At 61.6% G+C, this 230,686-nt stretch carries 189 protein-coding genes, 2 tRNA genes, 3 rRNA genes, 3 pseudogenes and 2 riboswitches (2 of these 199 cut by a window edge); of the genes and pseudogenes, 85 read left to right on the plus strand and 112 right to left on the minus strand.

Annotation, left to right across the window (positions count from 1 at the left end; genetic code table 11):
• Positions 1-703, minus strand: partial view of an MFS transporter gene (locus B0G81_RS11520; RefSeq protein WP_134135442.1) — the 5' portion only. Its footprint begins 1,052 nt before the window's first position; 703 of the gene's 1,755 nt are visible here — the first part of the coding sequence; the start codon lies at positions 701-703; its stop codon lies off the left edge, out of view.
• A gap of 178 nt (positions 704-881) precedes the next feature.
• On the opposite strand from B0G81_RS11520, the gene B0G81_RS11525 reads away from it, so the two are divergent.
• From B0G81_RS11525 to B0G81_RS11535, 3 genes are all read left to right on the plus strand, one after another.
• On the plus strand, positions 882-1,274 hold the full coding sequence (locus tag B0G81_RS11525) for a RidA family protein (RefSeq protein WP_134135444.1): 393 nt from the start codon (positions 882-884) through the stop codon (positions 1,272-1,274).
• 507 nt (positions 1,275-1,781) lie between these two features.
• On the plus strand, positions 1,782-2,114 hold the full coding sequence (locus tag B0G81_RS44150) for a hypothetical protein (protein ID WP_208328527.1): 333 nt from the start codon (positions 1,782-1,784) through the stop codon (positions 2,112-2,114).
• Between the two features lie 646 nt (positions 2,115-2,760).
• Positions 2,761-3,318 carry a hypothetical protein gene (locus tag B0G81_RS11535; protein WP_134135446.1) on the plus strand — a complete coding sequence of 186 codons (558 nt, stop codon included), beginning with the start codon at positions 2,761-2,763 and terminating at the stop codon, positions 3,316-3,318.
• Between the two features lie 160 nt (positions 3,319-3,478).
• On the opposite strand, the gene B0G81_RS11540 is transcribed toward B0G81_RS11535, so the two are convergent.
• Positions 3,479-3,850, minus strand: coding sequence for a diguanylate cyclase (locus B0G81_RS11540; RefSeq protein ID WP_134143085.1), 372 nt, complete (start codon positions 3,848-3,850; stop codon positions 3,479-3,481).
• Between B0G81_RS11540 and B0G81_RS43605 the strand changes: the two genes are divergently transcribed.
• Complete coding sequence (locus B0G81_RS43605) at positions 3,791-3,940, plus strand: hypothetical protein (RefSeq protein ID WP_166678974.1); 150 nt, start codon at positions 3,791-3,793, stop codon at positions 3,938-3,940. The two genes, B0G81_RS11540 and B0G81_RS43605, sit on opposite strands and share 60 nt — an antisense overlap.
• A gap of 661 nt (positions 3,941-4,601) precedes the next feature.
• Here the strand turns inward: B0G81_RS43605 and B0G81_RS11550 are convergent.
• The gene (locus tag B0G81_RS11550; protein ID WP_134135450.1) at positions 4,602-4,784 is read right to left on the minus strand and encodes a hypothetical protein; all 183 of its coding nucleotides are present in this window, start codon (positions 4,782-4,784) and stop codon (positions 4,602-4,604) included.
• 63 nt (positions 4,785-4,847) lie between these two features.
• A complete protein-coding gene (locus B0G81_RS11555; RefSeq protein ID WP_134135452.1) occupies positions 4,848-6,005 on the minus strand; it encodes a hypothetical protein in 1,158 nt (385 codons plus the stop codon).
• A gap of 558 nt (positions 6,006-6,563) precedes the next feature.
• On the opposite strand from B0G81_RS11555, the gene B0G81_RS11560 reads away from it, so the two are divergent.
• On the plus strand, positions 6,564-7,115 hold the full coding sequence (locus tag B0G81_RS11560) for a hypothetical protein (protein WP_134135454.1): 552 nt from the start codon (positions 6,564-6,566) through the stop codon (positions 7,113-7,115).
• 539 nt (positions 7,116-7,654) lie between these two features.
• On the opposite strand, the gene B0G81_RS11565 is transcribed toward B0G81_RS11560, so the two are convergent.
• Positions 7,655-8,086 carry a hypothetical protein gene (locus tag B0G81_RS11565; RefSeq protein ID WP_134135456.1) on the minus strand — a complete coding sequence of 144 codons (432 nt, stop codon included), beginning with the start codon at positions 8,084-8,086 and terminating at the stop codon, positions 7,655-7,657.
• Between the two features lie 156 nt (positions 8,087-8,242).
• Between B0G81_RS11565 and dcm the strand changes: the two genes are divergently transcribed.
• From dcm to B0G81_RS11575, 3 genes are all read left to right on the plus strand, one after another.
• Positions 8,243-9,607, plus strand: a complete 1,365-nt coding sequence (gene dcm, locus B0G81_RS11570; protein WP_134135458.1) for a DNA (cytosine-5-)-methyltransferase — start codon at positions 8,243-8,245, stop codon at positions 9,605-9,607.
• Between the two features lie 24 nt (positions 9,608-9,631).
• Positions 9,632-10,009: a hypothetical protein gene (locus tag B0G81_RS43610; protein ID WP_166678976.1), complete on the plus strand. Its 378-nt coding sequence runs from the start codon at positions 9,632-9,634 to the stop codon at positions 10,007-10,009.
• Positions 10,010-10,411: 402 nt separating this feature from the next.
• Positions 10,412-10,837, plus strand: coding sequence for a nuclear transport factor 2 family protein (locus B0G81_RS11575; protein WP_166678977.1), 426 nt, complete (start codon positions 10,412-10,414; stop codon positions 10,835-10,837).
• A gap of 328 nt (positions 10,838-11,165) precedes the next feature.
• Here B0G81_RS11575 and B0G81_RS11580 read toward each other — a convergent pair whose 3' ends face one another.
• Entirely contained in the window at positions 11,166-12,425 is a 1,260-nt protein-coding gene (locus B0G81_RS11580) for a hypothetical protein (RefSeq protein ID WP_134135462.1), read from the minus strand.
• Between the two features lie 167 nt (positions 12,426-12,592).
• Between B0G81_RS11580 and B0G81_RS11585 the strand changes: the two are divergent.
• The 5 genes and pseudogenes from B0G81_RS11585 to B0G81_RS11610 form a co-directional block, all read left to right on the plus strand.
• Positions 12,593-13,108: pseudogene (locus tag B0G81_RS11585) on the plus strand (transposase); the annotation flags it as partial.
• A gap of 499 nt (positions 13,109-13,607) precedes the next feature.
• Positions 13,608-13,910: a hypothetical protein gene (locus B0G81_RS11595; RefSeq protein ID WP_134135466.1), complete on the plus strand. Its 303-nt coding sequence runs from the start codon at positions 13,608-13,610 to the stop codon at positions 13,908-13,910.
• A 52-nt stretch (positions 13,911-13,962) separates the two neighbouring features.
• Entirely contained in the window at positions 13,963-15,579 is a 1,617-nt protein-coding gene (locus B0G81_RS11600; protein WP_166678978.1) for a CHASE2 domain-containing protein, read from the plus strand.
• On the plus strand, positions 15,572-15,943 hold the full coding sequence (locus B0G81_RS11605) for a hypothetical protein (protein ID WP_134135470.1): 372 nt from the start codon (positions 15,572-15,574) through the stop codon (positions 15,941-15,943). The genes B0G81_RS11600 and B0G81_RS11605 overlap by 8 nt, the downstream gene beginning before the upstream one ends.
• The gene (locus tag B0G81_RS11610) at positions 15,940-17,628 is read left to right on the plus strand and encodes a M48 family metalloprotease (RefSeq protein WP_166678979.1); all 1,689 of its coding nucleotides are present in this window, start codon (positions 15,940-15,942) and stop codon (positions 17,626-17,628) included. Before B0G81_RS11605 ends, B0G81_RS11610 begins: the two co-directional genes overlap by 4 nt.
• An 18-nt stretch (positions 17,629-17,646) precedes the next feature.
• On the opposite strand, the gene B0G81_RS11615 is transcribed toward B0G81_RS11610, so the two are convergent.
• Positions 17,647-18,414, minus strand: coding sequence for a papain-like cysteine protease family protein (locus tag B0G81_RS11615; protein WP_166678980.1), 768 nt, complete (start codon positions 18,412-18,414; stop codon positions 17,647-17,649).
• A 267-nt stretch (positions 18,415-18,681) separates the two neighbouring features.
• Between B0G81_RS11615 and B0G81_RS11620 the strand changes: the two genes are divergently transcribed.
• Positions 18,682-19,152 carry a hypothetical protein gene (locus tag B0G81_RS11620; protein ID WP_134135476.1) on the plus strand — a complete coding sequence of 157 codons (471 nt, stop codon included), beginning with the start codon at positions 18,682-18,684 and terminating at the stop codon, positions 19,150-19,152.
• A 384-nt stretch (positions 19,153-19,536) separates the two neighbouring features.
• Here the strand turns inward: B0G81_RS11620 and B0G81_RS11625 are convergent, their stop codons facing one another.
• Together B0G81_RS11625 and B0G81_RS11630 are read right to left on the minus strand one after the other, a co-directional pair.
• Positions 19,537-19,812, minus strand: coding sequence for an HU family DNA-binding protein (locus B0G81_RS11625; RefSeq protein ID WP_134135478.1), 276 nt, complete (start codon positions 19,810-19,812; stop codon positions 19,537-19,539).
• A 183-nt stretch (positions 19,813-19,995) separates the two neighbouring features.
• On the minus strand, positions 19,996-20,826 hold the full coding sequence (locus B0G81_RS11630) for a Dam family site-specific DNA-(adenine-N6)-methyltransferase (protein WP_166678981.1): 831 nt from the start codon (positions 20,824-20,826) through the stop codon (positions 19,996-19,998).
• A 1,275-nt stretch (positions 20,827-22,101) separates the two neighbouring features.
• On the opposite strand from B0G81_RS11630, the gene B0G81_RS11635 reads away from it, so the two are divergent.
• The 5 genes and pseudogenes from B0G81_RS11635 to B0G81_RS11655 all read left to right on the plus strand — a co-directional run bounded on the left by B0G81_RS11635 (position 22,102) and on the right by B0G81_RS11655 (position 30,183).
• Positions 22,102-22,662, plus strand: a complete 561-nt coding sequence (locus B0G81_RS11635; RefSeq protein ID WP_134135484.1) for a hypothetical protein — start codon at positions 22,102-22,104, stop codon at positions 22,660-22,662.
• Between the two features lie 192 nt (positions 22,663-22,854).
• Entirely contained in the window at positions 22,855-23,997 is a 1,143-nt protein-coding gene (locus B0G81_RS11640) for a hypothetical protein (RefSeq protein WP_134135486.1), read from the plus strand.
• A gap of 4 nt (positions 23,998-24,001) precedes the next feature.
• Positions 24,002-25,060, plus strand: coding sequence for a hypothetical protein (locus tag B0G81_RS11645; RefSeq protein WP_134135488.1), 1,059 nt, complete (start codon positions 24,002-24,004; stop codon positions 25,058-25,060).
• A 522-nt stretch (positions 25,061-25,582) separates the two neighbouring features.
• A pseudogene (locus tag B0G81_RS44580) lies at positions 25,583-25,906 on the plus strand (heterodisulfide reductase-related iron-sulfur binding cluster); the annotation flags it as partial.
• Positions 25,907-26,211: 305 nt separating this feature from the next.
• Positions 26,212-30,183 (plus strand): SIR2 family protein, encoded by a 3,972-nt coding sequence (locus tag B0G81_RS11655; protein WP_166678982.1) that lies wholly within the window; start codon positions 26,212-26,214, stop codon positions 30,181-30,183.
• Between the two features lie 231 nt (positions 30,184-30,414).
• Here the strand turns inward: B0G81_RS11655 and B0G81_RS11660 are convergent, their stop codons facing one another.
• Positions 30,415-31,779: a hypothetical protein gene (locus tag B0G81_RS11660; protein ID WP_134135492.1), complete on the minus strand. Its 1,365-nt coding sequence runs from the start codon at positions 31,777-31,779 to the stop codon at positions 30,415-30,417.
• A 56-nt stretch (positions 31,780-31,835) separates the two neighbouring features.
• Complete coding sequence (locus B0G81_RS11665) at positions 31,836-33,188, minus strand: hypothetical protein (protein WP_134135494.1); 1,353 nt, start codon at positions 33,186-33,188, stop codon at positions 31,836-31,838.
• Positions 33,189-33,670: 482 nt separating this feature from the next.
• On the opposite strand from B0G81_RS11665, the gene B0G81_RS11670 reads away from it, so the two are divergent.
• Complete coding sequence (locus tag B0G81_RS11670) at positions 33,671-34,528, plus strand: hypothetical protein (RefSeq protein ID WP_134135495.1); 858 nt, start codon at positions 33,671-33,673, stop codon at positions 34,526-34,528.
• Between the two features lie 197 nt (positions 34,529-34,725).
• Here the strand turns inward: B0G81_RS11670 and B0G81_RS11675 are convergent, their stop codons facing one another.
• The 6 genes from B0G81_RS11675 to B0G81_RS11700 form a co-directional block, all read right to left on the minus strand.
• A complete protein-coding gene (locus B0G81_RS11675) occupies positions 34,726-35,001 on the minus strand; it encodes an HU family DNA-binding protein (RefSeq protein WP_134135497.1) in 276 nt (91 codons plus the stop codon).
• Positions 35,002-35,164: 163 nt separating this feature from the next.
• Entirely contained in the window at positions 35,165-35,980 is an 816-nt protein-coding gene (locus B0G81_RS11680) for a Dam family site-specific DNA-(adenine-N6)-methyltransferase (RefSeq protein ID WP_134135499.1), read from the minus strand.
• A 153-nt stretch (positions 35,981-36,133) separates the two neighbouring features.
• Positions 36,134-36,886, minus strand: coding sequence for a hypothetical protein (locus tag B0G81_RS11685; RefSeq protein ID WP_134135501.1), 753 nt, complete (start codon positions 36,884-36,886; stop codon positions 36,134-36,136).
• Positions 36,887-37,611: 725 nt separating this feature from the next.
• Positions 37,612-38,778 (minus strand): AAA family ATPase, encoded by a 1,167-nt coding sequence (locus B0G81_RS11690; RefSeq protein WP_134135503.1) that lies wholly within the window; start codon positions 38,776-38,778, stop codon positions 37,612-37,614.
• A gap of 920 nt (positions 38,779-39,698) precedes the next feature.
• Positions 39,699-41,780, minus strand: a complete 2,082-nt coding sequence (locus tag B0G81_RS11695) for a hypothetical protein (protein ID WP_134135505.1) — start codon at positions 41,778-41,780, stop codon at positions 39,699-39,701.
• Between the two features lie 299 nt (positions 41,781-42,079).
• On the minus strand, positions 42,080-42,769 hold the full coding sequence (locus tag B0G81_RS11700; RefSeq protein ID WP_134135507.1) for a hypothetical protein: 690 nt from the start codon (positions 42,767-42,769) through the stop codon (positions 42,080-42,082).
• A 151-nt stretch (positions 42,770-42,920) separates the two neighbouring features.
• Here B0G81_RS11700 and B0G81_RS45365 point away from each other — a divergent pair, with 151 nt between their 5' ends.
• Positions 42,921-43,244 (plus strand): DUF6471 domain-containing protein, encoded by a 324-nt coding sequence (locus tag B0G81_RS45365; RefSeq protein ID WP_134135509.1) that lies wholly within the window; start codon positions 42,921-42,923, stop codon positions 43,242-43,244.
• A 755-nt stretch (positions 43,245-43,999) separates the two neighbouring features.
• The gene (locus tag B0G81_RS11710; protein WP_134135511.1) at positions 44,000-44,947 is read left to right on the plus strand and encodes a toll/interleukin-1 receptor domain-containing protein; all 948 of its coding nucleotides are present in this window, start codon (positions 44,000-44,002) and stop codon (positions 44,945-44,947) included.
• Between the two features lie 53 nt (positions 44,948-45,000).
• Here the strand turns inward: B0G81_RS11710 and B0G81_RS11715 are convergent, their stop codons facing one another.
• Positions 45,001-45,675, minus strand: coding sequence for a hypothetical protein (locus B0G81_RS11715; RefSeq protein WP_134135513.1), 675 nt, complete (start codon positions 45,673-45,675; stop codon positions 45,001-45,003).
• A 505-nt stretch (positions 45,676-46,180) separates the two neighbouring features.
• On the opposite strand from B0G81_RS11715, the gene B0G81_RS11720 reads away from it, so the two are divergent.
• From B0G81_RS11720 to B0G81_RS11740, 5 genes are all read left to right on the plus strand, one after another.
• Positions 46,181-47,773: a flavin monoamine oxidase family protein gene (locus B0G81_RS11720; RefSeq protein WP_208328528.1), complete on the plus strand. Its 1,593-nt coding sequence runs from the start codon at positions 46,181-46,183 to the stop codon at positions 47,771-47,773.
• Complete coding sequence (locus tag B0G81_RS11725) at positions 47,766-48,185, plus strand: cytochrome c (protein ID WP_106280795.1); 420 nt, start codon at positions 47,766-47,768, stop codon at positions 48,183-48,185. Before B0G81_RS11720 ends, B0G81_RS11725 begins: the two co-directional genes overlap by 8 nt.
• A 151-nt stretch (positions 48,186-48,336) precedes the next feature.
• Positions 48,337-49,269 carry an NAD(+) diphosphatase gene (gene nudC, locus B0G81_RS11730; RefSeq protein ID WP_134135515.1) on the plus strand — a complete coding sequence of 311 codons (933 nt, stop codon included), beginning with the start codon at positions 48,337-48,339 and terminating at the stop codon, positions 49,267-49,269.
• Positions 49,270-49,531: 262 nt separating this feature from the next.
• The gene (locus B0G81_RS11735) at positions 49,532-50,224 is read left to right on the plus strand and encodes a phosphatase PAP2 family protein (RefSeq protein WP_134135517.1); all 693 of its coding nucleotides are present in this window, start codon (positions 49,532-49,534) and stop codon (positions 50,222-50,224) included.
• A gap of 163 nt (positions 50,225-50,387) precedes the next feature.
• Entirely contained in the window at positions 50,388-51,698 is a 1,311-nt protein-coding gene (locus tag B0G81_RS11740) for a tryptophan leader peptide (protein WP_134135519.1), read from the plus strand.
• Between the two features lie 73 nt (positions 51,699-51,771).
• Here the strand turns inward: B0G81_RS11740 and B0G81_RS11745 are convergent, their stop codons facing one another.
• Entirely contained in the window at positions 51,772-53,820 is a 2,049-nt protein-coding gene (locus B0G81_RS11745; protein ID WP_134135521.1) for a pyridoxamine 5'-phosphate oxidase family protein, read from the minus strand.
• Positions 53,821-53,853: 33 nt separating this feature from the next.
• Complete coding sequence (locus tag B0G81_RS11750; RefSeq protein WP_134135524.1) at positions 53,854-54,495, minus strand: glutathione S-transferase; 642 nt, start codon at positions 54,493-54,495, stop codon at positions 53,854-53,856.
• Positions 54,496-54,604: 109 nt separating this feature from the next.
• On the opposite strand from B0G81_RS11750, the gene B0G81_RS11755 reads away from it, so the two are divergent.
• Complete coding sequence (locus B0G81_RS11755; RefSeq protein WP_134135526.1) at positions 54,605-55,525, plus strand: LysR family transcriptional regulator; 921 nt, start codon at positions 54,605-54,607, stop codon at positions 55,523-55,525.
• A 57-nt stretch (positions 55,526-55,582) separates the two neighbouring features.
• Here B0G81_RS11755 and B0G81_RS11760 read toward each other — a convergent pair whose 3' ends face one another.
• The 3 genes from B0G81_RS11760 to betC all read right to left on the minus strand — a co-directional run bounded on the left by B0G81_RS11760 (position 55,583) and on the right by betC (position 59,546).
• Positions 55,583-56,731, minus strand: a complete 1,149-nt coding sequence (locus tag B0G81_RS11760; RefSeq protein WP_116121491.1) for a porin — start codon at positions 56,729-56,731, stop codon at positions 55,583-55,585.
• 270 nt (positions 56,732-57,001) lie between these two features.
• Positions 57,002-57,952 carry a choline ABC transporter substrate-binding protein gene (locus B0G81_RS11765; RefSeq protein WP_106280811.1) on the minus strand — a complete coding sequence of 317 codons (951 nt, stop codon included), beginning with the start codon at positions 57,950-57,952 and terminating at the stop codon, positions 57,002-57,004.
• 55 nt (positions 57,953-58,007) lie between these two features.
• The gene (betC, locus tag B0G81_RS11770; protein ID WP_134135528.1) at positions 58,008-59,546 is read right to left on the minus strand and encodes a choline-sulfatase; all 1,539 of its coding nucleotides are present in this window, start codon (positions 59,544-59,546) and stop codon (positions 58,008-58,010) included.
• A gap of 163 nt (positions 59,547-59,709) precedes the next feature.
• Here betC and B0G81_RS11775 point away from each other — a divergent pair, with 163 nt between their 5' ends.
• Positions 59,710-60,624 (plus strand): LysR family transcriptional regulator, encoded by a 915-nt coding sequence (locus tag B0G81_RS11775; RefSeq protein WP_134135530.1) that lies wholly within the window; start codon positions 59,710-59,712, stop codon positions 60,622-60,624.
• Positions 60,625-60,761: 137 nt separating this feature from the next.
• On the plus strand, positions 60,762-61,637 hold the full coding sequence (gene purU, locus B0G81_RS11780) for a formyltetrahydrofolate deformylase (RefSeq protein WP_134135532.1): 876 nt from the start codon (positions 60,762-60,764) through the stop codon (positions 61,635-61,637).
• Between the two features lie 106 nt (positions 61,638-61,743).
• Here the strand turns inward: purU and B0G81_RS11785 are convergent, their stop codons facing one another.
• The 10 genes from B0G81_RS11785 to B0G81_RS11830 form a co-directional block, all read right to left on the minus strand.
• On the minus strand, positions 61,744-62,601 hold the full coding sequence (locus B0G81_RS11785) for a glycine betaine ABC transporter substrate-binding protein (protein WP_106280818.1): 858 nt from the start codon (positions 62,599-62,601) through the stop codon (positions 61,744-61,746).
• Positions 62,602-62,737: 136 nt separating this feature from the next.
• Entirely contained in the window at positions 62,738-63,985 is a 1,248-nt protein-coding gene (locus tag B0G81_RS11790; RefSeq protein ID WP_134135534.1) for a hybrid-cluster NAD(P)-dependent oxidoreductase, read from the minus strand.
• 33 nt (positions 63,986-64,018) lie between these two features.
• Entirely contained in the window at positions 64,019-65,332 is a 1,314-nt protein-coding gene (locus B0G81_RS11795; RefSeq protein WP_134135536.1) for an aromatic ring-hydroxylating dioxygenase subunit alpha, read from the minus strand.
• A 73-nt stretch (positions 65,333-65,405) separates the two neighbouring features.
• On the minus strand, positions 65,406-66,182 hold the full coding sequence (locus B0G81_RS11800; protein WP_134135537.1) for an electron transfer flavoprotein subunit beta/FixA family protein: 777 nt from the start codon (positions 66,180-66,182) through the stop codon (positions 65,406-65,408).
• The gene (locus B0G81_RS11805; RefSeq protein WP_134135538.1) at positions 66,179-67,363 is read right to left on the minus strand and encodes an electron transfer flavoprotein subunit alpha/FixB family protein; all 1,185 of its coding nucleotides are present in this window, start codon (positions 67,361-67,363) and stop codon (positions 66,179-66,181) included. Before B0G81_RS11805 ends, B0G81_RS11800 begins: the two co-directional genes overlap by 4 nt.
• Before the next feature lie 4 nt (positions 67,364-67,367).
• A complete protein-coding gene (locus B0G81_RS11810) occupies positions 67,368-69,281 on the minus strand; it encodes a (Fe-S)-binding protein (RefSeq protein ID WP_134135541.1) in 1,914 nt (637 codons plus the stop codon).
• A 2-nt stretch (positions 69,282-69,283) separates the two neighbouring features.
• Entirely contained in the window at positions 69,284-71,347 is a 2,064-nt protein-coding gene (locus tag B0G81_RS11815) for an NADH:flavin oxidoreductase (protein ID WP_134135543.1), read from the minus strand.
• Positions 71,348-71,394: 47 nt separating this feature from the next.
• Positions 71,395-71,931, minus strand: coding sequence for a DUF5943 domain-containing protein (locus tag B0G81_RS11820; protein WP_134135545.1), 537 nt, complete (start codon positions 71,929-71,931; stop codon positions 71,395-71,397).
• Positions 71,932-71,984: 53 nt separating this feature from the next.
• A complete protein-coding gene (locus tag B0G81_RS11825; RefSeq protein WP_106280831.1) occupies positions 71,985-72,956 on the minus strand; it encodes a dipeptidase in 972 nt (323 codons plus the stop codon).
• An 18-nt stretch (positions 72,957-72,974) separates the two neighbouring features.
• Positions 72,975-74,249, minus strand: coding sequence for a serine hydroxymethyltransferase (locus B0G81_RS11830; protein ID WP_134135547.1), 1,275 nt, complete (start codon positions 74,247-74,249; stop codon positions 72,975-72,977).
• A 442-nt stretch (positions 74,250-74,691) separates the two neighbouring features.
• On the opposite strand from B0G81_RS11830, the gene B0G81_RS11835 reads away from it, so the two are divergent.
• Entirely contained in the window at positions 74,692-75,687 is a 996-nt protein-coding gene (locus B0G81_RS11835) for a GlxA family transcriptional regulator (RefSeq protein WP_106280835.1), read from the plus strand.
• Between the two features lie 197 nt (positions 75,688-75,884).
• Here B0G81_RS11835 and fdhA read toward each other — a convergent pair whose 3' ends face one another.
• Positions 75,885-77,084 carry a formaldehyde dehydrogenase, glutathione-independent gene (gene fdhA / locus B0G81_RS11840; RefSeq protein WP_106308190.1) on the minus strand — a complete coding sequence of 400 codons (1,200 nt, stop codon included), beginning with the start codon at positions 77,082-77,084 and terminating at the stop codon, positions 75,885-75,887.
• Positions 77,085-77,374: 290 nt separating this feature from the next.
• On the opposite strand from fdhA, the gene betI reads away from it, so the two are divergent.
• The 7 genes from betI to B0G81_RS11875 all read left to right on the plus strand — a co-directional run bounded on the left by betI (position 77,375) and on the right by B0G81_RS11875 (position 83,983).
• Positions 77,375-77,962 (plus strand): transcriptional regulator BetI, encoded by a 588-nt coding sequence (gene betI, locus B0G81_RS11845; RefSeq protein ID WP_106280839.1) that lies wholly within the window; start codon positions 77,375-77,377, stop codon positions 77,960-77,962.
• Positions 77,963-78,004: 42 nt separating this feature from the next.
• The gene (gene betB / locus B0G81_RS11850) at positions 78,005-79,474 is read left to right on the plus strand and encodes a betaine-aldehyde dehydrogenase (RefSeq protein ID WP_134135549.1); all 1,470 of its coding nucleotides are present in this window, start codon (positions 78,005-78,007) and stop codon (positions 79,472-79,474) included.
• An 11-nt stretch (positions 79,475-79,485) separates the two neighbouring features.
• Positions 79,486-81,171, plus strand: coding sequence for a choline dehydrogenase (gene betA / locus B0G81_RS11855; protein WP_134135551.1), 1,686 nt, complete (start codon positions 79,486-79,488; stop codon positions 81,169-81,171).
• A gap of 157 nt (positions 81,172-81,328) precedes the next feature.
• On the plus strand, positions 81,329-82,495 hold the full coding sequence (gene ampC / locus B0G81_RS11860) for a class C beta-lactamase (RefSeq protein WP_134135553.1): 1,167 nt from the start codon (positions 81,329-81,331) through the stop codon (positions 82,493-82,495).
• 17 nt (positions 82,496-82,512) lie between these two features.
• Positions 82,513-82,914, plus strand: a complete 402-nt coding sequence (locus tag B0G81_RS11865; RefSeq protein ID WP_134135555.1) for a cupin domain-containing protein — start codon at positions 82,513-82,515, stop codon at positions 82,912-82,914.
• A 119-nt stretch (positions 82,915-83,033) separates the two neighbouring features.
• Entirely contained in the window at positions 83,034-83,543 is a 510-nt protein-coding gene (locus B0G81_RS11870; RefSeq protein ID WP_134135557.1) for a lysozyme, read from the plus strand.
• Between the two features lie 11 nt (positions 83,544-83,554).
• The gene (locus tag B0G81_RS11875; RefSeq protein WP_243856432.1) at positions 83,555-83,983 is read left to right on the plus strand and encodes a hypothetical protein; all 429 of its coding nucleotides are present in this window, start codon (positions 83,555-83,557) and stop codon (positions 83,981-83,983) included.
• 3 nt (positions 83,984-83,986) lie between these two features.
• On the opposite strand, the gene B0G81_RS11880 is transcribed toward B0G81_RS11875, so the two are convergent.
• The 7 genes from B0G81_RS11880 to B0G81_RS11910 all read right to left on the minus strand — a co-directional run bounded on the left by B0G81_RS11880 (position 83,987) and on the right by B0G81_RS11910 (position 92,588).
• Positions 83,987-85,405 (minus strand): MFS transporter, encoded by a 1,419-nt coding sequence (locus B0G81_RS11880; RefSeq protein ID WP_134135563.1) that lies wholly within the window; start codon positions 85,403-85,405, stop codon positions 83,987-83,989.
• A 154-nt stretch (positions 85,406-85,559) separates the two neighbouring features.
• Positions 85,560-85,823, minus strand: coding sequence for a hypothetical protein (locus tag B0G81_RS11885; RefSeq protein ID WP_116121511.1), 264 nt, complete (start codon positions 85,821-85,823; stop codon positions 85,560-85,562).
• Positions 85,824-85,880: 57 nt separating this feature from the next.
• Positions 85,881-86,537 (minus strand): sarcosine oxidase subunit gamma, encoded by a 657-nt coding sequence (locus B0G81_RS11890; RefSeq protein ID WP_134135566.1) that lies wholly within the window; start codon positions 86,535-86,537, stop codon positions 85,881-85,883.
• A complete protein-coding gene (locus B0G81_RS11895) occupies positions 86,527-89,529 on the minus strand; it encodes a sarcosine oxidase subunit alpha family protein (protein ID WP_134135568.1) in 3,003 nt (1,000 codons plus the stop codon). Before B0G81_RS11895 ends, B0G81_RS11890 begins: the two co-directional genes overlap by 11 nt.
• The gene (locus B0G81_RS11900; protein WP_134135571.1) at positions 89,526-89,864 is read right to left on the minus strand and encodes a sarcosine oxidase subunit delta; all 339 of its coding nucleotides are present in this window, start codon (positions 89,862-89,864) and stop codon (positions 89,526-89,528) included. Before B0G81_RS11900 ends, B0G81_RS11895 begins: the two co-directional genes overlap by 4 nt.
• A gap of 28 nt (positions 89,865-89,892) precedes the next feature.
• On the minus strand, positions 89,893-91,137 hold the full coding sequence (locus B0G81_RS11905; RefSeq protein ID WP_106280856.1) for a sarcosine oxidase subunit beta family protein: 1,245 nt from the start codon (positions 91,135-91,137) through the stop codon (positions 89,893-89,895).
• Positions 91,138-91,193: 56 nt separating this feature from the next.
• On the minus strand, positions 91,194-92,588 hold the full coding sequence (locus tag B0G81_RS11910; RefSeq protein ID WP_134135573.1) for an L-serine ammonia-lyase: 1,395 nt from the start codon (positions 92,586-92,588) through the stop codon (positions 91,194-91,196).
• Positions 92,589-92,893: 305 nt separating this feature from the next.
• On the opposite strand from B0G81_RS11910, the gene B0G81_RS11915 reads away from it, so the two are divergent.
• A complete protein-coding gene (locus B0G81_RS11915) occupies positions 92,894-93,976 on the plus strand; it encodes a GlxA family transcriptional regulator (RefSeq protein ID WP_116121517.1) in 1,083 nt (360 codons plus the stop codon).
• 99 nt (positions 93,977-94,075) lie between these two features.
• On the opposite strand, the gene B0G81_RS11920 is transcribed toward B0G81_RS11915, so the two are convergent.
• The 7 genes from B0G81_RS11920 to B0G81_RS11950 all read right to left on the minus strand — a co-directional run bounded on the left by B0G81_RS11920 (position 94,076) and on the right by B0G81_RS11950 (position 102,436).
• Positions 94,076-95,011 carry a choline ABC transporter substrate-binding protein gene (locus B0G81_RS11920; RefSeq protein WP_134135575.1) on the minus strand — a complete coding sequence of 312 codons (936 nt, stop codon included), beginning with the start codon at positions 95,009-95,011 and terminating at the stop codon, positions 94,076-94,078.
• Between the two features lie 76 nt (positions 95,012-95,087).
• Entirely contained in the window at positions 95,088-96,086 is a 999-nt protein-coding gene (locus B0G81_RS11925; RefSeq protein WP_134135578.1) for a GlxA family transcriptional regulator, read from the minus strand.
• A gap of 7 nt (positions 96,087-96,093) precedes the next feature.
• Positions 96,094-96,996 (minus strand): choline ABC transporter permease subunit, encoded by a 903-nt coding sequence (gene choW, locus B0G81_RS11930; RefSeq protein ID WP_106280865.1) that lies wholly within the window; start codon positions 96,994-96,996, stop codon positions 96,094-96,096.
• Positions 96,989-98,167 carry a glycine betaine/L-proline ABC transporter ATP-binding protein gene (locus tag B0G81_RS11935; protein WP_106280867.1) on the minus strand — a complete coding sequence of 393 codons (1,179 nt, stop codon included), beginning with the start codon at positions 98,165-98,167 and terminating at the stop codon, positions 96,989-96,991. Before B0G81_RS11935 ends, choW begins: the two co-directional genes overlap by 8 nt.
• Before the next feature lie 483 nt (positions 98,168-98,650).
• Positions 98,651-99,781 carry a VIT1/CCC1 transporter family protein gene (locus B0G81_RS11940; protein ID WP_134135582.1) on the minus strand — a complete coding sequence of 377 codons (1,131 nt, stop codon included), beginning with the start codon at positions 99,779-99,781 and terminating at the stop codon, positions 98,651-98,653.
• Between the two features lie 130 nt (positions 99,782-99,911).
• Positions 99,912-101,207 carry an MFS transporter gene (locus tag B0G81_RS11945; protein WP_134135586.1) on the minus strand — a complete coding sequence of 432 codons (1,296 nt, stop codon included), beginning with the start codon at positions 101,205-101,207 and terminating at the stop codon, positions 99,912-99,914.
• Between the two features lie 98 nt (positions 101,208-101,305).
• Positions 101,306-102,436 carry a tartrate dehydrogenase gene (locus B0G81_RS11950; RefSeq protein ID WP_134135590.1) on the minus strand — a complete coding sequence of 377 codons (1,131 nt, stop codon included), beginning with the start codon at positions 102,434-102,436 and terminating at the stop codon, positions 101,306-101,308.
• A 113-nt stretch (positions 102,437-102,549) separates the two neighbouring features.
• Here B0G81_RS11950 and B0G81_RS11955 point away from each other — a divergent pair, with 113 nt between their 5' ends.
• Positions 102,550-103,461 (plus strand): LysR family transcriptional regulator, encoded by a 912-nt coding sequence (locus tag B0G81_RS11955; protein WP_134135593.1) that lies wholly within the window; start codon positions 102,550-102,552, stop codon positions 103,459-103,461.
• Positions 103,462-103,588: 127 nt separating this feature from the next.
• Here the strand turns inward: B0G81_RS11955 and B0G81_RS11960 are convergent, their stop codons facing one another.
• The 3 genes from B0G81_RS11960 to B0G81_RS11970 all read right to left on the minus strand — a co-directional run bounded on the left by B0G81_RS11960 (position 103,589) and on the right by B0G81_RS11970 (position 106,632).
• Positions 103,589-103,903, minus strand: coding sequence for a hypothetical protein (locus B0G81_RS11960; protein ID WP_106280876.1), 315 nt, complete (start codon positions 103,901-103,903; stop codon positions 103,589-103,591).
• 171 nt (positions 103,904-104,074) lie between these two features.
• On the minus strand, positions 104,075-105,772 hold the full coding sequence (locus tag B0G81_RS11965; RefSeq protein WP_134135596.1) for a long-chain fatty acid--CoA ligase: 1,698 nt from the start codon (positions 105,770-105,772) through the stop codon (positions 104,075-104,077).
• A gap of 86 nt (positions 105,773-105,858) precedes the next feature.
• On the minus strand, positions 105,859-106,632 hold the full coding sequence (locus B0G81_RS11970) for an SDR family oxidoreductase (protein WP_134135600.1): 774 nt from the start codon (positions 106,630-106,632) through the stop codon (positions 105,859-105,861).
• Between the two features lie 267 nt (positions 106,633-106,899).
• Between B0G81_RS11970 and B0G81_RS11975 the strand changes: the two genes are divergently transcribed.
• Together B0G81_RS11975 and B0G81_RS11980 are read left to right on the plus strand one after the other, a co-directional pair.
• Positions 106,900-108,705 carry an acyl-CoA dehydrogenase gene (locus B0G81_RS11975; protein WP_134135604.1) on the plus strand — a complete coding sequence of 602 codons (1,806 nt, stop codon included), beginning with the start codon at positions 106,900-106,902 and terminating at the stop codon, positions 108,703-108,705.
• A gap of 305 nt (positions 108,706-109,010) precedes the next feature.
• Entirely contained in the window at positions 109,011-109,373 is a 363-nt protein-coding gene (locus B0G81_RS11980; RefSeq protein ID WP_106280925.1) for a BON domain-containing protein, read from the plus strand.
• A 146-nt stretch (positions 109,374-109,519) separates the two neighbouring features.
• On the opposite strand, the gene B0G81_RS11985 is transcribed toward B0G81_RS11980, so the two are convergent.
• Positions 109,520-110,089 (minus strand): XRE family transcriptional regulator, encoded by a 570-nt coding sequence (locus tag B0G81_RS11985; RefSeq protein WP_134135607.1) that lies wholly within the window; start codon positions 110,087-110,089, stop codon positions 109,520-109,522.
• 236 nt (positions 110,090-110,325) lie between these two features.
• Here B0G81_RS11985 and B0G81_RS11990 point away from each other — a divergent pair, with 236 nt between their 5' ends.
• The 3 genes from B0G81_RS11990 (at position 110,326) to B0G81_RS12000 (ending at position 113,623) form a co-directional block, all read left to right on the plus strand.
• Complete coding sequence (locus tag B0G81_RS11990; protein ID WP_134135609.1) at positions 110,326-111,717, plus strand: LLM class flavin-dependent oxidoreductase; 1,392 nt, start codon at positions 110,326-110,328, stop codon at positions 111,715-111,717.
• An 83-nt stretch (positions 111,718-111,800) separates the two neighbouring features.
• On the plus strand, positions 111,801-112,346 hold the full coding sequence (locus tag B0G81_RS11995; protein ID WP_134135611.1) for a flavin reductase: 546 nt from the start codon (positions 111,801-111,803) through the stop codon (positions 112,344-112,346).
• Between the two features lie 32 nt (positions 112,347-112,378).
• Positions 112,379-113,623, plus strand: a complete 1,245-nt coding sequence (locus B0G81_RS12000) for an MFS transporter (protein ID WP_134135613.1) — start codon at positions 112,379-112,381, stop codon at positions 113,621-113,623.
• A 38-nt stretch (positions 113,624-113,661) separates the two neighbouring features.
• Here the strand turns inward: B0G81_RS12000 and B0G81_RS12005 are convergent, their stop codons facing one another.
• The 6 genes from B0G81_RS12005 to B0G81_RS12030 form a co-directional block, all read right to left on the minus strand.
• Positions 113,662-114,810 carry a DUF1501 domain-containing protein gene (locus tag B0G81_RS12005; protein WP_134135614.1) on the minus strand — a complete coding sequence of 383 codons (1,149 nt, stop codon included), beginning with the start codon at positions 114,808-114,810 and terminating at the stop codon, positions 113,662-113,664.
• Between the two features lie 5 nt (positions 114,811-114,815).
• Entirely contained in the window at positions 114,816-116,417 is a 1,602-nt protein-coding gene (locus tag B0G81_RS12010) for a DUF1800 domain-containing protein (RefSeq protein ID WP_134135616.1), read from the minus strand.
• Between the two features lie 73 nt (positions 116,418-116,490).
• Positions 116,491-117,009: a periplasmic heavy metal sensor gene (locus tag B0G81_RS12015; protein WP_134135618.1), complete on the minus strand. Its 519-nt coding sequence runs from the start codon at positions 117,007-117,009 to the stop codon at positions 116,491-116,493.
• Positions 117,006-117,434 (minus strand): hypothetical protein, encoded by a 429-nt coding sequence (locus tag B0G81_RS12020; RefSeq protein WP_134135620.1) that lies wholly within the window; start codon positions 117,432-117,434, stop codon positions 117,006-117,008. The genes B0G81_RS12015 and B0G81_RS12020 overlap by 4 nt, the downstream gene beginning before the upstream one ends.
• The gene (locus tag B0G81_RS12025) at positions 117,431-117,991 is read right to left on the minus strand and encodes an RNA polymerase sigma factor (RefSeq protein ID WP_134135623.1); all 561 of its coding nucleotides are present in this window, start codon (positions 117,989-117,991) and stop codon (positions 117,431-117,433) included. The genes B0G81_RS12020 and B0G81_RS12025 overlap by 4 nt, the downstream gene beginning before the upstream one ends.
• Positions 117,992-118,245: 254 nt before the next feature.
• A complete protein-coding gene (locus tag B0G81_RS12030; RefSeq protein WP_134135627.1) occupies positions 118,246-118,566 on the minus strand; it encodes a YXWGXW repeat-containing protein in 321 nt (106 codons plus the stop codon).
• A 398-nt stretch (positions 118,567-118,964) separates the two neighbouring features.
• Between B0G81_RS12030 and B0G81_RS12035 the strand changes: the two genes are divergently transcribed.
• The 3 genes from B0G81_RS12035 to B0G81_RS12045 all read left to right on the plus strand — a co-directional run bounded on the left by B0G81_RS12035 (position 118,965) and on the right by B0G81_RS12045 (position 123,179).
• A complete protein-coding gene (locus tag B0G81_RS12035; protein WP_134135632.1) occupies positions 118,965-120,731 on the plus strand; it encodes an alkaline phosphatase family protein in 1,767 nt (588 codons plus the stop codon).
• A 200-nt stretch (positions 120,732-120,931) separates the two neighbouring features.
• On the plus strand, positions 120,932-122,374 hold the full coding sequence (locus tag B0G81_RS12040; protein ID WP_134135637.1) for a cytochrome c peroxidase: 1,443 nt from the start codon (positions 120,932-120,934) through the stop codon (positions 122,372-122,374).
• A 112-nt stretch (positions 122,375-122,486) separates the two neighbouring features.
• Complete coding sequence (locus B0G81_RS12045; RefSeq protein WP_134135642.1) at positions 122,487-123,179, plus strand: HAD family phosphatase; 693 nt, start codon at positions 122,487-122,489, stop codon at positions 123,177-123,179.
• Positions 123,180-123,280: 101 nt separating this feature from the next.
• Here B0G81_RS12045 and B0G81_RS12050 read toward each other — a convergent pair whose 3' ends face one another.
• The gene (locus B0G81_RS12050; RefSeq protein ID WP_134135645.1) at positions 123,281-123,673 is read right to left on the minus strand and encodes a carboxymuconolactone decarboxylase family protein; all 393 of its coding nucleotides are present in this window, start codon (positions 123,671-123,673) and stop codon (positions 123,281-123,283) included.
• Between the two features lie 321 nt (positions 123,674-123,994).
• Here B0G81_RS12050 and B0G81_RS12055 point away from each other — a divergent pair, with 321 nt between their 5' ends.
• Positions 123,995-124,243, plus strand: a complete 249-nt coding sequence (locus B0G81_RS12055) for a hypothetical protein (RefSeq protein ID WP_134135647.1) — start codon at positions 123,995-123,997, stop codon at positions 124,241-124,243.
• A gap of 96 nt (positions 124,244-124,339) precedes the next feature.
• Here the strand turns inward: B0G81_RS12055 and cysS are convergent, their stop codons facing one another.
• The 6 genes from cysS to B0G81_RS12085 all read right to left on the minus strand — a co-directional run bounded on the left by cysS (position 124,340) and on the right by B0G81_RS12085 (position 131,841).
• Entirely contained in the window at positions 124,340-125,728 is a 1,389-nt protein-coding gene (gene cysS / locus B0G81_RS12060) for a cysteine--tRNA ligase (RefSeq protein WP_134135649.1), read from the minus strand.
• A 351-nt stretch (positions 125,729-126,079) separates the two neighbouring features.
• Positions 126,080-126,412, minus strand: a complete 333-nt coding sequence (gene cyoD, locus B0G81_RS12065; RefSeq protein WP_134135652.1) for a cytochrome o ubiquinol oxidase subunit IV — start codon at positions 126,410-126,412, stop codon at positions 126,080-126,082.
• Positions 126,413-127,018: a cytochrome o ubiquinol oxidase subunit III gene (gene cyoC / locus B0G81_RS12070; protein ID WP_106280903.1), complete on the minus strand. Its 606-nt coding sequence runs from the start codon at positions 127,016-127,018 to the stop codon at positions 126,413-126,415.
• A complete protein-coding gene (gene cyoB / locus B0G81_RS12075) occupies positions 127,018-129,006 on the minus strand; it encodes a cytochrome o ubiquinol oxidase subunit I (RefSeq protein WP_134135657.1) in 1,989 nt (662 codons plus the stop codon). The genes cyoC and cyoB overlap by 1 nt, the downstream gene beginning before the upstream one ends.
• A 3-nt stretch (positions 129,007-129,009) precedes the next feature.
• Entirely contained in the window at positions 129,010-129,909 is a 900-nt protein-coding gene (gene cyoA, locus B0G81_RS12080; protein WP_116123758.1) for a ubiquinol oxidase subunit II, read from the minus strand.
• 369 nt (positions 129,910-130,278) lie between these two features.
• Positions 130,279-131,841, minus strand: a complete 1,563-nt coding sequence (locus B0G81_RS12085) for an NADH-quinone oxidoreductase subunit M (protein WP_116144600.1) — start codon at positions 131,839-131,841, stop codon at positions 130,279-130,281.
• Between the two features lie 688 nt (positions 131,842-132,529).
• On the opposite strand from B0G81_RS12085, the gene B0G81_RS12090 reads away from it, so the two are divergent.
• The 3 genes from B0G81_RS12090 to B0G81_RS12100 all read left to right on the plus strand — a co-directional run bounded on the left by B0G81_RS12090 (position 132,530) and on the right by B0G81_RS12100 (position 137,416).
• The gene (locus tag B0G81_RS12090) at positions 132,530-133,267 is read left to right on the plus strand and encodes an ABC transporter ATP-binding protein (RefSeq protein ID WP_134135660.1); all 738 of its coding nucleotides are present in this window, start codon (positions 132,530-132,532) and stop codon (positions 133,265-133,267) included.
• Positions 133,257-135,827: an ABC transporter permease gene (locus B0G81_RS12095; RefSeq protein ID WP_134143087.1), complete on the plus strand. Its 2,571-nt coding sequence runs from the start codon at positions 133,257-133,259 to the stop codon at positions 135,825-135,827. Before B0G81_RS12090 ends, B0G81_RS12095 begins: the two co-directional genes overlap by 11 nt.
• Before the next feature lie 521 nt (positions 135,828-136,348).
• Positions 136,349-137,416, plus strand: coding sequence for a carotenoid 1,2-hydratase (locus B0G81_RS12100; RefSeq protein WP_134143088.1), 1,068 nt, complete (start codon positions 136,349-136,351; stop codon positions 137,414-137,416).
• A 76-nt stretch (positions 137,417-137,492) separates the two neighbouring features.
• Here B0G81_RS12100 and rrf read toward each other — a convergent pair.
• From rrf to B0G81_RS12125, 5 genes are all read right to left on the minus strand, one after another.
• A 5S ribosomal RNA gene (rrf, locus tag B0G81_RS12105) occupies positions 137,493-137,606 on the minus strand.
• A 207-nt stretch (positions 137,607-137,813) separates the two neighbouring features.
• Positions 137,814-140,696 (minus strand): 23S ribosomal RNA (locus B0G81_RS12110).
• Positions 140,697-141,014: 318 nt separating this feature from the next.
• A tRNA-Ala gene (locus B0G81_RS12115) sits at positions 141,015-141,090 on the minus strand.
• An 86-nt stretch (positions 141,091-141,176) separates the two neighbouring features.
• Positions 141,177-141,253, minus strand: a tRNA-Ile gene (locus B0G81_RS12120).
• Positions 141,254-141,335: 82 nt separating this feature from the next.
• Positions 141,336-142,866 (minus strand): 16S ribosomal RNA (locus tag B0G81_RS12125).
• The 16S, 23S and 5S rRNA genes sit together here with 2 tRNA genes alongside, the layout of an rRNA operon.
• A gap of 656 nt (positions 142,867-143,522) precedes the next feature.
• Here B0G81_RS12125 and B0G81_RS12130 point away from each other — a divergent pair.
• A complete protein-coding gene (locus B0G81_RS12130; protein ID WP_134135662.1) occupies positions 143,523-144,467 on the plus strand; it encodes a flagellar brake protein in 945 nt (314 codons plus the stop codon).
• Between the two features lie 35 nt (positions 144,468-144,502).
• Here B0G81_RS12130 and B0G81_RS12135 read toward each other — a convergent pair whose 3' ends face one another.
• From B0G81_RS12135 to cobW, 4 genes are all read right to left on the minus strand, one after another.
• Complete coding sequence (locus tag B0G81_RS12135) at positions 144,503-145,099, minus strand: VWA domain-containing protein (RefSeq protein ID WP_134135665.1); 597 nt, start codon at positions 145,097-145,099, stop codon at positions 144,503-144,505.
• Positions 145,100-145,179: 80 nt separating this feature from the next.
• Positions 145,180-146,250 carry an AAA family ATPase gene (locus B0G81_RS12140; protein WP_243856433.1) on the minus strand — a complete coding sequence of 357 codons (1,071 nt, stop codon included), beginning with the start codon at positions 146,248-146,250 and terminating at the stop codon, positions 145,180-145,182.
• On the minus strand, positions 146,247-150,050 hold the full coding sequence (gene cobN, locus B0G81_RS12145) for a cobaltochelatase subunit CobN (protein ID WP_134135667.1): 3,804 nt from the start codon (positions 150,048-150,050) through the stop codon (positions 146,247-146,249). Before cobN ends, B0G81_RS12140 begins: the two co-directional genes overlap by 4 nt.
• Before the next feature lie 6 nt (positions 150,051-150,056).
• Positions 150,057-151,148 carry a cobalamin biosynthesis protein CobW gene (cobW, locus tag B0G81_RS12150; protein ID WP_279590470.1) on the minus strand — a complete coding sequence of 364 codons (1,092 nt, stop codon included), beginning with the start codon at positions 151,146-151,148 and terminating at the stop codon, positions 150,057-150,059.
• Between the two features lie 187 nt (positions 151,149-151,335).
• Positions 151,336-151,629: riboswitch (cobalamin riboswitch) on the minus strand.
• Between the two features lie 68 nt (positions 151,630-151,697).
• Positions 151,698-151,949: riboswitch (cobalamin riboswitch) on the plus strand.
• 237 nt (positions 151,950-152,186) lie between these two features.
• Between cobW and cobA the strand changes: the two genes are divergently transcribed.
• From cobA to bluB, 5 genes are read left to right on the plus strand one after another with little or no spacing between them, the layout of a single operon-like run.
• A complete protein-coding gene (gene cobA, locus B0G81_RS12155; protein WP_134135671.1) occupies positions 152,187-152,963 on the plus strand; it encodes a uroporphyrinogen-III C-methyltransferase in 777 nt (258 codons plus the stop codon).
• Positions 152,960-153,433, plus strand: coding sequence for a cobalamin biosynthesis protein (locus B0G81_RS12160; protein WP_134135677.1), 474 nt, complete (start codon positions 152,960-152,962; stop codon positions 153,431-153,433). Before cobA ends, B0G81_RS12160 begins: the two co-directional genes overlap by 4 nt.
• Positions 153,430-154,032 carry a cob(I)yrinic acid a,c-diamide adenosyltransferase gene (gene cobO / locus B0G81_RS12165; protein WP_134135681.1) on the plus strand — a complete coding sequence of 201 codons (603 nt, stop codon included), beginning with the start codon at positions 153,430-153,432 and terminating at the stop codon, positions 154,030-154,032. The genes B0G81_RS12160 and cobO overlap by 4 nt, the downstream gene beginning before the upstream one ends.
• 3 nt (positions 154,033-154,035) lie before the next feature.
• Positions 154,036-155,334 (plus strand): cobyrinate a,c-diamide synthase, encoded by a 1,299-nt coding sequence (locus tag B0G81_RS12170; RefSeq protein ID WP_134135683.1) that lies wholly within the window; start codon positions 154,036-154,038, stop codon positions 155,332-155,334.
• On the plus strand, positions 155,318-155,977 hold the full coding sequence (bluB, locus tag B0G81_RS12175) for a 5,6-dimethylbenzimidazole synthase (RefSeq protein ID WP_134135685.1): 660 nt from the start codon (positions 155,318-155,320) through the stop codon (positions 155,975-155,977). Before B0G81_RS12170 ends, bluB begins: the two co-directional genes overlap by 17 nt.
• 21 nt (positions 155,978-155,998) lie before the next feature.
• Here the strand turns inward: bluB and B0G81_RS12180 are convergent, their stop codons facing one another.
• The 9 genes from B0G81_RS12180 to B0G81_RS12220 all read right to left on the minus strand — a co-directional run bounded on the left by B0G81_RS12180 (position 155,999) and on the right by B0G81_RS12220 (position 168,688).
• Positions 155,999-156,643 carry a DUF4136 domain-containing protein gene (locus B0G81_RS12180; protein ID WP_134135687.1) on the minus strand — a complete coding sequence of 215 codons (645 nt, stop codon included), beginning with the start codon at positions 156,641-156,643 and terminating at the stop codon, positions 155,999-156,001.
• Positions 156,640-159,123 (minus strand): CHASE2 domain-containing protein, encoded by a 2,484-nt coding sequence (locus B0G81_RS12185; protein ID WP_134135689.1) that lies wholly within the window; start codon positions 159,121-159,123, stop codon positions 156,640-156,642. Before B0G81_RS12185 ends, B0G81_RS12180 begins: the two co-directional genes overlap by 4 nt.
• Positions 159,124-159,189: 66 nt before the next feature.
• Positions 159,190-160,653, minus strand: coding sequence for a FecR domain-containing protein (locus B0G81_RS12190; RefSeq protein ID WP_134135691.1), 1,464 nt, complete (start codon positions 160,651-160,653; stop codon positions 159,190-159,192).
• Entirely contained in the window at positions 160,650-161,387 is a 738-nt protein-coding gene (locus B0G81_RS12195) for a response regulator transcription factor (RefSeq protein WP_134135695.1), read from the minus strand. Before B0G81_RS12195 ends, B0G81_RS12190 begins: the two co-directional genes overlap by 4 nt.
• 846 nt (positions 161,388-162,233) lie before the next feature.
• Positions 162,234-162,854: a septal ring lytic transglycosylase RlpA family protein gene (locus tag B0G81_RS12200; RefSeq protein WP_134135699.1), complete on the minus strand. Its 621-nt coding sequence runs from the start codon at positions 162,852-162,854 to the stop codon at positions 162,234-162,236.
• 99 nt (positions 162,855-162,953) lie between these two features.
• The gene (locus B0G81_RS12205) at positions 162,954-163,751 is read right to left on the minus strand and encodes a peptidoglycan DD-metalloendopeptidase family protein (protein WP_134135704.1); all 798 of its coding nucleotides are present in this window, start codon (positions 163,749-163,751) and stop codon (positions 162,954-162,956) included.
• Positions 163,752-163,824: 73 nt separating this feature from the next.
• Positions 163,825-164,073 (minus strand): hypothetical protein, encoded by a 249-nt coding sequence (locus tag B0G81_RS12210; protein ID WP_121310450.1) that lies wholly within the window; start codon positions 164,071-164,073, stop codon positions 163,825-163,827.
• 240 nt (positions 164,074-164,313) lie between these two features.
• Entirely contained in the window at positions 164,314-167,781 is a 3,468-nt protein-coding gene (locus B0G81_RS12215; protein WP_134135709.1) for a DEAD/DEAH box helicase, read from the minus strand.
• A gap of 124 nt (positions 167,782-167,905) precedes the next feature.
• On the minus strand, positions 167,906-168,688 hold the full coding sequence (locus tag B0G81_RS12220; protein ID WP_134135713.1) for a DeoR/GlpR family DNA-binding transcription regulator: 783 nt from the start codon (positions 168,686-168,688) through the stop codon (positions 167,906-167,908).
• A gap of 273 nt (positions 168,689-168,961) precedes the next feature.
• Here B0G81_RS12220 and B0G81_RS12225 point away from each other — a divergent pair, with 273 nt between their 5' ends.
• Entirely contained in the window at positions 168,962-171,457 is a 2,496-nt protein-coding gene (locus B0G81_RS12225; RefSeq protein WP_134135715.1) for an FAD-dependent oxidoreductase, read from the plus strand.
• Between the two features lie 7 nt (positions 171,458-171,464).
• On the opposite strand, the gene B0G81_RS12230 is transcribed toward B0G81_RS12225, so the two are convergent.
• The 3 genes from B0G81_RS12230 to B0G81_RS12240 form a co-directional block, all read right to left on the minus strand.
• The gene (locus tag B0G81_RS12230; RefSeq protein WP_134135718.1) at positions 171,465-172,004 is read right to left on the minus strand and encodes a cytochrome b; all 540 of its coding nucleotides are present in this window, start codon (positions 172,002-172,004) and stop codon (positions 171,465-171,467) included.
• Complete coding sequence (locus B0G81_RS12235; protein ID WP_134135722.1) at positions 172,001-173,092, minus strand: catalase family peroxidase; 1,092 nt, start codon at positions 173,090-173,092, stop codon at positions 172,001-172,003. Before B0G81_RS12235 ends, B0G81_RS12230 begins: the two co-directional genes overlap by 4 nt.
• Before the next feature lie 111 nt (positions 173,093-173,203).
• The gene (locus B0G81_RS12240) at positions 173,204-173,473 is read right to left on the minus strand and encodes a DUF4148 domain-containing protein (protein WP_116144640.1); all 270 of its coding nucleotides are present in this window, start codon (positions 173,471-173,473) and stop codon (positions 173,204-173,206) included.
• Between the two features lie 281 nt (positions 173,474-173,754).
• On the opposite strand from B0G81_RS12240, the gene B0G81_RS12245 reads away from it, so the two are divergent.
• The 3 genes from B0G81_RS12245 (at position 173,755) to B0G81_RS12255 (ending at position 175,980) form a co-directional block, all read left to right on the plus strand.
• Positions 173,755-174,477 (plus strand): transcriptional regulator, encoded by a 723-nt coding sequence (locus B0G81_RS12245; protein WP_134135726.1) that lies wholly within the window; start codon positions 173,755-173,757, stop codon positions 174,475-174,477.
• A 160-nt stretch (positions 174,478-174,637) separates the two neighbouring features.
• Positions 174,638-175,156: a sigma-70 family RNA polymerase sigma factor gene (locus B0G81_RS12250; protein ID WP_012426855.1), complete on the plus strand. Its 519-nt coding sequence runs from the start codon at positions 174,638-174,640 to the stop codon at positions 175,154-175,156.
• On the plus strand, positions 175,153-175,980 hold the full coding sequence (locus B0G81_RS12255; RefSeq protein ID WP_134135729.1) for an anti-sigma factor: 828 nt from the start codon (positions 175,153-175,155) through the stop codon (positions 175,978-175,980). The genes B0G81_RS12250 and B0G81_RS12255 overlap by 4 nt, the downstream gene beginning before the upstream one ends.
• A 90-nt stretch (positions 175,981-176,070) precedes the next feature.
• Here the strand turns inward: B0G81_RS12255 and B0G81_RS12260 are convergent, their stop codons facing one another.
• Entirely contained in the window at positions 176,071-177,009 is a 939-nt protein-coding gene (locus B0G81_RS12260) for an AraC family transcriptional regulator (protein ID WP_134135733.1), read from the minus strand.
• 207 nt (positions 177,010-177,216) lie between these two features.
• Here B0G81_RS12260 and B0G81_RS12265 point away from each other — a divergent pair, with 207 nt between their 5' ends.
• Together B0G81_RS12265 and B0G81_RS12270 are read left to right on the plus strand one after the other, a co-directional pair.
• Positions 177,217-178,134, plus strand: coding sequence for an NAD(P)H-binding protein (locus tag B0G81_RS12265; protein ID WP_134135736.1), 918 nt, complete (start codon positions 177,217-177,219; stop codon positions 178,132-178,134).
• 14 nt (positions 178,135-178,148) lie between these two features.
• Positions 178,149-178,352 carry a hypothetical protein gene (locus B0G81_RS12270; RefSeq protein WP_134135739.1) on the plus strand — a complete coding sequence of 68 codons (204 nt, stop codon included), beginning with the start codon at positions 178,149-178,151 and terminating at the stop codon, positions 178,350-178,352.
• A gap of 204 nt (positions 178,353-178,556) precedes the next feature.
• Here B0G81_RS12270 and B0G81_RS12275 read toward each other — a convergent pair whose 3' ends face one another.
• Both B0G81_RS12275 and B0G81_RS12280 read right to left on the minus strand, forming a co-directional pair.
• Complete coding sequence (locus B0G81_RS12275; protein ID WP_134135740.1) at positions 178,557-179,942, minus strand: MFS transporter; 1,386 nt, start codon at positions 179,940-179,942, stop codon at positions 178,557-178,559.
• 89 nt (positions 179,943-180,031) lie between these two features.
• Positions 180,032-181,198 carry a Xaa-Pro peptidase family protein gene (locus B0G81_RS12280; protein ID WP_134135744.1) on the minus strand — a complete coding sequence of 389 codons (1,167 nt, stop codon included), beginning with the start codon at positions 181,196-181,198 and terminating at the stop codon, positions 180,032-180,034.
• Positions 181,199-181,384: 186 nt separating this feature from the next.
• Here B0G81_RS12280 and B0G81_RS12285 point away from each other — a divergent pair, with 186 nt between their 5' ends.
• The gene (locus B0G81_RS12285) at positions 181,385-182,380 is read left to right on the plus strand and encodes a LysR substrate-binding domain-containing protein (protein ID WP_134135748.1); all 996 of its coding nucleotides are present in this window, start codon (positions 181,385-181,387) and stop codon (positions 182,378-182,380) included.
• 16 nt (positions 182,381-182,396) lie between these two features.
• On the opposite strand, the gene iolB is transcribed toward B0G81_RS12285, so the two are convergent.
• The 6 genes from iolB to B0G81_RS12315 all read right to left on the minus strand — a co-directional run bounded on the left by iolB (position 182,397) and on the right by B0G81_RS12315 (position 189,425).
• Entirely contained in the window at positions 182,397-183,227 is an 831-nt protein-coding gene (gene iolB, locus B0G81_RS12290; protein ID WP_134135752.1) for a 5-deoxy-glucuronate isomerase, read from the minus strand.
• Between the two features lie 32 nt (positions 183,228-183,259).
• Positions 183,260-184,774, minus strand: a complete 1,515-nt coding sequence (locus tag B0G81_RS12295) for a mannitol dehydrogenase family protein (protein ID WP_134135757.1) — start codon at positions 184,772-184,774, stop codon at positions 183,260-183,262.
• Positions 184,761-185,813 carry a mannonate dehydratase gene (gene uxuA / locus B0G81_RS12300; RefSeq protein WP_134143090.1) on the minus strand — a complete coding sequence of 351 codons (1,053 nt, stop codon included), beginning with the start codon at positions 185,811-185,813 and terminating at the stop codon, positions 184,761-184,763. Before uxuA ends, B0G81_RS12295 begins: the two co-directional genes overlap by 14 nt.
• Positions 185,814-186,177: 364 nt before the next feature.
• Positions 186,178-187,221 carry an SDR family oxidoreductase gene (locus B0G81_RS12305; RefSeq protein WP_134135761.1) on the minus strand — a complete coding sequence of 348 codons (1,044 nt, stop codon included), beginning with the start codon at positions 187,219-187,221 and terminating at the stop codon, positions 186,178-186,180.
• Between the two features lie 123 nt (positions 187,222-187,344).
• A complete protein-coding gene (locus B0G81_RS12310; RefSeq protein ID WP_134135763.1) occupies positions 187,345-187,911 on the minus strand; it encodes a type 1 glutamine amidotransferase domain-containing protein in 567 nt (188 codons plus the stop codon).
• Between the two features lie 308 nt (positions 187,912-188,219).
• A complete protein-coding gene (locus tag B0G81_RS12315) occupies positions 188,220-189,425 on the minus strand; it encodes an alcohol dehydrogenase catalytic domain-containing protein (protein WP_208328529.1) in 1,206 nt (401 codons plus the stop codon).
• Positions 189,426-189,457: 32 nt separating this feature from the next.
• Between B0G81_RS12315 and B0G81_RS12320 the strand changes: the two genes are divergently transcribed.
• A complete protein-coding gene (locus B0G81_RS12320; RefSeq protein ID WP_134135765.1) occupies positions 189,458-189,697 on the plus strand; it encodes a hypothetical protein in 240 nt (79 codons plus the stop codon).
• 381 nt (positions 189,698-190,078) lie between these two features.
• On the opposite strand, the pseudogene B0G81_RS44590 reads toward B0G81_RS12320, so the two are convergent.
• Positions 190,079-190,242: pseudogene (locus B0G81_RS44590) on the minus strand (IS256 family transposase); the annotation flags it as partial.
• Between the two features lie 665 nt (positions 190,243-190,907).
• Positions 190,908-191,558, minus strand: a complete 651-nt coding sequence (gene ribA / locus B0G81_RS12330; RefSeq protein WP_116121574.1) for a GTP cyclohydrolase II — start codon at positions 191,556-191,558, stop codon at positions 190,908-190,910.
• A gap of 270 nt (positions 191,559-191,828) precedes the next feature.
• Between ribA and B0G81_RS12335 the strand changes: the two genes are divergently transcribed.
• The gene (locus B0G81_RS12335) at positions 191,829-192,272 is read left to right on the plus strand and encodes a CBS domain-containing protein (RefSeq protein ID WP_012426849.1); all 444 of its coding nucleotides are present in this window, start codon (positions 191,829-191,831) and stop codon (positions 192,270-192,272) included.
• Between the two features lie 388 nt (positions 192,273-192,660).
• Here B0G81_RS12335 and B0G81_RS12340 read toward each other — a convergent pair whose 3' ends face one another.
• Together B0G81_RS12340 and B0G81_RS12345 are read right to left on the minus strand one after the other, a co-directional pair.
• Complete coding sequence (locus B0G81_RS12340) at positions 192,661-193,005, minus strand: DUF4148 domain-containing protein (RefSeq protein WP_116121576.1); 345 nt, start codon at positions 193,003-193,005, stop codon at positions 192,661-192,663.
• 282 nt (positions 193,006-193,287) lie between these two features.
• The gene (locus tag B0G81_RS12345; RefSeq protein WP_134135768.1) at positions 193,288-193,926 is read right to left on the minus strand and encodes a DNA-3-methyladenine glycosylase; all 639 of its coding nucleotides are present in this window, start codon (positions 193,924-193,926) and stop codon (positions 193,288-193,290) included.
• Positions 193,927-194,336: 410 nt separating this feature from the next.
• Between B0G81_RS12345 and B0G81_RS12350 the strand changes: the two genes are divergently transcribed.
• Both B0G81_RS12350 and B0G81_RS12355 read left to right on the plus strand, forming a co-directional pair.
• Entirely contained in the window at positions 194,337-194,687 is a 351-nt protein-coding gene (locus tag B0G81_RS12350) for a BON domain-containing protein (protein ID WP_106277811.1), read from the plus strand.
• 483 nt (positions 194,688-195,170) lie between these two features.
• Entirely contained in the window at positions 195,171-196,253 is a 1,083-nt protein-coding gene (locus B0G81_RS12355) for an ionic transporter y4hA (RefSeq protein WP_134135772.1), read from the plus strand.
• 56 nt (positions 196,254-196,309) lie between these two features.
• Here the strand turns inward: B0G81_RS12355 and B0G81_RS12360 are convergent, their stop codons facing one another.
• Positions 196,310-197,203 carry a LysR substrate-binding domain-containing protein gene (locus B0G81_RS12360; protein ID WP_134135775.1) on the minus strand — a complete coding sequence of 298 codons (894 nt, stop codon included), beginning with the start codon at positions 197,201-197,203 and terminating at the stop codon, positions 196,310-196,312.
• Between the two features lie 533 nt (positions 197,204-197,736).
• Between B0G81_RS12360 and B0G81_RS12365 the strand changes: the two genes are divergently transcribed.
• The 7 genes from B0G81_RS12365 (at position 197,737) to B0G81_RS12395 (ending at position 204,147) form a co-directional block, all read left to right on the plus strand.
• Positions 197,737-198,831, plus strand: a complete 1,095-nt coding sequence (locus B0G81_RS12365) for an extracellular solute-binding protein (protein WP_121310470.1) — start codon at positions 197,737-197,739, stop codon at positions 198,829-198,831.
• A complete protein-coding gene (locus B0G81_RS12370; RefSeq protein WP_116121580.1) occupies positions 198,828-199,787 on the plus strand; it encodes an ABC transporter permease in 960 nt (319 codons plus the stop codon). The genes B0G81_RS12365 and B0G81_RS12370 overlap by 4 nt, the downstream gene beginning before the upstream one ends.
• Positions 199,784-200,671, plus strand: coding sequence for an ABC transporter permease (locus B0G81_RS12375; protein ID WP_134135778.1), 888 nt, complete (start codon positions 199,784-199,786; stop codon positions 200,669-200,671). Before B0G81_RS12370 ends, B0G81_RS12375 begins: the two co-directional genes overlap by 4 nt.
• 38 nt (positions 200,672-200,709) lie before the next feature.
• Positions 200,710-201,783, plus strand: coding sequence for an ABC transporter ATP-binding protein (locus B0G81_RS12380; protein WP_134135780.1), 1,074 nt, complete (start codon positions 200,710-200,712; stop codon positions 201,781-201,783).
• Between the two features lie 67 nt (positions 201,784-201,850).
• A complete protein-coding gene (locus B0G81_RS12385; protein ID WP_134135784.1) occupies positions 201,851-202,675 on the plus strand; it encodes a transporter substrate-binding domain-containing protein in 825 nt (274 codons plus the stop codon).
• A 66-nt stretch (positions 202,676-202,741) separates the two neighbouring features.
• On the plus strand, positions 202,742-203,488 hold the full coding sequence (locus B0G81_RS12390; protein ID WP_134135788.1) for an amino acid ABC transporter permease: 747 nt from the start codon (positions 202,742-202,744) through the stop codon (positions 203,486-203,488).
• A gap of 2 nt (positions 203,489-203,490) precedes the next feature.
• Positions 203,491-204,147 carry an amino acid ABC transporter permease gene (locus B0G81_RS12395; protein ID WP_106277827.1) on the plus strand — a complete coding sequence of 219 codons (657 nt, stop codon included), beginning with the start codon at positions 203,491-203,493 and terminating at the stop codon, positions 204,145-204,147.
• 77 nt (positions 204,148-204,224) lie between these two features.
• On the opposite strand, the gene B0G81_RS12400 is transcribed toward B0G81_RS12395, so the two are convergent.
• From B0G81_RS12400 to B0G81_RS12410, 3 genes are read right to left on the minus strand one after another with little or no spacing between them, the layout of a single operon-like run.
• Positions 204,225-205,505, minus strand: coding sequence for a cytochrome c (locus B0G81_RS12400; protein WP_134135791.1), 1,281 nt, complete (start codon positions 205,503-205,505; stop codon positions 204,225-204,227).
• Positions 205,506-205,517: 12 nt separating this feature from the next.
• Positions 205,518-207,770 (minus strand): xanthine dehydrogenase family protein molybdopterin-binding subunit, encoded by a 2,253-nt coding sequence (locus tag B0G81_RS12405; protein WP_134135794.1) that lies wholly within the window; start codon positions 207,768-207,770, stop codon positions 205,518-205,520.
• A 1-nt stretch (position 207,771) separates the two neighbouring features.
• Positions 207,772-208,227 (minus strand): (2Fe-2S)-binding protein, encoded by a 456-nt coding sequence (locus B0G81_RS12410; RefSeq protein ID WP_106280786.1) that lies wholly within the window; start codon positions 208,225-208,227, stop codon positions 207,772-207,774.
• Between the two features lie 409 nt (positions 208,228-208,636).
• On the opposite strand from B0G81_RS12410, the gene B0G81_RS12415 reads away from it, so the two are divergent.
• Both B0G81_RS12415 and B0G81_RS12420 read left to right on the plus strand, forming a co-directional pair.
• Positions 208,637-209,035: a hypothetical protein gene (locus B0G81_RS12415; protein ID WP_106280784.1), complete on the plus strand. Its 399-nt coding sequence runs from the start codon at positions 208,637-208,639 to the stop codon at positions 209,033-209,035.
• Between the two features lie 477 nt (positions 209,036-209,512).
• On the plus strand, positions 209,513-210,331 hold the full coding sequence (locus B0G81_RS12420) for an alpha/beta hydrolase (RefSeq protein WP_134135798.1): 819 nt from the start codon (positions 209,513-209,515) through the stop codon (positions 210,329-210,331).
• 10 nt (positions 210,332-210,341) lie between these two features.
• Here the strand turns inward: B0G81_RS12420 and B0G81_RS12425 are convergent, their stop codons facing one another.
• The 6 genes from B0G81_RS12425 to B0G81_RS12450 form a co-directional block, all read right to left on the minus strand.
• Complete coding sequence (locus tag B0G81_RS12425) at positions 210,342-211,307, minus strand: peptidoglycan DD-metalloendopeptidase family protein (RefSeq protein ID WP_134135802.1); 966 nt, start codon at positions 211,305-211,307, stop codon at positions 210,342-210,344.
• Positions 211,308-211,932: 625 nt separating this feature from the next.
• The gene (locus B0G81_RS12430) at positions 211,933-212,349 is read right to left on the minus strand and encodes a hypothetical protein (protein WP_106280920.1); all 417 of its coding nucleotides are present in this window, start codon (positions 212,347-212,349) and stop codon (positions 211,933-211,935) included.
• A gap of 244 nt (positions 212,350-212,593) precedes the next feature.
• Positions 212,594-213,853 (minus strand): cytochrome c, encoded by a 1,260-nt coding sequence (locus B0G81_RS12435; protein WP_134135804.1) that lies wholly within the window; start codon positions 213,851-213,853, stop codon positions 212,594-212,596.
• Complete coding sequence (locus B0G81_RS12440; protein WP_134135806.1) at positions 213,850-214,614, minus strand: (2Fe-2S)-binding protein; 765 nt, start codon at positions 214,612-214,614, stop codon at positions 213,850-213,852. The genes B0G81_RS12435 and B0G81_RS12440 overlap by 4 nt, the downstream gene beginning before the upstream one ends.
• Positions 214,611-217,439, minus strand: a complete 2,829-nt coding sequence (locus B0G81_RS12445) for a molybdopterin cofactor-binding domain-containing protein (RefSeq protein WP_134135810.1) — start codon at positions 217,437-217,439, stop codon at positions 214,611-214,613. Before B0G81_RS12445 ends, B0G81_RS12440 begins: the two co-directional genes overlap by 4 nt.
• Before the next feature lie 470 nt (positions 217,440-217,909).
• Positions 217,910-218,665 (minus strand): DeoR/GlpR family DNA-binding transcription regulator, encoded by a 756-nt coding sequence (locus B0G81_RS12450; protein WP_134135812.1) that lies wholly within the window; start codon positions 218,663-218,665, stop codon positions 217,910-217,912.
• 123 nt (positions 218,666-218,788) lie between these two features.
• Here B0G81_RS12450 and B0G81_RS12455 point away from each other — a divergent pair, with 123 nt between their 5' ends.
• Complete coding sequence (locus tag B0G81_RS12455) at positions 218,789-219,376, plus strand: NUDIX domain-containing protein (RefSeq protein WP_134135815.1); 588 nt, start codon at positions 218,789-218,791, stop codon at positions 219,374-219,376.
• A gap of 223 nt (positions 219,377-219,599) precedes the next feature.
• On the plus strand, positions 219,600-219,929 hold the full coding sequence (locus tag B0G81_RS12460) for a hypothetical protein (RefSeq protein WP_134135819.1): 330 nt from the start codon (positions 219,600-219,602) through the stop codon (positions 219,927-219,929).
• Between the two features lie 135 nt (positions 219,930-220,064).
• Here B0G81_RS12460 and B0G81_RS12465 read toward each other — a convergent pair whose 3' ends face one another.
• The gene (locus tag B0G81_RS12465; protein WP_134135823.1) at positions 220,065-221,066 is read right to left on the minus strand and encodes an aldo/keto reductase; all 1,002 of its coding nucleotides are present in this window, start codon (positions 221,064-221,066) and stop codon (positions 220,065-220,067) included.
• Between the two features lie 239 nt (positions 221,067-221,305).
• On the opposite strand from B0G81_RS12465, the gene B0G81_RS12470 reads away from it, so the two are divergent.
• Positions 221,306-222,229, plus strand: a complete 924-nt coding sequence (locus B0G81_RS12470; RefSeq protein WP_134135827.1) for a LysR family transcriptional regulator — start codon at positions 221,306-221,308, stop codon at positions 222,227-222,229.
• 2 nt (positions 222,230-222,231) lie between these two features.
• Here the strand turns inward: B0G81_RS12470 and B0G81_RS12475 are convergent, their stop codons facing one another.
• A complete protein-coding gene (locus tag B0G81_RS12475) occupies positions 222,232-223,392 on the minus strand; it encodes a porin (protein ID WP_134135831.1) in 1,161 nt (386 codons plus the stop codon).
• A gap of 529 nt (positions 223,393-223,921) precedes the next feature.
• Here B0G81_RS12475 and B0G81_RS12480 point away from each other — a divergent pair.
• Together B0G81_RS12480 and B0G81_RS12485 are read left to right on the plus strand one after the other, a co-directional pair.
• Positions 223,922-225,031, plus strand: coding sequence for an OpgC domain-containing protein (locus B0G81_RS12480; protein ID WP_134135833.1), 1,110 nt, complete (start codon positions 223,922-223,924; stop codon positions 225,029-225,031).
• 175 nt (positions 225,032-225,206) lie between these two features.
• The gene (locus B0G81_RS12485; protein ID WP_134135837.1) at positions 225,207-226,100 is read left to right on the plus strand and encodes an alpha/beta hydrolase-fold protein; all 894 of its coding nucleotides are present in this window, start codon (positions 225,207-225,209) and stop codon (positions 226,098-226,100) included.
• Positions 226,101-226,111: 11 nt separating this feature from the next.
• Here B0G81_RS12485 and B0G81_RS12490 read toward each other — a convergent pair whose 3' ends face one another.
• Positions 226,112-227,203, minus strand: a complete 1,092-nt coding sequence (locus B0G81_RS12490; protein WP_134135839.1) for an AI-2E family transporter — start codon at positions 227,201-227,203, stop codon at positions 226,112-226,114.
• Positions 227,204-227,585: 382 nt separating this feature from the next.
• Here B0G81_RS12490 and B0G81_RS12495 point away from each other — a divergent pair, with 382 nt between their 5' ends.
• Both B0G81_RS12495 and B0G81_RS12500 read left to right on the plus strand, forming a co-directional pair.
• Positions 227,586-227,867 carry a DUF3331 domain-containing protein gene (locus tag B0G81_RS12495; protein ID WP_134143092.1) on the plus strand — a complete coding sequence of 94 codons (282 nt, stop codon included), beginning with the start codon at positions 227,586-227,588 and terminating at the stop codon, positions 227,865-227,867.
• Between the two features lie 273 nt (positions 227,868-228,140).
• Positions 228,141-230,686, plus strand: partial view of an adenosylcobalamin-dependent ribonucleoside-diphosphate reductase gene (locus B0G81_RS12500; RefSeq protein ID WP_134135842.1) — the 5' portion only. 40 nt of this gene lie beyond the right edge of the window; the window shows 2,546 of its 2,586 coding nt (coding positions 1-2,546); its start codon is at positions 228,141-228,143; its stop codon lies beyond the right edge, outside the window.

Genomic DNA, 230,686 nt, shown 5'->3' on the forward strand with positions numbered 1-230,686 from the left:
TCACAGCCGTAGTACCAGACCATATGCCAATAGCCCGGGCCCGCGCGGCTGGCGGATAGGCAGAGGTGATCAATGCGAGACTACCGGGAATCAGCAATGCAGCAGCGACTCCCTGAGCCGCCCGTGCGAATACGAGACCCGTCAGTGACCCTGATGCGCCGCACAAAAACGACGAAACGCCGAAGAGAATACTCCCCCAGATGAAGGTACGTTTGTGACCATATATGTCCCCAAGTCTGCCCCCAATCAAGAGAAGCGCCGAGAGCGTCAAAGCATATCCTTCGACAACCCACTGCACCTCTCCTACAGTCGCGGAAAATACGACCTGAAGTTTCGCCGTAGCAACATTGACGACAGTACTGTCAACGAATGCCATACCTGATGCGAATATCGCAGCGATCAACGCGTCAGTTGCACGCGATGGCCGGACAGCGCCATCCTTCGACTCGCTCTTGGTCATAAGAGAAAATGCCCGGCAATAAGGTCTGGCAGATGATATGCCGGATTCCCCGAACACGCTTTTGCGATGTACCAAGACAATGGTATCCAGGCCACAAGGCGTTGCACTGCGTTCCCGTGAATATATAGTTAGCGTGGCTGAAAACAGCCCCTTCAGCAACGAGACCTCGGGGGACCGCGACCATTCGTGCTTTTGCACGACCAAGCATGCGAGGATGATGTCCGACGTCTGGATGACAGGCATCCTCTAAAGCGAATTCTACCCAGGTGGTGCCCTCACCTTCGTGCTCTATTTTGCTTTGTGTGATTTGTCATTTCACAACAACGTGAAACATGGATCTTCAGGTCAGCATTAACATATCAAGACTCCAGGATTCGCGTATGCTCCAGAAACGTCGCACCATCTGAACAGGATCTCCATCATGAAGCGCCAGATCATCCGCGTTGAGCCTCTGTCTACATACCTGGAACGATGGAAAGCACCGACTTCCGTTATGACGCGGCACGGTGACATATTGTATGTTTCAGGTTTACCGCCATTTGATCCTGACACGGGTGAAGTCGTCGACGCGCCAATCGAGCGACAGACGGAGCTTGTTCTTGAGCAGATCAAAATTTGCCTCGAGACGGCAGGCAGTTCGCTTGATAACGTGCTGAAATGCAACGTTTATTGCACCTCTGTTGAGATGTTCGCAACCGTCAACTCAGTCTACGCTCGGTATTTCCCGCAAGATCCGCCAGCGCGAATCTTCGTTTGTGTGGCAGCGTGGCCAGGACACTTCGACATCGAGATCGACTGCATTGCGGCCGTCTAGCATCTCTGGCGAACACTACGTTTTGGCTACTCTTCGAAGTTTTTCTCAAGCAGGACCAAGTGGACGCATATGTCCACCATTCGAAGATGCTTCAACCTGAATCGGGAAAGATCAACGGATTTGTCGACAATATCCGCTATCGCAATCTGGTCTGCGATGGCTGGTCTTTGTCGCTATCGGCATGGCACGACGACTGTGATTCTTGTAGATGCACGATGGCGGGATTCATCTGTTACCAAGCTTGACCCCGTGGGGGTTGCTTCATGACTGTGCCTGATATCCGATGCGTCAGACCTCGCTGAGTGGGACACGTTCGACGGGGTATTGACACACAGTGATGCAATTTTGTTCACGACCGGTTATCGATCCTTGCTGCACTTCAAACGGAAAACAACTGCACGGAGTGCAATCCGACGGTCTATCAGCGGGAATTTAGCTATGCACAAATCAAAAACGGTCCGAAGCGCCGAAACCCTTGGGCGCGTCCGACTCTCCACGAACTTTTTCATGCGCGAATTTCTGTACAGCGAAATCGCCAATGTCCACGGCATGCAGAACCTGCCAGACGATCCAGACCTTGCAGTCGCAGCCGGTCAGCGCCTGTGCGAAGACTTGTTAGAGCCGCTTCAGGCCACCTTTGGGCGAATCTCGATCCGCTCGGCTTACCGCTCCTTCACAGTCAATGCTTTCGGCAACGCATATTTTCACAGTTGTGCTTCCAATGAACGCAATCGCGCGCGACATATCTGGGATCAGCGCAGCGCCGACGGCGGCATGGGCGCGATGGCGACCATTGTCGTCCCTTGGTTGGTCGACCACATCGACAGTGGTGGGAAGTAGCAGTCGATAGCGTGGTGGATCCACGACCATTTGCCCTACAGGAACTCCAGTTTTTCCCGAAGCTTGCTGCATTCAACATCGGCTGGCATGAATTTCCGAGGCGTCGTGTCACGAGCTATGTCTTTCCGAGCGGTCTGTTGACTAAACCAGGCATGCTCGGACACAACGACGACCACAGCGCACAGTATTCTGGCTTCCCTGCTCCCGCGCAGCTTCTCAGGCGCGCCACCGTCGAGGAGGATTCTCGATGACGCAGTCTCCAATGAGCGCGCCCGCCTAGTCTCTGTGACATTCGCATAGCCACCGTCATCCAATCATGAAGCTCCTGACGAGACCATCAAACGTCTCAGCTGGTAAATAATTCCCACAAGGCCAAAATGATACTCTGGCCAAGAACTGCCACATGCTGCGCGACGGATTGCACCGAGGCTTATATTTTGGTCCATCATGGCGAATGATAGGCAACGCGGTTTAGTTCACTCAAATCTCCACATATAGTATTCGTCTGTTATCTGCAATTGATGATATGTTTTTGCAAACCATCCAATCTGGTTGGCAAGCCTTATTGTATTTTAAAAATCTTGTAATAGTCGAATAAATTCAAATTTTATTCGAAAAATCTTGAATAATTTTCATTGGAGGACACGTGGATCTTTCCGAATTGGAACTGGAAAAGTCTCGCGAAGAGGCTAGAGCAGCCTATTTGACGATGAAATCCTCGAAAGCATCGATGCGCGACCGAGGACTATTTTTCAAAACAATGCTCGCGAAAGGTTTATGGATTAACCAATCGACGCTAGCAAGTGGAATTGGCGAATCGATAACTCAGGTATCACGCTGCCTTAAAGCCAGCCGCATACCGGCGGCGGTCGTTCAGGCATTCGGCAATCGACGCCTCTCCGATCGAGCGGTGAAACTTATTGGTGAGATTTCGGAGCAGATTGGAGAGCCCAAGCTGATAGAAAACGCTGAAAGACTTGAGATTCGCAACGACCTTTCTGTTCGAGAACTTCTCTCAGCCCTCTTCCTCGGTTCTCATGTTGATGATCCGAGCAACGGTGAGGCGCGACTGGCCGCATATCGCAATGAGCCTTATGTCCGCCTCTATGCTGCCGATCTCATGGAGCTTCGGAAGAATCTTCGGACGATTGAAAAGCACCTCAGGTTGATTATGAAGCTACAGAAAGTTACACCAGCGTCGTAGCAGGAAGACCGGCTACGGTTTGCCTCCCACGCCTGCGAATGCTATCTCCGCTGCGTGTGCTCATCTAAAAGCGAATCTGAAACAGACCATGCTTCGAAGAAATGCGCCTAACTTAGCAGCTTATTCCGATTCACTATCCAACCTCAGTGCGATTGCGGCCTCATTCCTTCGCTCGGTCTCCGCGTCTCATTAACGCGTCAACATCACGCTCGGCTGTCTCGCGTATGACCTCGCCAATGCTGACAGTGAACGGAATTGGTTTCACACGCCACGTGTGCTCGAAATCCTGCAGCACGAGGCACCGACGCGGATTGTCCGCGATAGTGCGCGCCAGACCGGCATCCGCGCCGGGCAGCGCTGCGCCAAATTCTTCGCCTCTCCAGCACCCGAACAGCTTGGACTCGTGTGTAACTAACGTACCAGCTTTCGCCAGCACCTGCAGCGCCTCGTCACCAACATCGTGACCATAGCTATGATTGATCTTCTTGAAGAAATCGACGAAGACCGCCCCAGCCTGCGGCTGCCGCGCCAGGCGCGGGAAGAACTGGAATTCCTACTGCCAGCCGGCTGCAAGCGGGAAAAGCCCGCAAGACTAGACAGCACAGAGGCGCGCCGTCCCTGACGTACGGCGCGTTCGGACTTCCACATTGACTCCTGCTCGAATATCAGGCCTTACGATGTCGGCTGAGCTGATTGAGGACCCGACTTCGATACTCCCGAACGGATCCGCGAAAAAGCGTTGGGCCGCAACCCGCGCTGCGTGGTTAGCGCTTCGCGGGCATCCACGATCATTCCAGGGAAGCCGCATGCATACACAACAGCGTCCGCTATGACGGCGTGCTGTACGCGTCCGGGCACGCATCTCCGATGCCCCGCCCCGCCGCGCGGCACAACCGGAATGAAGTGGAAATTATTGTGCAACCGGGTCCATTCGCGAGCTACACCTTGAAAGTAGAGATCGGCATCCGAGCGGCCGCTCCAATACAACGAAATCGGTTGACACCGGGCTTCAAATAACATGCTCTCGACAATCGCCCAGACAAGTGCAAAGCCAGTGCCAGTACACATGAAAACTGCATGTGCTGCTTCCTGGTTCTGGCGCAATCCGAAGTCGCCGAACGGCCCTCGCCATGCGACAACGTCGCCACACTTGAACTTGCGCATCGGCAGATCGCTGCATACGCTACTCGGAACTCGGTGAACATGAAGTTCGATACTTCCGTCGATGAGACGTGGTCGCGCTAGTGAAAAGCTGCTGAACCGCGCATCGTTTGCAAGCACGTTCACATACTGGCCTGGCAACAAATAAACTCGATGCCTTGCGCAACGCGAATCCTGAGTGTGGTCACGCCCGGTCCGTATTTCGCAACCTGCTCGATATGACTACGGACCAGCGTCGCTCTATCTCCGATGCTCGGATGGATAGGCTCAGTGATAATCGGCGAACCCGCGATGACAATCTGCATGAACAGACTTGTCCACGTTGAAATAAACGGTCTCCGGGAGACCCGCGCGAAGCGCCGCTGGCCTCAGGACGTTCGCGTGCTGTTAGACAGGAGAGCCATCGCCGCAATGACAGCGTCGGCTCCTTTAAATCCGTCCCGTTCCAGATAGTCCGATTTGTCTTCCTCACCCCGGCGGTCGAAGTCCGTAAGAAGCCATTCGTAAACATCTTCTCGGGTCTCTGGCCTAGCCCCTGGCGTCAACGCGAGAAGCCGCTCGGCGCAGGTTTCGTCGAACACCCTCATCTGCAAACCGAGCTCGAGGTCCGCGACGTACTCTTCGAGTTCAGTGGGTGAGAGCGCGGTCATTTGTCGCTCGAAATCTCGTGCATACGTTTTGACGACACTCATGATCGCGCGCGAGGTCACCGACTTCCAGAAACCAGGACGCGGTCCAGTCTCGTACAGCTCATCCATGGCACGAAACAATAACGAGGGGTAGCTTGTGGCTGGATTCTCGCCGGCATTCTTGAGATATCGCAGCAATCCACTATAGAAGGGTCGAAGAGCCTCATCTTCGTCAGAAAGCTCTAATTGATCGTATACGTTGTGTGTCACGTCACCGGACTTTGCTGAAACGCCCCCTTTCACGTCAGCGCGATGAAGCGCCTCGACGCGTCGTCGAGCTGCGTCGGCGTAGGCCCGTGCGAGTACGTCATGGCCCTGCTTCAGGCGCTCTGCGGTTTCCAGATACAGCACTTTCGCGTCCGACAAACGCCCTATCGTTTCCAGACAGTGCGCGAGATTGAACGTCGCTGCGATGGGACTGCTGCCAATGTGGCGCCCTGCCGAACCCGGGTACCGCTCAACCTCTGCCACAATGGCGTCGACGGTCCCGTAACGAAGCAAATCCGGCAGAAGACTCTCCGTCACCATCCTGAGCGGACAGCGCAAATCACCCCCCCATGACCCCAGGCTCCCCGAGACAACCCCTGCCACAACGTCGGAGGTCTCAAGCTGCGTGGCCGTCGGCCCGTCGTCCAGCTCGTGTGTGAAAGCAGAGTAGGTTCTCACTGCCGTGCAAACAACGTCTGCCACAACGTCGACTCCCAGCAGAACCCCCTGTCGTATACCGGGCGCGCGCCTCTCTGCGAGATACGGCGAAATCAAGGTGAAGTTGTATTGCGCCAGCTCGCGGTTCACGTAGCCAGCGAAAATTTTCAGTGTAGGGTTTAAAAGTTCCATTACCGTATAAAATCAGCGTTAATCGTGTCGATGTGATTTGCCGTCACCAGCAATTGCGCAGATCATAACCAGATTATTTCAAACAGGCAACATAGTATTTAAGCCAGTTTAAATTTTTATACAAAAATCAGACTCTGTCATTCACCACGAAATTCAAGCGGCGGGCCTCTCGAAAACCCTTGTCTGATCGGCTTTTTACGACCATCAGCATCACACCGAGGCGGGCATTCATTTGATAACAGTTATCAAATCAGAAGAGCTCATACGATGCATAAATTCTTATGTTTTCAATTTCTTGTGCCGCAGACATCGTTGCGTCCCGTTTAAAATAAATTTTCGATAATCTATTGAGTTTTTTTAATCCATTCGATAGTCTTGATTCTAAGGCACGACGGTCTGATCAACTACAGCACCCGTGCCGCTCGCGAATGAAGCAGCAGTCGCGTCAGCATTGTTCGCAGCATTCTCAGCGCACAACGATGCGGCAGCAGGTTGCTATACGACCAGAGTCCACCAGCGGCGAACCGCCACTAGCTCCAACCGAAAGGACAAAAATGTATGTACAGCACCCATAGCGCTGCACCCAGAATGAAGGACGAATTGATTGCCGCGATTCATGAGCACTGCACGTCCAACCCCGACCGAGTGGCTTACGTCGTGCCCCGGTCTGAGATGCGTGAGCGAGCTGAGCGCTCGCCAGATAGCTCAGCCGATAAGTTCGTCGTGGTTGCGCTACCTGATGTCCCAGCGACGCAAATTGACCACACTGCGCAGCAGCTTCAGATTGAAGTTCGCGTGCGTCCTGACGGAACTGACGTGGAATGTCTGACGCTCGCTGGTGGAACGGTGGCCATATCCGGACGAGCTATTCAGGCGGCAGGCGCCGACACGAATGGTCAACTCCTCATTGCATGGATGTTCGCGGACAGTATTGAATTCACTGAATATTTGCTGTCGATTGAACATATCGAGCAGATGCAAGCTGCCCAACAGTTCGCCCAGAGCAATGCCCGCTTCACCCTTCGAGAGGCGGCAGGACCATTGGAAACCAATGAGCAGGCAATCGAGGTGTTCGAGCACGTCGTGGTCGAATTTGAACCAGCGCCATAAGAATGGCAATCGAAAGGTCCGCTCGACTTGTCTCGTACGGCGTTGGTGACACATATGAATTTTTCCCATGTCGATTCGAGAGAGTGCCGGCGGGCGGTATGCGCGACTGCGGCGACCGACAGCACTCAACTTCGTCGGCCGGAGCGGACGGACAGATCAGACTGGAGCTACGCACAGTAGATTCGAGACGAGTCGACAGACTCTGCAAGTACGTGCGACGCCCCAAAGCGATCAGATGCGCATCGAACGATTCCTGCGTGATCGGTCTGTTTGCTCGTTGCGCAATATTGGCAGGCGTTTGCGTCGTCCCGCTGACGCGTCGCTCCCGCCAACCCTATCTAACAAAAGCCCTGCACCGCCGAACGATACCAATCCCTGAGATTGCGATTTGCGACCATGCCCCGTAGTCCAGTGAATATTGGTATCAAGGAGACCGGAAAGAGTCGACAGAAAATCCTTAGGAAGTAAGGTAGGAAACCCCGTCAGAATCGTGTTTGCTACATGCCGCATTAATCCACCTGTGTGCTTGTTTTTGGGTTTCAGAAAGCAAAACATTCGACAACCCTTTCTTGCAATGTATGGTCGTCCATATGCAAGTAAACCTTTGAAACGATGAGTTTTTTCCCCGAAAGATATTCGATGGGCATAGTCGACGCAAGGTCGACGTGAGTACCAAGGACCATTTTCTGTACGGTGTCTACTGTCTTTTGCCAACGGGCCTCATCCCATGCTCCCATCAATGCGTAGTGCTCGTCTTGGAACAGAATGCCATGCTTATGGGCAAACTCAAGATGCTCGCGTGCCACCACAGCGGCCACCAACACTGGATCGAGCATAAGCGATTCAATTCCATTGCGGACATTGGGCGACAGCACGTGAATCCTTGATGAGGCGCTGCGCTCTCCGTCCCAATCACCCAGTCCGAGCACGCTGTGATTCCCACCCTTGGACCGGTTTTCAACGATTCTCATCACCTGAACGCATCCAAGCCATAAAGGCGACCGGCCGCTCGATGAGACTCGCGTTCTGCAGCTGCCCGAAGCCCGTAATTTAAACGCTTCGATGTTTTCGCATAGGAGGATAAAACCTGTTCGCTCTACCTGTTTCCACCATCAACGGGAAACAGGATGTCAGCGCAAAACAATATCAATCCGAAAGACGAGCTTCGTGTCGCAGAACTATTTGCAGGTGTAGGTGGGTTCCGTATTGGTTTAGAAGATGTACACGGGAACCCATTCCGGGTCGTGTTTAGTAACCAGTTTGAGCCGTCCCGGAAGAAGCAGCACGCTAGCGAGATTTATCAGGCACGCTGGCCCGACGCGCCTCACATCAACGAGGACATTTTCAAAGTACTTGAGTCGGAAGATGGTATTCAAGCAATACGGGAAGCATCGCCAGATATAGTGGTAGGCGGTTTTCCGTGTCAAGATTTTTCTGTAGCAAAACCCCTATCAAAGTCGCAAGGTCTTGCAGGCAGAAAAGGGGTGTTGTGGTGGGCCATCGCGAGATTGCTTCAGCAGCGGATAGAGGACGCAGAGCCTGTCAAATATTTGATTCTGGAGAACGTCGACCGGCTACTTTCGAGTCCGGCTTCATGCCGAGGCCGGGACTTTGCGGTCATTCTGTCCACCCTGCACTCTTTCGGCTATGCAGTCGAATGGCGTGTCATCAACGCAGCAGAATACGGAAACGCCCAACGGCGCCGACGCGTGTTTATTGTCGCCTATCACAGGTCAACCGGCATCTATCAGCGGATGCAAAACGAAGGTCTTGCGGCCAACGATTCTGGGTGGCTCGCGCGCACAGTCCTTAACAACGCACTCCCTTGTACCCCACGCAACCCGCTGGATGGCGTAGCGCCTGTCCTCAAGCTGCGCTCGGACCCGTTTGATGAGCAGATGCACTATCAGCCTCTCTCGAATGGGAAGTCTAGGTTCGCCACTTGTGGATTTATGCTCGACGGGGACGTAAGAACGTTCATCGTTGATGCAGCCAGCATTAATGATTTCAGCGAGTTCACCGGATACGTTCATCCTCTAACGCTAGCGGACATCGTGAGCAAGACCGGTCCGGTGCCGAGAGCCTTCTACATCAAGCCAGAAGACGAGGATAAGTGGCGCGCCGCCAAGGCGGCTAAGAGCGTCCCCCGGACGACTAATGGCTTTACTTACAACTATTCTGAGGGCGCAATGTTGTTTCCGGACCCATTAGGCCGACCATCCAGAACAATCATTACGTCCGAAGGCGGAACCACGGCGACACGGACAAAGCACGCCATTCGAGAGCCCAGGGGCCTACTTCGACGCCTCGTACCGGATGAGTTGGAGGCGTTGAACGGATTTCCTCGCGGCTTTACCGCTCGCCCCGGCGTATCTGATGTGACGCGCGCGATGCTCATGGGCAATGCCCTGGTCGTGCCGCTCGTTCGCCGTATCGGCGAGGCCCTCCACAGAGCACACCTCAACGACCAGCACAATCTTCACAACGCTTAGCCAATACTCCAATTGAGCCGAAAAATGCAAACAATGCAAGAGCCAGATGAATTGGCCGACACGGAATTCGACCAGGCATTCATGGAGTTCATCAACGAGTGCGTCTCGGACGTCAAACATCCGTGCTCCTTTGATGTCCTCGTGGAGCACGTTCTTGGTGGCGGAAGAGTTGCTGCAGGCCGAGCGCTGCGTCATTGTGGCAGCGCCAGGGAGAAAAGCAGCCGAATTTCTGCGACGGATGCCAGATGTGGTGCTGTCGTCACGACCAGGCCTGACGATTTACGTCAAGCCAATTTGATGCTTCGTGATGAGCATTTTTTGCTATCGGTCTCTCGCTGTGAGGCAGCTAAGCACACGCATCCTCACAAGTGCCTTGCCTTGTCTCGTAACCTATCCTCTTGAATCGAGCTTCGCGACCGCCTGGAGGCTCGCCCACAGCGGAATCCGTCAGAGTCAAGACACGATAAGTCAGAAGCCGTGGCAGCCAGATTTTTCAGTCATTTCTTCTCCGGAAAAGAGAATTTCGAGAAGATTATGATTGCAATCGTCAAATCAATATTTTCCATCTGGTGATATTGTTATGAATCAGCGTCACCGCCCGGACCCGGACGACGCATTGAAAAAATGAAAGCGCGGAAGCCGCCACGGTCTTGGCCTGCGACCTGCTAACTCGTTTTATGGAATCGCGCTGCCAGATCGTAGCGCCCATAAGTCATTCGATATCTGTTCATTGTTGGTAACGTCAAGCGTAAGGTGGCAATGCGCTCGGTCGCAGCGGACCGAATTTCAAAGGGACATCTCGAAATGAAAAAATTTCTTATGATCGTCGCGGGTAGCCTTATCTTCCTGGACGCTTCCGCAAACACCTCCGATGAATATGCCGTCAACGATGCAATGAACCGTTTGAGTGCTGCGATGATCGCTGGCGACCCGCAAAAGATGCGAGACTTGACATCTGAGGCGCTGTCTTACGGCCATTCCAATGGCCGGGTGCAGGACCGGGCGGCGTTTATCGACACTATTGCGAGCGGACAGACTCATTACCGACGAATCGATCTTACGCACACGACGACGGTGGTCACTGGCGATAACGCTGTCGTACGTGATCATTTCTCCGGTACAACAGAGTCGGATGGCAAGTTTGCGGAAGTCGATTTTGACGTGCTGCTAGTCTGGCAAAAGCGCAATGGCGTGTGGAAGCTACTGGCTCGCCAAGGCTACAAGGACTGAGCAGGTAGGTCTAGCGAATCGGTGCTCCCCACGATATGCCGGCTTCGTCTCGTCGAGCCGAGCTAACCGGTTCGGACGCGTATGACGAACCGGCTTATGCGATCGAGATTCAAAGGATAGATTTGAGTTGAGGCGATGCCTGCCAGCACATGCGGCGCCAACGGCGCACTTCACAGTCAGGTGGTAACTGCTACCCCCGAAGGCGGTGCCGAGCTCCCTCTGATCTGCTGGAAGACCGGGTGTTTTCCGCCGAGGACGTTGCGCCGATTTTCGATATGTCCCGCACCTATAGAGCCTTAGGTGGTAGCCGCAGCGGCCACAGCCAAAACTAGAACGGCACCTCATCAATGGGGTCGGGGGCATCGTCCAAAGCGCGGCCGGAATGTCTACCACCGTAGGCAGCTGCATTCAGGACGCGAGATTTAACGCAGGGCTTTACTACGGACCCATCATCCAGACTCAAACATTCGCTGAACACCGGGATAAGTCCGTCGAGTTCACCGATATGGGCAAGCGTTGCGTGAATGGAAGCGCAATCGGCGAGCCCCGAGAACTTGTGCACGGCGAGAGCGCTGACTTCCCTTCCGACAAATACGACAGGCAGCTCATAGTCGAACTGGTGCAGAAAGCGACTGACTTCCAACGCTTCTAGGCGCACTGCCTCAGACGCGAGCTGCAGCACACATTCGGTCTGAAATTGACCGTTCTCGGCGAAGCTCAGCGATGGAGCAGAAAAATCCACGAATGAATCGCATCGAGCAATCCACTCGTCTGGCATGGTCACCGCCAAACATTTCGATTCATGGATACCGTGCTGCAGACCAGAGGGAAGCCTGTCTACATCAAAAATGAATACCGTTTCTCTTGAGTATTCGCTAGTTCGAATCTGCTCGATAGCTAAAGAAGACTCGTACGTGCGAAAAACCCTCCTGACTCCAGGAGGCTCGCTAAGCTTCTTCACGCGTGCAGCCAGGGCGACCGCTGTCATTCGCTCGTAGGTAAGCCGAATCGCTGCCAGGTTAGCCGGATCGCGATAGCGTTTCACAACGTCCGGCGAAATCCTCGACCAGGATTCGCGTTTCGACTCTATTTTGGATGGTGTATCAAGCGCCTTGGCCTCGCCGATAACCTGTTGCAATGCGGCTACCGCTGACCATGTCATCTCAATGTAAGTCGATAGCTCGACATCGTATTGTTCGACGTTTTCGTTGTGAAGCCAGTCAAAATCGGAACGCCGACGTAAGACAAGGTCGACCGCTCTGTAAGGCGTGAGTCCTTCCCACGATTCAAGATAGCGTTCGCTTTTCGACGCAATTAGGAGAAACTCTTCCTCAATAGCCTGGAAGAGCGCAGCGAGCTCAGGCTTTGTTGTGAGCGGGGATTGGTTAGACATGTAGTGACCATCTATGCAGGAAAGATCTGTATAGACGGAGGTTTTATCCCGGAGCACTCGGTTAAGATCTGGCGTAATACCGTGTTTTTCCACCCGAACACGAGCATGCTCACCAACGACAACCGTTCTATGGGTTTCCGCGATTCTCCGAAACGTTCCTTCAACCTCGGCAACGAGATCGCGAGCGCTGAGCATCTTAGCAGTCGTAGACGGGGTTGCCCTCATGGCTAGACGACTTTTGGCAGCCTCATCCCCATCGGATGGTTTGTCTAGCAGACCGTTGAAATACCTGATGTGGCGGTCATCCGTAACGAATGTGTAAACTTTGAACTGATGTCATCGATGAGAGCGAGATGGAACGGATGCGTGGTCCAGATGGTTTTACCGAGTCAATGTTCACGGTGCTGAAGCTGGACGATTTTGTGCCGAAGGACCATCCGTTGCGTCCGATTCGCGCGTGGCTCAATGACGCGCTTAAACGCATGGACGATGTGTTCGCCCGGATGTACGAGGCTGACGCGAAAGGAGGTCGGCCGAGCATCGCGCCGGAAAAACTGGTGCGAGCTCTTTTACTGCAAGTGCTGTAATCGATTCGTAGCGAGCACATGCTGGTGGAACAGGTTTCCTACAACATGCCGTTCCGCTGGTTCGTCGGCCTGCCGATGGACGGGACCGTGTGGGACCACTCGACGTTCAGCAAGAACCGCGACCGGTTGCTCGAACACGATGTGGTGGTGTTGCTCTTCAACAAGACGGTCGAGACCGCGCGCGAGCGCGGATATCTTTCTGGGGAGCACTTTAACGTCGACGAGACGTTGATTCAGACATGGGCCGGGCATAAGAGCTTTGTGCCGAAGGCGAGTCCAGACGAAGACGACACGCCTCCTGACGAACAGGTGACGACGCTTCCTGAAGGTTAAGAACGACAACTCGGGCTTCTTAAGCAAAGTTCGTTTGACATTTCGATAGTTCCGAGGTCAAAGATTGTTTCCTGATTCGTTGATTCATTCGGCATATATCTGGGGTCCATCTTGTACGCCTCGGAGCCTGCGAAGCCCCTGCTCCAACAACCCGGTTGGCATCTGGCTAATTCCCTTAGAGCGTCGCGCAAACTCCGAACCGATTTGCTAATATCCTCACGCCAGCGGCCGTCTGGCAATTTAAAACCATTCTTCGTGAATGCGAAAGATATTTAGGAGAGAACTGTGGCGAACAATAGTTTATTCATCAATGAAAGCGCGCTCGGCAAGTTCACTGTCGAGCCGGCGCACAGCAGCATGCCATTGCATACCGCAAACACTCAGGCAGACGCCATTACATGGGCAAAAAGAAACCATCCGGACAAACCACTTCATGTCGCTCGGGTACGACATCTGAATGACAAGAACAAGCCAGATCACTGGCGCAAGGTCTAAAACAAATTCGCTGGCGTGGCGGTTACCCGACGCGCCGGCTACCTCTGAATCACGGCCTTGGCAGATGTCAATTCAAGGCCAAAAATCGCACTTCCTCGGCGATTCACTGCGACCTCGCCAACTTGTCATCATCGACGATTTTTCCAATGGCACCTTGGGAACAGCGGCATCCTGGGCCACAACTGCAGGCTTTGTCCGAATCCAAGACATCCAAATCGTTAAAGATTTGCTGTTTACGGCCGATATACATTCGAAAACGATGTGACACATATGCACGCCGCGTGGCCTTCCCGGCCTAAATGAGACAAACCTGGGAAATGAATCTTCGAGCGAGTACGGGGGCTGCATTCGACGCAGTCCGTCAAAATTTCTTCGGTAAAACTGCGTTGCAAGCTGGGCTCGCGATTGTCATGGGCATCGCGGCAAGTGCGACGCTGCCGCACATTTTTGGAGAGGATTTTGCAACCCGCAAGGCCGCCAGGTTGTATGCGCCAGCGGCCGGCGAAGCGTATGGAAATGGTTCGCGAGAAGCCCTCACCGTCGCATTGATTGACGACATTACGCTCCAGCGAGCGGGCCAGACGTGGCCACCTTCCTACGGATACTATGCCCGCGTATTGCGCGCCATCAAACTGTACAAGCCAAAGGCCATCTTCTTTGATATCGCGCTGCGCGAGTTTCGCGAAAATGATAAAAGTATCTCGACGCTGGTGGACACCGTATGCACTCTGAAGGCCGCTGGCATCCCCGTGTATCTTGCAAGTCAACCCGACGCGCACGGTCGATTGACAACCATTCCACCGATGCAGGCGCTTGAGGGAAAGTGCCTCTCGCAGGTTGGCGTCACCTATAAAGCCGACGAACTCGACCACGAAGTCTGGGAATACCCACTCGAATCGCACGTTGATGGCTCAACGCCGGTCCGTAGCGCGGCGATGGCCATCTACGAAGACCTTTATGGAAAGCCATTGCCACGTCCGGCCACACGGATGGCTCTAACTTGGGGCCTGCACCCTGCCCCCGACGGATTGACGTGGATCAAATCCAATTCGGCAGCAGACAACGAATCCTCCGCTCCGGACGGAAAATCGGTTGATGCAACTGACGCGTACTGTCGAGGCGATTTCGGGCTGATGGAATTGGTCCCGGCTGGAATACGCGAGGCGAAATTCAAAGACGCCGATAGACCAGTGTGTGTTTTCCACCACACCGTCTATGTACACGATCTCGGCGGTGACGAAGACACCGACACACGTATTACTGCTGAGCTTAAAGACAAGGTTGTTTTGCTCGGAACCGACCGAAAATTTGGCGGGGACTACATCAACTCCCCGATCAACGATCGCATTCCGGGGGTGTATCTTCACGCGATGGCTCTGGACAATCTCATTACATATGGGGCCGATTACAAGCGAGCCACCTCATTGGCTGCAACGCGGGATGCCGACAATCTGAAGTTGCTCCTTCTAACAGTAATTAGTCTTGCCGCCGTCGCGGTAATTCGTATCATCAAGAACCGCTTGCGACGAACGCGCTCCGATATCGAGCCCGAAAACGCATCACGGCACGCCTACACATCGAATATCGACGTTCTCGAGACCACGCCGGGATTCCCTGCGCGCTTGCGTCCCCTCGTCATGGTATGGCCGGGGCAGGAATGTGAAGACGACGGCCGGTGGCGACGCGCGACGACCTGGATTGCCCATAAGGGCGCAGACGCCTTGTGCAGAGCCGGGCGTTCGTTATTAAACCTCCTTCTCTCAGCGCTTCTGGTTCTTGGCGTACTGGTCGTTGGTCAACATTTCCTGAATGTCGGCTTTCTGACCGTCGTTGATGTGGTCGGCTTTGCGCTCGCAGCAGAGTGGCTCGAATGGAACGAGACTTTTCTTGACTGGATTTCCCAGAAAAAATTGGAAGGAACACCGAATGACTGATCGTTCAGCAATGAAGAAGCGCCTCTCAGCGACCATCACCTTGATTGCTGCTGCGCTATCCTTCCCGGCGTTTGCCATCGCGTCGGACACGGATACCGTCGTGAGCGTTAAACAGGATCCGCTACCGGTTTACGCCAGCCCAGACGGGCGGCTTTCAAATCTAACTGTGCCGGCACGAGGGCTACCCTGGAAAATCAAGGCATCGAAAAACGACTACTATCTCGTAGGCGTCGATGGGAAAGACTATTGGATTGATGCCATGACGGTACATGCTAATCATGCTGTATCGGCAACATGTCTGCGACAGTCCGCTGGCACGACAATCGCTGCCGATCTCGGTGCTTCGACGGACCACTGCAAATGAGCCTGCGGGTGCGCAGAGCTTTCATTTCTCTGGTATCGCTTACCCTGCTGGCATCATGCTCGAATATGCCGAGTCCCGAGAGCCTTTCGTCGATCGCTGGCGGCCCGGACAAACCTGTGATGAAGACGGCGGGTGAGCTTCCGCCAGTGCCTAGGCACACTTGGCAAAATCTTGGCGAAGATTTGAACGACCATCGTGCAGATGGCTGGGGTCTGGTTTCCATGCCCGAAATGGAGCAATACCTCAACGGACTGCTCTATCGAATCAAGACGACTACGGGGACGACCGATTGGCCGGGTGCAGTATACATCACAGCCGACACGTCACTCAATGCCAGTTCCAGCGCCGCAGGAAACATCTATATATCAATCGGATGGCTACAATCTGCCGAATCCGAGGATGAGATATTTGCGATACTGTCGCACGAGTACGGCCACATATATCTAAATCACTACGCCGTCTACGACGTCAAGAATGCAGGCGACGCGTCTGCGCTCCTCGCGGGGGTCACCTGGTCGTTTGTGAACCGGAATATCACAGATCACGGTTGGAATGGCCTCGACAAGATTGCCGTTGTCCAGACAATCGGAACGACTGTTCTGATGCCTGCCTGGCAACGACATATTGAAGAACAGGCCGACCTCTTTGGCGCGACAGTTAGCCTGCGCTGCGGGTATTCGTACATTCACGGCTTCAAGGCGTTCCTCGAGCGGATCGATACCTATGACCGGCAAGCGAAAGAGCGTGACGCGAAGTTGCGCGATGCTCAGAATGACGCCATGCACGAGCAGATACGCAAGGAAACGCTCGCGGCCATTCCTAAGGCGCCTCCTCCTCCCGTCGTAGCATCAGACGCGGCCGCCCCACTACAGGCACTGGCCAGCATCAACGATGCTCTCAGCAAGTTGAACGCTGCGTTGGCCGAAGGGCAAGTAAACCTGAAGCAAAAGACCTTTGATGCAACGCAGGCGATTGACGGCGCAATCGCAAACGGAGCAGCCGCCATTCGAGACACACACCCAGAGGGTGCGGCTCGAGAAGACGATCTTAGTACTGAGGTCGCGCCGTTGCTGGGCACGAAGCGACCTCCTTCGCACACTCAGCCATGGGAAGCCGCAAGGAATCAGCCTCAAACGAAACTGATTCTCAAACACTATGCACTCATACCGCAAATCGAAATGCTGGAAGCACAACGCCGATACTCCGATGCACTGAAGCTTGCACAGCAAGCGGCTTCCGGCCCGACATTCAATGACGCAATGCCAGATTTCTATCTCGGTAATTTGATGACGCTTGCGCATGCATCAGGCAAGGTCACAAGCAGCCAGGTATTCATGCGCAATCTCAATTCGCGCGAACGCTCATGGCGACTGCAAATCCAGCTCGCCCATGCGATCCTCTCCACAAACCGGGGGCTCGCTCAAACCTATGTCCAGCAGCAGTTTGCTTATTTTGGAGAAGCACCGACTACCTGGCCCGACGTAATTGCGTTCTATCGGGACAGCGGTGACATCAAGCGCAGCAAGGACATGGCGATGGCCTGCGCTGTCAAGATTCCCGATTATCGGCAATCTTGCATGACTATGAGCCAGACACCGGCGGAACTCGCTGAGATCAGGGCGAAGACCGACGCTCACGCAAAGATTGTTGTCGACAACGTGTCGAAGCGGTGGTTTAAACAGTGACCCGAACTATATGAATTGTCAACGCTGCCGACTTGATTTCATAATTCGATCGCTTTCCTGGATATCGAACTGCAGCCGGGATGTGGTTGGTTCTTCAGTAAAAAAAAGCACCTGAGTCGGTGGTTGTTTCTCGGGATGTTGCATCGGCAGATTCGCATAAAACTGTTCTATTGCAATCAGAGAGCGCAAATAGACTATGCCATCCAGAGGATCGACATATTTGACGTTCGCGCTTCTGATGTTGGAGCCGTAACCGACGCTAAGAAGGACTCGTGCATGCGGCTCAGGCGATATTTCTGTCATCCCGATGAGGATCATCGGTCCACATCTCATTTGCTGTGCCCACCAGTCGGGATGTAAACCGGCAAGTGGTGCAGTCTTCATGTTGAGTTGGGCGGCGAGCGACGGAATCTCATCAACCGGCAGACCTGCACTCGCGAAAAAAAGAGACTCGAAGTCCACACCCAAACGATGCGCTGCATCCGCTAAGCTAACCGGACGCTCTGCGAGCCAGGACTGGACCATAGCTGCTGCCGCGAGCCAACATAAATCAACGTTCTCCGGCTGACTCACCGGCGTCACTTCATCACTCCAGTCGCTCGCAGAAACACTTGACATATCGTCGAGGAGCTCGGCCGCCGCTGCTGGAAATGCAGCGAGCGCCGCGCCAAGTCCAAGCAGGCGGCGACGGCTCATCACTGCCCAATTCTGCTTTCTTGTCGAGTGGTCAGGCTCCATCCGCTGCTTTTTTGGCCTTCTAAGTCTACGACATTCCATTTTCATCATTTTTAGCGCTGCATGGAGACATCTCGCAAGGCTGTCTCGGCAAAGATCTGTCCGCCTGTCGAACCCATCAAGCATAACGAATTGTGTGTGAGCACAATCTGCACACGCGGATCGTATTGGCGAGCTGAAGAATTTAGCGCTGCAGACGTCGCGCCAAAGCTAAACGCGGTTGCTACGCGAACCATACAGTTACGGCAAAGAGACTCCAGGATCTTGACAAGAATTTCGGTAAGTTTCCGTTCGCGGCGTGCACCCGCGCAAACGCTCATGCTGGGTGTCAGGTATGGCACAAACGGTCTGGACTTCAACGGTGATCACCTCGCTATTACTGGGATCGATGCGCTCGGCAATCTGCTGCGCACGAAGTGGCTTGCGTTGCTGCGGGAGGACCCGGGTTCCGACGAGCGTAACGCCATGCTATCGGATGCTTTAACGGCGGCAGTCGAATGGGCCAAAGCGTTGCGCAAACCTGTGGTCGTCGGAAACCTCGACTTCGCCGCAAGAAAGAAAGCAACGACGCAGCTCAGCCCAACGGAAGCACGAATGCTCTCGGGACTGCTCCATGCAAGATACCAGCGACTGCTCGAAGCGAAGTGCTTCGGGGCAGGCGCCAAACTGATCCTGATTGACCCGGCCTGCACGTCGACCATCGGTGCGGTGAAATGCGCAGCGCGACGGGGCTGGAGTGTGCATGCTGCTGCGGGGCGCCATCGCCCGTCGCGAGCAGAGGTTGACTGAACGTCTGCCAAGCGTTGGCGCGGTGATCTGTCTTCCGGTGCGCGGTGGTCATCCCGCACTCGAGCTACCTGCAAGGATAGTGGGGGATTCGCGCGTGGCTGCCTGAAGCAGGCTTCATGCAAGGTATGGAGGTATGGTACGCGGGTAATGGCTCGCACCCCTTAGCAGGGACAACCGTTCGCCCTGCGACGACAATCTGCATAAGCAGATTTGTGCACGTTAATGCAAACGGTGCGGAACTCATTCTTAAACGCGATGATCAGGCCTGCACAGATTGAACATCTAAGCCGCAACCATCACGAGAAGTTTTCGGCGAACGCCCTCAGGTCAGCGCACAAATGCGAACTCGGCACGATACTACAGGCTCGCATTCCGATACAGTCATCAGGCGTTTACTGCTGCTTTAAAAGCCTTTCCTGCGGTGAATTTGACTGTCTTTGCTGCCGCAATCTGAAGTTCTTCACCAGTCGCTGGGTTACGGCCGGTACGCGCCGCGCGCGAGCCTTGGCTGAACGAACCAAAACCGACGAGCTGGACCGTGTCCTCGGCAACCACGGCCTTCGTCACAGTTGCGATGAAAGCGTCGACTACCTCACCGGCTGAAGTTTTTGTCGCACCCGTTGCAGATGCAACTGCGTCAATGAGTTCCTGTTTGGTCATTTAACAATCTCGTTTCAAGGTGAAAAATAAGTGCCCCGAGCGGCACCGACCATCACTTTATCGCAATTTAGCCAACAGCCGCCATAGTAACTGCACGGACAACGGTGCTGCCCAGCGATGCGCAGACCGGTCAGACTTTTTTTTAATGAGGGCAATTTGATTTTCACATAACTCTCTGCGCATTCATTTGGGGGAGAAAACTGCGAGTAGCTCACCCACCTCGCCGCGCTTATCTGCCGCCGCGCTCACCGAACGGCGTGCCGTGAACGAAAATATCTCAGCGCCGACGTAAAGTTGGCGAGCTTTTTCGCAATCGTGATTCGATATCAGGACCGTAACACCTCTTGCGACCAGCCGTTTTGCTATCGATGCAAGCTCCTCCTGACGCTGCATATCAAACCCTCCTGGGCCGTATCCTGTGAAGCTTCGGGCACCGTCCCTGTCAAGATAGGGAGGGTCACAGTAAACGACATCGTCGGGCCTGACTGCATCCATGAGTTCTGAAAAATCGGCGCTGACAAACTTCGCACGCCGGGCGTGCTCGGAAAAGACGACTATCTCCTCGCGAGGGAACCTGGGCACACGTGCCGGATGTCCGTACGGCGTATTGAAACCTCCTCGATTATTGTATCTGCACAATCCGTTGAAGCCATGACGGTTGAGATATAGAAATTGTGCCGCCCGCGTCACGGCATCCTGCTCGTGATTAAACGCCGACCTCACCGAAAGATATTGCTCGGCCGTGCGATACTGCTCATTAAAGTATTGCTCAGCAACACGGATAAACTCGTCTCGGTTTTCTGATACAGCCTGGAAGAGCTCAACGAGATGGACATTGGCGTCACCAAGCAGATACTCTTCGTATCCCGTGGCAAGGAAGACCGCGCCACCGCCTACAAACGGCTCGATAAGCCGCCTCCCTGCAGGCAATCGAGGGATGATATGGTGAAGGACTCTAGTCTTACCACCGACCCATTTAAGAAAAGGTTTGGCCGGCCGCGCGGCCTGGAACACTGGATGTATTTGCATCCAGTGTTAAGCGACAGCGTTTTATCCGTGCCGCCACCCCAGTAGCTCGGCTGGCTGCACTAGCAGAAAAATGTCGTGCGCCGGTCGGTGCTGAAGCGCGGCGCAAAACCGCCCAGTCTCGCCGAGACGTCATCCTTCAACGATTGGCCAAGCCTGGAAACGAAGCCCATGAAGGCGTGACGACCATTTGGGCCAACGACGGACTGGTTGACGCAGACAAACTTGCTGGACAGGGGCGGCTCGTAACCCCAAACCTGATTTCTGATGTTTACACGAACAACTCCACAAGAAAGACCCGTGGATTCTGGTGATGCTCCAATTGATAGCGAGCAGCCCTACGTTTTCCGGGGTGGCTGTAGTCATGATTGGTGCGTGATCGCAATAGCGAAAATCACACCCCACACAGGAAGCACGGCCCGGCTCGAGAAACTCCCTTTGACGCGAAAGAAGCGAAGGCCAGCGACCGTTTGACGGACGCCACAATTGAGCCGCCCGGTCGACTTGCATTTCCGACCGGCATAAACTCAATCTCGAGCTTCATAATTACTCATCGCCTCTATGTGAAGTTTCGCTGCTTCGCGTCGCCCGCGCTCCGCGCTCGCAAGCGCTTCGAGGGGAACGGGCTCACGGCTCGACCAGGCGCTCGCTGTAGACAATATAGCCTCGTCGAACAAACCCCCTCAAACGTTCGGTATCCCATGTTTGAGTAAATTCACCGGCCTGAATGCCTCTGCGTCCCTATCGCCATTGGTCGGACGGCTCGGTTACCTCTTGCGCGCACGATAACTGGCCTGCCTTACACGGTACGGTTGGGTTGGCGTCACATCCGCCAATCGGATGATTCATCTGCGAATTCCAGTGGTTACCGCTAATTAAAATGAATCATTCATTTTATTTTAAACGGCCGCTCGTATAAATATATGAATATTTTAACAAACCCCTTGTTTTATACATTAATAATAAATATGATTACTTAATTCCATCCTTTTTCAACCCGCATTTCAATTTCTTATGTTTAAAAAAATTTCCCACAGGCGAGGAAACGGTACTCACTTCGTTTTTGTTTCGCGACGCGTTCGTCTCGAGCTTCGTCGCGTTCATGAGCGACTGCAAGCAATTGCGCAAGTCGGAATGTGACGCACCACGCGTCTGACGCCCCAACTTTTCTGGATGAGAAGCGAGACGACTCTATGTCAATCTGTATTTCATGAAGCGTGTATGACCACGTCACTCACAACTAGAGCCACTCATCGAAAAACTATGCAAACAACACAAGTCAAGCAAAAAGAACTATCTGCGAACGACCTCGACCAAAAATTGATGTCGTTCATCAGTAAGTACGTCGCGGCGGTTGAGCATCCGTCTTCGTTTTATGTTCTCGCCGAAGATGCGTTGACGAACGAGGACTTACAACAGGACGAATACTGCATCATCGTCACCCTGCCTAGACACAAAGCATCAGACTTCCGCGCAACGAAGGCAGACTATGGCGCCTGCGTCATCACCAGCCCGAACGACAGTCGAATGAGTAGCCTCCTGCTCCGCGACGAGTCCATTGCACTGCCATACCATGCCTTTGACGGCTGGAAATACAGCGCTGACGACCGTCTTTTGGTCATCTACCAGTTTTCCGATGCGACTGCTCTGGAGGAAATTCCATTTACTGAGTCACTCGCTCTGGACCTTTGGGCGTGCTCTATGACCGCTCAGTCAAAGAACCATCCGACATACGCCGAGTTGCAGGAGATGTCTAGCGGAGCTTCCGGAAAAGGCCTGCTCTACGTGCTCGATAATAAGAAAATCTTTGAACGGGACGCATAAATCAGGGCCCGTCGGGCTCACGTTAACACCCGCTCCAACTGCGTCTTTTCCGGTAAGTCTGTTTCACGACACTTCCGTGATTCTCACGCTCGTTGCGTTGACGAGCCCCTGCAAAGAGCCCGGGTCAATCGTCATCCCACGAGCTAAAAATGGATTTCTACACGGTACATGCAGATAACCGGAGCGACATAAATGACTACAGTGATACAAGCCACCGAAACAAGCGCCGACGATGACGAATATTATCCCTCTCATTACACAGACGATGCGTTACAAGCTATCGACGATTTTTGCTCGGACTATCCGTCGCGAGACCTGAAAACCATTCTCGACGAGGCAGCTCGCCTCATCGACATTCACGACAACGGCACTATCGAATACTATGCGCAACTGGAGCCGCAAACAGTCGGGCGATGGGTTCTCGGCTCCGCATGGGATGTTCCGACGCAATATGACGACCAAAACGTTTCCCTAACCCGAGAGATACTCACGCATTATTGCGCAGTAATGCGTCGCGCCTCGGAGTATGCGAGCCAGTCACGCTATCCGACCGTTCGCTATCTGAATGACGAAGACGGACTTGAAACGACAACCTTCTCCGAGCGTCAGATAGCGGTAGATAGCCTTCGATATCCCGGTTTGCTCAAGGCTGCTCAGTCGCTCATTGAAAGTCGGCGACACCGGGCACGATTGGGCAGACACGATAGCGCCCGCCAGGCACAACATTCTTACATCTCCGACGCTGACTGGCCGGAACTGTTTCAGCCAATCGAAACGCCGCTGGAGTGTGGAACCTACAACCGTATGTGGCTCGAGGCGCTGCCCGAGCCGGTTCGTGAACTGACGGAGGAGCAGTTCATACTCGTTATTCCGTGCGGAGCGTCGAGTGGCCAGGAAGCCGCAGAACTCACGCAGGACGCGACTCCTAAACTCATTCTCAACATCGACCCTGCCGGGGAACCGGTTGCATGCGAGGTATTTGCAGGCGGCGCGCTTCGTATTCCCGTTGTTGCGAATCGCAATCTGTTCACTGAGCTGCGCAGCCATCTCGCCGTGGTCTACGTGTTCACCGGACATGCGCTGCTAGTCGAATATCCGTGGAATCAAATTACATTAGGAATACAGCGGATAGAAAAGGCGGAGTTGCTTGAACGACAGGCGCTTGAGGAACCCACCCTCGTGTCCGTCACATGGGAAGGCACCGCGCCGTGCAGATTCATGGTCAATCGTATCGTGGGTCTCTTGACCGACACGCCTCACCCGATCTGGATGGACGACATCCGTTTTGAACCGAGTGCACGAATCATGCGTCTATCTAATACAATTTTAATCTAACAATATGTTCACCAACACCGACTCCCTACTGCCGCGAGACGACGTAGTAAAGTTCTTCGAGGACGCGAAAACGCTGCTTGAATTGCGCCAAGACAACAACGTCGAATTCTGGCAAAACATGGACGCAACTGCCCTTGAGATCTGGCTGCGCGAGGACCACCCCGATAAGGCTGACACCCTGAACTCGCGTATCTGCCTGTCTGCTCTGCGCGAGCTACTCTCGAGGCATCTGGCGAAAATGCGCTGCGCCGCTGAATGGGTTCACCGTATATTTGAAGTGAGTATCTCCGAACTGAAGTCACACCCTGACTATTTCATCCTCTTTTCCGAATTGTGCGATGACCACCCCGAGCTTCTTCGGGATGCGTACATCCACTATGGCCTTGCGCAAGCAGTGCAGACACTCATGGCGCGGTGGTATCTGCAGCCGAAGGCAGAACCTCTGGCCGGTGCGAAACGAGCCCTCCCACACACATTCGTCAAGGCGTCGGACAATGAGGCGTTGGCCCGGCTTCTTTCCAGGCGATGGACTTCAGGCGACCGGTTCTACGCTGACCGGGATTTGCTGCGCCCAGTCGTTGGCGACGCATGTACCGAACGAAAAGTCCTGATTTTCACTCGACTCAAGGAGTCGGAGAATGACTCACTCTCACTTGCGTTCGACCGCGCAAGGACGGTCATTGAGCAAGGCCCACGAACGAGCCGTTTAACGGAAACGTTCGCGGATGGGCTCCTGCGTCTTCCGCTCACATCGAGTGCCGGATATCTCGAACATGTGCGGAGTCGGGTTGCTGTGCTCTATCTATTCGATGATCGCGCCCTATTCGTCGAATACCCATGGAATCGGTCCGGTACGGGTCATCAACGACTGGCGCACGCGTACTCAATTGGCGACAAGGCACTGCCTGTGCAAGGAACGGACTATCCGGTTGAGCAATATGATGAGGTTGACACACTGTTCGGGTGGCAGCAAGTATACGTGCCCGAATTGCCAGAATGGGCTGCGAAGGCATTGGCCGGGCCGTCTGTACATGTGCCGACCTCCGTTCGCGCTAACTCGTAGGCATCGCGCAGCCCCATTACCACGCCTTTGATCTTCCGACAAGGAACTGCGGAAACTGACGCCAGACCGTCAAAGGCAACGCTTGATGGCCTTGAACCCGCGCCAAAGGAAATTGAGAATCTGAAGTACACCGGCAAACGGGTAACCGCCGATGCGCAGGCCAGTGCAGCGGGCAAGAGCAAGCTTTAAATCAGCGTTATACGTTCAAAGCGCAACGTCTTAGCTGAAAAAACCGGGGCAATGGATTTCTGCTCCGCTAACCGTGTACCGGCATGCAACGTACGCATCGGTTGAGGAAGTGGTTCGAAGGCAAAGGAAGGTGATCAATCGAGAGAGTCCAGGGATTAGTGCTATTCGACAGATCCACGACGTGGAACTGAACTGGTGGGAACGCACCTTAGAATTCTTGTATGCCGACACATGCACCACGTCAACCGCCCATTAGTCTATTTTTATCGATCACGATCGTCGGTAGGTGATGAACTCCTCGACCAGTTGCACTCGTCGCCATCAAGAAAAGTCCGGAAAAAGACGGCCTTTCGCTGCCCATGCACATTGCAGCACGCGCAAAAGTTTGGCGGCGCGATCGAGTCGATCCATCAAAGGCCCGGCTTCGAGCTAACCATCGTGCCGGATGCTCGTGAATTGCGAATCCGCAGGTACGTATTCGATTACACAATCCGAGCTCGCGCAAAAATTGCGAGACAACAAGCTTGGCGCACTGGAAAGCGGCAATCCCGACACTATCGCCACAATCAACTTCGGGTGCCAGGTGCATCTGGACGGCGCCGGCCGCACGCCACAGTACGCCACTGGATAGAGCTGGCAGAAGCGTCGTTGCCCTAAAGCAGCGCCATCACCTTCGGTGCCCTGGCAGCTGTATCTCCGTGATATTGGCTGTGAAGGATGCAACCGGTCTCGATGCCCGGTTGACCGGTTGGATCTGCGCGGTGGATTGCCTGCACGCGATACGGGATGCGTCTGCTCTCAAGCTGACTTCACGGCTGCGCAAATCTGCATGCCCCGATTACAATTGGCGAATTGGCCAAGCGCAGCCACGTCCTGTCCGTTAGACTTCGCCCGTCAATACGCTTACCCGTAACTTGCGTGCTGGGTACCACTCGCACATGGTCGGCGCGCGTGTCCGTGGCATGAACCTTACAAATTTATCAACAATGACAAAAATAGACATCGAGCCGGGGAAAGAGAATAGCGTCGAAAGCGAGATCCAGAGAATCCCGAACGGAGTTCATCTTTACAGAATCCGGGAGGCGCTCTCCAAAGGTCATGCCGCTGTAATGATAGGTTCGGGATTTAGCCGGAACGCACAAGGAGGTAAGCGATTGCCGGTGTGGGACGGCCTCATCGATGCCCTGCTGGCGGATATCTATACCAGTGGCGACGCAAGGAGCGATGCGCGAAAAAGGCTGGGCGGAATCAGTGGGATGCTGCGGCTCGCCGAAGAATATGCTGCGGTTCGCGGCCGGGCACAGCTCGACGCACGAATGCACGAGCTGCTTCCAGACGCTGGTGTAGTCATGCCGGGCGATTTGCATACAAAGCTGCTGTCCCTGAACTGGTCGGACGTCTACACGACCAACTACGACACACTACTCGAGCGGGCTCTCGACACTGACCGCAGGGAATTCAACCCTGAGATCGACCGCAGGTATCAAGTCGTAGTCGCGGCAAACGACGTCCCGTTCTCCAAGACCAACGGCCGACCACGCGTAGTCAAACTGCATGGAAGTCTGCGCACAGGCTCGCGCCTGATCGTAACCGAAGACGACTACCGCGCTTATCCAACGGACTTCGCACCTTTCGTCAACATGGTTCAGCAAGCCATGCTTGAGAACGTATTCTGCCTTATCGGATTTTCGGGAGACGACCCTAACTTCCTCCTTTGGACCGGTTGGGTCCGCGACCGGCTCGGTGGGAAGTCGCCTCCGATATATCTCATCACGTTAAAGGCAGCATCAGAGGGCGAGCGACTCATTCTTGAGCGCCGCAACGTGTTCCCCATCAATATTGCCAGTCTCGGTTCGCTTGACGGCAAAGCCGACCATGCGGCGTCGCTCAACGCGCTCCTCGATTTCTGGAAAGATAAGCCACCGCCACGGCAAGCTAACTGGCCGTTTCACAAGCCCGCCAACGAGCTCAGGCCCACTGGCACGGACATCGACAATCTTGTCGGTTGGACGGCACTCGCCCAGCAGAACCGCAAAGAATACCCGGGCTGGCTAGTCGCGCCGGCTGACAATCGTTCGCGGCTCGCTGCTTCATCTGCGACATGGAATGTGATATTTGCTTATCGCAAGCTACCCGCAAATACTCCGCGCTGGTTTCGGTTGGTTATTCTGACCGAAGTCCTATGGATACTTGAAACCGTATTCGATTTCCCGACCTCGCAGGTCGCTGACGATATTGCGGAGCTTTTACGGCTAAAGCTCCTACTCGACAAGTATCCGCCGATGGAGCAGTTTCCTGAGGCTGGGCTCCATCTCAAGCCATCCGACAGAGAGCTTCTGCTCCATGAGTCACGCCTACTGATCGCTTTGCTCAAGACGGCTCGCGAAAACGGTGACTCCACGGCGTTCAAGCGGTGGAATGACGTGCTGGATCGCAAGATTCCCCTGTCGATCCGATCACCAGAAATCCAGTGTCAGTTCTTATACGAACAGATACTCGTCTATCTGGAAGAGCGAAAACGCGACGCAGCCATCACTATTATCAGGCAGCTTGAGTTGACCAGCGGGTCCGACGTAGATCCGTATTGGCGGATTAGGGTCGGCGCGCTCCTTGGCGAGCAGCAGATTGTCGATCGCGGTCAAGCACTTGTGCGTAGCGGTCTGCATAGCATTCGAGAGACTATTCAGGCAGAGGGTGAAAGCGCATTCCTCCTATCACGCGAGCAATGGGCAGAGAGGCTGCTCGACGTGTTTGATTTCGCGGTAAAAGAAGCTCGAGAGCTCGAGACCCGAAGGTCTCGACGTCGGCTTGCAGCAGAAATAGCGGCAGATGCGGCCGCGCGCACCCTCGAAACGCAGCCTCCCGAAATTGGCCTGCAAGAAGTCGTCACCCGTGAGCGCAGTCGTGACACACTTGAAACGGACGAAGTGGCAAAAATCCTGCGCGATGAACGCACACTTGACAATGTAGAGCATCCGCTCTTCCAGACCCGACTTATTCTGCGCGAAGTTGAAATTGCGAAGGCCGCTCTGGAATCTACAGGCATTAGCATCGACGCGGTGTCGCTGCCAGAGAGGCGCGCAGAAACGGCTATCCGCCAGGAGGCATTTATCGCTGCGATTACTTACACTCGCGTCGTTGAGCGTGCCGCGTTGGTCCCATCGATCGGAAAGATCGGATTTTCAGCCCAGAATCTTGCGACCTGTTACCGGATTCTGTCAGAGGCAGGAAACACCGCAGCCTGCCTGCGGATTTTATATCGAGCCAACAGCGGTGCCACGTTAGCCTCTGCGGAGGCGCTGTCACTGCACGCCATTGCCGAACTGCCCATTAGTAAGGCAGAGAGCATTTTTTCCCGTTTCACCCAAGAAATCGAACGTCACATTGACGACAATGACCAGGCGTGGGATCCAGCTCAAATTGCCTCGCTCAAGTTTGCCCTGGACATTGCCTCGCGGGTTACCTTCAGACTCGATCGAGATCAGGCGGTTGTACTGGCCGAGCTTGCGATTCGCCTATATGGACACCCCGGTCTACATCAGAGCACTGCTTTGCATCGATCCTTCGGATCTTTCCTTCGGCGAGCATTTCGATTGCTCCCCGAGCCCGATCAGGGCGGGTTCGCACCCAGGCTGTTCTCATCACAGCCAGCCAACGGAGCGTTTGAGCGCATCAATTATTGGCCGGATTCCACAGAAGTGCTCACGGAGCTTCAAATCAGGCCAACCCGTGGCGGCGAGTGGCCTGCAACCATCAATAAGGTGCTTGGTCAGGCGGAGCATGAGCCTCAATCAGGGAACGAGGGGGAAATTGCGTTCTACTTCCGCCAACTCGATTGGCTCTATCGCGAAAAACTGATGTCTGCTGCGCAGGAACACCGCTTTGCTCGGCTGATTTGGGCGGGTGTTAAACGCCATGAGTTGCCCGTCGTACCGCGTTTTTACCGTGGGGCGGCGCTAACGTGGCCCAAACCGAGCGAACGAACGGAAGTCGCGGAGAGTTTCCGTGCATGGATTAACGCAGAGCCCATTGAGCGCATCGAGAAGCCGATTGAGCATATGGGAAAGACAGTAACGAGTTTTAGCGGCGTAAGCGAAGCCTTGCTCGTCAATGTACTTCTGTCTGTTGCTAACAATGCGAACTTTGACTGGACGGAAGATGATCTGTTAGCCCTATGCAGCAAGATTGAAGATTGGTGGCTCGAAGAGGGAAACAATCTGACTGTGCGCGCAGTGGCTGAAGATGACAGCACGATAATGAGCTATCTGCCTGCCCGGCTGCGGCTGATCGCGCACGTGTTGCATCGCGTTGTCGCTCCGCGCATGCGGCGCAGAGTTCTCGAAGACAGTGGCGCCGATACATGGCTGCAAAAACTTTGGGAGGCGGGGCTGCTGCTGGATTCGCCACTTCTTCCCCTCCTGTTCGCAGGCCTTGCATGGTGGCCGGAGCAATCGGATACCGTCATTGACATGACAATTTCCATCCTGACAAACCACAGCGACCAACAAGCCGTGGCCGCTGGTCTCAGCGCCGCCGGTGTCTGGTTAGCGACGCTTCCCAATCCTACCGAAACATCCAGCCGATACGTGACGTGGCTTGTCGAGAGCGTGCGCAGTCCGACCTGCATTTGCCTCGACCTGAAACTTGACAGCATCGCCGAGCTGTTAAGGTTCGGATGCGAACGGCACTTTCAGCCGTTCAAAGCTACTCTGGCAGTTGCGCTTAACGGCCTTCTTTCAGAGCTGCAGGACGACCGACCTACGCTAAGCCAGTTAACTGCCGCGACAAGACCTATTCTACGAGTCGCTGCCGCCGCCCTTCTGGCTGCCATGCGCGACACTCTTGCTCCGCCGGGTGGGCAACCTGCATGGGTGGGTGCCATGGAAATGGCGAAGTCCGACAGATTGCTGGTGGTCAGAAGACTTATCATGTAGTCATTGGATGCGCTAGCGGCTGCATTCATGCGGCCTTTCCAGCCATACCGTTCTATCGACCGGCTGCACTACGTCGAATTCATGTATCGGCTGGAACTCTTCTTTTCATGCGGTGGCCCACGCCAGCTAACTCGCCGGCGTGGGCGCTACGTGAAGCCAAGGCATTTCAGAAAGGCAATCCGTTCGCGAGCAGTACGTCTCACGACACCGCGTCGATGCCCGGGTCAGACGTCACGGAAGGACCTTGAAGCGTTTGAAAAGCGCGGCGAAGAATGTATGTACTTCGTTTGCGCTGGTTTCACTGCGCAACTCCGCCGCACCAAATCTGAAAACCTCATAGCCGGCGAGCTTCAGATCGCGATCGGCCGAAACCATGGAGGCATACCGCGCAGGATCTGCCATTCCGGTCGTTCCGTCTGCGTAATGATGTTTGCCGTCCACTTCTATGACAACGCGTACGCCGTGGGGAAGAAGGAGCAGGAAGTCCATCCGGAATCGCAGCAATGCGTTCTTCCCGCGCTCGCGCACTGTTTTCGGGTCCCAGTGTAGCCAGACTTCGGGAAGCAGCGCGGGCAGTTTCGATGCGGCGGGTCCGAAGCCTCTATAGAAAGATTCGAACAGAATCATCTGCGGAGGTGAGTTCTCCGGCATGCAGCCTTTCAGCCGCCTGTATAGTTGCTTCTTGGCTTCAGCGCCGTCATTGACACCTCGCGACTCACTCCACCAGTCCTGGAGATCTTGCCATCGCAGCCCTTCCTGTCCGATTGGGCGATCGTAGACCAGGACCTTGTCAGCGTCTGAAGCAATTTCAATGTCGTTATCAATTGCGTCCCGGAACCGGATGTCTGGCTTTTTCTCAGACGCAAAAATCAGATTCTTGGGACGGCCGCGCGCGTTGTGTAGTGAGACAACCGAAAACGAAGGATATCCGCCTGCCAGCCCTGTCTGCCGTAGCTCAACACCACAACCACGCAACGGTTCATTCACGCAATCGACAAAGCGACGTTGATCTTCTATGTCTGGCCTGACGTCTGCATCGGCCAGGCCTTCAAGAAACAGCGCAAACCGCTGGTCTGTCGCTTCATACACTCCAAGCTCATCGAACAATCGTTCGACCGACCAGTCTCCCGGGTTCCGATGTACGTGCCGCTGGATAAGTCCCGCAAGTCCTGTGTCTTCCCTTCCTGCCAGGCTAGCGAACGGGTTGGTCTCGATCACCCAAAGCAAGTCCAGCAGTTCGTCAAAACGACGGGCATCGCCGTATAACTCAATCCGCTCCATTGCTCTGGCCACCTCCCGGCGGAATCGCTTCGGAATCGAAGGGCAGCTGTTGTCGGCCCACAGCAAATCCTGAATGCGATTACGCGTGCCGGGGTCACGCAACCCCCGCTTCAGCAGTCGCTCTGCGGTCGCTGGGACTTGCTCGTTAAGCATGTCATCGAAGCTCGCAAACAGGCGATCACGTTTCGAGCCCGCATTAGCCGGTGTCGGCATTGCAAGTTCGACACACAAGGCGTCCAACGTGTCATGCGTGCATGCGTCTTTCAACTCACCCACAATCGGGCGCAACGTCGCGCGCAAGCCGGCTATATCCATTTCCACCTCGTCGATAGCGTTTCCCAACGTACAAGAACTCGACGCCCAGACTTGGGCTACTCGACTTCAGTTGTGGTTACGGAGTAGAGAGGATGCCAGCGCGGCGCGAGCGTTTCCAGATAACCGTCAGCAGTCACCTGATGGTGTGCCGCGCCGGGTAACATCATAGGGTCAAGCGGATTTTCGGCGGACGGATTGTGATAAACATTCATCCCTTCAATCCATGTTTCCGTGAAACCCCTGTCATTGACCTTGCGCGCAAAGCGCTCCCTGGATACGCAGGAGGCCGCAACTTCGATTGCGAGGCCCTCTTGTAACATCTGGACCCGTCTGGATCCGAACTGCGCAAGAAACCCAATCCGGTTAAATTTGGAAACGGTAGCGCCAGGTGCCTCGATGACTGCGCTAATGTGCTCGGCCTCAGGCAGGTCAAAAAATCCAGAACGCACGCTTTTCTTTTCCCATCGATGCTCTTCAACTTTGCGTGGGACGATAACCGGCTTTCCCGCTGCGTCCAGTGTTTCTTCATGTGCCCACCCGTACAGGTAGCGAGGCAGGCTCGCTCCCTCGAGCTTCAACGAATCCGGCGTCAGAAAATCGTGTATTGCGAGGACGAGCGGAACACCTTTAGCGTTGGGGCTCAGCCAATAACGTTTCTCTAGTTTTCTGGTAAGAGCACCCGAAAATCGAGTCGGCATGTAGTCGTTCAGAAAGGATTGACGTTGCTCCTCTGTATCAACACGTGGCAAAGGCATCGTCACTCCCTTCTGGTCTCGGCTTGGATTCACGGTGGTCGCTTCAATGCAGATTCTTCCCCGCAGTCCGCGCGCTGTGAAATCAGGAATTGCACTCTCACGATCGATGGTATATCCCCCCTCCACCAGCGTCGCAAAAAGATACAGCTCCCACATGCGGCTATCGAAGCCGGTTGTCTGGAACTGCTCGATGAAATTCCCATCGGCGTCTTCATGCCATCGCATCATGGGCTTGGCAATCTCAAGCGCAGGAGAATAATCTTCCTGCGTCGTCATCGCTACAAATTCAGGACTCAACCTCTGGACAGCGCGAACAGGAGTGAAGAAGTCAACGGGCTTCCCTTTTTCGTCTCCCTGCCCTCGTTCCGCATCGAGATTCCGATAGACGGATTCGACCGTCGGTGCTGCCGCCTGGATAACGTCGTCCACCGTGGCGAGAAATTTCGTCATTTGAACCCAACGATACCGTTCCTTGCGATCTCGAGCGAGCAATATCGCAGCATAGTCGTCGTCGCTTAAGTCCCGTATGACGACGACGAGCAACGCTTCGTCGTAAGCCTCAAGCCAGCGTACTTCTTCAGCCATAAGTGCCGTTTCGGGTCGCCGACAGTAGGCAGCTAGCGCTTCGAAACGAACTCTCGAAATGTCATTCATGATGCTCTCAGTTATCTGTCTTTCTATGCTCACCAGCGCCCCCAAGTCCGCCGTCTTCGCTATGCCGTTAGCAACGCGTTCGCGTCACCGCCCGAAACCCCATACTTATCAGTCATCTACATGGATTTCCATTCCCGTTATCCACAAGGTGTTCAACAGTTTCTGTGGACAAGCTGTGGCTCAAATCCCGGGGCCCATTGGAGACCGCGCGGCAGCGCACGCCAATCCGTCGTTTACCTAGCCAAGGTGAATGCTAACGACCCCGCGTTCGCGTCGAGCGCGACGCCATAATTTTATACACCTGCTCATGTCATCAACACTTATTGTAAAGCATTGAATCCATTGAAGTTTCAATTGGACCGCGATTATGGGCAACACTAACATTCAGTGCATGCTCATTGGCAGGAAGGCAGCCTTGGCACCGCCGGCACAAACATACCTTGTGTGCCGCAAAACGCAACCAATATCGGAGTCTTAACCGGATGAATACAACCCCCGCACCCGAGTCGATGCTTGTAGAGATTCCCAACTCTATCGACCGCCTGAAAAAGAAGGCGAAGATGCTAAAAAGCCAACTTGACCCGGCGAAAACATACGGTCTGGCGAGAATGCAACGAGCAGTCGGAGATTGCATAGGCCGCAACATCTCCAACGTATTTTCCGGGCGCGAGCCACCGACTCTGGTTTTTCCCGCAGACATACAAGTGGATGACCTGCGAACTTTTCAGAGGCAACGCGAAGTGGCCGTGATCGGTCGCCTATTCCCAGAAATGACACTTCTCGAACTCGAGGCATATCTGTCCAAATGGAATTTGGTTTACTGGGGCGAACCCGGGTCTTTCTCAACCGGAGGCATCCAATCGACGGCGAGCTTACCGCAACACCAATACGGCAGGACCGCATTCGCGTCGCCGCAGCCGCGAGACGACGTTCTTCTACTCGCGGCTGACCAATTATTAGAGCTCGGCGTGACAGAACTGCCCGCGCCGACCGAAATCTTCATGCCGCCATCAATCGATCTAGCGATGGATAAAGCAATGAGGCTCGCCGAGATTGTGCAGTTTTCCACTCCAGCGCTGGCATATTACGTCACGGCGCGGATTTTCGGATTTTCCGACTGGGAGAAATTCACGGATCAGTTTCGACTTGCCAATCGGTCGAGGTTTGATGAGGAACTCGCACCAGACGCCCTTCGCCGTCGAACATCATGGCAAGCAAAATTTCTTCAGACGCTGATGAAAATTGACAAACTAACCTCCCTCGAAATGCTCGGTGCGTGGAAGCCGACCTCGCAACCGCCGGGGGCCAGACTCTCCAACGTCCACGTTCGACGGGTGTAAAAGTTCGCGATGATTTTGATCATCTACCCTGTTGCCGCTCTGGACGAATCGCTCGACTCAAGGTTGCGCAGAAGTTACCGCAGAAAAACTTGGTATCTTCGACAGCAGTGGCGGGCATTGCCAGCAAAATTCCTGTAGATCAAGACGGTGGGCAGACCTGAAAAATCACCCAGCAGACCCACCGTCCGACGCAGGCATCATGCATTCACGGCATCTTTGAACGCCTTGCCAGCAGTGAACTTTACAGTCTTCGCCGCAGCAATCTGAATCTCCTGGCCTGTCGCTGGATTACGGCCGGTTCGCGCCGCACGCGAGCCTTGGCTGAATGAGCCGAAACCGATGAGCTGTACCGAATCCCCTGCAACAATCGCTTTCATCACGGTACTAACGAGAGCATCAAGCGTTTCGCCAGCCGACGCCTTGCTCGCACCGGTTGCAGACGCAACTGCATCGATGAGTTCCTGTTTATTCATGCGACCATCCCAATTTTTTTGTGGAGATATATAAGTGCCACCCGGCACTATCTGTCACTGTAACGCAGTATCGGGGCCGTGCACCAGCGTAACGAGCCATCTCTGGCGTCGCAGCAGAAGTGATACTCAGCCGCAGTCGTCCGACATGAAAGCGGCCAGAATTTCATCGCCCCCCCCGTTTGTCGGCGGCCGCGCTTATCGAACGGTGTGCCGTAAACGTGATTATCTTTGCATCAGCATAGATTTGACGCGCCGCCACACAATCGTGATTTGATATCAGGACCGGTACCCCTCGGGCGGCCAGCTGTTTTGCCACCGAAACAAGCTCCAGTTGCCGTTGCATGGCGAAACCGCCAGGACCGTACGCAGTAAAGCTCCGTCCGACATCCCGGTCAAGATACGGCGGATCGCAGTAACAGATGTCACCCGGCACAGCAGAAGCCATGACCTCGGCGAAGTCGCAATTAACAAACACGGCTCGGCGCGCTTTCTCGGCGAAAGCTACTATCTGCTCAAGAGGAAATCGGGGAGCACGTTGGAGATGTCCGAAAGGCACATTAAATGCACCTGACCTGTTGTATCTACATAGCCCATTGAACCCAAATTTGTTCAGGTAAAGGAACTGGGCGGCGCGCCTCAACGCATCCTGCTCAAGGTTAAAGGCTGCCCGGATTGCAAGATACTGTTCTGGCGTACAGAACCGCTCGTCGAAATACCCAGAGGCTAGCTCGACGAACTCGTCCGGTCTCTGTGATACAGCCTGATAAAGCTCGACGAGATGTCCATTGTTATCGCCAAGAAGGTATTGTTCGTAGTCGGTCCCGAGGAAAACCGAACCACCGCCGACGAAGGGCTCAATAAGACGCCGCCCAGGAGGCAACCGGGAAACAATGTGCTGAAGGATTCGGGATTTGCCCCCGGCCCACTTGAGAAACGGCTTTGTAAGCCGTGCGTTTTTTGACGTTGGATGTGTTTGCATCCAACGTCAAGCGACCGTTTTTATCCCCCTACATGACTCCGAGTCACTAACATCTGGCGCCTGTCCGCTGCTGGCGGTTTTGCCTTGCCAATGATACCAGCCGCCACTTCCCCCCACATACGTTAGGTCTGTCGAGTGTGTAACCGATGATAGTTACCTTGCCGCTAGCGCCCGCGCCTGGAGCAGGTCACTGAACGTGGCGAGCTTCTCTTCAGCGATAATCGCGTCGAGCCCCGGAAATTTTGGCGCTATCACGCAGGCTCCATGTATCAGCCTCGGGTCGATTACTACTTCAGGCTGCACGAATACCACCGGAAGCGTAGCGAGATAAACCTGCCGCAGGATGTCCCTGTTCAATCTCAGCATCCCCCCTGCGGACAGCTTCCACGTGGAATACAGCTGAAGCCGTTCGAATTTTGGCCCACCACCTGCCAGTATGCGCACCACTTCCCGGGTGATTCCATACGCGGCCAGAATGACGCACAACCATGCTCGTGGAAGCCGACGGACGCTGTGAAACCGAGGCTCATCCACATAACCTAAACCGCAGGGTGACGGGACCCATTTTTTGCGCGCGTGAAAAGGCGCTCGCCCAGTGTCGAAGTACTCGTCCACCATCGCAAACGCCATCGCGTCTGCATCATATGCGCCAATATCGATGAGTTCACTGTGCAAGAGGCTACGGCGAATCTGTTTCGTAAAACTTAACTGTTCCGCGTTCAGGCAATTTTCGGCGATAAGACCCAGAGCCCGACGGGAAATCTTCGCACAGGTGAGCGTATCCTCTCTCAATGCATCGTCAATGGACATTCGACTATCTTCGGTCGACACAAGCACGCTCAAGTCGGATGCAACCTGGCCAATCACCCTTACCTTGTCGGGGGCAAAACAAATGTCGCCGGGCATTGCGCTGCTTTGGCGAACGATATCGAAAGCTATCTCCCCGTAATCCAGAAAGCTAGCGTAGTCTCTCACAATTGCGCAAAGCTCCGGCACTCCCGAATTCCCGTGTGTGACCAAAGACAGAGCCCATTTTCTATACGGCGAAAATGCCCGTTCAAGGCTATCTGCGCTAGGTCGACGGGCAAGCAGTTCATGGTACTGCACCGATTTACCTGCGATGGGTTCGGTACATGCCGGACACAAATAATCCATGCACCTGTTCGCCTGCGTCCACTCCGGCGATGGACAGTGACATGACGCGCACGAATTTCGCAATCGCGAATCGTGTAGGGGGCACACCTCGAGGCCACGAAGCTGAAACCAGAAAGAGTGGTAACCGCCTGCAGTACAGTCTGGACAGAACTTGAATCGGCCGTCAAACAATACGCTGCGCATTATTCCCAGCGCATCCATGACGTTGACCTCGTCTGGCGGAGCGGGCAGTCCAAGCAGTACTGAACCCTGTGGCATCGGCACTGGGTCGCCACGCGTACCCCGACCTACACCAAAGTACCGTCGGACATCGACCTGTGTGTATCCGTTTGAAAATCCGACACGCAGTTGCACGCTTAGAGTCGACTCGTGAGGGAGGATGGGCAATCGGGAACCCACCCATGAGCCCTCACTTCCACGGTCAGAAAGCCTTGGCATCAGACTTTTCCGCTAAAGATTCGCAATTATCCGTAATGTCACGTAACAACTTCTTCCGGGTAGTCATCATCGGTTTCGTCGTCCTCCAGTTTGTCATCCCAGGACCCGTCGTCGACGGGCGGCCCGAAGCCGGTTTGGGCCAACGGATTATCCCGTTTGTGCTCAAGGGCAATACGCATGCTGGACTCCGCTACCGCTTCATCCCAGGCTTTACGTTTTCCTTTGAAATCAGGTGCGTCATTTTGAGACTGGAATCCAAGAAAATCCTGGATCGACCAGAAAACCTGCCTCGCGGGATATCCCAGATGCTCACTGTTGCTCATGGACTCCCGCAGCGCCCCAAACAGTCTTCTGGCCTCGTCTTTCAGGCGGAAGCCGTTTGTGAACGCCTCGGGCAGGAAGAACGCTGTCCATGGAACACCATTCCCATCAAGCTGTTTATCCACCTTGTCCAGAAGATCCGCGATGTCCCCCAAAGTGCTATAACTTCGCAGCCGCACTTCACGACTGGCAAACCGGCTGACGAGGTCGAAACCACCGGTTCGTCTGAGGCGTGCCACTGCTTCGCCAAGTTCCGGATTCTGACCGAACAGAAAGGTCACAAGCTGGGTCTTCTCCATTGCAAGGTCATTGCTGAGATCCTTGAGAAACCGCATCTCCATCGGCCTCATCTGCTGTGCTTCATCGATAAACAGAAAAACTGCGTTATCATCCGCAGCGGCGGCCTTGTCGACAAGGGCATTCGTCAACCGGATTCGCAACTGCGGTGTTTCACCACGAGTGTCGTCAATGCCGGCGGCATTGAGAAACTGCATATGAAACCCCCGAATCGTCGGACTATGACTACCAGTGTAGTTAAGTCTCACAATCGCAATCTCTCCGTCAAACTCCTCCTCCAGATCTTTTGTCACAGCGATGACGGCACTCGTCTTCCCATCGCCTGGCGATGCCGGCACCCAGATTCCCGAGCGTCGTCTGAGCACCGCGTTGTGAATAGTCCGGTTCAACTCCTCGATCGGCTTAGTCCAGAGCCTCACTCCGCTTGCTTCATTGTTGATAGGGTGTTGCTGAAATGCCCGTATCAGCTTGCGCTGCGCCTTCTTACGGGCCTTCGCCTCTGCCACCAGTTGCTCTGATGTCAGCTCCTCAGTTGCAGTCTGGTCGCCCTGCCTCTCGTCTGCATGCTCTTCGGACGATCCGTTCATCGCCTATGCCTCTTTACTCATAGCTACTCCTATTAAAATTCCGTGTTATTGAGACCATCTGCTCGCGCAATCCACTCGATCCTCAAGGCATCAAGGCTACAGACATGCGCCCTCTCCCGTCTGACCCACACAAACGAGACCAATTGGGTACCCACTAATACGAGGTCGTGAGTCACATCCTCGACGGTCTGTCTCTCAAATCCTCGCATCCAGCGTACGTCATCAATAAATAGATAGATGACGTTATCTCTGGAGGCTCTCGTTCGATCGAGGCATGCGCGTACCACTTGCGCCCTTAAAACCGGAAAGGCGCCCTACCTTTCTCAAGCTCCATTGCGCAAAGAAATCGTAGAAAAAACAGTTGCGAAGTAAAGCCTGGATCTCGCTCACAACGAAGCTGGATTACAAAAGCTTTACTGGATGGCGCGGATTTGGCGCGCTGCAAGCTCGTCTTTCCAGTCCGTCAATGGAAATTTTCGGCCCAGATACACCCCCATCTGGCGCAAAAAATCCAATGTGCTGTCCCGTATCGGCCGCTAGTGCGTATGCCGTCCGCGCGTCCTCTGGATGAAGGAACATAAGAACTGGGCGCCGGTGATATCGCGCAGTGGTCAGAAACCCGTCGCAGGTGATTCTGATTCCGAGTGCCTCGATATAAGGCAAGACACGTAATCTCCCACCGCTTCGGACAGTACGTCGCATCGGTACCGCGTCGCGCAGCCACGCCAGCGACCCGAGCGGTCGGTTGAATACCACAAGGTGGGCACGGTGGTCATTCTGAGCGGACCACGGGGCCGAGATTTTTTTACTATGCCGATCATAAACATTCCTAATCATTCAACTTTCCTTTCCGGCGCTGGTTTTAACGGCGACCTCGATGCTATTGCCCGTATCGCGACGGAACAACGAGGTTCATTTTCCTAGAGAAGCCCGAAACGGTTGCGCTTCACGGCTGCTACCGGTTTCGCAGCGGACTTAGCTGACGGCTTTGGTGTTGACGCAATGCTGCCTTGCCTCTTCGGTTGAAAGGACAGAATACGTGCTACCTGAACTGCTTCGACGTTCCGGGGACTCTCCGCTGTATTTACTGAATTGGCAGCAGTGTCTTTGGAGGATACGCCACTCAGGCCTGCGTTCTGCTCCCTCTTTGCGGCGTCCAAAGCGACGTCGGCAAGTTTCTTCGGGCTCGCTGCCGATTTTTTTTTGCGCGCTCGTGGCGACGACGCGGGCATAGCCATCGACGACTCGATTTGCTGCTCCACTTCAATGTTTGCGATATAACCATCGCGGATGTCGGCCTCGGCTTGTCTACGCTCAGTGATTGTGTGGAGAACACGGGCGTAACGACCCGTCACTTCGAGCATGCCGAGAAATTCCATCGTATCTGCCGATACCGCGAATGCATTGTTTGCGTCACGCCGGTTGATGAACAGAATTAGGGTCCTTCCGATCCATTTGTCGGTATTAAAGATAGCCTTATTGGTATAGGTTGCGCCCCACTTTTCTACATAAGGGAGGCGTCGGCTTTTTTTGCTTCCTGCACGCACTACCGCACGCTCGGCCTTCGCGAAGCGAATCCATTTCGCATAATTCACACGAGGCAGTGGCATTGGAAAAACACCTGACGCCTTGTTCTTGAGCAGCCTATGAAGCTCGGCCACCGGGTTGCTCCCGTGCAAGCCGGCCTTGTTCAAAATGTTGGATGCCCGAACTGCCTTCGACAGAATGCGGGTTACGTCTTTAAGACGTATGTTGTTTACAATCGCTTCCTCATTTGGATTTGTGCGCCGGCTGTCCGTAGGATCGGTCCCGTAGGTTGAAGCGAGCCTTGCCGGGCCTCGTCGCGTGACGCTACGGAATTCACGTTCAATCTCGATACGATCCATCCATTTTGCGACACGGCCGAGGTTCACAGCGCAACCATAGATCCGTACCATGCTGCGCAGCGTATCTCCTGCCAGATTCGCCCAGCCATTGTCGAGACGAATGGCCGACATCCCGTGACCTTTGAAAGCCGGGAAGAAGGCGTTGAGAATGATCGCCTCCTCACTCTCTTCAATCTCGGTGTCTAGACCGGCCTCGTTCACTCCAATGGCTTCGGACTCTAGGACGTCAATAGCATCGTCTGAAGCGGGGTTTCGGGAAAGACTGATGTGGAAGCCAACAATCGCTTTGAGCCGTGGGCAATACAACATGCCCCAATACCATCGACGCACGGGCACACGTTTTATCTGTCCATCCGGCAGTTCAATCTCGAAGACCGACGCCGCGTCGATTTTTGCGTAGTCCAGTTGTAGACAGGATAGATGTCGCATCTGCGGGAGCAGGCTCTCGATGGTTGGGTCGTGCAGCCGCCGGCTCGCCACAGCCTCTCCATGTTGAACTACATCGGTCTCTCTGGCGTTTTCTTCAATATATTTTCGGCAGTATGCGTAGACGCCAGACCTGCCTCGGCTGCAAAGCCGAAAAGGCCACTCTGCATCCGACACGCCTGCTGCCTTTGCCATTGCAAGTACTTCATGCCAGACCGCCTTAAGTTCAGGCCGCGCTTCAGGAATAACACCCTTGATCGTCCCATCAAGTCTGCCGTGGACGTGTTCACGAATTGCATCGTGCGTCCTGAAGAAATCTTCGCAACAACCGGCAAAACCTCGATCTCGTGCGTTTCCGTCGCGATCCTCTCCGCCACCTGTCGATGGCACGTGCCGTTCATAAGCCTTTGATCGTCTGTACGGAATAAGCGCATAGAAGCCGGGAATTCCGCCAGCCGTCGGACGGACGCACATCTTGACGAAGCGTATGACCTCCGACTTGCAAATCTTTGTCTTCGCCCTGATTTCCTTGAAGGACTCCCCGTTTGCGTACGCTAAGACTGAATTCCTTCGGTTTTGGAAGCGCTTCTTGTCAACCTCGTTATCGACGAACACGTCGTCAGGCACCTCGTCCCAGGTTGCCGGATGACCGTGGTCAATGCTTATCAGGCCCCGTATGGCGAGCTCCATCGTTCGACACCTTTCCGGATCGTTAAAAGACGTGGTGAATCCTGGCCGCGCGACTGAGAGCAAAACTCCGCTCTGGCGAAATGCCTGCCGCCCCTTGCCGCGCCGGTCACCAACCGGGCGGCATTGACGCCAGCAAATTAAGAACCTTTTTCCCCTGGAAAAAAAATGCTCATCCATTCAAGACTGACAGCCTCCCGCCAGGCACCGCTCGCGCCCGAGACTACCCATTCGGAGTCGATTTCCCACGTGGCGTCTGTATATCTCGTTGCCTATTGATAACAGCGCCGGAAGGTTATCAATTAGTTATACGAAATTTTAGAGTCCAACGAAAGAAGTGCTGTCGTCAGATTGGTCTTCGCGACGCCTCTCATCAGCGCGAAGCCGAGACTGGATAGCATCCGTGCTGAATCCACCCCCTCCGCTGACAGCAGCGTCTCCAGTCGGACACTCTTCCCGGGTTGCAAGGCGGCGGAAAGAATTCCCTGCTCATGGGCACAATCGAATCGTTGTGGGTCGGCGCAGTTCATCCGCGCCGACAGCAGCGCCCAATTATCGAAAAATGTGTCGTTCACGTCTTTTCGACAGATCACCTCGTGCGCCGCACCGGCGAGTTGAGCGGCGACATTGAGCGCATCAATGCGTGCAGTTACAACGGCCTTCCTGGCGCGCGTGGCTACGGTCGTGATCCACCTTGTGCCCCCACCGGGGAGCGTCGCGACAAAATCTGGATTCGTGCGCAGGCTTTCCCCCTTCGGTCCCTGATAAGGAATCGACACGTCGGGTTCGTCAGTGAAGGTCACTATCCCGACGTCACCGGTCAACAGGACGGCAACTATATAACGCATGTCCCCTAGCAACCCCATGACCTTCTCCGTTTTCGGCGACCTGTACACCCACCGGTTCAACGCGGCATGTCTCGGGTCAAGAAACAGATCGTTATGGGTCACCTTCCAGGCCGAGTCCCAAAGGGGCAATCCGTGCTTATTCATACAAAATCCTTTCAACTATACGGTTGCGGGACGGTTCCTGGTAACATGGAGCTTTTGGGAGCCGGGCCGACAAATGGACACTAAATCAGCTTGCAGTCGATCAATCATATTTGATAACATTTGTTTTCAATCGGCCTAAAATTGAGCATATATGATTGAGCCGAGCCATCCTACACCTGTTTCTTCTCGTACGCAAGGCACGAGAGGGGAACCTGCGCCCGTCGATTACGCTGAATCTGCGACTCGAGCTCTGAAGGGCTTGCTCGATGCACGGAGGATGTCGTATGCAGATCTGGCCGAGCGACTGACGCAACTGGGGATGGCGGAGACTGAAACGTCGGTGTCACAAAAGATACGCCGGGGAAGCTTTCAGTTGGCCTTCTTTCTTTTGTGTATGGACGCGTTGAATGTCGATGAGGCGTTGGTTATCGCTCCGAGCGCAAAACACTCGTCGCCAGTCCAGCTTCGAACCTAGACGACAGCAACAATCCGGCGCGTACCAAACACTGTGCAGGCCAGACGGGAGCCTTAGGGCAAGTAGTCATCTGTGGATTCGTCGCAGCTCGCGGGTCGCGAAGTGGCTGCATTGCCGCGACGCTCGACGGCGGAACGCATCGCATACGTTCGTTAGAATTGCCGAGCTCCCGACGAAGGTAGGATGTTCCGCAACCCAGCCCCATGCAGCCTCAAGCCTCTCGGACGCAATATGCGCCGAATGCAGACCAGGGAATACTGCCGTCCTACTGCTAGTTGATCCGCATGAAGCAAGGAGTGCCGTGTAGCCGGGCGATATAGAAGGCGTGTCTGCGCCAAAGCAGCGGATTGCAGCGGCGAGAGACTCCACTTGCTCGACTCGCGCTGTTCCAGAAGCAAGGGGCAAACCTCACACAGACCTGAAGCCTCAGCGTTCCCAGCGTCGGCGCGCCCATCGGCTGGAACCAGTCTTCCGCGTCCACCAGGAATTCGCCAGCGACGTGAGGTTATCACTTCGACGGAGCACCGGCTTAGTGCGATACGTCGGTGCGCCGAATGGTGCGGTATGCCGAAAGCCCGGCGGCAACGCCCGCCCGCGCGCGGAAGGCAGTCTGGCGAACAAATTTGATAACATCAGTCAGCCTGGAGAAATATGCACCGCGCGGGTTCGTGTGCAACCGTTCCCGGGGGGCTGCCGAACTTTGTCGGGCATCGAATCAACGGGATGCCGAATAAACCTTTTAAGTCGAGTGAAGTGTGAGCCGAGCCTTTGTCTCTTATTGCCACGTCGACGAGCAGTATCGCGCCGAGCTTGAAAAGCATCTGTCACTTCTGAAGCGACAGGGTCTGATTGACGTTTGGAGTGATCACCGCATTCCTCCTGGCGGAGATATCGACACACATATCAGCGCGGAACTTGACGCGGCCGATCTCATCATTTTGCTCGTCAGCTCGGATTTCATCGCTTCCGAGTACTGCTACGGAACGGAGATGAAGCGCGCGCTGGAGCGTCATCAGGCGGGCTCTGCGAAAGTCGTCCCCATCATCGTTCGGCCGTGCGACTGGACAACCGCCCCACTGGGAAGACTTAAGGCGCTGCCGAACGACGCGAAACCGGTCGTCAAGTGGCCTACGCTTGACGACGCTTTCGTCGATGTCGTTCAGGCGCTGCGCAAGCTCCTCTCGAGCCTCCCGCAACGACAACCCTCCGCCAGCTCGACGCCTGGTCTAGCTGGCCCTGCTCCCATCGCGGAAGTTGCACCATTGCGGCCACGGGCGAGTTCACTTGCGCTGCGTAAGGAGTTTCGCGATATCGACCGCGAAGCGTTTCTCGACGAAGGATTCGCTCATGTTCGGGCGTATTTCGAAAATTCACTCGAAGAGCTTGGACCGCGAAACCCGGCCTACGAAGGCAAGTACAGGCAACGGTCTGAGCATGCGTTCACTGCGACCATCTACCGCAACGGAGAGAAGGTTTCGGGCTGCTACATTCGCTTGACCAGCATGTTCGGCGGGTCGCGACAGGTTGGGTACTCGGGTAGCGACGACGCGAATGACAACAGTTTTAATGAAACCTACAGCGTTGACGCCGACGACCAGTCGATGTATTTCAAGGGATTGGGTTTTTCTGGGGACCGGACCAAGCTGACCCACGAGGGCGTCGCAGAAGCCCTGTGGAACATGTTCACCGAGCGTCTTCGCTGAACGGAACCATCCCGAGGCGAGGTCTGACGGACCGTCGACAGACCTCTCTAACGCTAAGGCTTTGCTCCCCCGATGCCGAGCAACTCAGCCCCCATCCGGGCGGCAGCAAGATCCCAGCTGGCAGCATCGCTGACGTTTCGAATGCGCCAGCATAGATGTCGTACTGCGAGAGACGACGAGATGGCGTGGCCTGCGCCGAACTCAGCCGTCTTTGCAAAATGGAGGTTCGACCCGTTCAACAAGACCGCCGTCAGTTGCGCTGAGATCCCCTCGCCGTCTGATGCAAGCAAGCCCAGCGCTTTGCTCGCAAAATCCGCAAAAATCTCCGAATAGAAATCCGCCAGACACGCTACCTCGGCGTTCCCCTTAGACATTGTCGGGAACCTCCAGACACCCGCAATCAGATGTCCATCGCGATGAAGTTCATAAGCCCAGTTCGGCTCGGCACGGTCATCATGTGCCGCCACTCCCCTAAATGTCGGCGTTGGCTGATAGTTGGTTCGAAATCCGTTCCACCAGGAGTGCTGCTCCATCTGGTTCCCTCGAAGGGCCAGCACAGTTGCCGGAAGCAGAACATCTATCTCTAAGTCCTTTTCCGTTGGCGACGCCTGAATAATTAGCACGGGCTTGTCCTGCAGGCAGCGCGTCTCAACGAATTCGGCAAGACGGTGAAGCAACTTCGGGTGATCCGCATAAGCGAGCCGCAGCACGGAGTCTTCTATGAACATGGGATTAGCTTCACCTGGTTATCAATTGCAATTGTTCCATTCGAGGGCAGCACCGGCCCGTCAATCATGTGGCTTTCCGTTGATGACAGATTCAGCAGGAGACATTCTCGCCGAATATGCTTTCCCATCCACTCATGTCTTCGGCTCCTCTTAGATCGTAATGATGTTACCGGATATTGGCGATGCCAAGACGACGGAAGCGACTCCAGCGATAAAACTCGCAATGAGCGCGGCGAACGGTGGAGCCCAGGTACACCAAGCCGTCGGTAGGCGCACCAGATGCATCGGCGTCGCTTGGTTGCCTACCAATTTTGTAGAAATTCCCATCGTGATGCGGTATGGAGATTTCGCGAACTTGCGAGGGTAGTCTGCAGATTTTGAAAATCACGAAATTCTCCGAATCTCCCGCCATCGTTTGCCTCTTCCAGAAATTACCCAATTACGTCAATGGGTTAGCATTGACAAGCTGGTACTGGGATTTAGAGAATCAGAATACCAGGTCCTTATGTCGAGAATGACCCCCAACGGGATGAGCCGCCGGCATCTACTGACGCTGATCGGCAGGAACCTCGGCGCGGCCGCCATGATGCAAGGTATGGGCACGCTCGGGTTCGCCGCTGCCTCCACCTATGCCGGACCGATCCGGCTTGATGGCGCGCCCAAAGGAACGCGCATTCTAGTGCTCGGCGCGGGCATGGCCGGCCTCGTCGCGGCCTTTGAGTTGAGGAACGCGGGCTACCACGTACAGGTGCTCGAATACAACGACCGCGCGGGTGGCCGGGCGTGGACTGTCAGGGGTGGCGATCGTTATACAGAACTCGGCGGTGCCACCCAGTACTGCGATTTCGCCGACGGTCTCTATCTGAACCCGGGGCCGTGGCGCATTCCGTATCATCACCGGGGTGTACTCGACTACGCAAGGCGCCTGAAGGTGCCGCTCGAGCCGTTCATCCAGGTCAACTACAACGCCTACCTGCATTCGACAGAGGCCTTCGCTGGTCAACCCCAGCGATTCCGCGCGGTGCAGACCGACTATCAAGGCTATATTGCCGAGTTGCTTTCCAAAGCGATCCGCAAAGACGCACTCGACGATGCGCTGTCAGCCGACGATGCGCAACTGCTACTCGAATCCCTGCGCCAATGGGGTGCGCTCGGTCGGGATGGTCGCTACCAGATGGGCGGCCGAAGCAGCGAACGTCGTGGATTCGAAACCGCGCATGGCGGTGGGCTGATGCCCGAGGCCGTGCCATCGAATCTACTGCCGCGCGAACCGTTGCTTGCATCGCGTTTGTGGCAATGGCTGTCTTCGGGCAACGAGCTGGACTATCAGAGCACCCTCTTCCAGCCCGTCGGCGGCATGGACCGGATTGCCCATGCGCTTCATTCGCAGGTCGCGAGCGCCGTGGTGTTCAACGCCAGAGTCACGGGCATCCTGCAGGACGAGCACGGCGTCACCGTGCGCTATACCGATACGACCACCCGGACCGAACGGACCGCGCACGCGGACTGGCTCGTGTGCACTATTCCGCTCTCGATTCTGAGTCAGATCGACATTGCGGTTGGCCCGGCCATGCGCGCCGCAATCGATGCCGTACCTTACGAGACATCGGTGAAAATCGGCTTGCAATTCGGCCGGCGCTTCTGGGAGGAAGACGAGCAGATCTACGGCGGCATCACGCACACCGACCTGCCGATCTCGACGATCGGCTATCCGGCAACAGGTTACGGTTCGAGCGGTCCTGCGGTGCTGCTCGGCGCCTACATGTGGGGACCCGCCAGCTATGAGATGGGTGCGCTGCCGCCGGCCGAACGGATCGCCGTGGCATTGAGCCAGGGCAGCCAGATTCATCCGCAGTACGCGCGTGAGTACCAGAACGGCTTCGCGATGAGCTGGAGCCGGTCACCGTTTACGAATGGCTGTTTCGCTGCCTGGACGGATGCGTTGAGGCAGGCGCATTACGCGAATCTCTGTCAGATCGACGGACGGATCGTCCTCGCCGGCGAGCACGCTTCCCATATTCCGGCATGGCAGGAAGGCGCCGTGCTGTCGTCACTGGATGCGATCACCCGATTACATCGGAGAATCGCCAATGGATAGGCCAAAGCTGATCCTCGGCGTGATGCTGATCGCCTTGTCGATGGGCGCCGCGACGATACCGGCTCAGGCGGTGGCGCAGGACGCGACGCGCACCTTCACGATTTCGCCGGGCTACCGCTTCACCGAAAAAAGCGGCGAAGCGCTTTACAACGCCAGTTGCGCGGGATGCCATATGCCGGATGGAAAAGGCGCACAGGGCGCGGGTCACTTCCCCGCGCTCGCTGACAACCCGGCAGTCGAAGCCGCACCCTACGTCATCATTAACGTACTCCACGGGCGAAAGTCGATGCCATCGTTTGGCGACGAGATGGATGACGATCAGGTCGCTGCTGTCGTCAACTACACGAGAACCCATTTCGGCAATCGGTTTTCCGGAGGTGTCACGCCGAGCCAGGTTCGAAGTTTGCGCTGAGTTGACATGGTAGGGATATGGATGCGTGGTCTCCTTTGCGCACCCTCCTCCATCTGGCCATCACGTCCTGCGAGCCGACTGAACCTGAACGGGCGATAACGCCCAACCCCGTGCCATACTTGCGGATCTCCCTGCTACCTTGACGACCGTGATGATCGCCACTTCCGCGTCCATCGGCTTTAACTTCAACCCGCTCGACCGCCACTCCGACAAGCGGGACGACCACGCCTTCATCGAGCATCTACGCAACCATTCGGCGGCGCGCTTTCTCGTCTTTCATGGCGACGTCCCTTTGCTTAAGCGAGGCAACGAGTATGACCCGTGGTTCGCCGCAGGCGAAACCACCGCCTTCGGCGAGCCGCTTCATAGGATTTTCCTGGGCGAAGAAAGCGACGGCAGCGGGCGTTTCGCGCTCGGCTTCGCGACGACGGACCCAGAGCCGGACAGCGGGCATGAACACATCGACCTTCGCTCGCTAGCGCTGCAAGACCTCGTCGCTGCTGGAGCCCTCGGCGTTCTGGCTGAGGCCAAGTCGATGCTCGATTGGCATCGCCGCCATGGCTTCTGCGCGAACTGCGGCTCCGCAAGCCGCGTCACCAACGCCGGCTGGCAACGCATCTGCGATGTTTGCGGCGCGCGCCATTTCCCACGGGTGGATCCAGTCGTGATCATGCTGGTGATAGACGGCGAACGGTGTCTGCTCGGCCGCCAGCGGCATTTCGGCAAGGGCATGTACTCGGCGCTTGCCGGTTTCGTCGAACCGGGCGAGACCGCCGAAGACGCCGTGCGCCGCGAAGTAATGGAGGAGGCCGGCGTGACATGTGCGCGGGTTGTCTACTTTGCGTCGCAGCCGTGGCCGTTTCCTTCATCGCTGATGATCGGGTGCTTTGCACAGGCGAGCGACACGGACATCGTCATCGATACGATAGAACTCGAGGACGCCCGCTGGTTCTCCCGTCAGGAGGTCGCGGCGATGCTGGCGGGAACGCATGCCGACAGACTGTCGGCGCCCAAGCCATTCGCCATTGCCCATCATTTGCTGCAGGCGTACGTCGCGAAGGGTGATTCGGTATTGATCGGCTGAGTGGTCAATCCGCACCGCCGCTACACGCGCCGCGATACGCCCTTCCGCTTCACGCGCAGATTCCCATTGGGCGCCCGTATGCAAGCGGAAGTTCGGAAAGCGTGTGACGCCCTAAAGCAAGCACTGCCGGCGACATGTCCGCCGCGGCTGTCGACGCGCAATTGACGCGCGATTGACGGATATCGCGTGAGCGCCAGGAAATGCGGCGCATTGATTGGGATATGCTAATCTCGGTCGCCTAGCTCAACTTTATTACAAAATAATGAACAGCTTCGATTTGTCTATCGAAACATATCTGTCCAACCTACACTTCGGCCATCTCGCGACGCGATCCATTGCAAGTATCGCCGACCTTTACACATTCAAAGGCCTCGTACTCATTCCCGTGCTTTGGTGGATGTGGTTTCAGCACGACGAGCGCCGCGAATGGCGACGAGAAATGGTTTTCGCGACGCTTTTCAGCGGCCTCGCGGCGCTCGTCGTCGGAAGACTGCTGACTCACTGGTTGCCGTTCAGGGTTCGCCCCGTCTACAACGCCGAACTGCATCTGCAATTTGCCGGTAGCGATATCAACGACGCACTGCTGAGCAACTGGAGTTCCTTCCCCAGCGACCACGCGATGCTATGGATGGCGGTCGCCACCGGTATCTTCCTCGTGTCGCGTCGCATCGGCGTGCTGGCGATTCTCTATACGGCGCTGTTCATTTGCCTTCCGCGCGCCTATCTCGGCTTTCACTACCCGACCGATTTGCTGGTGGGCGCCGCCGTGGGCATCGTCATTGCCTATGTCATGACGCGAGACGCCATCCGCGTGCGCTACGCCACTCCGGCGCTGCGATGGATCGAACGCCACCCGGCGCCTTCAGGGATGCTGGCCTTCGTTCTGTGCCTCGAACTCGTTACGCAGTTCGACGAACTGCGCACACTGGCGAGCAGTGTAGTCAGAAATTTATAAACCACGCGTGGCGCTGGAAGTGTCGGTGTGGGGTGTCCAGCGCCCTCTCGCGCATGAGCGGGCGGAAAAAGCCTTGTTTTTGGCGGAACCGGTTCAGTGATCGGCGGCCGGGTGTGCAAGTATCGTTGCCAAGGCGCACACCCACCCCTTTGCGAGGTTCAGGATGGTTTGGAGACTCTGGAAGACCGAGAAGCGGCAAGATGGGACGCAAAGCTGGCCAAGCGATACGAATCAGTCGATCAAGCAGCTTCTGGGCATGTACCTGAGCAGCGATGCCGCGCCGTTCGCAGGGTGGGCCGCGCCCGGCATCATATTCACGCCAGATGTGGAACCGGTCCTGCGAAACGGAGTCCGCGGATATCAGCTCGCTCTCTGGTTCTGGCTCTTTGCCGAGAAGCACGGCACGATCGCGGCACGCATGGTGCGTGAGTCGTTCTGTCTGTTCGCTGAGGAAGCGCAACCGTCATCCGGTGAGAGGATCGATGCCCTCCTCGACTTCGAAAATCGCCTTGCGCATTCTATCGAGGGGATTTCCTCCGGGGAGCGCACGTTCCGGCTGGAGAGCCTGCCGGTCGAGCTGCCGATGGAATTCTTTCTGGCCACGGGTTTCCTCCGGCTTGCACCGGAGTCCCCTTATGCCGGAGAAAATGAGAGCGCCAGTCTGCAAGGCAACGACTACAAGCTAGCTGACTGCTTTCGCCATGCAACGGAGGAGGCGTTGGCGGTCTTCCGGGCGATGATCGACAAAGTCGAATTTGACGCAAAATCGCTATCCAACTGGAAATGGAGCGCCCATCCGGGCGCTGCCGAGCGACATCTGCAACGACGCCACGGCAATCCCCTGTTTCCCTTGCACCGCCAGATGGTGACGGCGCATGACGTCTATGAAGCACGTCTTGCCGACACCCAAGCCCTTCACGAAATCAGCAACGAGCTCGGTGAGCTCAACCACTCGTTCGCGCAGACGACCGAACTGCCGCTGAACTGGCAATCTTTCCTCGACGGATATCGGGACTACGTCGACCGGCTCGATGAACGCCGCCTCGCGGCGGGTGGGCAGAACGCGCCGCTCGGTGACGCAATTGCCAGACTGCGCACCGACATCCTCACGACCTGGCGCACTTCCCTTCACAGAAGCCGCCATAGCCTTGCCGCGCTGGACCAGGAAGAAGCGCAAAGGGCCGAGCGACGCGCGCTTCTGTACGGATCCGACTGGACCGCACAGCTTCTCAGTAACGGTTCTCTGATACCGCCGGAAGAGGTCGTCCCCGCCCTTCTGAGTGAGTCCCCGGCTGAGCTGGAAAAGGTGGTGACCGCCCTTCAGGCGGAGCCCCGGCTGCATGACACGCTCGTGCATTGCCGTGCAACCGCGCATCGACTTGACAACGAAGCACGCTCGGGCGGCCGCAATATTCCCGACATAGCCGGCAAGCTCCGTATTCTCGACGGTCCGCCCGAACAGGTATCGCACTGAACTCGCCGCCGGCCGAAAATCTCTGGATTAGCCGGGCGAGCACCATCAGGCGTTGGCTTTGCGCCGCCGTCGATCAAAGATCCAGCGTCACATTCGCGTCGCCGGCCACCGGATGCGCCATGCAAACCAGCGCCGCGCCGGCTTCGATTTGCGCCTCCACTTCGCCGTCGTACTTGACCTGGCCCGACAACAAACGCGTCGAACACGTCCCGCACATGCCCGACCTGCAACTCGACGGCGCGTCGATACCGTGTGCTTCGGCAAATTCAAGCAGGCTGCCGTCGCGCGGCAGCCATTGAATCGTGCGCCCGGAGCGCGCAAAGGTCACTTGCACCGCGCCCGCGTCTTGTGCCGACCTGTCCAACGGCATCGGCTCACTCTTGATGGCAAGCACACGCTTGACGCTCGCCGGACCGAACGCTTCGAAACGAATCCGTTCGTCGGCGACATTCAGTTCGCGCAGACCTTCATACAGGTCACGCATGAACTGCTCGGGGCCGCACAGATAGAAGTCGTAGTCGTCGAAAGGAAGCGCGCGCTTTAACGCGTCTATGCTCACACGCCCGGCCGAGACGCCTGGGGTGACCTCATCGGCGGCGCTATCGAAAAGATGCAGGGAAAGCGCGGTGTTGTGCGCGGCAAGCTCTTTCAATTGCGCGCTGAACGCACGTTCTCGATCGCTACGCGCACCGTGAAAGAAGAACACGCGCTTCGCTTGCGCACCCGCCGTGCGAGACGCTGCCAACGCATGCCGAAGCATCGCCATCATCGGTGTGATGCCGATGCCCGCCGAGATGAACACGGCGGGCCGCGGGCTGTCGTCATCGAAGACGAAAGCACCGCGCGGCTTCATCGCTTCGATCTGCGCTCCGGCAACGAGATGCTCATGCAGCCATTGCGAAGCCACGCCTTCGCGCTTCACGCTGATTCGATACCGGTGCGCATCGTGCGCATCGGACAGCGTGTAGGTCCGCGACAAAGGCGTGGTGGAGTCCGCCACCGGCACGCGGATCGGCAGAAACTGCCCCGGCTTGTACGACGGCAACGGCGCTCCGTCGACCGATTCCAAATAGAAGGAACGGATCGACGCAGTCTCCTCGACCACCGCCGCGACTTTCAGCTTGTGCCACGGCGATACGGCCACCGGCTTTTGCACCGCCGCCGCGAACTGCGGCGCGTACTCGACGTCCGACCAGCGAAACGGCAGCGCGCTACGGCTGCGCCGCACTTCCTGTATGTGAAAACGAACCAGACGTTGCGCGCCTTCGAAGGCCGCCAGCTGCGCGCCGTCCCATACGATTTCCGCGCGCGCCGCGATATACAGCAGATCGCCGCTCGCAAAGTCGATGAACAACAGCCCGGCGCGCGGATCATGGATCAGGTTGCCAATCGTGTTGAAGAAATTGTTGCCGACAAAGTCCGGCGTCGTCAGCGTGTGCTCATCGTCGACACGCACAAATCCCGGTGCGCCGCCGCGATGCGAAACGTCGACGCCGCGCGCGAGACCCGCGTCCTCAGCAAGATTTGCGCTCGCGATGAAAAACGTATCCGCCCGCGCCAGGAATGCGCGGTCGGCATCGCTGAGTTGTGTCGCAATTTCCGGCGGCACGGAAGGTTCCGACGCACTCTGCTCCACCCACGTCGGTGTACGGCTCTGGATGTACTTGTTGCAATTGCCGAAACTCTGACGAACCTCGATCGTCAACGCCGCCCCGTCCGCCGACGTCACCATGCCGTTGATCCGGTTGCGCCGGCGAGTCTGCGGCTGCAGCCCGAGGCCGCCGATCATCGAACCCTTCTGCCAGCTATCCGCGAGCGGATCGCCGGCTAACGCACCGCCTTCGATGCGCAACGTCTTCGCATCCGGCGACGACACAAAGCCCGGCAGCCCGGCGCGTACCGTCGCCCACGGCTGCCCATGCACGTCGACGCCGCCGATCACCATGAACGGCTGCTCGGCAAAAAACTTGCGATGCTGGTCCGGCATGTAGCGCCGGATCCCCCGGCGTCCCGACGCTTCCGCCACGCTTCGCACCCCCACGCGCTGCTGGGCGGCGAGTTCGGCGGCATGAAACGGCGAGGTGTCGACGCCCCAGCCATTCAGAGGGATAACGGTGGACATGACCGGACTCCGGTGTCGTGAAGGATCAACCGCTCATTGCGCGAGCAGCCCCGCTTTTGTCGAGGGCATCGCGACGAACCGCGGCAACGCCTCGACGCGGCGCAGCCACGCACGAATGTTCGGATAGGGGTCGAGCGACACGCCGCCTTCCGGCGCGTGGGCGATGTAGGTGTGCGCGGCGATATCCGCGATAGTCACCTGATTGCCTGCCGCGAACGGCTTGGCCGCCAGTTCCCGGTCGAGCACGTCGAACAGCTTCACGGCCAGCTTCTTCGCGGTCTCGTGATCGTGCGGCGCACCGAACACGGTGACGAGCCGCGCCGTGCACGGCCCATACGCGATCTGACCGGCGGCGAGCGACAGCCAGCGCTGCACAGCCGCCGCCCCGAGCGGGTCATCCGGCAACCAGGAGGCGTCGCCATAGCGCTTGGCCAGGTACACCAGAATCGCGTTCGAATCGGACAGGGTGATGTCGCCGTCCTGAATCGTCGGCACCTGGCCGAACGGGTTGAGCGCCAGATAGTCGGGCTTGCGGTTGTCGCCGGCCTTCATGTCCAGTTCGACCACTTCGAACGGCAGATCCAGCAAGGTCAAAAACAGCTTCACCCGATGGCCGTGGCCGGATAGCAGGGTCGTATAGAGGCGGATCGGCTGGGCGGGTCGGGCAACGGACATGACAGGTTCCGGAAAGGTGAAGGGATGAAGCGAGGATAATCCGCCCGCACCCCTTTGCAGAAGCCTGATAATCCGGGAAACACAGTCAATCGAAGATGGACAATCCACCATGGCCGACGTACGCGACGTAAACCTGAACCGGCTGGCGATCTTCGTCGCGGTCGTCGAGGCTGGCTCGCTAACCGCCGCGGCGGCGCGTCTGGGCCTCGCCAAGACGATGGTCAGCACGCACATGCAGCGGCTCGAAGCGGAGGTGGGCGCGAGCCTGCTGGTGCGCACAACGCGGCGGCTCGGTTTGACCGAGCCCGGCCGCGCATTCTACGAAGCGAGCGTGAAAATCCTCCGCGCCACGGAAGACGCGCTGGCGGCGATCGGCGGCGAAACGGCGCCCGTGCGCGGCACGTTGCGCGTGAGCTCGCCGATCGATTACGGTTCGCTTGCGGTCGCGCCGGTATTAGTGGAATTGCGCCGCACGCATCCGCAACTCAATGTCGAGTTGCTGTGCACCGATCGTTATGTGGATCTGATCGCGGACGGCATCGACGTCGCGATCCGCCTGGGCCGGCTTGCCGATTCCAACTTCCGCGCGGTGAAACTGGGCAGCTTCGTCAAATGGATCGTGGCGAGCCCGGATTTCGTCGAGACCTGGGGGCTACCGCAAACACCCGCCGAACTGTCGGCCATGCCCTTCTGCGCGTTGACGGTGTTGCCGCGTCCGCTGACGCTCGACCTGCAGCGCAACGGCGGCAAAGGCGATGGCGACGCCGAAAGCGTGCGCTGCGAAAACGCGTTGCTGGTGAACACCGCCGACGCCTGCCGCGCAGCGACCCTCGCCGGCGGCGGCTTCGGCCTGTTGACGGACTTCTCGATCGGCGGCGATATCGCTGCGGGTCGGCTGATCCGCCTGCTGCCGGAATGGGCGACCGAGCCCGCGAGTATTCAGGCTATCTTTCCGCCCACGAGTCATCCTCCGCCCAAAGTGCGGGCGCTGATCGAGACGTTCAAGAAGCAGCTCGAGCGCGCAGCGTAACGGCACAGCTGGTGTCCCGTGAACCGGGACACCTTCGAGCCTTCGCGTGTCAACGCGTCAGAACGAATGCCGCATGCCGATCCGCACATCGCTCTGCGTGTTCGACGTGGACGGCGTGAAGCTATAGCCGATCACCGCATTCACGCCATCCGACGCGCGCAGATAATCGCCGGAGACGTAGACGTCCGTGCGCTTGGACAGCAGGTAATGCAGCCCGAGCGAGCCCTGGTTCCAGTGATTGCCTTCGAACCGCGTGTGCTGATAGCCGCCGTACAACATCAACGCGGGCGTGAAGGTGTACGAGGCGCCCGCCTCATAGACCTGCATATGCGAGGTCTCGCCGACTCCCTTGATGGTCGTGTACGTAAAGTTGCCGCTCAACATGACCTTGCCGATCGTATAGGCCGCGCCGACTGCGAACGCCCCTTGCTTGTCGACCGGAAACGGCGACGAGCTGTATAGATCCGTCACCGCGCCGGTCGCCGGATCGACAGACACGGTCGGCTTGCCGAGGAACGTGCGTGTGCCGATCATCGCGTACGGGTCGAATGCATAGATGCCGTTCGGATTGTTCAACTGCGTATAGGCCGCGCCCATGTTGAACGCGCTGTGCTCGTAACGCGCGCCCACGCTCCACGCGCTCTTGTTGTGGAAGTCACCGGCGGTATTGCCGAACGAATACATGCCGCCGAACGAGAAGCCGGCATAGTCGTTGGAGAGGAACTTGATCGAATTCGGCAGCCGGTCGCCGTTCATGCGGTCGAAGTCGCCCTGATGGATCGCGTAGCCGCTCGCCCACGCCGAGATGTTGTAGAGGTAGACGAACTCCTCCGTCATGTCGAGCTGATTACCCAGCGAGAGTTGCCCCCAGTTGTTCTTCAGGCCCACATAAGCCTGACGTCCGAACTCGGCACCGCCGAATGCAAGTTGCCCGTTGCCCACATGAAAACCCGATTCGAGCACGAACACCGCCTGCAAGCCGCCGCCGAGATCCTCGACGCCCTTGAAGCCGATCCGGTTGCCGTATGAAATACCGTCGTCGAATTTAAACTGGTGAGCGCCGCCGGCATTGTTCACGTAGGTAATGCCGGCATCCAGAATGCCGTAAAGTGTGACGCTGCTTTGTGCATGGGCAGCCGTCGGCGCGCATACAGCGCTTGCCGCGATAGCGAGTCCCGAAAGGCTGGCGGCATTTCTCTTCTTCATCTAATTCTCCCCTGCTCTTTGCCTGCGTATTTCGTTGGATAAAGCGATCCCTGCTGCGTGTCGTTGTCCAACGCGCGGCGCTTCTCGCATGACGGGCAGTTCAGAAACCGGCTGAGACCGAGTGAAACGAATTGGAGCTATCTACGATGCATGCAATAGCCACTCACGTCCGCATTGCCGGATCAAGAATACGGGTCCAGATTTACGAAGATTCGACCGGATGCGACATAAATCTGTCGCACCGCGACCTCATCGTTAGGAATGCGGCTGTTATTTCACGCCGAGTGCGGTCTGCACCGCTTGCAGGCCATTGGCGCCGCTCGCGGTGTTCACGCCGTCGAGCCACGACTTCAACAATTCGGGGTGACGCTTGAGTGCTTCCGTGGCGGCGACATCCACGCCCGTTTTCTTTTCGAGTACTTCGGTAATCACGCCGTTCTCCAGATCGACGTTGAAGGTGAGTTGTTTGAAAAGCCGCCCGACATTCGGACACTGCGTGGCATAGCCGCTGCGCGCGACCGTATTGACTGTGGCACCGCCGTAGTTGGGCCCAAAGTACTTGTCCCCGCCGTCAAGGTACGTGAGCTTGAACTTCGTGTTCATCAAATGCGGCTCCCACGCGAGAAAGACAATCCACTTCTTCTCGCGCACCGCGCGCTCCACTTGCGTGAGCATGCCCGTCTCGCTCGATTCGACAAGCTTCCAGTTGCCGAGTCCGAACGCCTTGTCGTCGACCATTTTCTTGATGTTCTGATTGGCCGGTGCGCCAGGCTCGATGCCATAAATCTTGCTGTCGAACTTGTCGGCATTTTTCGCCAGGTCCGCGAAAGAATGAATGCCGGCGGCGGCCACATAGTCGGGCACGGCCAGCGTGAACTTGGCGTTGCTCAGATTCGGATGCACGACCTCGATCGACTTTTCTTCTTCGAACGGTTTGACCACCGGCGCCTGCGCCGGCATCCAGTTGCCGAGGAACACGTCGATCTGCCCTTTCTTCAGGCCTTGATACGTGATTGGCACCGACAGGTTCGCCACGTTCTGCTTATAGCCGAGCGCCTTCAACAATACGCCGGTCATTGCATTGGTCGCGTCGATGTCGGTCCATCCGGGCCCGGCCATGTTGACCTGCGTGCACGACTGCGGCTCGGCGGCCGAGGCGAAAGTGGCTGCCGCGCACAGCAGCGCAACGCCGGTTACCGCCTGTCTGAAGAGCTTTTTCATTATGTCGGCTTCCTGTTCGTGGGGTGGATTGGATCGTGAGTGGGCAGCGTGCGGATCAACGGGCGATGGCGGGAAAGCGCGCCATTGCTTCGAGCGTATCGAGGTCGATGTGATTGCGCATATAGCGCTGGCTCGCATCGACGCGCGGTTGCCAGTCCCAGGACGCGACCGTGCCTTGCGTAGTCGACGCAAAGTGAAAATGGCGGCGCCGCTGGCTTTTCAGCACTTCGTTGTGCAGCGCGGCGAGGTCCCAGCGTTGCGCGATTTCCTCACGGAATGCCGCGACTTGTGAAGCATATTCGCTGCGCGCGGCAAGGTTTTCGCGTTCCAGCGGATCGGCTGAGACGTCATAGAGTTGATCGGGATCGGCTGGCGTATGAATGAACTTGAACGGCCCACGCCGCAGCATCACAATTGGCGCAATCGCGCCCTCGCCCAGGTATTCGCCGATGGCTTCATCATGGCCGCCTTGCCTGCCCAGCAGATGCGGCACGAGGGTTTGTCCATCGAGCGAATCGGGCCACACGGCCGGTTGCTCGCCGCGCGCCAGTTCGACGAGTGTCGGCACCAGATCGAGATGCGAAACAGAGGCCTTCACGCGATGCGCGTCGAATTGCTGCGGCGCATGCACGATCAACGGCACGCGGCAACCGCCTTCGAAGAAAGTCATCTTGTACCAGAGGCCGCGCTCGCCGAGCATCTCGCCGTGATCGGACGTCACGACGATCACCGTATCTTGCGCGAGCCCAGCCTGGTCGAGCGCTTCGAGGATCGCGCCGAACTGGTCGTCGACGTAGGAGATCGCGCCGTAGTAAGCGCGGCGCGCATTGCGGATCTGCTGATCGGTAGGCGGCGTGCGATCTGCCTCATACACATGGCGCAGACGCTTCGAGTGCAGGTCCGCATGTTCGAACGAATCGCGAAACGCGGGCATGTCGATATCTTCGTCACGATACATATCCCAGTACTTTTGCGGAATCGCGTACGGGTCGTGCGGATGCGTCAGCGAGGCGACCATGCAGAACGGCCGTGCATCCTTGCCCGCATGACGTTCGCGCGCGATATCGAAGAGTTTCTGGCGGGTGGTGAACGTGACTTCGTCGTCGAAGTCGAGTTGATTGGTGCGCACGCACGGACCCGCGTCGATTACCGAACTCATGTTGTGATACCACGTGGGACGTGCTTCGAAGTGGTCCCAGTCGGGTGTCCAGCCGAAATCGGCGGGATAGATGTCAGTGGTGAGCCGTTCTTCGAAGCCATGCAACTGATCGGCGCCGCAGAAATGCATCTTGCCCGACAGAATGGTTCGATATCCTTCAGCGCGAAGATAATGCGCGAATGTCAGCGTTTGCGACGGAAATTCCGCTGCGTTGTCATAGGCACCGATGGCGGACGGCAGCTTGCCCGACAAAAAAGAGAATCGCGAAGGCGCGCACAGCGGGCTCGCGCAATAGGCCGATTCGAATACCACGCCCTGCTGCGCGAGGCGATCGAGATTGGGCGTCTTCGTCAGAGGGTGTCCGTACGCGGCCAGCGCGAACGGTGTCATCTGGTCGGCCATCAGAATGAGAATATTCTTTTTGGTGTCAAGCATGAGTGCGCGCCTCGAATAGAATCGCATGTGTCGATGCGGATGCCGTGATGGATGCCACGGCGAGCGGGCTGCCAGCATGCCGGGCCCGCCATGAGCACCACTATTGCCGTCCAATTCGCGGCTGTGAAGACGGCAATTCGTTATGTGCCTATAAGAGGGTGTTATGTCGAGACAGGACCGCTTGCCGCCTATGCAGGCGTTGACGATGTTCGAGTCCGCCGCGCGTCTGGCCAGCTTCACGGCGGCCGCGCGCGAACTGGGTTCGACCCAGCCCGCGGTGAGTCAACGCGTCGTGCAGCTAGAGGAAGCGCTGGGCGCGCCGCTGTTCGAGCGCGGCCATCGCGGCGTCACGCTCACCGAAGACGGCGAACGGCTCTTCGAAGCGGTACGCCATGCGTTGGACACGATTCGCCACGCCACCAGCGAAATCCGCGCGCGGCGCACGCCGCAAACGCTCACCCTCTCCACCGACTTCGGCTTCGCCACCTATTGGCTGATGCCGCGTCTATCGCAGTTCAAGGCGCTGATGCCGGACGTCGACGTGAAGATCATTACGTCGCAAAGCGTGTTCGATCCGTCGCACGATCAGGCGGACATCGCCATTGCGTTCGGCGATGAACACGCGGACTGGACCGCGCGCGGCGTGGTCAAGCTGTTTCCCGAGCGCGTCACGCCGGTGTGCAGCCCGGCATTTCTCGCGGCGCACCCGTCATTGCGCGCGCCCGCTGATCTGCTGAATCTGCCGCTCCTGCATCTCGAGCCGACCCAGCCGGCGCGCTGGCTGTCATGGGCCGACTGGTTCGCCGCGCACGAACTCGATGCGCCCGCCGCGCATCGCGGCATCACGTTCAACAGTTTTACGCTCGTCGCCCATGCGGCGATCATGGGCCAGGGCGTTGCGCTGGGCTGGGCGCCGCTGGTCGATGAACTGCTTGCCACCGGGCAACTCGTCGAACTGTTCGACCCGCCGGTCGTCACGCAGCGCGGCTATCTGCTCGTCACGCAGCGCGCGGCGACACCCGTGGTCAGCGCATTTCGCCAATGGCTGCTCGGCGAATGCGGGCTCGACGCGGAATAAGCGCTGCGCGGTAGCCTGACGCTCCCGTTCCAGCGCGACGGCGGTTAGCTTCTATCCGCGTGCCCGCCTGATTTGCTCTACTGCGATGATGCATGCCGCGCCCCGTGGCATCGTACTATTGTCCAAGTGGAGTGCGCATGTCCGCCGATTCCCGTCCCGATCAGCTGGTTCTCACCGTCGCCTGTCCGAGCGCGGCGGGCCAGGTTGCCGCTGTCGTCGGCTTTCTCGACCGGCATCATTGCTATATCGACGAACTGACCGTTTTCGACGACGACCTCAGCGAGCGCTTTTTCGTGCGCTGCGTCTTTCATGGCGTCGACACTCAGGAGACGCTGCACGCCACGGCCCTCAGGCGCGAATTCGAGCCCATCGCCGAGCGCTTCCGCATGACATGGGCGATGCACGATGTCGGCACGCGCCCGAAGGTGCTGATCATGGTGTCGAAACTCGAACACTGTCTCGCCGATCTGCTGTTCCGCTGGCGCATGGGCGAGCTGAAGATGGACATTGTCGGCATCGGCTCGAATCATCGCGATCTCGAACCGTTGGCGCAGCAGCACGGCCTGCCCTTCCACCATCTGCCGATCACTGCCGACACGAAGCCGCAACAGGAAGCGCGTTTGCTCGATCTGTTCGAGACTTCGGGTGCCGAACTGATGATTCTCGCGCGCTACATGCAGATTCTCTCCGGCGAAACGAGCCGTGCATTGGCCGCGCGAGCGATCAATATCCATCATTCGTTTCTGCCCGGCTTCAAGGGCGCCAAGCCGTATCACCAGGCGCATACACGCGGCGTCAAACTGATCGGCGCGACCGCGCATTTCGTCACCGACGATCTGGACGAAGGTCCGATCATCGAACAGGTGGTGGAGCGCGTGGATCATTCGTATAGCCCGGAGCGTCTGCTTGCCACGGGACGCGACGTCGAATGCATTACGCTTGCGCGGGCCGTCAAGGCGTTTATCGAACGGCGCGTGTTTATCAACGGCGATCGAACTGTTGTCCTGCAGTAAACGAAAAGAACGCCGCTAGAAGCGGCGTTCACGTTTTTTCAGGCGTTGCCGCTTCATCAAGGCGGCAACGCTTTCGTACGAGTATGCCCGGCAGTGCCCGGCGGAATCACTTCACCCAGCTATCCACCCGGTCGCCATGCGCACTGATCCATGCATCCGCCGCGGCGGTCGGCTTTTCGCCGTTCTGGGTCGCCAGCATCACGCTGTCGATCTCGCCCGGCTTCCACTGGAACTTCTTGAGGAACGCGACGACCGGCGGCGCCTTCTTCTCGAGTTCAGGATTCACGACGCTATCCACGTGCTCCGCTTCGCCGAACACCTTCTTCGGGTCGTCGAGGAATTTGAGCTTGTACTTCGCGAACATCCAGTGCGGCTTCCAACCCGTCACGATAATCGGCTTGCTCGCCGCTTCCGAACGCGCCAGTTCAGCGGTCATCGCGCTGCCTGAACTCGGCATCAACTGATAGTCGAGTCCGTAGGCCTTGATCGCCTCGCTGGTTTTCTGCATCACGCCCGCGCCGGCGTCGATCCCGACGATGCGTGAGCCAAACTCCGCCTTCTTGGCTTCCAGATCGCTCAGGCTCTTCACGTCGACGTTATCCGGCACGATCAGGCCGATCTTCGCGTCGTTGAAGTTCGGCCCGAGGTCGACCACCTTGTCCTTGAAGTTGTTCCAGTACGCGCCGTGCGTGACCGGCAGCCACGCCGACAGCGTCGCGTCCAGGTCGCCGCGCGCCACGCCCTGCCACATCACGCCGGCCGCGACCGGCACGAGTGTGACCTGATAGCCGAGGCGCTTTTCGATCACGCGCGCGGCCACGTTCGAGGTCGCGACGCTATCGTCCCAGCCTTCCACGTAACCGATCTTGATGGTCGGCTTGCTATCGGCCGACACGCTCACGCTGCTTGCCGCCAGCGCCGCGCTCATGGCGCTCAACACGAATATCTTTTTGATCAGTCTCATCGCCGTTCTCCCTTTGCCGTCAAAACAACCCAATGAGCATTTAGAATCGCCAGCCAGAATTACCGGGTAGCGTTGTTTTCCGACATGCAGTTGTCCGCACGCGACTTCCCGCCATTGGACCCATCTTCTTCTCGTCTTACTTATCGACGACGAGATCGCTCAACGGCTTGCTGCAGCACAGCAGCACCATGCCCTGATCGATCTCACGCTGGCGAATCCCGCCGGCGTGTTTCATCGCGACTTCACCCGACACCAGCTTGACCTTGCAGGTGCCGCACATGCCCTGTGTACACGACGCCGGCAACCTCACGCCCGCTTTCTTCGCCGCGTCGAGCACGTGCTGGCCGCTGCCGCATTCGATCTCGCGATTGCTTTTGGCGAAACTCACCTTGAAGCGGATTTCTGTTTCGATGGAAACGGGTGCGGGCGCGAATCCAGGCGCCTCCTCGCGCGCCTCGACGAAACTATCCGCGGTCACCGGCGCGCCAATGCTCTGCAATGCGTCCGCGACGTGCGCAGTGGTCAATTGCGCGGCCACTTCACTGACCGTCTCGAAGGAAAAACTTTCCTCGTGATAATGGCCGCGATCGAAGCCGCCTTCATCCAGCAGATTGCGCACGGCTTGCATATATGGCGCGGGTCCGCAGGTGAAAATCTCGCGTTCCAGATAATCCGGCGCGATGAGCTTGAGCAACGGCAAGGTCAGAAAGCCAGTGACACCGGGCCAGTTCGTGCGTGCGCCAACCCGCTCGCAAACGAACGCCGTGCGGAAATGGGCCTGATTCGACGCGATCAGATCGAGCTCGCGCGCGAAGATGATGTCGTCCGGCGTGCGGGCGCTATGCACGAACACGATGTCGCTGTCTTCACCGAGTTCGTGATGCGCGCGGCTCATCGACATCAACGGCGTGATCCCCGAACCGGCGGATAGAAACAGGAACTTGCGCGCCGGATGCCGCGCGCAGGTGAACTCGCCCGACGGCCCGAGCACACGAACCTCCGCGCCCGCATGCAGATTGTCGTGCAGCCAGTTGGAGACCTTGCCGCCCGGCACGCGCTTCACCGTGATCGAGATCGTGTGAGGACGCGTGGGCGGCGAAGAAATCGTATAGCAACGGTTGATCGATTCACCGTCGATCTCCAGTTCCAGCGTGATGAACTGCCCCGGCTCGAACACGAAGGCCCGCCCGGACGGCGCACGGAAGAAAAAGCTCTTCACGTCGTGCGTTTCCTGACGAACCTGGCAGCACACCAGCGTGTCGTCGGTATCGCTATTCCAGCGTGGCGGCAACGTCTCCCAGAACCGCGGCTGCGTGACGCGGCTCGCAGCGTGATCTGGAGCCGGTTCGGGGCTCAGTTGAAACGTCGCCTGATCGCGCATCATTGTTTTCTCCGACTCCTGGTTGCAGCGTCGCGCTCAGCGCATGAAGGACACGACTTTTTCGCCATGCGAGGCCGGCGCGGTATCGCCGGCGTCGTGGGTTTGGGGCGCATTGCCGTAATCCGCCATGCGCGCGATGTACCACTCGCAGAATTTTTCCACGAGACCTTCCGTGAACGGCGAATACGGACCCGGCTCATACGCGCTGCTGGTCGCGCCGCGCTGCGAGTATTCGACGAGCGCGCGGTCCTGGTCGTTGGTGGCGCGCCACACGGCTGTGAGGTTGTTCACGTCGTAGTCGATGCCTTCGCGAGCATCCTTGTGAACGAGCCACTTGGTGCGCACCAGCGTCTTGCCGGCCGAGAGCGGAATCACCGAGAAGCTGACGATGTGATCGCTCATGAAGTGATGCCACGAATTCGGCTGCGTCCAGAACGACAGTCCGCCGAGGTCCGCCTGCTCGAAGCCGCCGAGCAGTTTCTTCGACGCCACTTTCGCGTCGAGCGTCTGCGATTCGCCGTCGCGATCGAGCGGCAGGCGTTGCGTGCGGAAACCCGTGACCAGATCGGCCAGCCGTTCGATTTCCGCCGACGGCAGTTTCATCGCCTCCCATTGCGCGGTACGGCGCGCCACGGTCTCTTCGAACGCGGCCATGCCCTCTTCGTTGGCCGGCGTGCGTTGATAACCGAAGCCGTATTCGTAGAGCGAAACGGTCAGCTCGGGATGGTTCGCGACGCAGTGATAGCACTCGCGATTGTTCTCCATCGTGAGCTTCCAGTTGCCGTCTTCGATAATGTCGATCGAGGCCGCGATCTTGCATCCGGCCAGATCGTGCGGCTGCAGATACGGTTCCATCGCCGCGCGCATCACGGCGAAGTCGGTCGGCGGATTGTCGGCGAGGCAAATGAAAATGAGGCCCGCCAGGTTCTCGACATGCACGGACTTCAGACTATGTTTGCAGCGGTCGAACTGATCGCCCATGTGTTCGGCGAACATCAGGTCGCCGTTCAGGTTGTAGGTCCAGCTGTGATACGGGCAGACGATATTGCCGAGCGAGCCTTTGTCGGTATTGCACAGGCGCGCGCCGCGATGGCGGCAGACGTTGTGAAACGCCCTCACCTGCATGTCGTCGTCGCGTACGATCAGGATCGAATCGTTGCCGATCTCCACCGTGATGTAATCGCCTGGTTCCGGCACGTCCGGTTCCACCGCAACCTGGATCCAGTGTTGCCGGAAGATTGCGTCCATGTCGAGCGCGAAAATATCCTCGCTCGTGTAGAACGGCGCTTCCAGCGTGTAATTCTTTTTGCGGCGTTCGATCATTGCGCGAACGTCTGCCGAAACTTTCATTGTGTGCTCCGTTGCATGTCACGTCTGGCGCCGCGCCAGGCCCTCCTGGACGCGTGCTGGCCCGAACCGGAAATCAGTAATCCACGAGTTGATGCTCGCGCAAATACGCCAGGATCACTTGTGCTTTTTCGACAGAACTTCCTTCAATTACGACGCTGCCGCCACGGCTTTCGGTTGTCGTCGCCGAGAGCATGCGGGCGTGGCCGGAGCGCTTTTCGGCCGCGGCGAGCCGCATGGGTTTGGCGGCTGCCGGGCGTACGGTCCAGGCGAGGTCGTCGGGGTTGGCGGCGGCAGGCGCCGCAACCGGGCGGATCGTGCCTTCGCGCAAGCGCGCATACGCGTAGGTCGGTGCGGCGTTGGCGAGCGGATGCACGGCGATCAACGCGGGCAGCCGCACTTCCACGCGGCGGCGCAAACCCTTCGGCATGAATTGGCGGACTTCCGCGCAGCCGTCGCGCAGCGTGATGTCGACGGCGGCGCCGACCAGCGGCATTTCCAGCGCATTGGCGACGCGATACGGCAGCATGCCGCTGTCGAACGCGCCTTCAGCGCGCGTGCCGGTCAGTACGAGGTCGTAGCCACGCAGACGCGCGACGAGCGGCGCCGCTGCGTCGGCTTGCAATTCAGGCGTTGCGGCTATTTCGAGCACTTCGACTGAGCGTGCGCCGAGCGCCAGATATTCCTTTAACGCAGGGTTAGACGGATCGCCCGCATGCAACACGTCGAGCGTTGCGTTGTGCGTTTTGGCAAGCGAAAGCGCGAGAGTCAGCGCGGCGGCGTCGTTGCGGCTGTAGCGCGCGGTGCCGCTCACCGGATGACGGCCCACGGAAACGAGGACGGCGATCTTCATGCCAGCGCTCCTTCGGCCACAGCCGTTGAATTCAGCAGCGCCGCACCGGTTCCGCGTGCCATGCGCGCCGCGGCCGCCGCTTCGTTGAGCGCCGCGATGGTTTCCTGTGCGTCCGCGATCACCGTGAGATTCGCGCGTTTGGCGATCGGCGCGCTGGCGTCGAGGTTCACCGCGATCACATGCCGGCAATCCTTGATGCCTTGCAGATGCTGCACCGCGCCGGAAATGCCGAACGCGATATAGACGCTTGCCTCGACGGTCTTGCCGGTCGCGCCGATCTGTTTGTCGCGGGTGAACTTGCCGTCGTCCACGGCAACGCGGCTCGCGCCGATTGCCGCGCCCAGCGTGACCGCGAGACGCTCGAACGCCGGCACGTCGGTCACGCCGTTGCCGGCCGAGACGATGAAATCCGCTTCTTCGAGCGCCAGTTGCGCGGCGTCGATTTCCTCGATGCCCAGATCGCGCACTGTGCCGTGGCCTTGCTGCTGCGATGCAGGTTCGCCGTCGAAACGCCACATGACGCGTTCGCCCGCACCGACAAACGGCAGCTTTGCATCCACTGCGTTGGGCGCGAGCAGCACCACCTCGGGCAAAGCGCGCGAGGCGAACGCTGTATTCGCTTGAACATAGCTCGCCACATGCGCGGCATCGATCTCGACGACATGCGCCGCCACGCTTGCATTCGCGGCTGCGGCATAGCGGCGGCCGAGATCGCCGTCGCCGGTTGCGTTGTCCGGCAGGAAAATGTGCACCGGCGCGTACGCCGCGACACACGCAGCCAGCGCGTTCAATTCGTCCAGCGGCGCAAAATTGCGGCGGTCGAACATCGGCAACTCGATCAGTTTGTCGGCGCCGAGCGCGGCAGCATCGCCGCTGAACTCGCCGAATACCAGCAGCACGACTTCGGTCGCGGCGTCGGCAATCAGCGCCGCGCCGGCCAATGTCTGGCGCGCGTGGTCGTCCAATGCGCCACGGTCCGCATGCGCGGCCACGAGTATCACGCGCTGAGGCGCCGCCGTGGTGCGGCGCGGTTTGGCCTGTTCGCGGTGCAAGGCGCCGGCGCCGTGCGTGGCCGTTTCCATTGAACCGGCCGCACCCACTACGCCGAGCGTGATGCGTTTGAGTCCGTCTGCCGTGATCGTGAACGGACGGCGCGGATCGATTCGTTTGAGCGTGTTCATCGCGTTACCCCAGCGCCGCTGCAACCAGTTCGGCGACGTCCAGCACTTCCGGACGCGGCCCCACCACGCCTTCGAGCATCGCCGTGCAATTCGGACAGCCCACCGCGACGATCTCCGCGCCGACGGTTTTCGCGTCGTCGATACGGATATCCGGAATACGCCGCTTGCCCGGAATATCGGTTAAGGGTGCACCGCCGCCACCGCCGCAGCAGCGTCCGCGCATGCCATTGCGCTCCATCTCCACGACCTTGATGCCGATGGTCTTCAACAGCTTGCGCGGCGCTTCGGTCTCACCGTTATAGCGGCCCAGATAGCACGGGTCGTGATACGTGATCTTGCGATCCGCGAAGGCGGCCACCGCGCGCGGCGTCAGCTTGCCGCTCGCGACCAGTTGCTCGATCAGTGCCGTGTGATGCTGCACTTCGTAGAAACCGCCCAGCGCGCGATATTCGTTGCGCAGGCTGTGCAGCACGTGCGGATCGGCGGTGACGATCTTGCGGAACGAGTACTGCGAGAGCGTGCCGATCAGCTTCAGCGCGAGTTGCTGGAAGGTGGCCTCGTCGCCGAGACGCCGGGCCGTGTCGCCGGTATCGGTTTCTACGCCGCCTAACACCGCGTAGTCGATACCCGCGCGATTCAGCACCTTCACCAAAGCGCGTAGCGTGCGTTGATAGCGCATATCGAACGCGCCTTCGCCGGCAATCAGCAGCACGTCCACCGGACGGCCCGGCTGCGCGACCTGCACCTGTAGATCGACGGCCCAGTCGTAACGCGCGCCGATGTCGTAGCCGTTCGAGCTGCCCGTCTCGCGCAGATTCGCGAGCGTGATCGGGCCTTTGCCCGGCACGCTGCCTTCCACCAGCGTCTGATTGCGGCGCATATCGACGATCGCGTCCACATGTTCGATCAGCATCGGGCATTCCTGCACGCACGCGCGGCAGGTCGTGCAGGACCACAGCGTGTCCGCTTCGATCATCGTCGAGATGAGCGGCTTATCGGGTGCGCCGGCATGCTTGCCGAGCGGAATGCCCGGCGTGGGACTGCCCGCGTATTCCGCGTCCGTGCCGCCTACCATGCCCGTGACCAGATCCTGAATCAGCTTCTTCGGATTGAGCGGCTGACCGGCGGCGAACGCGGGACAGGCCGCTTCGCATTTGCCGCACTGCACGCACGCATCGAAACTGAGCAACTGATTCCAGCGAAACTCGACCGGCTTGCCGACGCCGTATTCTTTCGCGTCGAGCAGCGGCGCTTTCAATGCCGTAGGCGGCACCACGTCGTTGTCATTGCGCTCGGCAAAACGCTCCTGACGCGGATGAAACGCGAGGTGCAGCAGACCGGCGAGCGCGTGCTTCATCGGGCCGCCGCGTGCCGCGCCGAACGTCATCGCAAACGCGCCAGCCGCGATCAGCAGCGCGACGATGATCGCAAGCGCGCCGGACATCGCACCGGCAGGCAGTGCGATGAAGAGCACGAGACCGAGTGCGAACGAGCCGAGCAACAGCGGCAGATGATCCCAAGGTCCGCGCGAAAGCCGCGCCGGCACCGCTTTCGCGCCATGACGCCGACGCCAGACGAACACTGCGCCGACCAGCATCACGAGCGCGGCGAGAAAGATCAGCTTGTCGAGCCACGGCGAGTAGATCGCCAGACCGTAGTTGACGAACACCAGCGCCATCGCGAGAATCGCGCCGCCCGCGGTCGCCACGTGCGTTTTGGCGATGTACGGATCGCGCGCCACCACATGATGCAGATCCACGAAGTAGCGCTTGGGAATCGACAGCAGATTGGTCCAGCCGTACGCGCCCGCCGCCGTCGCGCGGCCTTCGCGCCAATACGCGGCGCGTTTGACGAGCGCGAACGCCAGACCAGCCACCGACAACCACAGCAGGACGGTGATGACAAACACGGGGCTCATCGTCAGAAATCCTTGCAAAGGCGCAGCGCGTCGTAGATCGCGCCGTGAATGTTGTGCATGGAAATGCAGTCGCCGACACGGAACAGCAGGAAGCGGCCGTTGCCGAGTTCTTCGCTCAAAGACGGCTGCGGCTCGGAGGCGAACAGCTTATGCACGTCCACCTGGCCGCGATTGACTGACTCCGGCTTGAGCTTCCAGTACAACTCGTCGTTCGGCGTGCTGCCGTTCTCGATCACCACCTGATCGACCGCGCGCTCTTCCTGCTCTTCGGTGTACTCGTTGCGGATCACGGCGATCTTCTTGCCGTCTTCCTCGTAGACCTTGTCGAGCCAGTAGTTCGGCGTATGGATCACGCCTTGCGCGTAGAGCCGGCGGTAGAAGATCGGGAAGGTGGTGCCGCCCACATCGTCGGCAACCTTCACGTCCGGCGTTACGATCTCGACGTTCGAACCGCGGCTCGACATGAAGTCGGCCACGCCCGCGCCGGCATGCGTGCTCACGCCGTCGTACACCAGCACGTTCTTGCCCGGCTCGACCTTGCCCGAGAGCACATCCCACGAACTCACGGCGAGACCTTCGTCGACGCGCCACGCCGCCACTTGCGACGTGAACGACGAACCGCCCGTGGCGAGCACGACGATGTCCGGCTTCTCGGCCATGATGGTTTTCTCGTCGGCGGCGACACCGAGGCGCCGGTCCACGCCGAGGCGCTTCGTCTCCATGTCGAACCAGCGCACGATGCCCGCCATCTGTTCGCGCTGCGGCGCTTTCGCGGCCAGCATGATCTGGCCGCCGACGTAGTCGTTCTTCTCGAACAGCACCACGTCGTGGCCGCGCGACTTCGCCACGCGCGCCGCTTCGAGTCCCGCCGGGCCCGCGCCGACCACCACCACCTTGCGCTTCGGCCCGCGCGTTTTGGCGATCACGTGCGGCATCGTTTCTTCACGCGAGGTCGCGGCGTTCTGCACGCACAGCACGTCGAGCCCGTTGTACTGGCGGTCGATGCAATAATTCGCGCCGACGCACTGCTTGATTTCGTCCTCGCGGCCATCGCGAATCTTGATGACCATATGCGGATCGGCGATCTGCGCGCGCGTCATGCCGACCAGATCGACCATGCCGCTGGCGAGCAGGCGCTCCGCCTGGCCCGCGTCGCGAATGCTTTGCGCGTGCATGACCGGCAGCTTCACCACCGACTTGATGCCCGCCGCGAGATGCACGAACGGTTCGGGCGGCAGCGCCATCGGCGGCATGCAGTTGGCGAGCGTGTTATGCGTGTCCGCACCCGAGCCGATCACGCCGAGGTAATCGATCAGGCCAGTTTCGCTCATCGCCTGGGCGATTTCCTTCAGTTGTTCGTGATCGAGTCCGTCTTCATGGAACTCGTCGCCACACATGCGCAAGCCCACACAGAAGTCCGCGCCAACTGCTTCACGCACGGCCTTCAATACTTCCGTACCGAAACGCAGGCGGTTTTCGAGCGAGCCGCCCCACTCGTCGGTGCGAAAATTGGTGCGCGGGCTCCAGAACTGGTCGATCAGATGCTGATGCGCTGCCGAGATTTCCACGCCATCCATGCCCGCGTCTTTCACGCGCTTCGCGGCCGCCGCGAAGTCGCTGATGATGCGGCGAATTTCCTCGACTTCGATGATCTTGGCGTTGCCGCGATGCACCGGCTCACGCACACCGGACGGCGACATCAGATGCGGCCAATGCTCGCCATGAAACGCGGAACGGCGTCCCATGTGCGTGGCCTGAATCATGATTTTCGCGCCGTGCGTGTGCATGGCTTCGGCGAGCCGCGCGAGCGGATCGATGATCTTGTCGGTCGACAGATTCACCGACTTCCACCAGCCTTGCGGACTGTCGATCGACACCGGGCTCGAGCCGCCGCACACCGCGAGGCCGACGCCACCCTTGGCCTTTTCTTCGTAGTAACGGATATAGCGGTCGCCGGGCAGGCCGCCCGGCTCCGCATAGACCTCCGCATGCGCGGTGCTGACGATGCGATTGCGCAAGGTCAGCTTGTTCAGCGTGAGAGGCTTGAAAAGGTTCGGGTAACGCATTGCGATCGACCTCGGAATGGAGTGCTTTTTTGCGGTGCCGTGCGCGCTCAGGAAGCCAGCGGCGACACTTCGAACACGCAGTGGTCGTGGTGCTCGGCCGCGCATTGCGCTTCTCTCGAATGCGACGGCGGGCCCTTGCGCGACGCGTCCGGCGCGGTGTCGTTGACCCAGTCCATCGCGCCCGCGAACCAGCCGGCGAACATGTAGCAAAGCTTGCCGACCTTGTCCGGCTGCGCCAGCACGAACGACGAGTGATGCAGTTCGATGCGCGCGTGCGAGTTCGACGGGTCGGCTTCGGTGATCGTGAAGATGCCCCAGCCGCGTTGCGACAGACGCTTCAGGTAATGCTCGAACACCGCCATGCCGGCGAGGCCGTGCTGCTTCGCTTCCTTGTCGCACCAGAAATACGCGGACTTGTAGCCGGCCTTGTAGAGAATCTCGGCATACGTGTCGAGGCCGAGCGCTTCTTCCACGGCGGTGTGGTTGTTGGTGAAGAAGTGACGCGGCACGTACAGCATGGGCAGCGCGTCGGTGGTCCAGACGCCGGTGTTCGCATCGACGTCGATAGGCAGTTGAGGTTGCATGTGGAGGCTCCGGTTTTTATGTGTGCGAGTGAGGTTTCAGCAGCGCTGGAAGGTCACACCTTCCAGACTTCGCCAAACACCCGCACCCAGTTTTCGCCCATGATCTTCTTGATGCGCGTCTCGCTCCAGCCGGCGCGTTCCATCGCGGCCGTCAGGTTGGGAAACTCGCCGATCGTGCGGATGCCTTCCGGATTCACCACCTTGCCGAAGTTCGTCAACTGGCGATAACGGCCCTTGTCGTGCGTGATCCAGTCGAAGAACTCCGTGCTGTAGCCTTGCGTGAAGTCGGTGCCGATGCCGACCTGATCTTCACCGATCAGATTCACCACGTACTCGATCGCTTCGATATAGTCTTCGACGGTCGCATCCGGGCCGCGCTTGAGGAACGGTGCGAACATCGTCACGCCGACGAAACCGCCCGCGTCCGCGATCTCTTTCAGTTGCTCGTCGCTCTTGTTGCGCGGATGCTCTTTCAGACCCGACGGGCAGCAATGCGAGTAGCACACCGGCTTGTTCGACGCGGCGATCGCCTCAGAAGAAGTCTTGCCGCCCACATGCGAGAGATCGACCATGATGCCGACGCGGTTCATCTCCTGGATCACCTCGCGGCCATAGCCCGACAGGCCGCCGTCGCGCTCATAGCAACCGGTGCCTACGAGGTTCTGCGTGTTGTAGCAAAGCTGCACTACGTTCACGCCGAGGTCCTTGAACGCCTCGATATAGCCGAGGTTGTCCTCGAAAGCATGCGCGTTCTGGAAGCCGAAAATGATGCCTGTCTTGTTCTCTTTCTTCGCGCGGAAAATGTCGTCCGTGGTGCGCACCAGTGTGAGAATCTCGCCGTACTCGCGAATCTGCTGCTTCATTTCGGCGATGTTGTCGACGGTCTTCTGGAAGCTTTCCCAGACTGAGACCGTGCAGTTCACCGCGGTCACGCCGCCCTTGCGCATGTCCTCGAACACCGAGCGCTCGAACTTCGAAATGTTCAGACCGTCGATGATGATGCTGTTGTCGTGCAATGTGCTCATCGTGTGCTCCAGGCGTACTCAGTAGATGGGAAAGCGTTCGCACAGCGCGAAAATCTCGCGGCGCACGCGTTGTTCGGTGGCGGCATGGCCTTCGGGTTGGTCGCGCAGCGCGTCGAGCACCTCGACGATCAGCCGCCCGATTTCGCGGAATTCGCTGACGCCGAAGCCGCGCGTGGTGCCCGCGGGTGCACCCAGGCGGATGCCTGAAGTGATCGTCGGCTTCTCGGTATCGAAGGGAATGCCGTTCTTGTTGCAGGTGATGCCCGCGCGCTCCAGCGCCTGCTCGACCTGGTTGCCTTTCAGGCCCTTGGGTCGCAGATCGACCAGCAGCAGATGGTTGTCCGTGCCGCCTGTCACCAGATCGACGCCGCCTGCCTTGAGCACTTCGCCGAGCGCCTGCGCATTCGCGAGCACGCTGTCGATGTAGGTCTTGAAGCCCGGTTCCAGCGCTTCGCCGAACGCGACCGCCTTGCCGGCGATCACATGCATCAGCGGGCCGCCCTGCAAGCCAGGGAACACGGCCGAGTTGATCTTCTTCGCGATGTCTTCGTCATTCGTCAGTACAAAGCCGCCGCGCGGACCGCGCAGTGTCTTGTGCGTGGTCGACGTCACCACGTGCGCATGCTCGACCGGATTCTGGTGACGCCCCGCCGCGATGATCCCGGCAATGTGCGCCATATCCACCATCAACTTTGCGCCGACGCTATCGGCGATCGCGCGCAGTCGTGCAAAATCCAGCGCACGCGGATAAGCCGAAAAGCCGGCGATCAGCAATGCGGGTTTGTGCTGCTGCGCGAGTTCTTCGATCTGTTCGTAATCGATCAGCATCGTGTCGCGATTCACGCCGTACTGCACCGCGTTGAACCACTTGCCCGACATGGCCGGCTTGGCGCCGTGCGTGAGGTGGCCGCCCGCGTCGAGCGACATGCCTAGCACCGTGTCGCCCGGTTTCACCAGCGCGAGCATCACCGCGCCGTTCGCCTGGGCGCCGGAATGCGGCTGCACGTTGGCGAATTTCGCGTTGAAGAGTTGCTTGATGCGGTCGAGCGCCAGCGTTTCGACCACGTCGGCGTATTCGCAACCGCCGTAGTAACGCTTTCCCGGATAGCCTTCCGCATACTTGTTGGTCAGCACCGAGCCCTGCGCTTCGAGCACCGCGCGCGACACGATGTTTTCCGACGCGATCAGTTCGACTTGCGACTGCTGGCGCTCGAGCTCTTTCAGAATAGCGCCGCGCACCGCTGTATCGCGCGTGGCGAGCGTTGCTTCGAAGAAAGGATTCGGGTTCGACATGGAAGGTCCGTGGAGTCGTTGACGGAAGGCCGGAAGCCGCGTCTGGGCTTTGCCTGGCCCCTGCTACTACCGGTGTGCATTGCGTCTATTCTTGACGCTCGCCTCGCCCGCCAATTTATGAATTCAGACGCGTTCTTTGCCTTTTCCGCCATACGCGTCCTTTTTTCACAAGTCGGCGCTGCCGCGCTCCCTCGCTTGACCGAACGAGCGTGCAGAACGCGTGTTCATGCTGCACTGCACGCGAACGCCGTGCGCGCTTCAGGTGCGCAAGCGGACCCGTACGGCTCTGTTCTGGTGCCACCTGTTTAGTTATCCGAGCCGTATACGGGGTAACCGAGGGTTTAGCCTGATGGCACGGTAGTTGCCATAGTCATCAAAATTAAAGAAGTCGCTGCTCCCCACGGCGACGTGACATTACAGATTCGAAGGAATCATTCCTCTCATGTCCACCGATCGCACGGCGTCGTTGTCGCATTTCGCTTTCATGCCGGTTCCCAACTTCACCATGATTGCGTTCACCAACGCGATCGAAGTCCTGCGCATGGCGAACTACCTCACGGGCCAAACGCTTTACCGCTGGTCGATCGTGAGCCCCGACGGCGGCCCGGTCACGGCCAGCAACGGTTTGTCGGTCGATACGGGACCGGTCGAATGCGTCGGGCAGCCGGACATCGTGTTCGTGGTCGGCGGCATCGACGTGCAGCGCGCCACCACTCCCGCCCATCTTTCCGCGTTGCGCCGCTTCGCGCGGCTGGGTTGCGTGCTCGGCAGCCTGTGCACCGGCACCTACGCGCTGGCGCGCGCCGGCTTACTGGCGGGTTATGCTTGCGCGATTCACTGGGAGAACATGTCGGCGCTCAAGGAAGAGTTTCCCGACACGCGCTTTCTGAAAGAACTGTTCGTGATCGATCGCGATCGCGTCACGTGTACCGGCGGTGTGGCGCCGCTCGACATGATGCTGAACCTCATCGCGCCACGCGTCGGCACGGCACGCGTCACGCAGATCGCCGAGCAGTTCATCGTCGAACATGTGCGCGACACCAGCGCGCAACAGAAAATGCCGCTGGTGGCGCGACTCGGCTCGGCCAACAAGTCGCTCTTCGAAGTGATCTCGCTGATGGAGAACAACATCGAGGAGCCGCTCTCGCGCGAAGAACTCGCGCGCCTCGCCGGCATGTCGCAACGCCAATTGCAGCGCCTGTTCCGCGAACATCTGGGCATGACGCCAACGCATTACTACCTGACGCTGCGTCTGCGGCGCGCGCGCGAGTTGTTGCTGCAAACGGATATGTCGATCATGCACATCACGATGGCATGCGGCTTCCAGTCGGCGTGCCACTTCTCGAAGAGCTATCGCGACGCGTTCGGCACGGCGCCGACGCGCGAGCGGCGCAAGCAGGCGCCATCGCTTGCTGCGGTACCGGTGCTGGCGGCTTGAGGCGACTGATAGATTGACGGCTTGAGTGCGCAGCCGCCGCAAATACAAACGCGTTGAGCGGTTTTCCGTTCAACGCGTTTTTTGTGGGTCAACCACTTCGGCTTCAGCTGCTCACCTTTCCGCCCGACGACGGCGCAGCGCTGCGCGAGACTGCGCAGGCAGTCCCGCCGCCACCTCATGCCGCGCTCAAGCCACGATCAAGCCGCCTTCAGCAAGCCATGCGGATCGATCACAAACTTCTTCGGCGCGCCGCCATCGAACTGACGATAACCATCAGGCGCCTGGTCGAGCGACACCACGGTCACGTTGACGATATCCGCGATCGGCAAACGGTCCCACAAGATCGCCTGCATGAGATTGTGGTTGTACTTCATCACTGGCGTCTGCCCGGTATGGAACGAGTGCGACTTGGCCCAGCCCAGACCGAAACGGATGCTCAGGCTGCCTTTGCGCGCGGCGGCGTCGGCGGCGCCCGGATCGTCCGTGACGTACAGGCCTGGAATGCCGATCGCACCCGCGGCCCGGGTGATCTCCATCAGCGAGTTGAGCACGGTGGCCGGTGCTTCCTCGTGCGATCCGCTGCTGCCGTGGCCGTGCGCTTCGAAGCCGACGCAGTCGACCGCGCAGTCCACTTCAGGCTTGCCGAGAATCTGCTCGATCTGCTCGCCCAGCGTGGCGTCCTTCGACAGATCGATGGTCTGGAAGCCCATCTTGCGCGCGTGCGCGAGACGCTCCTCGTTCATATCGCCGACGATCGTGCAGGCCGCGCCCAGCAAGCGCGCCGAAGCAGCCGCCGCCATGCCCACCGGACCCGCCCCCGCGATATACACGGTGGCGCCGGGCTTCACGCCTGCCATCACCGCGCCGTGGTAGCCGGTCGGCAGAATGTCGGAGAGACACGTGAGGTCGCGGATTTTCGCCATGGCCTGCGCATGGTCGGGGAATTTCAGCAGATTGAAGTCGGCGTACGGCACCAGCACGTATTCGGCCTGGCCGCCGATCCAGCCGCCCATGTCCACGTAACCATAAGCGCCGCCGGCCCGCGACGGATTCACGTTCAGGCACACGCCGGTATGCTGCGCCTTGCAGGTCGGACAGCGGCCGCAGGCTACGTTGAACGGCACCGAAACGAGATCGCCGACCTTCAGCGTTTCGACGTCGCGGCCCACTTCGATCACCTCGCCGGTAATCTCGTGGCCGAGCACGAGGCCGACTTCGGCCGTCGTGCGGCCGCGCACCATGTGCTGATCGGAGCCGCAAATATTCGTGCTCACCACCTTCAGAATCACGCCGTGACCGATCGACCGGCCACGCGGATCGACCATCTTCGGAAAGTCGATCGACTGCACTTCCACCTTGCCCTGCCCCAGATACACGACGCCGCGATTGCTGCTCATTGTCTGTCTCCATGTCTTGTGAGCGGCGCGCCCGGTTCGCCCGGTTCGTCAAAAGCACGCCGTTCAACGAGCGTAGCGCCCGGTGAACCAGGCGCATGTGCCGAACGCGACATGGGTTTGGTCGGAACCGACACGGTGAGCGGAGCCTTGCCCACCCTGCCGCGGATGGTTTTTTATTGATTGACCGTTCAATATAAAAAACCTAACATGGCCGTTCGAATCCACCTGGACGGATTGCTTTCATCTAACGCAGTCCGCCCGCAGTCAACGCCAACAACAGCGCCCGCACCATGCCCAAACTCGGAATGCGCGAAATCCGCCGCGCGCAGTTGATCGACGCCACGCTCCACACGATCGACCAGACCGGTCTCGCGGGGGCCACGCTGGCTTCGGTCGCGCAGCGCGCGAGCATTTCCACCGGCATCGTCAGCCACTATTTCGGCGACAAGGACGGCTTGCTCGAAGCCACCATGCGTCACGTGCTGCGCGACTTGTGGCAGGCCACGTCACGCAGGCGCCGCGCGGCGAAAGCGGACCCGCGCTCGAAATTACGCGCGGTGGTCGCCGCGAATTTCGACGCCGAACAGACCAGCGGCCCGGTCATGAAAACCTGGCTCGCGTTCTGGTCCGAGAGCATGCACAAGCCGGCATTGCGGCGGCTGCAGTACGTGAATACGCGCCGCCTGAACTCGAATCTGTGCGCGGATTTTTCCAAAGCCATGCCGCGTGCCGCGGCGCGCCGTGCGGCGAGCGGCCTCGCGGCGCTGATCGACGGCCTGTGGCTGCGCGGCGCGCTCTCGGGCGAGCCGTTCGACACCAGAGCCGCGCTGCGCGTGGCCAACGACTATATCGATCTGGTCCTCGCATCGCACGAGTAAGCACAGGATCCGACCGGCGACACATTCAGAAAGGAGTTAGTCATGGCGGTATTCGCAACGCAACGTCTCTATATCGGCGGCGTGTACGTCGACGCCACCAGCGGCGAAACCTTCGACACGCTCGACCCCGCCACCGGCGAAACGCTCGCGAGCGTGCAGCAGGCCTCGGCGGCCGACGTCGATCGCGCCGTACGGTCCGCGCAGGAAGGCCAACGCGAATGGGCCGCGCTCACGGCCATGCAGCGTTCGCGCATTCTGCGCCGCGCCGTCGAGCTTCTGCGCGAGCGCAACGACGAACTCGCCGCGCTCGAAACGCGCGACACCGGCAAGCCGATCGCGGAAACCCTCGCGGTGGATATCGTCACCGGCGCGGACGTGATCGAGTACTATGCGGGCCTCGCCACTGCGATCGAGGGACAGCAGATTCCGTTGCGGCCCACGTCGTTCGTCTATACGCGGCGCGAACCGCTGGGCGTTTGCGCGGGAATCGGCGCATGGAACTACCCGATCCAGATCGCGTGCTGGAAGTCGGCGCCCGCGCTCGCGGCCGGCAACGCGATGATCTTCAAGCCGAGCGAGATCACGCCGCTGTCGGCGCTGAAGCTCGCCGAGATCTATACCGAAGCCGGCGTGCCCGCAGGCGTGTTCAACGTCGTGCAAGGCGACGGCCGCGTCGGCGCGATGCTCGCCGCGCATCCCGACATCGAGAAAATTTCGTTCACCGGCGGCGTGGAAACGGGCAAGAAAGTGATGTCGATGGCGGGCGCTTCGTCGCTGAAAGAAGTGACGATGGAACTCGGCGGCAAGTCGCCCCTGCTCGTGTTCGACGACGCCAATCTCGAACGCGCCGCCGACATCGCGATGAGCGCCAACTTCTTCAGCTCCGGCCAGGTCTGCACCAACGGGACACGCGTATTCGTGCAACGCGGCGTGCTGGAGCGCTTCGAAGCGCTGGTGCTGGAACGCGTCAAGCGCATTCGCGTGGGCGCGCCCACCGACGCGGCCACCAACTTCGGGCCGCTGGTCAGCGCCGCGCAATTGCACAAGGTGCTGGGCTATATCGAAAGCGGCAAGCAGGAAGGCGCGCGGCTCGTGGCAGGCGGCAAGCGTCTCACCGAAGGCCACTTCGGCAACGGCCAGTATGTCGAGCCGACGTTTTTTGCCGACTGCCATGACGACATGCGCATCGTGCGCGAAGAAATTTTCGGGCCGGTGATGAGCATTCTCGTTTTCGACGACGAAGACGAAGCCATCGCGCGCGCGAACCACACCGCTTATGGTCTTGCCGCAGGCGTCGTGACCGAGAACCTGGCGCGCGCGCATCGCGTGATTCATCGACTGGAAGCCGGCATCTGCTGGATCAACACGTGGGGCGAGTCGCCCGCGGAAATGCCGGTGGGCGGCTACAAGCAATCGGGCGTGGGCCGCGAAAACGGCATCACCACGCTCGAGCACTACACGCGCATCAAGTCCGTGCAGGTCGAACTCGGCCCGTATCAACCGGTGTTCTGAGGAGACGCGCAATGGCTGCGAACGAATACGACTACATCATCGTGGGCGCAGGTTCGGCGGGTAACGTGCTCGCCTCGCGTCTGACCGAAGACGCGGACGTGACCGTGCTGCTGCTCGAAGCAGGCGGCCCGGACTACCGCTTCGACTTCCGCACGCAGATGCCGGCCGCGCTCGCCTTTCCGCTGCAAGGCAGGCGCTACAACTGGGCGTACGAAACGGACCCCGAGCCGCACATGAACAACCGGCGCATGGAATGCGGGCGCGGCAAGGGGCTCGGCGGATCGTCGCTGATCAACGGCATGTGCTATATCCGCGGCAATGCGCTCGATTACGACGGCTGGGCCGCGCACTCCGGTCTGGAAAACTGGACCTATCTGGACTGTTTGCCGTATTTCCGCAAGGCCGAAACGCGCGATGTGGGCGCGAACGCCTACCACGGCGGCGACGGCCCGGTGCACGTGGCCACCAGCAAGCCCGGCAACAATCCGCTCTTCGCCGCGATGGTCGAAGCCGGTGTGCAGGCCGGCTTTCCACGCACCGACGATCTGAACGGCTATCAGCAGGAAGGTTTCGGTCCGATGGATCGCACGGTCACGGCGAACGGCCGGCGCGCCAGCACGGCGCGCGGTTATCTCGATCGCGCGAAGTCGCGGCCGAATCTCACCATCGTCACGCACGCCGTGACGGATCGCGTGCTGTTCTCCGGCAAGCGCGCGGTCGGCGTCGCGTATCTGCATCACGGCAATGCGATGAATGCGCAGGCACGCCGCGAGGTGCTCGTGTGCAGCGGCGCGATCGCGTCGCCGCAGTTGCTGCAACGCTCGGGCGTGGGCCGCTCCACGTGGCTGCGCGAACTCGACGTGCCGCTCGTTCACGACCTGCCCGGTGTCGGCGAGAACTTGCAGGACCATCTGGAGATGTATATCCAGTACGAGTGCAAGGAGCCGGTTTCGCTTTATCCGGCATTGCAGTGGTGGAATCAACCGGCTATCGGACTCGAATGGCTGGTCAAGGGCACGGGAATCGGCGCGAGCAATCAGTTCGAGGCAGGTGGCTTTATCCGCACACGCGATGACGATCTGTGGCCGAACATTCAGTATCACTTCCTGCCGGTCGCGATCAATTACAACGGGTCGAACGCCATCAAGATGCACGGCTTCCAGGCGCACGTCGGTTCGATGCGCTCGCCGAGCCGCGGCCGCGTGAAGCTCACGTCGCGCGATCCGAACGCGCATCCGAGCATCCTGTTCAACTACATGGCCGATCCGCTCGACTGGCGCGAGTTCCGCGACGGCATCCGCATCACGCGCGAGATCATGCGGCAACCGGCGCTCGACCGTTATCGCGGCCGCGAACTGAATCCCGGCGCCGAACTGACCACCGACGAGCAACTCGACACGTTCGTGCGCATGCGCGCGGAGACGGCGTTTCATCCGTCGTGTTCATGCAAGATGGGCTACGACGACATGGCCGTGGTCGATAACGAGGGCCGCGTGCACGGCATGGAAGGGCTGCGCGTGGTGGACGCGTCGATTATGCCGCGCATCACGACCGGCAATCTGAACGCGCCGACCATCATGCTGGCCGAGAAGATCGCTGACCGGATTCGCGGACGCGAACCGCTGGCGCGGGTGGATACGCCCTACTTCGTGGCGAATGGCGTGGCATCGAGAAAGCGGGAGACCGCGACGGTTTGACGTGACGCCGTTGTCCGCGCATAAGATTTTCTTTACCCGCGCGCAACTTATCCTCGATTGTCAGTGTCTGGCAAAAGCCGGATAGTGCGGCCTCAAGGCGTTTCAAAGAATCTTTTGGAGCGCCTCCGCCGACAGACAACCCAGGAAAACGCGAGAGATGAAGTTCAAAGCCCTCAGCCTCACGGCAACCGTGGTCTTTGCGTTGAACGCTCCCATGAGCCACGCAGCCGATACCACGCAAGACAGCATTAAACGGACGGTCGACGCGGCGATCCAGCCGCTCATGGCGCAAGACGGTATTCATGGCATGGCGGTCGGCATTGTTGTCGCGGGCAAGCCTTATGTGTACAACTACGGCGTGGCGTCGACGGAAACCAACAAGCCCGTAACGCGCGACACGCTGTTCGAACTCGGTTCGATCAGCAAGACCTTCACGGCGACGCTCGCTTCGTATGCGCAGGTCAACGGCGATCTTTCCCTGTCGGATACGACGAGCAAGTATTTGCCCGTGCTTCAGGGCAGTCCGTTTGGCAACGTGAAACTGGTCAATCTGGGCACGCATACACCTGGCGGGCTGCCCTTGCAAGTGCCGGACGACATCCATAACAACGACGAACTCATGCAGTATTTCAAGGCATGGCAGCCCAGTTGCGCGCCGGGCACGTGCCGGACTTACGCTAATCCCGGGATCGGCACGCTTGGATTGATTACCGCAAAGAGCATGGGGCAGGATTTCACGGCGTTGATGGATCAGCGCATGTTTCCTGCACTGGGTTTGAAAAACAGTTATATCGATGTCCCGACAGCACGGATGCCGGACTACGCGCAAGGCTACAAGAAAGACGGTGCGCCGATCCGCATGGCACCCGGCGTGCTTTCCGCCGAAGCCTACGGCGTCAAATCCACCGCTGCCGACATGACACGCTTCATGCAGGCCAACATGAATCTGCTTCAGCTCGACGCAAAGTTGCAACGCGCGATCACCGATACGCACACGGGCTACTTCAAGGCCAGTGTGTTGACCCAAGATCTGATCTGGGAGCAATACGCGTATCCGGTCGCGCTGAAGACATTGCTGGCGGGCAATTCATCGTCGATGGCTTTAAAGGCGACGCCCGCGGTCGAAATCAAGCCGCCGCTCGCTCCTCGTTCAAACGTGTGGATCAACAAGACGGGTTCGACCAATGGGTTCGGTGCGTATGTGGCTTTCGTGCCTGAGAAGCAGTTGGGCATTGTGCTGCTGGCCAACAAGAACTTCCCGAACGAGGATCGGGTGGCTGCTGCTTATGAGATTCTGACGGCGCTTGCTGAGGCCGCGCCTTGAAGAGGGGCGACTCGATCATGAACAGCTTGCGCTGCGTGCCGTTGATCGTTGCGGTCCTCATCACGCTGCCTTCGGCCAATGCCGGCGAAAAGGCGCCCGACGCCAAACAGACCGTGGTGCTTCAACGTGTCCCCGTTCCGGGAACCGATCGCGAAATGGGCATGGGCATCGCCGAATTCCCGCCCAATGCCGTCAAGCCGAAGCACAAGGCAACCGGGCCAGAGGTCGCCTATGTGCTCGAAGGTGAAGTCACGGTGCAGGTCGAGGGGCGACCGGCGCAAGTGGTCCACGCCGGCGAGAGTTACAGGATGCCGGCGAACGTCGTTCATGTGACGAGCGCCGGACCCGCGGGCGCGAAAGTGTTGGCGACGTGGGCCTGGGTGCCGGGGAAGCCGTTTAATATTCGCGCTCGGAATTGAATTAGAAAATGAGATCGGGGTGGCTACCGCTCCCATATCGCGTCACCTATTCATTTTGATAGGTGTTATCGCACGCGCATCGCCTTCTATACTCGTCCCCGTTTTTGAGGAGGTAGAGAATGCCCGGTGCCAATGACAGCATGCGGATGAGTGCAGCCGGCTATGCAGCCTTACGATTCAACGAGGGCGTTGTGATGCGGTACTACAATGATGCGCCGGCGAACGGCAATTGCACGTGGGGCATCGGTACGTTAGCTCACCTGGGGCCATGCACGCAGGAAGAATTGACGCGAACTGTTCTTCCGGAGCAGGTCAACGCCGTGCTTCAATCTCGAGTACGCGATGCGGAGCGCCGCGTTAAGGCAATTGTCACGGAGCGTCAGTTGACGCAGGCGCAATTTGACGCCGCCGTATCGTTCGCGTACAACTCGAGCAACGTCAATACCAGGCAGACGCTTTCACCTGCAAATGACGGCAATATGAGGGGCGTGGTTTCACAAATGATGAGTAACGTAATGATTACCCCACGCAGGCCGGATGGTAGCGCACTGGGGCCTGCGCAGCGCAGTCAGGGACTTGTGAATCGGCGCATGCGCGAGTCCGCTCCATTCCGGCAGCCTGCGCAATGAAAGCCCGTCAGTTGGGCGCGGCCATCGCGCTGATTCTCTCGACCGGACTCGCTGGCGCGCAACAGGGCGCGTCGGAGACAACACCGTCTGCGGCGGGATTCGCGGGCAAATGGGTGGTGACTGATGTCGTGTCCTATTCCCCTGTCTCGGCGGGTATCCCTGAGGCGAGGCGAATCCTCGGGAAGGTTCTGACGATCTCGCCAACGCGTATCGAGTTCAATAACCAGAACTGCACGCCGCATAACGGCTTTGTGGTCAGTGAGGTGGACAGCGCCGCGAAGTTGAAAGAGCTTTACGACGTCTACCCGCCAGATGTCGGCCTGCCTGCGCGCACCGCGTTGCTGGACAGCGCGAACTGTACGGCCGTTTTCCGCATGGCCGATAACCGTATCGCATTCGGTTGGAACGGCGTCATGGTGCGTGCTATCCGCAAGCAATAATCTTCACTCCCGCACCGGATTCAACCCCCCTCGCGCATCCGCCTCAACCGCCTCCGACACCAGCGTCTCGAGCGCCAACCCGCGCGTCTCGATGCCCAAAATCCAAACCGCCGCCGCCGCGATCACAAAACACATTGCGCCGAGCGAGAACACGCCGCCCTGGCCGAACATCGGCAACACCACGCCCACCACGTAAGGTCCGATCAGCGAACCCACGCGGCCAATCGCCGACGCGAAGCCCGAACCCGTCGCCCGCGCACCGGTTCCGTACAGCTCAGGCGTATAGGTGTACAGCACCGCCCACATCGCGAACAGAAAGAACTGCATTGCCAGCCCGGCGCAGATCAGCAAGGTCGGCGTCTGCGCGTGCAGCGCGGTTTGTCCATAGACGTAGGCCATCACCGCGCTGCCCGCGAGCGACGCGATGCAAGTCGGCTTACGCCCCCAACGTTCGACCAGCCACGCCGCGCAAATAAACCCGGGAATCCCGCCGAGCGAAATCAGCACCGTGTACAGCACCGACTTCGTCACCGCAAAGCCTGCCTGCTGCATCAAAGCGCCGAGCCACGACGTCAGCCCATAGAAACCGAGCAGCGCGAAGAACCATAGCGTCCACACCATGATCGTGCGGCGCCGGTAAGCCATGCTCCAGATCTCGCGGAACGCCCCCGTGCCCTTGGCGGCCGGCGGTTCTGCAAGCACGACGGGCGCGCGCAACTGGCTCAGCCCGGCCGCTTTCATCACCTTCACTTCGACCTCGGCAAGAATCTTGTCCGCTTCATGGAGACGTCCGCGATGTTCGAGCCAGCGCGGCGACTCCGGCACGACGCGACGCACGATCAACACGAATACAGCAGGAATCGCGAGGAGCGCGAACTCCGTGCGCCAGCCGAACGTCGGCAAGACGAAGTACGACACCACGCCCGAGGTAATGAAGCCGAGCGGCCAGAAACCATCCATCAGCGCGATCAGACGGCCGCGCGACGCAGCCGGCACGAACTCCGACAACAACGTCTGCGCAATCGGAAACTCCATGCCCATGCCGAAGCCAAGCAGCACGCGATAAAAGATCAACGCTTCCACGCTCTGCGCCGTCGAGCACAGATACGACGCGAGCCCCCACAACACCATGCTCCACTGAAACACAGGCCGGCGTCCGAAGCGATCCGCCAGCAATCCCGCGATCGCCGCGCCGATCACCATGCCGAAGAAACTCGCGCTGGCCACCAGCCCCGCCGTCGCGGTCGATAAGCCGAACTCGGTCTTGATCGAACCGAGCACGAAGGTCATCGTGCCGAGATCGACGGAATCGAAAAAGAACGCGATGGCGATGATGATAAAAATGGTCCGGTGATAACCGGAGAACGGCAGTCGTTCGAGTCGGGCAGCAGCGCTCGCGCGCGGCGGATAGGCGGTGGACATGTCATCCCCTGGTGGATGCGGCGCTTGCCGCGTGGGTACTCCTGAGTGTTTTCAGTAGACGCCGACATAAATCGGCCACATAGAAGAAATACGTCATCGGGATGGAACGGGTGCGCCGCTCCATGCGCGGCGACGGCGGCGGCAATAGAGATGCTCAGGCCCGCAGACGCGCCCGCGCGGCGCCGGCAATGCGCGCGAGCGCATCCGCGCTCAACCGTGCGGCGATTCGTTCGACGTATTCATGATGACGCGCCTGCAACGGCGCCCCGAGTTGCTGCGCGAGGAGATAACGGATCAGCGCAATGCGCCGATGGCGCAGCACGATGCTCTGATCGAGCAGCGCGAGCGCGGCATGGGCATCGCCTTCGTGGCACGCGCGCTCGGTGAGGCGCGCGGTGGCTAGACGTGTCGACGTCATGTCGAATATCGAGGGATGAAACGCGCGAGCGGTTCGAACAGGACCGCTCGCCGCGCTTTACGACATCAGCGGCTCGGCTGCGTCGAGCATCATCTTCACGAAGTAGTCCGCGAAGCTGCGGCGCACGACGATATCGAAACTGCTCGCGCCGGTAGGCAGGAGCGTCATCGATGCCTTGAAATAATGGCTCTGCGCGCACTGCCCTTCGCCAAACATTTTGGGGTGCAGGTCGAGCGGGCAACCGCGCGACAGCACTTCACGCGTGCGCGTGCCGCTGATTTCGAGCACCGTATAGCCGCTGCCGATATCCACCGCCGAAGCGAACACGCCCGCGAACGCCGCGCCGAGTTTCGCCTGCAACGGCGCGGTGCGCGTTGCGTCGTGCGCGGTGGCCGAGCGCACCAGCCATTCGTCCGGACCGAGCCACATTCCGTCGTAGCCGTTGCCGCGCGCCACCGTGTTCGCCTTCTCAGGCGGACGGCAGCCGAGCACGCTTTCAAAGGCGCGCACGAACGCGGCGTCACGCGTATCGCCGCGCACGTTCACGAGTTCCAGAAACGGCCGCTCGTTCAATCTGAACGCTGCGTTGGCCGTCGCCTGATGCTTCTTCAGCAGCGCGTCCGTGCCGACCAGCGGCGACTCCTGCCATACGCCCGTCTGTCTGCCGACAGCACGATCCACGACCGACGCCGTCCCTCTCGTTTCATTCCACATGTTGACGTGCTCCTTCGCTGTCGTAGAACACCGAACTGGTGACCTTCGCTGCAATCTGTTTGCCGCTCGAAAGCGGGATCGTGACCGTTTCGCCGATCTTGTCGAGACCACCCTTGACGACCGCCATCGCGATCGAACGCTTCAGGATCGGGCTGTAGTAGCTCGACGTGACGTGGCCGAGCATTGCCGCCGTCTCTCCCTGGAATGGGCCCGCGACGATCTGCGAGCCTTCGGGTATCACGAACGACGGATCGTCCGAGAGCAAGCCGACCAGTTGCTTGCGCCCTGCCTTCGCGGTGTCCGAGCGGGTCAGCGAACGCTTGCCGAGAAAGTCCTTCGATTTCGCGACGAGCCCGCCCATGCCGAGGTCGTACGGCGTCATCGAGCCGTCCGTATCCTGGCCGACGATGATGTAGCCCTTCTCCGCGCGCAGCACATGCATGGTTTCGGTGCCGTACGGCGTGATGTCGAACTCCGCGCCCGCCGCCATCAACGCTTCCCACACCGCTCGCCCGACGTTCGCCGGCACGTTCACTTCATACGCCAGCTCGCCCGAAAAGCTGATGCGCATCACGCGCGAGGCCGCGCCCGCTACCGTGCCTTCGCGATAGCTCATGAACGGGAACGCCGCATTCGCGAAGTCGATGTCCTGGCAGACCTTCTGCAGTACCTTGCGGCTGTTCGGACCGACCACGGCGAAGGTCGCCCAATGATCCGTCACCGACGCGAGCCGCACACGCATGTCCGGCCATTCGGTCTGCAGCCAGCGCTCGAGCCACGTCAGCACGCGCGCCGCGCCGCCGGTGGTGGTCGTCATCATGTAGTGCTGGTCGGCGAGGCGCACGGTCACGCCGTCGTCGAAGATCATGCCGTTCTCGTCGAGCATCAAACCGTAGCGGCACTTGCCGACCTCGAGCTTGCTCCACGGATTCGTGTAGACCCAGTTCAGCAGCTTCGCAGAGTCCGGACCCTGAATATCGATCTTGCCGAGCGTGGAAGCATCGAGAATACCGACGCTCGTACGCACCGCGAGCGATTCGCGCGCCACTGCCGCGTGCATGTCTTCGCCCGCTTTCGGGTAGTACCACGGACGCTTCCAGTTACCCACGTCCTCGAAAGCCGCGCCGTTTTCCACATGCCATTCGTGCACCGCCGTCTTGCGCACCGGATCGAGAAACTCGCCCAGCTCACGGCCGGCGAACGTGCCGAAGGTGACAGGCGTGTAGTTCGGACGGAAGGTCGTGGTGCCGGTCTCGGGAATCGTCTTGCCGAGCGCCTGCGCGAGAATCGCCATGCCGTTGATGTTGCCGAGCTTGCCCTGGTCGGTGCCGAAACCCATCGCCGTATAGCGCTTCACGTGCTCGACCGATTCGAAGCCCTCGCGCGCCGCGAGGAAAATATCGGCGGCCGACACGTCGTTCTGGAAATCGATGAACTGCTTCGGCCCGCGCGTGGCCATCTCGCGGCCGCCGACCAGCCACAGCGGCTGCATCTTCGCTTCCGTGATCTCGGCCACCTGCACCGGATTCGGCCGCGCGACGATGAAGCCCGCCGCGCGCGCCGCGTCGATGCCGGCATCGACTGCAAAGCGGATGCCCTGACCCAGCGTGAAGTCGCCGGCACAGGCGCCGACGCTCGTCTCCGGCTGCATCGCCTTGCCCGGCACGAAGCAGGCCTTCTCGTCATGCCAGTGCGCCTTGCCGCCCGATTGCGCGAACAGATGCAGCACCGGGCTCCAGCCGCCGGACATGGCGAGCAGATCGCAGGCGAGTTCGCTCTGCTTCGCACCGACCTGTCCGTTCGAATACGACGCGATATCCACCGACGCCACGCGCAGTTTGCCGTGCGCCGCCGTGATCACGACACCGTTCATCACCTTGACGCCGTAGCGGCGTGCCAAAGCGGGCAGCGTGCCCTTCGATTCGCTCGCACGCGGATCGACCACTGTCACCTGGGCGCCGGCTGCTTTCAGATCGAGTGCGCATTGATAGCCGTCGTCGTTATTGGTGAACACCACCGCGTTGCGGCCCGGCAGCACCGCATAGCGATGCAGATAGGTCGACACGGCCGACGCCAGCATCACGCCCGGCAGATCGTTGTTGCCGAACACGATGGGACGCTCGTGCGCGCCGGTCGCGAGAATCACGCGTTTCGCGCGGATCTTCCACATCAGTTCGCGCGTGCCCTTGCGCTGCGACACCGGCAAATGTTCGGTGAGCCGCTGCGTCACCGTCACGAGGTTGTGGTCCTGATAGCCGAATGCCGTGCTGCGGCACAGGATCTTCACTTCGGGCATCTGCCGCAGTTCGTCTTCGATCTTCTGCACCCAGTACAGTGCGGGCTTGCCGTCGATCTCCGCGCGGCACGACAGCAGCGAGCCGCCGAGTTCCGGCTGATCGTCGACCAGCGTCACGCGCGCGCCGGACAATGCGGCGGCGTGCGCGGCCGCGAGGCCGGTCGGGCCACCGCCCACCACCAGCACGTCGCAATGCGCAAAACACTTGTCGTAGCGATCGGCGTCCGTGTGTTCCGGCGCCTTGCCGAGGCCGGCGGCGTCGCGGATCACTTCTTCGTACTTCGGCCAGAATTTGCGCGGCCACATGAAGGTCTTGTAGTAGAAGCCGGCCGGAATGAAGCGCGCGAACTTCTGGTTGACCGCCATGCGGTCTTTCTCGATGCTCGGCTTCGCATTCACGCTGGTGGCGACCAATCCTTGATACAACTCGACCTCAGTCGCGCGCGCATTCGGCACCGTGTACGCGCCGGTTTCGAGTTGCACGACCGCATTCGGTTCCTCCACGCCCGCCGTGACGATGCCGCGCGGCCGATGGTATTTCCAGCTGCGCGCGACGAAATGCTCGCCGTTCGCGAGCAGCGCCGATGCCAGCGTGTCGCCCTGATAGCCCTGGTACTGCCGGCCGTTGAAGGTGAACGTCAGCGGCTGGGCGCGATTGATGCGGCCGCCGTTGGGGAGTCGGTCTTTCTGGCTCATGATGCCTTGCCCTCTTGTGCCTTGTTTTGTGCCGTGCTTTGCGTGTTAGCCTCGGCGCTGTCCACGGCGAGCAACGGACGCTCGAACGTCTCGTAGCCCTGGATCTCGTAGCTCACCGTGTCGCGCTGCGCCTTGAACCAGCGGCGGCAGCCTTGCGTGTGCATCCATTGCTCGCGATGCACGCCGCGCGGATTCTTGCGCATGAACAGGTAGTCGCCCCATTCCTTGTCGGTGAGTTGGTCGGTGTCGAGCGGACGGGCAATGTCCGCTTCGCCGCCGCAGGAAAATTCGGTTTCGGCGCGCGGCCCGCACCACGGGCATTCGATCAATAGCATTGGTTTTTCCTCGTCGCAGTGCGTGGTGTTAGTGGGCAACAGCGGCGGCGCCGTGTTCGTCGATCAGGTGGCCGGTATAGAAACGCTCCAGCGAGAAAGCCGCGTTCAACGGATGCGGCTCATCCTTCGCAATGGTGTGCGCGTAGGCCCATCCGGAACCCGGCGTCGCCTTGAAACCGCCCGTGCCCCAGCCGCAGTTGAAGTACAGCCCTTTCACGTCGGTCTTGCTGATGATCGGGCACGCATCCGGCGATACGTCCACGATGCCGCCCCACTGGCGATTCATCCGCACTCGTGAGAACACCGGGAACATTTCGACAATGGCCTCGAGCGTGCCTTCGATAATCTGGAAACTGCCGCGCTGTCCAAAACCCGTGTACTGGTCCACGCCCGCGCCGATCACCAGATCGCCCTTGTCGGACTGGCTGATGTACGCGTGCACCGCGTTCGACATCACCACCGTGTTGACCACCGGCTTGATCGGCTCCGACACCAGCGCCTGCAACGGATGGCTCTCCAGCGGCAGCCGCACGCCGGCCATGTCGGCAAGCGTCGAGGTATTGCCCGCCGCCACGATCGCGACTTTCTTCGCCTTGATGAAACCCTTCGTGGTGTCCACGCCGGTCACCTGGCTGCCGTTGCGGCGAATGCCCGTGACCTGGCAGTTCTGCACGATATCGACGCCGGCCTGATCCGCGCCGCGCGCGAAGCCCCAGGCCACCGCATCGTGACGCGCCACGCCGCCGCGCCGCTGAATCGACGCGCCGAGCACCGGATAGCGGCTGTTCAGATTGATGGTCGGCTCGATTTCCTTGATCTGCGCAGGCGTCAGAAATTCGGCGTCCACGCCGTTCAGCCGGTTCGCATTCACGCGGCGCTCGGTGTCGCGCACGTCCTGCAACGTATGCGCAAGATTCATCACGCCGCGCTGGCTGAACATGACGTTGTAGTTCAGGTCCTGCGAGAGGCCTTCCCACAGCTTCATCGCTTTCTCATAGAGCGCAGCCGACTCGTCCCACAGATAGTTCGAGCGCACGATGGTCGTATTGCGCGCCGTATTGCCGCCGCCGATCCAGCCCTTCTCCAGCACGGCGACATTGCGCACACCGTGCTCCTTCGCCAGGTAATAAGCCGTGGCGAGACCGTGCCCGCCCCCGCCGACGATCACGACGTCGTATTCACGTTTGGGCTCGGGGCTCTTCCACTGTCGCTCCCAGTTCTCGTGATAGGACATCCCGTTGCGCAACAGACTGAATATCGAATAGCGGCTCATCGTGGGTCCTTGTTGGTGCTGTCTTTGCTGGTGTTTCGTGTTTGATAAAACGGGATTCAACACTCGATGACGTTCACGGCCAAGCCGCCGCGCGACGTCTCCTTGTACTTCGTCTTCATATCGGCGCCGGTTTCGCGCATCGTCTTGATCACGTTGTCGAGCGATACGTAATGCTGGCCGTCGCCCTTCATGGCCATGCGCGCGGCGTTCAACGCCTTGATCGCGCCCATTGCGTTGCGTTCTATGCACGGAATCTGCACGAGTCCGCCGACCGGATCGCAGGTCATGCCGAGGTTATGTTCCATGCCGATTTCGGCGGCGTTTTCGACTTGCGCCGGCGTGCCGCCCATCACGGCGGCGAGCGCCGCGGCGGCCATCGAGCAGGCCACGCCCACTTCGCCCTGGCAGCCGACTTCGGCGCCGGAGATCGACGCTGTTTCCTTGTAGATGATGCCGATCGCCGCGGCCGTCAGCAGGAAGTTGACGATGCCCTCGTCGTTCGACGCATGCATGAACTTCACGTAGTAGTGCAGCACCGCGGGAATCACACCGGCCGCGCCATTGGTCGGCGCGGTGACGACGCGCCCGCCCGCTGCGTTCTCTTCGTTGACGGCCATTGCGTAGAGGTTGACCCAGTCGAGCATGGAGAGCGGATCGCGCAGCGACTCTTCCGAGCGCGAACGCAACTGTCCGCACAGATCGGCGGCGCGGCGCTTCACGTGCATCGGACCGGGCAACTCGCCGCGCACCTTGCAGCCGCGCTCGACGCACGCGGACATGGTGCGCCAGATTGCCAGCAAGCCTTCGCGCACTTCCTGCTCGGGACGCGCCGCGCATTCGTTGCGCAACGTGATCTGCGCGATCGACAATCCGCTTTCACGGCAGACGTGCATCAGATCGTCGCCGGTACGAAACGGATACGGCACGTCCGCGCCGGCGCGCACGCCGTTCACGCGATCGCCTTCGCGATTCACCACGAAGCCGCCGCCGATCGAGTAATACTCCTTCTCCACCAGCAGTTGGCCGTTTTCGTCGAAAGCCTGAAAGCGCATGCCGTTCGGATGCACGATGCCCGAGCCCGGCGCGCCCGGCATCAGCTTGCGGAAAAAGCCCAGATGCTCGCGCTCGTCGAATTTGACGGGATGCTTGCCGAGCAGCACCAGTTGCCTGGACGCGCGGATCGCTTGCAGGCGCGGTTCGATCAGATCCGGGTCGATGGAGTCGGGCAGATTGCCTTCGAGTCCCAGCAGCACCGCCTTGTCCGTGCCGTGCCCCTTGCCGGTCGCGCCGAGCGAGCCGAACAGGTCGGCTTTCACGCTGCGCACGAAGTCGAGCAGATTGGCGTCTTCGATATGCGAGGCGAAGCGGCATGCAGCGATCATCGGCCCCACGGTGTGCGAGCTTGAAGGACCGATACCGATCTTGAACAGATCGAAGACGCTGACGTTCATGGCGTGCCTTGTGCGTTGCGATGCCTTGGGTGGATTGGCCTCTATTGCAGCGCAGGTCAAATTGAACCGATAGAATAAAAACGGCATCACAGTGGGATAGTGGCGTCAATGGACGCGCCGGCAAAGGTCCGCGGCGTATTTACGAAGACTTCTGACGCATTTGCGACATGCGCCCGGCTTGTGGCTAGCGATGCTGACGATGCCTGCGGCGCAGGCGCCGGTTGTGCCGCCGGTACGGCCGGGCGCGGCAGACGCCGTCCCCGGTGCTATGCTTGATCCAACCCTTTCGCTCGCTGGCTGCATGCATGAATTCCGCTGAACCACTTCCCCCTCGATCGATCGACGGCACCTCCAGGCAGCGCATCCGCTTCGGCATCATCCTGTTGCCGAACTTCACGCTGACGGCGTTTTCGGGTTTCGTCGACCTGCTGCGCCTGTCCGCGGACGAAGGCGATTTCAGCAAGCCCGTGCGCTGTTCGTGGAGCGTGATAGGGGAAACCCTTGCTCCGGTGCGCGCGAGTTGCGGCATCCAGATCACGCCGTGGGAGACGTTCGACAGCGCCGAGCCGTTCGATTACGTCGTGGTGGTCGGCGGCCTGCTGCATTCCGGACCCGCCGCGAACGACGCGACGCTCGCGTTCATCCGCCGCGCCGCCGCGACCGATGCGACGCTCGTCGGCATGTGCACGGGCGTGTTCTCGTTGATGCGCGCGGGCGTACTCGACGGTTACCGCATCTGCGTGAGCTGGTTTCACTACTGGGATTTCATCGAGCGCTTTCCGTCGGTGAACGAGGAAGCGCTGATCGCCGACCGGCTGTTCGTGATCGACCGACGGCGCATTACGTGTTCCGGCGGACGCGCGTCGATCGACGTGGCCGCCGCGATCCTGTTGCGTCATTTTGAAACCGCCACGGTGCAGAAGGCACTGCGTATTTTGCTCGTCGATGATATGCAGAAAGGCAACGCGCCGCAGCCGCATCCGCCGGGGCTCGCGCCGGCCACGCATCCCAAGGTCAAGCGCGCGATTCTGCTGATGGAGCAGCATGTCGGGCGCTCGCTGTCGCTCGATGAGCTTGCGGGGAAGCTCGATCTTTCGCCGCGTCAGTTGGAACGGCTTTTTAAAGCGGAAACCGGAAAGGCGCCGCAGGCCTACGCGAAGCAGGTGCGTTTGCGCACCGCCGCCTGGCTATTGACGAGTTCGGATAAGACGGTCGCGGATATTGCGTCGAGTTGCGGGTTTTCCGATGCTTCGCATCTGGGCCGCGAATTCCGCAAGCAATTCGGTTTGCCGCCGATGATGTATCGCGAGCAAAGAGGCACGGCGGCGGAGGCGGAGGATAGTGGGGATTTTGATGAGACGTTTCCGGGGCGGGCGCAGGCGATTTGAGCCGTAGTTTGCCAGGCACGCAGTTGGCATGCCGCGGCTTTCGCGTCGCATCGACGACAACGCGAAAGCCGCGCCATAAACCGAGCTAGTTCCGCAGTTTCACTTCCCCGCCACATACGCCTTCACAGCCGGCAACCCATCCTTCCCGTCATACGTCTTCACTCCCGCCAGCCACTTGTCCAGCACCGCTGGATTCGCCTTCAGCCATTCGCGCGCGGCCTTGTTCGGATCCGTCTTGTTCATGATCGGCAGCATTACGTGATTCTCGATATCGGTCGTGAATTGCAGATTCGACACCAGCTTCGCGACGTTCGGACAGCGCGTCGAATAATCACTCGGCGTGACCGTCAGCACTTTCGCTTCGCCATAGTTCGGCCCAAACACCGCATCGCCGCCGGACAGATAATCGATCTTCATCTGCACATTCATCGGATGCGGTTCCCAGCCGAGAAACACGATCGGTTTCTTGTCGCGAACCGCGCGGTTCACTTCCACCAGCATGCCCGCCTCGCTCGACTCCACCAGCTTGAACTTGCCGAGCCCATACTGATTGGTGTCGATCATCTTCTTGATCAACGCATTGCCGTCGTTGCCCGGCTCGATCCCGTAGATCTTGCCGTCGAGCTTGTCGTAGTTCTTCGCGATGTCGGCAAACGTCCTGATGCCGGACTGATACGCGTAATCGGGGACCGCCAGCGTGTATTTCGCGCCGGTCAGATTCGGCGTCGGCAACACGCTGAGCTGGCCGGACTTCCTGAACGGGTCGATCATCGGGTCCATGGTCGGCGACCAGTAGCCGAGAAACACGTCGATCTGCTTGTTCTTCACACCGGCGAACGTGATCGGCACCGAGGCGATCGTCTTGGTCGGCTTGTAGCCGAGCCCTTCGAGCACGGTCGCCGCCAGCCCGGTGGTCGCCGCGATATCGGTCCAGCCGACGTCGGCAAATCGCACGTCGCGGCAAGTGGCAGGTTCCGCGGCCAGCACAGACGACACAGACAGCGCGCACAACGACGCAGCCCACAAACGTTTCATGGCGTTCCCTTAGAGTGATTGATATTCGACTGGATTGGATGAAGCGGATTGTTTTACGCCAATCATGACTCGGGTGCTAAGCGGACAAACGCCGCTCGACGCTCGGCGCGTGCCCGAACTGCGCGCGATACGCCTTGCTGAAATGACACGCCGAATGAAAGCCGCACACGCTCGTCACGCGCGCAATCGACGCATCCGTATTGCGCAGCAACTCACGCGCGCGCCGCAACCGCAGCGTCAGGTAATAGTGCGTGGGCGACACGCTCAGGAACATCTTGAACATGCGCTGCAAATGCCGCTGCGACAGATGCACGAGCCGCGCGAGTTCATCGAGCGATAACGGCTCCTCGATATTCGCTTCCATCAGCCGCACCACCTCGACAAGTTCCGCGCGCGAAAACCCGACTCGTGCGTCGACGGGAATATGCTGATAGTCGGTCGAGCCGCGAATCCGCTCGACGATGAACTGCTCGGACACCTGCGCGGCCACCGCCTGACCCAGCCGCATGCCCACCAGTTTCAGCATCAGGTCGAGCGGCGCGGTGCCGCCGGTGCACGTCATGCGATCGCGGTCGATCACGAACAGTTCGTCGGCGAATCGCACGTGCGGATAGCTCTTGTGCAACGGCGACATGTCTTCCCAGTGCACGGTGCAGCGATAGCCGTCGAGCAGGCCCGCGGCCAGCAACGCATACGGTCCCGTGCAAATGCCGCCGAGCGGTATGCCCTTTTCCGCGACGTCGCGCAGCAGCGCGATCACCGTGTCGTCCACGTAATCGCGCACATGCCAGCCGGCGCAGACGATCAGCACATCCGGCATGCCGGCTTCGGCGAGCGTCGTGGTGGGCTTCACGGTGATGCCGTTGCTCGCTCGCGCCGGCTCGCCGTCCGGCGTGATCACCGACCACCGGTAGTGCTGCGCGCGGCCCACGTAGTTGGCCATGCGCAGCACCTCGACCGCGCTGGTGAACGCGATCATCGAAAAGTTCGGCAGCGTCAGAAAGCCGACGTGCGCGAGGCCGGACAGCGGCGAATTGGCCTCGGGCTCGACAGGCGTGAGCGCGTCGCGCTTCATAGGCGGCTCAGCCGTGTTGCGCGGCCGGCTCGCGGCGCACTTTCATGACGCTACGCAGGCCCGACAGCAGCGGCGCGCGCGCCGTGCCCGGCGAACGGCCGAAGCTTTCCGTGATGCGGTCCAGAATGATCGCGAGCATCACCACCGAGAGTCCGCTTTCAAAGCCGAGCCCGATGTCGAGCCGCTGAATACTGGCCAGCACGTCGTTGCCGAGACCGCCCGCGCCCACCATCGACGCGATGATCACCATGGAGAGCGCCATCATGATGGTCTGGTTGACGCCGGTCATGATGGACGGCAGCGCATTCGGAAACTGCACCTTGTAGAGCAGTTGCAACGGCGTGCAGCCGAACGCCTGCCCCGCTTCGACGATCTCGCGGTTCACATGCTTGATGCCGAGCGACGTGAGACGCACCGCCGGCGGCATGGCGAAAATCACCGTGGAGAGGATCCCCGGCACGCGGCCGAGGCCGAACAGCATCGCGGCCGGAATCAGGTAGACGAAGGCCGGCATGGTCTGCATCAGGTCGAGCACGGGCCGCACGATCATCTCGACGGTGCGGCTCTTGGCGGTCCAGATGCCGAGCGGCACGCCGAGCAGCAGACTGATCAAGGTGGACGACAAAGTCAGGCCGAGCGTGATCACCATCTGATCCCAGAACCCGGTGCCGTAGATCAGCAGCATGGCGAGCAGCGTGAACAGCGCGAAACGCCAGCCCACCCGCCACAGGCCAATGCCGACGAAAAACGCCATCAGCGCCCACATCGGCACTGCTTGCAAGCCGTGTTCGATCACCGCGGCAAAGCTCTCGATCACCTTGCCGATCGAATCGAAAGTTTTTGCGTCGTGGTCGAGCAGGTAGTGAACGCCGTGATCGACCCAGGCGCCAAGTGGAATGACTTCAGACATGGGAACTCCGATGGCGCGTGAGAACGTTCAGCACGTTCGTCTTGTTGACCGAACCACAGTAAGAACCGTCGGCTTCGACAACCGGCAGCGGCGCGCGGCTCGCCACCACGAGTTCGACCACATCGTCGAGCGGAGTGGTGCGGCGGATGCATTCGATCTGGTTGAGCTGCGGCGAGGCGCTGCCCATCGCATCGCGGCATACGAAGCCGCGAATCTTGCGTTCGCTGTCCAGCACGAACGCGTAGTCGGCGCTGCCGTTGAGCGTGGCGGCCACGCTCGACGCGTCGATCTGCGGCGAGTGCTGCATGAGCGGCACGGCGTCGGTCTGCATCAGATCGCCGGCGGTCAGATAGCGGCTGGTGTCGATGCCTTCGAAGAAGGCGCGCACGTAATCGTCGGCGGGATTGGTGATGATCTGCTGCGGCGTGCCGACTTGCACTACGCGCCCGCCTTCCATGATCGCGATGCGTGTGCCGATGCGCATCGCCTCTTCCAGATCGTGCGACACGAACAGGATGGTGCGTTGCTGTTCGCGTTGCAGATCGAGCAGCACGTTCTGCATTTCCTTGCGCTTGAGCGGATCGAGCGCGGAGAACGCCTCGTCCATGATCATCAGCGACGGATTGACCGCCAGCGCCCGCGCGAGACCCACGCGCTGCTGCATGCCGCCGGAGAGTTGCGCGGGCAGCTTCTGCGCGAACGGCGCGAGGCCGACCTGTTCGAGCACGGTCATCGCGCGCTTTTCGCGCTCCTTGCGGCCCACGCCCGCCACTTCGAGCCCGAACGCCGCGTTGGACAGCACGGTGCGCTGCGGCATCAGCGCGAAGGACTGGAACACCATGCTCATGTCCTTGCGGCGCAGCGCCGTCAGCTCGGAGCGCGGCACGCTGGCCACGTCGCGGCCGTCGATCAGCACCTTGCCGGCCGTCGGCTCGACGAGGCGATTGATCAGGCGGATCAGCGTCGACTTGCCTGAGCCGGACAGGCCCATCAGCACGAAGATCTCGCCTTCCTTGACTTCGAAAGATACGTTGTGGACGCCGACAATCTGACCGGTGCGCGCGAACACTTCCTCTTTCGTCGCGCCGCCTGCCAGCATGCCGATCGCCTGTTTCGGGTTGGTGCCGAACACCTTGCACAACCCTTCGACCACGACCTTGGGGGAATTCATTGAATACTCTCCTATGTCGACCGGAGTTAGGGCTTTAGCGCTTACTTCGGTCCCATGCAACGCTGTCGACCGGAGTTAGCGCTTTAGCACGACGACAGCTAAAAGCGCTTACTTCGGCCCCATGCAAGATGGTTTCTGCGGTGACAAATGCCCGTCCGCGCTGTGCATACATAGTTGCCAGAAAAAAGTATCGCTAGCCGACTATTTGCGACAACCACATGTGTAAATACGACACCCGCTTTTTGGGCACGCTGGCCAGCGTGGTGCGGAACCTTGTGGGGCAAGGGTTTGGAGGGTGTCGAGGGGCGCTTCGACGCGTGTCGCGTTAGAGCAAGTGGAGGCGATGCGACGCAGATAAACGCTGCCCGTGGAGGTCTGCAGGCCCTGATGCCGCAACGCAGCAAGCGCACGCACCGCAAACCTGGGCCCAAAAAACCGTTGTTCCTGCCATCCAACGGCGAGTTGCGCTCGCCAGCGTAGCGCTCACGACACCGACACCCCCAGCAATCGCCCCACCCCAAACGTGAAAGCCGCCGCGATCAGCCCGATCACGACCTGCCGGAACGCGGAGAACCCCGCACTGCGTCCGTTGAACAGCGACGTGAACACGCCGATCGACGCGAGCGCCAGCATGCTCAGCAGTACGCACTGCACGACCGCGTTATACCCCTGCGTCCACAGAAACGGCACCACCGGAAAAATCGCGCCCACGGAGAACAGGCAGAACGACACGCCCGCCGCCGACCATGGATTGCCGCCCAACTCCGCCGGATCGAGTCCGAGTTCTTCGCGAGTCAGCGTGTCGAGCGCCTTGCCTTTGTCGCGCATCATTTGCGAGGCGACCCGTTTGGCCTCGCCCGCGTCGAGACCTTTGGCGCGATAGATCAGCGCAAGTTCGTGCTCTTCGGCTTCCGGCGATTCTTCGAGCTCCTGCGCCTCTTTCGCGATCTGCGTGCTGGCCAGCTCGCGCGCATTGGTCACCGAGAGCCATTCGCCGAGCGCCATCGAACACGCGCCGGCGATGAGCCCCGCCAGTCCCGTCAACAGAATCGCCTTGTTGCCGGTTCCCGCGCCGGCCACGCCCATGATCAGGCAGAAGTTCGAAACGAGGCCGTCGTTGGCGCCGAGCACGGCGGCGCGCAAGTCGTTGCCCGCTCCCGCGCCCTTGTGCCACGACTCGGCCGCGGTAATTCGCGCGCCCGGCGACAGGCTCGCATCGCCGCCGCCATGAGCCAGCGCCTGCACCATCGCGGCGTGATGATGTTCGTCGGCCGACATGCGGCCCGCGTCCGGCTGCCCCTGGTATTTGTTGCGGTCGGCGTATTCCGCGGCCGCCAGCGTGGGCAGCACGAAGCCCGCGCCGAACATGCGGACCAGACCTTTCATCAAACGTGTTTTGACGGCCTGGCCGGTGCCCTTCGGATCGAGCCCGTTGGCCCTTAGCTTGTCGGCCCAGACTTGCGCATGATCGCGTTCGGATCTCGCGAGGTCGCTGTAGACCTGCTTGCGTGTGCCGTCTTTCTCGACTTTCGCGAGCGTTTCGTACAGCGCGGCGCTGTGCAGCTCATCGGAGAGATTGGCTTTGTATCGTTTGACTTCGCGTCTGGATGCCATGGTGCTGTGCCCGCCTATCGAGTCCACAGCATCGAAGCGTAATCGATTCAGATACGCAAAAGGTCAAAGCCCTAAAGCGCGTCGTGAGCGAGAACCACTACGCTTCTCATCACCATTCGAGCGGGCTGGATCATTGCGCCGCGTGCGCGGCCCGATACCCGCGCCGACCGACCGCCAACGTGAGCAGGGCCGAAACCGCGAGACTCGCCGCCACCACGTAAAGCCCGGCGGCATACCCGCCCGTCACGCTTTTGAGCCAGCCGATCGCGAACGGTCCGACGAAGCCGCCCAGATTGCCGATCGAATTGATCATGGCGATGCCGGCAGCGGCCCCCGCGCCCGAGAGAAACGTGCTCGGCATTGCCCACAGCGGCGCCTTTGCCGCGCTGATGCCGACGTTGACCACGACCAGCGCCAGCACGACGCCCACCGCCGTATCCGCGAGGCCGGCCCAGCCGAGCCCGATGGCGGCCGCCACGCAAGGAATCACCACGTGCCAGGTGCGCTCGCCGCGGCGGTCCGAATGACGCGCCCACACCACCATGCCGAGCACCGCCAGCACGCTCGGAATCGCATTCAATGCGCCTGTGCCGAGCGCGCTGAAGCCGAACTGGCGAATGATGAGCGGCGCCCACAAGCCGAGCGTGTAGAGTCCCGCGGAGGTGCCGAAATAGATCATCGACATGATCCATACGCGCGAATCGCGCAGTGCGGCGAGCGCCCCGGCGGCATGGCCCGCCTGCGATTCGCGTCCCATCCGTTCTTCGCGCAAGGTGGCGATGAGCCACGCTTTTTCATCGGCGGCAAGCCATTTGGCTTTGTCGGGGGAATCGGTGAGCGCTTTCAATACCACGAAGCCGAGCAGCACGGCGGGAATCGCTTCGATGATGAAAAGCCACTGCCAGTCCTTCAGGCCGAACAACGCGGGCATCTGCATGATCGCGCCGGAAATCGGCGAGCCGATGGCCGTCGAGAGCGGCGCGGCCGCCATGAACGCGGCGGCGGCGACGGCGCGCTGGCGGGTGGGAAACCACTGGCTCAGATAAAGGATGATGCCGGGGAAAAATCCGGCTTCGGCCACGCCGAGCAGAAAACGCAGCGTATAGAACGAAGTCGGCCCCGCCACGAATGCCGAGGCCGCCGATACCAGCCCCCACGTCACCATGACGCGTGCGATCCAGATGCGCGCGCCGACCTTGTTGAGGATGAGATTCGACGGCACCTCGAACAGAAAATAGCCGAGGAAGAAAATGCCGCCGCCGAGCCCGAACATGGTCGGCGTGAGGCCGAGATCCTTGTTCATGGTGATGGCCGCAAAGCCGACGTTCACCCGGTCGAGAAAGCTGACAAAGTAAAGCAGCATCACAAAAGGCAGGATGCGCCAGGTCAGCTTGCGCACCACTCGGGCCTGCAGTTCATTGTTCATACCTGTCTCCACTCAATCTCTGCGCGATGCAGTGAGATCGCCCGTGACGGGTTCGTCCGGGCGTTATCGTTTTGTGCGACTTTTTGCGCGTGGCGGCTTCAGGCGGCCTTGACGCTCGCTGCCGGTTCGATCGGTGCAGCGGTAGACGCATTGATCGGCGACTGCGCCTCCAGGATCGCGCACACGGCATCGGTCACCTGCACGGTCGTGGCCGTGCCGCCCAGGTCGCCCGTATGCAGCGACGGGTCCGCCGTGACGCGCTCGATTGCCGCCATCAATTGCCGCGCGGCAGCGTGCTCGCCGAGATGCTCCAGCATCATCACCACCGACCAGAAGGTGCCGACCGGATTCGCGAGGCCCTTGCCCATGATGTCGAATGCGGAACCGTGAATCGGCTCGAACATGGACGGATAGCGGCGCTCGGGGTCGAGATTCGCGGTCGGCGCGATGCCGAGGCTGCCGGCCAGCGCCGCGGCCAGATCGCTGAGAATATCCGCGTGCAGGTTGGTGGCGACGATCGTGTCGAGCGTGGCCGGCCGGTTGACCATGCGCGCGGTGGCGGCGTCGACCAGTTCCTTGTCCCAGCGCACGTCCGGAAACTCCTTCGAGACCTGCACGGCGATCTCGTCCCACATGACCATGGCATGACGTTGCGCGTTGCTCTTGGTGATCACCGTCAACAGCTTGCGGGGCCGCGATTGCGCGAGCCGGAACGCGAAACGCAGAATGCGTTCGACGCCCGCGCGGGTCATCATCGAGACATCGGTGGCGACTTCGATCGGGTGGCCCTGATGCGCGCGCCCGCCCACGCCGGCATATTCGCCTTCCGAGTTCTCACGCACGATCACCCAGTCGAGGTCCTTCGGCCCGCAGCGCTTCAACGGCGCGTCGATGCCGGGCAGGATGCGCGTGGGGCGCACGTTCGCGTACTGATCGAAGCCCTGGCAGATTTTCAGGCGCAAACCCCACAGCGTCACGTGATCGGGAATATCCGGGTCGCCCGCCGAGCCGAACAGAATTGCGTCCTTGTGACGAATCGCATCGAGACCGTCGGCCGGCATCATCACGCCATGCTCGCGGTAGTAGTCGCCGCCCCAGTCGAAATTCTCGAAGTCGAAACCGAAGGCGTCGCTGCGCGCGGCGATGGCTTCCAGAACGCGCCGGCCGGCCGGTACGACTTCCTTGCCGATGCCGTCGCCGGGAATGGTTGCGATGCGGTAGGTCTTCATTGGGCGTCTCCATGATGTTGAAAGCATGGGATGCATCGTAGAACGGCCACTGCCTGGAAAAACGCTGCTAGACTCAAAGCATCCTTAACTTCAGGTTAACAATAGGCCGCTTCATGACCTCGTCGATCCAGCCGGATGATCTCGCCTTCTTCTCCACGCTCGCCGCAAGCGGCAGTCTCACGGCGGCCGCGCGGGAACTCGGACTGAGCACGGCGGCCGTGAGCAAGCATCTGGCGCAAATGGAATCCCGGGCGGCCGTCTCGCTCGTCAACCGCACGACGCGGCGCATGAGCCTCACGCCGGAGGGCGAGCTGTATCTGACGCGCGCGCGGCGCATTCTGAGCGAGATGGACGACCTCGCGCAGTTGCTCGGCGGCTCGCAAGCGGCGCCGAAAGGCCTGCTGCGCGTGAATGCGACGCTCGGTTTCGGACGCAGCCACGTGGCGCCGCTGATCTCGCGGTTCGTGCGGCGCTTTCCAGACGTGGATGTGCAGTTGCAGCTTTCGGTCGATCCGCCGCCGCTCAGCGACGATGCCTTCGACGTATGCGTGCGTTTCGGCGAGCCGCCGGATACCCGCGTGATCGCGCGCCGGGTCGCGTCGAACCGGCGGCTGCTGTGCGCCTCGCCGCGCTATCTTGCCGAGCGGCGGGCGCCGCGCGGTCCGGCGGAGTTGGCGCAGCACAATTGCATCGGCATTCGCCAGGGCGGCGACGCTTACGGCGTCTGGCGTCTGACCAGCGGACGCGGCGCCACGGAAAAGACCGAAACGGTCCGTGTGCGCGGCAACCTGACCACCAACGACGGCGAAATCGCGGTGAAGTGGGCGCTGGACGGCCAAGGCATTCTGATGCGCGCCGAATGGGATATTGCGGAGTATCTCGCCGATGGCCGGCTCGTCCAGGTCTTGCCCGACTATCGCACCCCCGGTGCGGATATCTATGCAGTGTACCCGCAGCAGTTACAGATGACGGCGCGGGTCAAGGCGTTCGTCGACATGCTGGTCGAAACGCTCGGCGCGCGCTGAGTGGGTCTTAAGTGGGTAATTGAGTAGAGGCGGCTGAAGCGGGCTGAGTCGCGTCGCCTGGCTCGCGCACGCGATCCTTACCGGCAGCCGCGCGACGTTCAGTCTCGCCGCGCGGCTGCCTGGGCGATTACTGGCTCGCGCCTGTTCCGACGCCGGCCTTCTTCTGCGCCTTCTGCAGTTTGTCCGGATAGTTCGGGTCGTTCTGAGCCGGCTGATAGCCAGCGTCTTCGAGCTTCTTCAACTCTGCATTCTTCTTGGCGCGGGCTTGCTTGCGCGCCTCTTTACGCTCCGCTTTGGTGGGTTTTGCACTGCTCGCCGCGGCGGGCGCGGCCGACATGGCAGCGTCGCTGGCGCCTTGAGCCGCGGCGAGCGGAATGGTGCCGGCGACCATGGCGGTGACGGCGAGGCCGAGCATGATCTGTTTAATGGCGAAGCTCTTCATCTTCAATTCCCCTCTCTCAAGTTGGCAAAAGCATTCAAGCGCATCCAGGCTTGTCTGTGAGTCTTCTGGGCACCACCGCGAGCCGTGCACGACACTCAGTCCCGACTCGCGCTCAAAGCTTACAGGCAAACCGTCAAAAGAGTCATTTCAGCGCCGCGAGCGACTGTTGCATCAAGCAGACGAGTCTCGCGAGCCAGCCACGTGCGCCGCATCCTCTTCCTGCAATTTGCGCCACAAGATCTTGCCGCTGCCCGACTTCGGCAGCGACGCCACGAACTCGACGATGCGCGGGGCCTTATATGCGGCCATCTGCTCATGCGCCCAGTCGATGATCTCCTGCGCAGTAATTGTGCCCGCATGCGCCGCGTCGGGCACCACCAGCGCCTTCACGGTCTCGCCTCGCTTCTCGTCCTTCACGCCGATCACGCAGACTTCGTGAATCGCCGGATGCCGGTACATCAGCGCCTCGACTTCGGCCGGCCACACCTTATAACCGGACGCGTTGATCATACGTTTGAGACGGTCGGTCATGAAGAAATAACCGTCTTCGTCGATATGGCCGAGATCGCCGGTGCGCAGAAACCGCTTGCCGTCGAGTTCGATGAACACTTCCGCCGTCGCCTTCGGATTGCCCCAGTAGCCCTGCATGACTTGCGGCGCATGAGTGACGATCTCGCCGGTCTCGCCTTGCGGCAGTTCCTCCAGCGAGACCGGATCGATCACGCGTGAGTCCACATCGAACACGGGAATGCCCAGGCACTGCGGCTTCGGACGATGCGGCGGATTGATGTGCGTGCCGGCGATCGTCTCCGTCATGCCGTAGCCTTCGACATAGTCGAGTCCGGTCAGCGCCTTCAGCTTGCGGGCGATCGCGTCCGGCATTGCCGCGCCGCCGCCGCGCGTGCCGGTGAGACTCGACAGATCGTATTCGTCGAGCTTCGGGTTCGAGAGGAAATCGACCATCATCGTCGAGATGGATTGCCACGCGGTGACGCGATATTTCTGCATGCATAGCGCGGCGGCCTCTCGATCCCAGCGCGGCAACAGCACGATGGTCGTGCCGGAAAAGACCGCGCTGTTCATGCCGCCTTGCATGCCGGTCACGTGAAACAGCGGCAGGACCGATAGATAAACGCCGTCCGGCGGCGACGAGAACCAGACGCAGCCGCCGAGCGCCGTGCTCATCACGCTGCGGTGCGTGTGCATGCAGCCTTTGGGCTTGCCGGTGGTGCCCGACGTGTAAGGCATGACGCACAGATCGTCGGGACCGGTCGTGAGCGGCCCCGGCTCGATATGTCGATCGATCACTTCTTGCCATGAGGTGACGCCGGAAAGATCGAATGTCTTGCGCGGCGCGGCGATGAATTCAGGCACGGGAATCGGCGAGGTTTTCTTCAGATAATCGCTATACGTCGCGACGATTGCGTGCTCGATGCCCTTTCCAGGTCCGCTGCCGATCAGCGGCTCGACGTTCGCGAACAGGCATTGCGGCGCGATGATCGTGGTCGCGCCGCTGTCCTCGACGTAGTGCGCCAGTTCCGCGGTCATGTTCATCGGATTGACCGGCACCACCACCGCGTTCGCCCGCAGGATGCCGTAGTAAGCGATGATCCATTGCGGACTGTTTTGCATGTACAGCAGCACGCGGTCGCCGGCCTTGACGTGACACGCCTGTTGCAGAAAACCCGCGATCCGTTCGGCTTCGTCCTTGAATTCGGCGAACGTGATCGGCGTGTCGTAGAAGATGATGAACGGCTTGTGGGGATAGCGCGCCGCCGAGACTTCGGCGTTATAGAAGAGATTGGTCTCGGGCAGCGTCAAGTGCAGTGGCAATTGCGGCGGCCAATGCGGGTAATGGCGTTGGTTCATCAGCGTCTCCAGCTTTTTACCGTCGGTGCGCGTCGGCTTGCTGCCGCGCGCTTCGTTCACATCGCCGCGTTGGACCAGCGCCGTGCTCAGACGATGATCGCCCCGCCGTCCACCGCGAACTCCTGGCCGGTGACGTGGCGCGACGCTTCGCTCGCGAGAAACACGATCGGACCTTTGAGATCTTTTTCGCCGCCCAGACGCTGCAATGGCGTATGCGAGACGATCGTTTCTCCGAGTTTATCGAGCAAACCCATCGTCATCTTCGAAGGAAAAAAGCCCGGGCAGATTGCGTTGACGTTGATGTTGTACTTGCCCCACTCCGCGGCGAGCGCCCGCGTGAAATTGATCGCGGCCGCCTTGGACGTGTTGTACGCAATCGTGTTCATGCCCGGCGGCGAACCCTTCAGGCCCGCCACCGAAGCGATATTGACGATCTTGCCGGCGCGCCGCGGGATCATGCTGCGCTTGCCGACTTCGCGAGCGAGAAAGAACGGCGCGTTGACGTTCAGGTTCATGACCTTGTGCCACGCTTCGTCGGGATAGTCTTCGGCGGGTGCGCCCCATGTCGCGCCCGCGTTGTTGACGAGAATATCGATGCGGCCGTGCAGGCCCAGCACTTCATCCACGAGACCGGGGATGCCTTCGAAGCGCTGCAGATCATTGACCACCGTTTGCACTTCGATACCGAGTTGTTGCAGATGCGTTTTCGCTTCGGCAAGTTCGTCGGCCTTGCGCGCGGTGATGGCGACGCGGCAGCCCATTTCGCCGAGCGCCTCGGCCATTTGCAGACCGAGGCCGCGCGAGCCGCCGGTAATGAGTGCAACCTTGCCGTCCAGTTGAAACAGGTCCTTTACAGACATTGTGTCGCTCCTCCAGAATTGTTCTGCCATGCAGATCGGCATGCCGTGTTTTGCGCCCATCATACGTGCCGAAATTCGGCCTGTAAATAAAAGCACGGTCATTCACTTTAGAGGTAGACTGGCACGCATCACCGCGTGGCGAAGCATCGGGAATTACCCGAATAGCGTGCTTTTCAGCCGCGCCGAGCCGACATGTTCGTGGACGTTTTTATGCTTGCGTTGCGTCATTGTTGCGCATAGCGGCTTACTTTTCGCAGGTCTTCTCTCATGCAAGATGCGCTGATCATCAACTCACGCGATCTCGAGTTTCAGTTGTTCGAAGTGCTCGAAGCGCAGACGCTCACACGCCGCCCGCGTCACGCCGATCACAGCCGCGAGACCTTCGACGCCGCGCTCGATACCGCGCATACGGTCGCCGTGGAAAAGTTCGCGACGCACAACCGTCTCTCGGACGAACACGAGCCGCAGTTCGACGGTCAACGCGTCACCCTGCCCGCCGAGGTGAAGGACGCGCTCGACGCCATGCGCGCCACCGGCTTTCTCGCCGCGGGCAAGGACTACGAATGGGGCGGCATGCAGTTGCCGTCGGTGATTTCGTTTGCGTGCCTATCGCTCTTCAAGAGTGCGAACATTGCGACCGCGTCGTACGCCATGCTGACCACGGCGAATGCGAACGTGATCGAACGTTTCGGCAGCGAAACGCAAAAGCGCAAGTATCTGCAAGCGCTCTTCGAAGGACGCGCGTTCGGCACCATGGCATTGACGGAGCCGCAAGCAGGTTCGAGCCTCTCCGATCTCGTCACGAGCGCCACGCCCAATGCGGACGGCACCTATTCGATTCGCGGCAACAAGATTTTCATTTCAGGCGGCGACCACGAGTTGAGCGAGAACATCGTGCATCTGGTGCTGGCGCGCATTCCCGGCGGGCCGCCGGGCGTCAAGGGCATTTCGCTCTTCACCGTGCCGAAGTTCCATGTCAACGAAGACGGCAGCCTCGGCGCGCGCAACGACGTCGCCCTCGCGGGACTGATTCACAAGATGGGCTGGCGCGGCACGACGTCGACCATGCTCTCGTTCGGCGAGCACGGCGAGTGCATCGGTGAACTGGTGGGCGAGCCGCATCACGGCCTCGCCTACATGTTCCATATGATGAACGAGGCGCGCATCGGCGTCGGTCTCGGCGCGGTCATGCTGGGCTACCGCGGCTATCTCGCGTCGCTCGATTACGCGCGCGAACGGCCGCAAGGACGCCGCCCCGACAACAAGAATCCTCTCGACCCGCAATTGCCGCTGATCGAACACGCCGACGTGCGCCGCATGCTGCTCGCACAAAAAGCCTATGTGGAAGGCGCGTATGCGTTGTGCCTGTACGCGGCGCGTCTCGTCGACGAACAGAACACCGGTGAGAGCGACACCGCGCGCGCCGAAGCGGGCCTGCTGCTCGATCTGCTCACGCCGGTGGTGAAATCGTGGCCGTCCCAATGGTGTCTCGAAGCGAATAGTCTCGCCATCCAGATTCACGGCGGCTACGGCTACACGCGTGAATATCCGGTCGAGCAGTTCTATCGCGACAACCGGCTGAACATGATTCACGAAGGCACGCACGGCATTCAGGCCATCGATCTGCTCGGCCGCAAGGTAACGATGAAACAGGGCGCGGCGCTCAACCAACTGGCCCGCGAAATCCAGCAGACGATTGACACGTCGCGCGAACACCCGGCATTGCATGCGCATGCCGATGCGCTCGGCGACGCATGGACCGATCTGACCGCCACCGTCGAGGCGTTGCTGCCCACGCTGAGCCATGAAAGCGAACGCGCGCTCGCCAATGCGAATGCGTTTCTGGAAGCCTTCGGTCATATCGTGATTGCGTGGACATGGTTGCGTCAGGCCATCGTGGCAAGCGCCGCGCTACCTGCTTCGCATAGCGAAGCAGACGCGGACTTCTATCGCGGCAAGCTGCATGCGTGTCAGTGGTTCTTCCGCTGGGAACTGCCGCGCGTCGCGTTGATGCTTGCCACGTTGCGCACCCTTGACGACACCACGCTCAGCATGGCGCCGCAATGGTTCTAGGCGTCGCCGCATGGGCGCGCATTGACGCGCCCTGACAAAATCGGCGACCCGATATATGGAACATCGTCGTCACGCATGCGCAACGCAAGCCGTCGCCATGATTGCCGGAATGGCCGCCAAGGCGGCGCTCCGGGCAGTTTTTCCAGCATGAGCGCTTCGGCTGGAGTATTGTTTAAGCGCGCCGGGAGCGTCGCGGCATCACTCTTCTACAAGACAGGGTGCTCCTCGTGAGCGAAAACGGCTCGCAAGCGCGTGGTTTTTTGCATGCAACGAAGCGACATCAACTTTTCGAGGATGGAGAAAACGTGAAAACAGTCAATCTTTTGAAGGCGCTCGGCATCGCATTGTGTTTGGCAACGACGGCCAGTGCCTATGCGCAGGCGAGCGACGCCATGGCGGCGTCCGGCGACATGGCGGCGCCCAGTGCCAAAACGGTCAAGAAGACGGACCGCGCGCTGGGTCTGCAAGTGCGCAAGGCTCTAGCGAAGGCGCAGGGTTTTGACGTGTCGAACGTGTTCGTCCGGGCCCGCGGCGGCGCGGTGACGCTCACCGGCTCAGTGCCCGACGGCGCGCAGATTCCGCAGGCAGAGGAAGTGGCGAAAGGTGTGGCCGGCGTGAAGTCGGTGAGCAACAAGCTGACGATCGGCACCCAAGGCGGCGGAGGTTAAGCCCGCTTTCACCCGATGAGCTGCCGGTGACCACAGGCAACGCCGCCCGTCGCTCCATGCGAGCTTGAGGCGTTGCCTGTGGTCCTGGTATCTGAAACGTTGATGAAGCACTCATTAAGCGCTCATTGAAACCCAGGTGGATGCGCCTAGCGTCGAACGAGGCCGACCACGTAACGGCACACGTCTACTCCCGCGTTGAAGAACTCGCATTCGAGCGGCGCGCCGAGTTGCAGACAATCCCCCGCTTCCAGCCGATAGACCTGCTGGCCTTCCCGGAAGGTCAATACCCCGAGCGTCACCCAGATCTGCTGATGCTGGAACACGAACGCGTCCGGCGGGTAAGGCACTTTCACGCCCGGCGGCAACTCGATCTCCAGTAATTCCAGCACGCCGCCCGTGGGCGGCGAGATGCGCCGGCGCGTGTAGCCGGTTTCCGGGTCTTGCCACACCGCTTGCTGCGCATGCCGCACGAGCCGTTCGCCAGTCTGCTCGGCGAGCGCCAGCAAAGTCGACAAGGTCAGGCCAAATGCGCCTGACAGACGCCCGAGCACCGTCGCCGTGGGACTCGCCTCGCCTCGTTCGATCTTGCTGATCATCGCCTTCGACACCCCCGAGCGCTCCGCCAGTTCGCTCAGCGACCAGTTGCGCGCCTCGCGCTCGGTCTTCACGCGCAAGGAGATCGCCTGGGTCAGATCGATGGCAGCGGATTCGGACATGGAAAGATGGACGCGTTGGAGAGTGGGAAATTGGCACCGCAAATTATATCGAGGCGATAAGCGCGTCGACGCTGATGTCCGCGCTCGCCTCGCCGCTTATTAAAGGCCGAAAGCAATGTCTTGCATAGTGATTTTTTGTCCACTATATTAAACGAACGATCTCGACAATAACCCGCACGGGCGTGCGCGGCTCGAACGTCAGCCGTCAGTATTCGTCCACCCAGCCGGAAGACACCATGCCGAAGGAAATCGTTCTCAACGCTTTTGACATGAACTGCGTCGGCCACATCCAGCAAGGCATGTGGACCCATCCGCGCGATCAGTCCGCGCGCTATACGGATCTGCAGTACTGGACCGACTACGCCCGCACGCTCGAGGCGGGCCTGTTCGACGGCATTTTTTTCGCCGATGTCGCCGGCGTCTACGACGTCTACGGCGGCAACCCCGACGCCGCGATTCGCGGCGCCGTGCAGGTGCCGGTGAACGACCCGACGCTGCTGATTCCCGCCATGGCCGCGGTGACGCGTCATCTGTCGTTCGGTGTCACGTCAAATCTCACGGTCGAGCAGCCGTATCTGTTCGCGCGGCGCATGTCCACGCTCGATCATCTGACGCGCGGCCGGGTCGGCTGGAACATCGTCACCGGTTATCTGGACAGCGCGTCGCGCGCGATCGGCCTGACCGGCCAGATGGCGCACGACGACCGCTACGACCTCGCCGACGAGTACATGGAACTGGTCTACAAGCTGTGGGAATGCAGTTGGGAAGACGGCGCGGTGTTGCGCGACAAGGTCCAGGGCGTGTATGCGGACGCGTCGAAAGTCCATGTGATCCATCATCACGGCAAGCAGTATCGGGTGGACGCCATGCATTTGAGCGAGCCGTCGCCGCAGCGTACGCCGGTGCTGTATCAGGCGGGGTCGTCGGCGCGCGGCAAGCGGTTCGCCGCGGCGCACGCGGAGTGCGTGTTCGTCAACGGCCAGGCGAGGCCGGCCGTGCAGGCGATCGTCGACGATATTCGCGCGCACGCCGTTGCAGGCGGCCGCAAAGCCGACGACATCAAGGTGCTGCTCGGGCAAACCGTCATCACCGGACGCACGGACAGCAAGGCGCAGGAGAAGTACGCGGAGTACCGGCGTTACGTCAGCTCCGAGGCGGCGCTGGTGCACGCGGCGGCGTCGCTCGGGATCGACTTCGCACGCTACGACCTCGACGAGCCGATCGAAACCGGCAAGAGCCAGGCCATCGTGTCGAACGTCGAAGCCATGACGCGCGCGGCGGGTCCGCAGTGGACCAAACGCAAGCTGCTCGAACAGATGGTGCTGGGCAGCCGCCAGGCGCCGCTCGTCGGCTCGGGCGAACGGGTAGCGAACGAACTGATCGCGTGGACCGAAGAAGCCGGCGTGGATGGTTTTAATCTATCGCGTACGGTCGCGCCGGAATGCTTTGAGGATTTCATCGCACACGTCGTGCCGATTCTGCAGGAACGCGGCGCTTACAAGCGAGCGTATCGCGAGGGCACCTTGCGGGAGAAACTCTTCGGGCAGGCACGTCTGCCTGCCAACCACACGGCGGCGAAGTTCCGTTCGCCGACTTGTGCCGCTGCGCCGGTTCCTGGCAATGCGTAGCAATCACGCCATCATGCACGCCTTCACTTCGTGCCGTCCGCGCTGCCAGGCGGCGGCGCGGCAATTCTTTCGCGGAGGCTCACATGCTTGACAGAGGCACCTTCCGCGACGCGATGGCGGGCTTCGGCGCCGCCGTCAACATCATCACGAGCGACGGCGCGGCGGGTCTGGCCGGCTGCACCGCATCCGCGGTGTGCGGCGTAACCGACGAACCGCCCACGCTGCTCGTCTGCATCAATCGCAGCAGCCGCAATAACGCGGCGTTCCGCGCGAACGGCAAGCTCTGCGTCAACGTGCTGAGCGCCGAACAGCAGACGCTCGCCGCCCACTTCGCCACCAGCACGCTGCCGATAGCGGAACGCTTCGCCGCCGCGCAATGGGACACCCTCGCGACGGGCGCACCGGTCCTGCATGGCGCGCTCGCATCGCTCGACTGCGAGATCGAATCGGTCACCGAAGTCGGCACGCACACGGTGTTCTTCTGCGCGGTGAAAGCCGCGCATACGCACGGCGAAGGCGATGCGCTGATCTACTACGGCCGTCGTTATCACCGAGTCGGCGCGCGCTCCGTGCACGCGACGCATGCGGCCGAAGCCAGCGGCGCGCTCGCTGCCGAATCGGCCGGCTAACCCGACAGGCGCGAAATGCACGAAAGGCACGCATGAAAGAAGCCTCGGCAAGCCCGCATCGACCGAGCCGCGCGACAGCCGGCAAGACGCGTTCGCTCGTGATCCTGCTGCTCTGCCAGGTGGGCGCGATGAGCGTGTGGTTTTCATCGTCGGCGGTCGTGGCGATCGTCAGGCAGGCCGAGAGTCTGTCTGCCTTGCAAGCGACCTTGCTCACGAGCGCCGTGCAGGCCGGCTTCGTGGCCGGCACAGTCACCAGCGCCCTGCTCTCGCTTGCCGACCGCTTCGATCCCCGGCGGCTTTTCATGATCAGCGCGTTGACGGCGGGCGCGGCCACCGCGTGTCTCGTGTTCCTCGCGCCGGCGAGTCCGCTCGCCATCCTGCTGCGGCTGCTGACCGGCATCTGCATGGCGGGCGTTTATCCGGTCGGCATGCGGCTCGCGGCGACCTGGGCGAAAGGCGATCTCGGTTTGTTGATCGGCCTGCTGGTCGGCGCGCTGACGTTCGGCTCGGCGAGTCCGCATCTGCTGGCGGCGCTCGGCGGTTCGAACTGGCGCGCGATCTATGGCATCTCGGCGTGCTGCGCGCTGCTCGCGGGCGTGGCGATTCTGCTGTGCGGCGTCGGACCGAATATGGCGCGCGCGACGCGCATCGAATGGTCCGCGCTGGCCGGCGCCTGGCGCAACCCCGCGCTGCGCCTCGCGAACCTCGGTTATCTCGGCCACATGTGGGAGTTGTACGCGATGTGGGCGTGGCTCGCCGTATTCCTGCAAGCGAGCTTTGCGGCAGCCGGCATGCAAGAGCCGCGCTCGGCGGCCGAATGGCTAACCTTCGGCGCGGTCGCCGCGGGCGCGCTCGGCGCGTGGCTCGGCGGCGTGCTGGCAGACCGGCTCGGCCGCACCACGGTAACGATCGGCGCGATGGCCGTGAGCGGCGCGTGCGCCGCGCTGATGGGCTGGCTGCTCGGCGCGCCGGTCTGGCTGGTCGGCTGCGTGGCGCTGTGTTGGGGAGTCTCCGTGATCGCCGATTCCGCGCAGTTCTCGGCGAGCATTGCGGAGCTTGCCGAGCCCGCGTCGATCGGCACGTTATTGACCGCGCAGACCTGCGCGGGTTTTCTGCTGACGCTGGTGAGCATTCATCTGGTGCCGGACGTCGTCGCGTTGGCGGGTTGGCGCGGCGCCTTCGGCATGCTTGCGGTCGGCCCGCTGCTCGGCTGTATCGCGATGGCGCGTTTGCGGCGTCTGCCGGATGCGCGACGGCTTGCGGGTGGCCGGCGCTAGCGCCTTGGGCCGCTTAGGCTCACACCCGTTCGCCACCGCTACGCGCGCACGATGCCGCTCAACGGCCGCCCCGCCGGCGTTGGGCCAAACAGTGCGCTCGCGGTGCGCTGCGGATCGAGCCCGAGACTTTCGCTTGCCGTGCCGGCGATCAATGCATCGAGCGAGGTGGTCGGCTTGAGATCGCGCGCCTCGTACAGATTGTGCGGCGCGAGACCCGGCCAGTCGGCGATCACGCGTCCGCCCTGCACCGAGCCGCCGAGCACCATCGCCACGGATCCCGTGCCGTGATCGGTGCCTCCCGTGCCGTTGGCGGCGGCGGTTCTGCCGAATTCCGTCGCGACCAGCACCGTGGTCTTGCTCCACAGCGGGCCCATGCCGTCGCGCAACGACGCGAGCATCGTGTCGAGCGCCTTCAACTGATTGGCGAGGCGCGCGTTCTGCGCGCTGTGCGTGTCCCAGCCGCCGGTCTCGATCATCGCGATCCGTGGCCCGTTCTCGCGCGACAGAAAACCCGCGGCGAGCTTGCCGAGACTCGCCGGATCCTGGCGCGCGCCGGCGTCGCCCGCGAGACCGCGCGCAGTCATCGCCGACTCCCACAGCGGACGCAACTGCGCGTCCTGATCGTAGAGTTGCGAGACGCGCATGAGCAGATCGTCGGGGGCTTGCGGCAGCGCCGACGGCGCATACGACGTCACCGCCGCCGGGCCGCGCAACGCCATCGGCACGGTCGGCGCGAACGCGATCGCGTTCTCACGCGTGGCCGGCAATTGCGCGACGAGCCGGTTCAGCCAGCCGTCTTTCATCTGATACGGCGATGTGCCGCCGGTCTCGAGCACGTTCTGTCCGTCGAAGTGCGAACGGTCGCGATACGGCGACGCCACCGCGTGCACGAACAGCGCCTGATGGTTCGCATACATCGCCGCGGTCTGGACCATCGCGGGATGCAGCGCAAAGGTGCCGTCGAGGCGCGGCGCGTTCGACGTATCGATAGCAAGCGCGCCGCGCAGTGTGGCATAGGCCGGTTCGGCGTACGGCACGACGATGTTCAGACCGTCGGCGGCGCCGCGCTGGATCACGAACACGAAACGGCTCTCGGTGGCGACGCTGGCGAACGCGATCCGCGGCGACACGAGCATCGCGCCCGCGCCGGCAGCGGCGACGCTCAGAAATTTGCGGCGTGACAGCATGGCATTCATCTCCGTTGAAAATCCGGCGAGACCAGCAATAAAGCGATCGCCGTCGACGCACTTTCGGCACGCGATACCGCCGTGGCCGTCGGCACACTGAGCGAACCGGCGAGCAGGGTCTGGCCGAGCGCGCGCGCATCGAGCCGGTCGCCCACTCGCGACGCAAAACGCTGCGCTACTTCGACCCGGCGCACGAGCGCGTCGGGCGCGGCCCAACTCGCGGCGATGTCGTCGTAACCGGCGGGCGAACCCGGACGCCATACCGGCTGGCCGAGCTGCGTGAGAATGGGCGCCGTCTGCATCTTGCCGAGGTCCTGCCAGCCGAGTCCGCGCATCGAGGAAATGGTCCACTCCCAAGGCGTTTTGAATTTGACGGCCGTGGGCGACCACGCTTGCGGCATGTCGATCAACGCGCGGTAGACGGTTGGCAGATCGCCGCGGCTGCGCTCGAATGCGCTGGCCAGATGTTCGCTCACTCCGGGCGGCGGATTATCGGCGACGAAATGACGGGCCAGCTTGCCGCCGATATGCTGCGCGGTCGCGGGTGCGCTCGCGAGGTCGTGCAGGATCGCGAGCGCCTGCTCCTCTCCGGGCTGGTCGTAGCGGCGGCCCATGATGGTCCGCGAACCCGGTTCGTGCAGCGCGGCGCGAAACACGAAGGTGCCCGGCGCCGCGTTCTGCTGCATGGCCAGCCGGCTCTTGTTGCCGGCATTGCCGGCATTGCCGGGGTTGGCGGGATTACCCGCGACGCTCCAGCCGGTCAGTGCGCGGGCGAATTCGGTGACGTCGTCCTGGCTGTAGCCGCTGCGCACGCCGAGCGTGTGCAACTCCATGATTTCGCGCGCGAGGTTTTCGTTCAGACCGCGTTTGCGCTCCGGATTGCGTTGCGCGGCGCGCATGGCCGCCATGCTGTCCGGCCCGACCGAGCGCGTCTGATCGAGAAACACCTGCATGGCCGGATGACGTTCGACGGCCACCAGCATGTCTTCGAAGCGGCCCAGCACATGCGGGCGAATCGCTTCGGCCTCGAATGAACCGGCCAGCGCGGCGACGCCGGGCTTTTCGGTCGAGACCGCGAAGTGGTTGGACCAGAAATGCACCAGCCGCTCGACGAACGGCGTCTGCGTGGTCAGCGCGCTCGTCACCCGTGCATTTACCGATGAGCGGTACATGTCGAGTATTTCACCGCGAATCGCTTTTCGTTCGGCTTGCCTGGCAGTTTGCGCGTCTGCTTGCGTTGAGTTGGCTGTGTCCGCCTGCCCGTTTGCTCGTGCGCTTGCTCGTACGTTTGCTTCTGCGTTTGCCTGAGTACGGGTTTGCCCATCAGGCATGGTCAGGTTCTGTGGGTTCGCGGGGCCTGTCGCCGCGCCCTCGCTCGCATTCTGACGCGCCTGCTGATTCAACTGCATGCGCTGCTGCACGAGTTCAGTAGAAAGCGCCACCGAGTCGGGCTGATTCGCCCACGCGGCCGGCCGCGCCTGATACTGTTCGAACTGCGCGAGCAGCCAGCCTTTCGGATCGGCGGGCGGCGTGTCGTCGGCACGCGCACCCAGACCGAAACGGTTCAGCGCAATCGCCGCGGCGTTCAGGTTCGGTGAGTTGGCCATACCATCCTCTTCGGCTGTGGATAGTCTTTAAACGGCTGTCACGCAAAAAACCGTCGCGCCTGCCGCAGGTTTTTTACTCGCCCGAAGTTTCGCTCGATGCCTGATTCGCCGGCTTCTTTACATTGGGCGTGGTCGCGGGTTCACGCCATTGCCCGCGCACCTTCAGGCTGTCGGCGAATTGAACCCGCTCCTCGGGCGACAAGGTCGCCGCGAAGTTGGCCACACTGCCTTCCACTTGCGCTCGCAGATGACTGTCAGCCTCGCGCGTGCGCTCGAGCGCGGCGTCCAGCGCGGCACGATCGAACTGCGGCGCCGCCAGCAGACGCACCACTTCGCGCCGCCCTTCGCGGCCCTCGCGGGCATATTGCCGGCCCTCGCGGCGCGCATCTTTCAGGCCGTCGATAAAGGCTTTCTGGCGCTCGGCGGACAGCGTTTGCGCGGCGAAGCGCAGCGCGCGCTGTTGCGCCAGCACGGGCGCCGTCGCGCCGCGCGCGGCAAACCATTGATAGGCGCCCCCGACGATCGCGCCCACCAGAAAAACATTCAGCACCAGCGAGGCCACCAGCACGACTTTCCATGATCGGCCGTTCATTCGTCGCTCCAATCGGCGGACGACCCACCGAAGCTCGAAGTTAAATAAGACGACTCATGCGCGAGCGGTGCCTGCACGCCGGTCTCCGTCAACACGAAGAACGATACGGCGAGAGCGCCGGCTACGCCGCCCAGCAGCCCAACGCCCGCGACCGCCGCTCCCGACCACCACAGGCGGCGTCGCGGCGCCGCCGGCTGCCGCACCGGCGCGCTGCCGAGCACGCGCTCGAGCAGCGCCGCGCCCGGCGGCTCGACTTTGTCGGCGGCGAGCCACGCATCCACGCCGGCCGCCTGCGCCAGCAGCGCCTCGGCTTCGGCGCGATGCGACTGCGCCCAAGCCTGCGCCGCCGCGCGCTCCGTTTGCGGCCAGCGGGGCGGCTCGGCACCGTAGGCCTCAACGATCTGCTGAAATCTTTCGGGCGTCATGACTTGTCCTTGCTAAGGCCGCTGCCGGCCAGTTGAGCGCGCAGATTGCGGCGCGCGCGTGCCAGCAGGCTTTCCAGCGCATCGACGCTGATGCCCATCAGGGCCGCGGCGTCGGTGTTCGACATCTCCTGGTAATAATTGAGTACCAGCGCCTCGCGCTGACGTGCCGGCAACGCGGCGAGCGCATCGCGAACCTGCTGGTTCTGGGCGCGCGCTTCGAGTCCGGCCTCAGGCAGCGGCGCAGGGTCGACCTCCTCCGGCATCTCGTCGCGCGGCTCTTCGCGCCGGCCGCGCAGCCGGTCATAGCAGAGATTGAGCGCGACGCGATGAACCCACGTGTCGAACTTCGCCTCGCCTTCCCGCCAGCGCGACGCCTGTTTCCAGATACGCACGAACACCTCCTGCGCCACGTCTTCCGCTTCCATGCGGTCGCCCAGCATGCGGGTGGCGAGCGCAAGCAGACGCGGCAGCTTGCGCAAGACGAGCGAGCGGACGGCGCCCGGATCTTGCCGGCCGACCTGTTCGAGCAATTCCGCGTCGGGGTCGCGTTCGCTCAAGACACCTCACACGGATGGTTGCGCGCGCACCGGTTCGAACGGTGCGCGCGGATCGAAAAAACAGCGCCTCTCGGCACGCACAAGCGCAATCAATATACGACGACCGCCGGCCGATAGTAGGCCGGCCGCGCCGGGTACACCACACAGCCGGCGAGCGTGGCCGCCAGCAGAATCATCACGAGCGTTTTCATGGCAGTTTGCCTGGTTGGTGGACGCAGCGGGTCAAAAACGACGACAGCCGTGGTGCTACCGGGTCATGCCCAATGGCCTTCCACCCAGCGCCAGTTGGGACCACGCGCCACCCAGTGCCCCGGCACCCAGCGATGACCGACGCGCACTGCCTGCCAGTGGCCGCCCACCCAGACATAACGGCCCTCGACCCAACGCCAGTGGCCCGGATCCCATGCGTAGCCCGCACGCGGCGGCGGCACCACTTCGACGCGCGGCGCAGGCGGCGCCATCGGCGCGACGACCACAACCTGCGCAAAGGCCGGCGCGGCGCTGAGCGCGGCGGCGCCGGTCAGCGCGGCAGTCAGCATGGCGGTAAGCAGGCGAACCGGTTTGGTGGATGTCATGTTGGTTTCTCCCATTAAAGCCGAAGCCGGAAAGCGGCTCCGTTTCCTGTTGAACGCGGCAGCGGAAAAAATCCGTCGCCGCGGGCGCGTCAAAAATCAAAAGGAGAGAAGGATGCGCGAAAAGCGGCGATGAAACGCGAGGCGCAGAGTCGCAGCGCATAGCCGCATTCCCGTGACGCGTCAGCGGAACGACAGCAAGGGTTAGGCAAATGAATAAGAAACGAGGGCTTCGGTAAGGTTGACGCCCCGAAATCTTAATTATCAAGTGGTCCAATGCGCGCAGTTTGTCGCGGTAAGACCACTAGCACCAGTTGCATTTCTAACAATATCCCCAGCGAACATCCACACCTACGTCGATGCAAACGCTGAACGGCGAAGTCGAATCTGGAGCCTTTCAAATGTTCCGTAGAACCCTCTTACCCATCCCGTTTGCGGCGCTGCTTACGCTCGCAGCTTGCGGCAACAACAGCGTGAACTCGCCTGCGCAGGTGGTATCGGCTCAGGACGCCGTGGCCACGGCCACGCCGATCAAACACGTCGTGGTGATTTTCGGCGAGAACGTTTCGTTCGATCACTACTTCGGCACCTACCCGAACGCGTCCAACCCGACTGGCGAGCCGCAATTCGTGGCAGCCGCGGGCACGCCGGCGGTCGACAACCTCAGCAGCAACAACCTGATCACGGCCAACCCGAACGCGCTGGCCACCTCGCCGAACACGGCGGGCCGCACGGTCGGCAGCGTGACGATCGCGGGTCTCGGCCTGCCCGCAGCCGATCTGCTGCCGTTCCGCCTGGACCGCTCGCAAGCCAATACGTCGAGCCAGAACCACGCCTACGCCGCCGAAGAACTCGCTTATAACAACGGCGCGATGGACTCGTTCCCGCTCTTCACCGCAGCCAACTCGACGATCGCCGGCAGCACCGGCGCGTTCGCGACGAAGGGCCAGGTGCTCGGCTACTTCGACGGCAACACGGTCACGGCTCTGTGGAACTACGCGCAGAACTTCGCGATGAACCAGAACGCCTACACGGACACGTACGGTCCGTCGACGCCGGGTGCGCTCGCAGTGGTGTCCGGCCAGAACAACGGCGTCGTCGTGACCGGCGGCACGTCGGCCAACGCGATTCCCGACTCGGCAGGCAGCTTCACGATGATCGGCGACCTCGACCCGACCGGCGACGTCTGCACGATCGCGGCAAAGAGCGCGCCGACCGGCGCGATGTCGTCGAATAACAAGAACATCGGCGACCTGCTCAACGCGAAGGGCCTGACGTGGGGCGGCTTCATGGGCGGCTTCAACCTGCAGACCGTCAACGCCAACGGCACGACCGGCTGCCTGCGTTCGACCTTCTCGCCAGTGCTGAACGCAACCAAGGCCGACTACGTGCAGCATCACGCGTGGTTCCAGTATTACGCGAGCACGGCCAACCTGGCGCATACGCGTCCGTCGTCGGCGGCGGTGATCGGCTCCACGGATCCGCTCGACAACACGGCAACGCCGGTGCACCACCAGTACGATACCGACGACTTCTTCGCCGCGGTGAAGGCGGGCAACTATCCTTCCGTCAACTTCCTGAAGGCGCCGGCGATCGGCGACGGCCATCCGGGCAATTCGGACCCGATCGACGAACAGGCTTTCGTGACGAAGGTAATCAACTTCCTGCAACAGCAGCCTGACTGGAAGAACACCGCCGTGATCATCGCCTACGACGATTCGGACGGCTGGTACGACCACCGTTACAAGGCACCGACGAGCGCATCGTTCGATTCGACCACGGCGCAATCCGCGGGCGGCAAGACGGTGGCGGGCACCGACAACCTGAGCGGCGTCGGTCAGTGCACGGCAGCGGGCGCAGTGCAGCCGCAAGGCGTGAACGGCGGCGTGGTCAACGGCCGTTGCGGCCCGGGTACGCGCACGCCGTTTATCGTGGTGTCGCCGTGGGCGAAGGTCAACTTCGTCGACGATACGCCGATCACGCAGGCTTCCGTGGTGCGCTTCATCGAGGACAACTGGCTGGGCGGTCAACGCCTGGGCGGTGGTTCGTTCGACGCGACGGCGGGCAGCATCATGAACATGTTCAACTTCACGGGCTCGGGCAACAATCCGCCGCTGTTCCTCGATCAGAACCTGGGTACGAAGCTGGCAGCGGCGCCGGCGATCTGATCCGCGGACGTGCGCCGCGCTCTTCTGTTCCGCTTGCCGTTGCGTGATGCACGAGTCTCATGCGTGCCTCACGCAGCGCGGCGGCGCACAGCGAAAAGTGTCGCGCATCCCATGCCGTAGTTGGGCGTCGAGCCAGTGCAAACGTGCTGGCTCGATTTTGCTTTTTATCGAAGCTGATCGAATCATCTGTCATCACCGCCATGAACCCTCCTTCTGACGCCGCCTTGCCTTCGCATCTGCCCGCGGGCGGCGAGCCCGGTCCCGTGATTACCCGCCGCTCGTGGCTCAAGCTGCTCGCGTGGAGCGCGGCCGGCATCGTGCTCGCGTGCATCGTCTACTGCGCGTACGCGCTCGTGTATCCGGAGCGCGTGCCGTCCGCCGTCGGCGAGATCGTCGAGGAAATCACCGGCGCGAATCCGCATCCGGTGACGTTGATGCGTCCGCAGAATGTGCCGCTGAGCGCCGTGGCGCTGCTCGGCAAACAGATTTTCTTCGACCCGAGTTTGTCCGCGTCGGGCACGCAGTCGTGTGCGTCGTGCCACTCGCCGCAGCATTCGTATGCACCGGATAACGCGTTTCCGGTGCAGCTCGGCGGCGCGCATATGAACCAGGCGGGTTATCGTCCGCCGCCGTCGCTCACGTATCTGTATCGTCAGGCGCCGTTCAGCATTGGCCCGGATCAGGGCGACACCGACGTGCCGGTGGATATGACGCAACTGGCCACGCAAGCCGCCGGCGTGCAGCGCGCGCAGAAAACGGCGCTCGCCGCGCCCGCCGCTGCGGCGATGGTGCCGCAAGGCGGATTGTTCTGGGACGGCCGCGTCGATACTTTGCAGGACCAGGCACTCGGACCTTTGACCAACCCGGTGGAAATGGCCAACGCAACGCCCGAGGATGTCGCTCACAAACTGCTGGCGACCAGGTATCTGGATCAATTCAAACAGATCTTCGGGCCGGGTATCGTCACCAATCCGAGTCTGATGATTTCCGAGGCGATGTTCGCCGTCGGGCGTTATCAGATCGAGGACCAGTCGTTCCATTCTTTCAGCAGCAAGTACGACTACTGGCTCGAAGGCAAGGCGCGCCTGACGCACGCCGAGCTGCACGGCTTGCAGTTGTTCAACGACAAGGACAAGGCGAACTGCGCCGGCTGCCATTTGAGCCAGCCGAGCAAGGACGGCCTGCCGCCGGTGTTCACCGACACGCAGTACGAAGCGCTCGGCGTGCCGCGCAATCCGGCGATTCCCGCCAACAAGGATCCGAAGTTCTTCGATATGGGCGTGTGCGGCCCGTTCCGCGACGACCTCGCCAAACAGACACAGTATTGCGGCATGTTCCTCACGCCGACGCTGCGTAATGCGGCTGAACGCAAGGTGTTTTTCCACAACGGCGTGTACCACGATCTGAAGCAGGTGATGGACTTCTACAATCTGCGCAATACGTCGCCGGAGAAAATCTATCCGCGCGATGCGTCGGGCAAGGTGCAGAAGTACAACGATCTGCCGGCTCAGTACCATGCCAACGTGGACGTGGCCGACGCACCGTTCGACCGCAAGTTCGGCGATCAGCCGGCAATGAGCGATGAGGATATTCAGGACATCATCGCGTTCATGAAGACGCTCAGCGACGGGTACAAGAACTGAGATTGCATGTGTCGTCGTGCTGCGAAGGCCGCACACGCGGCCTTTGCGCCGCGGCGCGCGAGCCGGTGAGGTATCCTTGCCGGTTCCGCGAACTCTATCCGTACCCTGCCCGATGGCCGATTTCCCCTTCGACGCCGTACTCTTCGACTGCGACGGCGTGCTCGTCGACTCAGAGCCCATCACCAACCGCGTGCTCACCGAGATGCTGGGGGAGTTGGGCTGGCATTTGAGCGTCGAGGAGACGATGCGTATTTTCGTCGGCAAAGCCGTCCGGGACGAAGCCGCGCTGATCGAAGCGCGCACCGGCGTCGCGATCACGACCGACTGGCTCATGCAATTCCGCGAGCGACGCAATGCGGCGTTGGATCTCGAACTGGTCGCGATTCCCGGCGCGCCGGACGCGGTGCGCGCGCTTCATGCGGCATTGAACGGACGCATTGCGGTGGCGTCGGGCGCGGACCGTATCAAAGTGGAAATGCAACTGATGAAGGCGGGCATTTTCGACTGTTTCGAAGGACGCGTTTTCAGCGGCCACGAAATGCCCCGCAGCAAGCCCTTTCCCGATGTCTATCTCGCGGCGGCTGCCGCGTTGGACGTGGACCCGCACCGTTGCGCGGTGATCGAGGACACGGTGACAGGCGCGACCGCGGGCGTGGCTGCGGGCGCTACGGTGTTCGGCTATTGCCCGCTCGAACTCGGCCACAGCAGCGCGACCGCTTTGCATGGCGCGGGTGCCACGCATGTGTTCAGGGACATGCGCGCATTGCCCGCTTTGCTGGCCGGATGGCGCGCCCAAACGCACTGACGAAGGCGCTGGCTTCGACGCCGGCCTTCGCGCCACAGCCCGCGTCGGCGACGGCGACGGCGCGGAAAATATCGCGCCGACGCTGACGCTCTCCGCCGCCCTTACTCGAAAGCCGGATCGATCGGCACCCGGTATCCCACCGCCAATCGATTCGTCTCATTCGCCATGCCCACGACCGCGAGCAGTTCGCCGAACATCTCGTCGGTCATGCCGGCGCGGCGCGCGGCCGCCGTATGGCTCGCCACGCAGTAGCCGCAATTGTTCGTCACGCTCACCGCGACATAAAGCAGTTCCTTGATGAGCGGATCGAGCGCGCCGGGCGCCATCACGTCCTTCAGGCTGTCCCACGTGCGCGCGAGAGTTGGCGGATGCTGGGCGATGTACTTCCAGAAGTTGTTGACGTCGTCGACCTGGCGGGTCTGCTTGATATCGTCGTACACGGCTTTGACTTCCGGCGACGCCGCGGCGTATTCGACGGCTTTGATCTGGCTCATGCGTTCTCCTTTCCTTGCTGACGGGATTCCGTGAACCTTGCGCGCGAGGCGCAGGGTTCGCGGTGGCCGTCTATTGTGACGTGATTTTCAGCGCGCCTCACCACAGCATGACGCGGCAGACGGATGTCGCTGAATTGCCGACACTCGTTATGCACCGAGTTGGCCGCTCGCCATCACACCACCGCGGGCAAATCGCGGAAAAGCATGTGGCATGCCGCTTTAGCGCCGATGGCATGGTGCGTGCATCCAGCGGACATGAGCGCGGCATTTTTCCGCTCTCCTCGATCCACCTCGATGCACTCACTCCGCTGGAGATCCACCATGAAAACGCTCGTCCTCAAAGACCTCGCCCGCCTCGACGAACTCGACCGCGCGGCATCGCTATCCGTTCGCGGCGGTATTGCGTATCTGACGCGTGAAGCACCTTCCGGTTGCGGCGGACTGGATCAGCCGATGCACATCGAACGCGGCTGGAGCCCATGCCCGCCGGTTCATTTCGGCTGCGGACCGGTCTACTTCCCGTTCGACCCGCTGCCTTCGCACAAGGAACTGAAGGTGGTGCCGCTGTAGTGCCGCAGCAGGCCCAAATGCAAACGGCGCCACCTGTCTGCGCCGTGGCGTGGCGAGCGCGCAAGCCTGAACGCGCTCACCACGTCGATTTTCCTGCTACTTCGTCTGGTCGCGCAGCCGCAATATCTGGCCGCCCGCGCTGTCTTCCACCAGCCAGCCGGCCGCCGTTATCACGTCGCGCAGACGATCCGCTTCGCTCCATTGCTTCGCGGCGCGGGCTCTTTCGCGTTGATCGGCGAGGGCCGCGATCCCGGCCGGAAGCTCGGGCGTATCGACGTCCTTCCAATCGGCGAGACCCAGTCCAAGCACCACATCGAAGCAATCGACGCTCGCCCTTCGCGTTGCCGGCGGCAGATCGCTTCTGACCACGTCCCACAGCACCGCGAGCGCGCGCGGCAGGTTCAGATCGTGATCGACCTCCGCCTTGAAGCGCGCCACGGCGGACGCATCCGCCGTACCGCCTCGCGGCCATTGCGCATAGATCCGGCGCAAACGATCCAGTGCGGCTTGCGCGGCATCCAGCGCGGCCTCGCTGAAGCGCAGGCTGCTGCGGTAGTGCGCGCCCAGGCATAGATAGCGATACGCGAGCGGATCGTTGCCGCGCTCGATGAGCGTTTGCAAACGTATGAAATCGCCGCCCGACTTCGACATCTTGCCGGCGTCCAGCAACAGGAAATGGCCGTGCATCCAGAAGTTGGCGAGACGCGTGCCGTGGCGCGCCTGGGTTTGGGCGATCTCGTTGCTGTGATGCACGGGGATATGATCTTCGCCGCCGCAATGAATGTCGAACCACGGGCTCAAATACTTCGCCGACATCGCCGAGCACTCGATATGCCAGCCGGGAAAGCCGCGGCCCCACGGACTGTCCCACTCCATTTGCCGCGTAGCGCCAGGAGGACTGAATTTCCACAGCGCGAAATCGGTCGCGCGCTGCTTCTCGCCGGACGCGACACGTTTGCCCGCCTGCAAGCCCGCCACATCTAGACGCGCCAGATAGCCGTAGTCATCCTGCCTGCCGGTGTCGAAATAGACGCCGTCGGCCGTTCGGTAGGTGTAGCCGTTGCGCTCGAGCTCGGCGATAAAGTCGATCTGCTCGGCGATGTGATCGGTCGCGCGGCACCACAGCGCGGGCTCCAGCAGATTGAGCGCGCGCCAGTCGTTCATGAAGGCCGCCGTGTACCGCTCGGCGATCGCCCACGCCGATTCGCCAGTGCGCCGGCTGCCCTTCTCCATCTTGTCCTCGCCTTCGTCGGCATCGGACACCAGATGGCCGACATCGGTGATGTTCACCACGTGCCGCACGTTATATCCGTTCAACACCAGCGCGCGCCGCAGCACGTCTTCGAACACGTAGGTCCGCAGATTGCCGATATGCGCGTGGTCGTACACCGTCGGGCCGCAGCAATACAGGCCGACGTGATCCGGATGAATCGGCGTGAATTCGCGCACGCTGCGCGTCCAGGTGTCGTACAGGCGAAGCGGCATGTGATGTCTCCAGGCGCCGGGTGTTCAAAAAGGCGTTCAAAAGCAAAAAGGCCACCGGTCGCGTGACGGGTGGCCTCAGGGATGCGGATGTGCGCAGATCGACTTGCTAGACGCGAGCTCCCCTCGGCAGGCCGCGACAGCATGCGCGCGAAGAATGCGGACGGGAAAGGATAGAAGCGATCATGGAAACGATCCTAACGCGAGTTTGCCGCTGCGGTCAATCGTCGACGCGCTTTGGGCGCTTAGGCGCTTCAGGCGCCCGGCACGTTCGCGTCCGCGTTCGCCGCACGAAAAAAGCCCCGCAAGACTTTCGCCTTGCGGGGCTTCGTGTCGAACGGGATGCTCGTTCGTTTAGCGCGACATCATGTGCATGCTGATGTTGTGCATGACCCACAACGTGCCGCCGATCACGATGACCGCGGTCAGCAGCGTGAAGGCGAACGCCATCACATTCCAGCGCTGCTCCGACGACGTATTCAGATGCAGGAAGAAAATCAGGTGCACGACGATCTGCACGAGCGCGAGACCCGCGATCGCGAGCAGCGCATTCTCGCCCGTCAACGTGCCGGTCATGACGAGGCCGAAAGCGGCGACGGTCAGAACGACGGAGAGAATAAAGCCCGTCGTATAGCTGCCGATGCTGCCGTGACTTTCACCTGCGTGGGCGTTATGGCTATGGTCCATTCAGATCACGCTCGCGAGATAGACAAAGGTGAAGACGCCGATCCACACGACGTCCAGAAAGTGCCAGAAAAGGCTCAGGCACGTCAGGCGAATCATGTCGCGTTCGGTCAGATCGCGGTGGCTGATCACCTGAATGGCGAGCACCACCATCCAGATCAGGCCGCACGTGACGTGCAGGCCGTGCGTGCCGACCAGCGTGAAGAACGACGACAGGAACGCGCTGCGGCTCGGGCCCGCGCCTTCGGCGATCAGATGCGAGAACTCGCGCAGTTCCAGCACGAGGAACGCGAGACCGAGCAGGAAGGTCACGCCGAGCCAGAACAGCAGCACGCCCTTGCGGTTCTTGTGCGCGCCCAGCATCGCGAAGCCGTACGTGATGCTGCTCAGGAGCAGCATGGTCGTTTCGAGCGCGACGCCCGGAATCTCGAACAGATCCTTGCCGCTCGGACCGCCCGCGAACTGGTGGCCCATCACCGCGAACACTGCGAACAGCGCCGCGAAGATGATGCAGTCGGTCATCAGATACAGCCAGAAGCCGAACACCGATTGCGACGGTACGTGGTCCGCGTCGTGATGCGAGTGGGCATCAATAGTATTGGTCAACATCAATCCACCTCCAACGCGACCCGCGCACCAGCGCCAGAGCGTTTCTCTTCAATTTCCGCGACCGTGGCGGCCGGGATGTAATAGCCTTCGTTTTTCTGGAAGCTATAGACGATCACGGTGCCGATCGCGCCGACCAGGCCGACGATCGCCAGCCACCAGATGTGCCAGACACCGGCAAAACCGAGCACCAGCGAGAACAGACCCGCGATCACACCCGCGGACGTATTCGACGGCATGTGAATGTCGCGATACACCGGCTTGGCTTGCGTATCCTTGCGCGACTTCATGTCGGTGAACGCGTCGAGCTTGTGCACCGTCGGGATGATCGCGAAGTTGTAGACCGGCGGCGGCGAGCTCATTGCCCATTCCAGCGTGTGGCCGTTCCACGGATCGCCAGTGAGGTCGCGATTCTGCGGCAGGTTGCGATCGCGGATGCTGACGACGATCTGCAACACCTGCAACGCGATACCGATAGCGATCAGCGCCGCACCGGCCGCGGCCAGAATCAGCCATGGGTGCCACAGCGGGTTGTCATAGTGGTTGATACGGCGCGTCATGCCCATGAAGCCGAGCACGTACAGCGGCGTGAACGCCACCCAGAAACCGATCTGCCAGAACCAGAACGATGCCTTGCCCAGCTTTTCGTTCAGCTTGAAGCCGAAGGCCTTCGGGAACCAGTAGTTGAAGCCCGCCAGATAACCGAACAGCACGCCGCCGATAATCACGTTGTGGAAGTGAGCGATCAGGAACAGGCTGTTGTGCAGCACGAAGTCCGCGCCCGGGATCGCCATCATCACGCCGGTCATACCGCCGATCGTGAACGTGATCATGAAGCCGATGGTCCACAAGATAGGCGGCGTGAACGTCAGCCGGCCCTTGTAGATCGTGAACAGCCAGTTGAACACCTTCACGCCGGTCGGAATCGCGATCACCATGGTGGCGATGCCGAAGAACGCGTTGACGTCAGCGCCCGAACCCATCGTGAAGAAGTGATGCAGCCACACGAGGAACGACAGCACCATGATCGCGCAGGTCGCCCACACCATCGTCTTGTAGCCGAACAGCGGTTTCTTGGCGAAGGTCGCCACGACTTCCGAGAAGATACCGAACGCCGGCAGGATCAGGATGTACACCTCGGGGTGACCCCAGGCCCAGATCAGGTTCAGGTACATCATGGCGTTGCCGCCGCCATCGTTCGTAAAGAAGTGCATGCCGAGGTAGCGGTCCAGACCCAGCAGCGCGAGCGTCACGGTCAGGATCGGGAACGAGGCCATGATCAGCACGTTGGTGCAAAGCGCCGTCCACGTGAACACCGGCATCTTCATGAACGTCATGCCTGGGGCGCGCATCTTCACGATGGTCGCGAAGAAATTTACGCCTGTCAGCAAGGTGCCGATACCGGAGAGCTGCAGACTCCACAGGTAATAGTCGACCCCGACACCTGGACTGAACTGCAGTTCGGAGAGCGGCGGATACGCGAGCCAACCCGTTTGCGCGAATTCACCGATCACCAGCGAGATGTTGATCAGGATCGCGCTGACCGCGGTCATCCAGAACGAGAGCGAGTTGATGAACGGGAACGCGACGTCGCGTGCGCCAATCTGCAGCGGCACGATGATGTTCATCAGACCGATCATGAACGCCATCGCCATGAAGAAAATCATGATGACGCCGTGCGCCGTGAACACCTGGTCGTAGTGGTGCGGCGGCAGGTAGCCCGGGTTCGCATAAGCGAGAGCCTGTTGCAGACGCATCATGATCGCGTCCGCGAAGCCGCGGAACAGCATGATGAGCGCCACGACGATGTACATCACGCCGAGCTTCTTGTGGTCCACCGACGTGAGCCACTCGGTCCACAGGTAGCGCCACTTGCCGAAATAGGTGATCAGACCCAGCAGCGTCGCACCGCCGATGGCGATCATCGCGGCCGTAACCATGATGATCGGCTCGTGGTACGGAATCGCGTCTAGTGAAAGTTTACCGAACATGCGTTACCCCTTGCCCTTTGGCGCACAGTTGGCGTCCTTCATGTTGTCGAGGACGTTGCCGTTGTTGTATCGGGCAATGATGTTGTGAAAGAGCTTCGGATCGACGCTCGAGAAGTAGCGCACCGGCTCCTTCTCGGTCGGCGCGGACACCGTGTGATAGCGGTCCATGCTGAGGTTGTCCGACGAAGCGCGCACTTTCGCAACCCATGCGTTGAATTCTTCAGGCGAGGTGGCGAGCGCACGGAACTTCATGTCCGAGAAGCCCTTGCCGCTGAAGTTCGCCGACGCGCCGGCGTAGTTGCCGGCTTCGTCCGCGATCAGATGCAGGCGCGTTTGCATGCCGGCCATCGCGTAGATCTGGCCGCCGAGCTGCGGGATGAAGAACGAGTTCATCACCGTGTCGGACGTGATCGTGAAGTTCACCGGCGTGCCGACCGGGAACGCCAACTGGTTCACCGACGCAATGCCGAGGTCCGGATAGATGAACAGCCACTTCCAGTCGAGCGCGACGACTTCGACGTTGATCGGCTTGACCTGCGACTCGAGCGGCTTGTACGGGTCGAGCTCGTGCGTGGTCTTCCACGTCAACACGGCGAGGAACAGAATGATCAGCGTCGGAATCGTCCAGATGGCGATTTCGATACCGGTGGAATGCGTCCAGCCCGGACGGTAGTCGGCGCTCTTATTCGACGCGCGATAACGCCACGCGAACAGCAGCGTGAGCGCGATCACCGGAACGACCACGATCAGCATGGCCCAGGTGGACGTGGCAATCAGCTCACGTTCCGCCAGGCCCACACTCCCTTTCGGATTCAGAATATCGAGGTTGCTGCAACCCGAGAGCAACAACACGAGGCTCGCGGATACGAAACTCATCGACCCGCGCAGAGTCTTTCCTTTCATATCCATTGCCTCTTTTTTACGTCTTCAACGAACGTCATTCGACCGCTCTCCAATAGTAAGCGCTCGCATAATAGGGGCACGCCCGGCCGTAATAAACACTCGATTTAGCAACGATCTATTGCGTCGCAGCACCGTGCGACACGTTGCCGCACACTTGCGCGCGGGTCAGCAACTGAAATGCTTCGCTGCAAGGAATCGAACTATCGGCCGAACGAGAAAACCCCTTTAAACAAGCGCGAAAACGCGCTGCGGTCTATGTGGCCGCAGCACGCGTCATGCACGCAAAGAGACTTGATCAATAAGGGAAAAGCGCGTTGATGGCGCAGCACTCACCAGGTGAATGCTGCGCCTGCGCAATGCCTCGTCCGATCAGCCCGGCGAGCGGGCGGTCGCGGCTGCCGGCGCGGGCACCGCGGCTTGCAGATGCTCGCCTCCCTCGCCGCCAGCCGGCGCCGCGTCCGACGGATGGGCCGAGCGCTCCGACTGAGCCAGCAACGTGCCGACCGACGGATCGATCGCGTCGGTGAACGGCTTCGGATTAATGCCGATGGCGAGCACCAGCAGCGCCATCGCGCCGAGCAGCACGAACTCGCGCTTGCCGACATCCTTGAGATTCGCGACGCGCGCGTTGGCGATCGCGCCGAAGATCACGCGCTTGTACATCCACAGCGTGTACGCCGCGCTCAGAATCAGCGTGGTGGCCGCCATCGCGCCGATCCAGAAATTGAAACGGATCGCGCCCATCAGCACCATGAATTCGCCGACGAAACCCGAGGTGCCGGGCAAGCCGATGTTAGCCATGGAAAACAGCATCACGAACGCGGCGAAGCGCGGCATGGTGTTGGCCACACCGCCGTACTCGGCGATCGACGCAGTCTTCGTGCGGTCGTAGAGCATGCCCGTGCACAACAGCATCGCGCCCGACACCACGCCGTACGACAGCATCTGCACGATCGCGCCGGCCTGGCCGATGCGGTTGAACACGAACAGGCCGAGCGTGACGAGGCCCATGTGCGCGACCGTCGAATACGCGAGCAGGCGGCGCATGTCAGTCTGCACGAGCGCCAGCAGGCTCGCGTAGATCACCGCGACGAGCGAGAGCGTGATCATCATCGGCGCGAAGAAGTGGCTGGCCTGCGGCGCGATCGGCAAGGCGAAACGCAGCAGACCGTAGCCGCCCAGCTTCAGCATGCCGATCATCACGGCGGCGCCCGTCGGACCGTCGAGGTGGACGTCAGGCAGCCACGTGTGCAGCGGCCACATCGGCACCTTCACGCCGAACGCGGCGAGGAAACCGAGGAAGATCAGGACCTGCGGCCACGTGCCCAGGTGCGTCTCGCGCCACAGCGCGAGGTCGAAGCTGTGCGTCTGGCTGTATAGATAGAGCATCGACATCAGCATCAGCAGCGAGCCGAGAAACGACACGAAGAAGAATTTCACCGCGGCGTACGAGCGGTTCGACTGGCCCCACGTTCCGATCAGCAGATACAGCGGAATCAGCGTCGCTTCGAACGAGATAAAGAACAGCATGCCGTCGAGCGAGGTGAACACGCCCTGCATGAAGCCCGACAGCATCAGGAAGGCGCCGAAGTACTGCGCGGTCCGCTCGGTGATCGACTCCCACGAGGCGACCACTATGATGATCGTGGTGAGCGCGGTCAACGCGACGAGCCACAGCGAGATTCCGTCCACGCCCACATGCCAGGCGATATCGAAGGTGGGCGACCAGCGCGCGTTCTCGACGAACTGCATCGACGTGACGTCGTTGCGGAAATTCGACACCAGCGGAATCACCGGCAGAAAACCCGCAATCGCGCCGATCAGCGCGAGCCACCGTGTGCGACCACGTGCCGCGTCGGATCCGGCACGCAAAACCACCACGCCGGCGACAATAGGGATCCAGATTAGAAGGCTAAGAAGAGGCAATGGCATGTGCTCTATCGAAACTTGAAGTACAAAAACGCCGCATCAACGCCTTCAAAATCGAAAGCATTGAAATGGATATGTAGGCTGGATTTCGCTGAAATTTGACGTGCAATCGGGGTTGGCCGCTACACGTTTACCCGCAGTCGAATGACCAAGGGTGGGAGATTACCAAGATAAGAATACTTTTGCAGCGCAACAACGCTGCAAAGCCGCTGGCAATGCATCGTTGCGACGTCTGGGCTTGCGGAATTGATAAAAATGTGCAGATGCACAAATCCGCCGGCACGGGTTGCAGCGGCGGATTTTAGGGGAAAAAGCGAGCAGTTGATAGCCAGTTAGAAACTCTTGCGCAATCCTTCGGCGTGCGTCCGGAGCCGGAATAGACGATGCTCGTTCCTGACGGAGCAGCGACGCGCATTTCGAGCTTCCGGAGAAAATTTTTTGCTTATCCGCGAGCATAAATTTTTTGATCCTGCGCTCCAAATAATCCGGCGCAAGGTGACGAAAGTTCGGGACAGGAAATCGACGGCACGCGTGTGAGCTCGCTCCCCGACTCGCGCGTGGGGCGTCGGCGTGCCTTACAGAAGGCGAATATACTTCGGCGGTTCAAGCATAGATGTGCGTGCGCCGGTGCAGCGCTTTTCTGGTCTGCGTTTCGCCGATACGGACGCCGGCCACACTTTTCGGAAAATGCATGCCCTGTGACGAAGGCGTCGTTCCCGCGCTCGAGTGCCGCGGGCTCAGCAAGACCTACGGCGCGGGCCGCATCGTGCTGACGCAACTGGATTTCATACTCGGTCCGGGCGAGTTCGTCGCGATCATGGGCGACTCGGGTGTCGGCAAATCGACGCTGCTTAATCTCGTGGCCGGCCTGGACAGTGCGGACAGCGGCGACGTGATCATCGACGGCAGCGCCGTTTCGCGCCTGGACGACAACGCGGCGACGCGCCTGCGGCGGCAAAAACTCGGCTTTGTCTTCCAGGCGTTTCACGTGCTGCCGCATCTGACGCTTGCGCAAAACGTCGCGCTGCCACTGCTGCTCAACGAACTGCCCACCGCCGCCGCGCTCGACATGCTCGCGGCGGTCGGCCTCGGCGGACGCGGCGACGACTTTCCGCGTCAACTCTCGGGCGGCGAATTGCAACGTGTCGCGATTGCGCGAGCGCTCGTGCATCGCCCGAAACTGCTGCTCGCCGACGAACCCACCGGCAACCTCGATCCCGATACCGCGCACGAAGTGCTCGGCCTGTTCCGCGCGCAAAGCAAGGCGACCGGCGCGGCCACGATCATGGTGACGCACTCGGAAGCCGCCGCGGCCGTCGCCGACCGCATCCTGATCCTGAGCGACGGCGGTCTGCATGCGACGCCTCCCTCTACTGCCCTGACCTTCGGCTCCCGTAACCGCACGCCTTCCGCCGATGATGTCCGCTGATTCCCGTCCTCTACCGCGCTTGCGAGGCCATCGCGTTCTCGCGCGCTGGCTGCTGGGCGCCGAATGGCGCAGTCATCGCGGACGCGCCCTGGTTGCAATGGCAACGATTGCGCTCGGCGTGGCGCTCGGTTACGCCGTGCAGTTGATCAACAGCGCGGCCTTCAGCGAATTTTCCGCGGCGGCCCGCAGTCTGTCGGGCGAAGCCGATCTGCAGGTGCGCGGCGCCCAACCGTTAGTCGACGAAGCCATCTATCCGTTAGTCGCCAACGAGCCCGGTGTCGCGCTGGCCAGCCCCGTGCTCGCACTCGATGTCACCGTGCCCGAGCGGAGCGCCGCCTTGCCGGTGCTCGGCATCGACGTGTTTAAAGCGAGCCGCATTGCGCCCGACCTGATCGGCGTGCCGTCGCCGGATAAGCCGTTCGATACCCTCGCGGCCGACACCGTGTTTCTCTCGACGGCGGCGCAGCAATGGCTAAAGGTGAAAGCCGGCGACGAGGTGGCGCTGCGAAGCGGCACCTCGATCGTGCATTTGCGCGTGGCGGGCGGCATCGTGAGAACACGGCCGGGCCAGCGGCTCGCCGTCATGGATATCGCCGCCGCGCAGTGGCAGTTCGGCAAAGTGGGCAAGCTGTCGCGAGTCGACGTGCAACTCGAACGCGGCGTCGACCGCGAGCGCTTCAGACGTGAGATGCAAGCGCGGCTCGGCAACCAGTGGGTCATTGCCGAAACGCGTGACGCAGAGAGCCGCACCGATCGCCTCTCGCGCGCGTATCGAATCAATATGAATGTGCTCGCGCTGGTGGCGTTGTTTACCGGCGCGTTTCTGGTGTTTTCGACGCAGGCGCTGAGCGTCGTGCGACGGCGCGCGCAGTTCGCCGTGCTGCGTGTGCTGGGCCTGACGCGGGGTCAGTTGTTGCGGCAGATCCTGATGGAGGGCGCGTTGCTGGGTCTGCTCGGCTCGCTCGCCGGACTCGCGCTCGGCTACGCCATGGCGAGCGGTGCGCTGCATTTTTTCGGCAGCGATCTGGGTGGCGGCTACTTTCCCGGCGTGCAGCCGCAAGTCGGCTTCGAACCGCTGGCGAACGCATTGTTTCTGATGCTTGGGCTGGCCGTATCGGTATTGGGCAGTCTCGCCCCCGCACTGGAAGCCGCGCGTGCGCGGCCCGCCACGGCGCTCAAGGCAGGCGCCGAAGAAGGCGCGTTGGCGCGGCTCGCCACACCGTGGCCCGCCCTGCTGTGTCTGCTGGCCGCCGCTGTACTGACGCAGGTGCCGCCGCTGTTCGACGCGCCGATTGGCGGTTATCTGGCCGTCGCGTTGCTGCTGGTCGGCGGGATTGCGTTGATGCCGCGCGTGACCGCGCTCATCTTCGGCGCGGCGAGCCGTGTTTTCGCCGCGCGACGCCGGGCCGGCGCGGCCGGCACGCTGGCGCTCGCGCGACTTGCGAACGCGCCTGGGCATGCGTCGATCGCCATGGGCGGTGTGCTGTCGAGCTTTGCGCTGATCGTCGCGATGGCCATCATGGTAGCGAGCTTCCGGGTTTCCGTTGAAGACTGGCTGGTTCATCTGCTTTCCGCCGATCTGTATGTTCGCGTGGCGCCGAACGGCGACACCGGCGGTTTGCGGCTGGACGAACAGAGCCGGCTCGCGGCCGTGCCCGGCGTTAGAACAGCCGCATTCGCGCGCACTTCGCATCTGACGCTCGACCCTGCGCGGCCCGACATCGCTCTGCTCGCGCGCGAGATCGACGCGGCCGATCCGGGCGCGAATCTGCAGATGAGCGGAGCCGTGTTGCCGCCTGCTGAACTTCACGCGGGCGAAACACCTATTTGGGTATCCGAAGCAATGGTCGATCTGTATGGATACAAGCTGGGCCAGCGAGTTCGATTGCCGTTTGGCGAACGCGGCCACGTGTTCGTGGTGGCGGGCGTATGGCGCGATTACGTGCGGCAAACCGGCGCCATTCAGATACGGCTCGCCGATTATCGGCGCTTGACCGGTGACACGAGTGCAACCGACGTGGCCGTCGCCGTTCAGCGGGGGACGAGTGTCGAGCAAATTGCCGTGGGGTTGCGCGCACTGCCGTTCGGGGCATCGCTGGATTTGTCGCTACCTGGTGAGATCCGCGCGCGCACGCTGGTCATTTTCGACCGCAGTTTTGCGGTCACCTATCTTCTCGAAGCGGTCGCTATCGTGATCGGCTTGTTCGGCGTGGCGGCGACGTTTTCCGCGCAGACGCTCGCTCGTTCGCGTGAGTTCGGCATGCTGCGGCATGTCGGTGTGACGCGCTCGCAGGTGCTCGCTATCCTCGCGCTCGAAGGCGGCATGCTTACCGCGTGCGGCATTGCGCTGGGCTTCGTGCTCGGGTTCGCGATCAGTCTGATCCTGGTGTTCGTCGTCAATCCGCAGTCGTTTCACTGGAGCATGTCGCTGCACGTGCCATGGATAGCGCTCGCTACCGTCGCGTTGGTGATGCTCGCTTCGTCATGTTCGACGGCGGTGATCGCGGGACGCGGCGCAGTGTCGGTGGATGCGGTGCGTGCCGTGAAGGAGGATTGGTGATGAGGGCTTTATCGCGCGATCCGGCGCGGTGGGGTATGCGCGCGGTAGCGGCGCGCTTTGATCTCGTCGGCGAGGAAAGACGGTTCGTTTCGTGGCGGCGTGGTCCGCAAATGGGGATCGTGGTTTTGGACGGGAACATGTCGAAGGACGCGTTGATTGGGCGCGAGGTGCCATGGATCGGAGCGTGCTTCGATTTGGCCGCCGGCCACGGGTATTGCATCGCTCTGCAACGACGTGAGTTGGGGATCTCGGGCGTGGATTGGGGCGAGCCTACTCCGAGCTACGGGTCGATTGGGCGCGAGATGTCATGGATGTCGGCTCGCCTGACTGTCGCGAGTGGCGGATCCAACGTCGCCCTGCGATTACGTGCGCCGCAGCTGGCGCGCGCGGCGTCGGGCGAGGCTTTGCGGGGCTACAGGTCGATTGCACGCAAGGTGTCGGCGTGCCAGCCGCCGGTTGAGTCCGGTCGTGTCGCGAATCGGCGCATAGGCAGGCGTATTCGCGGTTTGCTGTCCATCTTGATGCTGACTGCCTGGCCAGCGTTCGCCGCGCCCGAATTCGCGGCGGTCACACCCGATCACGCAATCGCCCTGCCGCAGGACACCGGCGCGCACGCGGCCTTTCGCACCGAATGGTGGTACGCGACAGGTTGGCTCACCACGCCGGATAATCAGCCGCTGGGATTTCAGATCACATTCTTCCGTTCCGGCACCGGGCATGACGCCGCCGATCCGAGTGCTTTCGCGCCTTCGCAATTGATCATTGCCCATGCCGCGTTAAGCGATCCCGCGCTCGGCCATCTTGCGCACGAGCAGCGCATTGCCCGTCAAGGATTCGGTCTGGCGTATGCGAAGCCGGCCAACACCGACGTCAAACTCGACGCATGGAAAATGGTTCGGGCCGCCGACGGTCACTACGACGTCGTTGCGGACGCGAACGGTTTTTCGCTGCATCTCAAATTGACACCGACGCAAGCGCCCTTGATTCAGGGCGAACGCGGCTATTCACGCAAAGGTCCGCGGCCTGAGCAGGCGAGTTATTACTATAGCGAGCCGCAATTGCGCGTAACTGGCGGCGTAGTTCGACCGGTCGCGGCAGGCGGTTTGTCGCATGGCGAGACTCCTGTAACTGGAATGGCGTGGCTCGATCACGAATGGTCGAGCACATTGCTCGACGCCAATGCGGTGGGCTGGGATTGGCTCGGCGCCAACCTCGCCGACGGCTCTGCGCTGATGGCGTTCAAGGTACGAAGTCGCGATGGACACGCTCTGTGGGCGCATGCGGCATTTCGCAAACCCGACGGCGAGGTAACGACATTCGCCCCCGATCAAGTCGACTTTACGCCGCTTCGCACATGGCGCTCGCCGCGCACCAACACTTCTTATCCCGTCTCGATGACGGTCAAAACCGGTCTGCTGACGTGGAAACTCGATCCGCTGATGGACGATCAAGAGCTCGATTCGCGGCAATCGACGGGCGCGGTGTACTGGGAAGGCGCAGTGCGGGTGAGCCGCGAAGGTGTGGATGTGGGACGGGCGTATCTGGAACTGACGGGCTACGCGGATGCGCGGCGGATGGGGCGGGAGTGAAGGGGGTTATACGGCGGGGGTTGTAAACGCAGAAACCCCACCTTTTCGGGGTGGGGTTTCTGTCTGCTGCTGGGGAGCCTGACGATTACCTACTTTCACACGGGTAATCCGCACTATCATCGGCGTGGAGTCGTTTCACGGTCCTGTTCGGGATGGGAAGGGGTGGGACCGACTCGCTATGGTCATCAGGCATGACTTGTTGCTGCACTGCTCGTGGAGCAATGCAGCCAATCGGGAAGAAGTAGTTTCTGGTGATGCTCACCAGAGGTAAAGCTGTTGGGGTTGTGTTGTTTCTGGCACAACACGATCACTTAACCTGAGTGTCCTTGCCCCCTTCGGGGGTGGGATGCCCGTCAGTGCTGAAGCACTAACGATCATCGCAAAACACACCTGTTATAGGATCAAGCCTTACGGGCAATTAGTATCAGTTAGCTTAACGCATTACTGCGCTTCCACACCTGACCTATCAACGTCCTGGTCTTGAACGACCCTTCAAGGGGCTCGAAGCCCCGGGGATATCTCATCTTAAGGCGAGTTTCCCGCTTAGATGCTTTCAGCGGTTATCTCTTCCGAACATAGCTACCCGGCGATGCCACTGGCGTGACAACCGGTACACCAGAGGTTCGTCCACTCCGGTCCTCTCGTACTAGGAGCAGCCCCCTTCAAATATCCAGCGCCCACGGCAGATAGGGACCAAACTGTCTCACGACGTTTTAAACCCAGCTCACGTACCTCTTTAAATGGCGAACAGCCATACCCTTGGGACCGGCTACAGCCCCAGGATGAGATGAGCCGACATCGAGGTGCCAAACACCGCCGTCGATATGAACTCTTGGGCGGTATCAGCCTGTTATCCCCAGAGTACCTTTTATCCGTTGAGCGATGGCCCTTCCATACAGAACCACCGGATCACTATGACCTGCTTTCGCACCTGCTCGACTTGTCGGTCTCGCAGTTAAGCACGCTTATGCCATTGCACTATCAGCACGATTTCCGACCGTACCTAGCGTACCTTCGTACTCCTCCGTTACACTTTGGGAGGAGACCGCCCCAGTCAAACTGCCTACCATGCACTGTCCCCGATCCGGATTACGGACCAAGGTTAGAACCTCAAACAAACCAGGGTGGTATTTCAAGGGCGGCTCCACGCAGACTGGCGTCCACGCTTCAAAGCCTCCCACCTATCCTACACAGACCGGTTCAAAGTCCAATGCAAAGCTACAGTAAAGGTTCATGGGGTCTTTCCGTCTAGCCGCGGGGAGATTGCATCATCACAAACACTTCAACTTCGCTGAGTCTCGGGAGGAGACAGTGTGGCCATCGTTACGCCATTCGTGCAGGTCGGAACTTACCCGACAAGGAATTTCGCTACCTTAGGACCGTTATAGTTACGGCCGCCGTTTACCGGGACTTCAATCAAGAGCTTGCACCCCATCATTTAATCTTCCGGCACCGGGCAGGCGTCACACCCTATACGTCCACTTTCGTGTTTGCAGAGTGCTGTGTTTTTATTAAACAGTCGCAGCCACCAGTTTATTGCAACCCCTTCACCCTTCTGGCGCAGGCCAGTCAGGCTACAGGGGCGTACCTTATCCCGAAGTTACGGTACCAATTTGCCGAGTTCCTTCTCCCGAGTTCTCTCAAGCGCCTTAGAATACTCATCTCGCCCACCTGTGTCGGTTTGCGGTACGGTCACTGTTAAACTGAAGCTTAGAGGCTTTTCTTGGAACCACTTCCGATTGCTTCTTCACCGAAGTGAATGGCCTCGCACCCTTGAATTCCGCGCCCGGATTTGCCAAAGCGCCTTCTCCAATGCAAGGACCGGGACTTCCAACACCCGGACAACCTTCCGCGATCCGTCCCCCCATCGCATTTAACAATGGTGCAGGAATATTAACCTGCTTCCCATCAGCTACGCATTTCTGCCTCGCCTTAGGGGCCGACTCACCCTACGCCGATGAACGTTGCGTAGGAAACCTTGGGCTTACGGCGAGGGGGCTTTTCACCCCCTTTATCGCTACTCATGTCAGCATTCGCACTTCCGATACCTCCAGCACACTTTCCAGTGCACCTTCGCAGGCTTACGGAACGCTCTCCTACCATGCACATAAATGTGCATCCGCAGCTTCGGTATATTGCTTAGCCCCGTTACATCTTCCGCGCAGGACGACTCGATCAGTGAGCTATTACGCTTTCTTTAAAGGATGGCTGCTTCTAAGCCAACCTCCTGACTGTTTTAGCCTTCCCACTTCGTTTCCCACTTAGCAATATTTGGGGACCTTAGCTGGCGGTCTGGGTTGTTTCCCTCTTGACACCGGACGTTAGCACCCGATGTCTGTCTCCCGTGATTGCACTCTTCGGTATTCGGAGTTTGCTATGGCGTAGTAATCCGCAATGGACCCCACAACCATGACAGTGCTCTACCCCCGAAGGTGATACACGAGGCACTACCTAAATAGTTTTCGGAGAGAACCAGCTATTTCCAGGTTTGTTTAGCCTTTCACCCCTATCCACAGCTCATCCCCTAACTTTTCAACGTTAGTGGGTTCGGACCTCCAGTACGTGTTACCGCACCTTCATCCTGGCCATGGATAGATCACCTGGTTTCGGGTCTACACCCAGCGACTGAATCGCCCTGTTCGGACTCGCTTTCGCTACGCCTGCCCTAATCGGTTAAGCTTGCCACTGAATGTAAGTCGCTGACCCATTATACAAAAGGTACGCCGTCACCCTCTTTCAAAGGCTCCGACTGTTTGTATGCATGCGGTTTCAGGATCTGTTTCACTCCCCTCCCGGGGTTCTTTTCGCCTTTCCCTCACGGTACTGGTTCACTATCGGTCGATCACGAGTATTTAGCCTTGGAGGATGGTCCCCCCATCTTCAGACAGGATTTCACGTGTCCCGCCCTACTTGTCGTACACCTAGTTCTTCCTCGCTGTTTTCGTCTACAGGGCTATCACCTGCTATGGCGGCACTTTCCAGAGCCTTCGACTAACAATGAAGATAAAGAGTACAGGCTGGTCCCATTTCGCTCGCCACTACTCTGGGAATCTCGGTTGATTTCTTTTCCTGCGGTTACTTAGATGTTTCAGTTCACCGCGTTCGCTTCACGTAGCCTATGTATTCAGCTACGGATACTCCATAAGGAGTGGGTTTCCCCATTCGGATATCGGTGGATCAAAGCTCGTTTGCCAGCTCCCCACCGCTTTTCGCAGGCTACCGCGTCCTTCATCGCCTGTGATCGCCAAGGCATCCACCACATGCACTTGTTCGCTTGACCCTATAACGGGTGTGTCTCCTGCATGATCCACTGGGAATCACACGCTCGCCACGCTCGCTACAGGTTGAGTATTCGTGTTGCGCCGTATTCCAAAAGCGATCTTTCGATCTCTCTTTTCATACATTGATACAATCACAACCCTGATTCACCTACTCAACCACCCATCTCTAAGTGATCTTTCGTGAATCTCTTTACTACTTCTTCCTGATTGTTAAAGAACGACAGCCGATATAAAGCTCTGCTTCATATCACTCTGACTGGCTCAATCGCCAATGCACAGTGCTCTGCTTCCTGCACAGAACGCTACGCATTGAGGATTGGTGGAGGATGACGGGATCGAACCGACGACCCCCTGCTTGCAAAGCAGGTGCTCTCCCAGCTGAGCTAATCCCCCAAGTCATGCACAGATAATCTCTACCTGCGTTGATACCCAGGGGTCTTAGTCGCCAAACTCGGCGATCAGCACACCAGACAAGACTTTGGTGGGTCTGGATGGATTCGAACCATCGACCCCCGCCTTATCAAGACGGTGCTCTAACCGACTGAGCTACAGACCCCTGAGTCTGTCCTGATTTCACAGCCGATAAGCGTGAGCGCTCAACGCATTGCCTTTACGGCAACTGACACGTTTAGCTCGAGAAAGGAGGTGATCCAGCCGCACCTTCCGATACGGCTACCTTGTTACGACTTCACCCCAGTCATGAATCCTACCGTGGTGACCGTCCTCCTTGCGGTTAGACTAGCCACTTCTGGTAAAACCCACTCCCATGGTGTGACGGGCGGTGTGTACAAGACCCGGGAACGTATTCACCGCGGCATGCTGATCCGCGATTACTAGCGATTCCAGCTTCACGCACTCGAGTTGCAGAGTGCGATCCGGACTACGATCGGTTTTCTGGGATTGGCTCCCCCTCGCGGGTTGGCGACCCTCTGTTCCGACCATTGTATGACGTGTGAAGCCCTACCCATAAGGGCCATGAGGACTTGACGTCATCCCCACCTTCCTCCGGTTTGTCACCGGCAGTCTCCCTAGAGTGCTCTTGCGTAGCAACTAGGGACAAGGGTTGCGCTCGTTGCGGGACTTAACCCAACATCTCACGACACGAGCTGACGACAGCCATGCAGCACCTGTGTTATGGCTCCCTTTCGGGCACTCCCACCTCTCAGCAGGATTCCATACATGTCAAGGGTAGGTAAGGTTTTTCGCGTTGCATCGAATTAATCCACATCATCCACCGCTTGTGCGGGTCCCCGTCAATTCCTTTGAGTTTTAATCTTGCGACCGTACTCCCCAGGCGGTCAACTTCACGCGTTAGCTACGTTACCAAGTCAATGAAGACCCGACAACTAGTTGACATCGTTTAGGGCGTGGACTACCAGGGTATCTAATCCTGTTTGCTCCCCACGCTTTCGTGCATGAGCGTCAGTATTGGCCCAGGGGGCTGCCTTCGCCATCGGTATTCCTCCACATCTCTACGCATTTCACTGCTACACGTGGAATTCTACCCCCCTCTGCCATACTCTAGCCCGCCAGTCACAAATGCAGTTCCCAGGTTAAGCCCGGGGATTTCACATCTGTCTTAGCGGACCGCCTGCGCACGCTTTACGCCCAGTAATTCCGATTAACGCTTGCACCCTACGTATTACCGCGGCTGCTGGCACGTAGTTAGCCGGTGCTTATTCTTCCGGTACCGTCATCCCCCTCAGGTATTAACCAAGAGGTTTTCTTTCCGGACAAAAGTGCTTTACAACCCGAAGGCCTTCTTCACACACGCGGCATTGCTGGATCAGGCTTGCGCCCATTGTCCAAAATTCCCCACTGCTGCCTCCCGTAGGAGTCTGGGCCGTGTCTCAGTCCCAGTGTGGCTGGTCGTCCTCTCAGACCAGCTACAGATCGTCGCCTTGGTAGGCCTTTACCCCACCAACTAGCTAATCTGCCATCGGCCGCCCCTGTAGCGCGAGGTCCTAAGATCCCCCGCTTTCATCCACAGATCGTATGCGGTATTAATCCGGCTTTCGCCGGGCTATCCCCCACTACAGGACACGTTCCGATGTATTACTCACCCGTTCGCCACTCGCCACCAGGATTGCTCCCGTGCTGCCGTTCGACTTGCATGTGTAAGGCATGCCGCCAGCGTTCAATCTGAGCCAGGATCAAACTCTTCAGTTCAAACCTGTTACTGTTTTTCGGTTGTTTTACCAACCGGTCGCTCACTCAACGTACTGACGAATGATCCTTCCATCTTTCAATGGAAAAACCTTCCTTTCATTACTGTGTGAGACTTGATACTTTCGCTTCATCCGGCAGATCCCGAAGGGCCCGCCGGCGCGTCGCGCATCAAGCGCCCACACTTATCGGCTGTTAATTTTTAAAGATCGAGTACGCATTCACCACCGAACCCGCACCGCCAGTCGTCAACATCACAACCACCCGGCACCGCTTCGTTCTGCGTCGCTGCATCAGCAGCAGAGAAACGAGATTATGGAGAGCGAGCGACAGGTCGTCAACCCCTTCGCGCAATATTTTTCGGAAAGTTAAGAGGCACGGAAACAGACCGCTCCAACAACGCCGCCCAATTAGTTAGCCATCCGATTTAATTGACTGCTCATGAGGCAATCGTACTCGCGACGGCCAGCTAGCTGATCAGGGGCCGCACCTCCCCGCTGTCAAAACAGCCAAGCGAGCCTCCTCACTATATAGACACAAGGCGCACATCCGACAGCAGCGTCGAAACAACTGGAAAGCCGGCACCACCGCAAAAAACTAAAGTTTCGCAGTCGCCAGCCGTCAATCAGGATACCCCGTCACTTAAATAGCCGCCGACCATGGACAATCCAGTCGAGGAACACGTCGAGGAAGCCTCATCCGCAGCGCAGACGGCAGCGCTGAATCCGGAGCAGGTGCCAGTAGGCGCGCCCCTGGACTGGCCGATCGTCGACGCCGACGGCACGCTGCTGTTCGCGAGCGGCACCATCCTGGCGACCACGGACGAGCGCAAATTCCTGTTCGGGCACTTCCGTCCGCAGCGCGGCGACTTACTGGACGCTACCGCGCAACCGCCACTGCCGGCAGAGCCGCAAGCGGATCCCAACGGCGCACTGACGCTCAAGGACATGCATCTGGAAATCGGTGCTTTGGTCGGCATGCGCTCGCAGCTCGGCAGCGGCGCGCCCATGCACCCGTGCCGCATCATCGGTTTCGCGCCGAATCATTCGCTTTTCGTCACTCCGCCGATGCACGACGGCCGCATCTTCCCGCTCAGCATCGGCGAGAACATCGAGATCGTCGCGATCGCCAGCCATGCGGTGTTCCGGTTCGTCTGCACGATCGAAGCGATCTGCCGCACGCCGTTCGACTACGTCGTGCTGTCGAAGCCCGGCGTGGTCCGCCGCCTGCGCGAACGCAAATCGATCCGCGTCCGCGCGCACCTGGCGGTACGTTTCGGCATCGGTCAAAGCGGGGAATCGTATGAGGGCCTTGGACTCGCGAAAGGCATCAGCGCGCTCGGCATGTCACTGGACGCCTCATGGACTCTCGGCGCCGTCGGCGACCGGTTGCGCGTTGCGTTCCGGCTGAAGTCCAAGGATCTCGACATGGAGATCGAAACCACGGCGCTGATCCGCAACGTGCAGAAAGGCCGCGGCCCCGGCGAGCCTTCAACGCATGGGCTCGAACTCGATCAACTCGACGCAGCCCAGCAGATGGCGATGAAAGTCTTCGTATTCGACCGTCAGGACGATGTGGTGTATTGGTCGAACGGCCTGAAATAAGCGCTCGCCCGCGAGCGGCACGGCCCGCGAGCCGCTCAGCCCATCAGCATCAGTTCTTCCGGCGTCAAGCGCCGCGCGCCCCAAGCATCGGCGAGCATTTCGCAGCGGCCCAGCCGGATGGCTTCGCGCTCGAAATCGACGAACACCACCTCGTCCGCATCCGGCGGACGCGCCGGCATGTCACGCGTGCGGCCGTCGGTCAGAATCCACAACCAGCGTTGCTGCCCGGGCTTGCGGCGCGCGCAGCGATCCAGCAGCTGGGATGCACGCTGAACGCCTGCTGTCAGCGGCGTGCCGCCTCCACCGCCCACTGGGCTCAGCCACCGCTCGTTCCACCAGCGCGGCACAGCGGGGCCGAAACGCACATCCGCACCGGCGCCGCCGAAACAGACCAGCGCCGCCTCGGCTCTCGCCGCGCTTGCATGGTCGAACAAGGCGATCAGCAATCCCTTGGCGAGCGCGAGGCGCTGCCCGGCCAGCATGGAACCCGAGCAATCGAGTACGAAGCAGTGCAGCACGCCGCCGCGCGGCGCCTCGCGCACGAAATGCAGATGCCCGGGGCGCAGCGCATCCTTGCGCTTCGCGCCGAGCGTGGCCGGCCAGTCGATGCGCTTGCCCGGTTGCCCGCGCAAGCGCCCGCGCGGACCGCCGCCCGCGCCTTGCAACCATCGAAAACCGCTGCGCAAGTCAGCGGCGGCGCCCTTCCGATGGCTCAGCGTTTTTTTACGTTAAGCGGAATGACGCCCTTGACGTGCGTGGTTGCGGCCGGCTCGGGCGCGAGGTAGCCCCAGTCGCTATCGGCGGTCGCGGCGGCCGGCTGCGCATTGCCTTGCGCGGATGAAGAGCGGCTCCCAGCAGGCGCCTCCCATTCGCCGTCACTCTCACGCGCGTCACCCGCCGCAGGCGACTCGCGAACATGCCGCCGATGAGCCAACACCGCCTCAGCCACCCGATCGACGTGCTGCGCCGTCACGGTAGCCGCCTGTTCGAGCGCCGCCAATGCACGCGCCGCGCGCAGCATCACGAGATCGGCGCGCAAACCGTCCACGGCGGCGTCGATACACAGCGTGCTCACCTGCGCATGCACGGCGTCGTCGAGTGCGAGTTGCGGCAGCGCTTCGCGCGCCACTCGGATCCGCTCGACATAAGCCGCCTGCTGCTGCGCATAGCCCGCACGAAAACCCTGCGGATCGAGGTCGAACGCCAGCCGCGCTTTCACGATCGCCTGACGCACGAGCGGCTCGAAACAGTTCTGCAACTCGACCATCAAGCCGAAACGGTCGATCAATTGCGGCCGCAGTTCGCCTTCTTCAGGATTCATCGTGCCGATCAGCACGAAGCTCGCGTCGTGGCTACGCGATACGCCATCGCGCTCGACGGTATTCACGCCGCTCGCGGCCGCGTCGAGCAAGGCATCGACAAGCGCGTCGGGCAGCAGATTGACTTCATCCACATACAGCACGCCGCGATGCGCTTTGGCAAGAAGACCCGGCGAGAAGCGCACCGAACCGTCGCGCAACACGGTTTCGATATCGAGCGTGCCGATCAGACGATCTTCGCTGGCGCCAAGCGGCAGATTCACCAGTTGCCCTTCCGGCAGCAACTCAGCCAGTGCGCGCGCCGCGGTCGACTTCGCCGTGCCACGCGGCCCGGTAACCAGCACGCCGCCCAACCCCGGATCGATGGCGGCTAACAGCAGCGCCTGCTGCAACGGCGCCTGGCCGATCAGCGCGGCAAAGGGAAAAACGGGCCGCACGGCAGCCGCGCTCATCGCTGGATTCATGTTTGCATTCCTTCGATCTGCTGCTCGCTCGCAAGCAGATGCTGTTCGACTTGCGCGCGATAGTCGCCGGGCGCCTGCCACAAACCGCGCTGCATGGCTTCGAGCAGGCGCTCGCAGACCGACTGCAACGCGTGCGGGTTGTGCCGTTGCAAGAACTCGCGGGTGTCTGCGTCGTTCAGATAAGCGTCGGTCACGAGCGCATATTGATGATCCGCGATCACGCGCGCCGTCGCATCGTAACCATACAGATAGTCGACGGTCGCGGCGATTTCGGCCGCGCCCTTGTACCCATGGCGCTTCACGCCATCCAGCCATTTCGGATTGACCACGCGCGCGCGGATCACGCGCGCAATCTCCTCATGCAGCGTGCGCACGCGCGGCGCGGCCGGATTGCTGTGGTCGGCGTGATACACGCTCGGCTGATCGCCGGCCAGATGCCGCACCGCGGCGACCATGCCGCCCTGGAACTGGTAGTAATCGTTCGAATCGAGCAGGTCGTGCTCGCGGTTGTCCTGGTTCTGCAGCACCACGTCCATTGCGGCGAGACGCGCGCCGAACGCGTGACGCGCTTCTTCGCCCGCGCTCTTTTGCGTGTACGCGTAGCCGCCCCACGCCTGATACGCGTTCGCGAGATCGGCGTCGGTTTGCCATTGCCGCGAGTCGATCATGTCCTGCAGACCCGCGCCGTAGGCGCCGGGCCGCGCGCTGAACACGCGCCAGCCGGCGCGCTTGCGCGCTTCGGCGGCGTCCATGCCGCGCGCGATCAGCGCATCGCGTTCGCGCAGCACGCGCGCGCGAATCGGATTCAGGTCCTCGGGTTCGTCGAGTTCGGCGACGGCTTGCACGGCGGCGTCGAATAAATGCATGACGTTGGCGAAGGCGTCGCGGAAGAATCCTGACACCCGCAAGGTGACGTCGATTCGCGGCCGGTCGAACGCCTCGATCGGCATGATTTCAAAATCGGTCACGCGATGGCTGCCCGGCGCCCACTTCGGCCGCACGCCGAGCAACGCGAGCGCCTGGGCGATATCGTCGCCGCCGGTGCGCATGGTCGCGGTGCCCCAGACGGACAGACCGATGGCGCGCGGATAGTCGCCCTTCTCCTGCAGATGCCGTTCGATCAGTTGCTGGGCGGATTTCAAGCCGAGCGACCAGGCGGCCTGCGTGGGAACCGCGCGCGTGTCGACGGAATAGAAGTTGCGGCCGGTGGGCAGCACGTCGGGCCGGCCACGCGACGGCGAACCGCTCGGCCCCGGCGGCACGAAACGGCCTTCGAGGCCGCGCTTGAGCTGAAGCATTTCCTGCGGACCGCAGGCGTCGAGGCGCGGCAACACGTCGTTACGCAGACGCTCGATCACTTGCCCCGCTTGCGGCAAGCCGGCGGCGGTCGTGGTTACCGATGCTTGCGTTCGATCTCCGCATACGTCTCGCAGCAACTCAGCCGCCAGCAACTCCAGCCGCTCACGCGTATCGCCGCAGTGCCGCCACGGCGCATCGCTCACACGCTGAAGTACATCGGGACGCGGACCGTCCCACACCGCCGACCAATCCACCGACAACGGATCGAACAGATGATCCATCTGCAGATCACGCGCTAGTGCATCGATCAAGCCGGCCTTGCCGCCTTGCCCGTCGCCGACAGGAAAACGCCCCAATGCCAGCAACGTATCGCGCCGCTGCACGCCATCGGGCGATTGCCCGAACGTATGCAAGCCATCGCGAATCTGCGCTTCCTTCAACTCGCACAGCCACGCATCGACGCGCGTGAGCAGCGCGTCTTCATCGTCCTGTCCGTTCGGTGCGGCGAGACTCAGTTCCTCATGCAGCTTATGGTCGACGATGGTCGCCAGAATCGTGCGCCGTAACAGCTTCGAGCGGCGCGGGTCGACCATCAGCGCTTCATAATATTCGTCGACCTGGCGCTCCAGGTCCTGCAAAGGTCCGTAGCTCTCGGCGCGCGTGAGCGGCGGCATCAAATGATCGATGACGACAGCCTGTGCGCGGCGTTTCGCCTGGCTGCCCTCGCCCGGATCGTTGACGATGAACGGATACAGATGCGGCATCGGCCCGAGAATCAGATCGGGCCAGCAGGTGTCGCTCAACGCGACGCTTTTGCCGGGCAGCCATTCGAGATTGCCGTGCTTGCCGACATGCACGATTGCGTCGATACCGAAGTGGTGACGCAACCAGAAATAGAACGCCAGATACGCATGCGGCGGCACGAGTTCGGCGTCGTGATAGCTCGCGTAGTCGCCCTGCTCGCGTGAACGCGACGGTTGAATGCCGACGAACACCTGTCCGCAACGCCAGCCCGCGATCATGAAGCGGCCGCGTCGCAGGGTCGGGTCGAGCTCCGGCGCGCCCCAACGCGCGTTCAACGCCTGGCGCGTTTCGGCGGGCAAGGCGTTGAAGTGCGCGAGATAGTCGTCGAGTGCGAGGCTCTGCAGTGCGGGACGCAGATCGCGCACGACCGGATCGTTGGTCACGCCTTCGGTGAGCTTTTTCAGCAGCGCGTCGCCGCCCGAGGGTAAATCGGCGAGACGATAACCTTCGTCGCGCAGCATCGACAGAATGCCGACTACCGAGGCCGGTGTATCGAGTCCCACGCCATTGCCGATACGCCCTTCGCTCATCGGATAGTTGGCGAGGATCAGCGCGAGTTTCTTGTCCGCGTTATCGAGTGAACGCAACCGGCACCAGCGGCGGCTCAGTTCGGCGAGAAAACCCACGCGTTCAAGGTCCGGCTGATAACGCACTACGTCGACCTGAGTATGCGCACAGCGGTACGCGAGTCCCTTGAAACTGATCGCGCGCGTGATGATGCGGCCGTCCACTTCCGGCAGCGCGATATGCATGGCGATATCGCGCGAATTGAGACCCTGATTGTCTTTGACCCAATCGTCGCGATTGCCGCCGCTCAGGATCACCTGGAGCACCGGCGCGTCACCGGCGAGCGCGAGCGGCTCGGGGTCGTCGATCGCGGACGCGGCGAACGCGGTCGTATTCAGCACCAGCGCCACCTCGTGCCGCGCGCACAGCGATTGCACGACGTCGCGGCTCATCGCATCTTTCAGCGAGGTAATCGCGATCGGCAGCGGATTCAGACCTTGCGATTCGAGCGCGTCGATCAGCGCGTCGAACACGGCCGTGTTGGCGGCCTGCAGATGCGCCTTGTAGAACAGGATCGCCGCGACCGGCGCTCCCTGTTTCCAGCGCGACTGCCAGTCGGCGATGGTCGGCGTATCGCGCTCGGGATGGTAGAGCGTGGCAGCGGGCAACGCGCGCGGCGGCGCAGGTTCGCGTCCCCAGCCGAAGGCGCGGTGGGCGATACAGCGCAGGAACGCCTCGGCATTTTGCGGGCCGCCTTCGCGCAGATAGCGCCACAGTTGATGGCACAGATCCGCGCTTGCCGTGCTGCGCGCGAGCAGGTTCGGATCCTCCTGCAGATCGCCGGAGAACATCGCGAGCGTCTGCTGCTTGCGCTCGGCGAGCGCCACCACCTGTTCGATGCCGTAAGGCCAATACGCTTCGCCGCCCAGATGATCGACCACCACCACGCGCGCATGCTGCAAGACGTCTTCGAGATAAAAATCCACCGACGCCGGTTGCCGCAAATACGTGACGTTTGCGAGCCGCACGCTCGGGAAGCCTTCGCCCAGCCGCGGGAAGACACTCGCCAGCAGCGACAGCGTGGTGTCGGCGGAGCTGAGCACCACGATATCCGCGGGCTGCTGATCGATCCGGATCACACCTTGCGTGTCGTCGACGAAACCGCCCGGCGTGGTGCGCAGCAGATGCATATGCGCTTACGCCTGTTGCGTTTCGACGCTCGACGGCACGCCCAGCGCCGCGTCGAACGCACGTTGCAACGCCGGCTGATCGAGGTCTTCGCCAATCAGCACGAAGCGGCTCGGGCCGCTTTCGCCGGCCTGCCAGCGTCGATCGAAATAGCTGTCGAAGCGCCGCCCAACGCCTTGAATCACCAGACGCATCGCCGCGCCCGGCAGCGCCGCGAAGCCTTTGACGCGATAGATGGTGTTGGTTTCGACCAGCTGTTGCAGCGCGGCGACCACCGCCTCGCGCGACGACGCATCCGCCTGCACGACCACGGAGTCGAACTCGTCGTGATGGTGGTCGGCGTCGTCGGCGGAGCCGTGGTGATCGTGGCGCAAGTGGATCGTGTCTTCCGACGCCGCTTCGAGGCCCAGCAACGTATGCAGATCGAGCTGGCCCATGTGCGCGCGAACGATCTTCACTTGCGGCGGAATTTCCTCGCGGATCGAAACTTCTACCGCGCTTTGCTGCGCGTCGTCAAGCAAGTCCGTTTTGTTCAGAATCACCAGATCGGCCGCCGACAACTGATCTTCGAACAGTTCGTGCAGCGGCGACTCGTGATCGAGGTTCGGATCGGCCTTGCGCTGCGCATCCACGGCGACCGGATTATCCGCGAACTGGCCGCTTGCCGCAGCCGGGCCGTCCACCACGGTGACCACAGCATCCACGGTGAAGCTGTTCTTGATTTGCGGCCAGTTGAACGCCTGCACCAAGGGCTTCGGCAACGCCAGACCCGACGTCTCGATCAGCACGTGATCGATCTGATCGCGGCGCTCCACGAGCTTTTCCATCACCGGGAAAAACTCTTCCTGCACGGTGCAGCACAAGCAGCCGTTCGCCAGTTCATACAGTTGGCCTTCGGTCTCGACGCCGTTTTCATCGCAACCGATGCCGCAACCCTTGAGGATTTCCCCGTCGATGCCGAGTTCGCCGAATTCGTTGACGATCACCGCGATGCGCTTGCCGCCCGCATGCTGAAGAATATGCCGCAGCAGCGTAGTCTTGCCGCTGCCGAGAAAGCCCGTGACGATGGTGACGGGGATCTTGCGCATTTGAGTTTGCATCGTGAGGTCCATCCGTAGAGTTGCACGTGCATGCCGGCGTGTTTTTAGCGTATGCCGAGGCAAACGGAGCACACGCCCGGCCAGCCACGACCATAACAAAACACGGGGACGAAAGTCGGCGTTGCCGCGACAACAGAAAAACAGAAAGCGGGAATGAGTCATGAACGTAGCGCCGCATCCCCGCGGCGTTCGTCCTTCGTTATCTGGCCGGTATCCGGGCTGGCGAAAGCGCCGCTTCCCCTTCCCGGACGAGTGATTTCTCGCCCAGTGGTGATATGCCGACGCGGCCTTGCGCGTGGACATCGAAGCCGGCTCCGCGGCGCTAACCGACTGCGTTCGACACTGCAGTTAGCACCACATTTCGCTTACCGTTGCGGGGGCAGCACAGGTTGGCCCGATCCATGGCAGGTGAGCACCCTGTTTCCCGTTTAACTGCATGCGCACGAGCGCGCACACGAGCACCAAAGTGCGTGCGAGTGTAGGCCCGCCGCCCGGTGCCGTCAAGGAAACCCCAGGCCGCAAGCGCTTATCGGACGGGGCGCCATGTGCTATCGTATGCGCGCGTTTGGTGCCCGCACATGCATTCGCGTGTGCAGTTAAACGGGAAACAGGCAGCGCGCCATGCGCTTAACCTGTGCTGTCCCCGCAACGGTAAGCGACCTGCGGCGCGATGTTGAATCGACTTGCGCCGCGCATGCGTTTTTTTAAGCCACTGTCCGGCAATTTCCAGCGAATGCGGACGGGAAGGCAAAGCGCGTGAGGCCGCCAGCCCGGATACCGGCCAGACGCGGAGGCGGCGAACCTCAGGGCAACATCGCGCCGCCGGCCGCCGGAATCCGCGAGGGACGGATGCGAAGGCGCTAAAAGCACGACGCAGAGTGTCCGCGTAGGCGAGTTTCGTGTGAAACTCGCTACGAACCACGCATTGCGCCATGCCTGAATCCGTAGCTGCATGACCCCAACGTCCGCCGTCTGGCGACCCTTCGCGCTTTACCCCTTCCCGCTTGTCACGACATGGCGCCCGCCGTGCACGCCGCGATGACCCGCGCCTGGCTGATCGGCGCCGGCCCCGGCGACGTCGAACTCATGACCATCAAGGCCACCCGTGCATTGGCGCAAGCCGACGTGGTGCTGGTCGACGATCTGGTGAACCCCGAGGTGCTGCAGTTCGCGCGCGCTGACGCACTGATCGTCTACGTGGGTAAACGCGGCGGTCATCCGTCCACACCGCAGGAAGGCATCGTCGCGCAGATGCTCGAACATGTGCGGGCCGGGCGTAGCGTCGCGCGTTTGAAAGGCGGCGACCCATTCGTGTTCGGCCGGGGCGGCGAAGAACAGCAGGCACTGCACGCGGCGGGTATCGAGGTGGAGGTCGTCAACGGCATCACGGCGGGAATCGCGGCGCCCGCAGCGATCGGGATTCCGGTCACGCATCGCGATCATGCGCAGGGCGTCGTGTTCGTCACCGGGCACGGCGCGGGCAGCGGCGAGCCCGACTGGGCCGCACTCGCGGCCACGCGCATGACGCTTGTGATCTACATGGGCATGCGGCGACTCAACGATATCGTCGGCGCGCTGCTCGCGGCCGGCATGAGCGCCGACACGCCGTGCGCGGCGATCGAATCGGCCACGCGTCCCGAGCAACGCCACGCGCTGGCGCGGCTTGGTGAATTTGCCGAGACCGTTGCGCGTGCCGGACTTGGGTCGCCGGCGATCGTGGTGATCGGCGGGGTGGCGTCGCTCGCGTTGGCGCGCGAGGCGGCGCATGCGGAACGCGCTGCAACGCCGGTCGCGGACGGAACGGATACGCGATGAAAACGCTGAGCGTCGGCATCGGTTGCCGTTTGCATAGCTCGGCCGAGGAGATCGAAGCCGCGGTGTGCGGCGCGCTCGGCGCACATTCGTTCGACGAAATCCGCACCGTCGCCTCGCTTGATACCAAAGCCCGCGAAGCGGGCCTCCTCGAATTCTGCGCTCGCCATGCGCTGCCGCTGACACTGTTCAGCCTTGAACAGATCGCGGCGATGCCTGTCGCGGTGCCTTCGGCGGCAGTGCGCGAGCATCTCGGCGTGGACGGCGTCTGCGAGCCGTGCGCGCTGCTTGGCACTGTGGCCGACGTCGCAGCCGGGCTCGGTGAATCCGTCATAGGCCATGCGCCTCGCGCCTCGCTCCTCGTGCGCAAAACCGTTTATGCCAGCGTCACCGTGGCGATCGCCTCAACCACCGCTCACGCCGCTCACGCCGAACACCCAGACAACGACACACAGCAACAGGACCTGCCATGAAGACCGACCCCGAATCGCATCAACGCATGACCGAGCGCCGCCGCGAAGGCCACGAGAAAAAACAGGCCCACGCCACCGTCGAAAAAGGCCTGCTGATCGTCAACACCGGCACGGGCAAAGGCAAAACTACTGCCGCATTCGGCATGGCCGTGCGTGTGCTGGGCCACGGCATGCGTCTCGGCGTCGTGCAGTTCATCAAGGGCGCGCTGCACACCTCGGAGCGCGACTTTCTCGGCGCGATCGCCAACTGCGATTTCGTCACGATGGGTGACGGCTACACCTGGAACACCCAGAACCGCGACGCCGATATCGCAACCGCGCGCAAAGGCTGGGACGAAGCGCGCCGCATGATCGAAAGCGGCGAGTACCAGATGGTGATCCTCGACGAGCTGAACACGGTGCTCAAGTACGAATACCTGCCGCTCGACGAAGTTCTGTCGGTAATCGCCGCGCGCGCGCCGATGCTGCATGTGGTGGTGACCGGCCGTCACGCGCCGGACGCGCTGATCGAAGCCGCCGACCTCGTCACCGAAATGCGCATCGTCAAGCATCCGTATCGCGAGCAAGGCGTGAAAGCGCAGCGCGGCGTGGAGTTCTGAGCGATGGCCGCGTGCCCCGCCCTGTTCATCAGCGCGCCTGCTTCAGGTCAAGGCAAGACCACGATCACCGCGGGTCTCGCGCGCTACCATCGGCGGCTGGGGCGACGCGTGCGCGTCTTCAAGATCGGTCCGGACTTTCTCGATCCGATGATTCTGGCGCGCGCGAGCGGCGCACCGGTCCTGTCGCTCGATCTGTGGATGGTGGGCGAAGCCGCCTGCCGCACGCTGCTCGCGCAAGCCGCCGCCGAAGCCGACCTGATCCTGATCGAAGGCGTGATGGGTCTGTTCGACGGCACGCCGAGCAGCGCCGATCTCGCCACCACGTTCGGCGTGCCGGTGCTCGCGGTGATTTCGGCGAAGGCGATGGCGCAGACCTTCGGCGCGGTCGCCTTCGGTCTCGCGCAATTCCGGCCGCAGGTGCCGTTTTACGGCGTGCTCGCCAATCGCGTCGGCTCCGCGCGGCATGCGCAGATGCTCGAAGAAGCGTTGCCGCCGGATCTGCGCTGGTGCGGACACATTGCCGCCAGCGATGAAATCGCACTGCCCGATCGTCACCTCGGCTTGCATCAGGCGGAAGAAATCGACGATCTCGACGCACGGCTGGATCACGCCGCTGACACTTTAGGTCATACCGCGCTCGCCGAATTGCCGCCGCCTGTCGAGTTCGGTACGCCGACACCTGAGACCCTGCCGCGCCTGCTCGACGGCAAGACAATCGCCATTGCGCGCGACGCCGCGTTCTCGTTCATCTACCCGGCGAACGTCGCACTGCTGGAAGCACTCGGCGCGCAAGTCGCTTTCTTCTCGCCGCTCGCCGACGAAGCGCTGCCGGAACACACCGACGCTGTATATCTTCCAGGCGGCTACCCGGAACTGCACGCCGCCACGCTGGCCAGCAACACGCACAGCGCGGCGAGCATTCACGCGCACGCGGCGGCCGGCAAACCGCTCGTCGCCGAATGCGGCGGCATGCTGTATCTGCTCGACCAACTCACCGACACGCACGGCGTAACCACACCGATGCTCGGCCTGCTGCCCGGCCACGCGACCATGCAAACGCGCTTCACCGCGCTCGGCATGCAGCAGATCGACAGCCTGCATGGGCCGATGACCGGCCACACGTTTCACTACTCGAAGCTGAACACTTCGCTCACGCCGCTGCGCTCGGCCACCAGGCCGCAGGGCGACGCGCCCGGCGAGGCCCTTTATCGCGCCGGCTCGATCGTGGCGACTTACATGCACGCTTACTGGCCCTCCAACCCGGCCTTCACGGCCGCCCTGTTCCATGGCGAAGCCTTTTAACGATTCCGAGCGCGACGCCGTCTATCGCGCGATCTACGAACGCCGCGACATGCGCCATTTCGTGCGCGATCCGGTCGATCCGGCAGTGCTGCAGCGCCTGCTCGACGCCGCGCATCACGCGCCGAGCGTCGGCTTCATGCAGCCGTGGCGGATCGCGCGGATCACCGATCCCGCGCTGCGCACGGCCTTGCATGATGCGGTGGAAAGCGAACGGCTCGCCACCGCCGATGCGCTCGGCCAACGCCGCGAAGAGTTCATGAAGCTGAAAGTGGAAGGCATGCTGGACTGCGGCGAACTGCTGGTGATGGCGCTGATGGACGGCCGCGAGCGCCACATCTTCGGCCGGCGCACGCTGCCGGAGATGGACCTCGCGTCGGTGGCGTGCGCGATCCAGAACATGTGGCTGGCCGCGCGCGCCGAAGGTCTCGGCATGGGCTGGGTGTCGCTGTTCGACGTCGACGCGGTTCGCCAGCTGCTGCGCATGCCCGAGGGCGCGCGTCCCGTGGCGATTCTGTGCCTCGGCCACGTCGACCGGTTTTATAGCGAGCCGATGCTGGAAACCGAGCGCTGGGCGAGCCGCGTGCCGCTCGCCGATTGCGTGTTCGAAAACCGCTGGCCGGAAGGCAGCGATGCGCCGGAATAAGCTCGACGCGTGTTACAGCCCTTACGGCTGAAGCGGCTTCACCGACATCACGGCCGGCACGCCGCCAGTTTCGTCGGCGCGCAACTTCACGCGCCAATCGGGTGGCGCATCGAAGGGAAACCTGGCGAGCGCGCTTTTGACGAGCGTCGGCATGGCATGCAGCGGATCGGCGTCGCGGTCGCTGCTCACCGCGCTCACCTTATAGACTTCCTGTCCGCTCGCGCGCTCGAAAAACCGCAGCGTCAGCGCATGCTGGTACGCGGGACCGCCGAACAGAGAGAATGGCGCAGCGGGCCCGCGCCGGCAGTCGGTTGATGTACAGCCGTTTTCATTGACGCCGATGGTCGCCGGCCGCGTGTCGTAGGCAACCGAGAGCAGATAACGCGCCGCCTCGCCCTTCGTTTCGACAAAGCCCTCCTTCGCCAACTCGTCCGCCAACAGGCGCTCGAACTGCGGATGATCCGCGCTGACTTCTTGCGACGGCATGCGCGCGATCGTGTAAGTCCGCTCGCCTTGCAGCGCGGCGGCCGCATTCCCCGCGCCGGCGGTATGCACGTCGGCGCTCAGACCCGCGCAACCGGTGAGACTTGCCGCGGCCAGCGCGGCACAGATCAGGAGTGCTTTCACCATCTTCTCGCTTCGATAAGGTGTGTGTTCATATGTCATGGGCGCGGCGTGAACGAGGCACTCGACTGTGCGTCTTCGAGCACCGGCAGGCAGATCGTGAATGCCGTGCCCTGGCCAGGCTCGCTTGCCACCTCGACATCGCCGCCGTGGCGCGTGACGACCGTCTTGACGAAGGCCATGCCGAGCCCGGCGCCGCCCACTTCCGGCCGCTCGGTTTCGTGAAACCGCCGGAATCGCTCGAACAACCCGGCCTGCTGCTCTTTCGGAATGCCGTAGCCCTGATCGCGAATCGTGCACGACACGCGCGTCGCCGCCGGCACGCCCTTCGGCGTCAGGCTCGCAATGCTGCACACGATCCGCGTATCCGGCGGGCTGTACTTGACCGCGTTGTTCAGAATGTTGACGAGCGCGCGCGTCATCAGCGAACGGTCGGCGCAGATCCAATGGCCGTCGTCGGGAGCGCCGGTCTCCGTGTGCAGCGTGATGCGCCTGGCGTGCGCCTGCGGCCAGACTTCGTCGCTCGCGTCGATCAGCAACTCGGCGAGACTCACCGGTTCGAGCACATAAGTTTGCGATTCGGCGCGCGCCAGTTGCACGAAGTCGTCGGCCAGCGTCAGCGCGCGCTGCGCGTAGCGTTCGATGCGTTCGAGCACGCCGCGCGCGAGTACCGGCTCGCGGCGGGCACGCTCGATCTCCACCAGCGCGAGAATCGACGCCTGCGGCGAACGCATGTCGTGTGAGAGCAGCCGCAGCGCGTCTTCCCGCTGACGCTCGGCCGCATGCAAGGCCGACACGTCGACGAGGCCCGCAATCCAGCCGGTCGTCTCGCCCTGCTCGTTGGTGCAGTTCGCGTAGCGCAGCAAATGATCGCGCTCGTGGGCGTCGCGCACCTCGACGCCATGCGCCATCAGCGCGGCGAATTCATGGCGCGTGGGATCGAGCGGCGCCGGCCAGTGCGTGCGGGCGAGCAGATTGTTTTCGGCATCGGAGGCCGCATCGGTGTCGATCGTCTTTACGAGGGTCAAGCCGCCCAGCACGTCCTGCATCGGCCGGCCTTCGGGCAGCGGCGCGCCGAGCCGCGCGAAATGCGCCTTGGCAGCATGGTTGGCGATCAGCACGACGCCGCGCACGTCGCTCACGAGGATCGGCTCGGGCATGCTGTCGAGGCTGTCCCACACGAAACGCTTCATGTCCTGCACGCGCTGCGCGGCCTGCGCCATCAGCGCCATGTGCTGCTCCAGCACGTCGCCGCCGAACTCGCGGCGGCGCTGCGGGGTTTCCGGCAGCAGATGGGGTTCGTCGGCGAGACGCTGCAGTTCTCCGCGCAAATACGCCATGGTCATTTCGAGGCGCCGCCAGTTCCAGATCGGATACACGGCCACCAGACCCAAGATCGCCGGCACCGGCGACATCCAGAGCCGCGCGCCGTACAGCAAGGCGGCGCTGCCGGCCGCCGCGAGCAGACACAGTGCGCCGGTCAACAGCAACGAACGGCGCGGTGACAGTACGAGAAATCCGGCCAGCAACGCGGCAAGCGGCGCGAGCGACACCGCGAACAGCATCCACGGATAGACCGGCTCGATCTCGCGGCCGGTGAGCAGCGTGTCGAGCACGTTGGCGTGGATATACACGCCGGGCAGCGGACCGAGTTCACCGGACACGGGCGTCGCGAAACGGTCGTACAAGCCGGACGCGGTCACGCCGATCAGCACGATGCGGCCGCGCAACTGCTCCGACGTCACATTGCCGGCCAGCACGCGCGCGAAACTCAGCTTCGTGTAGTTCTGCGCGTTGTGACCGAACGGGATCAGGAAACGGCCTTCGCCGGCGCCGTCGGTCGCGGGGTCGGTTTCGGCTGCGGGCAAAACGGGGCCGCGCCGCGAGCCTGTCAGATGGAGCGAGCCGTGCTCCACCGCCTGGGCGACCGGCACCATCAGTTGCGGCCAGCGCGAATCGGCATCGCCCTCGTAGCGCGCGACGCTGCGCACGATGCCGTCGCTGTCGACTTCGAGATTGATATGGCCTAAGCCCGCCGCCGCATGCGCGAGCGGCGCCACCGGCTCGACCACGACGCGTCGGCCGCTGTCATCGGGCGCGGTGAGCAGGATCGGCAGATAGGTCGGACTCAGCGCGATCGCGCGGGCGAGGTCGGCGTCTTGCGGATTGGCTTCGGTGAACAGCACGTCGTAGATCACCGCGGCGGGTTTCGCGCTGGCGATCTGTTCCAGCAGCTTCGCGTGAACACTGCGCGGCCATGGCCAGCGGCCGAGTTGCGCGATGCTTGCGTTGTCGATTTCGACCACCACGATATCGCGCAGCAGAGGCGGCGCATGCAGGCTCAGAAAGCGGTCATAGACCAGGTGATCGACGCTCGCGCTCATGCGGCCGAGCGAACTGAGCAGAATCACCACGATGCCGAGACAGCCGATACCCACCCATTCGATCAGGAAGCGGCGGCCGGCGCGCCGTCCGAGACGGGCGCGCGGATCGAGGCTCAGGCGCGTAGGAGTGGTCGGCAAAGGGTTGCTTGGTTCGAAACCAGGAAGCGGGCTGATGCATGGCTCAGCCCCGTGAATCTACCAGCGTCAGCGCGCAAGCGTAAACGAGCGCACCGCACTGCTCTTTTCATAGAAGCGGCCGTTCTCGAACTGCTCGGCGACGATCGTCCAGTAATAGACGCCCGGCGGCAGATCGCTCACGCTCAGTTGACCGCCGGACAGATCGGTGCGATCCACGAGCGGATGGCGCAGATCGGCCATGCTCGCCAGCACGAAACGGAAGCGTGTCTGGACCGTGGCGCGGCTGACGAACCAGCGGAATTCGTAGTCGCGGCTGCCGGCCCGCTGCGTCGCCGACGCGGCCAATCCGAGCTGGCGGCGTTCGAACGCATATACCTGCGGCAAGCCTTCGAGGCCGTGAGCGTCGATCGCGGCAATGCGTACGAAGTAGGTGCCGTCGGCCAGGTCGCCGAAATCCGCATGCGGCTCGCTCACGCGCCGGTCGCGGATCAGGTCGAGCTGGTCCGCGTCGCGCGCGATCTGCACGCGGTAGGCCACCGCGCGGTCGGCCGGCACGAGGTCGAACGCGACTGTTTTGCCGTCCTGCACCTTGGCCGGCTGCGTGAGCGCCGGCGCGGGCAGCAATTCGACCGGGCCGCCGATCGCGCCGCCCCCCTGCGTCACACTGCCGAAGCGTGCCTTCACGAGTTGCGCGGAGGCCTGCAGCGGCATGCCGGGCGGCGGCGCAAAAGCGCGAGCGCCGAGCGCGGCCGGGTCGACGCCGACCGCGCCGTCCAGCACTTGCACTGCGGTGGTTTGCGCGCCGCAGTCGTAGGCGACCTTGAAGCGCGTGCCGCGCACGCCCGCCACAACGGACGGCGAGCGGATCTGGAAGCGGTCGTCCTTTTTGGTCGCGTGCGTGACCTGGCTTTCGACTTCACCATTGCGCAGTTCGAGCAGGCGATCGCCGGCGCCGGTCAGCGTGGTGCGCCTCAACGTGCCGATATCCAGCAAGCCGTTCTGCCCCACCGTGACGTGCGAGCCGTCCGGCAATTCCAGCGTCACAAAACCGTTGTCTCCCGTGCGCACACGGTCGCCTTCGCCGAGCGTCGTGCCTTCAGCGAGCGGCACGTAGGGGTTCTTGCCGAACGCGTGCTCGGCCGGCCCGCTGGTCGCGATCACGCGAGCGGATTCCTGTTCCTGTTTGAGCTTGTCGGCGGGCAGAAGCAGCGCGATACCGGCCGGCATGCGGCGCGGCGCGGGCACATGATTCAGGCGGCTCAGCACGGTCCAATCGCTCGGGTCGCGCAGATAGCGGCCGGCGATCTCGTAGAGCGTGTCGCCTGCGTGGGTCAGATACGAGACATAGGCGGGCGCGACGGCTTTCGCACGCGGCTTGGGGGCGCGCGACGCGTGCGACGCTTGCGCGGACGCCGACACCGGCGCGAAACAGGTCATCGCGAGCAGGCCGGCCGCCGCGAGCCATACGCCGCTGCGGCGGCCCGGCGAAACCAGACTGCCGCGTGCCGCCCCAGCGACGGCAACCGTCACGCCTCCCCCGCTTCAGGGCGTTCGCCGGGCGCCGCCGGCGGCGTGGCGCAATCGATTCGTTCCAGCCGGTAGCCGTAGCCGTAAATCGGCGTCAGCCGGTAGCCCTGCTCCGGGCGCAGGCCGAGCTTGCTGCGCAGCATCGACACGTGGGTGTCCATGGTGCGCGACGGAATGTCGGTCGCCTGCTTCCAGATCACGTCGAGAATATGCGCGCGCGACAGCGGCCGGCTCAGATGCTGGAACAGCAGCAGCGCGAGTTCGAACTCTTTCTGCGTGACGGCGACCGTCGTGCCGCGCACCACCACGTGCTTGGCGCCCAGATCGAATTCGAATTCGCCGAAGACTTCCTTCGCCGCGGGCGGTTTGAGGTGGTACGCCCGGCGCAGAAGTGAACCGACGCGCGCCAGCAAGACCGCGGCGGACACCGGTTTGACGACATAGTCGTCCGCGCCCGTGTTGAGAATCGACGTGATGTCGGTTTCGCGGCCGCGGCTTGTCATGAACAGAACCGGCAAGCGCTCGGAGAGGCTTTCGCGCACCCAGCGCAGCACCTCTTCGCCCGACATGTCGGGCACGTTCCAGTCGAGCACCAGCAGATCGAACGTCTGGCGCCGCAGTTGCCGCACCAGTTCACGGCCCGCGCCGAATGCGTGACAAATATGGCCCGCCGCCGACAGTGTCTGGCAAACCAGGTCGGCCTGAGCCGAATCGTCATCCAGGACAGCAATTCTCATAACACCCCGCAACGCGACATTCTTCGTAACTGGTGGCCGGTTAGCCGGCAGATGACCGGGATGACGGCGTAAGCACCGACGATCCGGCTTCCAATTTCATCTTCGGCTGCACATTTTTCGACTTATGGTCCCTTGCCTTGCGCCCTTTCAGGCCTGCCCGCCGCCATCTCGGTATTAGGACGCGCGATTCGCTTTATCGCGCCGGGTATCGAGGGGAAGGTCATCATAATCGAAAAACGACCGCTCTTTTCGGATGCGGTTAAGCCGCTATCCGGTCCGGCTATGCGATGCCATTATTGGTATCGACCGCTTGGGTCGTGGTTCGGGTCGGCTGGTCTCGCTTGCGCGGTGATTGGCCCCGCTCGCCGTTGTCGTTTCACGCCGCGTCCTGCATTCCGCTCGTGGCGATTTGACAATTTGCGAGTCAGTATAGGAACAGTCTCAAAATAAATCGTTTAAGAATTGTTAAACCGCAGGACTCGCCGTCCGGACAAAAAAATGCGGCGCGGCCTCAATCCGAAGGCCGACGCCGCCCAAAACATCACACGCTCGCCGGGGTCTAGCCACACGAGTGAAGTTAAATTAGCCTGTCAGAAAATTGCGCTCAAGATGAAAGAACTGCCTTTGTAACTGGCAGTGAGGTAGTTATTACGTCGGACGTAATTTCCGCGGAGGAGAGAGCTTGAGCCTATGCGCTGAAAATAGTATGAATTGAAGCGCCCGCGGCGGCGAATTTACATACGCAGCGGTTTTGTTACAGTTGCGCGATTGTCGGAGTCTTACGGTTGTCTTTAATCGATCGGCTCACATGTTCAGCCGTAACCCTTTCGTCATCGCGATTCGGCTTCAGGCGCCGGCTTTCTGGCAGCGGCGTGTTGTCGCGATGCGTTCCAGCGTGACCTGCGCATTGCCCGCGGCGCCCATACCGAGCGCCTGCGCGGCGGCGTACGATAGATCGACGATCCGGCCACGCACGAACGGTCCGCGATCGTTGATACGAACGATCACCGAACGCGCACCGCCGAGCGCCGTCACCCGCACGCATGCGCCCAGCGGAAAGGTGCGATGCGCTGCCGTAAGCGCGTGCATGTCGTAGCGCTCGCCGCTCGCAGTGCGGCGTCCCTGGAACTGCTTGCCGTACCACGTTGCCATGCCGGTTTGTCGGAAGCTGTTGCCGCAGGCGCAGGCGTGCGTGGACGATGCGGCATCGCCGTTCGCCGCTGGATCGGGCGTCGGCGCGTCGCTCGCGGTGTCCGATGCGTTCGATGCGTCGGTGTCGCCGCTGTCGCCCGTTTGAGCTGCGTGCCGCGTTGCGTCGTAACCGGGGCGATCGACGGCAGCGCGGCCGCTCAGCGAATCGCGACCCGCGCCCGGTTGCGCGCATCCGGCGAGCGCGAGCAGCACGCCGAGCAGCAGAACTGCCGGCGCGCGCCGGCCTGCCGCAAAGCAATGTAGATAGGAAGTCATAGGCATTACGTCGCGCGGCGCACTGGCCATGGCAAGCGCCGCGTCGCGTTCGAGTTCGAGGTCACTGCGGATGAGCGGCGAGGCCGCGAGCGCGCCGCGTTACTGGCGCTTCGGGAGGTACTTGAGCGGATCGACCGGTTTGCCATCCGCGCGCACTTCGAAACGCAGCGACGCCTGGCCTTTGTCGTCGGCGCCCATTTCGGCGATCACGTCGCCTGCCTTGACGGCCGTGCCTTCCTTGACGAGCAACGCGCGGTTGTTGCCGTACGCCGTCAACAGATCGGTGTCGTGCTTGATGATGATCAGCTTGCCGTACGCCGCGATGCGCCCGCCCGCGTAGACAACCCGGCCGCCGGACGCCGCCCGCACGGGTTCGCCGACGCGCCCGCCTATCACGATCCCCTTCGTCTTGCCCGCCACGAACGGCGCGCTCACGAGACCGCTCACCGGCCACGCGAGTCGTGCCTTTGCGGACGCAGGCTCGCTCGAGCTATCCGCGAAGATGGCACGCGCTTGTGCGAGCGAATTCGACGGAGCGCCGGTTATGCCCGGTGCGCCGGCCACAGGCGGTGGCGCGACGCGCAGCACCTGATCGACGCGCAGGCCATCCGCCGGCGACAGGTGATTCCACTGCGCGAGCGCCGAAGGCTCGCGGCCGAACGCCTTGGCGACGCCGATCTGCGTGTCGCCGGGGTTGACGCGGTAGAAGCCCGCCGGGACTTGCGAAGTGGTCACCGGCGCAGGCAAAGGTGCAAGCGCGAGCGGCGCTGCATCGTCAACATGGGTCGAGCGCGCCGGCGACACGGGCAGCGCGCAACTTGTCAACGACGCGGCGAGCGACAACGCGAACAGCATGGAAGAGCCCGATCTGGCAAAGCGGGACGTACAGGTTTTCATCGGGGAGATCCGGGTCAATCGATGCGGGCCGGCGACTTGCGCCGGCCCACTTCGTCACATCGTCGGGCGATGCTTACGGCTTAGCCGGCGCCGCGTCGTCATTCGACGGCGCGTTTTGCGCGCCGCCGGCCGCCGAAGCAGCCTGATGGTGATGCGCGTGCTTGTGATGCTTTTTCTTGTGGTGATGCTTCGCAGCCGGCGCGGAGGCCTCCTGCGTAGCCACACCGGCTTGCGACGAGACGCCGACCGGCGTGGATGCCTGGGCGAATGCGCCGATCGAGAACAAACCCGCGACGGTAGCGGCGAAAATGTGCTTCTTCATGGACGTTATTTCCTTAACGAACTGCGTTGACTGACCGCTTCACGGTCGCGTGTTCAACGAGTGTCAGGACAAAGCGTTGACGATGGCGCCGGGAACAGGGCGTTCCTTGACGATTTGTCACGCTTGCGCTCATGCCAGCGTCAAATGTGGAGATATTTGAGCGCCCGCGAGCGGGCGTAACGTCGCGCGGCGCGGTATGCGCGCCGGACGTTTCGAGATGGCTTTCCGGCTTGCCGGTTCCTACCGGCCGCCTTCGATTTCCGGTATCGGCGCGAACAGCGCGTCGAGGTCGTCGTCCGAGAACTTGGCGGCCCCGGCGGCGTCTTCGGAAAGAATGCTGTCGGCGAGCCCGGCCTTCTGCTCCTGCAACTCGACGATCTTTTCCTCGATGCTGCCCGCCGCGATCAGCTTGTAGACGAACACCGGCTTGTCCTGGCCCAGCCGATGCGCGCGGTCGGTCGCCTGATTCTCGGCGGCCGGGTTCCACCACGGGTCGTAGTGGATCACCGTGTCGGCGGCGGTCAGGTTCAGGCCGACGCCGCCCGCCTTCAGGCTGATCAGGAACAGCGGCACCTCGCCCTTCTGGAAACGCTCGACCGGCGTGACGCGATCCGTCGTGTCGCCGGTGAGCATCACATAGGGAATCGCGGCTTCTTCGAGCGCTTGCGCGATCAGCGACAACATGCCGGTGAACTGCGAGAACAGCAGCACGCGGCGGCCTTCCTCGATCAGTTCGGGCAGCATGGACAGAAGCAGGTCGAGCTTGGCCGAACGCATGGCGCGCGCGCCCTTCTCGACCTTGCTTGTCCTGTCGGCTTTTTCAGGCCCGTCGCCCGCCTCGCCGGCTGCCTTGAGCGTTCTGACGAGTCGCGGATCGCAGCACACCTGGCGCAGCTTCAGCAAAGCGTCGAGCACGATGATGTGACTGCGCGCGAGACCCTGCGCGCTGACAGCGGCGCGCACTTTCTCCTGCATCGCCGTGCGCACGGTTTCGTAAAGATCACGCTGCGCGCCTTCGAGATCCACCGAGCACAGGATCGTGGTCTTGGCGGGCAACTCCTTGGCGACCTCGTCCTTGCGACGGCGCAGCATGAACGGGCGGATACGGCGCGCGAGCAACGAGCGGCGCACGCCGTCGCCGTTCTTTTCGATCGGATTGCGCCAGCGCCTGGTGAAGTCTTTCTGGCTGCCGAGAAAACCCGGCAACAGAAAGTCGAACTGCGACCACAGCTCGCCGAGATGATTCTCCAGCGGCGTGCCCGTCAAACACAGCCGATGCCGCGCGCGCAGCCCGCGAATCGCCTGCGCGGCTTTGGTAGTGGCGTTCTTCACGTACTGCGCTTCGTCGAGAATCAGCAAGTGATACTCATGTTCGGCGAGCACTTTCTGATCGCGCCACAGCAGCGCGTACGTGGTCAGAATCAGTTCGTGTTCGCCGATCTGCTCGAAGCGCTCCTTGCGCTGCGGTCCGTTCAACACCAGCACTTTCAGTTCGGGCGCGAAGCGGCGCGCTTCCTCGCGCCAGTTGTGAACGAGCGTGGTCGGCACGACGATCAGCGCCGGCTGTGTCAGACGCCCCGCTTCTTTTTCCGCGAGGATATGCGCGAGCGTCTGCACGGTCTTGCCGAGGCCCATGTCGTCGGCGAGCACGCCGGCGAGATTCTGTTCGCGCAGAAACTGCATCCAGTTCAGGCCTTGCTGCTGATAGGTCCGCAGTTCGGCCTTCAGCCCACGCGGCACCTGGACTTCACGCAGGCCCGGCCCGGCTTGCAGACGCTGCGCGAGTTGGCGGATCGAATCGTCGCCGCGGAATTGCCAACGGCCGGTGCCGTTCAGCGCTTCGAGGCGGCCGGCGTCGACGGATGCCACGCGCAGCGGCGCACCGTCCGCGAGCGAGCCGCCGAGCGTGTCGAACAGATCCACGAGCACGCGCACCACCGGCTTCAGACGATCGGCGCGCAAACGCAGACGCTTGTTCTCCTCGGTCTTCAACTCGATCGGCTCGTCGTCGGCGATGGCTTCGAGCGCGCCGCCCAGCCAGCGCCGGTCGCGCCGGAACAGGTCGGCGAGCAACGGTTCGAGCCGCACGTTGCGCTCGCCGATGCGAATGCCCATCTCCAGATCGAACCAGCCGTCGCCGGCCTGATGCGCGGTGCCTTCGATCGCGTCGATCTCGATCACGTTGTAGCGGAACTCGGGCGCCATCGTCACACGCCAGCCTTTGCTCACGAGCTCCGGCACGGCGTCGTTGACGAACGCCGACCACGCCTCGGCATCGGGCAAGCCGAGCATGGTGTCGGGCAGCAACCGCGAGGCGTAGACCCGGCTGGTCGGCACCTTCTGCAAACCGGTCTTGCGCAGTTCGAGCAGACGTTTTTTCTCGGCCTCGTAACGGCGGCGGATATGAATGACATCGCCGCCCGGCATCGGCACGAGCGTCACACTGCTGTCCACGTTGATGCTCACGCCGTCGTAATCGAAACTCACGCCGGCCAGTTCGACCGCCGCGGTCTGCCGCAGCCCCGCCTTGCCCGCCGACGACGGCAGCGCGTGACTATTGAGCGAGAGCACCGGCACGGGCTCGACGTCGATCACGCGAATCGCGGACGCGTCTTGCGTGGGCGGCAGAGGCAATTCGGGCGCGATCTCGCGCAGCACCGAGGCGACCAGCGGCGCTTCGGCGAGCGAGATTGGCGGCATGGCCAGATAATCGGGCAACTGCTGGAACGGCAGCGACGACTGGACAATGCCCGCCTCATTCGCAACGCCGTCCACGTACCAGACCGGCTCGGTCGGCAGCACCATGCTGGCGCGCGGCTCGGTGCAGAGCACAGGCCGCAGACGTTCGTCGGCGAGCGGCTCCCATTCGATCCGGCCGGGCCGGTCGGCGCCGCGCGACAACGCGGTCGGTCCGGCCTCGCCGGGCGCGGGCTTGAAGTCGAAGAACAGCCGCCCCGTCGCGATCAGTTTTTGCAGCGTCTCCGCGCCGCTCGTGCCGCGCAGAATGAACTGGCCGAAATCCTCACGCGAGCGGCCAAGCCACAGACCGCGCAGGATCGACAGGTCTTCGTCGGAGACGAACTTCGGCTGTTTGAGCAGCGCCGCTTCCACATTGCCCCAGGCTTCGTCGACCGCGACGACCGCGCCGGCGGCATTGCAGCGCGCGCGGTGCAGCACCACCTCGTGGCGCTTGTGGAAGCTGGACCAGTTCAGCTGGTACGCGAGCGTCTGCGTGCGTGGGGCGCTCGCCTTCTGCGCGTCGGCATCCGCGGCCTCGGCCCGCGCGCGAAAACGTTCGAGCCAACTGACCAGTTCGGGCCGCACGCCCGACGGTTGTCCCATGTGCCCCATGTGTGCAATCCGCTTCGGCGGCAGATCGCCCGCGGACTCGCCATCGTCCAGTTCGACCTCGGTGATATGGTCCATCTCGTCGTGATACTCGAGCTCGGCGAACAGCAGCGCGGCGACGTGCTTGCAGTTGCGGCCGACCGGACACGAGCAGTCGCCCTGCGCCCAGGGCGAACCGCCGTCGGTGCGGAATTGCACCCGCGTTTTGTACGGTATCGGCTGGGTGCCCTGCACGTCGCCGCTGAGGGTCGCCCCGTGCCATTTCACGTTGCTGACAGGGCCGACCGAGCGCGCCTTGGCGACGGTATGGTCCCCGAGCCACTCTGCAATCCGTTCCCGATCAAAGAAAACTGACGACATCAGCGTCCAATCCTATTCAAGCCGGCTTGGGCAAGCGCGCGGACAGAATCAGCCCGGCAGCGCGCGAAGGGCGGCGGCCGGTGACTGTCTGTGCGGCATCGATTGCCTGTGGTAACCGGCCATTTTACGCGTTGGACGAAATTGCTTGTGTGCCCACCTCCACATCCACCCCCGCCGCCGCGAACACCTGAGCCAGTGCGGGCGCCGGCGCTTCGTCCGTCACCAGCAGATCGACGGCGTCGGCACCGAATGCATGCACCAGCGCGCTGTGGCCGAATTTCGCGTGATCCGCCGCGACCACGCGGCGTTCGGCCTGAGTGAAAGCCGCCTGCGAAAATGCAGCGTCGGCGGGCAGCGCGTCCATGAAACGCCCCTGCACGTCGATCGCGGTGACCGAGACGATCGCGTAGCGCACGTGAAACTGCCGTAGAAACGCCAGCGCGCTGTCGCCGACCGCGGCGCAATCGTCCGGCCGCAACTCGCCGCCCGTGATGAAAACCCGGTTGCCATTGCGCGGCGCCAGCACGCGCGCGACTTCGATGTAAGGGGTCACGACGGTGAGCCGCGAGCGGGCGGCGAGCGCCTGCGCAATATGCAGACAGGTCGTGCCGCCCTCCAGAATCAGCGAATCGCCATCGCGCACCAGTTCGCCGATGCGCGCGCCGATCGCCCGCTTGCCCTCCTGGCTCGCCGTCATGCGCCGCTGGAACGGCGGCTCGTCGAGCCGCTCAGGCAGCATGACGCCGCCGTGGACCTTGATCAGCAGGCCGTCCGCAATCAGCGGTTTGATATTGCGGCGGATGGTCTCGTCGGACACGTCGAAACGGTCGGCGAGATCCGTGATCGTGCAGGTGCGCTGCTCGCGGAGGAGTCGCAGGATTTCGGCTTGGCGCTGGTTGGAAAACATGGCGATTGGGCGGTGATGGTTCAGTGGAGTCTAGCAAAAGACACGGTTCGCGGGGTTGGATAGCCACACATTTCCAATCAAAACCACATCTTGGCGGTGGTAACGGCGAGTCCGGTTCTTCGGAAACACGCCCTTGGTGCGACAGCTACGTTTTAAAACACGGTCGTATGTCCATTGCATGACGCCGCCCCAATCACAACACGGTTGCGGGTTCGTTGCATTCCGTGTCTTTTTGCGGCAACCTACGGGCACTCAATCCACGCATTTCCACACATGCCCACATCCATTCCTACTCACGCTCGCGTCGTCATAGTCGGCGGCGGGATCATCGGCTGCTCGGTCGCCTACCATCTGACGAAGCTGGGCTGGACCGATGTGGTGTTGCTCGAACAGGGGCAACTCTCCTGCGGGACGACCTGGCACGCGGCCGGTCTCGTCGGCCAGTTGCGCGCCCAGGAAAGCATGACGAAGCTGATCCGCTATTCGACCGCGCTGTATGCCGAACTCGAAGCCGATACCGGCCTCGCCACCGGCTGGAAGCAATGCGGCTCACTCTCGGTAGCGCGCACGGCCGAGCGCATGACACAACTGAAACGCACCGCCGCCGTCGCGCGCGCTTACGGCGTGGCCTGCGACGTGATCAGCCCGCGCGAAGCCGGCGACCTGTGGCCGGTAATGCGCACCGACGACCTGCTCGGCGCCGTCTGGCTGCCCGGCGACGGCAAGGCGAATCCCACCGATCTGACCCAGGCCCTCGCCCGCGGCGCCCGCCAGCGCGGCGCGCGCATCGTCGAAAATACCCGCGTTACGGCGATCCATACGCGCACCGCGCAGGACGGCAAGGCGAACGGCGCGCGCGAAGTCAGCGGCCTCGCGTGGCGCAACAAGGACGGCGAGGAAGGCACGCTCGGCGCGGACATCGTCGTGAATTGCGCGGGCCAGTGGGCCAAGGCCGTCGGGCGCCTGTGCGGCGTGACCGTGCCGCTGCACTCGGCCGAGCACTACTACATCGTCACGGAACGGATTGCCGGCGTGCATCCGGATTTGCCGGTCATGCGCGACCCGGACGGCTTCATCTATTTCAAGGAGGAAGTGGGCGGCCTCGTGATGGGCGGCTTCGAGCCGGACGCGAAACCGTGGGGCATGAACGGCATCCCCGAGAATTTCGAGTTTCAACTGCTGCCGGATGATTGGGATCAGTTCGAAATCCTGATGGAAAATGCATTGCAGCGCGTGCCCGCGCTGGAAACGGCGCAGGTGAAGCAGTTCTATAACGGCCCCGAATCGTTCACGCCGGATAACAACTTCATGCTGGGCGAAGCGCCCGAACTGCGGCGCTTTTTCGTCGGCGCGGGTTTTAATTCGATGGGGATCGCGTCGGCGGGCGGTGCTGGCATGGCGCTCGCGGAATGGATCGTCGCGGGCGAGCCGACCATGGATCTGTGGCCGGTCGATATTCGCCGCTTCGCGCGCTTCAACGGCAACGATACGTGGCTGCACGACCGCGTGAAGGAAACGCTCGGCCTGCACTACGCGATGCCCTGGCCGAATCGCGAACTCGACAGCGCGCGGCCGTTTCGCCGCTCGCCGCTGTATTCGCTGCTGCGTGACGAAGGCGCGTGTTTCGGCAGCAAGATGGGCTGGGAGCGCGTCAACTTTTTCGCGCCTTCGCCTGACGAGGCGAAGATCGAGTACGCCTTCGGCCAGCAGAACTGGTTGCCGTGGAGCGGCGCCGAACACCGCGCGTGCCGCGAAGGCGTCGCGCTGTTCGACATGACGTCGTTCTCCAAATTTCTCGTCAAGGGGCGCGACGCGCAAAGCGTGCTGCAAGGCATCGTCGCCAACGACGTGGATGTGCCGACTGGTACCACGGTATACACCGCCATGCTCAACGAGCGCGGCGGTTACGAATCCGACTTCACGCTCACGCGGCTCGCGGACGATCAATACCTGCTCGTCACCGGTACCGCGCAAAGCACGCGCGACTTCGACAGCATCGAAAAATTGATTCCACACGACAGGCACTGCACGCTCGTCGACGTGACCGGCCAATATGCGGTGCTCGCCGTGATGGGCCCGCGTTCGCGCGAACTGCTGCAAAGCGTGTCGAAAGCGGACTGGAGCAACGAAGCGTTCGGCTTCGGCCAGAGCCGCGAGGTCGACCTCGGCTATGCGACGGTGCGAGCCACGCGCCTCACGTACGTGGGTGAACTTGGTTGGGAACTGTACGTGCCGGTGGAATTCGCGGTCGGCGTGTACGAGACGCTGCACGCAGCGGGTCAAGCATTCGGCCTCGTCAACGCGGGCTACTACGCGATCGATTCCTTGCGCATCGAAAAAGGCTATCGTGCATGGGGCCGCGAACTCACGCCGGATACGAACCCGTTCGAAGCGGGCCTCGCGTTCGCGTGCAAGCTCGACAAGGACATTGCATTTCGCGGCCGCGACGCGCTGCTCAAATTGCGCGCCGAACCGCTGCGCCGCCGCATGGTCGTGCTGACCGCCGACGGCGCCGCGGATCGCATGCTGTGGGGCGGCGAAGCGATTCTGCGCGACGGCAAGCCGGTGGGCTTCGTGAGTTCGGCGGCGTTCGGCCACACGCTCGGCTGTCCGGTGGCAATGGGTTACGTGAACAATCCCGCCGGCGCTGCGGATGCGGCGTATCTGAACAGCGGCAGCTATGCAATCGACGTTGCGGGCGAACTGCTTCCGGCCACGCTGCATCTGAAGGCGCCTTACGACCCGCGCTCGGAACGCGTGAAGCGTTAAAGAAGCACTAGCGCTCGCCGCGCGCCATGCTCGAAAACACGCCGTCGCGCCTGATCAGCCCATGAAACAGCGCGGCCGCGAGATGCAGCAGCACGGTGGCGAACAAAGCGAATGCGAGCCACGTGTGCAACGCGCGCAGCAACGCGAACAACTCGACATTTTGCGGCGCGATGGGCGGCAGATGCAGCGGACCGTAGAGCGTGACCGGATAACCCGCGGCGGACAGCATCGCCCAGCCGATCAACGGCATGGCGGCCATCAACACATACAGCAGCAGATGCGAGGCCTTCGCCGCGAGCCGCTGCGGCGCGGGCATATCGTCGGGCAACCGCGGACTGCTGCTGGTGATGCGCACGCCCGCACGCAGCAGCACCAGCAGCAGCAACGCAATGCCGAGCGGCCGGTGAATCGCGATCAGCGTGTCGTGCGCGCGCGAGACGGTGGCGACCATGCCCACGCCGATGAACAGCATCGCGATGATCAGCGGCGCCATCGTCCAGTGCAACAGGCGCGCGAGCGGACTGAAATGGGTGCGCGTCGAACTCATGAGTGATCTCCGTTTGTCTGGGTTTGATGAATCGCGGGATGCAAGGCTTCCTCGCGCGTGCGGCGCTGGTACGACAGCGCATACGCCGCCGAACGCGCGGCGAGCAAGGGATCGTCCGACGGCTCGATGCCCGCCGGCAGGATCGTCGGGTCGAAGTTGACGTCGCGGCACGTGCCGTTCGCCTGCGAGGTCGTGTGATCGATCACGAGCGTGCCCGCGTCGATATGTTGACGATCGTCGGGCCATTGCAGCGTGGCGTCGTCGGTGGGGTCGCCGGGTTTCGCGACGGTCAAAATCAGATGCCAGCGCAAAGGTCCGTTTTGCAGGCGCTGATCGAGGTCGGCACCGAGGAAATTCTTTTCGGCTTTCTCGGCATCAGTGATCGGAGCATACGGCGTCTCGGGCACCATCGCCCAGCGCACCGCGCGCGTGTTGCCGGCGGCGTCGGTAAAACGGAATGCGTTGATGCTGTAGTACGCCGCATTCGCCAGACTCGACGAAGGCGGATGCGCCTTCACCCACGCCTGAAACGGCTGCGTTTCGGGATTCGCGGCGTAAAACGCCTTGAGTTTCGCGGGGTCCGGTTTGCCGGTCGCCGGATCGGGCTTCGCGGCGCTCAGTTGCTGATAGAACTGCTCGGGCGTGTGCACCGCGAACACCGGCGTCGAATTCATGCCGGTGCGCCACTGTTCGCCGTTTTGCAACTGGAACAGCAACGCGAGGCTGCGCACGGGCGAACTGGTATCCGGCGCGGACGGATTGCCGCCGGGCACCGCGAAGCGTCCCGTGACCGGCGTGCGGCCGGCCGGGAAGACCTCCGCGCTGGACAGCGCCGCGCCCTCGCCGTTGCTGTCGAAATAGCCTTCAATGCACAGACCCTTCGCATGATTGCGCCGATAACCGGGATGCGGCTGCCCCGCCACCGATTCGAATGTATTGACGATGCGCGGTGCGGTGAGACGCGCCGGCGTCAGCCAGCCTGCTGTGTAAGCGAAGCCGCCGGCGAGCACCAGCACGGCCGCGCCGATCACGGCGAGTCGGCAAGGCACGCAGGCAGGCGCTGGATTGGGAACGGATGGTTTTGCCACGAAGACTCCTCTGTCGGATAGGTACGCTTACCGGGCAAACACACGATGCAGCGATCTATTCCATTCGATATCCGGCGCGCCCGTTCCGGTTGCGCGCCGGGTATCGCCACTTCAATTGACGCTGCCTGCTTGCGCGTCGTGATTCGCGACGCGGGGGGTGGCTGCCGCTTCTTTCGCGAGTGCTTCCTTGTGCTGCGCGACCTGCTGCGCGAACACCGGGCTCACGTCGGGATACGAGGCATCGGTGACGTAGTTCAGGCCGTTCTGCTGGGCCTGGATCAATTCCTGGTACACCTCAGCACGCGTCTTGCCTTGCGCGAAAGCGCTCGACGAAGCAGCGAGAACGACAACGGACAATGCGGCGAAAGCGATCTTCTTCATGATGAACTCCAATGAGTTTTGTGCGGGTTTGCATGAGGGAGAACCACGGGTCCGCGGCTTTTATTCCTGCCTCGACGCGAGAGAAAAAACATATTCGAAAGCGGGAATAAACGGACGTGCAACCGGGTTAGCTCGCGTGCGGCCGGCGCGGTGAGGGCTGCACTAAGATGCGCTCGCGCGAGCGCTGGCGGCGTAGAAATTGGCGTGCGAAACATATGGAATAAACTGGGGTGTGTGCGTGTTCGCCCCTCGACAGCCGAACTTCGACGCACGCCGACACCATGAACACTGACGCCCCTTCCGATTTGCCGCTTTCCGAAGCGGACATTCAGGCCTACGCCGACGGCACGCTGACGCCGGAGCGCGCCGCGTTTCTGCGGGAGTATCTGGGCAAGGATCCGGCGGAGGCGCGCCGCGTGGCGTTTTACGGCAGGCTGAACGCGCAGATCCAGCAGGCTTTTCAAACAACTGACGAACCTGTGCCGGGCCGTGTCGAAGGGTGGCGCCGCGTGCCGGAGCGCATCGACATGTCAAAACGCACGCGGAAGTGGCTCAACGCGCTGGCGGCGCTCGCGCTGACGTTGGCGGTGGCGAGCGGCTGGCTCGCCGCCACCCAGGTGTCCGCCCAGGCGCTGAACAACGCCGCGGTGATGGCGCTCGCGGAAAGCGCCGCCGGCCAGCTTTCAGCCGCATCGCCCACGCGCGTCGATCCGTCCGCGCCGAATCTCTCGGCGATCGGATTGCGCCTCGTGGACCGGCGCGTGGTGGCGCTGGGACCGCTGCAGCGGGTCAGCGAATTCATCTATCTGAACGGCGACAATCAACCGGTCGTGCTGCTGTCGGCTCTGGCGCTGTTCGCGCCGACGCAGGCGCAGTGGTCCGCCAGACGCATCGGCGCAATTCGCCTGTTGCTGTGGACCGCGCAGCGGCAGCGTTTCGTGCTCGCCGGCGACGCCCGCACCCACGGCCTGATGCGCGCCGCCGACGCGATGACCATGCGATGACTTTGCGATGACGACGTGATGGATACAGCATGCAATTCACGACCTCAGACACGGCGGCGGAATAAAGCGCGCGCAACCGTGTTCGCATCTCAAATGCGTCTTTTCGCGCGACAGCAGTACGCCTCCCTGCCCGCGGAAAACCCCACGACTGGGATAAAAAATGGATGTCCGTGACGAGTTGATGGAACATGTGCCGCGATTGCGGCGCTACGCACGAGCGCTGATCAACAATCGCGACCTCGCCGACGATCTGGTGCAGGACACGCTGGAGCGCGCGCTCGGCCGCACCGGCATGTTCCAGCCAGGCACCGACCTGCGCGCGTGGCTGTTTACGATCATGCACAACGTGTTCGCCAATCAGGCGCGCAAGGCGTCGGCGCGCGCCGTCCACGTGGCCGTCGACGACGAAAGCGTGTCCGAGAGCGAATTCGCCGTGCCCTCCGAGCAGACCCGTTCGCTGGAAATGCGCGACCTCGACTACGCGTTGCAGCGCCTGCCCATGGAGCAGCGCGAAGTCGTGCTGCTGGTGGGCCTCGAGGAAATGAGCTATGCCGACGTGGCGCTTGCGCTGAACATTCCCCTCGGCACGGTGATGTCGCGGCTGTCGCGCGGACGCGAACGCTTGCGGGCGTTGATGGCGGGCACGCAGCCCGGTGCAAAATTACAGGTGGTGCGATGAGCGACCAGACTATGCCGATCGGCGAAGAAGAACTGCATGCGTATGTGGATGGCACGCTGTCCGACGAACGCCGTGCCGATGTGGAGCGCGCGCTCGAACAGAATCCCGAGCTGGCCGCGCGCGTCAGCGATTATTTTTCGCTGAACAGCATGTTCCATGAGCGCTACGACCGCGTGCTGAACGAGCCCGTGCCGAAGCGCCTGCAAGCGCCCGCGCCGCGCCGCTGGCGGATTGCCGCCAACTGGCCGCACTTTGCCGGGATGGCGGCGGCGTTGGTGATGGGCGTGGGCATCGGCGTGGGCACGCATATGGGCCAGGACGTGATCGCGCCGGTCGCGGGCGGCCACTCGGACACGCGCCCTGTCAGTGCGGACAGCTCGGAAATGTTCGCGCGCCAGGCGGCGGTGGCGCATGTGGTTTATATGCCCGCCGTCGACCGGCCGACCGAGTTGAGCACCGACGACCACGAACAGGATTTCGTGCAGTGGCTCGCCAACCGGCTCGGCACCAATGTGCATCCGCCGGTTCTCTCGAAGAGCGGCTTCAACCTCTCGGGCGGGCGCCTGCTGCCCGGTGCCGATGGACCGACCGCGCAATTCATGTATCGCGGGCCGAACGGCGAGCGCGTCACGCTGTGCATTTCGCGCCGCCAGCAGAACTCGAATACAACGGCGTTCAAGCTGTATCAGGACGGCCCGGTGAACGTGTTCTACTGGATTGATGGCGACTTCGGCTATGCGGTGTCGGGAGGAATCGACCGCAAGGAGTTGCTGCAACTTTCACATGACGTGTATTCGCAGTTGACGGGCGCGGCGCCGGGTTAATGGCCCGGCTGCACTGCGGTTTGCGTTTCCGCTTCTGCGGCGCGCGGCCTCGAACGTGTGGGGCTGTGCGCACTGCGCCGTCTCAAGGCGCTATCGCGGTATGGCAATGCTGCGGACCTGGTTCGATTCGAACTCGACAACGCTGCTTGCATTTGCCGTTGAGCGGATCAGCTCGCGCGGCGTCACGCCCAACAGGCGGCCCATCCAATGCGCCATGTGACTCTGATGCGCGAAGCCCGTATCGAGCGCGATCTGGCTCGCGCTGAGCTTGCCTTGCAGCAGCAGCGTTCGCGCGCGCTCCACGCGCCGCTGCACCACGTATTGATGCACCGGCATGCCGAGCGTCTCGCGAAACAGCGCCTTGAAATGCGGCACGCTCAACCCGACGAGCGCGGCCAGCTCACTTAGCGTGAGCCGCTGGTCCAGATGCGCTTCGATGAACTCGATCACGCGCGCGGCCGTTTTCGGCGCGAGCGGGCGCCGCTTGTTGTCGAGCATCGGCGCGCCGCCGATCAGGCGCACCACCATCGCCGTACACAGGCTTTCAGCGTAAAGCGGATCGGATGGTTCGTCCGCTTCGAGCTCGGCGCGCAAAGCCCACGCGAGATGCTGGAAGCGCGGATCGCGCATCTGGAATTGCGGACGCAATTGCGCATCGGCCGATTTCAACGACAGTTGCTCGACGGTCCGCTGCGCAAACGCCTCGCTGATCCACACGCTGAAAATCGTGCAGGCGGTTTCGTCGCTCCACTGCCCGTCGAGTCCGGCGGGAATCACGTCGGCGTCGCCATGCGCCTGGATTCGCGAGTGGCGCCGCTCGTTGCATAGGCAGCGCGCCCTGACCGGCGCACCGACATGCACGCCCACCCGGTGGTAACTGAACGCGGGAATACGGTGCAGCCCGGCCGACACGTTGACCAGTTCCGCGCCGAAGCCCTGCCAGCCGAGCAGCCTGCTCGAGCGCAACGCGAGACGGGAACCGCTATGCGGCAACGGTTGCCCTACTGGTGTCGGTATCGCTGCATTCATTGTTTCCCTCGTGGGTGACGGCGAGTAAGTCTGCATTGTGCGGCGTTTTGCGCGGCTTCGCTCGACTCTACGTGATTCAACGCTTCCGCTGCGGTGCGGCATGCGAAAACCGTCATCCGAATCTGCGCGGCGCAATCCTTGCCCGCGCGCTTTCTGGCCGCTGCGTCCCTAAGATGAGGTCATACCGAGTCAACCAGGGAGCGCAACGTGTTCGTGATTTTTGGAGCCGCCGGCAATGTCGGCAAAGTAAGCGCGGCGGCATTGCGCCGGGCGGGCCGCGACGTGCGCGCGGTGGTCCGCGATCAGCAACAGGGCGAATTCCTCGCGGAACTCGGCTGCGAAGTCGTCGTGGCCGATCTGCTCGACGCCGCCACGGTGGCACGCGCCATCGAAGGCGCGCATGCGGTGCAGCTGCTATGTCCGCTGCCGCGTGGGCACGCCGATCGCGCGCAGGCAATGCGGCGCATGATCGACGTGAGCGTCGCGGCATTGCGTGTCGATCCGCCGCCGCGCATTGTCGCGCTCTCCGACTACGGCGCGGAACATCCGGCCGGCACGGGCATCACCACGCTGTTTCACGAGCTTGAAACGCAATTGCGAACGGTCGATTCGCAGTTGACGTTTCTGCGCGCCGCCGAACATATGCACAACTGGGCGCGTGTGCTGCCGCTCGCGCTCGCAAGCGGCGCGCTGCCGAGTTTGCATCATCCGTTGAGCAAGCGCTTTCCGACTGTCGCCGCACAGGACGTGGGCACGCTCGCCGCCGAGTTGTTGCTCGACGATGGCGCGCAGCCGGTCTCGCCGCGCGTGGTGAGCATAGAAAGCGACGAGCGCGCCAGCGCATTGGACGTGGCGCGCACGCTCAGCGAACTGGCGGGCCGTGCCGTCGTCGCGCGCGAGGTGCCGCGCGGCGAATGGGCCGCGATGCTGCAAGGCGCGGGGCTCGGCGAACACCATGCGCGTTTGATCACCGAACTTTATGACGCGCATAACGCGGGCCGTATCGACGTTGAAGCCGGCATCAGCGAGCGGCGTTTCGGCGCAACGACCCTAGCGGAGGTATTCGCGGCGATTCTGCCGCGCGTGGCCGCGGCTGCGGCAACTGCCGACGGCACCGCTCGCTGAGAAGGAGACACTGCATGCCTGCCTGCCCTTTGCTCCGTGCCTCGCTCGACGCGCGCAAGGTCGAAGCCCAACATCGAGCGCCGACGACGCGCACGAGCACGCACGCGTCGCGCTGGCTGGCGATGTCGGCGAATCTTGCGGGATGGGTCGGCTGGCGCGCGCTGCGGGACGTGCTCAACGCCATCCCCGATAGCAACGACGACTTCAGCCTGTTCTGATCCACGGCATTTCGGCGATTCGGCGCTTTGGCGATTCGATATCGCGAAACCACAAAGCAAAGCGCCCGTCATGCCGGGCGCAAGCTACTTTCGAATCCGCCGCTACAGCGCGGGCCGCCATGCAATAAGGCGGTCTTCGCGTGAGCGGGTCTGTACGATTCCGGCCCGCTCTGCATGGAGCAGAGCAGCCGGATCGATTTGCGCTCAGCGCGGCAGAGGATGCGGTGAGTGTGCGGACGTACGTGCGCTGAGAGCAGCGGCCGCCTCATCTTCCGGCTCTGCCGACAGATCCCGCCTGAAAGTCTCAGCGAGGAAAAACGCGCACACCAGACTCAGCAATCCCGTCGCCGCGATATAGATCGAAATGGGCAGCGTCTGGCCATACGTGGCGAACAGATAGGTGGCGATCAATGGCGTCGGTCCCGACGTGATGATGCCGGCAATCTGATACGGCAGCGAGGCACCCGTATAACGCACCCGCGTACCGAACAGTTCGGCAAACCACGTCGATTGCACGCCGTACACCGACGCCTGGCTCAACGCGATACCGCAAACGTACGCCACGAAAATCAAGGTCGGATTGCGTGTCTCAAGCAGCGGAAAGAACGCGAATCCATAGATCGCCACGAACACCGCTCCGAGCATGAAGACGGTCCGGCGTCCGATCACGTCCGACAGTTTGCCGAACAGCGGCAGCGTGATCAGCGCAAACGCGCAGCCCAGGATGATTGCGTTCAGCAGTAGTCCACGCGACAAGCCGAGCCGCGTCGTTCCATAGACCAGCACGAACACGTTGATCACGTTGAAAGTGATGTCGACCGCGAAGCGCGTGCCGATCGTCAGCACGAGGTCTTTCGGATGCCGGCGCAGCAATTCGATCAGCGGCGCCTTCACGACCTGCTTGCTCGCCTTGATCTGTTCGAATACCGGCGACTCCATGACGCGCAAGCGGATGAACAGGCCGATCGCGATCAGCGCCACGCTCAGCAGGAATGGCAGGCGCCATCCCCATGAATAGAACGCGTCTGACGGCAGACTCGAAACGGCTTTGAACACCGCGGTCGAAAGCATCAATCCGAGCGGCACGCCCAATTGCGGGAACGCGCCGAAGAAGCCGCGTTTGCTGGCCGGCGCCGTTTCGACCACCATCAGCACCGCGCCGCCCCACTCGCCGCCGACGCCGAGCCCTTGCAGGAAGCGCATCGCCACCAGCAGGATCGGCGCCCAGACGCCGATCGAGGCGTAAGTCGGCAGCAGGCCGATGACGAAGGTGCCGACGCCCATGATTGTCAGCGTCGCGACGAGCGTCGCCTTGCGTCCGATGCGATCGCCAAAGTGCCCGAAGAACACGGCGCCAAAGGGCCGTGCGAGATAGCCGACCGCAAAACTGCCGAACGCCGCGATGGTGCCGACCACCGGATCGAACGAGGGGAAGAACAGTTTGGCGAAGACCAGCGCCGAAGCGGTGGCATACAGAAAAAAGTCGTACCACTCGATGGCGGTCCCGACCACCGAAGCAACCAGCACACGGTTGACGGCCGACCGGCTGATAACCGGCGCGTTGCCGGATGAAATGGGCGATGTGTTCATGTCTCCTCCCTTCTCTGGGAATCTATGTCTTGCACTGCTGCGTGACGGCGGCGCGGATCCGCCGGCACGTTACGATAAATTCGCTGCACTCACCAGTGCAGTTCCATCGGGAACTGGTCGAGCGTTTCGACGCCGCCCGAGGTCAACCGCACGATACGTTCCGTGCGCAGGCCGCCGACGTTCGGCACCGTGATCGTCGCCTTCAGGGTAAAGACCATGTTTTCCTGCAACACGGTCTTGTTGCCCGGGCCGATCCACGGCGCTTCTTCTTCCGGGTCCATGCCGGTGCCGTGACCGGTGCCATGGCCGCGCGCTTCGCTTGAGTATTGCTCGTAGTTCGATTTCACCAGCGCCTGCTGGATCACCGCGTTCAGTTCCAGGGCCGCCATGCCGGGACGCGCGGCGGCAAGCCCGGCTTCAACCGCGCGCGCCGCTGCCGCGACGATCGACATCTTCTCGGGATTCGCCGGACCGTAGGTAAAACCGCGTCCGCCATCGGCTACGTACCCACGATAACGCGCACCGATGTCGGTCATGATCAGGTCGCCCGATTGCAGGATGCGGTCGGTGGGGCGCGCCAGGTTATACGCCGAGCGCGGACCGGATTGCACCATCGAATCGAACGCAGTCCGGTCCGCTCCTCCCGCGAGCATCGCGCGGTCGGCGATCAAAGCGAGTTCACGCTCGGTGTAGGGACGGCCGTCGGCGAGCGCGTCGCGAATCGCGGCCATCGCCGAATCGGTCAGGGCGGCGGCTTTGCGCATCAACGCCACTTCGGCGTCGCTCTTGATCGCCTTGATTTCGGCCAGCACCATTGTCGGTTCGAGCTTCAGTTCGCCGAGACCGGCGTTCAGGCGCTGCAACAGGTCCGCCGGGATATAGGCGGCGCCGGCAAGGCCGACCGTGCCGCTGCGGTGCCGTGCCGAAAATGCCTGCACCTGCTGCGTGACGTCCCGCAGGCTGCGCACCTCGAAGGCGGTCACGCTGGTCGCGTAGTCGAAGCATTGATCGGACACGAACAGCACGGGGTCGCCGTCCACGGGCAGCAGCAGGATCGCGTTGGCGATGTCCGATACGCCGTCGAGCGGACGGAACTCGGTAAAGTAGCCGATATTCGCGCCACGCCAGCAATCGCCGAAGGCGAGCAGACCGACCAGGCCCGCCTTGTCGAGTGCGCTGCGGACCTTGGCGACGCGGCCGAGGAACTCGTCGGTAGTGATGCCTTCCGGCGGGATGTCTGCGGTACGGGTGTTCATTGCGTCTTCGTCTCCTGTGCGGCTGCCTGCGCGAATGCCGGATGCAGCCGGTCTCGATGCCCATGATGGAATCCGCCCCGCATCGGAATGCGAGACGTCATCTGCATAGTAGAATCGATCGATATTCTTTTATAATGAAAAATAACTCAAAATCTATATCGATACGGAATACATGGAGACGACATCGTGACCTCGGCCATTCATCCTGATAAGGGCGTGGGCGCCACCGCGACGGGACGCTTCGACCCCACGCGTCTAAAGACGCGCCAATTAGCCCTGATCGTTCAGTTGGACATCCATCGCTCGGTTTTGCGCGCGGCGGAGGCCGCATACATGACGCAGCCCGGGGCGACCAAGTTGTTGCGTGAATTGGAAGAAACCATGGGGGTGCAATTGTTTGAGCGGCATCCGCGCGGTGTCGAGCCCACCTGGTACGGCGAGGTGCTGATCCGCCATGCGCGCAGCGTGCTGGCGGAGTTGCAGCACGCGTACGGCGAAGTGTCCGCGCTCAAAGCCGGCCTGACCGGACAGGCGATGATCGGCACCGAGGTTACAGCGGCCACCAACCTCGTGCCGAAGGCCGTCGCGCTGCTCAAGAAGCGCTTCCCGCAGATTCGCGTCAACATCGAAATGGAGTTCAGCGAGGTGCTGGTGCAGCGTCTTCAGGAAGGCAAGCTGGATATGATCGTCGCGCGAATCCGCAATCCGGACGACCTGGCGGAACTGCACTACGCTCCGCTCGCAGAAGCGCAGCACGCGCTGTTCGCACGCGTTGGCCATCCGCTCGCCAAGCGCAAGACTCTGAGCTGGAACGAACTCGCGCCGCAAACGTGGATCCTGCCGCCTAAAGGCAACGTCATGCGCAATCAGTTCACGCAACTTTTTCTCGAACGGCAGCTCGCGTTGCCGACGGATGTAGTCGAGAGCTCATCATTGCCTGTCATCACGAGTCTGCTGCAAATGAGCGATATGATCGCGCCGCTTGCGCGCGAACCAGTGCGGCCGTATTGCATTGCCGGCGCGCTCGAACCGCTACCGTTCGAACTCGATCTGAAGCTCGGACCGGCGGGCATCGTGACACGGCGCGGCGACAGGCTCTCACCGGGTGCGCGGGCGATGCTGCAAGCGCTGCGCGAGGCTGCCGGATTCGACACCCAAGGCACCGACGCCGACAGCGACTGACTTATCGCAACGAGACTCAGCGCGCGCCGCCCACCGCGGCGCTTGCGCCTGGCTGTAGCAACCATTCATGCGCCGGCTCGTTGTGTACGTGCCAGGTGCGACGCGGACCCGCCATCACATTCAGGTAATAGAGGTCGTAGCCGTGCGCCGCGGCAACCGGATGATAGCCGCGCGGCACCAGCACGACATGCTTGTCGTACGCCGCGAGCGTTTCGTCCAGACTGCGGTCGTCGGTGTAGACGCGCTGAATCGCGAAGCCCTGCGGCGGCGAGACGCGATGGTAATAGGTTTCCTCGAGATAGGTCTGCTGCTCGCCATCGTCGGTATCGTGGCGATGCGGCGGATAGCTCGACCAGTTGCCCGCCGGCGTCACGGATTCCACCACCAGCAAGCTTTCCGCCGGCTCGGTTTCCGGCAGGATGTGGCGCACGTGACGCAGATTGGCGCCCGCGCCGCGGGTTTCCTGCTTGACCTCATCAGGTGCAATGAAGCGCGGCGGCAAGCCGCCCTTCGCGGGCGCGGAACAGATGCCGAGTTCGACATCGTCCACGGCCACGATCGTGTAGCGCGTATGCGGTGGCACGTACATGGACCACGGCGCGCCATCGAATGGCGAGAGCCGCGCCCCTATTGCGCGGCTCGCGAGCCCTTCACAACCAGCCGTTGCGTGCCCCTTTACGAGCACGACCACGACTTCGCGATCGCCCGTCTCACGAGTAACGGTCGCGCCAGGCTTCAGGTCGAACACGTCGAAGCCGACGTATTTCCAGCCGGCGTTCGCCGGCGTGATATGGATGATCTGACCGTCTTCGGCAGGCATTGACGGTTTGACGAGCAGGTCGCTCATGTCTTCCTCCATTTGTTCAGGATTGCCGACCGTCAGAAAGCGGCGGTCGTTGCGGCTATGTGAATGGCTTGAAGCGGTAAAGCGTTCATCGCTTCGACGACGCCCTGCGCGCGAATCGCATCCAGATGGCGTCCGACTTGCGCGACGAAACGCGGGTGCGCGCGCAGATCGCAACCAAAGATCGACTCGATTCCGAGCAGTGTTCGTACCGCATCGACTGCGTCCGCGAGCAAGGTCGAGCGGACCGCGTCGGTCAGTGTGTCGGCGAGCGGATCCGCGATCGCGTAGGTGCGGCCTGTCTCGTCCACGCCGCCGAGGTACGCGATCCAGCCGGCCAGCGCAAAGGCGAGACGTTCGGTCGGCGCGCCGCTTTTCAGGTTGGCGCGCACGCTTTCCAGCCAGCGCTGCGGCAGTTTCTGTGAGCCATCGGTCGCGATCTGCTGCAAGCGGTGATCGAGCGCGGTGTTCCGAAAACGCGTGAACAGTTCAGCGCGATAGGTAGCCAAAGCGGGTCGCGACAGCGTCGGCTCCACCTCGTCGCGCAACATGCTTTCGACGAAGTTCAGCACCGCCGGTGCGCCGATCGCCTGATCGACGGTGTCATAGCCGATCAACGACCCGAGGTAGGCGAGCGCCGAATGCGCGCCGTTCAACATCCGCAATTTGGCCTGTTCATAGGGACGCGCGTCATCCACGAGTGTCGCGCCTGCGTGCTCCCACGCCGGCCGCGGCCCCGCGAAGCGGTCTTCGATCACCCACTGCGAAAATGGCTCGGTCATCACCGGCCACGCGTCCTCGGCACCGAGTTGCTTCGCTACGCGCGTGCGATCGGCGTCGGTGGTAAGCGGCACGATCCGATCCACCATCGTGTTGGGAAATGCGCCCTTTTGCTCGATCCAGTCGGCCAGCGCAGGATCCGCTTCGCGCGCGAACGCCAGCGTCAACGCGCGCATCGTGTCGCCATTGGACGGCAGGTTGTCGCACGACAGCACGGTAAACGGGCCCAAACCGGCCGCGCGGCGCAACGCCAGCGCGCGTACGACGAAGCCGATCGCACTACGCGGCGCGGCGGCCTCGCGCAGATCATGAGCGATGTCGGGATGATCGAATTGCAATGCGCCACTCGCCGGATTGCGGCAATAACCTTTCTCGGTGATCGTCAAACTGACGATATGGCAGCGCGGATCGGTCATCGCATCGAGGACGGCGGCGGGCGACTGCGGCGCGACCAGCGAAGTCATCAGCGCACCGATCACCTGGAACGAATCCGCGGTGCCGTCGCGCACGTCCACCGCATACAGATGATCCTGCGGAGTGAGCGCCTCCGACGTATCCGCACGCCGCAACGACACGCCGACGATGCCCCAACGGTGATCGCCAGCGCGCAACGTGTGCTCGGTGTACACCGCCTGATGCGCACGATGAAACGCCCCGAGACCCAGATGGACAATGCCCGGTGCAAGGCTTGCGCGATCGTAGGCAGGAACGACGACTTCGCCGGCGGAACGCGCGGCTAGCGTTGCGAGGGCAGCATTACTCAGCCGCATGATCGCCCGTATGTTTGGCGAGGCCTTCCCAGATGCCGTTCAGGTAGACCGCGCCTAGCGCGCGGTCGAATAGCCCGTAGCCGGCGCGGCCCGTTTCGCCCCAGATCATTCGTCCATGGTCCGGCCTTGCATAGCCTTCGAAGCCGGTTTCGAAGTAGGCTTTGACGATTTCCGCCATGTCGAGCGAGCCATCGGCCGAGCGATGCGAGGTCTCATGAAAGTCGCCCGCCGTATTGACTTGCACGTTACGCAGGTGTGCAAAATGGATCCGGCCACGCGCGCCGAACTCGCGCACGAGTGCCGGAATATCGTTTTGCAGGTCGGCGCCCAGCGACCCCGAACACAGCGTCAGGCCGTTAGCGGGATCGTCGACGATAGCCAGCACGCGCTGCAGGTCCGCGCGATTCTTGACGATGCGTGGCAGCCCGAAAATCGGCCGCGGCGGATCGTCGGGGTGGATCGCCATCTTGATGCCGGCTTCTTTGGCCACCGGAATGATCGCTCGCAGGAAGTAGTCGAGGTTGGCCCACAGACCGGCTTCGTCAAGCGCTTCGTAGTCACGCAACAGGGCTTTCAATTGCTCGGGCCGATAGCTCGCGTCCCAGCCGGGCAACTGGATCCCCTGGCTGACGTCGAGTCCGCGGATCGCTTGCGTGTCGAACGCGAGCGTCGTCGATCCATCGGGCAGCGGCATTTCCAGCGAGGTGCGGGTCCAGTCGAACACCGGCATGAAGTTGTAGCAGACCACCTTCACACCGCAGGCGCCGAGGTTACGCAGCGTCTGGCCGTAGTTGGCGATGAGCGAGTCGCGCGTCGGTTTGCCGAGCTTGATGTCCTCGTGCACCGGCACGCTTTCGATTACTTCCAGTGTCAACCCGTGAGCCTCTACCTTCACTTTCAGCGCCAGGATCTTGTCGATCGGCCACACGTCGCCCACAGGCACGTCGTAGACCGCCGAGACGACCCCCACCATGCCGGGGATCTGGCGGATATAAGCAAGCGGCACGGGGTCGGTGTCGCCGTACCAGCGAAAGGTCATTTTCACGTTCGGGTCTCCTCGCAGACGCTCGCCTCGCCGTCGACGTCGCTGCGCACAATGAATGGTTGAACCGGCGCTTACGCATCGGCCCGGCGCGGCGGGCTACGGGCGCCGGCCGCCCCTGGCGCGCCACGCGGCGCGACCAGGAGTCTGAATACTAGCGGCGATTGACATATCTTGAAAATGAAGAATAACCACTCTTCTATACGATTATGGAATACATAGAGGTGGCGGATTTTCTCTCGCGTCCGACAGCATCGCGACGCGGTGCATGTAGCATGTACTCGCCGAAACTGACCGTTATATTGAGGAAGGCAAGGTATGAAGGCCGTCCACGACAGCACGTCGTCCTGCGTCGCTGACCTCACGGAATGTAGCGCTGCTCCCTGAGGTCCGTCAGCATCTCTATATACATTTCTTCTGAATCGATGCAATCGTGGAAGCCATGCTTGCGCGCCTTTATCGTGCTGGTGATGTTGTCGAAGGTCGTTTTGAAAATCATGTCGCCAAACCTCCACGACACGATTTGCTCGTACGGGTAGTCTCGAAGGTTGTGCTTCCCGACCAGGCTATTCCATAGTTCTGCCTTGTCGGCCATCATCTGCTCTAACGACATGGGGAACGGCTCACCGACCGGCACATCAAAAAACTCCGCCAGTCGCGGCCAGACGCGAGACCACCTGAAGTAGTCGCCATTCGTGATGTTGTAGACCTCGCCTCGGCATGCGTCGGTCTCGCCCGCCCAATCGACAGCGTTCGCGAGAATTCGAGTATCGGTAATTTGATAGAGCGCGTCGTACGCGGGGCGTGGGCCGGGAAATGACATTGGAACGCCCAGGGCCTTCGCCACCGTTCCATAGACAGCAATCACCATCAGCAGATTCATGGGATTGCCCACGGCAACGCCTGCGACGCCCTCGGGACGAAGTGCAGTCCAGGACCATGATTTGCCGCGTGAACTTTCCCGAAGAAAATCTTCCTGGTCGTAATAGAAGTTCGGCGGCATATGGCGCGGGTCGCTCTCCTTCGCGGGCGACGGGATCGGGCCGATATGCACGCCGTACGCCTTGCCTCCTTGCATCAGCGTGATGTGCCGCAGGTTCGGCGCGTGCTTCTCCATGACCTCCACCATGTTCTTCAGCATTCGCAAATTCACCTCGACCAGTTCCGCAGGCGTCGGCTTCTCCTGATAGGCTGCGAACACGAGATGCGTCGCTTCCGGCACTTGTGCAAGCAACGCCTCGCAGGATTCTCTGTCCAATAGGTCAACCCCCAAATGCCTGGCGCGCGTCGGGAAATCAGGTGCACGCCGGGAAACAGCGACCAGATTGACGTCCTCGCTCTCATAGTGTGCAAGTACACCGCGTCCAACGACTCCGACCGCGCCTGCGACGACTACTGTTTTCATGTGCGTCTGCTCTCCAACGATTCGCCAATAGAATGTCGGGCCATCACGCCGATTACCGCGACATCGCGCATCGTGGAATCGAACCGGCGCCCTTCCATGTTCTCGCTTGCGCTCCCTGCGATATCAAGCAGCGTGACGCCGCCCGCGCGCAGTGCTGAACAGCTTGATCATTTCCCGATTGAATGCGGGAATATCGTCGGGGCTGCGGCTCGTAACCAGGTTTTGGTCGACGACGACCTCCTGATCCACCCAGTCCGCTCCGGCATTCTTAAGGTCGGTTTTGAGCGATGCCCACGAGGTCATGCGCCGGCCGCGCGCCGCGCCGGTCTCGATGATGGTCCACGGGCCGTGGCAGATCGCTGCCACCGGTTTGCCGTCGTCGAAAAAAGCCTTTGCGAAAGCCACCGCTTTCGGCTCCGTCCGAAGCACATCCGGGTTCAAGACGCCGCCCGGCAGGAGGAGCGCGTCGAAATCTTGCGGCTTGGCCTGGTCGAGGGCGAGGTCGACCGGGAACTCGTCTCCCCATTTAGTGAAGTTCCAGGCGCGCACGTGCTTATCCCTGGGCGAGACGATGCGCGTCTCGGCGCCGGCCTCGTCGAGCGCCTGACGAGGCTCGACCAATTCGACCTGCTCAAATCCTTCCTCGATCAGGATCGCGATCTTCAGTCCCTTGAGAGTGTCATTCGTCATGTTCCGATCTCCAATGATGAGGGTCCAATAGACTTTCAGGATGACCCCGTGATCGAGCTTGCGCGCGAACGGGGTCCGGCATTGCGGGGCCGGGAGGGTCTCGACGGCGACTTTGCCCGGACCTCCTATAGACGACGCCGCGATTGCTTGCTGCGACTTCCTGCTTGATGTTCCAGCGTGATGTTGCTGATCTATCTCCGGCGCCCTCGCGAGACGATGACCCGTTCGCTTATCTCACGCGCCTCATGTGACGGATGGGGGTGCCTAAAGGAGAGGAGCAGTCGAGCGCCCCGTATCGTCTGCAGGCTCTATGCGGCTTTCTTCACGCTGCCGTGCGGATCGATGACGAATTTCTTCGGCGAGCCGTCGCTGAACGTCTTATAGGCGTCAGGGGCCTGCTCCAGCGTGATGATCTCGGTGTTCAGCATGGCGCCAAGATAGGGCATCCGATCCCACAGGATCGCCATCATCAGGTCGCGGTTGTAGTGCATGATCGGTGCCTGGCCCGCCGTTAGTTTCGGCGATTTGATCCAGGCCTTGCCGAAGTCTATCGGAAGCTTGCCCTTCTTCGTCAGATCGGTGCTGGCCTTTGGGTCGGCGTCGGTATAGATGCCGGGAATGCCCATTGCTCCACCGGCCCGCACCACTTCGATAAGCGTGTTGATTACTGCCTCGGAGTGCTCGCTGTTCGCCTCCGGACCCGAGCCGTGCGCCTCGAGCCCGACGCAATCCACGCCGCAATCCACCTCGCGCTTGCCCAGGATCGCTTCGATCTGGTCGGGCACCGGCGTGTCGCTGGTGAGATCGACCACCTCGCAACCATTATTTTTCAGCAGGTCCAGCCTGGCCCGGTTCGTATCGGCCACGATGATGCAGGACGCGCCGATCAGGCGGGCGCCCGCCGCGGCACACCGGCCCACGGGCCCTGCCCCGGCGATATAGACCGTGGAACCCACCTTGGCCCCGGCTTCCATCAGACCGTGAAAGCCGGTCGGCAGGATGTCCGACAATAGTGTGAGATCGCGGATCTTCTCCATCGCCTGGTCCTTGTCCGGGAACGACAGCAGGTTCCAATCGGCGTAAGGCACCATGAGGTAGTCGGACTGACCGCCCTGCCAGCCGCCGAGATTGAAACCATAGGCGCCGCAATCGACGGTGTCGTTGACGTTCATGCAGACATCGGTATGCCGCTCCTTGCAATTGCGGCAGCGCCCGCAAGAGACGTTGAACGGGACCGAACATATGTCGCCCACCTTGATGAACTCGACGTCCGGCCCGACCTCGATGACTTCCCCGGTCATCTCATGTCCCATCACCATTCCCTTGGGCGCGGCAAAGCGGCCGTGGTAGATGTGCTGGTCGCTGCCGCAGATATTCGTCGTCACGATCTTGAGGATGGCGCCGTGATTGGCTTTCTTGCCTGTCGGTGTGACGAGCTTCGGGTAGTCGAAAGTCTGCAACTCCATCTTCATGGGACCCATGAACGTTACAACGCGATTGCCACTCGCAGCCATGATATTTCTCCGTGTTGGGTGTGTGAGCTGTTGTGCGCGCAGACGCGCGCGATTCCGGCGGCCGCCACGCGCTGCTTGCGCGCAGCGAACAAAGCGGTGCCCACTTCGACGATTGCCTGATCCTGCCGACCCAAGCGGCTACCCGCGACGGCGCGAACCGTCGCGAAACTCGCTGGGGCGGTGGGGATAGCTTCGGGATCGATACGTCCAGCCGAGGCCGCGTGATGATCTTCGCCGGCGGCATCTCTCTTTACCGGGAAGACATGGCGTGACCGATCTCGTCGGCCTTCGCTTCCGCCGCGGCAATGAATGAACGTGCGTGGTTCAGAGGGAGTATAGGAGCTTTATAGGATGTTCCTAGGTGATCTTAGGAGAGCCGAACAAATTAGCGGCAGGAAGCTATGTCCCTGAATGTTTGTAAACTTGCGTCGTCATGGATGAAGAACTGCGCGCCGTGAATTGTCGGCTCCCCGTGTGGCTTCGCGAGATAAGGACAAGGCTGGCGTACGGGCAGTTGATAGCCGGCGACGTCAAGCGGCACGGTTTCTGCTGAACCGGTTGATCGCTTTGCACTGTCTCGCCGTCCTTGAAGGCGCTGCACTTCAGCAACAGCTTGATCTGTTCGGGCCCGTTGATGCGGCGCCAGGTGTTCCGGCATCCTCGATCAGCTTGAATGCGAGACTAAGGAAGGTGGTCATGACACGCAGTTGCGCATATGCGTCGTACGATGGCGCACCGTCACCAGCCTCCACTCGATCGCATCCGTCGTTCGCAAATGCTGGCAGTGGTCGGCCGGGAAGTCATAGAAGGCAAGCAGGCTTCGCGATTTTCTTTAACGTCTCGGCGACCTTCGGATACTTCGGGACGTTCACTGGAATCGGCTCGCCTGCCGTAGAAACTTCGCACTCCGGATATGTTGCGGCAATCTTTTCCGGGTGATGTGACAGTTTCGTGAACCACACGCGCCGTTCTCTGTCGTAGGCTGGTTGGTTAGAGATACCAATGATTCCAGGCTGGAAATGACCGAGGACTGCCTCGGCTATTTCGTTCGGATAACCAGGCGTTTCTAGCGGTGTGCGGGTGGCGCGTGGAAGATCGTGAGCGGATCAACGCGTTGCAGGGAAGCGCGGGCGATTAGGATCCTGTGCGATTTTCGATTTCTTCCGTAATCTCCGTGTTCTCCATAGCGAAAATTGCAGCGATACGTTCACGATTTCCGGTTCGTAGGCGCTTGCAAGCGCAGTCCGGGAAATCCATCAAAGGTCATGTGATCGCCGCTGGCAGCTTAGCTGCGGCACGCGGCGTAGTTTTCCTTGGCAACGCGGGGAAAACCTACGCCTACGTTGCAAGTTCAGACACACGGAGACGAGCGTCGATGTGCCGGCCGGAGCGGCCAGCACGGACACTTTCCGTTTCATTTTCAACCGCTTGCGGACTGTTTTGGCTCGCCTTGAGAGACCGCAGACCGATTCCGGATTCGCGCTACTCGTTCTCGTCGAAGTAGTGACCGAACTTCACCTGCTTGGTGCGGATATAGCGCTCGTTTTCCTCGCGCATCGGAATCGCCAGCGCGACCCGCTCGCACACCGGAATGCCGTGCTTGGACAGCGTGTCGAACTTCTCCGGATTGTTGCTCATCAGACGCACCGACGTGACCTTCAGCGTGCGCAGAATGCCCGCTGCCGAATCGTATTCGCGCGAGTCGTCCGGCAAGCCGAGATCGAGATTGGCTTCGACCGTGTCACGCCCTTGCTCCTGCAGCGCGTATGCGCGAATCTTGTTCGACAGGCCAATGCCGCGCCCTTCGTGGCCGCGCAGATACAGCAGCACGCCGCAGCCTTCCGCCGCGATGTAGCGCAGCGCGAGGTCGAGCTGTTCGCCGCAGTCGCAGCGGTACGAGCCGAGCACGTCGCCGGTGAGGCATTCGGAATGCAGGCGCGTCAACACGGACGACTGATTGGCGACGTCGCCCATCACGAGCGCGAGATGTTCGGCGCCGCTTTCGCATACGCGGAACACGTAGGAAGTGAACGTGCCGTAGCGCGTGGGCAGCGTGGCGGTGGCGTCGAGAATGACGCATTCGCCGTTGGGTGCGCCGTCTACTGCGGGCGACGGATCGTGAGACGTGAGCATGGCGTTAGACAATGGTGCTGACATGAACCCGATCAAACCGGGAATAAGATACGGACTGGGAGTTTACCGCTAATCGGCGTCGGGCACCCGCATGCCCTTGCATGGAGCACGGAACCGCCGTCGCGTCGCGACGCTACTCGAGTTAAACGGCCGCCGCGCCACAGGTATTCCCGAAGTACCTCGGTGCCGCGTCACGCCTATACTGGAATGGCCTGTCCCTCACGACAGCGCGCCGCGCCGGCGTGCTGCACTGCGAAACGGAGCCGCTCCATGACAAGCGTCGCACAGCTTCTTAAAACGAAACCGAACAACACCACCGTTTTTACTGTCGGGGCCGACGATTCGGTCTATGAGGCAATCAAGCTGATGGCCGAAAAGGGCATCGGCGCGCTGGTCGTGACAGACGGCGACAGCATCGCCGGAATCGTCACTGAGCGCGATTATGCGCGCAAGGTCGTGCTGATGGACCGTTCGTCGAAGGCCACGCCGGTGCGCGACATCATGAGCAAGGCGGTGCGCTTCGTGCGTCCCGATCAGACCACCGACGACTGCATGGCCCTGATGACGGAGCGGCGCATGCGCCACTTGCCGGTGATCGAGAATGACCGGCTGGTCGGCATGGTATCGATCGGCGACCTGGTGAAGAACATCATCGCCGAACAGCAGTTCACCATTCAACAGCTCGAGTTCTATATTCACGGCGAGCGGCCCTGACGCACAGCCCACGCCGAGGAACCGGACGCGCAAAAAAGCCCAATCGGTCAACCGGTTGGGCGAAGCTACCTTGCGGCAGCGGAGGTTCCTTGATGGGTCGGCCGTGACACGCGCGAATCGCGCGGCACGGCGGTCTTGCTGCGCTCGCGACGCAACTGGCGCGAGGCGCGCTCAAGCAATTTAACGTTCGCAGCCATGCCCGCCGTGACGGGCCGCGCACGCTGTTGCTCTCAACTTCGAATTGCTTGCTGCGGTTTCAAATTCGATTTCAGGCAACAAACTGCGCGTCGGAGCACGGCTCTAATGATCCGCGTGGCTCCGTGCCCTTCGGCGCCCGGCCGGCCAAGCTGGCCACTGAGCGCCGAATCCGCTTGCCCGCCTACCTCGCTTAATTACCGAAGTACACCGACCTCGGGCCCGACGTCGGTTGAACCACGCCACCGGCTTGCGACGAACCACTCTTCGCGCCACCGTAGCCGCTGGTATCGGCGACCGGTTCCTGCGTCTGCGCGACAGCCGGGTTTTGCGCCTGGACGCGCTGTTCAGCAGCCTGAATATCCGCCGGATAAGTCGGATCGTTCGACGCGCCCGGGTTATAACCCGCTTGCTCAACCCGGATCAGATCGGCGCGAACTTCCGCGCGGGTCACCGGTTGCTGGCTCGCTTGAGCGAACGAAGCGATCGGAGCGGCGAGAACGGCTGCAATGGCGACTGCCTTGATAAGCGATTTCATGATGATTTACCTCCAGACCTGGTTTTATTTGCGACGCTTGCCACACCATGTGAGAAGCGAGTGAATCCAGTCTAGTCATCAGATCGTCAAGGGAAAACCCTTGATTGTGAGATAGATAATTGTTCGAATCGCAAAAATGGTCCGGAAATTACCGTCAGCCCCGATTCAAATCGCATCGTCGGCGTAATAATTGTCGGGATCGTAACCCTTTGTGTCTGAAGTTTGCAAACTACGTCTGATCCGGGCGTCTTCTATCGTCTCACGCGGCATTGCCGGGCAAATTTACGCCCCTTTGGGCGCAGCGGACTGGGGCAGCAGGAGCTTGCGCGGCCCGCTGACAAAGGCGCTGCCGGGTTCAAAGAATCTGAGCGGCTGATGCATTTCGCGCGACAAGCCAATGCGCGTCGTCACACCGAGCGGCACTTCGCCCCGCTCGATGACGCCGATCCACAAGCCCTGCCCCGAGCATAGATCCCAGCCGTCGAACGAAGGGCCGATGCCGAACGCCATCGTGAGCCGGCCGGGCCCGCGCGCGAGGTCGCGCAGCGGCACGCCGGGGCGCCGCACTTCGATCAACGGCAGGCCTTCGAGCGGCTCGATCGCGCGCAGCAGAATGCCGGCGCCGACTTCCTCTGCTTCGGCGGACATATTCAGCATGTACGACAGCCCGTAAGTCAGGCGCACATACGCGTGCCCCGGCGCGAGAAACATCGAACCGTTATGCGGCCGACGGCCCATGAATGCATGACTGGTCGAATCGCCAAGCGGATACGCCTCGGTTTCGACGATTCGCCCGCTCATGCGGCCTTCGGGCAAATCATGCACGAGGTATTTGCCGATCATGAAACGCGCGAGTTCGACGGTATCCAGCGGTAAATCGTCACGAAACAATGGCACGATGGGGAGTTGATGTTTGCGCATGCGTCAGGCCTTATTTTTAAAGCGCGTGGCGTGGAGCTGAACAGAAATGCGGACGGCATGAAATGCGTGCGATCGGCCCACCGCCCGAGCCTCAATGACGCGATGCGCGCCTCGGTTCCAGCGATTGCGCGCCATCGGCCAGTTTTCATCGGCCCATTCGTTGTACCAAAACCTCACTTCTGTGCAGCGCCGGCATCACCATGGCACTAATTGGAGTATCGTGTGTTTCCGGCCTGCAGCACAGCCTTTGCCGGCTCGCGTGTGTTTCGGCCCGCCCGAATCAGCACAGATAGAAAGCATTCGCACGTCCGCAGCACCGTTCCATTCAGTTTTGATCCCGATGTACCTGCTGGTGTAGCGCACTGCCTCATTCGGGGGCGGTTGTACCCATGACAATAGGAGAGAGTTGAATGAAAGCATTCCCGGCAATCAAGATGATCGGCGGCGCGCTGATCGTCCTCGCGTCCCTCAACGTGTACGCACAGAGCAGCGACGCCTCAGCCCCGGCAGCGGCAGCGCCGACGGCCAAGCAGACCAAAGCGGCCGACCGCGCTTTGGGACGCAAGGTCCGTTCGGCCCTGTCGAAGACGAAGGGCCTGAGCGTGGCGAACATCACCGTACGCGCACGCGGCGGCGCAGTGACGCTGGCCGGCTCCGTGCCCGAACAACCGCAGGTCGATCTGGCCACCCAGGCTGCACAAGGCGTGGCAGGCGTGACGTCAGTCAAGAACGCGCTGACCATTCGCCCGGTCGGCCAGTAATCGAGTGAACGTGCTGTAGCAATGTAGCCGGACGCCAATGCCTTCTCGCGGGGCATTGGCGGCACCGGAGCGGTTTCGCGCAGTTTCGCCGGGCGTTGCGCACCCGTAATATGCTCGGCACACCGAGCTTTGCCCTGCATCCCGCGTTCAGCCAGCGGAACCTCAATGCATACCGGTCGCCATCGCCGCCGCGTTAACCACGCACCAGCCAGCGTCCGCCGCGCGTTGTCCGCGCAATTCTGCGTGACCCAATCCCTTTCGCCAGCAGTCGCCGTTTGCGCTACAGCATGCCGGATGACGCCGTCGTCATGCGGCCCTGAAAATCGACAAAGCCTCTTGCACGAACAATTATCCTTTATAATTTAATACGTTAGACCGTGTTGCTTAGAAGTTCCATGAACATGCGCGCTCGCTTCAAGCCCACGGCGGAAGCCATTCGGCCCCGCCGGGCCGTTCCCGACAAGCGTTAAAAAGGAAGCCCGAATGACCACGCCCGCAATCGTTCTGCCCCGCTGGACCATTGCCGCGCCATTTATCGCGTGGATCGTTCTCGGCATCTCGTATGCCATGCCGGGCAATGGACTGCTGCTCGTTCTGGTGGGCGTGGCGTTGTGCGCGGCGGTCTTCACCGCCGTGCATCACGCGGAAGTGGTCGCGCATCGCGTCGGCGAACCGTTCGGCACCTTGGTGCTGGCGGTGGCCGTCACCGTGATCGAAGTCGCACTGATCGTCTCGGTCATGCTCACTTCCGGTCCAGAAAAAGCCGGCCTCGCGCGCGACACGGTTTTCGCCGCGGTCATGATCGTCTGCAATGGCATTGTCGGGATTTGCCTGCTGGTGGGCGGCATTCGCCATCGCGAGCAGGATTTTCAAAGCCGCGGCGCCGCTGCGGCACTGGCTGTGCTGGCGTCCCTGTCCGTGCTGACGCTGGTCATGCCGAACTACACGACCACCCGCGTCGGTCCGGTCCTGTCGCCTTCACAGTTGGCGTTTGCCGGGGTGTCGTCGCTGGTGCTGTACGGCGTGTTCGTGTTCGTGCAAACCGTACGCCATCGCGATTACTTCCTGGCTGCCACGCCGGATGAGGACGTTCACGCCGCGCCGCCGAGCGCCGGCGAGGCGCTCGCGGCCGGCGGTTTACTGCTGGTGTGCCTCGTCGCGGTGGTGTTGCTGGCGAAAGTGCTCTCGCCGGTGGTCGAAACCGCGGTCCAGAATGCGGGCGCGCCGGCCGCCGTGGTCGGCATTGTGATCGCCGCGCTGGTGCTGCTGCCTGAAGGGCTGGCCGCCGTGCGCGCGGCGCGCGCCGACCGGCTGCAGAACAGCCTGAATCTCGCGCTCGGCTCGGCGCTGGCCAGTATCGGCCTGACCATTCCGACTGTCGCCTGCGTCTTCCTGTATACCGCGCAGCCGCTGGTGCTCGGCATCGACGGCAAGGAAACCGTGCTGCTCGTTCTCACGCTGATTGTCGGCACGCTCACGCTCAGCTCGGGCCGCACGACGATTCTTCAAGGCGCGGTGCATCTGTCGCTGTTCGCGGCGTATCTGTTTCTATCGTTCGCGCCTTGAGCGTGAAGGCCTGATCCTTAAAGAAAGCATCGGGCCGGCGGCCCGACGCCGCCCGCCTACTCTTCCCAGTGCGTCGCGATCCAGTCGCGGAACAGATTCAGCTTCTGCTGATGCGCGACCGAGTCCGGATAAACGAAGTAATAACGCCAACCGGTCTTGAGCACCGTATCGAACGGCCGCACCAGACGCTTGGCCGCCACGTCCTCGTCGATCAGCGCGAGGTCGCTGATCGCCACGCCGAAGCCTTGCAGCGCGGCGTTGGTCGCCATATCGAGCGTATCGAAACTCGGGCCGTGCCCGGCGTCGATCGCCGCGCCCTTTGCGGCATCGATCTCGGTCACCTTGGCGAGCCACATCTTCCAGTCGCGATGATCGCGGGTGGGATGCAGCAGCGTATGGCGCGCGAGGTCGGCCACCTCGGCAAGCGGCTTGTCTTTCAGCAGATCGGGCGCGCAAACGGGCGTCAGACGTTCCTCGAACAACGGCACCGCCTGCACGCCCGCCCCCGGCGACGAACCGTAGATGATCGCGGCGTCGAACGGTTCGAGCTGGAAATCGACGTCGTGCTGCCATGTGGTCGTGATCTGCACGTGCAGTTCGGGATACTCGGCCTGGAAGCGCATGATCTTCGGCAACATCCAGCGCATCACGCAGGTCGGCACTTTCAGCGCGAGATCGGTGCGCTGCCGTGTGAGACGCAGCGAAATCTCCTCGATGCGCGCGAAGCTTTCCTTGACGGCCGGCAGCAGCAGTTCCCCTTCGGCGGTGAGCGTCAGGCCTTTCGCATGGCGCTTGAAGAGCGGAAACTTGTAGTAATCCTCGAGCGCGATGATTTGCCGGCTGACCGCGCCCTGCGTCAGGCATAAGTGATCGGCGGCACGCGTGAAACTGCGATGCCGCGCCACGGTTTCGAAAATCTGCAGCGCGTTCAGCGGCGGTAGGCGTCGCATCGTGAGTGTCCAGTACGATCAGGAAAAGTCATTGCGTGTGCGTGGCGGCGCGACTCGTCGCATGCCGCCCGGATGCCGCGCACGGGCCTACAGGATACGCGATCACAAATCTCCGCACGAGGATCGTGCTACGCGCCCTCATGCATTCGGCTCATGCCGCCGTCAAACCGCGCGGCCCGGCAAGCCGCCATGCACCGTCACAGGGCAACGCGCGTCCATGATCGCACCAGAACCGAGCTTTCCTCATACCTCCTGAAGGGCTTAAAGCGTCGACGAAATATGGACGTTAACCCGCATGCGCTACTGCCTCGGCGCTCTCGCCGTCTGACCGGCATGCGCCATCGCAATCGCGCGACGGCCGCCGCATGAGCTTATGTCATACCGTCCATGCGCATATTTCGTTTGTTGATGGATTTTGGCAAACCTAGAGTGCTTCAACACGCAGCGCAGGCGGACAACGCCAATCAGCGAGGCGGCGGCGGCAATCACAGCGGCATCATCGGGCAACAAGGCGTTCAACACAGGAGACCGCCATGCAAGAGATCAAACGGGGTAGAAGGCAGGCCATCAAGACGCTCGGCGCCGCACTTGCGGCATCCACCTTGCCCATGCCGTTCATCAACCTGCGCGCGCAGGAACACAACTTCAGCGGCAAGACGCTGCGCCTGTTGACCTGGTCGGACGACACGGGCGCGGCCGCGTTGCGCAATATCGCCGCCACCTTCACCGCGAAAACCGGCGCCAAAGTGATCGCCGACCGCGCCGACGGCACCTCCGGCATGGTTGCAAAGGTCAAGGCCGCGGGCGATCGCCCGACCTACGACGTCATCACCCTGGCCGGCGTCGGCGCGTCGGGTCTCGGCGACGCCGGTCTGCTGATGAAGCCCGATCTGGACAAACTGCCGAACCTGAAAGACGTCGCGCCGCAGTACCGCACGGGCGCGAACGGCTTCGGCGTCGGCTATCTGCTGTGGTCGGACGGCTTGATCTACAACACGTCGACGGTCAAGACCGCGCCGGCATCGTACGAAGCATTGTGGGACCCCAAGTACGCCGGACGCCTGTTCCTGCCGCCGCCCGAGTGGGCCGAAGCGGTGGACCTCGCGATCATCGCCGCGAAGATGAACGGCGGCTCGCAGCAGAACATCGAGCCGGGCTTCAAGAAACTGATGCAGTTGAAAGATCGCGTGATGACGCTCGGCGAGAATCCAAATCAGGTGGCCGATCTGTTCCGCACCGGCTCGCTCGATATCGGCGGCATCTATTCGCCGGCGTTCTTCCCCGACCAGATCCGCAAGCCCGAGTACAAGATGGGCGTGACCTACGGCATGAAGGAAGGCTTCGCCACGCAACTGATGTTCACTGTAATCCCCAAGTCGCATCCGGGTGACAGCGATCTGATCCACGCCTTCATCAACCATTCGCTCGACGCCGGCGTGCAAGGCCGCATGGCCGCCGACGTGCTGAACGGCCCGGTGAATTCGAAAGCGGTGATTCCCGCCGAAAGCCGCGCGTTCGTGCCGAGCCCGCAGCAGATCGCCGAGAAAGCCGTGCTGCATGACGACAAGGCGCTCGCCGTGGTGCAGCCGGCGTGGATCAAGCGTTACACCGAAATCTTCGCGGCATGACGACAATGCTCGCACGCTTCTCCCGGCGTGTTACTTCGTCCGGTCCGGCCTCGGACCCGGCGGCGGGTGCGTCCGGTCTCGGACCGGACACGCCTGCCGCCACCGCGCTGGCAAAGGCGCGGCCGTGGCTGCTGCTCGCGCCGATCCTGCTGTTTCTCGCCATCCTCGGCGCGGCGGCGCTGGTCGTGCTGCGCATGAGCTTCGGCACGCAGGGCAACGAGTGGCACGGCTTCACGCTGCAAAACTACGCGGACCTGCTTGACGGCTACTTCCTGAAGTCGTTGTGGCTCACATTGAAGCTCGCGTTCCAGAGCATGATTTGCGCGGTGCTGCTGGCGATTCCGGTAGCACTGGCGATGGCGCGCACGAAGTCGCGGCTCGCACGGCGGCTTCTGCTTGCCGGCGTGCTGCTGCCGCTGCTCGTCAATCTGCTGCTGCAAGGCTATGGCTGGCTGATCATTCTCGGGCCGGCCGGTCTGCTCAATCACGCGCTGCTCGGCAGCGGCCTTGTGCAACGTCCGTTGATGTGGCTGTACCGCGAAAACGGCGTGCTGCTCGGACTGATCCAGACGGCGTTTCCGCTCGCCGTGCTGCCGCTCTCGAGCGCGATGCGCGCGGTCTCGAGTTCCTACGAAGAAGCCGCCGCCACGCTCGGCGCGACACGCTGGCAAACGCTGCGTCACGTGCTATTGCCTTTGGCGATGCCCGGCCTCGTATCCGGCGCGCTGCTCGTGTTCGCGTACAACGCGAGCGCGTTTGCCGTGCCGCTCCTGCTCGGCGGACGCCGCGTGCCGATGCTCGCCGTGCTGGTCCACGATCAGGTCGCGCCCTTGCTGAACTGGCCGGCGGCCTCCGCGTCGGGTGTCGTATTGATGATCGCCACGTTGACGGTGATGGCGCTGTCGCAGCGCCTCGTGCGCCGCACGCAAAAACTTGCCGAGGAGCCGCACGCATGAGCACGCCTGTTCAAACCGCGCCGCCGCGTATGCCAAGCTCGCCACGCTCTCCACGACTAACGGCCGTCATGCCCGGCCAGTTAGGCAAAGCGACCGCCCTGCTCGCGGCGATCGTGCTGTTCCTCGCCGCGCTGCCGATCCTCACGATGATCACCATGTCGTTCAGCGCGGCCGACACGCTCGAATTCCCGCCGCACGCCTACGGCCTGCACTGGTATCGCGCCGCGTGGCACAGCTTCGCGTCGCCGGACGCGAGCGACTCGCTCTCGATGGGCGCCGCCTTGAGCACGAGCCTGATCGTCGCGCTGTCCACCATGGTGATCGCCACGCTGGTCTCGGTGCCCGCCGCTTATGCGCTGAGCCGCTACCGCTTTCGCGGCAAGCCCGCGGTCGAACAACTGGTCGCGTTGCCGCTCGTCTATCCGCTCGTGATGCTCGGCCTGTCGCTGCTGCTGGTGTTCAACGTGCTGCCGGTCGAACTCGGCGTGTTCCGCCTGATCATCGCGCACGTGATACTCGCGCTGCCGTTCACCGTGAAGAATTGCGCGGCGTCGGTCGCCTCGATCGGTCCTGAGTTCGAAGAGGCCGCCTGCGTGATGGGCGCGAGTCCCGGCCGTGCGCTTATCGACGTAATCCTGCCGCTGATGCGCCCCGGCATACTCGCCGGCATGCTGTTCGCCTTCATCATCTCGTTCAACGAATTCACGGTCACGTTCTTCCTCTACGGCATCGATACGATGACGCTGCCGGTGTGGCTCTATAGCCGCACGGTGTCGTCGCTCGATCCGACCGTGTTCTGTTTCGCCGTGTTCATCGTCGCGATCGACTTCGCGCTGATCTGGCTGCTCGAAAAGCTGATCGGCGACGAAGGCGTTGCCTTGTGAACGGACGCGCTTGTAGCGCTTGATTGCTGGAGCATTCGATGACCCATTTAACGTTGCAGGCCGTGACCCGGCGTTTCGGTGCGGCGCATGCCGTCGACAATGTCGATCTGAGCGTGCCCGACGGCAAGCTGGTGTGCTTTCTCGGTCCGTCCGGCTGCGGCAAGACCACGCTGCTGCGCCTGATCGCCGGGCTGGAAACGCCGACCTCGGGCACGATCCATTTCGCCGGGCGCGACATCACGCGACTGCCCGCGAACCAGCGCGACTTCGGCATGGTGTTTCAGTCGCTCGCGCTGTTTCCGCACATGACGGTCGCGCAGAACATCGCGTATCCGCTGAAGTTGCGCAAGACCGCGAAGGACCAGCAGACCGGCCGCCTGGCGGAATTGCTGGAACTGATCCAGTTGCCGCACATGGCGAACCGGCCGGTCACGCAACTCTCCGGCGGCCAGCGCCAGCGCGTGGCGATTGCGCGCGCGATCGCATCGCAGCCGAAACTGCTGCTGCTCGACGAGCCGCTCTCCGCCCTCGACGCCAAGCTGCGTGAAGCGATGCAGGTGGAAATCCGCCTGCTGCAGCAGCGCCTCGGCATCACCACGATCATGGTCACGCACGACCAGCGCGAAGCGATGACAATGGCCGACGAAATCGTCGTGATGGAAAAAGGCCGGATTGCCCAGGTCGGCAAGCCGCTCGATATTTATCGCGATCCGGTCAGCGAGTTTGTCGCCGACTTCATCGGCCTCGGCAATATCCTGCCGGTCACCTACGACGGAGCAGGCGTCGTGAGCTTGCCGGGCGGGCGGCGCATCAGCGTCGCGCAACCGGCCCGCGTGCCGGAGTCGAGCAGCGATATCCGTCTGCTGATCCGCCCGGAAGACGTGTGCGTGAAAGCGGCGTCCGACGCGGCGGGTCCGAACCGGCTGCTAGGCACTGTGACGTTTATCCGCGACGTGGGTGCGTCGCTCGAAGCGACCATCGACTGCGCCGGCTTCACGTTGACGGCCGCCACCACGCCGCGCGAAACGCCGGGGCTCGCGCTCGGCACGCCGGTGCTCGCGGAATTGCCACCGCACGCGTGCAAACTGATCGCCGCGCGCGCGCCGCATTGAGCCGCACGCCACCGACCCACGCAAACTCGCCCATTCCAACAGCGACATTTTCGACAGAGGACAGACCATGAACCACCGCCCCGCTACCCCGACCCGCACCCGCCGCGTGTTCGCCACGCTCGCCGCGACGCTGGCCTTCACCGCTCTCGGCGCCCTGTGCGCGTTGCCGTCGGCCGCCCATGCGGACGCGCTCGACAACATCGCCAAATCGGGCACGGTACGCATTGGCGTGTTCGAAGACTATCCGCCGTTCGGCTCGATCGGCCCGGACATGCAGCCGATGGGCTACGACATCGACGTCGCCAACCTGATCGGCAAGGCGCTCAGCGCCAAGGTCGAACTCGTCCAGGTGACGGGCGACAACCGCATGGCCTATCTCGCCGACCACAAGGCGGACATGCTGCTGTCAGTGGGCCAGACGCCGGAACGCGAAAAGGTGATCGACTTCTCGCAGCCGTACGCGCCGTACTACCTCGCGGTGTTCGGCCCGAAAGCCCTGCCGGTTAAGAACGCCGCCGACCTCGCCGGCAAATCCATTTCGGTCGCGCGCGGCACGCTGGAAGACCTGAGCGTGACCAAGATCGCGCCGCCCACGGCGAACATCAAAAGATTCGACGATCCTAACGGCGCAATTTCGGCGTTCCTTTCTGGTCAGGTACAGTTGATGGTAGTCGGCAACGACGTCGGCGCCACGATTCTCGCGCGTCATCCGGCCAACGATCCCGAGCAGAAGTTCTCGCTGTTCAGCTCGCCCGATCACGTCGGTTTGAACAAGAACGAGCCGCGTCTGAAGCAGAAGGTCGACGAAACGATTGCCAAGGCCCGCAAGGACGGCACCATGAACGCGATTTCGCAGAAGTGGCTGCGTGCGCCGCTGCCGGCCGACCTCTGAACCTTTTTGCGCGGACCACGCAGCGTGGTCCGCGCCGGAGTTTGACCTCACGATGAGCGCCACGCCATGACCTATGCGTTCGATTTCAGCGGCTTCGGCCTCTATGCGGGGATGCTCGCGCGCGGCGTCGCCGTGACTTTGGGGCTGACGGCGGTCTCGACCGTGCTCGGCGGGATCGTCGGCATCGCGGGCGCGAGCGTGGCGGTGGCCGGGCCGAAATGGGCGCGCTGGGTGGTGGCGAGTTATGTGGAATTGATCCGCAACACCCCGTTCATCGTGCAGTTGTTCTTCGTGTTCTTCGGCTTGCCGAGCCTCGGCATTCATATCGACGAAGTGCAGGCCGCGATTCTGGCCATGACCGTCAATCTCGGCGCTTATGCCATAGAGATCGTGCGCGCCGGCATCGATTCCATTTCGCGCGGCCAGGTGCAGGCGGCGCAGGCGCTCGGTCTGCATGGGCGGCAAGTGTTTCGCTTCATCGTGCTGCCGCAGGCCATCGCCAATGTGTTTCCCGCGCTGCTGAGCCAGGTGCTGATCGTCATGCTCGGCTCGGCGGTGGTCTCGCAGATCTCCGTGCCCGATCTGACGTACGCGGCCAACTTCATCCAGTCGCGCAACTTCCGTTCGTTCGAGAGCTACCTGATCATCACCGCAACGTATCTGTTGCTGTCGATCGTGTTGCGGCAAATCCTCAACCGGCTCGGCCGCGGTCTGTTCGCGGGCCGTGCGGCGCGCGGCAATGAAAGCGCGCCGCGTAACTGGCGCAATCGCCTGATGTGGCGCGGCGCCCGCACTCTGCCCACGGAGCGCTGATCATGGTCGAATTCACGCTGTGGGACATCGCCCGCAATCTGTTGCTTGCCGCGCGCTGGACTGTGTTGCTGTCGCTGATCGCGTTTGTCGGCGGCGGCGTTGTCGGGCTGATTCTGCTCGCAATGCGCGTGTCGCCGATCGCCTGGCTGCGCCGCATCGTCGTGCTGTATGTGGAGGTGTTTCAGGGCACGCCGCTGCTGATGCAGCTCTTTCTGACGTTTTTCGGCTTGCCGCTGCTCGGTGTCGATGTGTCGCCGTGGGTCGCCGCCACCGTCACCTTGACGCTCTACACGAGCGCGTATCTGGTCGATATCTGGCGCGGCTGCGTCGAAGCCGTGCCGCGAGGCCAGTGGGCCGCGGGCGCGAGTCTCGGCATGACGTTCGGCCAGCAGTTACGCTATATCGTGTGGCCGCAGGCGCGCAAAATCGCGGTGGCGCCGACGGTCGGCTTTCTCGTGCAGGTGGTGAAAAGCACGGCGCTCGCGTCGATCATCGGCTTCACCGAATTGACCAAGACCGGCACCATGATCACCAACGCCGCATTCCGCCCGTTCCCGATTTACGGCATGGTCGCGATGATCTACTTCGCGATGTGCTTCCCGCTGACGTGGTACGCGCGAGTGCTGGAGAAACGGCAGAAGGTGGGGCAACATCGTTGATGCCTCGCTCCCGCGCATGAACAAAAACGGCAACCAAATGAAGCGGTTGCCGTTTTTTTATCGCCAGCCCCGCAGAACTAGCGAGCCGCGTGCGTGGACTTGCGCAGCTTCGCCACGTCGTCCGCCGTCACCGCCGGCGCGCCATTGTTCCATCCGGCGCGCACGAAGGTCAGCACATCCGCGATCTGCTGGTCGTTGAGCACCGGCGCGTACTTCGGCATCGGATACGGCGCGGGAATGCCGCCGATCACCAAGTCCTCGGTGCCGTTCAACGTCACGTTGATCAGCGACGACGGATCCTTCTCCAATACGTTCGGATTGCCGGACAACGGCGCGAGCATCGGCGCGAAGCCGCGTCCATCGACACCGTGGCAGTGCATGCAATACGCCGTATAGACGCGCGCGCCGGCATCGTTCGCGGGACGGTCCAGCGACACCTTCGTCGCCTGCGGATCGTACTTATAAGGCGGCGCACCGTTGCCCCCTGACGGCGGCAGCGACTTCAGATACGTCGACATCGCAGCGATATCCGTATCGTTCATGCCCTGCGTGCTGTTGTTGATCACGCTGGTCATCGAACCGAATGCGGAGGCATGGCGATTCGCGCCGGTCTTCAGAAACGCCTGCAAGTCCTGATCGTTCCAGCGGCCGAGACCGACGTTCTGCTCGCCGGTGAGATTCGCCGCGAACCAGCCGTCGAGCACGCCGCCGGTCAGGAACGCGCTGCCGCTTTCATCCAGCGCCTTTTCCTGAAACGCGATGCCGCGCGGCGTGTGGCACGACCCGCAGTGCCCAAGCCCCTGAATCAGATACGCGCCGCGATTCCACGCGACGTCCTTGGCCGGCTTGTCCTGATAGACGCCTTTATCCAGGAACACCATGTTCCAGAACTTTAGCGGCCAGCGCATGTTCAACGGCCACTTGATGTCCGGCTCGCGATTCGCCTGCTGCACCGGCGCCACGCCGCTCATGAAATACGCGTACAGCGCTTTCATGTCGTCGTCGTTGACCTTGGCGTACGACGGATACGGCATCGCCGGATAGAGGTTGTGGCCGTCTTTCGCCACGCCTTCGCGCATCGCCCGGGCGAAGTCCTCTTCCGTATAGCCGCCAATGCCCGTCTGCGGGTCCGGCGTGATGTTGGTGGTGTAGATCTGGCCCATCGGCGTGGTCATCGGCAGACCGCCCGCGAAGGGCTTGCCCTTCGGCGCCGTATGACAGGCGACGCAATCGCCGACCTTCGCCAGATAAGCGCCGCGTTGCACCAACGCCTGATCCGCCGCTCGCGCCGGAGCTTGCGCGAACAACGGCAGTGCCACGCACAGCGCCGCGCCGAAACCCTTCAGTGTGTTTTTCATGTCGGGCTCCGTTCAGACGGTTTGCAGTTGGCTGCCGACCGGCAATTGCCGCAGCCGCTTGCCGGTGGCCGCATAAATCGCGTTGGTCAGCGCGGGCGCGAGTGCCGCCGTGCCGGGTTCGCCGATGCCGCCGGGCGCCTCGCCGCTCTTCACGATATGCACGTCGATAGGCGGTGTCCGATCGATCCGCAGCATCCGATAATCGGTGAAATTGTTCTGCTCGACGCGGCCGTCCTTGATCGTGATCTCGCTGTAGAGCGCCGCCGTGATGCCGAAGATGATGCCGCCCTGCACTTGCGCTTCGACCGTGTTCGGATTGACCACCATGCCGCAATCGACCGCACACGTTACGTGCTTGACCGCCACCTCGCCCTGCTCCACCGCGACGTCGACGACGATCGCGAAGAAGCTGCCGAACGCATGCATGACGGACACACCGCGCCCTTGGCCCTTGGGCACCGCGCTGCCCCAGTTCGCCGCTTGCGTGGCGACGTTGAGCACGTTGAGCGCGCGCGGCGTCTTGCCGAGCAGGTCCTGACGGTATTTGACAGGATCGACTTTCGCCTGCGCCGCGAGTTCGTCGATGAAACTCTCCACCACGAAGGTCCCGCGCGTCGGTCCCACGCCGCGCCAGAATGCGGTGGGCACCGTGCGCGGTTCCTGGCGAACGTAGTCGATCAGCTGATTGGGCAAGTCGTACGGCAAGTCCGACGCGACCTCGACCGCGTCCGGATCGATGCCGTTCTTGAACGCGGGCGGCGCGAATCGCGCCAGTATCGAGGAGCCGACAATCCGGTGCTGCCATGCGACCGGTTTGCCATTCGCATCGAGGCCGGCCGAAATCTTGTCGTAGTAATACGGGCGGTACATGTCGTGCTGAATGTCTTCCTCCCGTGTCCAGACCACTTTCACCGGCGTCGACACTTGCTTGGCCACCTTCACGGCTTGCGTGACCATGTCGAACTCGAGCCGCCGGCCGAAGCCGCCGCCGATCAGATGGTTGTGCACGACGATCTTGTCGGCCGGCAGACCCGTGACCGCCGCGGCGGCATCCACCACACGCGTCGGCACCTGCGAGCCGAGCCAGACATCGCAGCCGTCGGGGCGTACATGCACCGTGCAGTTGATCGGCTCCATGGTGGCATGCGCGAGAAACGGCTGCTGATACACGGCGTCGACGCGTGTCTTCGCATTGGAGAACGCATTGCCGACGTCGCCATCTTTACGCGCCACCGCGCCGTCGCGCTGCGAGGCATTGGCGAGATCGTCGACGATCTGCTTCATCGACAGGTTCGCGCCCGCCCCTTCGTTCCATTTGATGACGAGCGCCTGCACGCCGCGTTTGGCGGCCCACGTGTGGTCGCCGATCACCGCGACCGCGTTGTCGATCTTGATGACCTGGCGCACGCCGGGGATTTTCTTCGCGTTGGTGTCGTCGACGCTGGCAAGCGTGCCGCCGAACACCGGGCAGTTCGCAATCGCCGCGTAGACCATGTCGGGCACGCGCACGTCGAGACCGAACATCGCCGTGCCGTCCACCTTCTCCGGCGAATCGAGGCGCTTAACCGCCGTGCCGATCAGCTTGAAGTCCTTCGGGTCCTTGAGCTTGACGTTCTGCGGCGCGGGCAGACCGGCAGCTGCCGTCACCAGCTGACCGTAACCGATGCTGCGCTTGCTGGCCTCGTGAATCACCTGTCCAGCCTGCGCATGGCAGCTTGCCGGATCGACTTGCCATTGCTGCGCCGCCGCGCTGATCAGAATGGTGCGCGCAGCGGCGCCCGCTTTGCGCATCGGCTCCCACGCATAGCGGATCGAGGTCGAACCGCCCGTGAGCTGGCCGCCGAGCAGCGGATCCATAAAGAGCTTTTCGTTCGGCGGCGCGTGATCGATGGTGATCGTGTCGAGCGGCACTTCGAGTTCTTCGGCGATGAGCATCGGAATCGACGTGTAGACGCCCTGGCCCATCTCGACCTTCGGAATCACGAGCGTGACCTTGCCCGCGGTATCGATCTGGATGAACGCGTTCGGCGCGAACACGCCGCTTTGCGGCGTTTCTACGCCGTCGCCGCCGATCACCGATTTGCCGGCCTTCTGATCCTGGCTCGCGGCCGGCATGCTGAAGCCGAGCAGCAGACCGCCGCCCGCTGCCGCGCCGACCGTCACGCCGAATTTCAGAAAGCTGCGGCGTGAAAAGCCGGCTGCGGCGCGCGCGCCGGCCTTCGACGCATGCGCGCCGTTTTGTGAATCAAGCAATCCCTGGGACATGTCATGCCCCCTTAGCGGCTTGCTTGATCGCCGCGCGGATACGGTTGTAGGTTCCACAGCGGCAGATATTGCCGGCCATGGCGGCGTCGATATCCGCATCGGTAGGATTGGGGTTGCCTGCCAGCAGCGACGCCGCCGACATGACCTGCCCCGACTGACAGTAGCCGCATTGCACCACGTCCAGTTGGCGCCAGGCCTGCTGCACCTTCTGACCGGCCGGCGTGCTGCCCACCGCTTCGATCGTCGTGATCTTTTTATCGCCGACGGCTGCTGCCGGCAATACGCACGAGCGCACCGCCACGCCGTCGAGGTGCACGGTACACGCGCCGCATTGGGCAATGCCGCAGCCGAACTTCGTGCCGGTCAGGCCGACGATATCGCGCAAGACCCACAAGAGAGGCATGTCGGGCGGCGCGTCGACGGTGTGCGTCTGGCCATTGATATTCAGCGTTGTCATGGAGCGGCTCCGAGTGGGGTTTATTGTTTATCAAGCTGTTTAGACAGAGACGTCGGACCAAAACATAAAGACTCACCGCGTTTATTCGACTGACTGGACTAATACGTATGCTGTTTTTTCCGGTCCTTGAAAACGGCGATAAATGCATGGGCGCGAACCTGCCGATACTGACCGGCGAATTGTAGACGCGCATTAAAAAATTCGCCTCGTGGCTGCACACTGCGGTCAGCCCGAGGCATTTCGCGGGTGCTAAGTGCGCAGTTGAAAGGTGTTTTTAATCGACGGCAGACGATCCGCGCATCGGCCTTGATGATCGGCCTCTATACGCCAGTGAATCTAATTGAATCAATGCCGGGTGATTTTGTTAGCATGGATCCGGTCTGACTGACTATCCGAAGGAGCAGTACACATGGACGACTCGCAATGCACTCAATTCCTCTCGGACATTCGCCGGCCGCTGTTGGCGCTGCACAAGGCCATTCTCGATCACGAGCGTGCCGTGTACGAAAAGGAATTTGGCCCGGTCACACCGGCAGCTTTCCTGCAGGTGCTCATCAACGGGTCGGGGTTCCGCTGGCTCGCGGCGCTCTCGACAGTCATAGCGAACGTCGACGAAATTCTCGACGATAAGGAAGCCGAAGCCGCCGACCGCATCGCCGCGGCCGAAGCGGTGACGGGACTTTTCTCGCCCGACCAGCCGAACAATACTTTTTTGCCACGCTATCTGCCGCTGTTGCAGGCCGATCCGGCGATCCTGCATCACCATGGCCAGGTGTCGCAGTTGTTACGCGGGTACGAATCGAAGTAGCCGGTTGCGCGCGGCCTTCTGCGCTCGTGTGGTGCGAGTTCGGGCCGCGCTCTGTTTGAGCGTTGCTCGCACTTGGCCCTCGGCATGATCGTGTGGCGCGTTGCGTTCGTCCCGCCTCGGCTCCCGAATTTCCTCACCATTGAATACGCGCGCTTCGACCCATCGTGCCGTGTTTGCGCGATGACGGCATGGGTGCGCCGTCGTCGCGATTACCAGGGTTTTCGAACACGTCCAACGCAACGAGGCCTTGTTTCAGGCCAATTTATGCGCGATTCGTAAGAGTGCGTGTTGCCGGCCTCGCTCGTTTGCGATTGAAACGAGTGCGCGATCTAGTCATGGCTGAATTTGCCTGGTTTTGCTGAATAAAACAAAGGTGAGCTTCTGCGGGAGATCTTCAGCGGGAGCTACGAAAAGCCGGTCAGCATGCTTCACGAAGCCCTGCTAAGGTAGGCAGACCCTCTTGCGACGCTCATCGCCATGCAAATCTGGCCGCTCCCCGAAAGCTATGCCTTCCGCGATCAAGCCGTGCGTTTCAACGTGACGGGCAATGGTCCGCCGCTGGTGCTGGTTCACGGCACGCCGTTTTCTTCGTATGTGTGGCATCGCATTGCACCGCATCTCGCCCAGACACGCACCGTCTATTACTACGATCTGCTCGGCTACGGGCAATCCGAACAGCGCGACGGCGCGGACGTCTCGCTGGGCGTGCAGAACGCTTTGCTGGCGGAATTGCTCGCGCATTGGCAACTGACAAGCCCGGACGTCATCGCGCACGATTTCGGCGGCGCGACTTCATTGCGCGCGCATCTGATCGATGGCTGCGACTACCGCAGCCTCACGCTGATCGATCCGGTAGCGGTCGCACCATGGGGTTCGCCGTTCGTGCGGCATGTGCGCGATCACGGCGACGCGTTTGCCGGACTGCCGCCGTACATTCACGAGGCGGTGGTGAAAGCGTATGTGCGCGGCGCGATCGCGCGCGAGATTCCGGACGACGAACTCACGCCCTATGTGACGCCATGGCTCGGCGCAACCGGCCAGGCCGCGTTCTACCGGCAGATCGCGCAAATGGATCAGCGCTACACCGACGAGGTCGAAGCGCGCTATCCGCAGCTACGTTGCCCGGTGCAAATTCTGTGGGGCGAAGAAGACCAGTGGATTCCACTGGCGCACGGCCGTCAACTGGCCGCGGCCATACCGGAAGCGCGCTTTCAGGCGGTGCCGAAAGCCGGCCATCTGATGCAGGAAGACGCGCCGGAAGCGATTGTCGCCGCGGCGCTGCTGTGGCTGGATTGAAGCCGCTCGCCTAGCCGCGTCCTTGCGGCAGGTACGGCATCGGATCGATCGGCTTGCCGTCGCGGCGCAACTCGAAACCCACGGAAACGCGCGAGTTCTTTTCGTCGCCCATCTCCGCGATCTGCTGCCCCTGCATGACGATATCGCCGGTTTTGACCAGTAGCTTGCGGTTGTGCGAGTAGGCGGTCAGAAAGTCCTTGTTGTGCTGGACGATGATCAGACTGCCGTAGCTGTTCAGGCCCGTGCCGGCGTACATCACCTTGCCGTCGGCCGCGGCCCGCACCGGATCGCCCGGCCTGCCGCCGATTTCGATGCCGCGTGTTTCGCCCGGCTGGAATCCCTCGACCACCCGCCCGCCCGCGGGCCAGGCCAGCGCTACGCCGTTCGCGTGCCGTGCGGTTTGATGCGCCACTTCGCGTGCTTCAGCAGAGCTAGGCGCCGGCGACTGCGGGGCTTGCGCGGTCTGCGACGGTAACTGCGTAGCGCCCGACGCCAACGCCGGCTGCCGCGCCGCGACCGAAGCACTCGATGCGGACGCCGCCGCGGCTTTCGCTGCCGCATTGGCCGCGTTGGCCGCGTTCACCGCCCGCACCGTTTCCGGCGACGCGACGTGCAAGACCTGTCCCAACTTCAACCGCGAGGACGCCTTCAATCCGTTCCAGGCCTGCAACTGCTTCACGCTGCAATGATGATGCTGCGCGATGCGCGCCAGGCTGTCGCCACGTTTGACGCGATACACGAGCGGCGGCGAATTCTTGAGCAGCGCGCTCCCGTCGGCGTTGATGCCTGGCGGTGCAACCGCTGTCGCGTCGGAGGCCGGCGCGGTTGCCGCCAGCGCACCTGACGCGGGCGCCGCGCCCGCTGCCGCGCCTGTCTGCGCGCCCTGCTGACCCACATTCGCACAACCGCTGACCGCCAGCGCGACCCATACGCCAGCCAGACTGGCCATCATTGTTCTGTCGAAGCGCTTTCCCATCTTGTTCGACTCCTGCCTCGTTCATTGGCGAGCTGGATGTTGCCTTGTCGCAAGCGACGCGCACGCCCGGACGGCGCGCTGCTTTCCCTGCGACACGACAAAGCCGCCTCGTGCGGCGCTCACCCTCGCCTTGCCGACCAACCCAACCCCTTGCCTTCACAAGCTTTCGAACACTTGGGACGCGCCCATGGCGCCCGCCGAAACAGCCGATCTTCCGCGGAAAGGGCCAGATTGCCGATTAAAATTCAAGCGGAATTGTAAAGTGCGTTTTATACAAAACGCGTCGAGCCACATACTTTGATACAAACCTTACGCTGGGTATTGCGGATAACGTTGCGCATGCAACGTGAACGCGCGGCGCGTGCCCGTCAGGCATCCGCGTGACCGTCGCAAAATCGGGTTGTCGCAGGACCGCGTTTCGTGTGCCGCCGGCGGATCGGGTGCGCGTTTGCAAGTCATGCAAAAGGCACCTACGGCCACGCCTCGGCAAGCGCGCGATTACGTTTGCATTAACGGCAGAGTGGCATGGAAACTTGAATCGTCAGCGCTGGCGACCGTGGGTGTGAAGTCCGCGTCGTGGCGGCGCTCGGACGGAACGGCGTCCGTCCGGCTCGACCAGACAGGGCTAGCTGTAATACTGCCCCTGGTATTTCACGTAACCCACCGGGTGATGCGTGAAGTGCAGTACCGGCAGAACGGGATTGCGATTGTCTTCGGTGGGATAGGCTTTGGCGTCGGGGATGTACTCGCCCTGGGCTTCGATCGGCTGGCCGGCCTGCAAGTTGGGGATCTCATGCGCGAGGCCCTCGTTATCGCCGAACCGCACGGCGACGAAGACCTCGGTGCCCACGAGATTTTCCGTACCGCCTTCGAACTTCACCACAGTGTCGATCTTGATGACGAAGTGCTGGTGATTGGCGCCGTTGTGATTTTCCGGGCTGGCGAACACCTTGCTGATCGTGCCTTGCACGCAGGCCAGCGGCGCGCCCAGCGAATAAACGTAACTATGATGCGGAAGGATCTCCGTCGCGCGATTGCTCATGAAGTCTCCGTGAAAGGAATCTGCCTTGCCTACGGCGTAACGTAACGCGCGCCGCTAACCGGCAGCGGCGCGATACCATTTGAGCAGACCGTGGCGCGCGAGTTCATTGCGCGACCCCAGGAGGAGGCACGGTGACCGAAGCGGCGCAAGCAAAAACCGACGCCCTTAACAACCCGAAGCGTCGGTTTCTTCGAATGCCTGCGCCCGGCGCCCTGACAGAAGGCGCCGGAAGCACATCAACGGTTCAACGCAGTGCTTTCACCGCATCCGCCGTCACATCGGCAGGCTGGCCGCCCCACGTCGCACGCAGATAATTGGCGAGTTGCGCGAGTTCCGTATCGCTGAGTTGATTGGCGAAGCCGGGCATCTCCTGCATCCGTTCGAGGCCCGGAAAATCCTGCGCGCCGATGCCGTCGAGCATCGCCGCAATCAGATTGTGGGCATCGCTTTGACGCAGCGTCGAATTGCCATGCATCGGCACGGCAACATGCGGCTTGCCCTCGCCGTTCAATCCGTGACAGCCCGCGCACACGCCCAGATACACGTTGCGCCCTGCTTCGAGCTGAGCGGCATCCGCGGAAACCGGCTGCAGCGGTTGCGGCGCGGGGGCCTGGTCGCCGAGCAGGTAGGTCGAGATCGCGCGCAAGTCGTCATGCGTCAGGTACTGGCTGCTCAGATGCACCACGGGATACATCTCGCCGAATGCCGAGCCCTGCGGCGCGATGCCGGTGGCGAAGAACGTCTGCAAATCCGCCGCGGTCCAGCCGCGAGCCGCGAGACCATGCGGCGTGATATCCGGCGCCGCGATCCGGCCGAGCGCCGCGCCGGTCAACGGCTTTGCGCCGTCGAGCTGGCCGAACGTGCCGCGCGGCGTATGACACTCGGTGCAATGGCCGAGCGCGCTCGCCAGATAGCGTCCGCGATTCCACTGCGCCGTCTGTCCCGTCGACGCATCCGGCAACGCGTCTTCCAGGAACATCCAGTTCCAGAAACGCACGCCGAAACGCAGCGTGAACGGGAACGACAGTTCGGGCTCGTGGTTCGCCACCGCGGCCGGCTTCTGCGCCATCAGGTACGCGTAGATCGCATCGCTGTCCGCGCGCGACAGCCGGCGGTACGACGTGTACGGCATGGCCGGATAGAGCTGCTTGTCCGGCGCGACGCCGTCGTGCAGCGCCTTGTACAGGTCGTCCGCGCTCCAGTTGCCGATACCGTGGTCCTTGTCCGGCGTGATGTTCGTGCCGTAGAAGGTGCCGAACGGCGAAGCGAGCTTCACGCCGCCGGCGAACGGCGCGCCGTCTGCCGTGGTGTGGCAGGCGGCGCAATCGGCGGCTTTGACGAGGTAGCGGCCGCGCGCGAGTGGATCGGCGGCGGTGGCTTGCGGTCCCAATGCGGCGGCCGCGGCCAGTGCGGCGGAGTCGTCGTGCTTACCGCCGCACGCGCTCAGCGTGAGCACCGTACCGAGCAGCAAGAGCGTGCGGCGCAAGGTGATGGGTCGCCTCATTGTGCGGCGTCCTTTACGAGGCCCGGCGTCGTCAGCACGACTTCCTTCACGGCTTCGTAGTAGCGCGCGTAGCCCGTGCAGCGGCAGATGTGATCGTTCAACGCTTCGGTAATGGTTTCCTCGACCTTGTCTTTAGCGACCGGCTGACGCTTCAGGCGTTCGATCAACACGGTCGCCGCATTGACGAAGCCCGGCGTGCAATAGCCGCACTGGAAACTGAAGTGCTCGAGGAACTTCTGCTGGATCGGCGCCAGTTCGACGACCTCGCCGGCTTCGTTGCGTTTTGCATGGCCTTCGATCGTGCGAATGGACTTGCCGTGAAAAAAATTCGCGCCGGTGATGCAGGTGCGCACTTCTTCGCTGGTGCCGTCCGGTTTGTCGACGATCACCACACACGCGTGGCAAACGCCCTGGCCGCAGCCGAGGCGCGAGCCGGTCAAGTGAAGGTACTCGTGCAGATAGTCGATCATCATCAGGCCGGCGGGCACATCGGTCGGGCCGACGATCTCGCCGTTGACCTTGATCGAAAGCGGCATCGAGCGGAATTGCGTCAGCGGTCGCTCGACCGCGCTGGCCGCGGACGCGCCCGCAGGCGCGCTGGCAGCGACGGCAGCCGAAGCCGCGGCGACGCCGCTCGCCTGAGTGGCAGAAGAGCCGCTTGCAGAGGCGGCGTAAGCGCTGCTTGCGGAAGCGCCACTTGCCGCAGCAGCGCTCACCGCGCCACTAGCGACATTTGCGTTGGTTTGATTAGGGGCCGTCATGCGAGCACCTCCTGAATACGTTGCGGGGTGACCGGCAGGTCGGTAAAGCGATGCCCGATCGCGTGCGCGATCCCGTTCACGATGGCGCCGACCACGGGAATCATCACCACTTCGGCGATGCCCTTCGGCGGATCGGTTTCGGTCAGCGGCGGCAGCACTTCGCCGGTCTGCGTCCAGACGGCGACGTCCGTCGCGCGCGGCAAGTGGTAACGATTGAAGTTCCACGTACCGTTGCCGGGACCGTCTTCGTAGAGCGGCAGATATTCATGCAGCGCGTGGCCGATGCCCATCGCCAGACCGCCTTGCAACTGGCCGGACACGAGTTGCGGCGAGATCTGATTGCCGCATTCCATGATCGAGTGATGCGCGAGCAGATCGACCTTGCCGCTTGCTTCATGCACCGACAGTTCGACCAGCGTGCCGACCGCGCTGTAGTACGTCACGGCCGCGTTGTTGCGCTGGACCGGCGGAATAAACACACGCTGACGATCCAGCACGCGATAGCGATTCGGCGTGGTCTGCGTCTTCTGCTTATCGGCCGACGCGCTGTCGCCGTAGCGCACCGCGAGCCCGTCGAGCGGCCAGCGCTCGATGCTGCCGTCGATCTCGAAGTCCGCTTCGGTCCACTGCCACCGGTTGAACACGTGCACGGTCGCGCCGGTCACGAGTCCGAGTTCGTGCGCCTTCTTCGCGAGCTGTTCGAACGGCAGCGCTTCGAGGCCTGCCGCGGAGAGCTTGCCGTCAACCCAGCGCGCGTCTTCGATACGCACCAGCAACGGCGCGGCCTGGCCGCCGCCAATGCCCTGGCTCCAGATCGACATCGCCGCCGGCCACAGACCGTGCGTGAACACGACGCGCGCCGCTTCGCGCGTGCTATGCGTGAAGTAGTAAGCGGAATTCGTCGCGCTCGAGGGCGACGCGTAACCCGGCGACCAGCGCGGATTCGCCGCGAGTTTGTCCTGATCGGCTTGCGACATCATGTACGGATCGCCGCTCGTCACCACGGGCAGATCGGGCCAGTCGGTGATGGCGACGTGTACGTCGGTGGCCGGTTTGCCGAGCCATTTCGCCACCGCGACGGCCTGCGAGGTCGACATGCCGGTGCCGATTTCGGCGGCCGTGTGTTGCAGGCCGATCTTGCCGTCGGCACTGAATTCGACCTTCGCGAACGAAGCCTCCGCGCCGGTGCCGAAGTCCTTCTGCACGCACGCGAAGCCGACGCCGTAACGCTTGCCCGGATGCGCCGCTTCGAACTCGGTCTTGCGCTTCGCGCGGTTCGTCCACAGCGGATGCAGCTTCGCTTTGTTCAGCACATCGTCGACGCGAATCGCGCCGGCCGGCACTGCGCCTTGCGTGTTCTTCATGCCGGAACGCAGCGCATTTTTCAGGCGGAACTCGATCGGATCGAGTTCGAGTTGCGCGGCGATTTCATCGATCATCATCTCGGTCGCGGCCATGCTCTGCAGCGTGCCGTAGCCGCGTGCGGAACCCGCGTCGATCGCGCGCGAAGCAATCGCCACCGCCGACAGATCGTTCTTCGGGAAGTAGTAGATCGACTGCGCGGCCGTCGCACCGACCATTGCCACCGACGGCGAGAAGTTGCAACGTCCGCCGCCGTTCGCTTCCATCTGCGCCTTGAACGATTGCAGCAGGCCGGTTTTTTTATCGACGGCGATGCGGTAGTTCATCCTGAACGCGTGGCGCTTCAGCGACGTCTGGAACTGCTCGTAGCGATCGTTGGCGAGGCGCACGGGACGACCGTCGGCATACATCGCGCAAACGAGGCCGTAGAACGGCACGTTGAAGTGATCCTTGGAACCGTAGCCCACCGTGTAACACGGGTGGAGGAACAGATGCTTTACCGGGAATGCGCACTTCGCGACCATCTCGGCCGCGCTGTCGGCCACTTCGGAGGGCGCCTGGGTCGGCACGACCATATGCAGCGATTGCGTCGCCGCGTCGTACCAGCAGTTCGCGTTGTCGGGCTCGAGCGCGGCCGTGTCGATCGACTGCGTGTTGTACTCGCGCTCCATCACCAGCCAGTCCGCCGACGGCTGATCGAGTTCCTGCTGGATGCGCGCGGCGTGGAACATGCCCTGCTCGTCGAGCTTGCCGTGTTCGACGCCGTCCGGCCACACCGGCTGGTGCTTGCGCATCATGCTCGGGAAAACGGGCGCGTCTTTCAGACTGGAGAAGGTGTCGTCGTCGTACGGCGTCTTGCCGCCGACCCGCACGAAGCGGAACGTGCCCCACGGATCGCGTTCGAGCGCGCCGGTCGGCGCGCCGTAACGGATGATCTGATCCTGAAACTTCAGCTTGTCTTTTGCGAAGCGGAAGCGCGCGAAGTCGTGATAGATCAGGATCGCCACCGCCTGGCCGAGATACGCGGGTGTCTTGCCCGGCGGCAACAGCATGTCGTCGCCGTAGAAAGCTGGGAAGATCAGGCCGTCGCGCGCCAGATCGGCGGCGGTGATCACGCGGTCCGGCTTCAGTTCGTCGCCGAGCAGCGACAGGTCGAAGCCTTCGTAGCTGCGGTCGGCTTGCGTCGTGCGCAGAATGAAAGCGTGCGATTGCTGCTGCGGCCAGTGCGGCATGTCGGCGGCGCGAATGTCGCGCGCGAACACTTTCGAGCCGGTGACCTTGGCGATCCCGTCGATGCGGAATTTCGCCTGACCGTTGGCCGCATCCCACTGCACGGGCGTCAGGATTTTCTCTTCGAACAACGCAGCGAATGCGCGGCTGCCCATCGGCGCGATATACACCGACACACCCGCCAACACGCTGGCCTTCAGAAAACTGCGACGCGAAAGGTCGAGTTTCCCCATGGACTTCTCCTTTAGTGAATACGGCGGCAACCCGGCCTCGCGGGGCTTCCATCGAGGCGGCCCGCGAGGTAACTGTTCCGGCGTCGTCAGAAAGACGCGGGGCGCCGACCGTCGCACGCGAGCCTCCGCGTGCGTGCTGGCACACACGACGAACTTGCGCTGAACGGCTATCACCACGAGGGAGGTATTCGAACCGCGGACGCTATCTAACGTCCGGGCGTACCGGCGACCTGCGACGACCGTCACTTCGGTCGCGCCGCAGTCGATCTGATTGACCTTGAACTACCGTGAGTTGCCTTTCCTTGCCCCACAGAGGGCAAGGGGCCGGATTATCGCGTTAATTCGCCGCAGCGTGCGTCAAATTTTGTGCACTATCTCGCAAATAACGGATCTGGTATGAAGCGCCATATTCACGGGATTACAGCGGTTTTTGGCGCTCTATTTTTTGGCTTTTTAATCAGTATGTCGAACTATGCACGCACGATGCTGATGCCCAAGGCCTCGAACGGCGAGGTCAAGCCCTCATCCGTGTTCCGTTCGACGACGATCGCACTGGCCGCCGTGACATCCGCGATCTTGTACGCCGAGGCCGCATTGAGTTTTTCCGCCGACGCCAGCACCACCGTCTCCGCGGCATGTTCCGCGAACGCGCGTTTCACATAGGCCTCTTCCCTGTCGCCGGTGCTCAGGCCCGCTTGCGGATGCACGCCGGTCACGCCCATGAAATACAGGTCCGCGCGAATGTGGCTGAGCGCTTCGATGGCCGCGGCGCCGACGTTGACCATCGAATGCCGGAACAGGCGGCCGCCGATCATCACGACCTCGAGCTCGGCATGCTCCGCGAGTTCGACGGCAACGCTCGGGCTATGCGTGACGATCGTCGCCCGCAAGTCGCGCGGCAGATGGCGCGCCAGTTGCACGGCCGTCGTGCCGCCGTCGACGAACGCAATCTGGCCGTGCGCGATCATGCCCGCCGCCGCCCGGCCGATCGCCGCCTTCGACGCCGATTCGATCCGCTCGCGCCCGGCAAAATCCACTGCCGCCGGCGACGCCGGCAGTGCGCCGCCATGCACGCGCTGAAGCTGGCCTTCGGCGGCAAGTTCGCGCAGATCGCGGCGAATCGTGTCCTCGGAGACTTCGAATTCGGCGCTCAAGCTTTTGGCGATCACCTGCCCGTTGCGCTTGAGCGCGTCGAGTATCAGCTGCTTTCTTTGCGATGTGAGCATGGCGGTGGTCCTAGGCGGATTTCGCGGGGATTGCACGAAATTACTTGTTTTTGCACGATATCGCACGATACCATGATTCGCATGCGGAGCGAACCGCATTTCCCACTGGACAGGATGCGAGCCATGAACGAAACCGCCGAACGGGTCAGGATTGTCGACGTCGAGGTGCTGTCGGACGACTGGTACGTGCTGAAAAAAACCACCTTCGACTACCGGCGCGCCGACGGCAGTTGGCAGCGCCAGAGCCGCGAAACCTACGACCGCGGCAACGGTGCGACGCTGCTGCTCTACGAACCACACCGGCACACGGTCGTGCTGACGCGCCAGTTCCGGCTGCCGGCGTTCGTCAACGGTCATCACGGTATGCTGATCGAGACGCCGGCCGGACTGCTGGAGACCGCGTCGCCGGAAGAGCGGATTCGCGCGGAAGTCGAGGAAGAAACCGGCTACCGCGTGCACGACGTCCGCAAGGTCTTCGAGGCCTTCATGAGTCCGGGTTCGGTCACGGAGAAACTGCACTTTTTTGTCGCTGAATACGATGCAGTGGCGAAAGTCGGCGCGGGCGGCGGCCTCGCCGACGAAGGCGAAGATATCGAGGTGCTGGAACTGCCGGTGGAGGATGCGCTGGCGATGATCGAGCGCGGCGAGATCGTCGACGGAAAAACCATCATGCTGTTGCAGTACGCCAGGTTGAATCTGTTCGGCACCTAGCTCAAAACGTGGCGAGTTTCCGTACTTTTCGGACTGATCTTAAGCGCCATTAGGAAAAGGACGATAGGTTGGACAAGGCAATAAAAATATTCTTGCGTATCCCGTTGAGGTCGACCGGCGCCGTAGTCAAGGCGGCGCCGGTTTATCGAATGGAAACCCTTTCCGTCAGAATATTTTCGATGCGCCGCTTTTTGTCAAGGCGGCGCATACAGCCGAGGTTCAAATGGATTCTCTCAGTTCAGCAAGCCGATTCATGAGCGGTTTTTTCTTCGGCACCCTGATTGCCGCCGTCGTCATGGTGCTCCTGTGCAATGCCGGCGAATTTTCGCCGTTCATGGCCAAACTGCATGCGCTCGAACAGGTTGTCCTGACCGCGCTGATTTCCATCGTAATCGTCGATGCAAAACCGTTGGCCTATAAAACCGTGTGGCGCGAGCGCCGCTGCAGCTTCGTCCTCGATGAAGACATCAATGCCACGCTTCGCGGCCGGACCTTCAGCATTCCGTTCGGCGTGATCGTCGGCATTCTGTTTCAGAATTACGTGATGAATTGAGCGTTAATCCGGTTTAAATACCCCGCTCGATATTCACCGCATTCAATTCGCGCGCCTTGTGATAATCCGTTATCCAAGGCGCGCGATTCGTTTTATCTCTTCCATTTTCCCACCGCGGGCTGGTCGATTAGCCGATCAATGCCCACTGCGTTCGCTGTCCAGATGCGCCATCTGCACTTCGTTGTAGCGCGAGCCCGCCACGGCATCAGGCGGAATCGCCGCTTCGATGCGCGCCAGTTCTTCGGCGCCCAGTTTCAAGCCAGTGGCGGCGAGCGCATCCGTCAACTGGCCGCGGCGGCGCGCGCCGACCAGCGGCACAATGTCGTCGCCGCGTGACAGCGCCCACGCGATCGCCAGTTGCGCCGGACTGGTGCCGCGCGCGTCGGCGATCCCGCGCAACGTCTCGACCAGCGCCAGATTGCGCTCGAGGTTCTCACCCTGAAAGCGCGGACTCACGCTGCGAAAATCCTTCTGCGCGCCACGCTCTTTCGACCACGCGCCGCTCAGCAAACCACGCGACAACACGCCGTACGCCGTGATGCCAATGCCGAGTTCACGGCACACCGGCAAGATTTCGGCCTCGATGCCACGCGACATCAGCGAGTATTCGATTTGCAGATCGGCAATCGGCGCGACGGCCCGCGCCCGGCGCAGCGTGTGCGCGCCGACTTCCGACAAACCGATCTCGCGCACGTAGCCTTCCTTCACCAGATCGGCGATGGCGCCGACGGTCTCCTCGACGGGCACCGCCGGGTCGAGTCGCGCGGGACGGTAAATGTCGATATAGTCGGTGCCGAGCCGCCGCAGCGTGTACGCGAGGAAATTGCGCACCGCCACCGGCCGCGCATCGAAGCCGATCCAGCCGCCGGCCGGATGACGCATTCCGCCGAATTTCACGCTGACCACCACGTTCTCGCGCTGACGCCCTTGCAGCGCGTCGCGGATCAGCATTTCGTTGTGGCCCATGCCGTAGAAGTCGCCCGTGTCGAGCAGGGTGATGCCGGCGTCGAGCGCCGCGTGAATCGTGGCGATGCCTTCGTCGCGGTCGGCCGGACCGTACAGATCGGACATGCCCATGCAGCCGAGGCCAATGGCGGAAACTTGTGGGCCCTGCCGGCCCAGTTGACGTGTATTCATTGTGTGCCTTCCCGAAGTCGTTTGATCGCGTTGAAGATGACGGCGAACCGGCGTGCCTGACGCCGCGCTTGAAGCCGCGTTCGCAGCCGGGTTCGCCAACTCTGAACGGCATTCTGCGCCTGGCCGAGGTAGCGATAAAGGCGCGCCGCTCGATCAGATTGGTCGAAAACGGTTAACAATCGGCACAATGGAAAACCACCGAACCCGGCCCGAGCGGGCTCAGACGGAGAGCATCGTCGATGGATCACTTGCAGGCCATGAAAATCTTCGCGCGCGTCGCACAACTCGGCAGCTTCACCAAGGCCGCCGAGCAGATGCAACTGCCGCGCCCCACCGTGAGCAACGCGATCCAATACCTGGAAAGCCATCTGCGCGTGCGGTTGCTTCAGCGCACCACGCGGCGCGTCGCGCTCACGCCCGAAGGCGCCGCCTATCACGAGCGCTGCGTCCAGGTGCTAGCCGATATCGACGACGCCGAAGCGCTCTTCGCCGATGTCGCCGCCGGCCCGCGCGGCGTGATCCGCGTCGACTTGCCGGAGCGGCTGGCGCTGCACGTGGTGATTCCCGCGCTGCCGGACTTCTTCGCGCGCTATCCGGACATTCGCGTCGTGCTGAGCGCGACCGATCGCATGATCGATCTGATCGAGGACGGCGTCGATTGCGCGGTGCGGGTCGGCAGCATGAGCGACACGACGCTGGTCGCGCGGCGCATCGGCGAGTTCGAGCAGTTCAATTGCGCGTCGCGCGGCTACATCGAGAAACATGGTCTGCCGCATACGCCCGCCGATCTGGACGAGCATGTCGCGGTCGGTTTTTTCTCCAGCCGCAGCGGGCGCGATCTCGACTGGGAATATCTGGAACAAGGCGAACTGAAGACGGTGGCAATGCGCAGCGCCGTCTCGGTCAACAGCGCGCATGCCTATATCGGCTGTTGCCTCGCCGGCCTCGGCATGATTCAGGGGCCGGTCGGCAGCGTGGATGCGCTGCTGTTCGAGAGCGGTGAGCTCGTCGAAGTGCTGAAGGACTGGAGAGCGCCGCCGCTGCCGGTGTCGGTGGTGTTTCCCCATGGCCGGCATCTGGCGCCGCGCGTGCGGATTTTCGTCGACTGGGTGGCGGAGTTGATCGGCTCCAGGACGCCCGCGCGATACGGTCAGGTGAGGTGAAATCAGAACTTATGCCGGATCGCCGCGCGCACCACGACCTGCTTCGAGGTCGATGACGGCGATTGCGTGCCGACGTTGAAGGCATCGTCCAGAATCGAATAGGTCGTGTCGCCGGTCACCTGCTGATACTGGCCCTGGATGTAGACATCGGTGCGTTTGGACAGGTTGTAATCCGCCATCAAACCGAACGAGTGAATTTTCGGCTTCACGCCGCCGGTCGAGGCGTCGTAGGTTTCCATCGTGTACACATACTGCGCGCCGACGAACAGCATCGGCGAAATCTGATACTTGCCGTTCACCTCGAAGTTCTGATACTTCAGTGAGTTCAGCAATACGCCCGGCGGCACGAGCGGCGTCACGCCGAGATAGCCGTTGCCGGTCGGGTCCAGATAGTTCGAGTTGGTATAGACGAAGCCGGCTGTCGCCGGCCCGAACGTGTAAGTGATGCCGCCGCCGAACACGCGCATGCGGGCGGCGATGAAGCTGGCGTCGTTCGCCGTGATCGCACCGTTCGCGCCATTGCCTGGATTGTCGGCCTGCAGATAGGCTGCGGCCACCAGCAAGCCGCCATACGTATACTGGCCGCCGAAACTGTACGCGCGATTGTTAGCGAAGTTCGTGTCGTTACTGAAGCTATACACGCCGCCGAACTGGAAGCCGGACAGCGACGGACTCGTGTACTTGACCGAGTTGTCGAGCCTGAACGAGTTATCCGTATTGTCGTTGTCGTACGGGTGCGAGAAGAGCGAACCGGCCCAGTTGCCGTTCGCCGTGGTCTGGGCCAGATAGTCGACCACCGAATCGTACTGGCGGCCAAAGGTCAGCGTACCGAACCGGTTCTCGCTCAAGCCGACGAAAGCCTGGCGGCCGAACATGCGGCCGCCCTGATTGAGCCGCCCGGAACTCACGTCGAAACCGTTTTCCAGCTGGAAGATCGCCTTGAGGCCGCCGCCCAGGTCCTCGGCGCCTTTCAGCCCCCAGCGGCTGCCTTGCGCAAAGCCGCTCGCCAGTTCATAGACATGGCCGCGGCCGACATTGTTGGTGTAGTTGATGCCTTCGTCGAGCACGCCATACAGCGTGACGCTCGTCTGCGCCAGGGCGGGCGCGGCGAAAGCGGCGGACACGGCGGTGGAGACAGCTAGCGCGAGCACTTGCTTGTTCATGACGATCTCCCTGCACTCGAGCAATGGGACAACTCGATCCGGCCGCTTGTTCTTTGCGCCTCACAAGGTGCTGCACCAACCTTTGACGCGCTTTACAGAAATCCTCACACGCCGTTAGGCCGCCGTCCATTGGGTGTCGTGTCGATATCTAAAAACGTTGCAAAATCTCCACTTGGTGCGGCGGGCCCTGTTGTCGCGGCGCTCATTGAGGTAAACGGCGCAACGCCACACGGACTTGACACCGGCGGCGCACCCGCACCGCGCGGGCCGCCTTGCCCTGTCTCAAGCCGATTTGTCACGAAAAGAAATATAATCGCGAGCTTCTTGCGGCGGCGCAGCGGAACTCCGCGCCGCCACCCGGGTCACTTTTATCGCCTCCTGCAACCGTGCCGCGTCCGGCCGGTTGGAAAGCGGCGACGCGGGTCGCGTATCCGCCGCAGCATCCCAATCCAATTTCTAAAAGCCTTGTGAGACGCCTGCCGCGCTGAACCAGCGCGCCGTCGCACGGGGTTTGCTTTTGGCGAACACAATGCAAAAGTCGCAATCCCGCCTGATCGAACTCGATTTTTTTCGGGGGCTGGTCCTTCTGATCATCGTCGTCGACCACATCGGCGGCAGCATTCTGTCGCGCGTCACGCTGCACGCCTACGCGCTATGCGATGCCGCCGAGGTGTTCGTGTTCCTCGGCGGCTTTGCGACCGCCACGGCCTACGCGGCGCTGGCCGAACGGCGCAACGAAACGATCGCGCGCAGCCGCTTCCTGCGGCGCTCGCTGGAAATCTACCGTGCATTCCTCGTCACCGCCGCGCTGATGCTGCTGGTCAGCGCCGCGCTCAGCGCGTTCAGCATCGACGGGCCGAATCTCGCCACCACGGATCTCGACGATCTGATGGACACCCCGCTCGCGGCGCTCGGCGACATCCTGCTGTTCCGCCGCCAGCCGTATCTGGCTTCGGTGCTGCCCATGTACGCGTTCTTCGCGCTGCTGGTGCCGATGATCCTGCCGCTCGCGCGCAGCAAGCCGTGGCTGCTGCTGGCCGGCAGCATCGCGTTGTGGGCCGGCGCGCCGGCCATCGACGCCTACCTGCCCGCCGCGCCGGACATGCATTGGGATTTCAATCCGTTCGCGTGGCAGTTGCTGTTCGTGCTCGGCGTGCTGGCGCGTTGCCAACCGGTTTATCAACGCGTGAGCGCACACCGTCTGAGCTGGCTCGTCAGCCTGCTGGCGTTCGCCGTGGTCGCGGCCGCCGCTTACTACAAGCTGTTTATCGAGCACGAGCCGCTCGATGCCAGCCTCAAGCAAAACCTCTCCTATCTGCGGGCTGTCAATTTTCTCGCCGTCGCATGGCTCGTCGCCAATCTGATTCAGCTCGGCTGGGCAAGAAAGCTCGCGCAATGGGTCCCGTGGGTCGGCGTGATCGGTCGCAAAGGGTTGCTGTGCTTTATCGCCGGCGCGGTGATCTCGCTGGTGGTCGATTCGGTGCTGTACGCGGCGACGGACGGCTATCTGAACTACCCGCTCGGACTGCTCGCGGATGCGATCGCGATCGGCGCGCTGTTCGCGGTGGCGCTGGGCGCGGAGCCGCTCAAGCGCCTGGCCGGCCGGTTGTATGGCGGGCGGCTGCGCACGTCGCCCTGAGCGATATGCGTGCGGAATGGCACGGGCTCACCGCCTGCCGGTCTTGGGCCATTTCTCCCCCACTCACTCATGTTCCATGCAATCGTCCGCTGAGTTCGCTAGCGGTCAAAATGTTCCGCCGATCCTGATAGCATGACGGCCGCGCCCGACCTGCGCGGCGGCCTCCTACTCTGACATGCGTCTATTCCTACGTTCCGCCCTCGTTGCGCTCTGCGCAGCCTCGATCAGCGCGCCGGTGCTCGCCAGCACCGTGATCAGCCGCAGCTTCCATTCCGACGCGCTCGGCCGCGACTGGGCCTACACGATCTATCTGCCGACCGGCTATCGCCATGACGCCGGCCGGCTGCCCGTGCTGTATCTCCTGCACGGCAATAACGGCGACGCCAACGACTGGATCACGCAAGGCCATCTGCAGAGCACCGCCGACGCGTTGATCGAGCATAAGGACATGCCGCCCGTCGTGATCGTGATGCCGCAAGGCGGCACGGACTGGTACGTCGATCGCAAGGAGAAGATGGAGACCGCGTTCTTCGACGATCTGCTGCCCGAGATCGAGGCGCGCTATGCGGTCTCGACGCAACGCGCCGCACGGATGATCGGCGGTGTCTCCATGGGCGGTTTCGGCGCGCTGCGTTATGCGATGACGCAACCCGAGCGCTTCTGCGGCGCGCTGCTGCTGAGCCCCGCGATCTATCCGAACGAGCCGCCGCGCGCGTCGGCCGCGCGCCGCGTCGGTGTGTTCGGCGAGCGCGAATTCGACGCGCGTATCTGGCACGAACTCAACTATCCGGCGCAGTGGGAGCGCTACATGAGCCGGCCATACCGTCTGCCGATGTTCATCGCCGCCGGCGACGACGACCTCGCGATCCAGGCCGATGCGTCGTCGCTGTATACGCACCTGCGGCTGGCGGGCAATCCGGCGGCGCTGCGCATTATCGACGGCGGTCATACGTGGGACGTCTGGAGCGCGCTGCTGCCCGCCGCGCTCAAATACACGCTCGGTTGCGTGAAGTCGCAACCGCAGCAACAGCAACAGCCGCTGGATCATCCGTCAAACCAGCGGCCGTAAAACGCGTGCAACTATCTCACGAGGTCGGTCCACAACACCATCAGCACGGTCATTAGCGCGGGGCCGATGAAGATGCCGAGAAGGCCGAACGTTTCCGCTCCGCCGAGTATGCCGAACAGCACGAGCAGGAACGGCAAACGCGTCGAGTTGCCAATTAGCACCGGCCGCACGAAGTGCTCGGCGATGAACACCACGACCGAGCCGAACACGGCGAGGCCGACACCCGCCGCGACCGAGCCTTGCGAGGCCAGCCACAAGGCCGCGAGACCGAAGGTGAGCGGCGCGCAGAACGGCAGCATGGCGGCGACTGCGGTGACGAGCGCGAGCAGCGCGACATGCGGCAAGCCCGTCACGAAATAGGCGACGCCCAGCAACGCGCCCTCGCCGAGTCCGACCACGACCAGTCCCGACACCGTCCCGCGCACCGCCGTGGCCATGCGTAGCAGAAGCTGCGCGCCGTCTTCGCCAAAGCCACGCCGCATGCCTTTGAGCAGCGAGCCCGACAGGCGCGGTCCCGCCTGAAAAATCACGAACAGCGTGATCAGCATGAAACCGAACACTGCCACGGCATGCGCCGCGCGCGCGCCGAAGTGCCGGCCGAGCGTCATCACGGTGGTGCTGTGCAGCCCTTTCATGGCCGCCGATCCCCGCAGCGGCTGAGCGAGATTGGCCTGCCACCACGCGGCAGCCTGCTGCGCGCCGAACGGCAGATGCTGGATGAAATCGGGCAATGGAATGCCATTTTCCTGCGCGTCTTTGAACCACTCGCTCATGTCATGCGCTTCGCGCAGTGCCTGGGCAATGCCGATGCCCACCGGCAGCACGACCAGCAACGCGATCGCCAGCGTCAACACGGCCGCGATCAGCGTCGTGCGGCCGGTGAACCAGCGGTTGCGCTCGACCCTGCGCAACAGCGGCCACAGCGCGATCGCAAGCACGGCGGCCCATGCCACCACCGCGATGAAGTCGCGCACGACCCACAACGCCAGCAAGACCAGGCCGATGTACAGCACGAGCGAGGCCGCGTTCTGCTTCTTCAGGCAGTCCGGCACCTCAGGCGGTTCGGGCGGTTCAGGCGGTGTGACAGGCGGGCGTGAATTCATGTGAGCTCTTATGGTTTTTCGAAGGCGCCCCCTCAGGGGACTTCCTTCGACGTGTGCGTGTGTGCGCGAGCCGACCGGAAAAATGCAAAACCGCTACACTGCGATTGCCCGGTCGCTCATCAATAACCACATCTTAAAGGAAGCACCGGCGCCCCCTTGCAGGCGATACGCTTGTCTCACTACGTACAACACTGCGTTGCAAAAATCCGACCTATCGTAAATTCAGCATAACAATGGCCCGCGAAGGCCCGTCTTCTCGGGATAGCGCGAATGTCAAATTTTATTGTTGCTGTTTGAAGAACAGTGTTTCAACCGCCGCACAATGGCTATCCGGCGCGCGCGGGACTACATTCGGCACACCACACATACGGAGCCGACGACGATGACCTTAGAGTCCATCCCCCTTGACGGTACCCATGGCGTCCGCATCGAAATTCTCGAGCGCTCGGACACGACGCTCGTGATTCGCTGGGTCGAGCCGGGAAAATGTCATTACGGCGAGCAGCGGTGGCGGCGCAGGTCGGCACATACGTCAGGAACGTGTGCAGTATCGCGCCGCAAGATTCGCCGCGGCGACGCCGTGTTCAAGCCGGCCGAGCGGCCGGCGCCGCTGAATGCTTCCGCCATGATCTGCGCTGAACTACTGGAGTGCGCCGAGGCGTAACGCATCAATCCCTGCCGGCGTTGCGTGCGCGCTCTGCCAATGCGCCTGACGCGCCCGATTTGCCCGGCGGCCCAACCCACATAGCGGCACGCGCATCGCGCGCAACCCGCTTCGCGCCGTGGGTAAAACACCCTCCGATTGCGGCCCCTCGCCACGTGCGTTAAGGTGGATGTCGTTGCGTCAAGTCACCTGCCCGCTCCACGCGCGGCGCTAGCGTGACCCGCACTCCACCTACCGCGCCGTGCCCCGTGCGGCGCCGATTGAGGGCATACCATGGCCGAAGACTCGCCGGAAACCCGCACGCCAATCGCGCCACCCGCGCCCCTCGCACCTCCCGCTCCGCCCGTCGCACCGCAACAATTCTCTCTGGACGTCCTGCTCGAAAAGTACGCGAAAGGCGACGAGCAATCCGCCGACGATGTATTCAAGCGCGTCGCGCGCGGCGTCGCCGAGGCCGAGCCCGAAGCGCTGCGCGAATCGGTCGAGGCGCTCTTCGTCGACAACCTGCGGCACGGCGCGCTCGGCGCCGGCCGCATCATGAGCGCGGCGGGCACCGGCATTGCGGCCACACTGATCAACTGCTTCGTGCAGCCCGTGGGCGACGCGATTCAGGGCGTCGACGAACAAGGCCTGCCCGGCATTTACGTCGCGTTGCTGCAAGCGGCCGAAACCATGCGCCGCGGCGGCGGAGTCGGCTACAACTTCTCGGCGATCCGTCCCAAAGGCGCGCGCGTTCACACCACCAGTTCGTCGGCGTCCGGTCCGTGCAGTTATATGGACGTGTTCGATGCGTCGTGCCGCACCGTCGAGAGCGCGGGTTCGCGGCGTGGCGCGCAGATGGCCGTGCTCGACTGCGACCACCCCGACCTGCTGGAGTTCATCGAGGCCAAGCATTCGAAAGGGCGCTGGAACAACTTCAACGTCTCGGTCGGCGTGACCGATGAGTTCATGCGCGCCGTCGAGGAAGACCAGCCCTGGCAACTCGTGCATCGCGCCGAACCCTCGCCCGCCCAGCGCGCAGCCGACGACGTGCGGCAACGCGAAGACGGCCTGTGGGTCTACAGCGAACGCCCGGCCCGCGCGATCTGGGATCGCATCATGCGCTCCACTTACGACGTCGCGGAACCGGGCATCGTGTTCATCTCGCGCATGAACGATGACAACAATCTGCGCGCCGTCGAAACCATCCGCGCCACCAATCCGTGCGGCGAGCAACCACTGCCGGCGTACGGCTGCTGCAATCTCGGGCCGCTGAACCTCACGCGCTTCGTGATCGATCCGTTCGCGCAGATGAAAGGCCGCAAGCCTTCGTTCGACTGGGACGGCCTCGCCCGACGCACGCGCACGCAGGTGCGCTTTCTCGACAACGTGCTCGACGTCACGCTGTGGCCGCTGCAGCAGCAATACGACGAGTCGCGCGCCAAGCGGCGCATCGGCGTGGGCTTTACCGGCCTCGGCGATACGCTCGTCATGCTCGGCTTGCGCTACAACTCGCAGGAGGGCCGCGACTTCGCCGTGCGCATCGCGCAAGTGATGCGGGACGAGGCGTATCGCGCGTCCGTGGACCTGGCGTGCGAGCGCGGCGCGTTTCCGCTTTTCGATGCGGCGCGTTATCTGGAAACCGGCACGTTCGCCTCGCGCTTGCCCGAGGACATCAAAGCGGCTATCCGTCGCGATGGCATTCGCAACAGCCATCTGCTCTCCATCGCGCCGACCGGCACGGTAAGCCTCGCGTTCGCGGATAACGCATCGAACGGCATCGAGCCGGCTTTCTCGTGGACTTACACTCGCATGAAGGTGATGGCCGACGGCGGGCGCGAATCCTTCGATGTCGAAGACTACGCGTATCGGCTTTATCGCGAGCTAGGCGGCGACACGAACAAGCTGCCGGATTATTTCGTCAGCGCGCTGGAGATGTCCGCACGCGACCATCTCGACATGATGGCGGCTGTGCAGCCGTATGTGGACACGTCGATCTCGAAGACCGTGAACGTGCCCGCCGACTATCCGTTCGAAGCGTTCGAAAGCCTCTACTTCGATGCTTGGAAAAACGGCCTCAAGGGTCTTGCCACCTATCGTCCGAACGAAACGCTCGGCGCGGTGCTGAGCGTGAGCCCCCCGCAAGCCGACGACACGCTGACCGAAAGCGATCTCGATCCGCTGCGTATCGCGATCGATCATCGGCCCAAGGGCGAGTTGCCTGCGATCATCGAGAAGGTCGAATATCTGACGCAGGCGGGCAAGAAGTCGCTTTACGTGGCGGTGTCGTTTATCGAAGTCACCGGGCGGCTGGGTGGTGAAGACGTCACCATCGAACGGCCTATCGAGTTCTTCATTCCGACGGGTCAGCGCGACGAATCGCAGCAATGGATCACGGCGACGATGCGTTCGCTGTCGCTGGCGGCGCGCGGCGGTTTTGTCGCGCGCAATCTGCAGGACATGCGCAAGGTTTCGTGGGATCGCGGGCAAGTGCGGCTCGGCGACGTGCAGCGCCTCGACGGACATCGCGCGCCACGCTGGCACGATTCGGAAGTGGCCGCCCTCGCCTTCGCGATCCAGCAGATTCTGCATCGACGCGGCTTTCTCGATGCCGAAGGTAACCAGGTGCCCTCGCGCATGCTGGCGCGTTTGCCGCGCGGACAGATGCGCGCCGAGACGGTACTGCCGGCGGATTTCGGCATTCGTCCGCATCCTGTTGAGACTGATGCCGACGCTCTAGCGTTGACGCAGCCCGGCGGCGCGCAAGGCCTGCATACGATGCTCGGGCGCAAGTGCGGGTCGTGCGGGGCGAATGCGGTGATTCGCAAGGATGGGTGTGA

The sequence above is a fragment of the Paraburkholderia sp. BL6665CI2N2 genome (assembly GCF_004366535.1).
Taxonomy (GTDB): domain Bacteria; phylum Pseudomonadota; class Gammaproteobacteria; order Burkholderiales; family Burkholderiaceae; genus Paraburkholderia.

Bases quoted from the DNA above. Each gene is read 5' to 3' on its own strand.
- B0G81_RS11525 (WP_134135444.1), top strand. From the start codon at position 882: ATGAAGCGCCAGATCATCCGCGTTGAGCCTCTGTCTACATACCTGGAA.
- B0G81_RS44150 (WP_208328527.1), top strand. From the start codon at position 1,782: ATGCGCGAATTTCTGTACAGCGAAATCGCCAATGTCCACGGCATGCAG.
- B0G81_RS43605 (WP_166678974.1), top strand. From the start codon at position 3,791: ATGATTGATCTTCTTGAAGAAATCGACGAAGACCGCCCCAGCCTGCGG.
- B0G81_RS11550 (WP_134135450.1), bottom strand. From the start codon at position 4,784: ATGCAGATTGTCATCGCGGGTTCGCCGATTATCACTGAGCCTATCCAT.
- B0G81_RS11555 (WP_134135452.1), bottom strand. From the start codon at position 6,005: ATGGAACTTTTAAACCCTACACTGAAAATTTTCGCTGGCTACGTGAAC.
- B0G81_RS11560 (WP_134135454.1), top strand. From the start codon at position 6,564: ATGTACAGCACCCATAGCGCTGCACCCAGAATGAAGGACGAATTGATT.
- B0G81_RS11565 (WP_134135456.1), bottom strand. From the start codon at position 8,086: ATGAGAATCGTTGAAAACCGGTCCAAGGGTGGGAATCACAGCGTGCTC.
- dcm (WP_134135458.1), top strand. From the start codon at position 8,243: ATGTCAGCGCAAAACAATATCAATCCGAAAGACGAGCTTCGTGTCGCA.
- B0G81_RS43610 (WP_166678976.1), top strand. From the start codon at position 9,632: ATGCAAACAATGCAAGAGCCAGATGAATTGGCCGACACGGAATTCGAC.
- B0G81_RS11575 (WP_166678977.1), top strand. From the start codon at position 10,412: ATGAAAAAATTTCTTATGATCGTCGCGGGTAGCCTTATCTTCCTGGAC.
- B0G81_RS11580 (WP_134135462.1), bottom strand. From the start codon at position 12,425: ATGCTCAGCGCTCGCGATCTCGTTGCCGAGGTTGAAGGAACGTTTCGG.
- B0G81_RS11595 (WP_134135466.1), top strand. From the start codon at position 13,608: ATGACAAGAACAAGCCAGATCACTGGCGCAAGGTCTAAAACAAATTCG.
- B0G81_RS11600 (WP_166678978.1), top strand. From the start codon at position 13,963: ATGAATCTTCGAGCGAGTACGGGGGCTGCATTCGACGCAGTCCGTCAA.
- B0G81_RS11605 (WP_134135470.1), top strand. From the start codon at position 15,572: ATGACTGATCGTTCAGCAATGAAGAAGCGCCTCTCAGCGACCATCACC.
- B0G81_RS11610 (WP_166678979.1), top strand. From the start codon at position 15,940: ATGAGCCTGCGGGTGCGCAGAGCTTTCATTTCTCTGGTATCGCTTACC.
- B0G81_RS11615 (WP_166678980.1), bottom strand. From the start codon at position 18,414: ATGATGAAAATGGAATGTCGTAGACTTAGAAGGCCAAAAAAGCAGCGG.
- B0G81_RS11620 (WP_134135476.1), top strand. From the start codon at position 18,682: ATGCTGGGTGTCAGGTATGGCACAAACGGTCTGGACTTCAACGGTGAT.
- B0G81_RS11625 (WP_134135478.1), bottom strand. From the start codon at position 19,812: ATGACCAAACAGGAACTCATTGACGCAGTTGCATCTGCAACGGGTGCG.
- B0G81_RS11635 (WP_134135484.1), top strand. From the start codon at position 22,102: ATGCAAACAACACAAGTCAAGCAAAAAGAACTATCTGCGAACGACCTC.
- B0G81_RS11640 (WP_134135486.1), top strand. From the start codon at position 22,855: ATGACTACAGTGATACAAGCCACCGAAACAAGCGCCGACGATGACGAA.
- B0G81_RS11645 (WP_134135488.1), top strand. From the start codon at position 24,002: ATGTTCACCAACACCGACTCCCTACTGCCGCGAGACGACGTAGTAAAG.
- B0G81_RS11655 (WP_166678982.1), top strand. From the start codon at position 26,212: ATGAACCTTACAAATTTATCAACAATGACAAAAATAGACATCGAGCCG.
- B0G81_RS11660 (WP_134135492.1), bottom strand. From the start codon at position 31,779: ATGGATATAGCCGGCTTGCGCGCGACGTTGCGCCCGATTGTGGGTGAG.
- B0G81_RS11665 (WP_134135494.1), bottom strand. From the start codon at position 33,188: ATGAATGACATTTCGAGAGTTCGTTTCGAAGCGCTAGCTGCCTACTGT.
- B0G81_RS11670 (WP_134135495.1), top strand. From the start codon at position 33,671: ATGAATACAACCCCCGCACCCGAGTCGATGCTTGTAGAGATTCCCAAC.
- B0G81_RS11675 (WP_134135497.1), bottom strand. From the start codon at position 35,001: ATGAATAAACAGGAACTCATCGATGCAGTTGCGTCTGCAACCGGTGCG.
- B0G81_RS11680 (WP_134135499.1), bottom strand. From the start codon at position 35,980: ATGCAAACACATCCAACGTCAAAAAACGCACGGCTTACAAAGCCGTTT.
- B0G81_RS11685 (WP_134135501.1), bottom strand. From the start codon at position 36,886: ATGCCCGGCGACATTTGTTTTGCCCCCGACAAGGTAAGGGTGATTGGC.
- B0G81_RS11690 (WP_134135503.1), bottom strand. From the start codon at position 38,778: ATGAACGGATCGTCCGAAGAGCATGCAGACGAGAGGCAGGGCGACCAG.
- B0G81_RS11695 (WP_134135505.1), bottom strand. From the start codon at position 41,780: ATGGAGCTCGCCATACGGGGCCTGATAAGCATTGACCACGGTCATCCG.
- B0G81_RS11700 (WP_134135507.1), bottom strand. From the start codon at position 42,769: ATGAATAAGCACGGATTGCCCCTTTGGGACTCGGCCTGGAAGGTGACC.
- B0G81_RS45365 (WP_134135509.1), top strand. From the start codon at position 42,921: ATGATTGAGCCGAGCCATCCTACACCTGTTTCTTCTCGTACGCAAGGC.
- B0G81_RS11715 (WP_134135513.1), bottom strand. From the start codon at position 45,675: ATGTTCATAGAAGACTCCGTGCTGCGGCTCGCTTATGCGGATCACCCG.
- B0G81_RS11720 (WP_208328528.1), top strand. From the start codon at position 46,181: ATGTCGAGAATGACCCCCAACGGGATGAGCCGCCGGCATCTACTGACG.
- B0G81_RS11725 (WP_106280795.1), top strand. From the start codon at position 47,766: ATGGATAGGCCAAAGCTGATCCTCGGCGTGATGCTGATCGCCTTGTCG.
- nudC (WP_134135515.1), top strand. From the start codon at position 48,337: ATGATCGCCACTTCCGCGTCCATCGGCTTTAACTTCAACCCGCTCGAC.
- B0G81_RS11735 (WP_134135517.1), top strand. From the start codon at position 49,532: ATGAACAGCTTCGATTTGTCTATCGAAACATATCTGTCCAACCTACAC.
- B0G81_RS11740 (WP_134135519.1), top strand. From the start codon at position 50,388: ATGGTTTGGAGACTCTGGAAGACCGAGAAGCGGCAAGATGGGACGCAA.
- B0G81_RS11745 (WP_134135521.1), bottom strand. From the start codon at position 53,820: ATGTCCACCGTTATCCCTCTGAATGGCTGGGGCGTCGACACCTCGCCG.
- B0G81_RS11750 (WP_134135524.1), bottom strand. From the start codon at position 54,495: ATGTCCGTTGCCCGACCCGCCCAGCCGATCCGCCTCTATACGACCCTG.
- B0G81_RS11755 (WP_134135526.1), top strand. From the start codon at position 54,605: ATGGCCGACGTACGCGACGTAAACCTGAACCGGCTGGCGATCTTCGTC.
- B0G81_RS11760 (WP_116121491.1), bottom strand. From the start codon at position 56,731: ATGAAGAAGAGAAATGCCGCCAGCCTTTCGGGACTCGCTATCGCGGCA.
- B0G81_RS11765 (WP_106280811.1), bottom strand. From the start codon at position 57,952: ATGAAAAAGCTCTTCAGACAGGCGGTAACCGGCGTTGCGCTGCTGTGC.
- betC (WP_134135528.1), bottom strand. From the start codon at position 59,546: ATGCTTGACACCAAAAAGAATATTCTCATTCTGATGGCCGACCAGATG.
- B0G81_RS11775 (WP_134135530.1), top strand. From the start codon at position 59,710: ATGTCGAGACAGGACCGCTTGCCGCCTATGCAGGCGTTGACGATGTTC.
- purU (WP_134135532.1), top strand. From the start codon at position 60,762: ATGTCCGCCGATTCCCGTCCCGATCAGCTGGTTCTCACCGTCGCCTGT.
- B0G81_RS11785 (WP_106280818.1), bottom strand. From the start codon at position 62,601: ATGAGACTGATCAAAAAGATATTCGTGTTGAGCGCCATGAGCGCGGCG.
- B0G81_RS11790 (WP_134135534.1), bottom strand. From the start codon at position 63,985: ATGATGCGCGATCAGGCGACGTTTCAACTGAGCCCCGAACCGGCTCCA.
- B0G81_RS11795 (WP_134135536.1), bottom strand. From the start codon at position 65,332: ATGAAAGTTTCGGCAGACGTTCGCGCAATGATCGAACGCCGCAAAAAG.
- B0G81_RS11800 (WP_134135537.1), bottom strand. From the start codon at position 66,182: ATGAAGATCGCCGTCCTCGTTTCCGTGGGCCGTCATCCGGTGAGCGGC.
- B0G81_RS11805 (WP_134135538.1), bottom strand. From the start codon at position 67,363: ATGAACACGCTCAAACGAATCGATCCGCGCCGTCCGTTCACGATCACG.
- B0G81_RS11810 (WP_134135541.1), bottom strand. From the start codon at position 69,281: ATGAGCCCCGTGTTTGTCATCACCGTCCTGCTGTGGTTGTCGGTGGCT.
- B0G81_RS11815 (WP_134135543.1), bottom strand. From the start codon at position 71,347: ATGCGTTACCCGAACCTTTTCAAGCCTCTCACGCTGAACAAGCTGACC.
- B0G81_RS11820 (WP_134135545.1), bottom strand. From the start codon at position 71,931: ATGCAACCTCAACTGCCTATCGACGTCGATGCGAACACCGGCGTCTGG.
- B0G81_RS11825 (WP_106280831.1), bottom strand. From the start codon at position 72,956: ATGAGCACATTGCACGACAACAGCATCATCATCGACGGTCTGAACATT.
- B0G81_RS11830 (WP_134135547.1), bottom strand. From the start codon at position 74,249: ATGTCGAACCCGAATCCTTTCTTCGAAGCAACGCTCGCCACGCGCGAT.
- B0G81_RS11835 (WP_106280835.1), top strand. From the start codon at position 74,692: ATGTCCACCGATCGCACGGCGTCGTTGTCGCATTTCGCTTTCATGCCG.
- fdhA (WP_106308190.1), bottom strand. From the start codon at position 77,084: ATGAGCAGCAATCGCGGCGTCGTGTATCTGGGGCAGGGCAAGGTGGAA.
- betI (WP_106280839.1), top strand. From the start codon at position 77,375: ATGCCCAAACTCGGAATGCGCGAAATCCGCCGCGCGCAGTTGATCGAC.
- betB (WP_134135549.1), top strand. From the start codon at position 78,005: ATGGCGGTATTCGCAACGCAACGTCTCTATATCGGCGGCGTGTACGTC.
- betA (WP_134135551.1), top strand. From the start codon at position 79,486: ATGGCTGCGAACGAATACGACTACATCATCGTGGGCGCAGGTTCGGCG.
- ampC (WP_134135553.1), top strand. From the start codon at position 81,329: ATGAAGTTCAAAGCCCTCAGCCTCACGGCAACCGTGGTCTTTGCGTTG.
- B0G81_RS11865 (WP_134135555.1), top strand. From the start codon at position 82,513: ATGAACAGCTTGCGCTGCGTGCCGTTGATCGTTGCGGTCCTCATCACG.
- B0G81_RS11870 (WP_134135557.1), top strand. From the start codon at position 83,034: ATGCCCGGTGCCAATGACAGCATGCGGATGAGTGCAGCCGGCTATGCA.
- B0G81_RS11880 (WP_134135563.1), bottom strand. From the start codon at position 85,405: ATGTCCACCGCCTATCCGCCGCGCGCGAGCGCTGCTGCCCGACTCGAA.
- B0G81_RS11885 (WP_116121511.1), bottom strand. From the start codon at position 85,823: ATGACGTCGACACGTCTAGCCACCGCGCGCCTCACCGAGCGCGCGTGC.
- B0G81_RS11890 (WP_134135566.1), bottom strand. From the start codon at position 86,537: ATGTGGAATGAAACGAGAGGGACGGCGTCGGTCGTGGATCGTGCTGTC.
- B0G81_RS11895 (WP_134135568.1), bottom strand. From the start codon at position 89,529: ATGAGCCAGAAAGACCGACTCCCCAACGGCGGCCGCATCAATCGCGCC.
- B0G81_RS11900 (WP_134135571.1), bottom strand. From the start codon at position 89,864: ATGCTATTGATCGAATGCCCGTGGTGCGGGCCGCGCGCCGAAACCGAA.
- B0G81_RS11905 (WP_106280856.1), bottom strand. From the start codon at position 91,137: ATGAGCCGCTATTCGATATTCAGTCTGTTGCGCAACGGGATGTCCTAT.
- B0G81_RS11910 (WP_134135573.1), bottom strand. From the start codon at position 92,588: ATGAACGTCAGCGTCTTCGATCTGTTCAAGATCGGTATCGGTCCTTCA.
- B0G81_RS11915 (WP_116121517.1), top strand. From the start codon at position 92,894: ATGAATTCCGCTGAACCACTTCCCCCTCGATCGATCGACGGCACCTCC.
- B0G81_RS11920 (WP_134135575.1), bottom strand. From the start codon at position 95,011: ATGAAACGTTTGTGGGCTGCGTCGTTGTGCGCGCTGTCTGTGTCGTCT.
- B0G81_RS11925 (WP_134135578.1), bottom strand. From the start codon at position 96,086: ATGAAGCGCGACGCGCTCACGCCTGTCGAGCCCGAGGCCAATTCGCCG.
- choW (WP_106280865.1), bottom strand. From the start codon at position 96,996: ATGTCTGAAGTCATTCCACTTGGCGCCTGGGTCGATCACGGCGTTCAC.
- B0G81_RS11935 (WP_106280867.1), bottom strand. From the start codon at position 98,167: ATGAATTCCCCCAAGGTCGTGGTCGAAGGGTTGTGCAAGGTGTTCGGC.
- B0G81_RS11940 (WP_134135582.1), bottom strand. From the start codon at position 99,781: ATGGCATCCAGACGCGAAGTCAAACGATACAAAGCCAATCTCTCCGAT.
- B0G81_RS11945 (WP_134135586.1), bottom strand. From the start codon at position 101,207: ATGAACAATGAACTGCAGGCCCGAGTGGTGCGCAAGCTGACCTGGCGC.
- B0G81_RS11950 (WP_134135590.1), bottom strand. From the start codon at position 102,436: ATGAAGACCTACCGCATCGCAACCATTCCCGGCGACGGCATCGGCAAG.
- B0G81_RS11955 (WP_134135593.1), top strand. From the start codon at position 102,550: ATGACCTCGTCGATCCAGCCGGATGATCTCGCCTTCTTCTCCACGCTC.
- B0G81_RS11960 (WP_106280876.1), bottom strand. From the start codon at position 103,903: ATGAAGAGCTTCGCCATTAAACAGATCATGCTCGGCCTCGCCGTCACC.
- B0G81_RS11965 (WP_134135596.1), bottom strand. From the start codon at position 105,772: ATGAACCAACGCCATTACCCGCATTGGCCGCCGCAATTGCCACTGCAC.
- B0G81_RS11970 (WP_134135600.1), bottom strand. From the start codon at position 106,632: ATGTCTGTAAAGGACCTGTTTCAACTGGACGGCAAGGTTGCACTCATT.
- B0G81_RS11975 (WP_134135604.1), top strand. From the start codon at position 106,900: ATGCAAGATGCGCTGATCATCAACTCACGCGATCTCGAGTTTCAGTTG.
- B0G81_RS11985 (WP_134135607.1), bottom strand. From the start codon at position 110,089: ATGTCCGAATCCGCTGCCATCGATCTGACCCAGGCGATCTCCTTGCGC.
- B0G81_RS11990 (WP_134135609.1), top strand. From the start codon at position 110,326: ATGCCGAAGGAAATCGTTCTCAACGCTTTTGACATGAACTGCGTCGGC.
- B0G81_RS11995 (WP_134135611.1), top strand. From the start codon at position 111,801: ATGCTTGACAGAGGCACCTTCCGCGACGCGATGGCGGGCTTCGGCGCC.
- B0G81_RS12000 (WP_134135613.1), top strand. From the start codon at position 112,379: ATGAAAGAAGCCTCGGCAAGCCCGCATCGACCGAGCCGCGCGACAGCC.
- B0G81_RS12005 (WP_134135614.1), bottom strand. From the start codon at position 114,810: ATGCTGTCACGCCGCAAATTTCTGAGCGTCGCCGCTGCCGGCGCGGGC.
- B0G81_RS12010 (WP_134135616.1), bottom strand. From the start codon at position 116,417: ATGGCCAACTCACCGAACCTGAACGCCGCGGCGATTGCGCTGAACCGT.
- B0G81_RS12015 (WP_134135618.1), bottom strand. From the start codon at position 117,009: ATGAACGGCCGATCATGGAAAGTCGTGCTGGTGGCCTCGCTGGTGCTG.
- B0G81_RS12020 (WP_134135620.1), bottom strand. From the start codon at position 117,434: ATGACGCCCGAAAGATTTCAGCAGATCGTTGAGGCCTACGGTGCCGAG.
- B0G81_RS12030 (WP_134135627.1), bottom strand. From the start codon at position 118,566: ATGACATCCACCAAACCGGTTCGCCTGCTTACCGCCATGCTGACTGCC.
- B0G81_RS12035 (WP_134135632.1), top strand. From the start codon at position 118,965: ATGTTCCGTAGAACCCTCTTACCCATCCCGTTTGCGGCGCTGCTTACG.
- B0G81_RS12040 (WP_134135637.1), top strand. From the start codon at position 120,932: ATGAACCCTCCTTCTGACGCCGCCTTGCCTTCGCATCTGCCCGCGGGC.
- B0G81_RS12045 (WP_134135642.1), top strand. From the start codon at position 122,487: ATGGCCGATTTCCCCTTCGACGCCGTACTCTTCGACTGCGACGGCGTG.
- B0G81_RS12050 (WP_134135645.1), bottom strand. From the start codon at position 123,673: ATGAGCCAGATCAAAGCCGTCGAATACGCCGCGGCGTCGCCGGAAGTC.
- B0G81_RS12055 (WP_134135647.1), top strand. From the start codon at position 123,995: ATGAAAACGCTCGTCCTCAAAGACCTCGCCCGCCTCGACGAACTCGAC.
- cysS (WP_134135649.1), bottom strand. From the start codon at position 125,728: ATGCCGCTTCGCCTGTACGACACCTGGACGCGCAGCGTGCGCGAATTC.
- cyoD (WP_134135652.1), bottom strand. From the start codon at position 126,412: ATGGACCATAGCCATAACGCCCACGCAGGTGAAAGTCACGGCAGCATC.
- cyoC (WP_106280903.1), bottom strand. From the start codon at position 127,018: ATGTTGACCAATACTATTGATGCCCACTCGCATCACGACGCGGACCAC.
- cyoB (WP_134135657.1), bottom strand. From the start codon at position 129,006: ATGTTCGGTAAACTTTCACTAGACGCGATTCCGTACCACGAGCCGATC.
- cyoA (WP_116123758.1), bottom strand. From the start codon at position 129,909: ATGAAAGGAAAGACTCTGCGCGGGTCGATGAGTTTCGTATCCGCGAGC.
- B0G81_RS12085 (WP_116144600.1), bottom strand. From the start codon at position 131,841: ATGCCATTGCCTCTTCTTAGCCTTCTAATCTGGATCCCTATTGTCGCC.
- B0G81_RS12090 (WP_134135660.1), top strand. From the start codon at position 132,530: ATGCCCTGTGACGAAGGCGTCGTTCCCGCGCTCGAGTGCCGCGGGCTC.
- B0G81_RS12095 (WP_134143087.1), top strand. From the start codon at position 133,257: ATGTCCGCTGATTCCCGTCCTCTACCGCGCTTGCGAGGCCATCGCGTT.
- B0G81_RS12100 (WP_134143088.1), top strand. From the start codon at position 136,349: ATGCTGACTGCCTGGCCAGCGTTCGCCGCGCCCGAATTCGCGGCGGTC.
- B0G81_RS12130 (WP_134135662.1), top strand. From the start codon at position 143,523: ATGGACAATCCAGTCGAGGAACACGTCGAGGAAGCCTCATCCGCAGCG.
- B0G81_RS12140 (WP_243856433.1), bottom strand. From the start codon at position 146,250: ATGAATCCAGCGATGAGCGCGGCTGCCGTGCGGCCCGTTTTTCCCTTT.
- cobN (WP_134135667.1), bottom strand. From the start codon at position 150,050: ATGCATCTGCTGCGCACCACGCCGGGCGGTTTCGTCGACGACACGCAA.
- cobW (WP_279590470.1), bottom strand. From the start codon at position 151,148: ATGCAAACTCAAATGCGCAAGATCCCCGTCACCATCGTCACGGGCTTT.
- cobA (WP_134135671.1), top strand. From the start codon at position 152,187: ATGACCCGCGCCTGGCTGATCGGCGCCGGCCCCGGCGACGTCGAACTC.
- B0G81_RS12160 (WP_134135677.1), top strand. From the start codon at position 152,960: ATGAAAACGCTGAGCGTCGGCATCGGTTGCCGTTTGCATAGCTCGGCC.
- cobO (WP_134135681.1), top strand. From the start codon at position 153,430: ATGAAGACCGACCCCGAATCGCATCAACGCATGACCGAGCGCCGCCGC.
- B0G81_RS12170 (WP_134135683.1), top strand. From the start codon at position 154,036: ATGGCCGCGTGCCCCGCCCTGTTCATCAGCGCGCCTGCTTCAGGTCAA.
- bluB (WP_134135685.1), top strand. From the start codon at position 155,318: ATGGCGAAGCCTTTTAACGATTCCGAGCGCGACGCCGTCTATCGCGCG.
- B0G81_RS12180 (WP_134135687.1), bottom strand. From the start codon at position 156,643: ATGACATATGAACACACACCTTATCGAAGCGAGAAGATGGTGAAAGCA.
- B0G81_RS12195 (WP_134135695.1), bottom strand. From the start codon at position 161,387: ATGAGAATTGCTGTCCTGGATGACGATTCGGCTCAGGCCGACCTGGTT.
- B0G81_RS12200 (WP_134135699.1), bottom strand. From the start codon at position 162,854: ATGACTTCCTATCTACATTGCTTTGCGGCAGGCCGGCGCGCGCCGGCA.
- B0G81_RS12205 (WP_134135704.1), bottom strand. From the start codon at position 163,751: ATGAAAACCTGTACGTCCCGCTTTGCCAGATCGGGCTCTTCCATGCTG.
- B0G81_RS12210 (WP_121310450.1), bottom strand. From the start codon at position 164,073: ATGAAGAAGCACATTTTCGCCGCTACCGTCGCGGGTTTGTTCTCGATC.
- B0G81_RS12215 (WP_134135709.1), bottom strand. From the start codon at position 167,781: ATGTCGTCAGTTTTCTTTGATCGGGAACGGATTGCAGAGTGGCTCGGG.
- B0G81_RS12220 (WP_134135713.1), bottom strand. From the start codon at position 168,688: ATGTTTTCCAACCAGCGCCAAGCCGAAATCCTGCGACTCCTCCGCGAG.
- B0G81_RS12225 (WP_134135715.1), top strand. From the start codon at position 168,962: ATGCCCACATCCATTCCTACTCACGCTCGCGTCGTCATAGTCGGCGGC.
- B0G81_RS12230 (WP_134135718.1), bottom strand. From the start codon at position 172,004: ATGAGTTCGACGCGCACCCATTTCAGTCCGCTCGCGCGCCTGTTGCAC.
- B0G81_RS12240 (WP_116144640.1), bottom strand. From the start codon at position 173,473: ATGAAGAAGATCGCTTTCGCCGCATTGTCCGTTGTCGTTCTCGCTGCT.
- B0G81_RS12245 (WP_134135726.1), top strand. From the start codon at position 173,755: ATGAACACTGACGCCCCTTCCGATTTGCCGCTTTCCGAAGCGGACATT.
- B0G81_RS12250 (WP_012426855.1), top strand. From the start codon at position 174,638: ATGGATGTCCGTGACGAGTTGATGGAACATGTGCCGCGATTGCGGCGC.
- B0G81_RS12255 (WP_134135729.1), top strand. From the start codon at position 175,153: ATGAGCGACCAGACTATGCCGATCGGCGAAGAAGAACTGCATGCGTAT.
- B0G81_RS12260 (WP_134135733.1), bottom strand. From the start codon at position 177,009: ATGAATGCAGCGATACCGACACCAGTAGGGCAACCGTTGCCGCATAGC.
- B0G81_RS12270 (WP_134135739.1), top strand. From the start codon at position 178,149: ATGCCTGCCTGCCCTTTGCTCCGTGCCTCGCTCGACGCGCGCAAGGTC.
- B0G81_RS12275 (WP_134135740.1), bottom strand. From the start codon at position 179,942: ATGAACACATCGCCCATTTCATCCGGCAACGCGCCGGTTATCAGCCGG.
- B0G81_RS12280 (WP_134135744.1), bottom strand. From the start codon at position 181,198: ATGAACACCCGTACCGCAGACATCCCGCCGGAAGGCATCACTACCGAC.
- iolB (WP_134135752.1), bottom strand. From the start codon at position 183,227: ATGAGCGACCTGCTCGTCAAACCGTCAATGCCTGCCGAAGACGGTCAG.
- B0G81_RS12295 (WP_134135757.1), bottom strand. From the start codon at position 184,774: ATGCGGCTGAGTAATGCTGCCCTCGCAACGCTAGCCGCGCGTTCCGCC.
- uxuA (WP_134143090.1), bottom strand. From the start codon at position 185,813: ATGACCTTTCGCTGGTACGGCGACACCGACCCCGTGCCGCTTGCTTAT.
- B0G81_RS12305 (WP_134135761.1), bottom strand. From the start codon at position 187,221: ATGAAAACAGTAGTCGTCGCAGGCGCGGTCGGAGTCGTTGGACGCGGT.
- B0G81_RS12310 (WP_134135763.1), bottom strand. From the start codon at position 187,911: ATGACGAATGACACTCTCAAGGGACTGAAGATCGCGATCCTGATCGAG.
- B0G81_RS12315 (WP_208328529.1), bottom strand. From the start codon at position 189,425: ATGGCTGCGAGTGGCAATCGCGTTGTAACGTTCATGGGTCCCATGAAG.
- ribA (WP_116121574.1), bottom strand. From the start codon at position 191,558: ATGCTCACGTCTCACGATCCGTCGCCCGCAGTAGACGGCGCACCCAAC.
- B0G81_RS12335 (WP_012426849.1), top strand. From the start codon at position 191,829: ATGACAAGCGTCGCACAGCTTCTTAAAACGAAACCGAACAACACCACC.
- B0G81_RS12340 (WP_116121576.1), bottom strand. From the start codon at position 193,005: ATGAAATCGCTTATCAAGGCAGTCGCCATTGCAGCCGTTCTCGCCGCT.
- B0G81_RS12345 (WP_134135768.1), bottom strand. From the start codon at position 193,926: ATGCGCAAACATCAACTCCCCATCGTGCCATTGTTTCGTGACGATTTA.
- B0G81_RS12350 (WP_106277811.1), top strand. From the start codon at position 194,337: ATGAAAGCATTCCCGGCAATCAAGATGATCGGCGGCGCGCTGATCGTC.
- B0G81_RS12355 (WP_134135772.1), top strand. From the start codon at position 195,171: ATGACCACGCCCGCAATCGTTCTGCCCCGCTGGACCATTGCCGCGCCA.
- B0G81_RS12360 (WP_134135775.1), bottom strand. From the start codon at position 197,203: ATGCGACGCCTACCGCCGCTGAACGCGCTGCAGATTTTCGAAACCGTG.
- B0G81_RS12365 (WP_121310470.1), top strand. From the start codon at position 197,737: ATGCAAGAGATCAAACGGGGTAGAAGGCAGGCCATCAAGACGCTCGGC.
- B0G81_RS12370 (WP_116121580.1), top strand. From the start codon at position 198,828: ATGACGACAATGCTCGCACGCTTCTCCCGGCGTGTTACTTCGTCCGGT.
- B0G81_RS12375 (WP_134135778.1), top strand. From the start codon at position 199,784: ATGAGCACGCCTGTTCAAACCGCGCCGCCGCGTATGCCAAGCTCGCCA.
- B0G81_RS12380 (WP_134135780.1), top strand. From the start codon at position 200,710: ATGACCCATTTAACGTTGCAGGCCGTGACCCGGCGTTTCGGTGCGGCG.
- B0G81_RS12385 (WP_134135784.1), top strand. From the start codon at position 201,851: ATGAACCACCGCCCCGCTACCCCGACCCGCACCCGCCGCGTGTTCGCC.
- B0G81_RS12390 (WP_134135788.1), top strand. From the start codon at position 202,742: ATGACCTATGCGTTCGATTTCAGCGGCTTCGGCCTCTATGCGGGGATG.
- B0G81_RS12395 (WP_106277827.1), top strand. From the start codon at position 203,491: ATGGTCGAATTCACGCTGTGGGACATCGCCCGCAATCTGTTGCTTGCC.
- B0G81_RS12400 (WP_134135791.1), bottom strand. From the start codon at position 205,505: ATGAAAAACACACTGAAGGGTTTCGGCGCGGCGCTGTGCGTGGCACTG.
- B0G81_RS12405 (WP_134135794.1), bottom strand. From the start codon at position 207,770: ATGTCCCAGGGATTGCTTGATTCACAAAACGGCGCGCATGCGTCGAAG.
- B0G81_RS12410 (WP_106280786.1), bottom strand. From the start codon at position 208,227: ATGACAACGCTGAATATCAATGGCCAGACGCACACCGTCGACGCGCCG.
- B0G81_RS12415 (WP_106280784.1), top strand. From the start codon at position 208,637: ATGGACGACTCGCAATGCACTCAATTCCTCTCGGACATTCGCCGGCCG.
- B0G81_RS12420 (WP_134135798.1), top strand. From the start codon at position 209,513: ATGCAAATCTGGCCGCTCCCCGAAAGCTATGCCTTCCGCGATCAAGCC.
- B0G81_RS12425 (WP_134135802.1), bottom strand. From the start codon at position 211,307: ATGGGAAAGCGCTTCGACAGAACAATGATGGCCAGTCTGGCTGGCGTA.
- B0G81_RS12430 (WP_106280920.1), bottom strand. From the start codon at position 212,349: ATGAGCAATCGCGCGACGGAGATCCTTCCGCATCATAGTTACGTTTAT.
- B0G81_RS12435 (WP_134135804.1), bottom strand. From the start codon at position 213,853: ATGAGGCGACCCATCACCTTGCGCCGCACGCTCTTGCTGCTCGGTACG.
- B0G81_RS12440 (WP_134135806.1), bottom strand. From the start codon at position 214,614: ATGACGGCCCCTAATCAAACCAACGCAAATGTCGCTAGTGGCGCGGTG.
- B0G81_RS12445 (WP_134135810.1), bottom strand. From the start codon at position 217,439: ATGGGGAAACTCGACCTTTCGCGTCGCAGTTTTCTGAAGGCCAGCGTG.
- B0G81_RS12450 (WP_134135812.1), bottom strand. From the start codon at position 218,665: ATGCTCACATCGCAAAGAAAGCAGCTGATACTCGACGCGCTCAAGCGC.
- B0G81_RS12455 (WP_134135815.1), top strand. From the start codon at position 218,789: ATGAACGAAACCGCCGAACGGGTCAGGATTGTCGACGTCGAGGTGCTG.
- B0G81_RS12460 (WP_134135819.1), top strand. From the start codon at position 219,600: ATGGATTCTCTCAGTTCAGCAAGCCGATTCATGAGCGGTTTTTTCTTC.
- B0G81_RS12465 (WP_134135823.1), bottom strand. From the start codon at position 221,066: ATGAATACACGTCAACTGGGCCGGCAGGGCCCACAAGTTTCCGCCATT.
- B0G81_RS12470 (WP_134135827.1), top strand. From the start codon at position 221,306: ATGGATCACTTGCAGGCCATGAAAATCTTCGCGCGCGTCGCACAACTC.
- B0G81_RS12475 (WP_134135831.1), bottom strand. From the start codon at position 223,392: ATGAACAAGCAAGTGCTCGCGCTAGCTGTCTCCACCGCCGTGTCCGCC.
- B0G81_RS12480 (WP_134135833.1), top strand. From the start codon at position 223,922: ATGCAAAAGTCGCAATCCCGCCTGATCGAACTCGATTTTTTTCGGGGG.
- B0G81_RS12485 (WP_134135837.1), top strand. From the start codon at position 225,207: ATGCGTCTATTCCTACGTTCCGCCCTCGTTGCGCTCTGCGCAGCCTCG.
- B0G81_RS12490 (WP_134135839.1), bottom strand. From the start codon at position 227,203: ATGAATTCACGCCCGCCTGTCACACCGCCTGAACCGCCCGAACCGCCT.
- B0G81_RS12495 (WP_134143092.1), top strand. From the start codon at position 227,586: ATGACCTTAGAGTCCATCCCCCTTGACGGTACCCATGGCGTCCGCATC.